Source organism: Arthrobacter sp. B2I5 (assembly GCF_030816735.1).
In the GTDB taxonomy this organism is placed as follows: Bacteria; Actinomycetota; Actinomycetes; order Actinomycetales; family Micrococcaceae; genus Arthrobacter.
Genome location: NZ_JAUSYF010000001.1, coordinates 2,556,515 through 2,787,200, shown reverse-complemented (window position 1 = coordinate 2,787,200; position 230,686 = coordinate 2,556,515). Strand labels below are relative to the sequence as shown.

General features: G+C 66.5%; 191 protein-coding genes, 7 tRNA genes, 3 rRNA genes, 4 pseudogenes and 1 riboswitch (2 of these 206 cut by a window edge). Of the genes and pseudogenes, 137 read left to right on the top strand and 68 right to left on the bottom strand.

Translation table 11 applies throughout. The annotated features are described in order from the left end of the window. Positions 1 to 480 carry the end of a phenylalanine--tRNA ligase subunit alpha gene (gene pheS / locus QFZ60_RS13065; protein ID WP_307090909.1) on the top strand. The gene continues 582 nt to the left of window position 1, outside the view, so only the last 480 of its 1,062 coding nucleotides appear in the window; its start codon lies off the left edge, out of view; it ends in the stop codon at positions 478 to 480. Positions 481 to 482: 2 nt separating this feature from the next. Beyond that, on the top strand, positions 483 to 3,026 hold the full coding sequence (pheT, locus tag QFZ60_RS13060; protein WP_307090908.1) for a phenylalanine--tRNA ligase subunit beta: 2,544 nt from the start codon (positions 483 to 485) through the stop codon (positions 3,024 to 3,026). A gap of 105 nt (positions 3,027 to 3,131) precedes the next feature. On the opposite strand, the gene QFZ60_RS13055 is transcribed toward pheT, so the two are convergent. From QFZ60_RS13055 to QFZ60_RS13045, 3 genes are all read right to left on the bottom strand, one after another. Continuing rightward, positions 3,132 to 3,743, bottom strand: coding sequence for a hypothetical protein (locus QFZ60_RS13055; protein ID WP_307090906.1), 612 nt, complete (start codon positions 3,741 to 3,743; stop codon positions 3,132 to 3,134). Positions 3,744 to 3,857: 114 nt separating this feature from the next. After that, positions 3,858 to 4,496, bottom strand: coding sequence for an SRPBCC family protein (locus tag QFZ60_RS13050; RefSeq protein WP_307090904.1), 639 nt, complete (start codon positions 4,494 to 4,496; stop codon positions 3,858 to 3,860). Positions 4,497 to 4,649: 153 nt separating this feature from the next. Further along, the gene (locus QFZ60_RS13045; RefSeq protein ID WP_307090902.1) at positions 4,650 to 5,615 is read right to left on the bottom strand and encodes a quinone oxidoreductase; all 966 of its coding nucleotides are present in this window, start codon (positions 5,613 to 5,615) and stop codon (positions 4,650 to 4,652) included. 161 nt (positions 5,616 to 5,776) lie between these two features. Here QFZ60_RS13045 and argC point away from each other — a divergent pair, with 161 nt between their 5' ends. The 10 genes and pseudogenes from argC to QFZ60_RS12995 all read left to right on the top strand — a co-directional run bounded on the left by argC (position 5,777) and on the right by QFZ60_RS12995 (position 15,898). Continuing rightward, on the top strand, positions 5,777 to 6,808 hold the full coding sequence (argC, locus tag QFZ60_RS13040; protein WP_307090900.1) for an N-acetyl-gamma-glutamyl-phosphate reductase: 1,032 nt from the start codon (positions 5,777 to 5,779) through the stop codon (positions 6,806 to 6,808). After that, a complete protein-coding gene (gene argJ, locus QFZ60_RS13035) occupies positions 6,805 to 7,971 on the top strand; it encodes a bifunctional glutamate N-acetyltransferase/amino-acid acetyltransferase ArgJ (protein ID WP_307090898.1) in 1,167 nt (388 codons plus the stop codon). Before argC ends, argJ begins: the two co-directional genes overlap by 4 nt. Before the next feature lie 56 nt (positions 7,972 to 8,027). Continuing rightward, complete coding sequence (argB, locus tag QFZ60_RS13030; protein WP_307090897.1) at positions 8,028 to 8,987, top strand: acetylglutamate kinase; 960 nt, start codon at positions 8,028 to 8,030, stop codon at positions 8,985 to 8,987. Beyond that, entirely contained in the window at positions 8,984 to 10,237 is a 1,254-nt protein-coding gene (locus QFZ60_RS13025; protein ID WP_307090895.1) for an acetylornithine transaminase, read from the top strand. Before argB ends, QFZ60_RS13025 begins: the two co-directional genes overlap by 4 nt. Then, complete coding sequence (gene argF / locus QFZ60_RS13020) at positions 10,234 to 11,235, top strand: ornithine carbamoyltransferase (RefSeq protein WP_307090894.1); 1,002 nt, start codon at positions 10,234 to 10,236, stop codon at positions 11,233 to 11,235. Before QFZ60_RS13025 ends, argF begins: the two co-directional genes overlap by 4 nt. Then, positions 11,235 to 11,766 (top strand): annotated as a pseudogene (locus tag QFZ60_RS13015) (arginine repressor). Before argF ends, QFZ60_RS13015 begins: the two are co-directional and overlap by 1 nt. Positions 11,767 to 11,811: 45 nt before the next feature. After that, positions 11,812 to 13,017, top strand: a complete 1,206-nt coding sequence (locus QFZ60_RS13010) for an argininosuccinate synthase (RefSeq protein ID WP_056338239.1) — start codon at positions 11,812 to 11,814, stop codon at positions 13,015 to 13,017. Positions 13,018 to 13,022: 5 nt separating this feature from the next. Then, on the top strand, positions 13,023 to 14,450 hold the full coding sequence (gene argH / locus QFZ60_RS13005) for an argininosuccinate lyase (RefSeq protein ID WP_307090892.1): 1,428 nt from the start codon (positions 13,023 to 13,025) through the stop codon (positions 14,448 to 14,450). A gap of 123 nt (positions 14,451 to 14,573) precedes the next feature. Further along, on the top strand, positions 14,574 to 15,122 hold the full coding sequence (locus QFZ60_RS13000) for a pyridoxal 5'-phosphate synthase (protein ID WP_307090889.1): 549 nt from the start codon (positions 14,574 to 14,576) through the stop codon (positions 15,120 to 15,122). Positions 15,123 to 15,160: 38 nt separating this feature from the next. After that, positions 15,161 to 15,898: a maleylpyruvate isomerase family mycothiol-dependent enzyme gene (locus tag QFZ60_RS12995; protein ID WP_307090888.1), complete on the top strand. Its 738-nt coding sequence runs from the start codon at positions 15,161 to 15,163 to the stop codon at positions 15,896 to 15,898. A 94-nt stretch (positions 15,899 to 15,992) separates the two neighbouring features. Here QFZ60_RS12995 and QFZ60_RS12990 read toward each other — a convergent pair whose 3' ends face one another. Together QFZ60_RS12990 and QFZ60_RS12985 are read right to left on the bottom strand one after the other, a co-directional pair. Next, the gene (locus QFZ60_RS12990; RefSeq protein WP_307090886.1) at positions 15,993 to 16,487 is read right to left on the bottom strand and encodes a methylated-DNA--[protein]-cysteine S-methyltransferase; all 495 of its coding nucleotides are present in this window, start codon (positions 16,485 to 16,487) and stop codon (positions 15,993 to 15,995) included. Further along, positions 16,484 to 17,977: an AlkA N-terminal domain-containing protein gene (locus QFZ60_RS12985; protein WP_307090884.1), complete on the bottom strand. Its 1,494-nt coding sequence runs from the start codon at positions 17,975 to 17,977 to the stop codon at positions 16,484 to 16,486. The genes QFZ60_RS12990 and QFZ60_RS12985 overlap by 4 nt, the downstream gene beginning before the upstream one ends. 127 nt (positions 17,978 to 18,104) lie before the next feature. Here QFZ60_RS12985 and QFZ60_RS12980 point away from each other — a divergent pair, with 127 nt between their 5' ends. The 15 genes from QFZ60_RS12980 (at position 18,105) to xerD (ending at position 38,892) form a co-directional block, all read left to right on the top strand. Further along, positions 18,105 to 18,794, top strand: coding sequence for a DNA-3-methyladenine glycosylase (locus tag QFZ60_RS12980; protein ID WP_307090882.1), 690 nt, complete (start codon positions 18,105 to 18,107; stop codon positions 18,792 to 18,794). A gap of 51 nt (positions 18,795 to 18,845) precedes the next feature. Further along, positions 18,846 to 21,074: an AAA family ATPase gene (locus QFZ60_RS12975; RefSeq protein ID WP_307090880.1), complete on the top strand. Its 2,229-nt coding sequence runs from the start codon at positions 18,846 to 18,848 to the stop codon at positions 21,072 to 21,074. A 34-nt stretch (positions 21,075 to 21,108) separates the two neighbouring features. Then, entirely contained in the window at positions 21,109 to 22,422 is a 1,314-nt protein-coding gene (gene tyrS, locus QFZ60_RS12970; protein ID WP_142121186.1) for a tyrosine--tRNA ligase, read from the top strand. A 494-nt stretch (positions 22,423 to 22,916) separates the two neighbouring features. Further along, positions 22,917 to 24,439: ribosomal RNA gene (locus tag QFZ60_RS12965) — 16S ribosomal RNA — on the top strand. 507 nt (positions 24,440 to 24,946) lie between these two features. Further along, positions 24,947 to 28,075: ribosomal RNA gene (locus tag QFZ60_RS12960) — 23S ribosomal RNA — on the top strand. 169 nt (positions 28,076 to 28,244) lie between these two features. Then, positions 28,245 to 28,361: ribosomal RNA gene (gene rrf, locus QFZ60_RS12955) — 5S ribosomal RNA — on the top strand. Together the 16S, 23S and 5S rRNA genes form the textbook arrangement of a ribosomal RNA operon. A gap of 516 nt (positions 28,362 to 28,877) precedes the next feature. Then, positions 28,878 to 30,494: a hypothetical protein gene (locus QFZ60_RS12950; protein WP_307090877.1), complete on the top strand. Its 1,617-nt coding sequence runs from the start codon at positions 28,878 to 28,880 to the stop codon at positions 30,492 to 30,494. Between the two features lie 6 nt (positions 30,495 to 30,500). Beyond that, entirely contained in the window at positions 30,501 to 31,490 is a 990-nt protein-coding gene (locus QFZ60_RS12945) for an HAD-IIA family hydrolase (protein ID WP_307090876.1), read from the top strand. A 9-nt stretch (positions 31,491 to 31,499) separates the two neighbouring features. Further along, positions 31,500 to 31,736, top strand: coding sequence for a hypothetical protein (locus QFZ60_RS12940; RefSeq protein ID WP_307090874.1), 237 nt, complete (start codon positions 31,500 to 31,502; stop codon positions 31,734 to 31,736). Then, positions 31,736 to 32,551 (top strand): TlyA family RNA methyltransferase, encoded by an 816-nt coding sequence (locus tag QFZ60_RS12935; protein WP_307090872.1) that lies wholly within the window; start codon positions 31,736 to 31,738, stop codon positions 32,549 to 32,551. The genes QFZ60_RS12940 and QFZ60_RS12935 overlap by 1 nt, the downstream gene beginning before the upstream one ends. Before the next feature lie 13 nt (positions 32,552 to 32,564). After that, on the top strand, positions 32,565 to 33,590 hold the full coding sequence (locus tag QFZ60_RS12930) for an NAD kinase (protein WP_307090870.1): 1,026 nt from the start codon (positions 32,565 to 32,567) through the stop codon (positions 33,588 to 33,590). A 4-nt stretch (positions 33,591 to 33,594) separates the two neighbouring features. After that, on the top strand, positions 33,595 to 35,334 hold the full coding sequence (gene recN, locus QFZ60_RS12925) for a DNA repair protein RecN (RefSeq protein ID WP_307090868.1): 1,740 nt from the start codon (positions 33,595 to 33,597) through the stop codon (positions 35,332 to 35,334). Positions 35,335 to 35,361: 27 nt separating this feature from the next. Beyond that, a complete protein-coding gene (locus QFZ60_RS12920; protein WP_307090866.1) occupies positions 35,362 to 37,152 on the top strand; it encodes a CTP synthase in 1,791 nt (596 codons plus the stop codon). Positions 37,153 to 37,177: 25 nt separating this feature from the next. After that, positions 37,178 to 37,837 carry an NUDIX hydrolase gene (locus QFZ60_RS12915; RefSeq protein ID WP_307090864.1) on the top strand — a complete coding sequence of 220 codons (660 nt, stop codon included), beginning with the start codon at positions 37,178 to 37,180 and terminating at the stop codon, positions 37,835 to 37,837. Next, positions 37,837 to 38,892, top strand: a complete 1,056-nt coding sequence (gene xerD / locus QFZ60_RS12910) for a site-specific tyrosine recombinase XerD (protein WP_307090862.1) — start codon at positions 37,837 to 37,839, stop codon at positions 38,890 to 38,892. Before QFZ60_RS12915 ends, xerD begins: the two co-directional genes overlap by 1 nt. Positions 38,893 to 38,896: 4 nt before the next feature. On the opposite strand, the gene QFZ60_RS12905 is transcribed toward xerD, so the two are convergent. Further along, positions 38,897 to 39,586, bottom strand: a complete 690-nt coding sequence (locus QFZ60_RS12905) for a hypothetical protein (protein ID WP_307090861.1) — start codon at positions 39,584 to 39,586, stop codon at positions 38,897 to 38,899. 74 nt (positions 39,587 to 39,660) lie between these two features. Between QFZ60_RS12905 and QFZ60_RS12900 the strand changes: the two genes are divergently transcribed. Further along, positions 39,661 to 40,143, top strand: a complete 483-nt coding sequence (locus QFZ60_RS12900) for an 8-oxo-dGTP diphosphatase (RefSeq protein ID WP_307090859.1) — start codon at positions 39,661 to 39,663, stop codon at positions 40,141 to 40,143. Between the two features lie 83 nt (positions 40,144 to 40,226). On the opposite strand, the gene QFZ60_RS12895 is transcribed toward QFZ60_RS12900, so the two are convergent. From QFZ60_RS12895 to QFZ60_RS12880, 4 genes are all read right to left on the bottom strand, one after another. Continuing rightward, positions 40,227 to 41,366 (bottom strand): bifunctional 2-methylcitrate synthase/citrate synthase, encoded by a 1,140-nt coding sequence (locus tag QFZ60_RS12895; RefSeq protein ID WP_307090857.1) that lies wholly within the window; start codon positions 41,364 to 41,366, stop codon positions 40,227 to 40,229. Positions 41,367 to 41,428: 62 nt separating this feature from the next. Continuing rightward, positions 41,429 to 42,331 carry a methylisocitrate lyase gene (gene prpB, locus QFZ60_RS12890; RefSeq protein WP_307090855.1) on the bottom strand — a complete coding sequence of 301 codons (903 nt, stop codon included), beginning with the start codon at positions 42,329 to 42,331 and terminating at the stop codon, positions 41,429 to 41,431. Continuing rightward, positions 42,332 to 43,852 carry an MmgE/PrpD family protein gene (locus tag QFZ60_RS12885; protein ID WP_307090853.1) on the bottom strand — a complete coding sequence of 507 codons (1,521 nt, stop codon included), beginning with the start codon at positions 43,850 to 43,852 and terminating at the stop codon, positions 42,332 to 42,334. Next, a complete protein-coding gene (locus QFZ60_RS12880) occupies positions 43,845 to 44,501 on the bottom strand; it encodes a GntR family transcriptional regulator (protein WP_307090852.1) in 657 nt (218 codons plus the stop codon). The genes QFZ60_RS12885 and QFZ60_RS12880 overlap by 8 nt, the downstream gene beginning before the upstream one ends. A gap of 171 nt (positions 44,502 to 44,672) precedes the next feature. Here QFZ60_RS12880 and QFZ60_RS12875 point away from each other — a divergent pair, with 171 nt between their 5' ends. Beyond that, positions 44,673 to 46,577 (top strand): propionyl-CoA synthetase, encoded by a 1,905-nt coding sequence (locus QFZ60_RS12875; RefSeq protein WP_307090850.1) that lies wholly within the window; start codon positions 44,673 to 44,675, stop codon positions 46,575 to 46,577. Between the two features lie 31 nt (positions 46,578 to 46,608). On the opposite strand, the gene QFZ60_RS12870 is transcribed toward QFZ60_RS12875, so the two are convergent. Together QFZ60_RS12870 and QFZ60_RS12865 are read right to left on the bottom strand one after the other, a co-directional pair. Then, on the bottom strand, positions 46,609 to 47,322 hold the full coding sequence (locus QFZ60_RS12870) for a response regulator (protein ID WP_307090848.1): 714 nt from the start codon (positions 47,320 to 47,322) through the stop codon (positions 46,609 to 46,611). Continuing rightward, positions 47,319 to 48,950: a sensor histidine kinase gene (locus tag QFZ60_RS12865; protein WP_307090847.1), complete on the bottom strand. Its 1,632-nt coding sequence runs from the start codon at positions 48,948 to 48,950 to the stop codon at positions 47,319 to 47,321. The genes QFZ60_RS12870 and QFZ60_RS12865 overlap by 4 nt, the downstream gene beginning before the upstream one ends. Positions 48,951 to 49,108: 158 nt before the next feature. Between QFZ60_RS12865 and QFZ60_RS12860 the strand changes: the two genes are divergently transcribed. The 10 genes and pseudogenes from QFZ60_RS12860 (at position 49,109) to QFZ60_RS12815 (ending at position 58,727) form a co-directional block, all read left to right on the top strand. After that, complete coding sequence (locus QFZ60_RS12860) at positions 49,109 to 50,455, top strand: cation:dicarboxylate symporter family transporter (protein ID WP_142121224.1); 1,347 nt, start codon at positions 49,109 to 49,111, stop codon at positions 50,453 to 50,455. Between the two features lie 229 nt (positions 50,456 to 50,684). Next, complete coding sequence (locus QFZ60_RS12855) at positions 50,685 to 51,584, top strand: ParA family protein (RefSeq protein ID WP_142030898.1); 900 nt, start codon at positions 50,685 to 50,687, stop codon at positions 51,582 to 51,584. Between the two features lie 7 nt (positions 51,585 to 51,591). Continuing rightward, positions 51,592 to 52,407: a ScpA family protein gene (locus tag QFZ60_RS12850; protein ID WP_307090844.1), complete on the top strand. Its 816-nt coding sequence runs from the start codon at positions 51,592 to 51,594 to the stop codon at positions 52,405 to 52,407. Positions 52,408 to 52,442: 35 nt separating this feature from the next. Next, a complete protein-coding gene (locus tag QFZ60_RS12845) occupies positions 52,443 to 53,078 on the top strand; it encodes an SMC-Scp complex subunit ScpB (protein WP_307093306.1) in 636 nt (211 codons plus the stop codon). Positions 53,079 to 53,211: 133 nt separating this feature from the next. Next, the gene (locus QFZ60_RS12840) at positions 53,212 to 54,420 is read left to right on the top strand and encodes a pseudouridine synthase (protein ID WP_307090842.1); all 1,209 of its coding nucleotides are present in this window, start codon (positions 53,212 to 53,214) and stop codon (positions 54,418 to 54,420) included. Positions 54,421 to 54,423: 3 nt separating this feature from the next. Beyond that, positions 54,424 to 55,533, top strand: a complete 1,110-nt coding sequence (locus QFZ60_RS12835) for a prephenate dehydrogenase (protein ID WP_307090840.1) — start codon at positions 54,424 to 54,426, stop codon at positions 55,531 to 55,533. Then, on the top strand, positions 55,533 to 56,246 hold the full coding sequence (gene cmk, locus QFZ60_RS12830) for a (d)CMP kinase (protein WP_307090838.1): 714 nt from the start codon (positions 55,533 to 55,535) through the stop codon (positions 56,244 to 56,246). The genes QFZ60_RS12835 and cmk overlap by 1 nt, the downstream gene beginning before the upstream one ends. A 31-nt stretch (positions 56,247 to 56,277) precedes the next feature. Further along, positions 56,278 to 56,956, top strand: a pseudogene (locus QFZ60_RS12825) (lysophospholipid acyltransferase family protein). A 10-nt stretch (positions 56,957 to 56,966) separates the two neighbouring features. Continuing rightward, on the top strand, positions 56,967 to 58,514 hold the full coding sequence (der, locus tag QFZ60_RS12820; RefSeq protein WP_142121234.1) for a ribosome biogenesis GTPase Der: 1,548 nt from the start codon (positions 56,967 to 56,969) through the stop codon (positions 58,512 to 58,514). 136 nt (positions 58,515 to 58,650) lie between these two features. Then, a tRNA-Pro gene (locus QFZ60_RS12815) sits at positions 58,651 to 58,727 on the top strand. 82 nt (positions 58,728 to 58,809) lie between these two features. Here the strand turns inward: QFZ60_RS12815 and QFZ60_RS12810 are convergent. Further along, positions 58,810 to 59,679, bottom strand: a complete 870-nt coding sequence (locus QFZ60_RS12810) for an Fpg/Nei family DNA glycosylase (protein WP_307090835.1) — start codon at positions 59,677 to 59,679, stop codon at positions 58,810 to 58,812. Between the two features lie 168 nt (positions 59,680 to 59,847). Between QFZ60_RS12810 and gcvH the strand changes: the two genes are divergently transcribed. The 5 genes from gcvH to QFZ60_RS12785 all read left to right on the top strand — a co-directional run bounded on the left by gcvH (position 59,848) and on the right by QFZ60_RS12785 (position 62,935). Continuing rightward, the gene (gcvH, locus tag QFZ60_RS12805; protein WP_018763524.1) at positions 59,848 to 60,234 is read left to right on the top strand and encodes a glycine cleavage system protein GcvH; all 387 of its coding nucleotides are present in this window, start codon (positions 59,848 to 59,850) and stop codon (positions 60,232 to 60,234) included. Positions 60,235 to 60,389: 155 nt separating this feature from the next. Then, on the top strand, positions 60,390 to 60,866 hold the full coding sequence (locus QFZ60_RS12800) for an FHA domain-containing protein (protein ID WP_142121243.1): 477 nt from the start codon (positions 60,390 to 60,392) through the stop codon (positions 60,864 to 60,866). 23 nt (positions 60,867 to 60,889) lie between these two features. After that, positions 60,890 to 61,606, top strand: coding sequence for a MerR family transcriptional regulator (locus QFZ60_RS12795; protein ID WP_018763526.1), 717 nt, complete (start codon positions 60,890 to 60,892; stop codon positions 61,604 to 61,606). Next, positions 61,606 to 62,109: a bifunctional nuclease family protein gene (locus QFZ60_RS12790; protein WP_056331728.1), complete on the top strand. Its 504-nt coding sequence runs from the start codon at positions 61,606 to 61,608 to the stop codon at positions 62,107 to 62,109. Before QFZ60_RS12795 ends, QFZ60_RS12790 begins: the two co-directional genes overlap by 1 nt. A 232-nt stretch (positions 62,110 to 62,341) precedes the next feature. Further along, positions 62,342 to 62,935 carry a MerR family transcriptional regulator gene (locus tag QFZ60_RS12785; RefSeq protein WP_018763528.1) on the top strand — a complete coding sequence of 198 codons (594 nt, stop codon included), beginning with the start codon at positions 62,342 to 62,344 and terminating at the stop codon, positions 62,933 to 62,935. 70 nt (positions 62,936 to 63,005) lie between these two features. Here the strand turns inward: QFZ60_RS12785 and QFZ60_RS12780 are convergent, their stop codons facing one another. Further along, positions 63,006 to 63,824, bottom strand: a complete 819-nt coding sequence (locus QFZ60_RS12780) for a ParA family protein (protein ID WP_142121245.1) — start codon at positions 63,822 to 63,824, stop codon at positions 63,006 to 63,008. A 302-nt stretch (positions 63,825 to 64,126) separates the two neighbouring features. Between QFZ60_RS12780 and QFZ60_RS12775 the strand changes: the two genes are divergently transcribed. Beyond that, positions 64,127 to 67,525 carry a pyruvate carboxylase gene (locus tag QFZ60_RS12775; RefSeq protein WP_307090831.1) on the top strand — a complete coding sequence of 1,133 codons (3,399 nt, stop codon included), beginning with the start codon at positions 64,127 to 64,129 and terminating at the stop codon, positions 67,523 to 67,525. 243 nt (positions 67,526 to 67,768) lie between these two features. On the opposite strand, the gene QFZ60_RS12770 is transcribed toward QFZ60_RS12775, so the two are convergent. Further along, positions 67,769 to 69,577 (bottom strand): long-chain fatty acid--CoA ligase, encoded by a 1,809-nt coding sequence (locus tag QFZ60_RS12770; RefSeq protein WP_307090829.1) that lies wholly within the window; start codon positions 69,575 to 69,577, stop codon positions 67,769 to 67,771. Between the two features lie 173 nt (positions 69,578 to 69,750). Here QFZ60_RS12770 and QFZ60_RS12765 point away from each other — a divergent pair, with 173 nt between their 5' ends. Continuing rightward, a complete protein-coding gene (locus tag QFZ60_RS12765; RefSeq protein ID WP_235008878.1) occupies positions 69,751 to 70,839 on the top strand; it encodes an ROK family glucokinase in 1,089 nt (362 codons plus the stop codon). 28 nt (positions 70,840 to 70,867) lie between these two features. On the opposite strand, the gene QFZ60_RS12760 is transcribed toward QFZ60_RS12765, so the two are convergent. The 3 genes from QFZ60_RS12760 to QFZ60_RS12750 are packed head-to-tail and all read right to left on the bottom strand — an operon-like array spanning position 70,868 to position 73,000. Next, positions 70,868 to 71,431, bottom strand: a complete 564-nt coding sequence (locus QFZ60_RS12760; RefSeq protein ID WP_307090827.1) for a hypothetical protein — start codon at positions 71,429 to 71,431, stop codon at positions 70,868 to 70,870. Further along, positions 71,418 to 72,215, bottom strand: a complete 798-nt coding sequence (locus QFZ60_RS12755) for a carboxylesterase (RefSeq protein WP_307090826.1) — start codon at positions 72,213 to 72,215, stop codon at positions 71,418 to 71,420. Before QFZ60_RS12755 ends, QFZ60_RS12760 begins: the two co-directional genes overlap by 14 nt. Then, positions 72,212 to 73,000, bottom strand: coding sequence for a carboxylesterase (locus QFZ60_RS12750; RefSeq protein WP_307090824.1), 789 nt, complete (start codon positions 72,998 to 73,000; stop codon positions 72,212 to 72,214). The genes QFZ60_RS12755 and QFZ60_RS12750 overlap by 4 nt, the downstream gene beginning before the upstream one ends. Positions 73,001 to 73,111: 111 nt before the next feature. On the opposite strand from QFZ60_RS12750, the gene QFZ60_RS12745 reads away from it, so the two are divergent. Together QFZ60_RS12745 and QFZ60_RS12740 are read left to right on the top strand one after the other, a co-directional pair. After that, complete coding sequence (locus tag QFZ60_RS12745; protein ID WP_307090822.1) at positions 73,112 to 73,951, top strand: 1-acyl-sn-glycerol-3-phosphate acyltransferase; 840 nt, start codon at positions 73,112 to 73,114, stop codon at positions 73,949 to 73,951. Positions 73,952 to 74,049: 98 nt separating this feature from the next. Then, positions 74,050 to 75,441 (top strand): class II 3-deoxy-7-phosphoheptulonate synthase, encoded by a 1,392-nt coding sequence (locus QFZ60_RS12740; protein WP_142121258.1) that lies wholly within the window; start codon positions 74,050 to 74,052, stop codon positions 75,439 to 75,441. A gap of 69 nt (positions 75,442 to 75,510) precedes the next feature. Here the strand turns inward: QFZ60_RS12740 and pknB are convergent, their stop codons facing one another. Both pknB and QFZ60_RS12730 read right to left on the bottom strand, forming a co-directional pair. Further along, positions 75,511 to 77,601 (bottom strand): Stk1 family PASTA domain-containing Ser/Thr kinase, encoded by a 2,091-nt coding sequence (gene pknB, locus QFZ60_RS12735; protein ID WP_307090820.1) that lies wholly within the window; start codon positions 77,599 to 77,601, stop codon positions 75,511 to 75,513. Positions 77,602 to 77,702: 101 nt separating this feature from the next. Continuing rightward, on the bottom strand, positions 77,703 to 79,088 hold the full coding sequence (locus tag QFZ60_RS12730; protein ID WP_307090817.1) for a lytic transglycosylase domain-containing protein: 1,386 nt from the start codon (positions 79,086 to 79,088) through the stop codon (positions 77,703 to 77,705). A gap of 250 nt (positions 79,089 to 79,338) precedes the next feature. Here QFZ60_RS12730 and QFZ60_RS12725 point away from each other — a divergent pair, with 250 nt between their 5' ends. After that, on the top strand, positions 79,339 to 79,692 hold the full coding sequence (locus QFZ60_RS12725) for an Rv2175c family DNA-binding protein (protein WP_200830522.1): 354 nt from the start codon (positions 79,339 to 79,341) through the stop codon (positions 79,690 to 79,692). Positions 79,693 to 79,701: 9 nt separating this feature from the next. On the opposite strand, the gene QFZ60_RS12720 is transcribed toward QFZ60_RS12725, so the two are convergent. Together QFZ60_RS12720 and QFZ60_RS12715 are read right to left on the bottom strand one after the other, a co-directional pair. Continuing rightward, positions 79,702 to 80,796 carry a polyprenyl synthetase family protein gene (locus QFZ60_RS12720; protein ID WP_307090814.1) on the bottom strand — a complete coding sequence of 365 codons (1,095 nt, stop codon included), beginning with the start codon at positions 80,794 to 80,796 and terminating at the stop codon, positions 79,702 to 79,704. Then, on the bottom strand, positions 80,793 to 81,317 hold the full coding sequence (locus tag QFZ60_RS12715) for a hypothetical protein (RefSeq protein ID WP_307090811.1): 525 nt from the start codon (positions 81,315 to 81,317) through the stop codon (positions 80,793 to 80,795). The genes QFZ60_RS12720 and QFZ60_RS12715 overlap by 4 nt, the downstream gene beginning before the upstream one ends. Before the next feature lie 124 nt (positions 81,318 to 81,441). Between QFZ60_RS12715 and dinB the strand changes: the two genes are divergently transcribed. The 23 genes from dinB to dnaE all read left to right on the top strand — a co-directional run bounded on the left by dinB (position 81,442) and on the right by dnaE (position 108,433). After that, complete coding sequence (dinB, locus tag QFZ60_RS12710; RefSeq protein WP_307093304.1) at positions 81,442 to 82,674, top strand: DNA polymerase IV; 1,233 nt, start codon at positions 81,442 to 81,444, stop codon at positions 82,672 to 82,674. Between the two features lie 253 nt (positions 82,675 to 82,927). Beyond that, positions 82,928 to 83,299 (top strand): DUF3040 domain-containing protein, encoded by a 372-nt coding sequence (locus QFZ60_RS12705; RefSeq protein WP_142121269.1) that lies wholly within the window; start codon positions 82,928 to 82,930, stop codon positions 83,297 to 83,299. Between the two features lie 352 nt (positions 83,300 to 83,651). Then, positions 83,652 to 84,080 (top strand): division/cell wall cluster transcriptional repressor MraZ, encoded by a 429-nt coding sequence (mraZ, locus tag QFZ60_RS12700; RefSeq protein WP_307090808.1) that lies wholly within the window; start codon positions 83,652 to 83,654, stop codon positions 84,078 to 84,080. Between the two features lie 167 nt (positions 84,081 to 84,247). Continuing rightward, positions 84,248 to 85,240 (top strand): 16S rRNA (cytosine(1402)-N(4))-methyltransferase RsmH, encoded by a 993-nt coding sequence (gene rsmH / locus QFZ60_RS12695; RefSeq protein WP_307090807.1) that lies wholly within the window; start codon positions 84,248 to 84,250, stop codon positions 85,238 to 85,240. Beyond that, positions 85,237 to 85,986 (top strand): hypothetical protein, encoded by a 750-nt coding sequence (locus QFZ60_RS12690; RefSeq protein ID WP_307090806.1) that lies wholly within the window; start codon positions 85,237 to 85,239, stop codon positions 85,984 to 85,986. Before rsmH ends, QFZ60_RS12690 begins: the two co-directional genes overlap by 4 nt. Positions 85,987 to 86,034: 48 nt before the next feature. Further along, positions 86,035 to 87,840, top strand: a complete 1,806-nt coding sequence (locus QFZ60_RS12685) for a penicillin-binding protein 2 (RefSeq protein WP_307090805.1) — start codon at positions 86,035 to 86,037, stop codon at positions 87,838 to 87,840. A gap of 97 nt (positions 87,841 to 87,937) precedes the next feature. Continuing rightward, positions 87,938 to 89,569, top strand: a complete 1,632-nt coding sequence (locus QFZ60_RS12680) for a UDP-N-acetylmuramoyl-L-alanyl-D-glutamate--2,6-diaminopimelate ligase (protein WP_307090804.1) — start codon at positions 87,938 to 87,940, stop codon at positions 89,567 to 89,569. Positions 89,570 to 89,575: 6 nt separating this feature from the next. Then, the gene (gene murF / locus QFZ60_RS12675; RefSeq protein ID WP_307090803.1) at positions 89,576 to 91,039 is read left to right on the top strand and encodes a UDP-N-acetylmuramoyl-tripeptide--D-alanyl-D-alanine ligase; all 1,464 of its coding nucleotides are present in this window, start codon (positions 89,576 to 89,578) and stop codon (positions 91,037 to 91,039) included. After that, positions 91,036 to 92,145 (top strand): phospho-N-acetylmuramoyl-pentapeptide-transferase, encoded by a 1,110-nt coding sequence (gene mraY, locus QFZ60_RS12670; RefSeq protein WP_142121281.1) that lies wholly within the window; start codon positions 91,036 to 91,038, stop codon positions 92,143 to 92,145. The genes murF and mraY overlap by 4 nt, the downstream gene beginning before the upstream one ends. Beyond that, positions 92,127 to 93,704 (top strand): UDP-N-acetylmuramoyl-L-alanine--D-glutamate ligase, encoded by a 1,578-nt coding sequence (murD, locus tag QFZ60_RS12665; protein WP_307090802.1) that lies wholly within the window; start codon positions 92,127 to 92,129, stop codon positions 93,702 to 93,704. The genes mraY and murD overlap by 19 nt, the downstream gene beginning before the upstream one ends. A 2-nt stretch (positions 93,705 to 93,706) precedes the next feature. After that, a complete protein-coding gene (gene ftsW, locus QFZ60_RS12660; protein WP_307090801.1) occupies positions 93,707 to 95,056 on the top strand; it encodes a putative lipid II flippase FtsW in 1,350 nt (449 codons plus the stop codon). Positions 95,057 to 95,062: 6 nt separating this feature from the next. Beyond that, on the top strand, positions 95,063 to 96,163 hold the full coding sequence (murG, locus tag QFZ60_RS12655; RefSeq protein WP_307090800.1) for an undecaprenyldiphospho-muramoylpentapeptide beta-N-acetylglucosaminyltransferase: 1,101 nt from the start codon (positions 95,063 to 95,065) through the stop codon (positions 96,161 to 96,163). Then, positions 96,160 to 97,536, top strand: coding sequence for a UDP-N-acetylmuramate--L-alanine ligase (gene murC / locus QFZ60_RS12650; RefSeq protein ID WP_307090799.1), 1,377 nt, complete (start codon positions 96,160 to 96,162; stop codon positions 97,534 to 97,536). The genes murG and murC overlap by 4 nt, the downstream gene beginning before the upstream one ends. Continuing rightward, entirely contained in the window at positions 97,529 to 98,452 is a 924-nt protein-coding gene (locus QFZ60_RS12645) for a cell division protein FtsQ/DivIB (RefSeq protein ID WP_307090798.1), read from the top strand. The genes murC and QFZ60_RS12645 overlap by 8 nt, the downstream gene beginning before the upstream one ends. Positions 98,453 to 98,636: 184 nt before the next feature. Next, positions 98,637 to 99,890: a cell division protein FtsZ gene (gene ftsZ / locus QFZ60_RS12640; RefSeq protein ID WP_142121291.1), complete on the top strand. Its 1,254-nt coding sequence runs from the start codon at positions 98,637 to 98,639 to the stop codon at positions 99,888 to 99,890. 8 nt (positions 99,891 to 99,898) lie between these two features. After that, entirely contained in the window at positions 99,899 to 100,588 is a 690-nt protein-coding gene (locus QFZ60_RS12635) for a polyphenol oxidase family protein (RefSeq protein WP_307090797.1), read from the top strand. Next, the gene (locus tag QFZ60_RS12630) at positions 100,581 to 101,333 is read left to right on the top strand and encodes a YggS family pyridoxal phosphate-dependent enzyme (protein ID WP_307090796.1); all 753 of its coding nucleotides are present in this window, start codon (positions 100,581 to 100,583) and stop codon (positions 101,331 to 101,333) included. The genes QFZ60_RS12635 and QFZ60_RS12630 overlap by 8 nt, the downstream gene beginning before the upstream one ends. Positions 101,334 to 101,423: 90 nt before the next feature. Then, a complete protein-coding gene (locus QFZ60_RS12625) occupies positions 101,424 to 101,954 on the top strand; it encodes a cell division protein SepF (protein WP_142121297.1) in 531 nt (176 codons plus the stop codon). A 135-nt stretch (positions 101,955 to 102,089) separates the two neighbouring features. Beyond that, positions 102,090 to 102,377, top strand: a complete 288-nt coding sequence (locus tag QFZ60_RS12620) for a YggT family protein (RefSeq protein WP_142121298.1) — start codon at positions 102,090 to 102,092, stop codon at positions 102,375 to 102,377. Between the two features lie 174 nt (positions 102,378 to 102,551). Then, positions 102,552 to 103,238 (top strand): DivIVA domain-containing protein, encoded by a 687-nt coding sequence (locus QFZ60_RS12615; protein ID WP_056331667.1) that lies wholly within the window; start codon positions 102,552 to 102,554, stop codon positions 103,236 to 103,238. Positions 103,239 to 103,331: 93 nt separating this feature from the next. Next, the gene (gene lspA / locus QFZ60_RS12610; protein ID WP_307090795.1) at positions 103,332 to 103,904 is read left to right on the top strand and encodes a signal peptidase II; all 573 of its coding nucleotides are present in this window, start codon (positions 103,332 to 103,334) and stop codon (positions 103,902 to 103,904) included. Continuing rightward, positions 103,897 to 104,823: an RluA family pseudouridine synthase gene (locus QFZ60_RS12605; RefSeq protein WP_307090794.1), complete on the top strand. Its 927-nt coding sequence runs from the start codon at positions 103,897 to 103,899 to the stop codon at positions 104,821 to 104,823. Before lspA ends, QFZ60_RS12605 begins: the two co-directional genes overlap by 8 nt. A gap of 49 nt (positions 104,824 to 104,872) precedes the next feature. Beyond that, a complete protein-coding gene (gene dnaE / locus QFZ60_RS12600) occupies positions 104,873 to 108,433 on the top strand; it encodes a DNA polymerase III subunit alpha (RefSeq protein WP_307090793.1) in 3,561 nt (1,186 codons plus the stop codon). An 89-nt stretch (positions 108,434 to 108,522) separates the two neighbouring features. Here the strand turns inward: dnaE and QFZ60_RS12595 are convergent, their stop codons facing one another. Continuing rightward, a complete protein-coding gene (locus tag QFZ60_RS12595; protein ID WP_307090792.1) occupies positions 108,523 to 109,023 on the bottom strand; it encodes a flavin reductase family protein in 501 nt (166 codons plus the stop codon). 128 nt (positions 109,024 to 109,151) lie between these two features. Here QFZ60_RS12595 and QFZ60_RS12590 point away from each other — a divergent pair, with 128 nt between their 5' ends. The 3 genes from QFZ60_RS12590 to nrdR all read left to right on the top strand — a co-directional run bounded on the left by QFZ60_RS12590 (position 109,152) and on the right by nrdR (position 111,697). After that, on the top strand, positions 109,152 to 109,673 hold the full coding sequence (locus QFZ60_RS12590; protein ID WP_307090791.1) for a hypothetical protein: 522 nt from the start codon (positions 109,152 to 109,154) through the stop codon (positions 109,671 to 109,673). Between the two features lie 9 nt (positions 109,674 to 109,682). Continuing rightward, entirely contained in the window at positions 109,683 to 111,050 is a 1,368-nt protein-coding gene (gene hisD / locus QFZ60_RS12585) for a histidinol dehydrogenase (RefSeq protein WP_307090790.1), read from the top strand. A 143-nt stretch (positions 111,051 to 111,193) separates the two neighbouring features. Then, on the top strand, positions 111,194 to 111,697 hold the full coding sequence (gene nrdR / locus QFZ60_RS12580) for a transcriptional regulator NrdR (protein ID WP_142121312.1): 504 nt from the start codon (positions 111,194 to 111,196) through the stop codon (positions 111,695 to 111,697). Between the two features lie 52 nt (positions 111,698 to 111,749). On the opposite strand, the gene ppgK is transcribed toward nrdR, so the two are convergent. Next, positions 111,750 to 112,553 carry a polyphosphate--glucose phosphotransferase gene (ppgK, locus tag QFZ60_RS12575; protein ID WP_142030944.1) on the bottom strand — a complete coding sequence of 268 codons (804 nt, stop codon included), beginning with the start codon at positions 112,551 to 112,553 and terminating at the stop codon, positions 111,750 to 111,752. Positions 112,554 to 112,663: 110 nt separating this feature from the next. Then, the gene (gene map, locus QFZ60_RS12570) at positions 112,664 to 113,542 is read right to left on the bottom strand and encodes a type I methionyl aminopeptidase (RefSeq protein ID WP_307090789.1); all 879 of its coding nucleotides are present in this window, start codon (positions 113,540 to 113,542) and stop codon (positions 112,664 to 112,666) included. 120 nt (positions 113,543 to 113,662) lie between these two features. Here map and QFZ60_RS12565 point away from each other — a divergent pair, with 120 nt between their 5' ends. Next, the gene (locus tag QFZ60_RS12565) at positions 113,663 to 113,827 is read left to right on the top strand and encodes an SPOR domain-containing protein (protein ID WP_307090788.1); all 165 of its coding nucleotides are present in this window, start codon (positions 113,663 to 113,665) and stop codon (positions 113,825 to 113,827) included. Positions 113,828 to 113,978: 151 nt separating this feature from the next. On the opposite strand, the gene panB is transcribed toward QFZ60_RS12565, so the two are convergent. Next, positions 113,979 to 114,893 (bottom strand): 3-methyl-2-oxobutanoate hydroxymethyltransferase, encoded by a 915-nt coding sequence (gene panB / locus QFZ60_RS12560; protein ID WP_307090787.1) that lies wholly within the window; start codon positions 114,891 to 114,893, stop codon positions 113,979 to 113,981. Between the two features lie 277 nt (positions 114,894 to 115,170). Here panB and glnA (QFZ60_RS12555) point away from each other — a divergent pair, with 277 nt between their 5' ends. From glnA (QFZ60_RS12555) to QFZ60_RS12545, 3 genes are read left to right on the top strand one after another with little or no spacing between them, the layout of a single operon-like run. Beyond that, positions 115,171 to 116,511, top strand: coding sequence for a type I glutamate--ammonia ligase (glnA, locus tag QFZ60_RS12555; RefSeq protein ID WP_142121319.1), 1,341 nt, complete (start codon positions 115,171 to 115,173; stop codon positions 116,509 to 116,511). Positions 116,512 to 116,520: 9 nt separating this feature from the next. Continuing rightward, positions 116,521 to 119,532: a bifunctional [glutamine synthetase] adenylyltransferase/[glutamine synthetase]-adenylyl-L-tyrosine phosphorylase gene (locus QFZ60_RS12550; RefSeq protein WP_307090786.1), complete on the top strand. Its 3,012-nt coding sequence runs from the start codon at positions 116,521 to 116,523 to the stop codon at positions 119,530 to 119,532. Continuing rightward, entirely contained in the window at positions 119,522 to 120,067 is a 546-nt protein-coding gene (locus QFZ60_RS12545) for a GNAT family N-acetyltransferase (protein ID WP_307090785.1), read from the top strand. Before QFZ60_RS12550 ends, QFZ60_RS12545 begins: the two co-directional genes overlap by 11 nt. Before the next feature lie 275 nt (positions 120,068 to 120,342). Here QFZ60_RS12545 and glnA (QFZ60_RS12540) read toward each other — a convergent pair whose 3' ends face one another. Continuing rightward, positions 120,343 to 121,767 (bottom strand): type I glutamate--ammonia ligase, encoded by a 1,425-nt coding sequence (gene glnA, locus QFZ60_RS12540; protein WP_307090784.1) that lies wholly within the window; start codon positions 121,765 to 121,767, stop codon positions 120,343 to 120,345. Positions 121,768 to 122,050: 283 nt separating this feature from the next. Here glnA (QFZ60_RS12540) and QFZ60_RS12535 point away from each other — a divergent pair, with 283 nt between their 5' ends. Beyond that, positions 122,051 to 122,488, top strand: coding sequence for an RDD family protein (locus QFZ60_RS12535; protein WP_307090783.1), 438 nt, complete (start codon positions 122,051 to 122,053; stop codon positions 122,486 to 122,488). A gap of 30 nt (positions 122,489 to 122,518) precedes the next feature. Here QFZ60_RS12535 and QFZ60_RS12530 read toward each other — a convergent pair whose 3' ends face one another. The 5 genes from QFZ60_RS12530 to lipB form a co-directional block, all read right to left on the bottom strand. Continuing rightward, entirely contained in the window at positions 122,519 to 123,499 is a 981-nt protein-coding gene (locus QFZ60_RS12530; RefSeq protein ID WP_307090782.1) for a DMT family transporter, read from the bottom strand. A gap of 7 nt (positions 123,500 to 123,506) precedes the next feature. Continuing rightward, positions 123,507 to 123,860: a DUF3817 domain-containing protein gene (locus QFZ60_RS12525; RefSeq protein WP_307090781.1), complete on the bottom strand. Its 354-nt coding sequence runs from the start codon at positions 123,858 to 123,860 to the stop codon at positions 123,507 to 123,509. 130 nt (positions 123,861 to 123,990) lie between these two features. Next, complete coding sequence (locus QFZ60_RS12520) at positions 123,991 to 124,743, bottom strand: DUF4191 domain-containing protein (RefSeq protein WP_142121331.1); 753 nt, start codon at positions 124,741 to 124,743, stop codon at positions 123,991 to 123,993. A gap of 88 nt (positions 124,744 to 124,831) precedes the next feature. Further along, a complete protein-coding gene (gene lipA, locus QFZ60_RS12515; RefSeq protein ID WP_307090780.1) occupies positions 124,832 to 125,851 on the bottom strand; it encodes a lipoyl synthase in 1,020 nt (339 codons plus the stop codon). Then, positions 125,848 to 126,516, bottom strand: coding sequence for a lipoyl(octanoyl) transferase LipB (gene lipB / locus QFZ60_RS12510; protein WP_307090779.1), 669 nt, complete (start codon positions 126,514 to 126,516; stop codon positions 125,848 to 125,850). The genes lipA and lipB overlap by 4 nt, the downstream gene beginning before the upstream one ends. A gap of 136 nt (positions 126,517 to 126,652) precedes the next feature. On the opposite strand from lipB, the gene QFZ60_RS12505 reads away from it, so the two are divergent. After that, the gene (locus QFZ60_RS12505; protein ID WP_307090778.1) at positions 126,653 to 128,287 is read left to right on the top strand and encodes a serine/threonine-protein kinase; all 1,635 of its coding nucleotides are present in this window, start codon (positions 126,653 to 126,655) and stop codon (positions 128,285 to 128,287) included. On the opposite strand, the gene QFZ60_RS12500 is transcribed toward QFZ60_RS12505, so the two are convergent. After that, positions 128,284 to 129,186 (bottom strand): TIGR01777 family oxidoreductase, encoded by a 903-nt coding sequence (locus tag QFZ60_RS12500; protein WP_307090777.1) that lies wholly within the window; start codon positions 129,184 to 129,186, stop codon positions 128,284 to 128,286. The two genes, QFZ60_RS12505 and QFZ60_RS12500, sit on opposite strands and share 4 nt — an antisense overlap. Positions 129,187 to 129,259: 73 nt before the next feature. Here QFZ60_RS12500 and QFZ60_RS12495 point away from each other — a divergent pair, with 73 nt between their 5' ends. Then, positions 129,260 to 132,808 carry a S41 family peptidase gene (locus QFZ60_RS12495; RefSeq protein WP_307090776.1) on the top strand — a complete coding sequence of 1,183 codons (3,549 nt, stop codon included), beginning with the start codon at positions 129,260 to 129,262 and terminating at the stop codon, positions 132,806 to 132,808. An 81-nt stretch (positions 132,809 to 132,889) separates the two neighbouring features. Here the strand turns inward: QFZ60_RS12495 and QFZ60_RS12490 are convergent, their stop codons facing one another. The 5 genes and pseudogenes from QFZ60_RS12490 to QFZ60_RS12470 all read right to left on the bottom strand — a co-directional run bounded on the left by QFZ60_RS12490 (position 132,890) and on the right by QFZ60_RS12470 (position 139,077). Continuing rightward, complete coding sequence (locus tag QFZ60_RS12490; RefSeq protein ID WP_142121343.1) at positions 132,890 to 133,318, bottom strand: OsmC family protein; 429 nt, start codon at positions 133,316 to 133,318, stop codon at positions 132,890 to 132,892. 188 nt (positions 133,319 to 133,506) lie between these two features. Continuing rightward, positions 133,507 to 133,860 (bottom strand): hypothetical protein, encoded by a 354-nt coding sequence (locus tag QFZ60_RS12485; protein WP_142121345.1) that lies wholly within the window; start codon positions 133,858 to 133,860, stop codon positions 133,507 to 133,509. Between the two features lie 161 nt (positions 133,861 to 134,021). Further along, positions 134,022 to 135,788, bottom strand: a complete 1,767-nt coding sequence (gene sucB / locus QFZ60_RS12480) for a 2-oxoglutarate dehydrogenase, E2 component, dihydrolipoamide succinyltransferase (protein WP_307090775.1) — start codon at positions 135,786 to 135,788, stop codon at positions 134,022 to 134,024. A gap of 114 nt (positions 135,789 to 135,902) precedes the next feature. Beyond that, positions 135,903 to 137,286: pseudogene (lpdA, locus tag QFZ60_RS12475) on the bottom strand (dihydrolipoyl dehydrogenase). 267 nt (positions 137,287 to 137,553) lie between these two features. Then, positions 137,554 to 139,077 (bottom strand): leucyl aminopeptidase, encoded by a 1,524-nt coding sequence (locus QFZ60_RS12470; protein ID WP_307090774.1) that lies wholly within the window; start codon positions 139,075 to 139,077, stop codon positions 137,554 to 137,556. 256 nt (positions 139,078 to 139,333) lie between these two features. Between QFZ60_RS12470 and QFZ60_RS12465 the strand changes: the two genes are divergently transcribed. The 4 genes from QFZ60_RS12465 (at position 139,334) to QFZ60_RS12450 (ending at position 144,736) form a co-directional block, all read left to right on the top strand. Then, positions 139,334 to 140,272, top strand: a complete 939-nt coding sequence (locus tag QFZ60_RS12465) for a proteasome assembly chaperone family protein (RefSeq protein WP_307090773.1) — start codon at positions 139,334 to 139,336, stop codon at positions 140,270 to 140,272. Between the two features lie 51 nt (positions 140,273 to 140,323). Next, complete coding sequence (locus QFZ60_RS12460; RefSeq protein ID WP_307090772.1) at positions 140,324 to 141,667, top strand: nitrate/nitrite transporter; 1,344 nt, start codon at positions 140,324 to 140,326, stop codon at positions 141,665 to 141,667. 96 nt (positions 141,668 to 141,763) lie between these two features. Next, positions 141,764 to 143,107: a DUF4192 family protein gene (locus QFZ60_RS12455; RefSeq protein WP_307090771.1), complete on the top strand. Its 1,344-nt coding sequence runs from the start codon at positions 141,764 to 141,766 to the stop codon at positions 143,105 to 143,107. 315 nt (positions 143,108 to 143,422) lie between these two features. Then, positions 143,423 to 144,736 (top strand): RNA polymerase sigma factor, encoded by a 1,314-nt coding sequence (locus QFZ60_RS12450; protein WP_307090770.1) that lies wholly within the window; start codon positions 143,423 to 143,425, stop codon positions 144,734 to 144,736. A 177-nt stretch (positions 144,737 to 144,913) separates the two neighbouring features. Here QFZ60_RS12450 and QFZ60_RS12445 read toward each other — a convergent pair whose 3' ends face one another. Further along, the gene (locus QFZ60_RS12445; RefSeq protein WP_013600696.1) at positions 144,914 to 145,135 is read right to left on the bottom strand and encodes a hypothetical protein; all 222 of its coding nucleotides are present in this window, start codon (positions 145,133 to 145,135) and stop codon (positions 144,914 to 144,916) included. A gap of 256 nt (positions 145,136 to 145,391) precedes the next feature. Between QFZ60_RS12445 and QFZ60_RS12440 the strand changes: the two genes are divergently transcribed. Continuing rightward, positions 145,392 to 147,500 (top strand): type IIA DNA topoisomerase subunit B, encoded by a 2,109-nt coding sequence (locus QFZ60_RS12440; protein WP_307090769.1) that lies wholly within the window; start codon positions 145,392 to 145,394, stop codon positions 147,498 to 147,500. A gap of 26 nt (positions 147,501 to 147,526) precedes the next feature. Here the strand turns inward: QFZ60_RS12440 and QFZ60_RS12435 are convergent, their stop codons facing one another. Beyond that, on the bottom strand, positions 147,527 to 148,519 hold the full coding sequence (locus tag QFZ60_RS12435; protein ID WP_307090768.1) for a M56 family metallopeptidase: 993 nt from the start codon (positions 148,517 to 148,519) through the stop codon (positions 147,527 to 147,529). Between the two features lie 6 nt (positions 148,520 to 148,525). Further along, entirely contained in the window at positions 148,526 to 148,909 is a 384-nt protein-coding gene (locus tag QFZ60_RS12430) for a BlaI/MecI/CopY family transcriptional regulator (RefSeq protein ID WP_018769682.1), read from the bottom strand. A gap of 260 nt (positions 148,910 to 149,169) precedes the next feature. On the opposite strand from QFZ60_RS12430, the gene QFZ60_RS12425 reads away from it, so the two are divergent. Genes QFZ60_RS12425 through cydD form a run of 3 tightly spaced genes read left to right on the top strand, consistent with a single transcriptional unit; the run spans position 149,170 to position 155,245 of the window. Continuing rightward, positions 149,170 to 150,774: a cytochrome ubiquinol oxidase subunit I gene (locus QFZ60_RS12425; protein ID WP_307090767.1), complete on the top strand. Its 1,605-nt coding sequence runs from the start codon at positions 149,170 to 149,172 to the stop codon at positions 150,772 to 150,774. A gap of 15 nt (positions 150,775 to 150,789) precedes the next feature. After that, the gene (cydB, locus tag QFZ60_RS12420; protein ID WP_307090766.1) at positions 150,790 to 151,839 is read left to right on the top strand and encodes a cytochrome d ubiquinol oxidase subunit II; all 1,050 of its coding nucleotides are present in this window, start codon (positions 150,790 to 150,792) and stop codon (positions 151,837 to 151,839) included. A 1-nt stretch (position 151,840) separates the two neighbouring features. Next, the gene (cydD, locus tag QFZ60_RS12415; protein ID WP_307090765.1) at positions 151,841 to 155,245 is read left to right on the top strand and encodes a thiol reductant ABC exporter subunit CydD; all 3,405 of its coding nucleotides are present in this window, start codon (positions 151,841 to 151,843) and stop codon (positions 155,243 to 155,245) included. Between the two features lie 21 nt (positions 155,246 to 155,266). Here cydD and QFZ60_RS12410 read toward each other — a convergent pair whose 3' ends face one another. Further along, positions 155,267 to 155,785 carry a DinB family protein gene (locus QFZ60_RS12410; protein ID WP_307090764.1) on the bottom strand — a complete coding sequence of 173 codons (519 nt, stop codon included), beginning with the start codon at positions 155,783 to 155,785 and terminating at the stop codon, positions 155,267 to 155,269. A 34-nt stretch (positions 155,786 to 155,819) separates the two neighbouring features. Next, positions 155,820 to 158,339: a DNA topoisomerase (ATP-hydrolyzing) subunit A gene (locus tag QFZ60_RS12405; RefSeq protein ID WP_307090763.1), complete on the bottom strand. Its 2,520-nt coding sequence runs from the start codon at positions 158,337 to 158,339 to the stop codon at positions 155,820 to 155,822. Positions 158,340 to 158,415: 76 nt separating this feature from the next. On the opposite strand from QFZ60_RS12405, the gene QFZ60_RS12400 reads away from it, so the two are divergent. Genes QFZ60_RS12400 through QFZ60_RS12385 form a run of 4 tightly spaced genes read left to right on the top strand, consistent with a single transcriptional unit; the run spans position 158,416 to position 163,855 of the window. Further along, entirely contained in the window at positions 158,416 to 161,100 is a 2,685-nt protein-coding gene (locus QFZ60_RS12400) for a bifunctional GNAT family N-acetyltransferase/acetate--CoA ligase family protein (RefSeq protein ID WP_307090762.1), read from the top strand. A gap of 41 nt (positions 161,101 to 161,141) precedes the next feature. Then, on the top strand, positions 161,142 to 161,885 hold the full coding sequence (locus QFZ60_RS12395) for a DUF5998 family protein (RefSeq protein WP_142121377.1): 744 nt from the start codon (positions 161,142 to 161,144) through the stop codon (positions 161,883 to 161,885). 1 nt (position 161,886) lies between these two features. Then, entirely contained in the window at positions 161,887 to 163,125 is a 1,239-nt protein-coding gene (locus tag QFZ60_RS12390) for an alkaline phosphatase family protein (protein WP_307090761.1), read from the top strand. Further along, positions 163,118 to 163,855, top strand: coding sequence for a thymidine kinase (locus tag QFZ60_RS12385; RefSeq protein ID WP_307090760.1), 738 nt, complete (start codon positions 163,118 to 163,120; stop codon positions 163,853 to 163,855). Before QFZ60_RS12390 ends, QFZ60_RS12385 begins: the two co-directional genes overlap by 8 nt. Positions 163,856 to 163,911: 56 nt before the next feature. On the opposite strand, the gene QFZ60_RS12380 is transcribed toward QFZ60_RS12385, so the two are convergent. From QFZ60_RS12380 to QFZ60_RS12370, 3 genes are all read right to left on the bottom strand, one after another. Next, on the bottom strand, positions 163,912 to 164,517 hold the full coding sequence (locus QFZ60_RS12380; RefSeq protein WP_307090759.1) for a dihydrofolate reductase family protein: 606 nt from the start codon (positions 164,515 to 164,517) through the stop codon (positions 163,912 to 163,914). Positions 164,518 to 164,604: 87 nt separating this feature from the next. Beyond that, positions 164,605 to 165,927, bottom strand: a complete 1,323-nt coding sequence (gene sepH, locus QFZ60_RS12375; protein ID WP_307090758.1) for a septation protein SepH — start codon at positions 165,925 to 165,927, stop codon at positions 164,605 to 164,607. Between the two features lie 148 nt (positions 165,928 to 166,075). Further along, positions 166,076 to 166,564, bottom strand: coding sequence for a DUF3093 domain-containing protein (locus QFZ60_RS12370; protein ID WP_307090757.1), 489 nt, complete (start codon positions 166,562 to 166,564; stop codon positions 166,076 to 166,078). Positions 166,565 to 166,680: 116 nt separating this feature from the next. On the opposite strand from QFZ60_RS12370, the gene dut reads away from it, so the two are divergent. From dut to QFZ60_RS12350, 4 genes are all read left to right on the top strand, one after another. Continuing rightward, positions 166,681 to 167,199, top strand: coding sequence for a dUTP diphosphatase (dut, locus tag QFZ60_RS12365; RefSeq protein WP_307090756.1), 519 nt, complete (start codon positions 166,681 to 166,683; stop codon positions 167,197 to 167,199). Positions 167,200 to 167,304: 105 nt separating this feature from the next. Continuing rightward, a complete protein-coding gene (locus QFZ60_RS12360; protein WP_307090755.1) occupies positions 167,305 to 168,018 on the top strand; it encodes a DUF3710 domain-containing protein in 714 nt (237 codons plus the stop codon). A 76-nt stretch (positions 168,019 to 168,094) separates the two neighbouring features. Further along, positions 168,095 to 168,373: a hypothetical protein gene (locus QFZ60_RS12355; RefSeq protein ID WP_142121393.1), complete on the top strand. Its 279-nt coding sequence runs from the start codon at positions 168,095 to 168,097 to the stop codon at positions 168,371 to 168,373. Further along, complete coding sequence (locus QFZ60_RS12350; RefSeq protein WP_307090753.1) at positions 168,370 to 169,140, top strand: DUF3159 domain-containing protein; 771 nt, start codon at positions 168,370 to 168,372, stop codon at positions 169,138 to 169,140. The genes QFZ60_RS12355 and QFZ60_RS12350 overlap by 4 nt, the downstream gene beginning before the upstream one ends. A gap of 37 nt (positions 169,141 to 169,177) precedes the next feature. Here QFZ60_RS12350 and QFZ60_RS12345 read toward each other — a convergent pair whose 3' ends face one another. Both QFZ60_RS12345 and QFZ60_RS12340 read right to left on the bottom strand, forming a co-directional pair. Beyond that, positions 169,178 to 169,933: a TrkA family potassium uptake protein gene (locus tag QFZ60_RS12345; RefSeq protein WP_307090752.1), complete on the bottom strand. Its 756-nt coding sequence runs from the start codon at positions 169,931 to 169,933 to the stop codon at positions 169,178 to 169,180. Beyond that, the gene (locus QFZ60_RS12340; RefSeq protein WP_142121399.1) at positions 169,930 to 170,604 is read right to left on the bottom strand and encodes a TrkA family potassium uptake protein; all 675 of its coding nucleotides are present in this window, start codon (positions 170,602 to 170,604) and stop codon (positions 169,930 to 169,932) included. The genes QFZ60_RS12345 and QFZ60_RS12340 overlap by 4 nt, the downstream gene beginning before the upstream one ends. A 118-nt stretch (positions 170,605 to 170,722) precedes the next feature. On the opposite strand from QFZ60_RS12340, the gene QFZ60_RS12335 reads away from it, so the two are divergent. From QFZ60_RS12335 to QFZ60_RS12285, 11 genes are all read left to right on the top strand, one after another. Further along, positions 170,723 to 172,699 (top strand): APC family permease, encoded by a 1,977-nt coding sequence (locus tag QFZ60_RS12335; protein ID WP_142121401.1) that lies wholly within the window; start codon positions 170,723 to 170,725, stop codon positions 172,697 to 172,699. Further along, positions 172,696 to 174,084, top strand: coding sequence for a class I SAM-dependent RNA methyltransferase (locus tag QFZ60_RS12330; protein WP_307090751.1), 1,389 nt, complete (start codon positions 172,696 to 172,698; stop codon positions 174,082 to 174,084). Before QFZ60_RS12335 ends, QFZ60_RS12330 begins: the two co-directional genes overlap by 4 nt. Positions 174,085 to 174,249: 165 nt before the next feature. After that, the gene (locus tag QFZ60_RS12325; RefSeq protein ID WP_307090750.1) at positions 174,250 to 177,075 is read left to right on the top strand and encodes an aconitate hydratase; all 2,826 of its coding nucleotides are present in this window, start codon (positions 174,250 to 174,252) and stop codon (positions 177,073 to 177,075) included. Between the two features lie 129 nt (positions 177,076 to 177,204). Beyond that, entirely contained in the window at positions 177,205 to 179,178 is a 1,974-nt protein-coding gene (gene dxs, locus QFZ60_RS12320) for a 1-deoxy-D-xylulose-5-phosphate synthase (RefSeq protein WP_307090749.1), read from the top strand. Further along, complete coding sequence (locus QFZ60_RS12315; protein WP_307090748.1) at positions 179,175 to 179,792, top strand: DUF402 domain-containing protein; 618 nt, start codon at positions 179,175 to 179,177, stop codon at positions 179,790 to 179,792. The genes dxs and QFZ60_RS12315 overlap by 4 nt, the downstream gene beginning before the upstream one ends. Beyond that, entirely contained in the window at positions 179,789 to 180,349 is a 561-nt protein-coding gene (locus QFZ60_RS12310) for a hypothetical protein (RefSeq protein ID WP_307090747.1), read from the top strand. The genes QFZ60_RS12315 and QFZ60_RS12310 overlap by 4 nt, the downstream gene beginning before the upstream one ends. Before the next feature lie 9 nt (positions 180,350 to 180,358). Beyond that, positions 180,359 to 181,336, top strand: a complete 978-nt coding sequence (locus tag QFZ60_RS12305) for an aldo/keto reductase (RefSeq protein WP_307090746.1) — start codon at positions 180,359 to 180,361, stop codon at positions 181,334 to 181,336. Between the two features lie 6 nt (positions 181,337 to 181,342). After that, the gene (locus QFZ60_RS12300; protein WP_307090745.1) at positions 181,343 to 182,368 is read left to right on the top strand and encodes a nucleoside hydrolase; all 1,026 of its coding nucleotides are present in this window, start codon (positions 181,343 to 181,345) and stop codon (positions 182,366 to 182,368) included. A gap of 186 nt (positions 182,369 to 182,554) precedes the next feature. After that, positions 182,555 to 183,433, top strand: coding sequence for an ECF transporter S component (locus tag QFZ60_RS12295; RefSeq protein WP_307090744.1), 879 nt, complete (start codon positions 182,555 to 182,557; stop codon positions 183,431 to 183,433). Positions 183,434 to 183,443: 10 nt separating this feature from the next. Further along, complete coding sequence (locus QFZ60_RS12290; protein ID WP_307090743.1) at positions 183,444 to 184,232, top strand: energy-coupling factor transporter transmembrane protein EcfT; 789 nt, start codon at positions 183,444 to 183,446, stop codon at positions 184,230 to 184,232. Positions 184,233 to 184,302: 70 nt separating this feature from the next. Further along, positions 184,303 to 185,871 (top strand): ABC transporter ATP-binding protein, encoded by a 1,569-nt coding sequence (locus QFZ60_RS12285; RefSeq protein WP_307090742.1) that lies wholly within the window; start codon positions 184,303 to 184,305, stop codon positions 185,869 to 185,871. A gap of 64 nt (positions 185,872 to 185,935) precedes the next feature. Here the strand turns inward: QFZ60_RS12285 and QFZ60_RS12280 are convergent, their stop codons facing one another. The 9 genes from QFZ60_RS12280 to QFZ60_RS12240 form a co-directional block, all read right to left on the bottom strand. Beyond that, on the bottom strand, positions 185,936 to 188,098 hold the full coding sequence (locus QFZ60_RS12280; protein ID WP_307090741.1) for a 3-hydroxyacyl-CoA dehydrogenase NAD-binding domain-containing protein: 2,163 nt from the start codon (positions 188,096 to 188,098) through the stop codon (positions 185,936 to 185,938). Beyond that, positions 188,095 to 189,372: an acetyl-CoA C-acyltransferase gene (locus QFZ60_RS12275; RefSeq protein ID WP_307090740.1), complete on the bottom strand. Its 1,278-nt coding sequence runs from the start codon at positions 189,370 to 189,372 to the stop codon at positions 188,095 to 188,097. Before QFZ60_RS12275 ends, QFZ60_RS12280 begins: the two co-directional genes overlap by 4 nt. A gap of 120 nt (positions 189,373 to 189,492) precedes the next feature. Continuing rightward, a complete protein-coding gene (locus tag QFZ60_RS12270; RefSeq protein ID WP_307090739.1) occupies positions 189,493 to 190,827 on the bottom strand; it encodes an HRDC domain-containing protein in 1,335 nt (444 codons plus the stop codon). Between the two features lie 12 nt (positions 190,828 to 190,839). Beyond that, complete coding sequence (locus QFZ60_RS12265; RefSeq protein WP_142121427.1) at positions 190,840 to 191,517, bottom strand: DUF3000 domain-containing protein; 678 nt, start codon at positions 191,515 to 191,517, stop codon at positions 190,840 to 190,842. Positions 191,518 to 191,575: 58 nt separating this feature from the next. Next, positions 191,576 to 192,673, bottom strand: coding sequence for a low specificity L-threonine aldolase (locus QFZ60_RS12260; RefSeq protein ID WP_307093303.1), 1,098 nt, complete (start codon positions 192,671 to 192,673; stop codon positions 191,576 to 191,578). Between the two features lie 40 nt (positions 192,674 to 192,713). Then, entirely contained in the window at positions 192,714 to 193,475 is a 762-nt protein-coding gene (locus tag QFZ60_RS12255; RefSeq protein ID WP_307090738.1) for an SDR family NAD(P)-dependent oxidoreductase, read from the bottom strand. After that, entirely contained in the window at positions 193,472 to 194,839 is a 1,368-nt protein-coding gene (locus QFZ60_RS12250; protein WP_307090737.1) for a DUF6421 family protein, read from the bottom strand. Before QFZ60_RS12250 ends, QFZ60_RS12255 begins: the two co-directional genes overlap by 4 nt. A 171-nt stretch (positions 194,840 to 195,010) precedes the next feature. Further along, positions 195,011 to 195,472 carry a peptide-methionine (R)-S-oxide reductase MsrB gene (gene msrB, locus QFZ60_RS12245; RefSeq protein WP_307093301.1) on the bottom strand — a complete coding sequence of 154 codons (462 nt, stop codon included), beginning with the start codon at positions 195,470 to 195,472 and terminating at the stop codon, positions 195,011 to 195,013. A gap of 59 nt (positions 195,473 to 195,531) precedes the next feature. Next, positions 195,532 to 196,023, bottom strand: a complete 492-nt coding sequence (locus tag QFZ60_RS12240) for a hypothetical protein (protein WP_307090736.1) — start codon at positions 196,021 to 196,023, stop codon at positions 195,532 to 195,534. Between the two features lie 200 nt (positions 196,024 to 196,223). Between QFZ60_RS12240 and QFZ60_RS12235 the strand changes: the two genes are divergently transcribed. From QFZ60_RS12235 to QFZ60_RS12215, 4 genes and pseudogenes are all read left to right on the top strand, one after another. Continuing rightward, positions 196,224 to 197,465, top strand: a complete 1,242-nt coding sequence (locus QFZ60_RS12235; protein ID WP_373427681.1) for an alpha/beta hydrolase family protein — start codon at positions 196,224 to 196,226, stop codon at positions 197,463 to 197,465. 37 nt (positions 197,466 to 197,502) lie between these two features. After that, positions 197,503 to 199,047: a succinic semialdehyde dehydrogenase gene (locus QFZ60_RS12230; RefSeq protein ID WP_307090734.1), complete on the top strand. Its 1,545-nt coding sequence runs from the start codon at positions 197,503 to 197,505 to the stop codon at positions 199,045 to 199,047. Positions 199,048 to 199,100: 53 nt separating this feature from the next. Further along, a pseudogene (locus tag QFZ60_RS21695) lies at positions 199,101 to 199,900 on the top strand (SDR family oxidoreductase); the annotation flags it as partial. 144 nt (positions 199,901 to 200,044) lie between these two features. Beyond that, complete coding sequence (locus tag QFZ60_RS12215; RefSeq protein ID WP_307090732.1) at positions 200,045 to 201,817, top strand: multicopper oxidase family protein; 1,773 nt, start codon at positions 200,045 to 200,047, stop codon at positions 201,815 to 201,817. A gap of 25 nt (positions 201,818 to 201,842) precedes the next feature. Here QFZ60_RS12215 and ybaK read toward each other — a convergent pair whose 3' ends face one another. Genes ybaK through QFZ60_RS12200 form a run of 3 tightly spaced genes read right to left on the bottom strand, consistent with a single transcriptional unit; the run spans position 201,843 to position 203,776 of the window. Then, complete coding sequence (gene ybaK / locus QFZ60_RS12210; protein ID WP_307090731.1) at positions 201,843 to 202,355, bottom strand: Cys-tRNA(Pro) deacylase; 513 nt, start codon at positions 202,353 to 202,355, stop codon at positions 201,843 to 201,845. An 11-nt stretch (positions 202,356 to 202,366) separates the two neighbouring features. After that, on the bottom strand, positions 202,367 to 202,819 hold the full coding sequence (locus tag QFZ60_RS12205) for a SufE family protein (RefSeq protein WP_307090730.1): 453 nt from the start codon (positions 202,817 to 202,819) through the stop codon (positions 202,367 to 202,369). Between the two features lie 30 nt (positions 202,820 to 202,849). Beyond that, entirely contained in the window at positions 202,850 to 203,776 is a 927-nt protein-coding gene (locus QFZ60_RS12200) for a sulfurtransferase (RefSeq protein WP_307090729.1), read from the bottom strand. A 215-nt stretch (positions 203,777 to 203,991) separates the two neighbouring features. Here QFZ60_RS12200 and zapE point away from each other — a divergent pair, with 215 nt between their 5' ends. Beyond that, the gene (gene zapE / locus QFZ60_RS12195) at positions 203,992 to 205,029 is read left to right on the top strand and encodes a cell division protein ZapE (RefSeq protein ID WP_307090728.1); all 1,038 of its coding nucleotides are present in this window, start codon (positions 203,992 to 203,994) and stop codon (positions 205,027 to 205,029) included. Between the two features lie 10 nt (positions 205,030 to 205,039). Here the strand turns inward: zapE and QFZ60_RS12190 are convergent, their stop codons facing one another. The 7 genes from QFZ60_RS12190 to QFZ60_RS12160 all read right to left on the bottom strand — a co-directional run bounded on the left by QFZ60_RS12190 (position 205,040) and on the right by QFZ60_RS12160 (position 207,371). Next, positions 205,040 to 206,257: a benzoate/H(+) symporter BenE family transporter gene (locus tag QFZ60_RS12190; protein WP_307090727.1), complete on the bottom strand. Its 1,218-nt coding sequence runs from the start codon at positions 206,255 to 206,257 to the stop codon at positions 205,040 to 205,042. A 176-nt stretch (positions 206,258 to 206,433) separates the two neighbouring features. Then, entirely contained in the window at positions 206,434 to 206,697 is a 264-nt protein-coding gene (locus QFZ60_RS12185) for an antitoxin (protein ID WP_056333980.1), read from the bottom strand. Between the two features lie 141 nt (positions 206,698 to 206,838). Then, positions 206,839 to 206,910 (bottom strand) — tRNA-Val (locus QFZ60_RS12180). A 33-nt stretch (positions 206,911 to 206,943) separates the two neighbouring features. Then, positions 206,944 to 207,016, bottom strand: a tRNA-Gly gene (locus QFZ60_RS12175). Positions 207,017 to 207,070: 54 nt separating this feature from the next. Continuing rightward, a tRNA-Val gene (locus QFZ60_RS12170) sits at positions 207,071 to 207,142 on the bottom strand. Positions 207,143 to 207,180: 38 nt separating this feature from the next. Further along, positions 207,181 to 207,251 (bottom strand) — tRNA-Cys (locus QFZ60_RS12165). A 47-nt stretch (positions 207,252 to 207,298) separates the two neighbouring features. Beyond that, positions 207,299 to 207,371: transfer RNA gene (locus QFZ60_RS12160), tRNA-Gly, on the bottom strand. Positions 207,372 to 207,699: 328 nt separating this feature from the next. Between QFZ60_RS12160 and QFZ60_RS12155 the strand changes: the two genes are divergently transcribed. From QFZ60_RS12155 to hisF, 14 genes are all read left to right on the top strand, one after another. After that, positions 207,700 to 207,771: transfer RNA gene (locus QFZ60_RS12155), tRNA-Val, on the top strand. Between the two features lie 105 nt (positions 207,772 to 207,876). Next, complete coding sequence (locus QFZ60_RS12150; RefSeq protein ID WP_307090726.1) at positions 207,877 to 208,737, top strand: cytochrome; 861 nt, start codon at positions 207,877 to 207,879, stop codon at positions 208,735 to 208,737. A 77-nt stretch (positions 208,738 to 208,814) separates the two neighbouring features. After that, complete coding sequence (gene def, locus QFZ60_RS12145; protein WP_307090725.1) at positions 208,815 to 209,417, top strand: peptide deformylase; 603 nt, start codon at positions 208,815 to 208,817, stop codon at positions 209,415 to 209,417. Further along, complete coding sequence (fmt, locus tag QFZ60_RS12140; RefSeq protein WP_307090724.1) at positions 209,414 to 210,334, top strand: methionyl-tRNA formyltransferase; 921 nt, start codon at positions 209,414 to 209,416, stop codon at positions 210,332 to 210,334. Before def ends, fmt begins: the two co-directional genes overlap by 4 nt. Then, on the top strand, positions 210,331 to 211,953 hold the full coding sequence (locus tag QFZ60_RS12135; protein ID WP_307090723.1) for an RsmB/NOP family class I SAM-dependent RNA methyltransferase: 1,623 nt from the start codon (positions 210,331 to 210,333) through the stop codon (positions 211,951 to 211,953). The genes fmt and QFZ60_RS12135 overlap by 4 nt, the downstream gene beginning before the upstream one ends. A gap of 106 nt (positions 211,954 to 212,059) precedes the next feature. After that, positions 212,060 to 212,737, top strand: coding sequence for a ribulose-phosphate 3-epimerase (rpe, locus tag QFZ60_RS12130; protein WP_307090722.1), 678 nt, complete (start codon positions 212,060 to 212,062; stop codon positions 212,735 to 212,737). Positions 212,738 to 212,776: 39 nt separating this feature from the next. Beyond that, positions 212,777 to 212,925, top strand: a riboswitch (FMN riboswitch). Positions 212,926 to 213,094: 169 nt separating this feature from the next. Continuing rightward, the gene (gene ribD / locus QFZ60_RS12125; RefSeq protein ID WP_307090721.1) at positions 213,095 to 214,234 is read left to right on the top strand and encodes a bifunctional diaminohydroxyphosphoribosylaminopyrimidine deaminase/5-amino-6-(5-phosphoribosylamino)uracil reductase RibD; all 1,140 of its coding nucleotides are present in this window, start codon (positions 213,095 to 213,097) and stop codon (positions 214,232 to 214,234) included. Continuing rightward, the gene (locus QFZ60_RS12120; RefSeq protein ID WP_307090720.1) at positions 214,234 to 214,896 is read left to right on the top strand and encodes a riboflavin synthase; all 663 of its coding nucleotides are present in this window, start codon (positions 214,234 to 214,236) and stop codon (positions 214,894 to 214,896) included. Before ribD ends, QFZ60_RS12120 begins: the two co-directional genes overlap by 1 nt. Continuing rightward, complete coding sequence (ribB, locus tag QFZ60_RS12115; protein ID WP_373427680.1) at positions 214,893 to 215,651, top strand: 3,4-dihydroxy-2-butanone-4-phosphate synthase; 759 nt, start codon at positions 214,893 to 214,895, stop codon at positions 215,649 to 215,651. Before QFZ60_RS12120 ends, ribB begins: the two co-directional genes overlap by 4 nt. Then, entirely contained in the window at positions 215,648 to 216,382 is a 735-nt protein-coding gene (gene ribA, locus QFZ60_RS12110) for a GTP cyclohydrolase II (protein WP_307090719.1), read from the top strand. Before ribB ends, ribA begins: the two co-directional genes overlap by 4 nt. A 17-nt stretch (positions 216,383 to 216,399) precedes the next feature. Then, on the top strand, positions 216,400 to 216,888 hold the full coding sequence (gene ribH / locus QFZ60_RS12105) for a 6,7-dimethyl-8-ribityllumazine synthase (protein WP_056333394.1): 489 nt from the start codon (positions 216,400 to 216,402) through the stop codon (positions 216,886 to 216,888). A 104-nt stretch (positions 216,889 to 216,992) separates the two neighbouring features. Further along, positions 216,993 to 217,256: a phosphoribosyl-ATP diphosphatase gene (locus QFZ60_RS12100; RefSeq protein ID WP_009358176.1), complete on the top strand. Its 264-nt coding sequence runs from the start codon at positions 216,993 to 216,995 to the stop codon at positions 217,254 to 217,256. An 84-nt stretch (positions 217,257 to 217,340) separates the two neighbouring features. After that, positions 217,341 to 218,201 (top strand): ATP phosphoribosyltransferase, encoded by an 861-nt coding sequence (gene hisG / locus QFZ60_RS12095; RefSeq protein WP_142121470.1) that lies wholly within the window; start codon positions 217,341 to 217,343, stop codon positions 218,199 to 218,201. Between the two features lie 38 nt (positions 218,202 to 218,239). After that, positions 218,240 to 219,016 carry an imidazole glycerol phosphate synthase subunit HisF gene (hisF, locus tag QFZ60_RS12090; protein ID WP_307090718.1) on the top strand — a complete coding sequence of 259 codons (777 nt, stop codon included), beginning with the start codon at positions 218,240 to 218,242 and terminating at the stop codon, positions 219,014 to 219,016. Positions 219,017 to 219,098: 82 nt separating this feature from the next. On the opposite strand, the gene QFZ60_RS12085 is transcribed toward hisF, so the two are convergent. Further along, positions 219,099 to 219,743: a TIGR03085 family metal-binding protein gene (locus QFZ60_RS12085; RefSeq protein WP_142121472.1), complete on the bottom strand. Its 645-nt coding sequence runs from the start codon at positions 219,741 to 219,743 to the stop codon at positions 219,099 to 219,101. A 111-nt stretch (positions 219,744 to 219,854) separates the two neighbouring features. Here QFZ60_RS12085 and hisI point away from each other — a divergent pair, with 111 nt between their 5' ends. The 9 genes from hisI to gltB all read left to right on the top strand — a co-directional run. Then, positions 219,855 to 220,310: a phosphoribosyl-AMP cyclohydrolase gene (gene hisI, locus QFZ60_RS12080; protein ID WP_307090717.1), complete on the top strand. Its 456-nt coding sequence runs from the start codon at positions 219,855 to 219,857 to the stop codon at positions 220,308 to 220,310. 105 nt (positions 220,311 to 220,415) lie between these two features. Beyond that, entirely contained in the window at positions 220,416 to 221,978 is a 1,563-nt protein-coding gene (locus tag QFZ60_RS12075) for an anthranilate synthase component I (protein ID WP_307090716.1), read from the top strand. Then, on the top strand, positions 221,978 to 222,682 hold the full coding sequence (locus QFZ60_RS12070) for a Trp biosynthesis-associated membrane protein (RefSeq protein WP_307090715.1): 705 nt from the start codon (positions 221,978 to 221,980) through the stop codon (positions 222,680 to 222,682). Before QFZ60_RS12075 ends, QFZ60_RS12070 begins: the two co-directional genes overlap by 1 nt. A gap of 104 nt (positions 222,683 to 222,786) precedes the next feature. Then, entirely contained in the window at positions 222,787 to 223,074 is a 288-nt protein-coding gene (locus tag QFZ60_RS12065) for an HGxxPAAW family protein (RefSeq protein WP_056333411.1), read from the top strand. Beyond that, complete coding sequence (gene trpC / locus QFZ60_RS12060; protein ID WP_307090714.1) at positions 223,074 to 223,895, top strand: indole-3-glycerol phosphate synthase TrpC; 822 nt, start codon at positions 223,074 to 223,076, stop codon at positions 223,893 to 223,895. The genes QFZ60_RS12065 and trpC overlap by 1 nt, the downstream gene beginning before the upstream one ends. A 126-nt stretch (positions 223,896 to 224,021) precedes the next feature. Then, positions 224,022 to 225,341 (top strand): tryptophan synthase subunit beta, encoded by a 1,320-nt coding sequence (gene trpB / locus QFZ60_RS12055; RefSeq protein ID WP_307090713.1) that lies wholly within the window; start codon positions 224,022 to 224,024, stop codon positions 225,339 to 225,341. An 11-nt stretch (positions 225,342 to 225,352) separates the two neighbouring features. Beyond that, on the top strand, positions 225,353 to 226,186 hold the full coding sequence (gene trpA / locus QFZ60_RS12050; protein WP_307093299.1) for a tryptophan synthase subunit alpha: 834 nt from the start codon (positions 225,353 to 225,355) through the stop codon (positions 226,184 to 226,186). Positions 226,187 to 226,189: 3 nt separating this feature from the next. Continuing rightward, entirely contained in the window at positions 226,190 to 227,356 is a 1,167-nt protein-coding gene (gene lgt / locus QFZ60_RS12045) for a prolipoprotein diacylglyceryl transferase (RefSeq protein ID WP_307090712.1), read from the top strand. A gap of 263 nt (positions 227,357 to 227,619) precedes the next feature. Further along, positions 227,620 to 230,686 carry the 5' portion of a glutamate synthase large subunit gene (gene gltB / locus QFZ60_RS12040; protein ID WP_307090711.1) on the top strand. It continues 1,547 nt past the right edge of the window, so only the first 3,067 of its 4,614 coding nucleotides appear in the window; the start codon lies at positions 227,620 to 227,622; its stop codon lies off the right edge, out of view.

Below are 230,686 nucleotides of genomic sequence, written 5' to 3'. Positions count from 1 at the left end.
TCCATGCTGGAGCGCGAGGTGCCCATCTACGTGCTGTGCCCCGGCAAGGTGTTCCGCACCGATGAGCTGGACGCCACCCACACCCCGGTGTTCCACCAGTTCGAAGGCCTGGCCATCGACAGGAACCTGTCCATGGCGGACCTGCGCGGCACCTTGGAACACTTCGCCCGGCAGATGTTCGGCGACGAAGCCCAGATCCGGCTCCGCCCCAACTACTTCCCGTTCACCGAGCCCTCCGCCGAGCTGGACATCTTCCACCCCGGCGCCAAGGGCGGACCGGCCTGGATCGAGTGGGGCGGCTGCGGCATGGTCAACCCCAATGTCCTGCGCGCCGCGGGCATCGACCCGGACGTCTATTCAGGTTTTGCCTTCGGCATGGGCATCGAGCGCACCCTCATGTTCCGCAACGAGGTGGGGGACATGCGCGACATGATCGAAGGCGATGTACGGTTCAGCGAGCACTTCGGGATGGAGATCTAACAGTGCGTATCCCACTTTCCTGGCTGCGTGAATTCGCGGCCGTACCGGCCGGTGCAACGGCCGAAGATGTCATGGCCGAGCTGGTCAAGGTCGGCTTCGAGGAAGAAGCGGTCCACCGCCCCACGGACACGCTGAAGGGCCCCATCGTGGTGGGCCAGGTCCTGAGCCTGGTCAAGGAGCCGCAGACCAACGGCAAGACCATCAACTGGTGCCAGGTCCGCGTTGTCCCCGAAGGGCAGGAGCAGACCCTCACCGGAGACGGGATTGACCCCTCCGGTGTCCAGGGCATCATCTGCGGCGCCCACAACTTCGTGGAGGGCGACAAGGTGGTGGTCACGCTTCCGGGTGCCGTGCTGCCCGGCGACTTCCACATCTCGGCCCGCAAGACCTACGGCCACCTGTCGGCCGGCATGATCGCCTCGGTCCGCGAACTGGGCATCGGCGAGGACCACGACGGCATCCTGGTGCTGTCCCGCATCGGGCTTGACCCGGAAATCGGCACCGACGCCATGGAGCTGCTGGGCCTGTACGACGAGGCTGCGGAAATCAACGTCACCCCGGACCGCGGCTACGCCTTCTCCATCCGCGGCGTGGCCCGCGAGTATGCGCATGCCACCGGAACCGCCTTCACGGACCCGGCAGCCAAGGTCAACGCCCCTGCAGGGCTGTCGGGCGGCTACGGCGTCAAGCTCAACGACGATGCGCCCATCTACGGCAAGCCCGGCTGCGACCGCTTCGTGGCCCGGACTGTCCGCGGCGTCGATGCCACCAGGCCCACTCCACCATGGATGGTGTCACGGCTCCGGCTGGCAGGCATCCGCTCCATTTCGCTGCCCGTGGACATCTCCAACTACGTCATGCTGGAGCTGGGCCAGCCCACGCACTGCTACGACCAGGACAAGCTGTCCGGCGAGATCGTAGTGCGGCGTGCCTCGGCAGGTGAGAAGATCACCACCCTGGACGGCAAGGAACGCGCCCTTGACACCGAGGACCTGCTCATCACCGACGACTCCGGTGCCATCGGTATTGCGGGCGTCATGGGCGGTGCGGCCACCGAGGTGAGCGACTCGACGTCGAACATCCTGGTGGAAGCTGCACACTTCGACGAGGTGTCCATTGGGCGCTCGCGGCGCCGCCACAAGCTGCCGTCCGAGGCGTCCAAGCGTTTCGAGCGCGGGGTTGACTGGCAGGTGGCGGGCATTGCCGCCCAGCGCGTGGTTGACCTCCTGGTGGAACTGGCCGGCGGCACCGCCGATGACGCCGGCACCGACGTGGGCACGGCACCGGAGACCATCACCATTGGACTGCCCGCCGGCTTCGCCGCCGCGCGCATCGGCATCGACTTCACTGAAGAGCAGATTGTCACCTCCCTTGAAGACCTGGGCGCTGTCGTCGAAAAGAACGACGGCGGCTGGAGCGTTACGCCGCCTACTTGGCGCAGCGACCTGGAGACCAAGGAAGACCTGACCGAGGAAATCGCCCGGCTGGTGGGCTACGACAAGATCCCCGCCACCCTGCCGGTTGCCCCTCCGGGCCGTGGACTGACCCGGGTCCAGCAGCAGCGCCGGCGCTTGATCCAGTCCCTGGCTGATGCCGGGCTGACCGAGGTGCTGTCCTACCCGTTCGTGTCCAAGGCAGCCAACGACACCTTCGGCGTGGCCGAACAGGGCGCGGAGCGGAGTGCGGTCAAGCTGGCCAACCCCATCAGCGAGGAGCAGGGCTTCCTGCGGACCTCCATCCTCCCTGGGCTGATCGAGGTGGCCAAGCGGAACCACTCGCGGGGCTTCCGTGATCTTGCCCTGTTCGAGTCCGGCCTGGTGTTCCTGCCGGCCGGGACCGTGGGCACAGCTTCGATCCCGCCGCTGGGCGCCAAGCCTGACGCCGAGGTGCTCGATGCACTGTATGACGGCGTCCCGGACCAGCCGTTCCATGTGGCTGCCGTCCTCACCGGTCATGATTCCCCGGCCGCCACGGGGCACACCCCCCGGCAGTGGGACTGGGCCGATGCGCTGGATGTTGCCCGCCTCGCCGGCGACGTCCTCGGCGTCGACCTGGTGGTCAGCCAGGGCAGCCACCAGGCGTTCCATCCCGGCCGCACCGCCCGCCTGGCGCTGCGGACAGGGGAGACCGTGGGCTACGCGGGCGAACTGCACCCCAAGCTGCTGGCAGCTTCGGACATGCCTGCCCGTTCGGTGGCACTCGAACTCGACGCCGACGCCCTGTTTGAGGCGGCACCGGACGTGATCGTGGCCCGCCACATCTCCACGTACCCGGTAGCCACCCAGGACGTTGCACTCGTTGTTCCTGCCGACGTGCCCGCGGACGAGGTCCTCGAGGCGCTGCGTGAAGGCGCCGGCGAGCTGCTGGAGGACGTTGCGCTGTTCGACGTCTACGCAGGCAAGGGCATCGAGGAAGGCAGGAAGTCGCTGGCCTTCGGCCTTCGGTTCCGGGCAGCTGACCGCACCCTCACCGCAGACGAAGCCTCTGCTGCGCGTGAGCAGGCAGTTGCCTTGGCCGCGGAACGCTTCGGAGCGGTCCAGCGGTAAGCAGGACACCCCCCAAATAGAAGTCCCCGCACCCCTCGAATTGGGTGCGGGGATTTCTTCGTTACGGCGCCAACTGTTCGAACATGCTGAAGGCGCAGAACTTTCTTACTTCCTAGGTTTCTCGGCACGTTGACGGATTCCCTTGAGCATCCTTCGCTCCATAACGAACCAGCATGCATCGACCAGCGGCGCCAGAATCCAGAGGACGACCTTTGTGTAGATCCGGATGCGTACCCGGCTCACCAACCGTGTGTGGTCTTCCTCCGGGTACAGCGCGAAACACCAACTGACGCGGCCGGAGACCGGTTCCAGTACCATGGCCCGTTCGGCGTCAAGGATCCTGACCGGCCAGTCCGGGCCCTTGCCCAGGGGAATCACGTCACCTGCCGCAAGCCCTTGGAACTCGGGAAGTATCCTGCCGGCGCTTGGGCCGCTCAGGATACCGAAGGCCCGGTCCAAGACGTCGTAGCTGTACAGCCCACCGCGCCTGTCGCCCATTTGCACAAGCCATGGCCAGATGCTGCCGGGAGGGGCCTTGATGGACACGGCCCTGGTTGTCGTCAGGTACGGATCGTTCACGAACTCGTCGCCTGGCATTGGGCGTTCTTCTTCGTCCTTGTTTGCTCCCCAGTGGAGGTGGAGCGGGCGGAGGAACTGGTGATAGACAGCTACCGCGGCGAGGATTGCCGCGGGAATGCGCAGGATTTTCGGGGGCAATTGAGCTGGCCGCCTGGGACTGTCCATGATTGAGGACTCTCCATCCTGTTACTGGTATCCCTGGCGATGTGAATGTACTTGCCCGGGGATGGCTGCGGTCTGCAGCCTGTTCCTTTAAGTGAGTCCCTCGGCCCGGCTCCTGATCCCGTGGAGCATGCGCAGGGACATGACGAAGCTGGCGACTTCCACGGCCTCGACCAGGAACCGTGCCCACCATTGCCGATAGGCGTACCGCTCACGGACAACGAGTCGGGTGGTGTCGTTTGGCTTGGGTTGGAGGATGAAGGCCCAGGTGAAGTCGAAGGGGCCGGGCGCTGAACTTGGGGGGATGCGCAGGACGAGCGCCCTTTCCGGTTCAAGGAGCGCCACCTCCAGATTCGAGGAGTCCGTGGGTGCCAGATGGACAGGGTCCCCCACTTTGATGTCCTGCCACTCAGGATGGATGCGGTCCGCGCTGTGGATGTCCAGGCCGGCGAGGTTCTCCAGGAAATCGTAGCTGTAGAGTCCCCCTCGGCGCTGGCCCATCTGCACCAGCCAGGGCCACACCCGTTCTGCCGGGGCATGGACGGTGACAGACCGCGTTGCCTGCAGACCGGCGACAGCGATCAGGTCATCACCGGGCAGTTGCCCGCCCGCCTCCTCGGGGGTTGCACCCCAGCGCAGTTGGAGGCGCCGGAACGCAAACCAGCAGGCCGGAACACAGATAAGTGCTCCGGCGGCAGGAAGTCGGCGCAGGTTTCGTTGATCCGTCATTGGCCGAGTGTCCCACCCTGGGGCTGCCTTTGGGGTGGGCCGAAAGCCCTGTTCAGCCATCCCAGGGCCAGGGTGTGGACGCCCCATGTACAACCGCCGCGCTCAGGCTGCGAACCGCCGTCATGGTTGTTCATGGTCCAAAAGGACCAGGTATCAGGGCACCAGGAGGACCTTGCCAGTGGTCTTCCGGCCCTCCAGGTCACGGTGCGCCTGGGCTGCCTGGCTCAACGCGTAGCGCGCGCCGATCCGGACCTTCAGGCTCCCGTCGGCGGCGGCGGCAAAGACCTCGTTCGAGCGCCAGCGCCGTTCCACGGCGTCCCGCAGGTAATGGCCCATAGTGGGCCGGGTGAGGAACAGGGAGCCGCCGGCGTTCAGGCGCTGCGGGTCGAACGGCGGAACAGGGCCGGACGCGGCGCCGAACAGCACCAGCATTCCCCGGACCCGCAGGGCGGCCAGCGAGCCGTCGAAAGTATCCTTCCCCACGCCGTCGTAGACCACGTCCACGCCCGTGCCGCCCGTGATGTCCCGCACCCGCTCCGCGAAGCCGTCGTACCGCAGCACGTGGTCCGCCCCGGCCTCAAGCGCCAACTGCTCCTTTTCGTCCGTGGAGACCGTAGTGAGAACCTCTGCTCCGCGGGCCTTGAGCAGCTGGATCAGCAGCAGCCCAACCCCGCCCGCTCCGGCATGCAGCAGGACCTTGAGGCCTTGCTCCACCTTAAAAGTTGAGTTCATCAGGTAGTGGGCGGTGATGCCCTGGAGGGGGAGGGCTGCGGCGGTAAAGACGTCCAGGCCTTTGGGCACAGGAAGCGCGGCATCCTCATCCACCAGGGCGTGGTCCGCGTAGCAGTTGATGCCCTCGGCCGTGGCTATCAAGTCACCGACTGAGAAACCGGTAACGCCCTCGCCCACTGCCTCCACGGTGCCCGCGGCTTCCGTGCCGGGGGTGAACGGGTACTGGACTTTGTAGGCCCCGCTGCGCTTGTAAGTGTCGATGAAATTGACGCCCGCCGCCCCGACTTTGAAGAGCACCTGGCCCGGTCCCGGGGCAGGGGTCTGAACCTCTGCGTACTCAAGGACTTCCGGTCCGCCTGCCTGCCGTGCGACGATTGCGTGCGTCATGGCTCTCCTTTCGCGGGTTCCGGCGTTTCCGGCCCCGGCTGCCGAATCCATCCTATGGATACTGCTGACAGGGACGGCAAGTCCCGAAACTATTCCTTGCGGCGGGACTCGCATGCATAAATATCGATACCAGTGCATAACTATTGCTGTATAGTCGGAGCATGACTATTTCTGTTGCGGTTTCGGGAGCCAGCGGCTACGCCGGGGGAGAGGTCCTTCGCCTTCTCGCCGGACACCCCGGTGTGACCATCGGTGCCATCACAGCCCACAGCAATGCCGGTTCCCGCCTCGGTGAACTGCAGCCGCACCTGCATGGGCTGGCCAGCCGCATCCTCGAAGACACCACCGTGGAGAACCTCTCCGGCCATGATGTCGTCTTCCTGGCGCTGCCGCACGGTGCCTCCGCCGAGATCGCTGCCCAGCTTCCCGAAGGGACAGTCGTCATCGATGCCGGCGCGGACCACCGCCTCGAGGACCCCGCCGCGTGGGAGAAATTCTACGGCTCGCCCCACGCCGGCACCTGGCCCTACGGGCTTCCGGAGCTGCCCGGGCAGCGTGAGGCCCTCAAGGGCGCCAAGCGCATTGCCGTTCCCGGCTGCTACCCAACCTCGGCCCTCCTTGCCCTGACCCCCGGCTTCGCGGCGAACCTGCTGGAGCCGGACGACGTTGTTATCGTTTCCGCCTCCGGCACCTCGGGCGCGGGCAAGGCCGCGAAGGTCAACCTGATCGGCTCCGAAGTCATGGGTTCGATGAGTCCTTACGGCGTGGGTGGCGGACACCGGCACACCCCCGAGATCGAGCAGGGCCTTTCCAATGCGGCCGGGGAAAAGGTCAATGTTTCCTTCACCCCCACCCTTGCTCCCATGAGCCGCGGCATCCTGACCACCGCCACCGCCAGGGTCAAAGCCGGCACCACCGCAGCGCAGCTTCGCCAGGCATGGACCGAAGCGTACGACGACGAGCCGTTCGTCCACGTGCTGTCCGAGGGCCAGTGGCCCGCGACCCAGTCCGTCCAGGGCTCCAACCACGCCGCCATGCAGCTGGCCTTCGACGCGCACACGGGACGGGTCATCGTCACCTGCGTGATTGACAATCTCACCAAGGGCACCGCCGGCGGCGCCGTGCAGTCCATGAACATCGCAGTCGGCCTGCCCGAAACCGCCGGCCTGAACCTCCAGGGAGTAGCCCCGTGACCATCACCGCACCCCAGGGATTCCGGGCAGCCGGCGTCACTGCCGGACTCAAGGCCTCCGGCAACCCGGACCTCGCCCTGGTCGTCAATGACGGCCCCTCCAAGGCGGCCGCCGCCGTCTTCACCAGCAACCGCGTGGCAGCAGCCCCCGTGCACTGGTCCCGCCAGGTGGTCTCCGATGGCCGCGTGGATGCCGTCATCCTCAACTCCGGCGGAGCCAACGCCTGCACCGGCCCCACCGGCTTCCAGAACACCCACAGCACGGCCGAGAAAGTGGCCGAGGTCCTGGGCATTTCGGCCACCGACGTGTTTGTCTGCTCCACCGGGCTGATCGGCGAACAGCTGCCCATGGACAAGATCCTGCCCGGCATTGAGGCCGCTGCTGCAGAACTCAGCACCGACGGCGGCCCGGCTGCGGGCACCGCCATCATGACCACTGACAGCGTGCCGAAGTCGGCCCTCTTCATCGGCACCGACGCCGACGGCCAGGAGTTCAGCATCGGCGGGATCGCCAAGGGCGCCGGCATGCTGGCACCCGGCCTGGCCACCATGCTGGTGGTGCTCACCACGGATGCCATGGTGCAGCCGGAACTGCTCGACGTCGTCCTCCGCGATGCCACGCGCGTCACCTTCGACCGCGCCGACTCCGACGGTTGCATGTCCACCAACGACACTGTGGTCCTCCTGGCTTCCGGCGCCGCCGGTGCCGTTCCCTCCGCCGAAGCATTCAGCGAGGGCCTGACCCAGGTGTGCGCCGAGCTGGCCCGGAAGCTGATCGCCGATGCCGAGGGAGCCAGCCACGACATCGCCATCCGCACCTTCAACGCCGCCAGCGAAGCCGACGCCGAAACGGTCAGCCGCTCGGTGGCCCGCTCCAACCTGTTCAAGGCCGCCATCTTCGGCAAGGACCCTAACTGGGGCCGCGTGCTCTCCGCCGTGGGCACCACGGACGCCGTCTTCGAACCGGACAAGCTCAACGTGGCCATGAACGGCGTCCAGATCTGCCGCAACGGCAGCATTGGGGACGACCGGAGCCTGGTGGACCTGGAGCCGCGCGAGGTGCTGGTGGAGATCGACCTGCAGGCAGGCAACGCCGAAGCCACCATCTGGACCAATGACCTCACCCACGACTACGTGCACGAGAACAGCGCCTACTCCAGCTAGGGGCTCCGCCAGCCATTTGCCCGCCCGAGGCATGAACCGCTGTGGAAAGTGACAACATGAACACCCAGACGCGTGAAACCACCAGCATGTCCGCTGCGCAGGACAAGGCGGCAACCCTGATCGAGGCCCTTCCCTGGATCCAGCGGTTCGCCGGAACCACCATGGTGATCAAGTACGGCGGCAACGCCATGGTCAACGACGAACTGCGCCGCGCCTTCGCCGAAGACATCGTCTTCCTCCACCATGTGGGCATCCACCCCGTGGTGGTCCACGGCGGCGGCCCCCAGATCAACTCCATGCTGGGCCGGTTGGGCATTGAATCCGAGTTCAAGGGCGGCCTTCGCGTCACCACCCCCGAAGCCATGGACGTGGTCCGCATGGTCCTCACCGGCCAGGTGGGACGCGAACTGGTGGGCCTGATCAACTCCCACGGGCCCTACGCCGTGGGCATGTCCGGCGAAGACGGCGGACTGCTGCGCGCCGTGCGCACCGGCACCGTGGTGGACGGCGAAGAGGTGGACCTCGGGCTGGTGGGCGAGGTGGTGGGCGTGGACCCCGCCGGCATCGTTGACATCCTCGACGCGGGGCGCATTCCGGTGATCTCCACGGTGGCCCCGGAAATTGTCGACGGCGGAGAGGGCGTGGCGGGCACTGCCCGGTTCCAGCCCACGGGCCAGGTCCTGAACGTCAATGCGGACACCGCAGCGGCCGCCGTGGCCTCGGCGCTGGGCGCCTCCAAGCTGGTGATCCTGACCGACGTCGAGGGCCTCTACGCCAACTGGCCGGACAAGTCCTCGCTGGTCTCATCCCTCACGGCGTCGGAACTGCGGCAGATGCTGCCCCGGCTCGAATCAGGAATGATCCCCAAGATGGCTGCCTGCCTCAAGGCCGTTGACGAGGGCGTTGAACGGGCACACATCGTGGACGGCCGCCTGGCCCACTCCATGCTTCTTGAAACATTTACGACGGCGGGTATTGGCACCCAGGTAGTCCCGGACGAGGAAGTGAACGCATGAACACGATGGAAAACTCATCAGTGACCGAGCTGGTCGAGACCACGGGCCACGCAGGCTCCGAGTGGCTTTCCCGCTACTCCAGCTCCCTCATGAACGTGTTCGGCACGCCCCAGCGGGTCCTGGTCCGCGGTGCAGGCTGCCTGGTGTGGGACGCCGACGGCAAGGAATACCTGGACCTGCTGGGCGGTATCGCCGTCAACGCCCTGGGCCACGCGCACCCCTTTGTGACGTCAGTCATCGCCAGCCAGCTGGCCACCCTGGGCCACGTCTCCAACTTCTTCACCAGCCCTACCCAGGTGGCACTGGCCGAAAAACTCCTGGAACTGGCCCATGCTCCCGCCGGCTCCAAGGTGTTCTTCAGCAACTCCGGCACGGAAGCCAACGAGGCCGCCTTTAAACTGGCCCGCCGCAACACGGGCAGCAGCGGGGTTAAGCGCACCAAAATCATCGCACTTGAGGGCGCCTTCCACGGCCGGACCATGGGGGCACTGGCGCTCACGGCCAAGGAAGCCTACCGGGCGCCCTTTGAACCGCTGCCCGGTGGCGTGGTGCACATCCCGTTTGGGGACGTCGAGGCACTCAAGGACGCCGTGGACGAAACCGTGGCGGCAGTCTTCCTGGAGCCCATTCAGGGAGAGGCCGGTGTCCGGCCGCTGCCCCCGGGCTACCTGAAAGTTGCGCGGGAGTTGACGGCAAGGACCGGGGCCCTGCTGATCCTGGACGAGGTCCAGACCGGAATCGGACGCACCGGAAAGTGGCTCGCCAGCGAGGACGCCGGGATCGTCCCCGACGCCATCACCCTGGCCAAGGGACTGGGCGGTGGTTTCCCCATTGGTGCCCTGATCACCATGGGTGAGCAGACGTCGTCGTTGTTGTCCGCCGGCCAGCACGGCACCACTTTCGGCGGAAACCCCGTGGCCACGGCGGCCGCCCTCGCCACCCTCCACGCCCTCGAAAGCCAGAATGTCCTGGCCAACGCCACGGCGGTGGGGGAGCACCTGCGCTCCGCGCTGGCCGCGATCCCGGGCGTGACCGAGGTGCGGGGCGAAGGGCTGCTGATCGGGTTCGACCTGGACGCCGACGTAGCCCCCGCCGTGGTGCAGGCCGGCCTCGACGCCGGCTTCATCGTCAACAGCCCGGGTCCCCGCACCATCCGCCTGGCGCCGCCGCTGATCCTCACCACGGCACAGGCCGACACCTTCCTCGCCGCATTCCCGGCAATCCTCCAGACCGCTAAGGACGCCCAGTGACCACCGCAACCCGGCACTTCCTCAAGGACACCGACCTCAGCCCCGCCGAACAGGCCGAAGTCCTTGAGCTCGCCGCCCGCATGAAGGCCGCCCCTTACAGCGTCCAGCCATTCGCCGCGCAAGGCAGCGGCCGCAAGACCGTGGCCGTGATCTTCGACAAGACCTCCACCCGGACCCGGGTCTCATTCGCCACCGGGATCGCGGACATGGGCGGCAGCGCCCTGATCATCAACCCCGGCGAGGCGCAGATCGGGCACAAGGAATCCGTGGAGGACACCGCCAAGGTGCTCGAACGGATGGTCTCCACCATCGTGTGGCGCACCGGCCCGCATGCCGGCCTGGTGGCCATGGCAGAGAACTCCAGGGTCCCCGTCATCAACGCCCTGTGCGATGACTACCACCCGTGCCAGCTCCTGGCCGACCTGCTGGCGGTCAAGGAACACAAGGGCAACCTCAAGGGGCTCACCATGAGCTACCTGGGCGACGCCGCCAACAACATGGCCAACTCCTACCTGCTTGCCGGGGTCACCGCCGGCATGCACGTGCGCATCGCCGGGCCGGAGGGCTATCTGCCGGCCGCGGAGATCGTGGCGGCGGCAGAGGAACGTGCGGCCGAAACCGGCGGTTCAGTCCTCATCACCACCGATGCCAAGGAAGCGCTGAAGGGTGCCGACGTCGTCGCCACCGACACCTGGGTATCCATGGGACAGGAAGCCGAAAAGGAAGCCCGGATGCAGCTCTTCCGGGACTACTCCGTCGACTCGGACGCCATGGCACTCGCCGCGGATGACGCCGTCGTACTTCACTGCCTCCCCGCCTACCGCGGCTACGAGATTTCCGCCGACGTCATCGACGGCCCGCAGTCCATCGTCTGGGACGAGGCGGAAAACCGTCTCCACGCCCAGAAGGCGCTGATGGCATGGCTGATGCACCGCTCGGGCCTGGCCTTCGTCGATGGCCTTTCCCCCGTCGAAGGCACCGGAGAGAGCACGTTCTAGTGTCCGCCCAGCCGTCCACTCCGGGCACCAGCCCGGCCACCAAGACCGCCCGGCAGGCGCGCATCACCGCCATCCTCACCGGGCAGTCCGTGCGTTCCCAGGCTGAGCTTGCGGCGCTGCTGGCCGACGACGGCGTGCAGGTCACCCAGGCCACGCTGTCACGGGACCTGGTGGAACTGGGCGCCGTCCGCGTCCGCGGCAAGGAAGGCGTCCTGGTCTACGCCGTTCCCGGCGAAGGCGGTGAACGGGCAGCGAAGAGCGGCGTGACCCAGGAAATCCTGGACGCGCGGCTGGCCCGGCTCTGCAGCGAACTGCTGGTCACCGCCGAAGCCTCCGCCAACATCGCCGTCCTCCGCACCCCGCCAGGGGCCGCGAACTTCCTGGCCCTGGCGATCGACCACTCGGTGATGCCGTCCATCCTGGGAACCATCGCCGGCGACGACACCGTCCTGCTGGTCTCCCGCGACCCGCTGGGGCGGCCCGGACCTCGCAGTCCGCTTCCTGCAAATGGCCGAGGAAACCGGGCAATAAGCTTGACGACAACGAAACAACCAATCCCAACAAGGAGCATCTAAAGTGACTGAACGCATTGTGCTGGCCTACTCCGGCGGCCTGGACACGTCCGTCGCCATCGGCTGGATCGGTGAAGCCACCGGTGCCGAGGTCATCGCCGTGGCGGTCGACGTCGGACAGGGCGGCGAATCGCTGGAAACCATCCGCCAGCGCGCCCTGGGCTGCGGCGCCGTCGAGGCCTACGTGGCCGACGCGTCGGACGAGTTCGCCAACGAGTACTGCGTGCCCACGCTGAAGGCCAACGCCCTCTACCAGGGCCACTACCCGCTGGTGTCCGCCATCTCCCGTCCGGTCATCGTCAAGCACCTGGTGAAGGCCGCCCGCGAATTCGGTGCCACCACCGTGGCGCACGGCTGCACGGGCAAGGGCAACGACCAGGTCCGCTTCGAAGTGGGCATCCAGACCCTGGGCCCGGACCTGAAGTGCATCGCACCGGTCCGCGACCTCGCCCTGACCCGCGACAAGGCCATCGCCTTCGCCGAGGAAAAGGGACTGCCCATCGAGACCACCAAGAAGAACCCGTACTCCATCGACCAGAACGTCTGGGGACGCGCCGTGGAAACGGGCTACCTTGAAGACATCTGGAACGCGCCCACCAAGGACATCTACGACTACACCGCCACCCCGGAGTTCCCGCCGGCACCGGATGAGGTCACCATCTCCTTCGAAGCCGGCGTGCCGGTGGCGATCGACGGCGTCAAGGTCACCCCGCTGCAGGCCATCAAGGAACTTAACCGCCGCGCCGGCGCCCAGGGCGTGGGCCGGATCGACGTCGTCGAGGACCGCCTGGTGGGCATCAAGTCCCGTGAGATCTACGAAGCTCCGGGCGCCATGGCGCTGATCACCGCGCACAAGCACCTCGAGGACATCACGGTTGAGCGCGAGCAGGCCCGCTTCAAGGCCACCGTTGGCCAGCGCTGGGCCGAGCTGGTCTACGACGGCCAGTGGTTCTCCCCGCTCAAGCGCTCCCTGGACGCCTTCATCGAGGACACCCAGAAGTACGTCTCCGGCGACATCCGCATGACCCTGCACGGCGGCCAGGCCATCGTCAACGGCCGCCGCTCCGACACCTCGCTGTACGACTTCTCGCTGGCCACCTACGACACCGGCGACACCTTCGACCAGTCCCAGGCCAAGGGCTTCATTGAGCTGTGGGGCATGTCCGCCAAGGTTGCCTCCGGCCGCGACATCCGGGTCGCAGGGAAGTAGCCCCTGTGGCTGAGCCCAAGACCGAAGCTACCAACGCGGGAGCCTTGTGGGGCGGCCGGTTCGCCGGCGGCCCCGCGGACGCCCTCGCGGCACTGAGCAAGTCCACGCACTTTGACTGGCGCCTGGCGCGCTACGACATTGCCGGTTCCAAGGCGCACGCCCGCGTGCTGCACAAGGCCGGGCTGCTGGACGACGCCGAGCTGGAAGGCATGCTCGCAGCGCTGGGCCGGCTGGACGAGGACGTGGCGTCCGGCGCCTACCTGCCCGCCGAGTCCGATGAGGACGTGCATGGGTCGCTGGAACGCGGGCTGATCGAACGGGCAGGTGCCCAGCTGGGCGGCAAGCTCCGTGCCGGCCGGTCCCGCAACGACCAGGTGGCCACGCTGGGCCGCATGTTCCTGCGCGACCATGCAAAGATCATCGCGCGCGGCGTCCTGGCTACGGTGGACGCGCTCGTGGAGCAGGCCAAAGCCCATCAGGGTGTTGCCATGCCGGGCCGCACCCACCTCCAGCATGCCCAGCCGGTCCTGCTCAGCCACCACCTGCTGGCCCACGCCTGGGCGCTGCTGCGCGACGTGCAGCGGCTTCAGGACTGGGACAAGCGGGCAGGCGTGTCGCCCTATGGCTCAGGTGCGCTGGCCGGTTCTTCGCTGGGCCTGGACCCGGAAGCTGTAGCCGCTGACCTTGGCTTCTTCTCCGCAACCCACAACTCGATCGACGGCACCGCGTCCCGCGACGTCTTCGCCGAGTTCGCGTGGGTCTGCTCGATGATCGGCGTGGACCTGTCCCGCATCTCGGAGGAAGTCATCTTCTGGGCCACCAAGGAGTTCTCCTTCGTCACGCTGCATGACTCTTACTCCACGGGGTCCTCGATCATGCCGCAGAAGAAGAACCCGGACGTGGCGGAGCTGGCCCGCGGCAAGGCGGGGCGCCTGATCGGCAACCTGACCGGGCTGCTGGCCACGCTCAAGGGCCTGCCGCTGGCGTACAACCGCGACCTGCAGGAGGACAAGGAGCCGGTGTTCGACGCCGCCGACACCCTGGAGCTGCTGCTCCCGGCCGTGTCCGGCATGATCGCCACGCTGACGTTCAACACCGAGCGGATGGAGTCACTGGCGCCGCAGGGCTTCGCGCTGGCCACCGACATCGCGGAATGGCTGGTCCGCCAGGGTGTTCCGTTCCGCGAGGCGCACGAGCTTTCCGGCGCGGCCGTCAAGCAGGCGGAATCCCGCGGCGTGGAGCTGTGGGACCTTACCGACGAAGAGTATGCGGCCATTTCGGCGCACCTCACCCCTGAGGTCCGATCCGTGCTGTCCACGGAGGGTTCGCTCAACAGCCGGAACTCGCAGGGCGGCACGGCGCCGGCCGCCGTCGAACGCCAGCTCACTGCGCTGGAAGGCGAGCTCGCGGGCGTGCGCGAGTACGCCAAGTAACACCTGGGCGGGATGCTCAACGCCCGCACCCTCCGCGAGATGGCACTTTGCAGCAATGTTTTCCGCAAACACTGCCGTGAAGTGTCATCTCGCGGCTTTTAAAGTGGCCGCTAGGCTGGCTCCATGAGCGAAACCTTCCGCAAGTTCCTTCGCACGCTTCCCGACTTTCCGTCAGACCTGCCCGGATTCGATCCCGGCAACGGACCGCAGGACCCGGCGCTGCTGTTCAAGCAGTGGCTGGACGAGGCACTGGACGCGGGGGAGCAGCAGCCGCACGCGTTCAGCCTGGCCACGGTAGCCGCAGCGCCCGGGGGCGGGCAGCAGCCGTCCTCGCGGATGCTGATCCTGAAGAACATTGACGACGACGGCTGGCACTTTGCCACGTCCCGCACCTCGCGCAAGGGCCGGGAACTGGCCGCCGAACCACGTGCTGCCATGAACTTCTACTGGCCGGCCCTTGGCCGCCAGGTCCGGGTGGTCGGCACCGTGGCCGAACTCTCCGCGGCGGCGTCCGCAGTGGACTGGCACGAGCGGCCACGGGCCGATGGCAGCGACAATTCGCGCTGGCAGCTTTACGCCGTTCAGCCCACCGAGATCGAGTTCTGGCAGGCCAGCAATGACGGCAACCATGTCCGGCACCGTGTGGGGCCTGACGGAACCCTGCTGGATTAAGTACCTGGGCCGCCTGGTTGCTCGGCTAGGCTGGCCGCATGACCTCTCCTTCCCCTGCCGTGCTGCTGGCTGAACTGCACAAGGCCGCCGACGCGCTGACCGCCGCCATGGACCGCATTCCAGACGGCGGTGAAAGCGCTCCGTCCACCCTTCCCGGCTGGAGCCGCGGCCACCTCCTGGCCCACATCACCGGCATTTGCGAAGCTTTGGCCCGGCAGGTGGAGTACGGCCGCCGCGGCGAAACGGTGGAGCTTTACGACGGCGGCGTGGAAGGACGCAACCGCGCCATCGACCTCGCGGCGGGACACAGCGTCGAGCAGCACCGCGATGACGTCGATGCAGCGCTGCAGCGCGTACTGGCTGCTTTCGATGCGCTGGGCGAGGATGAGTGGCAGACGCACATCGTGTTCCGTGACGGAGTGATCTTCGACGCCGGGCTGGCGCTCTGGCGCGAGTTGGTCATTCATACCGCGGACCTGGATACCGGCACGGGACCCGAAACCTGGAACCGGGAATTCTGCTCCCACCTTTTCGACTTCCTGGCGGCCCGCGTCCCGGCCGAAACCCGGCTGGTCCTGCAGCCGGTGGCACTTCCGCCGCTGGCCCTCGGTGCCGGCGGCAGCACCGTCGTCGTCAGTGGCATGGTCACGGACATTGCTGCATGGCTTGCGGGGCGGAAGCCATCGCTGGACAGCCTCCGGGCCACTGCCGCCGGGGACGGCACCGACCTGCCCGTCCTGCTGCCCTGGCCCTCGGCGATGCCCGACCCCAAGTAACACCTCCTTGCTCCATCACGTGTGGTCCCTAAACCGGGGTTTTAGGGACCACAAGTGATACAGCAAGGCAGGGGGCTGGGGGAGTTGCCAGGCGTCAGGCGGCCTCGCGGGACAGCAGGCTCTCCTTGATGCGCAGGCCCCAGCGGAAACCGCCCAGTGAGCCGTCCGTCCGGATCACGCGGTGGCACGGCACAAACAACGCCGCCGCATTAAAGGCACACGCGCTGGCCGCGGCCCGCACCGCACGCGGATTGCCCGCAAGGGCCGCATACTCCGTGTACGTGACCGGTGAGCCGGGTTTGACCAGGCGCAGCACCTCCCACGCATGGGCACGGAACGGGCCGGACTGCTGCAGGACCGGGACTGCCATGGCCGGGGCGAGGTCGCCGTCGTAGAAGGCCTCGACGGCGGATGAGATCCCGCCGAGGTCCGTTACCTCCTCCACGCCGTCGGGCCGTAGTGCGGGATGGACCTGTCCGGTCAGTTCGGCAAGGCCCGCCGTCCACCCCGAAGCAAGGACCACGCCATCCCGGGCAAGGATGGTGAATGGTCCGTCCGGTGTGGACAGCTGCAACAGTTGAGCTTTCATGGCATCCCTTTCGCGGGAACGGTTGTTGTCAGTGCGGGCCGTGCCGCGGCGCGCCACAGGTGCATGGTGGCGTAGGAGCGCCACGGGCTGGTCTCCCGGAAGTCAGTGCTGAGGGTGCTCTCCCCATTATCGAGGGCGCGGATTCCGTTCCGCACGGCGGCGTCATTGGCAGGGAAGATGTCCGGGGCACCCAGGACCCGCATGGCCACGTACCCTGCGGTCCATGGTCCCACCCCCGGCAAAGGCAGCAGTTTGGCGCCCAGGCTTGCGGGGTCGTCCCCATAACCGAACTCCAGTTCTCCGGCGGCCATGGCTGATACTGCCTGGAGCAGCGATTCGGTCCGCCTCCTGGGGCCGCTCAGCAGATGTCCGGCTGCGGCTATTTGGGCCGGGGTGGGGAAAAGCCTGTCCAGGCCGTCGCCGGCGGTACTGCTGGGACTGCCGGCCGCGGACAGCTGGGTCAGTGCGGTCCGAGCCGCAGCCACTGTAATCTGCTGGCCCACCATGGCCCGGACCAGCAGCTCCTGCGGGTCCAGCGCCCCCGGCAGCCGCATTCCGGGAGCGGAGGCGACCGTGGCAGCAAGCCGCGGATCGGCTGCGAGGGCGGCGTCAATGGCTTCCGGGTCCGCGTCCAGGTCGAACAGCCGCCGCACCCGGCTCAGCAGTGCCGGAAGGTCGCGAAGGTCCACCGCGCCCACGGTGAGGGTGAGCTGCCCTTCCCGCGTGCCGCCGTCGTACGCCACCCGGAAGCGCGCGTCGCCGTGGGGGAGCCGAAGGGTCCGTGAGTAGGAGGTGGACGTGCCCTCTTCAATCCCTGGGAGGGCGCGGACGGCCAGGAACGAGAAGATGCCCGGATCGAACGGCGGACGGTAGGGCAGGCCCAGGGTCAGGGCCGTCGTGCCGCCGCCGGTGACCGGGTGCCGGACCGTCCTGACCGGAGCCGAATTGCGCAGGGCCGTGGGGGTCATGTCGAACACTTCGGCGATGGTTTCGTTGAACTGCCTCACGCTGCTGAACCCGGCGGCGAAGGCGATATCGGCCAGCTTCATGGAGGTGGACACCAACAGCGTCCGCGCGGTTTGGGCTCTTGCAGCCCGGGCCAGCGACAGGGGACCGGCGCCGAGCTCCTGTCCCAGGATCCGGTTGAGCTGGCGGGGCGAATAGCCCAGGCGGGAGGCCAGACCGGCAACCCCGTCCCGGTTGATCACGCCGTCGTTGATCAGCCGCATCGCCCGGCCCGCAACGTCCTGACGCACGTTCCACGCCGGTGTACCCGGCACCGCCTCCGGGAGGCAGCGCTTACAGGCGCGGTAGCCTGCCTCGTGTGCTGCGGCGGACGTCTCGTAGAACGTCACGTTTGACGCCTTGGGCGTCCGGGCCGGGCACGAGGGACGGCAGTAAATCCCCGTGGTGCGGACGGCCGTATAGAACTGGCCGTCGAACCGGGGGTCGCGGGCATCGATTGCCCGGTAGCGCTGCCAGAAGTCCATTCCTTCATCCTGCCAGCCTGCCACGGCAGGTACTAGCGGAAATCGGACATGGCCGTGGACGCCCGGAATCCGGTGCCCGGCCGCATTCCCGGGAGCTGAAGGCGCCCCATCTGGGTAAGGTCAAGCAATGAACGAAAGTACTTCGGACGCCGGGCAGCTTCGGAGCTTCCTGTCCGGGGATGCCCGCGAGCTTGCTCCGCAACTGCTGGGTGCCGTCCTGACGCACCAGTCCAGGGAAGGCGCCGTGTCCATCCGGCTCACCGAGGTTGAGGCGTACCTTGGGCCCGAGGATTCCCTGCACCCGGACCCCGGCTCCCATACCTACCGCGGTCCCACCCCGCGCAACGCCCCGATGTTCGGTCCGGCCGGCCACCTTTATGTGTACTTCACCTACGGCATGCACCACTGCACCAACATCGTTTGCGGCCCTGCCGGCGTCGCGTCCGCCCTGCTGCTGCGCGCGGGCGAGGTGGTGGACGGCCTGGAACTGGCGCAACGGCGCCGTCCGACGTCAAAAAGTCCCGCCGACCTGGCCAGCGGTCCGGCCCGCCTCGCCAAAGCGCTGGGATTGACGACGGCGGACAGCGGCCGGGACGCGCTGGCTCCGCCTTTTGGCCTGGAGCTTCCCTCCGGCACCAGTGGTCCCGTCAGCTCCGGTCCGCGGGTGGGCGTGGCCGGGGCCGGGGGGTCGGAGGAATACGCCTGGCGGTTCTGGCTCACCAGGGACCCCACCGTCTCCAAATACAAGGCGGCCAAGCCCCGGATCAGGAAGCAGCAGGAAGGCCTGTCACCGGCTGCAACGTTTCACAAGCGTTAACGGAAATGGTTGTAGAATGGACGGTCTGTCTTTCGCGATAGGGGAACGTTAATGCACGACGCCGAATTGGCCCACGAACGGGAGTATGTAGCCGGCCTGTATGCCCGGCTGGAGGAACTCCGGGAGGAAAAGCGCCGCCAGCTTGCGCAGGTCCGGCGCGCCGGAGCCGTGGGCACCATGCAGAACGTTTCCGAACGTGATGCGTTCGCCGCACTGTATGAGGACCGCCTGGCGCAGCTGGATGCGGTGGATGACCGGCTGGTCTTCGGCCGCCTGGACCTGGACTCCGGCGAGGCGCAGTACATTGGCCGCATCGGACTGACCACCGAGGACCTGCAGCGGCTGATGGTGGACTGGCGGGCACCCGAGGCGGGCCACTTCTACCAGGCCACGGCCTTCGACCGGCAGGGTGTGCGCCGCCGCCGGCACCTGATCCTGCAGGGACGCGAAGTCAAAGCCATCGAGGACGACGTCCTGGACGCCGGAATGCTCACGGACGACGAATCGCTGCAGGGCGAAGGCGCCCTGCTCGCTGCCCTGAACTCCAAGCGGACCGGCCGCATGTCGGACATCGTCAGCACCATTCAGTCGGAACAGGACCGGATCATCCGGTCCTCCATCTCCGGCGCCGTCGTCGTCCAGGGCGGCCCGGGCACCGGCAAGACCGCCGTGGCCCTGCACCGTGCCGCCTACCTGTTGTACACCCACCGTGACCGTCTCAAGAGTGCAGGTGTGCTGCTGGTGGGGCCGTCGTCGTCGTTCATGAAATACATCGAACGGGTGCTGCCCTCGCTCGGCGAGACCGGTGTTGTCATGGCGAGTGTGGGCCGCCTGATGCCCGGCATCAATGCCGTTCCCGAAACCGACGCGGACGTGGCCGCCATCAAGGGCCGCCTGGACATGGCTGCCATCGTGGCCAACGCGGTGTCCAACCGCATGCGCGTCCCGGCGCAGAACCGGATCCTCGAAGTGGACGGCCGCAAGCTCACGCTGACGCCCCGGCAGGTCCGGCGGGCCCGGGAACGCGCCCGTGCCACCGGAAAGCCTTACAACGAGGCACGGGTGACGTTCGTGAAGATCCTGCTGCGGGAACTGACTGAACAGATGACGGAGCTCGTCGAAGCCGGCAACCTCGGCAACAACGCGGACCGCTCATACCTTGCCGAGGACGTCCGGACCGCCCGGGACGTGCGGATTGCGCTGAACCTGTGCTGGATGCCCATGACACCGGAGAAGCTGATCTCCGATCTGTTCAGCAAGCCGCAAATCCTTGAATTCTGCACCCCCAACCTGACCCCCGCCGAGCGGGCGCTGCTGCAGCGTCCCGCAGACGCCCCCTGGACCGAATCCGATGTGCCGCTGTTGGACGAGGCCGCCGAACTGCTCGGCGAGCTGGACCCGGCTGCCGGGCGCGGACTGGCCCAGCAGGAGCATGACCGGGCCCGTGACCTGGCCAACGCCAAGCAGACCCTGGTCAACATGGAAGCCGCCGGCGTGGACCCTTTGATGTCCGCGGAGGAACTGGCCGAGCAGAACCGGGAGCAGGAAGCCCGGCAGACGGCCGCAGAACGCGCCACGAGCGACCGCACCTGGGCCTTCGGGCACATCGTGGTGGATGAAGCGCAGGAACTCTCGCCCATGCAGTGGCGGCTGCTGGTCCGGCGCTGCCCACTGAAGTCCTTCACCATTGTGGGCGACATTGCCCAGACCAGTTCCGTGGCAGGCGCCAACTCCTGGCAGGGGGCACTGGCCCCCATGTTCGGCGACCGCTGGCAGCTGGAGGAGCTCACCGTCAACTACCGCACGCCTTCCCAGATTGCCGAAGCAGCCGTCAGGATGGCCAACGCCGCGGGCCTGGTGGTGTCCGCGCCCAAGGCGGTACGCGAGGGGCGCTGGGCGCCCATCATTGACGAAGTCGGGCAGGGCGCAGTGGTCAGCAAGCTGGTGGAGGTCCTCCCGGAGGAAATCAAGGCGCTCGACGGCGGCCTGCTCGCCGTCATTGCCGACGGTGACCTCCTGCCCGAGGCCACGGCAGCCCTGCGCGCCATGTATGGGCGCAGGATCGGCACCGGCGCCGGCAGCTACGAACAGGACATCGTGGTGATCAGCCCGCGCGAGGCAAAGGGCCTGGAGTTCGACGGCGTCGTGGTCCTGGAACCCTCCGTCATGCTCAACCACGAGCACGGCAAGGTGGGGGACCTGTACGTGGCCATGACCCGTGCCACGCAGCGCCTGCGGTTGATTGCCTCACAACCCGTGCCTGCCGGGATCGCGGGCTGACCCGCTGTTGGGCGTTACTGCTAACTTAGGAAGCGTGCCAGAACTGAACAACCTCGAACCGCAGCGCAACGACCCCACCTTCGCCAACATTTGGCAGGAACTGAAGTGGCGTGGGCTGGTCCATGTCTCCACCGACGAAGCAGAGCTCGAAAAGCTCCTCGCCAATGGGCCGGTTACCTACTATTGCGGTTTCGATCCCACCGCGCCAAGCCTGCACCTGGGCAACCTTGTCCAGCTGCTGGTCATGCGGCGTCTTCAGCTGGCGGGGCACAAGCCGCTTGGCCTGGTGGGTGGCTCCACGGGCATGATCGGCGATCCCCGTCCGACGGCGGAGCGTACCTTGAACACCAAGGACACGGTGGCCGAGTGGGTTGGCTACCTGCAGGCCCAGGTCAGCCGCTTCCTCAGCTTTGAGGGTGACAACGCTGCCAGGATCGTGAACAACCTGGACTGGACGGCCCCGCTGAGTGCCATCGACTTCCTGCGTGAGGTGGGCAAGCACTTCCGGGTGGGCACCATGCTGCGCAAGGACGCCGTGGCGTCCCGCCTGAACTCCGATGAGGGCATCAGCTACACGGAGTTCAGCTACCAGATCCTGCAGGGCATGGACTACCTGCAGCTCTACCGCGACTACGGCTGCGTGCTGCAGACCGGCGGCTCGGACCAGTGGGGCAATCTCACCAGCGGTACCGAGCTGATCCGCAAGGTGGAGGGCAAGAGTGTCCACGCCCTGGGAACTCCCTTGATCACCAACTCCGACGGAACCAAGTTCGGCAAGAGCGAGGGCAACGCCATCTGGCTGGACGCCGGCATGTGCAGCCCCTACGCCTTTTACCAGTTCTGGCTCAACACGTCGGACGCAGACGTGGTGGACCGGCTCAAGGTCTTCACGTTCCTGACGCGGGCCGAAATTGAAGAGATCGCGGTTTCCGTGGCCGAGCGTCCCTTTGCCAGGGAAGGCCAGCGGAAGCTTGCTTTCGAAGTGACCTCCCTGGTGCACGGAGTGGACGCAACGGAAAAGGTCATAGCCGCTTCCGCCGCTCTTTTCGGGAACGGCGACCTGGCAGCCCTGGACAAGGCAACCCTGCAGGCGGCTACCTCCGAGCTTCCTTCCACCACAGTGCAGGTGGATGCGATGGGAATTATCGACCTGCTGGTGGCGTCCGGTCTTTCGGAAAGCAAGTCTGCCGCCCGCCGGACAGTGGGCGAGGGGGGTGCCTACGTGAACAACGAGAAGGTCTCCGATCCAGAAGCCGTGATCTCCGAGTCCGAACTTCTGCACGGCCAGTACCTGCTCCTGCGCCGGGGCAAGAAGAACCTGGCCACCGTCGAGGTGCTGGTTCCTTAGCACCTTCGGGTCCTGCATGCACGCCCTTCCGCAGCCGATTTGCACGGTCGCTGGAGGGCGTGTATTGTTTTCTGAGTCGCCGCCGCTGAGTGGCGACAAACCCCCAACTTCTGAGAAGCAATTCTTACCGCGCAGGGCGTGGAACTGAAGAAATTGCTTCTCATTTTGCTGGGCGGATTCATTCCATCGAGTGAATTCCGGGAAAATAACCGGATTTGCAAAAGTGAATATGAATGAAATAAGATTGAAACATCGCAGCGAAGAAATACGGAATAAACAATTCAGCGAATTGCTTCCGGGAATATTCGAATGTGTCTGTTGTTTGAGAACTCAATAGTGTGCCAAGTTTGTTGATACCGATTTTTTTATAAATTGGTTGAATTTGCCGAGCCGTGCCGCCCCTGTGGTGTGGTTTGGTGTTTTTAGCTGGTTTCAAATTTTGTGCAGCCGTTTCCGCCGTTATTTCCGGTGGTTGTGGTTGTGTCTGTTTTACTTCAACGGAGAGTTTGATCCTGGCTCAGGATGAACGCTGGCGGCGTGCTTAACACATGCAAGTCGAACGATGAAGGGAGCTTGCTCCTGGATTAGTGGCGAACGGGTGAGTAACACGTGAGTAACCTGCCCTTGACTCTGGGATAAGCCTGGGAAACTGGGTCTAATACCGGATATGACCGACTATCGCATGGTGGTTGGTGGAAAGCTTTTGTGGTTTTGGATGGACTCGCGGCCTATCAGCTTGTTGGTGGGGTAATGGCCTACCAAGGCGACGACGGGTAGCCGGCCTGAGAGGGTGACCGGCCACACTGGGACTGAGACACGGCCCAGACTCCTACGGGAGGCAGCAGTGGGGAATATTGCACAATGGGCGCAAGCCTGATGCAGCGACGCCGCGTGAGGGATGACGGCCTTCGGGTTGTAAACCTCTTTCAGTAGGGAAGAAGCGTAAGTGACGGTACCTGCAGAAGAAGCGCCGGCTAACTACGTGCCAGCAGCCGCGGTAATACGTAGGGCGCAAGCGTTATCCGGAATTATTGGGCGTAAAGAGCTCGTAGGCGGTTTGTCGCGTCTGCCGTGAAAGTCCGGGGCTCAACTCCGGATCTGCGGTGGGTACGGGCAGACTAGAGTGATGTAGGGGAGACTGGAATTCCTGGTGTAGCGGTGAAATGCGCAGATATCAGGAGGAACACCGATGGCGAAGGCAGGTCTCTGGGCATTAACTGACGCTGAGGAGCGAAAGCATGGGGAGCGAACAGGATTAGATACCCTGGTAGTCCATGCCGTAAACGTTGGGCACTAGGTGTGGGGGACATTCCACGTTTTCCGCGCCGTAGCTAACGCATTAAGTGCCCCGCCTGGGGAGTACGGCCGCAAGGCTAAAACTCAAAGGAATTGACGGGGGCCCGCACAAGCGGCGGAGCATGCGGATTAATTCGATGCAACGCGAAGAACCTTACCAAGGCTTGACATGAACCGGACCGGGCTGGAAACAGTCCTTCCCCTTTGGGGCTGGTTTACAGGTGGTGCATGGTTGTCGTCAGCTCGTGTCGTGAGATGTTGGGTTAAGTCCCGCAACGAGCGCAACCCTCGTTCTATGTTGCCAGCACGTGATGGTGGGGACTCATAGGAGACTGCCGGGGTCAACTCGGAGGAAGGTGGGGACGACGTCAAATCATCATGCCCCTTATGTCTTGGGCTTCACGCATGCTACAATGGCCGGTACAAAGGGTTGCGATACTGTGAGGTGGAGCTAATCCCAAAAAGCCGGTCTCAGTTCGGATTGGGGTCTGCAACTCGACCCCATGAAGTCGGAGTCGCTAGTAATCGCAGATCAGCAACGCTGCGGTGAATACGTTCCCGGGCCTTGTACACACCGCCCGTCAAGTCACGAAAGTTGGTAACACCCGAAGCCGGTGGCCTAACCCCTTGTGGGAGGGAGCTGTCGAAGGTGGGACTGGCGATTGGGACTAAGTCGTAACAAGGTAGCCGTACCGGAAGGTGCGGCTGGATCACCTCCTTTCTAAGGAGCACCTACAAATCAGTCATGGCCGCGTATGTGGTGGTGGGGGTTTGTCAGGAAGCAAAGCCCGTTGCGCAGACGCAAGTTCTGCGGCGGGTGCTCATGGGTGGAATATCAGCAAATAGCGGCCGCGTTGTTTCCTTCTTGTCCTAGTACGAGCCAGTGATGGTTCTGGAACGGTGGGTGGGGTGCGGGGTGGTTTAGTGTTTGGCACACTGTTGGGTCCTGAGGCAACAGGGCCACGGGGTTTCCCGTGGGTTTGTTTGTTTCTGGTTTCCCTGCCATGACGCCTTCACGCATGCTGGCTCCCTTTTGGGGGTTGTGTGTGGGGTGTGTGGTGTGGGGTTGTTGTTTGAGAACTACATAGTGGACGCGAGCATCTTGTATAAGAAGCAATTTCCAAGATAATGAACCTGGATCTGGCTGCGTTGTTGATGCCTCCTTTGTGGGGTGTTGGGAGCGTGGTTGGTTTTCATGGTTCTCTCGAAATTAGTTTTTGATCTTTGTGGTCAAGTTTTTAAGAGCACACGGTGGATGCCTTGGCATTAGGAGCCGAAGAAGGACGTAGGAATCTGCGATAAGCCTGGGGGAGTCGATAACCGGACTGTGATCCCAGGGTGTCCGAATGGGGAAACCCCGCTGAGCGCGCGAGTGACTTGGTGACCCGTACCTGAACACATAGGGTGCGTGGGGGGAACGCGGGGAAGTGAAACATCTCAGTACCCGCAGGAAGAGAAAACAATAGTGATTCCGTTAGTAGTGGCGAGCGAACGCGGATCAGGCTAAACCGTTCCATGTGTGATAGCCGGCGGGCGTTGCATGGTCGGGGTTGTGGGACTTTCCATACCAGTTCTGCCGGGCTGGTGGGGTGTGATGTGCGCGCATAGGTGAACGGTTTTGAAAGGCCGGCCAGAGAGGGTGTTAGTCCCGTAACCGTAATGTGTTTGTACCGCCTGTGAGAGTATCCCAAGTAGTACGGGGCCCGAGAAATCCCGTGCGAATCTGTCAGGACCACCTGATAAGCCTAAATACTCCCTAATGACCGATAGCGGACCAGTACCGTGAGGGAAAGGTGAAAAGTACCCCGGGAGGGGAGTGAAACAGTACCTGAAACCGTGTGCTTACAATCCGTCGGAGCCAGTCTGATTCTGGTGACGGCGTGCCTTTTGAAGAATGAGCCTGCGAGTTAGTGTTACGTCGCGAGGTTAACCCGTGTGGGGCAGCCGTAGCGAAAGCGAGTCTGAATAGGGCGTTGCAGTGGCGTGATCTAGACCCGAAGCGAAGTGATCTACCCATGGCCAGGTTGAAGCGACGGTAAGACGTCGTGGAGGACCGAACCCACTTCAGTTGAAAATGGAGGGGATGAGCTGTGGGTAGGGGTGAAAGGCCAATCAAACTTCGTGATAGCTGGTTCTCCCCGAAATGCATTTAGGTGCAGCGTTGCGTGTTTCTTGCTGGAGGTAGAGCTACTGGATGGCTAATGGGCCCTACAAGGTTACTGACGTCAGCCAAACTCCGAATGCCGGTAAGTGAGAGCGCAGCAGTGAGACTGTGGGGGATAAGCTTCATAGTCGAGAGGGAAACAGCCCAGACCACCAACTAAGGCCCCTAAGCGTGTGCTAAGTGGGAAAGGATGTGGAGTTGCCCAGACAACCAGGAGGTTGGCTTAGAAGCAGCCACCCTTAAAAGAGTGCGTAATAGCTCACTGGTCAAGTGATTCCGCGCCGACAATGTAGCGGGGCTCAAGTACACCGCCGAAGTTGTGGCATTCACATTTTAGCTAAGCCCTTGTGGTTCAGGCGTGTGGATGGGTAGGGGAGCGTCGTGTGGGCGGTGAAGTCGCGGTGTAAACCAGCGGTGGAGCCTACACGAGTGAGAATGCAGGCATGAGTAGCGAAAGACGGGTGAGAAACCCGTCCGCCGAATGATCAAGGGTTCCAGGGTCAAGCTAATCTGCCCTGGGTAAGTCGGGACCTAAGGCGAGGCCGACAGGCGTAGTCGATGGACAACGGGTTGATATTCCCGTACCGGCGAAAAACCGCCCATGCTGAGCGGGGGATACTAACTGCCCGATACCTGCCCGATCACCCTTGTGGTGTGAGGGTTTTGGTGGAGCGCAGGACCTGATCCCGGGAGGCAAGCGTATTAACAGGTGTGACGCAGGAAGGTAGCCGAGCCGGGCGATGGTTGTCCCGGTCTAAGGATGTAGGGCGAGTGGTAGGCAAATCCGCCACTCACATAGCCTGAGATCTGATGGGACCCCCGTTTGGGGGGATTTGGTGATCCTATGCTGCCGAGAAAAGCATCGACGCGAGGTTTTAGCCGCCCGTACCCCAAACCGACACAGGTGATCAGGTAGAGAATACCAAGGCGATCGAGAGAATTATGGTTAAGGAACTCGGCAAAATGCCCCCGTAACTTCGGGAGAAGGGGGGCCCCAACCTTGAAGGAACCTTGCGTTCTGGAGGGGATCGGGGCCGCAGAGACCAGGGGGAAGCGACTGTTTACTAAAAACACAGGTCCGTGCGAAGTCGCAAGACGATGTATACGGACTGACTCCTGCCCGGTGCTGGAAGGTTAAGAGGACCGGTTAGCCGCAAGGCGAAGCTGAGAATTTAAGCCCCAGTAAACGGCGGTGGTAACTATAACCATCCTAAGGTAGCGAAATTCCTTGTCGGGTAAGTTCCGACCTGCACGAATGGAGTAACGACTTCCCCGCTGTCTCAACCATAAACTCGGCGAAATTGCAGTACGAGTAAAGATGCTCGTTACGCGCAGCAGGACGGAAAGACCCCGAGACCTTTACTATAGTTTGGTATTGGTGTTCGGAGTGGCTTGTGTAGGATAGGTGGGAGACGTTGAAGCCCGGACGCCAGTTCGGGTGGAGTCATCGTTGAAATACCACTCTGGTCACTTTGGACATCTAACTTCGGCCCGTAATCCGGGTCAGGGACAGTGCCTGATGGGTAGTTTAACTGGGGCGGTTGCCTCCTAAAAAGTAACGGAGGCGCCCAAAGGTTCCCTCAGCCTGGTTGGCAATCAGGTGTCGAGTGTAAGTGCACAAGGGAGCTTGACTGTGAGAGAGACATCTCGAGCAGGGACGAAAGTCGGGACTAGTGATCCGGCGGTACATTGTGGAATGGCCGTCGCTCAACGGATAAAAGGTACCTCGGGGATAACAGGCTGATCTTGCCCAAGAGTCCATATCGACGGCATGGTTTGGCACCTCGATGTCGGCTCGTCGCATCCTGGGGCTGGAGTAGGTCCCAAGGGTTGGGCTGTTCGCCCATTAAAGCGGTACGCGAGCTGGGTTTAGAACGTCGTGAGACAGTTCGGTCCCTATCCGCTGCGCGCGCAGGAAATTTGAGAAGGGCTGTCCTTAGTACGAGAGGACCGGGACGGACGAACCTCTGGTGTGTCAGTTGTACTGCCAAGTGCACCGCTGATTAGCTACGTTCGGATGGGATAACCGCTGAAAGCATCTAAGCGGGAAGCTCGCTTCAAGATGAGATTTCCATACACCCTCGGGTGTGAGAGGCCCCCAGCCAGACCACTGGGTTGATAGGCCGGATGTGGAAGCGAGGACTAACGACTCGTGAAGCTGACCGGTACTAATAGGCCAACAACTTACACCACACAGATATATACACATTCTGCTTGCGTCCACTATGTGGTTCCCAACCAACAACCCCCAACACCGGGGTCACGGCAGGAACCAAGTAAATTGAATAACAACACCACAATGTTGTAACCACACAAAGTTTTCCCACACCAGCCCCACGGGGTTGGTGACGGGTACAAGGGTTACGGCGGTCATAGCGTGGGGGAAACGCCCGGTCCCATTCCGAACCCGGAAGCTAAGACCCACAGCGCCGATGGTACTGCACCCGGGAGGGTGTGGGAGAGTAGGTCACCGCCGGACATAAATTGAGTAGGACCCTGACAAAGGAATGTCAGGGTCCTACTGCTTTAACCCCACATCCACCCAACAAACCCCCGCGCCGGAACCCAGGCAAACCCGCAGGAACTGATGAAGCGTTACAGGAAAAGCTGCCAAAAGTGAGCGGGCATCTCGGGGATACCCCCGGGGACTGGTGGGGCGTTTCAGGAAAACCTGTCAAAGGTGAGCGGGCGTTGCTGTGAAGATGGCCACGGTACCGCCACCAAGGCTCCCACTGTCCCGCGGGATTTTGTGGCTCCACTAGAATTGATGAAGATGTACGGACTTCGAAGCGCTTGATTTCGGGTTGCGTAGGAAACGAAACGAGCGGCTGCAGTTGCGCCAGTGGTCGGCTCACAACAGGAGGAATCCATATGGCCGAGCACAACGGGGGCAACCGCGGCAACGACCGTGGCGCGTTCCGCGGCAACAACAACTCCGGTGGGGATCCCCGCGGATTCCGGTCCCGGTCCGACCGCGACGGCAACAACTTCTCCCGTGGCGGTTCTGCCGGTGGCGGGGAGCGGAAGCCCTTCGGTGACCGTGACCGTAAGCCTTTTGGTGATCGTCCGCGCCGTGATGGCGAAGGTGAACGCCGCGGTTTTGGTGGCGGCGATCGTGACCGTGACCGTAAGCCGTTTGGTGATCGTCCGCGCCGTGATGGCGAAGGCGACCGCCGTGGCTTCGGTGGCGGTGACCGTGACCGTAAGCCGTTTGGTGACCGTCCGCGCCGTGATGGCGAGGGAGATCGTCGCGGTTTTGGTGGCGGAGCCGGTGGCGGCGAGCGGAAGCCCTTCGGTGACCGTGACCGCAAGCCGTATGGTGACCGCCCCCCGCCGTGACGGCGAAGGCGACCGTCGTGGCTTTGGCGGCGGTGACCGTGACCGTAAGCCGTTCGGTGATCGTCCGCGCCGTGACGGTGAAGGCGACCGCCGCGGTTTCGGCGGCGAGAACCGCAAGCCGTTCGGAGACCGGCAGGACCGGGCGCCGCGCAGCTTTGACCGCGGTGACGCACGTGGCGAATCCGGCCGTGGCGGATCCGGCCCCCGTGGCTTTGGCCGCGACCGCCAGGAGGAGCGCCCTGCCCGCGTGCCCAACGCCGCCGACCTTCGCAGCGCCAACCGTCCTGACCGGGAGCGCTCACCCGAGATCGATGAGGACGTCACCGGCAAGGAGCTGGACCGTGCCACACACCACCAGATCAAGACCCTCGAGCCCAAGAGCGCAGAGTGGGTGGCCCGCCACCTGGTGATGGCCGGCCGCCTGCTTGACGACGAGCCCGAGCTTGCCTTCCAGCACGCCCTCGCTGCCAGCCGCCGCGGCGGAAGGCTCGCTGCCGTCCGTGAAGCCGTTGGCCTGACTGCCTATGCTGCCGGCCACTACGGCGAGGCGCTCCGCGAGTTCCGCACCTTCCGCCGGATCAGCGGTTCCAACGTGCACCTGCCCGTGATGGCCGACTGCGAACGCGGCCTGGGGCGTCCCGACCGTGCCCTCGATGTTGCCCGTTCGGAGGAAGCCCAGGACCTTGACGCCCCCGGCAAGGTGGAACTGGCCATCGTGGCGGCCGGTGCCCGGACCGATCTGGGCCAGCTGGACGCTGCAGTGGCCGAACTCGAAATCCCTCAGCTGGACATCAACCGCGCCTTCTCCTACAGCCCCCGCCTCTTCCGCGCCTACGCCGATGCACTGGCGGCGGTAGGACGCCAGGAAGAAGCGGAGAAGTGGAGCCGCCAGGCCGTCGTGGCAGAAAACGCCCTGGGCCAGGGCGTGGACCAGGAACCCGAAATCATCGACCTCGGCTGGGACGAGGAAGAAGAGGCACGGGAAGAGGCTGAACGGCGCAGGCTGCTGGAGCGTGCCTCCACAGCTGCCGGGACAGAAGCCCCCGCCGGAGCCCCCGCAGCAGCTGAACCGGAAAACACCCGCGCCGCCGAAGCGGAGGCAGCCCAGGACAGCAACCTCGACGACCAGGACGCCGACTACTTCGTCTCCGACGATGCCGACTCGGACCAGGACTCCGTGGAACTCGACGAGCCCGGGACCGCAGCCGCGGAGGACACCGACATGGAGGACGCCGCTGACGCCCACCATGACGAAGAACGCCGGGAAGACTGAACAGTCATGAGTGATGTCTCGCTGGTTTCGCGCTTCGATGCGCTCCTCGCAGACCTGGACGGAGTGGTCTACGCCGGGCCCCACGCCATTCCCGGAGCCGTGGATTCACTGCGGCAGCTCTCCGGTTTGGGAATCGGCCTCGGCTACGTGACCAATAACGCCTCCCGCTCCCCGGGAGAGGTTGCAGCCCATCTCCGCGAGCTGGGTGCGCCTGCCGAGGACGACCAGGTGGTCAGCTCCTCCCAGGCAGCCGCCGAGCTGCTCGCCTCGCTGCTGGCACCAGGGTCAAGGATCCTCATCACGGGCAGCCCTGCGCTGGCCCGGGAAATCGAGCTCGTGGGCCTGGTGCCCGTGGGCAGCCAGGCGGAGGACCCAGTAGCGGTGGTCCAGGGGTTCAGCCCCGCCATTGGCTGGAAGGACCTGGCGGAAGCCACCTACGTGGTGTCCGCCGGAGCGTTGTGGGTGGCCACCAACACGGACATGTCCATTCCCCAGGCGCGGGGCATCGCTCCGGGTAACGGCACCCTGGTTGCCGCCGTCGCTGCTGCCACCGGCCAACAGCCCAGGGTCGCCGGAAAGCCCGAGGCGCCACTGTTCCACTCGGCCGCCAAGCGCCTCGGAGCGGAGCGTCCCCTGGTGGTGGGCGACCGGCTGGACACGGACATCCTGGGCGGCAACAATGCCGGCTTTGCCACCGTGGCTGTCCTGACCGGCGTCGACACGCGCGAAACCATCTTGGCCGCAAGGTCGGCGGAACGGCCCGACTACATCATCGAAAACCTGACGGACCTGCACCGCCCATACCCGGAGGTCACGCACGACGACGGCACATACACGTGCGGCCAGTCAACGGCGCGCGTGGCCAATGGAGCGGTGGGCATCATTGGCAGCAAGGATCACCTCGACTCGTGGCGTGCCGCATGCGCAGCCTGGTGGGCGGAGACGCCCGCCGCTGCAGCCCCCCAGGCGCCCAAGCTGGTGTGGCTGGATCACTAGACTGGTTCAATGACTGAGCTGACCGAACCGGACGACACCCCAGCCCGGCCGGCACCCGAATGGCCGCAGCCAGGCGGGCAGGACATCACCGATCCGGAGGTGGCGCAGGCCATCGCCAGGCTTTTCGACTTGCCCGGGCTACCTGTCGGGGACCACGAGACCGTCTACAACGGGCTTCATGATGAACTGCTGGCCGCCCTCAACAGCGATCCCGCAGAGCCCGGTCCCGCCGGGGGTGAAGCCTGATGCCGGTGCGCCTCGACCAGGCACTGGTGGCGCGCGGACTGGCGAGGTCCCGCACGCATGCCGCGTCGCTGATCAGCGAAGGCAAGGTCAGTTCCGGCGGCGAGGTCCTCAGCAAAGCCTCGCTTCAGGTGGACGACAGCCGGGATCTCGCCGTCGACCATGATGACCAGGACACCTACGCCAGCCGCGCCGGCCACAAGCTGGCCGGCGCCCTCGACGCCTTCCCCCACGTTTCGGTGGAAGGCAAAAGGTGCCTTGACGCCGGCGCCTCCACCGGGGGCTTCACCGACGTCCTCCTTCGGCGGGGCGCCGCACACGTGGTGGCGGTCGACGTCGGACACGGCCAGTTGGTGCCGCACCTCCGCAGCGACCCGCGCGTGGACGTCCACGAAGGCCTGAACGTCAGATACATGGCGCCGGCCGACATCGGCGGCCCGGCAGCACTGACGGTCGCGGACCTGTCGTTCATTTCCCTCACCCTGGTGGTCCAGCCGCTGGCGGACTGCACGGAGCCCGGTGGAGACCTGGTGCTGATGGTCAAGCCCCAGTTCGAAATCGGCAAGGACCGCCTGGGCCGGACCGGCGTGGTCACGTCGGAGCGCGAGCGGCGGATGGCCGTGGAGAAGGTGGCCAGGGCAGCGCTCGACGCCGGCCTGGACCTGTGCGGCCTGGCGGCCAGTCCACTGCCCGGGCAGGACGGAAACGTCGAATACTTCCTGTGGATAAAACGCAGGATCAGCAAAGACTTGCCTAAGATCGAAGAGCGAGAGGCAGCAGCCGCTGCGTTGCTCGGACAAATCTGGCCGAACCACTAGAGAGCGGAACCTGATGAGCAGGCGTGTACTGGTCCTTGCCCACACCGGCCGCGAGGAGTCGCTGAAGGCCGCCTGGGAAGCCTGCGCGCTGTTGCACGCCTCGGGCATCGTTCCCGTGATGCAGGAGTCCGAGCTGGGGGACATGGAACGGTTCTTCGGGCATCTGGCCCAGCCGGTGGAGGTACTTCACGACCATGTCCAGCTGCCCGATGTGGAACTGGTCATGGTCCTTGGCGGTGACGGCACCATCCTGCGGGCCGCCGAACTGGTCCGCGAAGTGGATGTGCCGCTGCTGGGAGTCAACCTGGGCCACGTGGGTTTCCTGGCCGAAAGCGAACGCGCGGACCTTGCCCAGACGGTCGAGTGGATTGCCAGCCGCGAGTACACGGTTGAAGAACGCATGACCATCGATGTCCAGGTGTGGGTCCGGGGCCAGAAGATTTGGCACACCTGGGCTTTAAACGAGGCTGCCATCGAGAAGGCCAACCGCGAACGCATGCTCGAGGTCGTGACGGAAGTGGACGAGCGCCCGCTGACGTCCTTCGGTTCCGATGGCATCGTGCTGGCCACCCCCACCGGGTCCACGGCCTACGCGTTTTCCGCGGGCGGGCCGGTGGTCTGGCCGGAGGTGGAGGCCCTGGTGATAGTCCCCATCAGCGCCCATGCGCTCTTCGCCAAGCCCCTCGTGGTGTCACCGCGGTCAAAGCTCGCTGTGGAGGTCCTGGGCCGCACGGACGCCCAGGGCGTGCTGTGGTGCGATGGCCGGCGTTCGGTGGACCTGCCGCCCGGCGCCCGCGTGGAAGTGACCAAGTCGGCCACTCCCGTCCGCCTGGCCCGCACGCACCAGACACCGTTCTCGGCTCGCCTAGTCCGAAAGTTCGAGCTGCCCATCCACGGCTGGCGGGGGCCGGTCCCCAAGTCCGATGCCGTGCATACCGGCCCTATTCCCATTGTGCGCACGCCACGGCCCATGCCGCCGCTGCCGGTACCGCACGTGGAAAACCCCGGCAGCGATCCCGATCCGTCGACTGCAAAGTGAAGCCATGCTTGAAGAACTGAGAATCCGCGATCTCGGCGTCATCACCGACGCAACGCTTCCGCTCGGCCCGGGACTGAGCGTTGTCACCGGCGAAACCGGCGCGGGCAAGACCATGGTGGTCACCGCCGTCGGGTTGCTCCTGGGCGCCCGTTCGGATGCCGGGGCCGTCCGCAGCGGCGCCAAGAGCGCCACGGCAGAAGCCGTGCTGAAGCTGGACGCCGGGCACCCGGCCATCGCCCGTGCCCTTGAGGCCGGTGCCGAGGCGGAGGAGTTCGACGGCGGCGCGGAGCTGATCCTGGCCCGCCGGCTGGGTGCGGACGGACGCAGCCGTGCGTTCCTGGGTGGCCGGGCTGCCCCCGTGGGCGTGCTGGCCGAGATCGGTGAGTCACTGGTGGTGGTGCACGGCCAGTCGGACCAGATCCGGCTCAAAAGCGCCACGGCGCAGCGTGAAGCGCTGGACAAGTTCGCCGGTGACGCCTTGGCCGGCCCGCTGGCCGGTTACCAGGAGCTGTACAACCACTGGAAATCCAGCCAGGCAGAGCTGGACACCCTGCGCAGCGCAGCACGGGACAGGCTCCGGGAAGCAGAATCGCTCGAGGCGGCCCTGTCAGAGATCGACGAGGTGGATCCGCAGCCGGGGGAGGACGAGCTGCTGAAGGCCGAGGCCGTGAAGCTTGCCAACGTGGAGGAGCTGAGGATCGCCGCCAGCACCGCACACCAGGCACTCATCGCCGAGGACTTCGGCGAAACCGGGGATGCCACCACGCTGGTGGATTCCGCCAAAAGGACCCTGGAACACGTGGCGGAGCATGATGCGGAGCTGGGTTCCGCAGCGGCCCGGCTGGCCGAGGTGGGTTTCCTCCTCAACGACATCGCCACCGAACTGGCCAGCTACCAGGCCGGCCTGGACACGGAGGGCCCGGAACGGCTCGCCGAAATCGAGGACCGGCGCGCCGCCCTGGCCAAGCTGGTCCGCAAGTACGCCCCCACCATCGACGAGGTGCTGGAGTGGGCGGAAAAGGCGCGGATCCGCTTCGACGAGTTGCAGGACGACTCGTCCCGGATCGAGTCCCTGGACGCTGAAGTGGTCCGTGCCGAAGCAGAACTGAAGAAGCAGTCCGCTGCCATCAGCAAGATCCGCGCCAAGGCCGCCAAGGACCTCTCCGGCCGGGTCAGCGCTGAACTCAAGGCCCTGGCCATGGCCGACGCCACGCTGGTGATCACCATTGAGCCGGCGGGGCAGCTGGGCCCGCATGGCGCGGACGAGATCAGTTTCCTGCTGCAGCCGCATTCCGGCGCCCCGGCCCGGCCGCTGGGCAAGGGCGCGTCCGGCGGTGAACTGTCCCGCGTCATGCTGGCCATCGAAGTGGTGCTTGCCGCCGTCGACCCCGTCCCCACGTTTGTCTTCGACGAGGTGGACGCGGGCGTTGGCGGCCGGGCCGCCGTCGAGATCGGCCGCCGCCTGGCCATGCTGGCACGCCACGTGCAGGTGCTGGTGGTCACGCACCTTCCGCAGGTGGCGGCGTTCGCGGACCAGCACATCACCGTGACCAAAACCTCAGTCAGGGGAGCCGACGGCGGCACGGCCACCGGGTTCACCTCCAGTGACGTGCGGCTGCTTGACGGCCCGGAGCGGGTGCGTGAGCTCGCCCGCATGCTGGCGGGCCAGGAGGACTCGGAATCGGCCCAGGCGCACGCCCAGGAACTGCTGGACGACGCCAAGCTCCTGCCGCAGCGGGCCTGACGGAACAGCCACGGGAAGGCGCAATTGATGATAGGCTCGAATTCCGTGGTGCAGCGATCAAATTCCCGTGTAAATTCCCGGTTCCCGGGCTCCTCCAAGACGACCAAGCACATCTTCGTCACCGGCGGTGTGGCGTCCTCGCTCGGCAAGGGACTGACGGCGTCCAGCCTTGGTCATCTGCTGCGGGCACGCGGCCTGTCCGTCACGATGCAGAAGCTCGATCCCTACCTGAACGTGGATCCGGGCACAATGAACCCGTTCCAGCACGGCGAGGTCTTCGTCACCGACGATGGCGCCGAGACGGACCTGGACATCGGGCACTACGAGCGCTTCCTTGACGAAAACCTCGAAGGCTCCGCCAACGTGACCACCGGGCAGGTGTACTCCACCGTGATCGCCAAGGAACGCCGCGGCGAATACCTCGGGGACACCGTCCAGGTCATCCCGCACATCACGGATGAGATCAAGCGCCGCATGCGCCTGCCCGCAGAGGGCAAGAACGCCCCGGACGTCATCATCACCGAAATCGGCGGCACCGTGGGCGACATCGAGTCCCAGCCGTTCCTTGAATCCGCCCGCCAGGTCCGCCAGGACATCGGCCGCGGAAACGTGTTCTTCCTGCACGTTTCGCTGGTTCCCTACATCGGCCCGTCGCAGGAACTGAAGACCAAGCCCACCCAGCACTCCGTGGCTGCGCTGCGCTCCATCGGCATCCAGCCCGAGGCGATCGTGATCCGCTCGGACCGCGAAGTGCCCGAGGCCATGCGGGAAAAGATCGGCCGTATGTGCGACGTCGACATCGACGCCGTGGTGAACGCCGCCGACGCCCCGAGCATCTACGACATCCCCAAGACCCTGCACAGCCAGGGCCTGGACTCGTACATCGTCCGTGCCCTGGACCTGCCGTTCAAGGACGTGGACTGGACCAGCTGGGACAAGCTGCTTGAAGCGGTCCACAACCCCAAGCACCATGTCGAGATCGCCCTGGTGGGCAAGTACATCGACCTCCCCGACGCCTACCTGTCGGTGACCGAAGCGCTGCGCGCCGGCGGTTTCGCCAACGAGGCCAAGGTCAAGATCCGCTGGGTGCCGTCCGATGAATGCGAGACCCGAGAAGGCGCCATCAAGGCGCTGGACGGTGTTGACGCCATCTGCGTGCCCGGCGGCTTCGGTATCCGCGGCCTCGAAGGCAAGCTCGGCGCCCTGAAGTTCGCCCGCGAAACCAAGCTGCCCGTGCTGGGCCTCTGCCTTGGCCTGCAGTGCATGGTGATCGAGTACGCCCGCAATGTGGTGGGCCTGGAGGGCGCTTCCTCCAGCGAGTTCGAGCCGGACTCCAAGTACCCGGTCATCGCCACCATGGAAGAGCAGCTGGAGTACGTTGAAGGCCGCGGCGACCTGGGCGGCACCATGCGCCTTGGCCTGTACGAAGCCAAACTCGACGAAGGCTCGGTCATCGCCGGAACGTACGGCAAGACCACCGTCAGCGAACGCCACCGGCACCGCTACGAGGTCAACAACAAGTACCGCCAGCAGATTGCCGACAAGGGCCTGGTCTTCTCCGGCACCTCCCCTGACGGCAAGCTCGTGGAATTCGTTGAACTGCCTGCCGACGTCCACCCGTATTACGTAGCCACGCAGGCGCACCCCGAGCTCAGCTCGCGGCCCACCCGCCCGCACCCGCTGTTCGCCGGCCTGGTCCAGGCTGCCCTGAACCACCAGGCCGCAAACCACGGGGACGCAGGGCAGGCCGGCGCCGCCGACACGGCTGTTCCCGCAGCCGGGGAGCCAGCGGCATCGGGTACCGTTACCGCTAAGTAGTCAAGAGAACAAAAAGGACGGCGCGATGCCTGGTACACCTGAAGCCACCCCTGCCAAACAGGTTTCGGATGCACCAAGCCCGCGCCGTCTTTTGTCTACGGAGAAGGTCTACCAGGGCCGGATCTGGGACGTTGTCAGCGACACTTTCCAGCTCTCCGATTCCGGCGACGCGCTCACCCGCGATTACATCGACCATCCCGGCGCAGTCGCGGTCCTGCCCATGAACGACGAGGGGCAGGTCCTGCTGCTGAAGCAGTACCGGCATCCGGTGGGTATGGACCTCTGGGAGGTTCCCGCCGGACTGCTGGATGTCGAAGGCGAAGGCTTCGTGGAGGGTGCCGCCCGCGAACTGGCCGAGGAGGCGGACCTTGCCGCCGGAACCTGGAACGTCCTGGCCGATCTCTTCAATTCCCCGGGATCCTCCAGCGAGGCCATCCGCATCTACCTTGCCCGTGACCTCACCGAAGTGCCGCACCACGAACGCCACGAACGGACGGACGAGGAAGCCGAGATCGAGTTCCACTGGATCTCCCTGGACGATGCCGTGGCGTCCGTCCTGGCCGGGCGCCTGCACAACCCGTCCGCCGTCGTCGGGATCCTTGCCGCCGCTGCCGCCCGCGCCGCCAACTATGAAGGGCTTCGCCCCGCCGACGCCCCCTGGCCCGCGCACCCCAGCCAGCGCTGATGGCAGGTGCTTCGGTAAGCGCAGGTGCTTCGGTAAGCGCGGACTCTTCGGCTGAAGCGGCATCTGCGGTTGAACCGGTTCCGGGCACGGGAACCGCTGCCGCAGCCCCCGTGCCAGTGCCGCCAGCCATCGACCGTGGAATCACGGACTATCTGCAGCACATGGGGGTGGAACGGGGACTCGCCGCGAACACGCTGGCAGCCTACCGCCGCGACCTTGCCCGGTACGCCCGCTACCTGGCAGCAGCCGGGTGCGCGCGGCCGGAGGACATCACGCGGCACCACGTGACGGGCTATGTCCGTGCCCTTTCGGACGGTTCCGACGGCGGCTCCACCCTGGGAGTCCGGTCCGCGGCCCGGACGGTGGTGGCGGTCCGCGGCCTGCACAAGTTCTGGGCCCTTGAGGGCCACACACCGGCCGATCCCGCCCGCGACGTCCATCCCCCCATGGCCGGCAAGCGGCTGCCCAAGGCCATCAGCGTTGACGAGGTGACCCGCATCCTTGAAGCGGCAGGAACCGACACCGCCGCCGGACTGCGGGACCGCGCCCTGCTCGAATTCCTCTATTCCACCGGTGCCAGGATCAGCGAGGCCGTGGGACTGGATGTGGACGACATCTCCCTGGCGGAGCCGGAGTCCGGGCCTGCCATTGTCCGGCTGTTCGGCAAGGGATCGAAGGAACGGTTGGTGCCGCTGGGTTCCTATGGAGCCCGGGCGCTGGACGCCTACCTGGTCCGCGGCCGGCCGCTGCTCGCCGCCAAAGGCAAAGGCACCCCGGCCTTGTTCCTGAATGCCCGGGGCGGCAGGATCAGCCGGCAGAGCGCCTGGACCATCCTGAAGGTGGCGGCGGAGAAGGCCAACATCACCCGGGACGTCTCACCACACACACTCCGGCACTCCTTCGCCACCCACCTGCTCGAAGGCGGCGCGGATGTCCGGGTGGTCCAGGAACTCCTGGGCCACGCATCCGTGACCACCACCCAGGTGTACACGCTGGTCACGGCCGATACGCTCCGGGAGATCTACGCGGCCGCCCATCCCCGGGCCCTCGGCTGAAGTTCTAGAACAGCGCCTCGATGGTGAGTTCCACGGGGCCCAGCAGGAAAGCCAGCACGGAGGTGCCCATGCCGGCAAGCAGCATCAGTCCCGGATGTGCCAGGCCAAGCACCACCCGGCGCAGCCGTGGCCGGCCGCGGAGGAACGATTTCGGTACCCGCGAGAGCGTGGGCACCTGCCGCCAGCCGCGAAGCCTCCGCAGGAACCACGCGCACCGGGCAACAAACGCCAGCCACAGGACGGCCACCACCAGCGGGACGAGGGCCGCCATCAGGGTGAAGCCCAGGGCGGTGACTTCACGCTCGGAGTCACCCGCCACGGCCTGGATGGTGGTTGAGATGGAGGCACTCAGTACCACCGAGATGGCCCAGACCATGAATGTAGCAACCAGGGCCAGGAAACGCACGAAGAACAGGCCCAAAACCGACTCCCTGGCGGCCTTCACCTGCTGCCGGGGCGTCACGTGGAGCACGGCCAGGGTGCTGAGCAGCGTGGGGAGGGCCGCCGCAGCCACCAGCAGATACCACGTCCACCCTGCCAGGTCCACGAATTCATCAGTGACAATGAGTGCTGTCCACACACAGGCCCAGGCCCAGCCCCAGTACAAAGGGTTGCGTACCAGCCACTCCGGCAGGCGGGCGTCAATGGTCGAGTTGCGGGCCGGCCGTATCCCGTCTGCTGTTTCGGGAGTCACACGTAGAGCTTGGCATATCCGCCGCCCCATGGCGCGTCCCGCCGGCAACTTCCGGACCCCCTAGGCTTGAATGCATGACTGCAGCCCGGGTTACCCTTTGCTTCCTGCTCCGCGACGGCGCCGGCGGGACCGAAGTACTCCTCGGGCTGAAGCAAACCGGTTTCGGCCGCGGCAAGATCGTGGGCGTCGGCGGCCACGTGGAACCGGGGGAGTCGGACGCCCAGGCCGTCATCCGGGAGGTCCTGGAAGAAACCGGCGTAGTGCTGCAGATGGAGGACCTGGCGGACGCCGGGTCGGTCCACTTCGTCTTTCCGGCCCGGCCGGAATGGGATATGCAGACCAGGCTCTTCACTGCCCGGACCTGGCAGGGCGAGCCCGCACCCAGCGAGGAGATCGTGCCTGAATGGTTCCGCGTGGATACGCTGCCGGTGGACCGCATGTGGCAGGACGCGGACCACTGGCTGCCGGTGGTGCTGGAAGGCCGCACGGTCAACGTGGTGGTCACCATGCACACCGACAACGAGTCGGTCGCCTCCTCCCGGAGCCTGCTGGAGTAAGCGGTTAAACGCCCGACGGCGGCCGGACACGGGTCGCATTCACGCGAAAGGTGCCCGCCCGCCGTCGGACGTTCCTGCTAAAGCTACGGAAGGTGCCGTTCCTCCGGACCGATGTACTCGCTCAGCGGCCTGATCAGGGAGTTGGCGTCCAGCTGCTCCATGATGTGTGCGGTCCAGCCCGTGATCCGGCTGGCCACGAACAGGGGAGTGAATGTTGGTGTATCAAAACCCATCAGGTGGTAGGTGGGCCCGGCCGGGTAGTCGAGGTTCGGCTTGATGCCTTTCGCCTCGTCCATCGCCGACTCCAGGCCGTTGTACAGCCCCAGCAGTTCGGGCCGGCCGTAGTGGGCAATCATCTTGTCCAGCGCGGCCTTCATGGTGGGGACCCTGGAGTCGCCGTGCTTGTAGACGCGGTGTCCGAAGCCCATGACCTTCTTCTTTTGCGCCAGGGCGTCTTCCATCCAGGCCTTGGCCCGGGTGGCTGCTTCCTCCAGTGACTCCTCCTGCCGGATGCCGATCTCGTCGAACGTGTGCATCACGGCTTCGTTTGCGCCGCCGTGCAGCGGGCCCTTCAGGGCCCCGATGGCACCGGTCACGGCGGAATGCAGGTCCGAGAGCGTGGACGTGATGACCCGGGCCGTGAAGGTGGACGCGTTGAAGGAGTGCTCGGCATAAAGGATCATCGAGACGTTGAAAGCCTCCACCACCTCCGGCACCTGTTCCTCGCCAAAGGCCATCCACAGGAAGTTCGCCGAGTAGCCAAGGTCTTCGCGGGGCTCCACCGGATCCTGCCCATGGCGGCGGCGCTGGTCGTAGGCCACTACCGCCGGCATGGCGGCAAAGAGGTCAACGGCCTTGGCCATGTTCGCTTCCCGGGAGGAATCCTCCGCCAACGGATGCCGTGCCCCCATGACGGAGGCGGCGGTCCGGCATACGTCCATCGGGTGCGAGGTGGCGGGCAGGGCATCAATCACCTGTTTCACCACCGGATCAAGGGCGCGGCCGGCGCGTTCCCGTGCAGTGAACTCCGCAAGCTGGTCCTTGGTGGGCAGTTCGCCGTTCCAGAGCAGGTACGCCACTTCCTCGAAGCTGCACCTGGCGGCCAGCTCCTGGACCGGGTAGCCGCGGTAGAGCAGGGAGTTCGTGTCCGGGTTGACCTTGGAAACGGCGGTGTAGTCCACCACCACGCCGGCAAGGCCCTTTTTGATCTCATTTTCAGCCATGCTGAAACTCCTTTGTTCCTAAAGCCTGTTGGTCCGGCCGCGGCCGGGATTCCGGTTGGATGTCAGGTGCCGGGGATCTGGAAATTGAACACGCCGGTGTCAAAGCGGTTGTAGGCCTCATAATCAACGAGGTCGTAAAGCCTGGCACGGGTCAGCATGCTTGGAACCTGTGCCTCCTGGGTGCCGTCGGATTTGATCGATTCCAGAGTACGCTCAGCAGCGCCCATGGCACTACGGAGCAGCGTTACCGGATAAATCACCATGTTCACGCCCACACCGGCCAGCTCGTCCACGGTAAAGAGGTCGCTTTTTCCGAACTCTGTCATGTTGGCCAGGATGGGCACGTCCACGGCTTCCCGGATGGCCCGGAACTCGCTGAGGTCCCGCATGGCTTCGGGGAAAATCGCGTCCGCCCCGGCTTCGACGAGCGCCTTGGCCCGTTGCTGCGCGGCTTCCAGCCCGTCGGTGGCGCGGACGTCGGTGCGGGCCATGATCAGGAAGTTGGGGTCGCGGCGGGCGTCGGCGGCGGCGCGGATGCGTTTGGTGGCGATGTCCAGGTCCACCACGTTCTTGCCGTCCAGGTGGCCGCAGCGTTTGGGGTTGAACTGGTCCTCGATATGGCAGCCGGCCAGGCCCGCGTTCTCGAGTTCCTGCACGGTGCGGGCCACGTTCATGGGTTCGCCGAACCCGGTGTCGGCGTCGACAATCGAGGGGAGGTCGGTCATGCGGGCGATCTGCCCGGCCCGGGTGGCCACCTCGGTGAGCGTGGTCAGGCCGATGTCGGGCAGGCCGAGGTCGTTGGCCAGGACGGCGCCGGAGATGTACACCCCGGCGAAGCCCTTCTCCTCGATCAGCCGCGCCGAGAGCGGATTGAACGCACCGGGGAACTGCTGGATGGTCCCGGAGGCAAGCAGTTCCCGGAACCGGACCCGCTTCTGCTCGGGAGTGGTCTTCGAATACAGCATTTAGAACAGTCCCTTCGGCGCGGCCGCGGGGTCGATGACGCCAGGGGCGGCGGTGATGTTCAGCTGGTCCAGTTCCCCGGCCTTCAAGTGGGGGAGGCGTTCGACGGCGGCGAGGAACCGTTCGATTTCGGCCTCCTCCACGAGCCCGGCGGCGAGGGTGCGGAACTTGTTGATGTACTGTTCCCGGGCGAACGGGCGGGCACCGAGCGGGTGGGCGTCGGCAACGGCGATCTGGTCCGTGATGACGGTGCCGTCCTTGAGCGTGATCTCCACCGTGCCGCCGAAGGCCTTCTCGGCAATGTCCAGGGAGTGGTAGCGGCGGGTCCATTCCGGATCCTCCACCGTGCTGACCTTGTGCCACAGCTCCACGGTGTCCGGGCGTGCGGCGCGCTGCGGGGCATAGGAGTCCACGTGGTGCCAGGCTCCGTCCTGCAGGGCCACGGTGAAGATGTACGGGATCGAGTGGTCCAGGGTCTCCCGGGACGCGGTGGGGCTGTACTTCTGGGGGTCGTTCGCGCCGGAGCCGATCACGTAGTGCGTGTGGTGGCTGGTCTTGATCAGCATGGATGCGACGTTGGCCGGGTCTGTGACCTCCGGGTGTTCGCGGTGCAGCTTGCGGGCCAGGTCGATCCAGGCCTGGGCCTGGTATTCGGCCGAGTGTTCCTTGGTGTAGGTGTCCAGGATGGCTCGCTTGGCTTCACCGGGGGTGGGCAGCGGAACCATGTAGGACGCGTCCGGGCCGTCGAGCAGCCAGGCGATGACGCCGTCTTCGCCTTCGTAGATCGGCACGGGGGAGGTCTGGCCGCGCATGGCCCGGTCGGCCGATTCGATGGCCATCTTGCCGGCAAATGCCGGGGCGTGGGCCTTCCAGGTGGAGATCTCGCCCTTGCGGGACTGCCGGGTGGCGGTGGTGGTGTGCAGCGCCTGGCCCACGGACTGGAAGATGGTTTCGACGTCGAGGCCCAGCAGGGTGCCGATGCCGGCGGCCGCGGAGGGGCCCAGGTGCGCCACGTGGTCGATCTTGTGCTTGTGCAGGCAGATGGCTTTGACCAGGTTGACCTGGATCTCGTACCCGGTGGCGATGCCACGCACCAGGTCGTGGCCGTTGGCGCCAACGTGCTGGGCCACGGCGAGGATCGGCGGGATGTTGTCCCCCGGGTGGGAGTAGTCGGCGGCGAGGAAGGTGTCGTGGTAGTCCAGTTCCCGTACGGCCACGCCGTTGGCCCAGGCAGCCCACTCCGGGGCGACGCGTTCCTCGATGCCGAACACCTTGGAACCCTTGCCGCCCGTGCTGGGACCGTGGGTCAGTGCCTGGGCGCGGGCTGCGACGATGGGAGCCCGGTTCAGGGAGGCAATGGCCACCGAAGCGTTATCGATAATCCGGTTGATCACCATGTCGGTCACTTCGTCAGACACAGCCACGGGGTCCGCAGCAACCTGGGCGATCTTGTACGCGAGCTGGTCCTCACGCGGGAGGTTTTCTTCGCTGCGGTAGACCCGGACGTGGTGTTCCTTAACCATGATGCTCCTTTTGCTGGGATGTATGGGTTGCTTTGACGTGGGAGAGGCTGCGGTGCAGGTGGACGATGGTGGCCGCCTCGGCGAGCCTCGGATTGCCGGCCGCGATGGCCTCCGCGATGGCGGCATGCTCGGCAGCGGCGGCAGTGAGGCGGCACGCGTCATCGGCGGCAAGCCGGCGGATCCGGACCAGGTGGACGCGCAGGCTCCGCATGGCCTGGGCCAGGTAGGAATTGGAGATGGCTGCATCGATGGCTGCATCCAGCCGGCCCACCAGTTCGTAGTATTCATGCAGGGCAGGGTGGTCGCCGCCGATCAATTCCGGAGCCCGGAGCAGGTCACGCTGCAGGTGCTCGAAGGTACGGGCGTCGCCGCGGCGTGCGGCCAAGGCCGCCGCCCTGCCTTCGAGGGTTTCGCGGAGCTCGAACAGCTCGTCGATGTCTTCCAGGGAAATGTCGCTGACCACCACGCCGCGGCCGCCCGCCGTCGTCAGGCCTTCTGCCGTAAGGCGGCCCAGGGCTTCCCGCAGCGGCGTTCGTGAGACGCCCAGGCGTTCGGACTGTTCCACCTCGGCAAGGACCGTCCCCGGGGCCAGGCGCCATTCGATGATGTCGTCCCGCAGGGCGGCATAGGCCTTGTCGCTGGCACGCATGCCTTCTCCTTCCTCGGCTGTGGCCTCCAGTGTATACATAAGTGCTGGACATTTGGGAAGAAGCAGGAAAAAAGGGCTAACTTTGGCTCTTTTGTATACATAACCTCTTGTTAGCCGCGGAGGCGCAAGTTACCATGAGCTGCATCACAATGTCGTGGACGGGATTACGTTATGGTCAGCAACAGCTATCGGGACAGCTACCGGCGCAGCATTGAAGAGCCGGAAGACTTCTGGCTGGAGGCGGCGGAAAAGATCCACTGGAGTGCTGCGCCTGCCCAGGCACTGGACTCCAGCCGGGCGCCGCTCTACAGCTGGTTTCCGGACGGCGCACTGAATACCTGCTACAACGCCCTGGACCGGCACGTCGCCGAAGGCCGGGGGGAGCAGGACGCACTGATCCATGACTCCGCCATGCTGGGAACCCGGCAGCGTTTCACCTATGCCGAACTGACCGGCCTCGTGGCCCGCTTCGCCGGCGTGCTGCGCGGCCACGGCGTGGGCAAGGGGGACCGCGTAGTCATCTACATGCCGATGATCCCGGAAGCCGCCATTGCCATGCTGGCAACCGCCAGGCTGGGCGCCGTCCATTCCGTGGTCTTCGGCGGGTTTGCGCCCAAGGAGCTCGCGGCCAGGATCCGGGACGCCGCACCTGCTGCGGTGGTCACCGCCTCGGGCGGGATCGAACCCACGCGCCGCATCGAGTACCTGCCGGCCGTCGCGGAGGCGCTTGAGCTGGCAGGCACGCGCGACATTCCCGTGTTGGTCAAGGAGCGGGACGGCTTCGCGTCCAAGGCGTCGGACCACGCCGGGTGGCTGGACTGGGACACCGAGATGGCATCGGCGCAGCTGGCCGCTCCCGTTGACGTAAAGGCCACCGACCCGCTTTACATCCTCTACACCTCCGGGACCACCGGCACCCCCAAGGGGGTGGTCCGGGACAACGGGGGCCACGCCGTCGCCCTGCGCTGGACGCTGGAGAATATCTACGACGTCGGTCCGGGCGACGTGATGTGGACCGCTTCGGATGTGGGCTGGGTGGTGGGGCACTCCTATATCGTCTACGGGCCGCTGCTCGCCGGCGCCACCACGGTGATGTACGAAGGCAAACCGGTTGGTACCCCGGATGCGGGTGCCTTCTGGCGGGTGGTCCAGGACCACAAGGTCAACGTGCTCTTTACCGCCCCCACGGCGCTGCGCGCCATCCGCAAGGCCGATCCGGAGGCATCACTGCTGGGCAGGTATGACATCTCCAGCCTGCAGACCCTGTTCACTGCGGGTGAGCGGCTGGACACTGATACCTTCCACTGGGCATCCCGGGTCCTTGGCGTGCCGGTGGTGGACCATTGGTGGCAGACGGAGACCGGCTGGGCCATCTGTGCCAACCCGCGCGGCCTGGAGCCCCTGCCCATCAAGGCCGGTTCCCCCAGCGTTCCGATGCCCGGCTACCGGCTGCGGATTCTCGACGGGACAGGCGATGCGGTGGCAGCCGGCGCCGAGGGCAACATCGTGCTGGGGCTGCCGTTGCCGCCTGGCACGCTGACCACTCTTTGGGGTAACGACGAACGCTTCATCTCTTCTTACCTGACGGCCTTCGACGGCTGCTACGCCACCGGCGATTCGGGCTACCAGGACCACGATGGGTACCTCTTTGTCATGGGCCGCACCGACGACATCATCAACGTCGCCGGACACCGGCTTTCCACCGGCGCCATCGAACAAGTCCTCGGCCAGCACCCTGCCGTGGCCGAGTGCGCGGTGATCGGCCTCGCCGATTCCCTCAAGGGCCAGCGTCCCAGTGGCTACGTGGTGCTCAAGTCCGGCGTCGACATTCCTGAAGACGTCCTGGCCAAGGACCTGGTGGCATTGGTGCGCCGGGACATTGGTGCGGTTGCGGATTTCAAGCAGGTGACGGTGGTGGATGCCCTGTCGAAGACGCGGTCCGGGAAGATCCTCCGCAAGACCATGCGCCAGATAGCCGACGGCGAGGAGTACACAGTGCCTTCCACCATTGAGGATCCGGGGGTCATCGACCAGTTGATCGGAGCACTCCGGGTGGACGGACCGGAAGCCGGCTGAACGGGGAATCGAAGGGCCGCCCAACCCCGGTTCAGCGGGCGTTCCAGCGGTATTCGTTTTCCGGCCTGCCGGGGGTGCCATAGCGGGCGGTCCTCGAAACAGTGCCGGCATCGGCAAGGTATTCGAGGTAGCGCCGCGCCGTCACGCGTGACATGCCCAGGGCGTCCATGACTTCGGTGGCGGACACTGCTTCCGGCTGCCGGCGGAGAAACTCCTGGACGGAGCCCAGGGTCGAGGTGGAAAGGCCCTTGGGAAGCGGGAGTTCGGACGGCGCCCTGAGGCTGGCAAAGGCCCTGTCCACTTCACTTTGGGACGCACCCCCCTTGCCGGGACCGCCGCTGGAACCACCCAGTTGCTGGCGGAACAGCCGGTAGTTTTCGAGCTTGTCGGAGAACGTGGCGAACGTGAAGGGCTTGATCAGGTACTGGACCACGCCGATTGCCACCGCGCTGCGGACGATGGCCAGTTCACGCACGGCGGTGATGGCGATGATGTCCGCGAGGATCCCCGCCGAACGCATCCGCCGGGCAATGTCCAAGCCATGCAGATCGGGCAGGTTCATATCCAGCAGGACCAGTTCCACCGGCTGTCCCGCCGCCACGAATTCGTTCAGCAGCCGCAGGGCAGACTGGCCGTCGGGGGCAGTCCCGGCCAGCTCGAATCCTTCCAGCCTTCCCACATAGGCAGCGTGCGCTGCCGAAGCGATGGCCTCGTCTTCGACGACGAGCACCCGGATGTTGCTCACTGTCTGTGCTCCTTCTCCGCGGACGCTGCGGGCAGGAATACTTCGAACTTGGCGCCGCGCCGGCCGTTGATGGCCAGCGTACCGCCCAAACGCTGCACCGCCTGCCGGACCAGCGCAAGGCCGATGCCCCGGCCTCCGGGCCCCGCCGGCTTCGTGCTGAATCCGTGCCGGAAGATCTTTTCTGCATCGGCGGGGTCGATGGGCGTCCCGGAGTCGTTTACGGCGATGTCCAGGCCTTCGTCGTCGGCCTCCAGGGTCAGTTCCACACGCCGGGGAGGCGGTGCATCGGCGGCGGCGTCAATGGCGTTGTCCAGCAGGTTCCCCAGGATGGTCACCAGGTCCTGGACGGCCACCCCGGGTGCCGTGCCGGAGCCCAGGGTGGAGACTTCCAACTGGACCCCGCGTTCGTGGGCTTCGGCCACCTTTCCCATGACCAGTGCTCCCACCACCGGTTCATCGATGGAGCTCACCATGTCATCCGTCAGCTGCTGGCTCAGGGCCAGGTCCTGGGTGGCAAAGTCCAGGGCTTCCCCGGTCCTTCCCAGTTCCAGGAGCGAAACCATGGTGTGCAGCCGGTTGGCATGTTCGTGGGTCTGGGCACGCAGGGCGTCGGAGAGGGTCCGCATGGTCTGCAGTTCATTGCCCAGTGCTTCGATCTCGGTCCGGTCCCGGAGGGTGGCCACGGTGCCGTACACGGGGACTTTTCCGCGCGTTCCGTGGGATTCAGGACCCCGGGCCGGCCCCTGGTTGACCACCAGCACGCGGGAATCGGTCAGGACCATCTCGTCCTTGGTGGTCCGTCCGGATTCGAACAGGCTGCGCAGTTCCTCGTCCAAGGGAAGGTCTGCCAGCGATGGGGGCCGGGTGGGATCATTGCTGCCCGTGTCCGCCAGGCCCAGCAGTTCGGCAGCCTGGTCGTTGTACATCACCACCCGCTTGCGCGCATCGATGAGGATCAGTCCTTCACGGACCGAGTGCAGCACCGATTCGTAGTAGGCGAACAGCTGCGCCAGCTGCTCGGGACCCCAGCCCCTGGTTACCCGCCGCAGGTACCTGCCCAGCAGCCACGACGCCAGGGAGCCGCCCACCAGGAGGGCTATGCCAACGGCCAGCAGGACGGGAAGACGCCCGGCGAAGGCAATATCGACGCTGCGGACAGTGACTCCCACCGCCACGAGCGCCTTGACGGTCCCCGCGGAATCCTTGACCGGAACAATCGTGCGCACGGACGGGCCCAGGGTCCCGGCCGTGACTTCGGTGAATGGCTGGCCCCGGAGCGCGGCGTCAATCGATCCGATGTACGGCCGGCCCAGCTCCTCGTCCCTGGGGTGGGTCCAGCGGGTGCGGTCGGGAGCCATGATGGTGATGAAGTCGACGTGGGCCGCCGTGGTCACATCCCTGGCATACGGCTGTAGGAGGGTGGACGGGTCCGGCGTGGCGGCAGCCTGGAGCACCAGGGGATTGGCGGCGATGGAGGCGGCCACTCCTTCCATCCGGCGGCCGGCCTCGTCATAGGTCCGGTCCCGGGCATCCACGTAGGCGGCGGTTCCCACAATGGCGATAAAGGACACGACGATCAGCAGGTTGGCCAGGAACAGCCGGCGGGCGATACTCCAGCGGTGGATCATGCCTGCCTCTCGTTGACCCTGCGGATGCCGCGACCAATATGAACGCAACGGTGAGCTGGATCACGGCGTAGCCAATGATGGATATCACACCGCAAGGACGTGATGAGCCCAGAGACTGTGCCCCAGCGTCTATCAGATTATCCATAAGGAGACACATCATGGCTTCTCAACGAGGAGAGTCCCTTGACACCGTGAAGACGCGGCGCAAAGGCCTGGACAAATCGCACTACCTCTACATTGCCGTCATCGTCGCCGTGATCCTGGGTGCAGCCGTTGGCCTGCTGTTCCCGGAAGTCGGCAAGTCCCTCAAGCCCCTGGGTGACGGATTCATCAAGCTCATCAAGATGATGATCGCTCCGGTCATTTTCTGCACCATCGTCCTGGGCATCGGCTCCATTGCCAAGGCGGCCACCGTCGGTAAGGTCGGTGGCCTCGCCCTGGGCTACTTCGTCGTCATGTCCACCTTCGCCCTGGCCATCGGCCTTGTGGTGGGAAACATCATCCACCCGGGTGAGGGCCTGAAGCTGTCGCCGTACGACCCGAACAAGAAGGCCGCCACGGACAGCACCGTGGACTTCCTGCTGGGAATCATTCCCAGTGACGTCCCCGTCCTGCCCACCCTGCTGGCAGCCATCCTGGTTGGCTTCGCGCTGCAGAAGATGGGCGCCCAGGGTGCCCCCATCCTCAAGGCCGTCAGCTACGGCCAGGCTCTCGTATTCCGCATCCTGATCATGATCATGTGGCTGGCTCCGGTAGGCGCCTTCGGTGCCATTGCCGCCGTCGTCGGTGCAACGGGCTTCCAGGCAATCATCAGCATGTTCACCCTCATGATTGCCTTCTACATCACCTGTGCACTGTTCATCGTGGTCATCCTCGGCGGACTGCTGCAGGTAGTGGCCGGGGTCAACATCTTCAAGCTCATGAAGTACCTGGCCCGCGAATACCTCCTCATCTTCTCCACCTCATCCTCCGAAGCCGCCCTGCCCCGCCTGATCGCCAAGATGGAACACCTGGGCGTCTCCAAGCCCGTCGTCGGCGTCACCGTCCCCACCGGCTACTCCTTCAACCTTGACGGTACGGCCATCTACCTGACCATGGCTTCGCTCTTTGTCGCCAACGCCATGGGCACCCCGCTGGACCTCGGCGCGCAGATCTCGCTGCTGATCTTCATGATCATCGCCTCCAAGGGCGCCGCCGGTGTGACCGGCGCCGGCCTGGCAACCCTGGCGGCCGGCCTGCAGGCCCACCGTCCCGAACTGCTGGGCGGCGTGGGCATGATCGTCGGCATTGACCGGTTCATGTCTGAAGCCCGTGCCCTGACCAACTTCACGGGCAACGCCGTGGCCACCGTCCTGATCGGCACCTGGGTCAAGGAGATCGACGGCGGCCAGGTGGGCCGGGTGCTCTCCGGCGAAGAACCCTTCGACGAAGCAACCATGATGGTCCACCACCACGGCGAGATGGCACCCAAGGAAGAGGGCGCACGCGAGGCCGCAAAGGCCTAGCCGCCACCCGCACACCCACGAAACCGCCCCTGCAGCCATGCTGCGGGGGCGGTTTCGCGTTCCCCGCCACTTCAACCTTCGACCTCAGCTAGAGGGTCAAGGCTCAACATTCGCGGAAAGTCAAGTTCCGTCGAATACCGTGTCGGGCGCTGTAACCTAGGGAGCAGAACGAACGGCGCTGGTGAGCCAGCGGCAGGAAATCACCGTCATCGAAAGTGTGGACAGATACGTGAGCAGCGAACAGGGTTCAGCAACTCTGGAGGGCACGGAATTCGACCTGGAAAACGCGGTGATGGGGCCCACGGGGCGCCCATACCGGGAGTTCCCGGAACCCGCGCCGCTGCCCTCCCACGGTCCGGCACGCGTGATCGCCATGGTCAACCAGAAGGGCGGCGTGGGGAAGACCACCTCCACCATCAACCTCGCCGCGGCGCTCGCCGAGTACGGCCGCCGTGTCCTGCTGGTGGACTTCGATCCCCAGGGTGCGCTCTCGGCCGGCCTGGGCGTCAACCCGCATGAACTGGACCTCACCGTGTACAACGTCCTGATGGACCGCAAGGTGGATATCCGCGACGCCATCCACCACACCGGTGTGGAGAACGTGGACCTGCTGCCGGCCAACATCGACCTCTCCGCCGCAGAAGTCCAGCTGGTCAACGAGGTTGCGCGCGAACAGGTCCTGGACCGTGCGCTCAAGAAAGTCGAAGACGATTACGACGTCGTCCTCATCGACTGCCAGCCCTCCCTGGGACTCCTGACCGTGAACGCACTCACTGCAGCCCACGGCGTGATCATTCCGCTCATCTGCGAGTTCTTCGCCCTCCGTGCCGTGGCGCTGCTGGTCGAAACCATCGACAAGGTCCAGGACCGGCTGAACCCGCGCCTGCAGGTGGACGGCGTACTGGCCACCATGTACGACGCACGGACACTGCACAGCCGCGAAGTGATCACCCGGCTGGTGGAGGCATTCGGCGACAAGGTCTTCGAAACGGTCATCAAGCGCTCCATCAAGTTCGCAGACGCCACGGTGGCCGCGGAGCCCATCACCAGCTACGCCGGAAACCACGTGGGCGCGGATGCGTACCGCCGGCTGGCCAAGGAGCTGATCTCCCGCGGCGGCGCGCCCTAAGCACGCCGTGGCCGAATCCAAACCCGGCTTCGAGGTGCGGCTGGCCAACTTCACGGGTCCGTTCGACCTCCTCCTGGGACTGATCGCCAAGCACCAGCTGGACATCACCGAAGTGGCCATCGCCACCGTCACGGATGAGTTCATCAAGTACATCCGGAAACTGCAGCAGCTCGGCGAAGAATGGGCGCTGGACGAGGCCAGCGAGTTCCTGGTGATCGCCGCCACGCTGCTGGACCTCAAGGCAGCACGGCTCCTTCCAGCCGGTGAAGTGGAGGACGACGAGGACATCGCCCTGCTGGAAGCACGGGACCTCCTCTTTGCCCGGTTGCTGCAGTACAAGGCCTTCAAACAGGTGGCAGGAATCCTGGGCGAAACCCTTCACCAGGAAGGCCGGCGCTTTCCCCGGCAGGTGGCCCTGGAGGAGCACTTCGCGGCGATGCTCCCCGAGCTGGTCTGGAAGCACACACCGGAGCAGTTCGCCGCGCTGGCCGAGGCCGCGCTCCGGCCTAAAGCGCCGGCCCAGCCGCCCCAGGTGGCACTCGGACACCTGCACGGAAGCACCGTCAGCGTCAAGGAAGAAGCGAGGGTGCTGGGGCTTCGCCTTCAGCAGGAATCGCCCCAGACCTTCCGTTCCCTGATTGCCGACGCCGAGTCCACCCTGGTGGTGGTGGCCAGGTTCCTGGCCCTCCTGGAACTGTTCCGGGACCGGGCCGTCGCGTTCGACCAGCTGTCCCCGCTGGCCGAGCTTGCCATCCACTGGACAGCCGAAGGCCGGGACTGGTCTGCAGAAAACCTGAGCGAAGAGTATGAGGAGCAACCGTGAACCCCAAGCCGCAGGAAAGGGCGCCCCAGGAGGACCTGGACCACGGCCCGGACTTCGACGACCTCCCCGGCGGTGCCAAAGCTGCCCTCGAAGCTGTCCTCATGGTCCTCGCCGAACCAGCCACCGAAGAGGAGCTGGCTGCGGGAGTGGGCCTGACGGTCAATACCGTCCGCTGCCTCCTGGCAGAACTGCAGCGTGAGTATAACGGCTATACTGTTAAAGCCCCGGAGATGGAGGATGCCAGCCACGCTGGCATCGGTTCCAGCCCCCGGGGTTTTGAATTGCGGAACATCGCCGGTGGCTGGCGGATCTACTCGCGCACGGAGTTTGCCGACATTGTGGGCAAATATGTGCTTGAAGGGCAGACGGCCAGGCTTACCCAGGCGGCGCTGGAAACACTGGCAGTCATCGCGTACCGCCAGCCCGTCTCCCGGGCCAGGGTGTCTGCGATTCGCGGTGTCAATGTTGATTCCGTCGTACGGACGCTTGCCCAGCGCGGGCTGATCGAGGACGCGGGAACCGATCCCGAGTCCGGCGCAATCCTCTACCGGACAACCTCCTATTTCCTCGAACGGATGGGAATCAGTTCAGTGGGGGACCTGCCCCAGCTGTCGCCGCACCTTCCGGGGCTCGACGGGATCGCAGAGTTCTACGACGCCGGGACGATGTAGGCAGGCGCCCTGCCGGCACCTGTCCCATCAGCAGGTTTTATCAGGTTTTTTATCAGGGCAGACGAAGTCTGCACGGCTGGCTAGGGTTGTCCTTGGACATCTTTGCCGGCCAAAACACATTGAAGGACGGGTCATGACACAGGCGGGACGCCAGGGTTCACCACGTAACGGTTCGGGACGCGGCGGGAACGAACGCAGCAATTCCCAGCAGCGCAGCACACAGGGCGGCGGCTTCAGCGGAGGCTCCCGCGGCGGAGCAGGCAAGCGAGGCGCCGGCTTTGGCGGGGACCGGCCGCACCGAAGCCCCAAGCCGCGCGAGGAACGCTTCATTGACCCCGACCTCGCGGGGGACCAGCAGGGACGTCCGGCTGAGGGTGCCCGTGGCGCCAAGCCGTCGTCGCGGAAGCCCGCTGCCCGCAAGCCCGGCGCCAAGAAGGCTCCCGGAACTCCCGGCGCCCTCAAGCCCAAGCCGCGTACCGGCACTCCCGGGGCAGCAGCTTCGCGTGCCTTTGGCAGCGAACGCTTCGGCCAGAACCTGGGTCCGGTCCGCAAGCCCGGCCGGAAGAAGGGTCCCCGCGGGAACGTTCCGCAGTCGGAACTCCACGATGCCGACGGCGTGCGCCTCCAGAAGGTCATGGCGTCAGCAGGAGTGGCGTCCCGGCGCGTCTGTGAAGAGATGATCGCCGAGGGCCGCGTTGAGGTGGACGGCCAGGTGGTCACGGAACTCGGCATGCGCGTCGATCCCAAGACCGCCGTCATCCACGTTGACGGCCTGCGGATCCAGCTGGACGAGAACCTGGTCTACATGGTGTTCAACAAGCCCAAGGGCGTGGTGTCCACGATGGAGGACCCCGAGGGCCGGCCCTGCATCAGCGACTTCCTGAAGAGCAACAAGAACACCGGCGAACGCCTCTTCCACGTGGGCAGGCTCGACGTCGCCACCGAAGGCCTGCTGTTGCTAACCAACGACGGCGAACTCGCCAACAGGCTGACCCACCCGTCCTACGAGGTGCCCAAGACCTACCTGGTGCAGGTGCGCGGGCCGTTCCCGCAGGGTGTGGGCGCCCAGCTGAAGTCCGGCGTGGAACTGGAGGATGGCTTCGCGAACGTCGACTCCTTCCGCCTGGTGGACTCCACCCCGGGCCACGTTCTGATCGAGGTTGTGCTCCACTCGGGCAAGAACCGGATCGTCCGCCGCCTCTTCGATGCCGTCGGTTTCCCGGTGCAGCGGCTGGTCCGCGTCAAGGTGGGCCCCATCGGCCTCGGTGACCAGCGCCAGGGCAGCATCCGCAACCTGGGCAAGCAGGAAGTCGGCCACCTGCTGGCATCCGTAGGACTCTGACGCATGTCGGCGTTCAAAAGCCAGGGCCGTGGCCACCTGGATGGCCCGGTAGTGGTGATTGGCACCGGACTGCTGGGCACCAGCATCGGGCTGGGCCTGCGCGGCCGTGGTGTACCGGTATTCCTGTCCGACCCCTCGCCCACCAACCAGGCGGTGGCGGTGGATATCGGTGCCGGGCGTCCCTTGGCGGACCTCGGGGACGCCAAGCCCCAGCTTGTGGTGGTCGCCGCTCCGCCGGACGTTACGGCCGACGTCGTGTACAAGGCGCTCGCTGATTACCCAGCCGCCGTCGTGGTGGACATTGCCAGCGTCAAGGCGGACATCCTGGCCCGGCTGCGCAGCCTCGGCGCCGACCTCAGGCGCTACGTGGGCACCCACCCCATGGCCGGGCGGGAAAAGTCCGGTCCGGTAGCCGCGCGCGGCGAGCTGTTTACGTCCATGCCATGGGTGATCTGCCCGTCGGAGGAGACCTCCGGCGCTGCCCTTCAGGTGGCACGGTCGCTCGCCTCGGACCTGGGGGCAGTGGTCTCGCAGTTCACGGCGGACGACCATGATGAGGCGGTGGCCCTGGTGTCGCACCTGCCCCAGGTCATGTCCTCCCTGCTGGCCAGCCGTCTCCAGGGAACCCCGCTGCATGCCCTGTCCCTGGCCGGCAACGGCCTGCGCGACGTCACCAGGATCGCCGCGAGCGACCCCACCCTGTGGGTGCAGATCCTGGGCGGGAATGCGGCCAAAGTCGTGGAGATCCTGTACGGCGTCCGTGAGGACCTGAACCGTCTCATTGGGACCTTGGAGCAGCCCTCGGCGCCGGGAGCCCGGCTGGACCTGGCGCAGCTGATCAGTGAGGGCAACGCCGGGCAGGCCCGGATTCCCGGCAAGCACGGCGGCCCGCCGCAGGCATATTCCTGGCTCACCGTCCTGGTGGATGACAAGCCCGGCCAGATCGCGCAGCTGCTCACCGAAATTGGTGAAATCGGTGTGAACGTCGAAGATCTTCGGCTGGACCATTCCTCAGGACAGAACGTTGGCATGGTGGAATTGTCTGTGTTGCCGAACAAGCACGACCACCTGATCGAAGCTCTCAACGACCGCGGATGGCGGGTACTTCAGTAATGACACAGGAACTCCTCGAAACCATGCGCGCGTTGCGCATCGGCCGGCCGCTGGTGGTCGCCATCGACGGACCGTCAGGTTCCGGTAAATCCAGCGTGAGCAAGGAGGTTGCCCGCAGGCTGCGGCTGGCCTACCTGGACACCGGAGCGATGTACCGCGCCCTCACCTGGTACTGCGTATCCCAGGGTATCGACCTTGACGACGGTGCGGCCGTGGAACAGGCCTCCCGGGACTTCGTGCTGGAATTAAGCACCAGCCCGCAGGAGGAATACGTCCGGGTGGGCGGCGTGGACGTCACCGACGCCATCCGTGAACCGGAAATTTCCTCCGCGGTCAGCTCCGTGGCCACCACCCTTGGTGCCCGGACCGAACTCATCCGCCGTCAGCGGGACCTCATCGAAAAGCACCACCGCCGGATGGTGGTGGAAGGCAGGGACATTACCACCGTCGTCGCGCCCGGAGCCGAGGTGCGCATGCTCCTCACCGCAAGCGAGGAAGCCCGCCTTCGCCGGCGGGGCATGCAGCTGGGCGGGACGCAGAACGCCGAGCAGCTGGCAGCCCAGGTGACCCACCGGGATGCGAAGGACTCAACCGTGGTGAACTTCACCCAGGCCGCTTCCGGGGTGGTGACGCTGGACTCCTCGGACCTGGACTTCGAGCAGACCGTCAACGCCGCGCTGGTAATCGTCACCAAGGTGCTCAACCGTGACTGACGCCGGCGTGGCCCTGCCGTCCGGCCTGACCATGGCGTGGAGCAGGCCGGTGGGCTGGATCCTGGACCACTTGGTCTACCGGACCACCGTGACGGGCAGGAGCAACGTTCCCACCGGCGGGCCGGTAATCTTCGCCGCCAACCACATCAGCTTCCTGGACGGGCCGGTTATGTTCGGCGCGGCACCGCGGCCCATGCACATCCTGGTGAAACAGGAGATGTTCAAGGGTTTCCTGGGCCGGGTGCTTACCGCCTCCGGGCAGCTTCCGGTGGACCGGCGGGGGGACCGGGCTGCGCTGCAGCGCTGCAAGGACATGCTCGACGCCGGACGCTGCGTTGGGATTCTTCCCGAAGGGACGCGGGGGAGCGGCTCAGCGGCGGACATCAACGGCGGCGTGGCCTGGCTGGCATTGAACTCCGGTGCCCCCGTTGTTCCGGTCGCCATCCTGGGCACCCGGCAGGGCAATGAGCACCTGGACTTCGTTCCGCGGCCCGGGCGGCGCTTCCACGTCAGCTTCGGCTCAGCCCTTACCCTGGCCCGCCGGGCCGGCGAAAGCGGGCGTGCTTCAATGGACAGGGCGGCGCAGGACATCCGTGCAGCGCTGGCAGGGCACGTCCAGGACACCATCCAACTCAGCGGGCAGCCACTGCCCTTCGCTGACCATAACGACTTGACAGCAGTAGCCGGGGACGCCGGCAGATGACCACTAAGGACAGTGCAATGAGCGACACCACCCAGACTTCCGGGCATTCCGGCGCCGACGACGAATACACCCCCGCAGGCACCGACCAGGTTGCCGAACGGCTGGCGGCAATTGGCGACGACGAAGCGGAGCTGCGTGCCGCCTCGCTCCGGGCCGGCCTCGAGGACTACGAGCTTGACGAAGACGATGCCGCACTGCTGAGCGGGGAATACGGCGACGAAGACGTTGACGGGCCGGTCAAGCTTGATCCCGTCCTGGCGATCATCGGGCGGCCGAACGTGGGGAAGTCCACCTTGGTGAACCGCATCCTGGGCCGCCGCGAGGCAGTGGTGGAGGACACCCCGGGCGTCACCCGCGACCGTGTCATGTACTCGGCCAACTGGAACGGCCGCAACTTCACCCTGGTGGACACCGGTGGGTGGGAACACGACGCCCGGGGCATCCACGCCCGGGTTGCCGAGCAGGCCGAGATGGCCGTGGAACTCGCCGACGCCGTGCTTTTCGTAGTGGACTCCGCCGTTGGCGCCACTGCCACGGATGAAGGCGTCATGAAGATGCTGCGCCGCAGCAAGAAGCCGGTCATCATGGTGGCCAACAAGGTGGACGACTTTGCCCAGGAGGCTGACAGCGCTGCCCTGTGGGGCCTCGGCTTCGGCGAGCCCTACCCGGTCTCGGCCCTTCACGGACGCGGTGTGGCCGACCTCCTGGACCACGTCATGGAGGTGCTGCCGGAGTTCTCCACCATTGAGGGAACCGACCGTTCCGGCGGCCCCCGCCGCATTGCCCTTATTGGCCGGCCCAACGTGGGGAAGTCCTCGCTGCTGAACAAGCTTGCGGGATCCGAACGGGTAGTGGTGGACAACACCGCCGGAACCACCCGCGACCCGGTGGACGAATTCATCGAACTCGGCGGCCGCACCTGGCGGTTCGTGGATACCGCCGGCATCCGCCGCCGCCAGCACATGGCCCAGGGTGCTGACTTCTACGCCTCACTCCGGACGCAGTCCGCTCTCGAAAAGGCGGAGGTCGCCGTCGTACTCCTCGCCGTGGACGAGGTCCTCAGCGAACAGGACGTCCGCATCCTGCAGCTGGCCATCGAGTCCGGCCGCGCGCTGGTCCTGGCCTTCAATAAATGGGACCTGCTGGACGACGAGCGCCGCCGTTACCTGGAGCGCGAAATCGAGCAGGACCTGGCGCACGTCGAATGGGCGCCGCGGGTCAACATTTCGGCGAAGACCGGCTGGCACAAGGACCGCCTGGTTCCGGCCCTGGACCTTGCCCTGGAGAACTGGGACAAGCGCATCGCCACCGGCCGCCTCAACGCCTTCCTGGGTGAGCTCGTGGCTGCGCACCCCCACCCGGTCCGCGGCGGCAAGCAGCCACGCATCCTGTTCGGCACCCAGGCCTCCAGCCGGCCGCCCAAGTTCGTGCTGTTCACCACGGGCTTCCTGGACCCGGGGTACCGCCGGTTCATTACCCGCCGCCTGCGCGAGACCTTCGGATTCGAAGGCACCCCGATTGAGGTCAGCATGCGCGTCCGGGAAAAGCGTGGCCGCAAGCGTTAATTGCGACACACCTGGGGCTGATCGCCGGAAAGTGTCACAGGCACCCCTCCGGATCGTGTAAGCTCTTCTAGGTGGTTCGGCCGGACTGCTGATGAAAATCCTCGGGTTTGAGTTCAGCGGAGAACGGCGGAACCAGCGGGCTGTAGCGCAGCTTGGTAGCGCACTTGACTGGGGGTCAAGGGGTCGCAGGTTCAAATCCTGTCAGCCCGACCACAAAGCGGAAAGCGCCGGAGAATTTTCTCCGGCGCTTTCCGCTTTTTTGGCATTTCTTCCGTTGGCTTCCTGCCCGGCCTTCCTACTTCAGGAATTTGGACGTTCTCCGGTCCGCCAGGATCTTGCCTTTTGTCTGGCAGGTAGGGCAGTACTGCAGGGCAGTGTCCGCGAACGAGACTTCCCGGACCGTGTCGCCGCAGACGGGGCAGGGCTGGCCAGTCCGGGCGTGAACCCGCATGTGGCTGCGCTTGACGTCCTTGAGGTCCTTGGGCGGCTTGCCGGCTGCCTCCGCCAGCGCTTCGCCCAGCACGGAGTGGATGGCGTCGTACAGCACCTGCACCGTCTCCCGGTCCAGGGATTTTGCGATGGCGAACGGCGAGACCCGGGCGGCGTGCAGGATCTCGTCACTGTAGGCATTGCCAATGCCGGCGATGACGCTCTGGCTGCGCAGGAGTCCCTTGACCTGCTGGGAACTGCCGGCGAGGATCTCACCCAGCATGTCGGCGTCGAACGCTTCAGTGAACGGATCCGGACCCAGGGCGGCGATGCCGGGGACCTCCTGGGGGTCGCGCACAACATAGACGGCGAGGCTCTTCTTGGTGCCCGCTTCCGTCAAATCCAGGCCACGCGGCCCGTCCGGACCGGAGAAGGCAGCGCGGACGGCGATCAGGCCCTTGCCCATCCGGAGCTGGCTGCCGGCGGGGGAGTCCGTGAAGCGCACCCAGCCCGCGCGTGCCAGGTGGAACACCAGGGAAATGCCGTCCGTGTCGATGCTGATGAACTTTCCGAACCGGCGGACGCCGGACACGGTACGGCCTTCGACGGCGTTGAAGGGCGGGTCGGCGGTCTTGAGCACTGCGAAGGAGACGATCTGCAGTTTGGACACCATGCAGCCCCGCAGCTGTTCATCAAGGAACGCGGCCAGGCCGGCGACTTCAGGCAGTTCCGGCATGGGCTACCTGTCCTGTCCCCGGGATGCCGCACCAGTGCTTGCACTCATGGCTCCCATCTTGTCAGAAAGGCCCGTGCCGGCCCCGGCAGTTGTGCCTATACTTTCAGCGGCGGCCCCTTTTGCGGGCCCCTTTTGACATTTGGCGCGTACCCCGATGAAAGGCCTCCCATGAGCAACATTCCCGAAGACCTGTCCTACACCGCCGAACACGAGTGGGTCACTGCCCCCAATGCCGACGGCGTGGTCCGCGTGGGAATCACCGACTTTGCCCAGGACGCCCTCGGAGATGTGGTTTACGCCCAGATGCCCGAAGTCGGCACGAAGATTACGGCAAACGAAGTAGTCGGTGAGGTTGAGTCCACCAAGAGCGTGAGCGACATCTACGCACCTGTTTCCGGCGAAGTGGTGGCCCGGAACGACTCCCTGGACAGCGATTCGGCGCTCATCAACACCGATCCGTACGGCGACGGCTGGCTCATCGAGGTCAAACTCGCCGAACCTGACGCCGTTGAGTCCCTGCTCAGTGCATCGGAGTACGAACAACAGGTAGGCTAAAGCTAACCGGTATTTCCGGTCCGGCCCCGCGCCGCAGGCAAAGCGTCTTCGCACGTCAGCCCCCGGATCGGGTGCCGGTGCCGGACCTGCTGGCAGGGCCGGAGTGCAAACGTTGGTTGCGGGTTGATGCCCGCAACGTCAAAGAGGAGGAATCCATGGCTGGCCACAGACACAACCCTGCCGATGGGGATTACGGCACGGGTGCGGCTAAGGCGTCGGAGACCACCTCGATCCATCTCACCCCCGTCACCGATGAACCCACCATCGCGCCCAGGCTGTCCTTTGACGAGCGCAACTCGGTGGAAGCCCTTCCTGCCGGTTCGGCGCTGCTTGTTGCCCACAGCGGCCCGAATGCCGGTGCCCGGTTCCTGCTGGATTCAGACGTGACCACCGCTGGCCGGCACCCGGACGCGGACATCTTCCTGGACGACGTCACGGTTTCGCGCCGCCACGTCGAATTCCGGCGCACGGCGCGCAGCTTCGAAGTAGTGGACAAGAACAGCCTCAACGGCACCTACGTCAACCATGACCGGGTGGACCGTGTGGAGTTGAAGTCAGGCAGCGAAGTCCAGATCGGCAAGTTCCGCCTCACCTTCTACCTGAGCCCTGCCACGGCTGCAGGCCGCAGCTGAACCGGGGACCGCTGCCTGTGGCAATGGCACAACCGGAACGCCGGGGCCCCCAGGTCCTGAACATTGGCGAAGTCCTCGCCCAGTTGAGCGCTGACTTTCCGGGCATGACGGCGTCGAAGATCCGGTTCCTTGAGGAAAAGGGACTGATCAACCCCCGGCGCACCCCAGCCGGCTACCGCCAGTATTCCGACGGCGACGTGGAGCGGCTGCGCTTCGTGCTGGCCCTGCAGCGGGACCAGTACCTGCCCCTGAAAGTCATCAAGGACTACCTTGATGCCATCGACAGGGGGGAGCGGCCGGAGAACCTGCCGCCCGGCGTCGTGGTTTCCCCGCGTATTGTCTCTGACGAGCTGGCCGCCGAGCTGCAGAACCGGGGCAGGAAACTGAGCGAGGAACAGCTGCGCACCGAATCCGGCGCCAGCGTTCCCCTGCTGCAGTCACTGCTAAGCTTCGGCCTCATCAGCCACAGCAACGGCCAGTTCGACGAACACGCCCTCCAGGTTGCCCGCGCCTGCGTCCAGCTGGAAAGCCACGGGCTGGAACCCCGGCACCTGCGGCCCTTCCAGGCAGCAGCCGAACGTGAATTCGGCCTGGTGGAACGCGCTGTGGCACCGCTTGCTTCCCGCAAGGACTCTGCATCACAGGCGCGCGCGGCCGAGGCCGCCCGCGAGATCAGCGACCTCTGCCTCACCCTGCACCGGGCCCTGGTGCAGGACCACATCTCACGCATGGACATCTGATGATCGAAGTCGAGATTGTAGGCGTTCGCATCGAACTGCCTTCCAACCAGCCGCTGGTCCTGCTCAAGGAGATGCACGGCGAACGCCACGTCCCCATTTGGATCGGCACCCCGGAAGCCAGCGCCATTGCCCTTGCCCAGCAGGGCGTAGTGCCGCCCCGGCCCATGACGCACGATCTCCTGGTGGACGTCGTGGAGTCGCTGGGCCACTCGGTGGTCAGTGTCAACATCGTTGCGGTGGAGGACAACATCTTCTACGGGCAGCTGCAGTTCGAGAACGGAACCACCGTAAGCTCCCGGGCTTCGGACGCGCTTGCGGTGGCGCTGCGCGCAAAGTGCCGGATCTGGTGCGCCGATTCCGTCATGGATGAGGCCGGAGTCCGCATTACCGAGCACGATGAGGGCGAGGACGCGGAGCCGGGCCCCACCGTGGATGAGGAACGCGAGCTGCGCCGATTCCGCGAGTTCCTCGATGACGTGGAACCCGAGGATTTCGACGGCTGAGGTCACGTTAAGGTTAAAGTTAAGCCTGAAAGTTTCGACACGCCTCTTCCAAGCCCCTGGGGTCTTTGACCTCGGGACCCGCCGGGCCTAACGTCGAAGTATCAAGTTCCCTTGCTTACGGCAGCCGCGCAAGTCACACTGGAAAGTGCGCCCCGCGGAAAAATTACACGCATGGTCTTCATGCCAAGGCTGCCGTATCAGTTCCCGGGAGCGTACGACAAGGAGGATCCAGGTGAGTCCCAAAGGCGAAGCAGGCGGGCTGAAACAGCCCACGGCTGGTGTTGCTGTGCCCGTGAGCGGTGCCCAGGGCCTCCTGTTCACCGAGGACCTGCCCGTACTGGACGAGGACGCCGGCTACCGCGGTCCCACTGCCTGCAAGGCAGCAGGCATCACCTACCGCCAGCTTGACTACTGGGCCCGTACAGGGCTGGTTGAGCCTGCAGTCCGCGGTGCTGCAGGATCCGGCTCCCAGCGGCTGTACGGATTCCGCGACATCCTGGTGCTCAAGGTGGTCAAGCGGCTCCTGGACACCGGCGTATCCCTCCAGCAGATCCGCACGGCCGTTGAACACCTGCGGGAACGGGGCGTCGAGGACCTGGCCCAGATCACGCTCATGAGCGACGGCGCCAGTGTCTACGAGTGCACGTCCGCCGACGAAGTCATTGACCTCGTCCAGGGCGGCCAGGGCGTCTTCGGCATTGCGGTGGGCCGCGTCTGGCGCGAAGTGGAAGGCAGCCTTGCTTCCCTCCCCAGCGAGCATGCCGCAGAACAGTCCTTTCCGGACGACGAATTGAGCAAGCGGCGGGCCGCGCGGAAGATCAGCTGAGCCGCACAGATACCTTAAACAAACAGGTCCGCCCTCCAGCCGGAGGGCGGACCTGTTTGTTCTGCGCGTGTCAGCGGGTGCGGCTGCGCAGGCCCTTGCCGGCTGCCATGAGATTGGACAGCAGTTCGTCGAACAGTCCGGCCGCGGACTTCGCCGAATCCCCGGGCCAGTGGTGGACGGGGTGGGCGGCGCCCTGGATCTGCTGCCAGTTGGCCTGTTCGGGAATGCGCGGGCTCAGCAGGAGTTCGCCGAACATGGATTCCATCTCTGCCAGGCGGTAGGTGTGCTCGGAGGAGCCGCTGCGGACGCGGTTGGCCACGATGCCTGCCGGTGACAGATTGGGTGCGAACTCCTGCTTGAACAGCTGGATGGCGCGCATGGTGCGTTCCGTGCCGGCAACTGAGAACAGGCCGGGCTCCGCGACAAGGGCAACCTTGTCGCTGGAAGCCCACGCCATGCGCGTCAGGCCGTTCAGCGACGGCGGGCAATCAATGAGGACCAGCTGGTATCCGTCGGCGCCGGCGAGCACGGCGGAAAGCCGGCGGAGGTCGCGGCGGCCAAGGTCCGGCCGGTCATAGATACCGGTGTAGGCAGATCCGACGGCGACATCCAGCACGGCCGGCCCGGCACCGTTTGATGGGGCGCGGTCAGCCCAGCTGCTGCGCACCACATTCTCGGCCAGTTTCGCCCTGCGCGGGCTCTTCAGCATCCTGCCGATATCCAGGTGGTCGCCCGGCTGTACGCCGAGGGCCGTGGTGGCGTCGGCGTGCGGATCCAGGTCCACCACCAGCGTGGGTACTCCGGCGGCCAGCGCCGCAGACGCCAATCCTGTGGTGACGGAAGTCTTGCCGACTCCACCCTTAAGGCTGCTGATGCTGACTACTTGCACTTGAGAGACCAAAACCTAACGCCGGATGCCGTGTTGGGAGTAATGTTTGCCTCGGCAGAGCCGAAGCCGGACGGTCCTGCCGCCCTACTCATCATATGTTGATGCGTCGGCGAATCCTGCTTTACCGGGCGTCGGCATGGCACCGACTGTGCTGCCGGGGCGGTTTCCGCCAGCCAGGCTGAAAGCGATCGGGACATGACGGGAAAATCTGTGACTGTTGCCACAAAGATTTGTGTTTGTCCTTGTAGGTCCTAGACACTGTGACCACTCATCAGTCCACCCCGCAATGATGCAGGAGAAGCATGTTTTCCAAAATTCTGGTGGCCAACCGCGGTGAAATCGCGATCAGGGCCTTCCGCGCCGGCTACGAGCTTGGCGCCAAGACCGTTGCCGTTTTTCCCCAAGAGGACCGAAACTCGATCCACCGCCAGAAAGCGGACGAGGCGTACCTGATTGGCGAGGAAGGCCACCCCGTCCGGGCCTACCTCGACGTGGCGGAGGTGGTGCGGGTTGCCAAGGAATCCGGAGCGGACGCTATCTACCCGGGCTACGGTTTCCTCTCGGAAAACCCCGAACTGGCACGGGCAGCAAAGGAAGCCGGAATCACCTTCGTGGGTCCGCCCGCCGAGGTGCTGGAGCTTGCAGGCAACAAGGTCGCCGCCCTGAAAGCGGCCCGCGAAGCGGGTGTGCCGGTCCTGAAGTCCAGCGAGCCGTCCAAGGACCTGGACGAGCTCCTGGCTGCCGCCGATGAGATCGGATTCCCCATCTTCGCCAAGGCTGTGGCAGGCGGCGGCGGCCGCGGCATGCGGCGGGTGGATACCCGCGAAGCCCTCCCCGAAGCCCTCAAGTCAGCCATGCGTGAAGCGGATGCGGCGTTCGGTGACCCCACCATGTTCCTGGAGCAGGCGGTCCTGCGCCCGCGGCACATCGAAGTGCAGATTCTCGCGGACGCCGAGGGCGACGTCATGCACCTTTTCGAGCGTGACTGTTCCATCCAGCGGCGGCACCAGAAAGTCATTGAGATCGCTCCGGCCCCCAACCTGGACGAGGGCATCCGCCAGGCCCTTTACCGCGATGCGGTGAAGTTCGCCAAGGCGCTCAACTACGTCAACGCCGGCACCGTCGAGTTCCTGGTGGACACTGAGGGCGAGCGGGCAGGCCAGCACGTGTTCATCGAAATGAACCCGCGCATCCAGGTGGAGCACACGGTCACCGAGGAAGTCACGGACGTGGACCTGGTCCAGGCCCAGATGCGGATCGCCTCCGGCGAGACCCTCGCCGACCTTGGCCTCTCCCAGGACTCCGTCAAGCTGCGCGGCGCAGCCCTGCAGAGCCGCATCACCACGGAAGACCCGGCCAACGGCTTCCGGCCCGACGTCGGCAAGATCACCGGCTACCGCTCGGCAGGCGGGGCGGGTGTGCGGCTGGACGGCGGCACGGTCTACTCCGGTGCCGAAATCAGCCCGCACTTCGACTCGATGCTGGTCAAGCTCACCTGCCGCGGCAGGGACTACCCGGCCGCCGTGGCCCGTGCCCGCCGCGCCCTGGCCGAATTCCGCATCCGCGGCGTCTCCACGAACATCCCCTTCCTCCAGGCCGTCCTGGATGATCCGGACTTCATCGCCGGGGACGTGGCCACCAACTTCATTGACCAGCGCCCTGAACTGCTCAAGGCGCGCGTCTCGGCCGACCGCGGCACCAAGCTCCTCACCTGGTTGGCCGACGTCACCGTCAACAAGCCCAACGGCGAACTGACAGTGCACTCCAACCCCGCCCACAAGCTGCCCGACGTCAAAGGCAAGCAGCCGGCACCGGGTTCACGCCAGAAACTCCTTGAGCTCGGCCCGGAAGGCTTCGCCAGGGCGCTGCGTGAACAGACCGCCGTCGCCGTCACCGACACCACCTTCCGTGATGCGCACCAGTCCCTGCTGGCCACCCGTGTCCGCACGCGGGACCTGGTTGCCGCGGGACCGGCCGTCACGGCCCTGCTTCCGCAGCTGCTGTCCGTGGAGGCCTGGGGCGGGGCAACCTATGACGTGGCCCTGCGCTTCCTGGGGGAGGACCCCTGGGACCGGCTTGCCGCCCTCCGCGCGGCCATGCCCAACGTCTGCATCCAGATGCTGCTGCGCGGCCGGAACACCGTTGGCTACACGCCGTACCCTGAAGAGGTCACCGAGGCGTTCGTCAACGAGGCCGCAGCCACTGGCATCGACATCTTCCGTATCTTCGACGCCCTGAACGATGTAAGCCAGATGGCACCGGCCATCCGAGCCGTCCGGGCCACCGGCACCGCCGTCGCCGAGGTGGCGCTTTGCTACACCGGGGACATGCTGGACCCGGAGGAGAAGCTCTACACACTGGACTACTACCTGGGGCTGGCGCAGAAGATCGTCGACGCCGGCGCCCACATCCTGGCCATCAAGGACATGGCCGGCCTGCTGCGGCCTGCAGCTGCCGCCAAACTGGTCGGAGCCCTCCGCGACCGGTTCGACCTGCCGGTCCACCTGCACACCCACGACACTGCGGGCGGCCAGCTGGCCACGCTCCTGGCAGCCGTCGACGCTGGTGTGGACGCCGTCGATGTTGCCTCGGCGTCCCTGGCCGGCACCACCAGCCAGCCCTCGGCGTCGGCCCTTGTTGCCGCCCTGGCCCACACTCCGCGGGACACGGGCCTCAGCCTGGACGCCGTCAGCTCCCTCGAGCCGTACTGGGAGGCCGTACGCCGCGTCTACGCGCCGTTCGAGTCCGGCCTGCCCGGCCCCACCGGCCGCGTGTACAAGCACGAGATCCCGGGCGGCCAGCTGTCCAACCTGCGCCAGCAGGCCATGGCCCTGGGCCTGGGGGAGCGCTTCGAAGCCATCGAGGACATGTACACCGCGGCCGACCGCATCCTGGGCCACCTGGTCAAGGTGACGCCGTCCTCCAAGGTGGTGGGCGACCTCGCCCTGCACCTGGTGGGCCTCAACGCCGATCCCGCAGATTTTGAGGCGAACCCGCAGAACTACGACATCCCGGACTCCGTGATCGGGTTCCTGTCCGGCGAGCTCGGTGATCCTCCGGGAGGCTGGCCGGAGCCCTTCCGCACCAAGGCCCTCCAGGGCCGGAGCGTGAAGGTCCGCGATGTGGAACTCAGCGCCGAGGACAGCGCCGCGCTGAAGTCCGATTCGAAGACCCGCCAGCACACGCTGAACCGGCTGCTCTTCGACGGGCCCACCAAGGACTACCTGAAGAGCGTGGAGACGTACGGGAACATCTCCGTGCTGGATACCCGTGATTACCTCTACGGTCTGCAGCGCGGCCAGGAGCACGAGATCCAGCTGGAGAAGGGCGTGCGCCTGATCGCGTCCCTCGAAGCGGTGTCCGAGTCTGATGAGAAGGGCATGCGCACCGTCATGTGCACCCTCAACGGCCAGTCCCGGCCGGTCATGGTGCGCGACCGTTCCGTCGTGAGCAACGTCAAGGCCGCCGAGAAAGCCGATCCCGCCCAGCCCGGCCACGTGGCCGCGCCGTTCGCCGGCGCCGTCACCGTCACGGTCAAGCCCGGCGACGAGGTGAAGGCCGGCGACACGGTGGCCACCATCGAGGCAATGAAGATGGAAGCATCGATTACGACGCCGGTGGGCGGCAAGGTCTCCCGCCTCGCCATCTCCTCGGTGGAGCAGGTCCAGGGCGGCGATCTGCTGCTGGTCATCGAACAGTAAGTCGAGGCCGCACGCCAGCGCCACGAAGAGGGCCGCTCCCCAAAGTATGGGGAGCGGCCCTCTTCCGTTCCACGAAACCAAGGTCGAGTGACTGGCCGGCCTGGTGTGGAAGCCCGGCACAGGCGGGCCGCGGTCCGGCAGCGTGCGTAAAAGGGGCCCCGCGCCCCTGCTCGCCGCGAAGCGGCCTTAGCAGGGCGTGGGGAATAGCACGCAGAGGATCGGGGTCCGCCGGTCCCAGAGGGTTCAGGAACGCGGGGCCGAGTACATTTCCTCGATGACGGTTTCAAAGTCCTTCATCACCTGGGCCCTTTTCACCTTCATGGACGGGGTCAGGTGCCCGGAGGCCTCGGTGAAGTCTGCCGGGACGATGCGGAAGGACTTAATGGCCTCGGCCTGGGAAACCGATGTGTTTGCCGCCGTGACCAGGTCCTGCACCGCTGCCTTGACCACCGGATTCCCGGCAGCCTGCTCCAAGGTGGTATCGGCTGGAAGTCCGTGGCGCTGGAGCCAGCCCGGGAGGGCTTCCTGGTCGAGGGTCACCAGGGCCCCGATGAACGGCCTGTTGTCGCCAACAACCAGGACCTGCGACACGAGTGCGTCGGCACGGATCTGGTCCTCAAGCAACGCGGGGATGACATTCTTGCCGCCGGCGGTGACGATGATTTCCTTCTTGCGGCCCGTGATCCAGACAAAGCCATCGTCGTCCACCCTGCCGATGTCACCGGTGTGGAACCAGCCATCGGTGAACGCCTCAGCCGTGAGGTCTTCCCGCCGGTAGTAGCCCCGCATGACGCAGACTCCCTTGGCGAGGATCTCGCCGTCGTCGGCAATCTTCACGGCGTTCCCCGGCAGGGGCTTGCCCACTGAGCCGATCTTGATCCTTGACGGGGTGTTGACCGTGATGGGTGCCGTGGTTTCGGTGAGGCCGTACCCCTCCAGCACCTGCAGTCCGATGCCCTGGAAGAAGTGTCCCAGCCGCTCGCCGAGGGGGCCGCCGCCGGACACAGCGTGGGCAACGTGCCCGCCCATGGCGGCGCGCAGCTTGCCGTACACCAGTTTGTCGAAGAGGGCGTGCCGGAGCTTCAGTCCCAGCCCCACCCGTCCATCCTGGCGGGCTTTGGAAAACGCGATGGCAGTTTCGGTGGCGCGGTGGAAAATGGCGCCCTTGCCGCCGTCCTCTGCCTTGGTCAACGCTGAGTTGTAGACCTTTTCGAAGACCCTGGGCACCGCCAGGATGAAGGTCGGCTCGTAGCTTTGCAGGTCTGCCAGGAGGTTCTTGATGTCGGGGGTGTGGGCCACGGTGGTTCCGGCGGCCATGGCCAGCACCGAGATAAAGCGGGCAAACACGTGCGCCAACGGGAGGAACATGATGGTCTTGGCGTTCTCGTGGACAATGTCGCCGATAATGGCCAGTGCGTTGTCCGAGAGTTCAACGAAGTTTCCATGCGTGAGCTCACAGCCCTTGGGACGTCCGGTAGTTCCGGACGTGTAAATGATTGTGGCAACGTCATGGAGGCCGGCTGCACTTCTGCGTGACTCTAATTCTTCGTCACTGACGTCGCGGCCTGCCTCGCGGAGGCTGTCCAGGCCGTGGCCCTCGAGCTGCCACACATGCTGCACCGCCGTAAGTCCTTCGGCTGTGACGGCCTGGCGGATGACGTTCTCGTGGTGGGCGGACTCGCCGAAGGCGGCCACCGCGCCCGAATCGCCCAGGTTCCAGGCGACCTGGGAAGGGGAGGAGGTTTCGTAAATGGGCACCGACACCGCCCCGGCGAACCAGATGGAGAAGTCCACGAGAGCCCACTCGTAACGGGTCCGGGACATGATGCCCACGCGGTCACCTGCACCGACTCCGCTGGCGATAAGCCCCTTGGCCAGTGCCTTCACGTCGGCAAGGAACTCGGTGGCAGGCACATCACGCCACGTGCCTGCGGCGTCCAGCCGGGAAAACAGTGCCGGGTTGCCGGGCTTGGCCGCCTGCCGCAACACCAGATCGGTGATGTTGGTTTCGGGTGGGACAACAACCAGGGGCGGAACACTGAATTCGCGCACTATAGCTCCTTTGATATCTGAAGTCCCGCGCAGGGGTTTGCCTAAAGACTAGTACCCCTGCCGGAACTGTGCAGTACACAAACCTACTGGTGAGTAACTTAGTCGTCAATGGGAGCGGCATGCGGGACGTATATTGTCAAGACAATCCTTCCGCCCGCCTAGAATGGTGCACTATGTACGGACCCTTGTCCGGCGATCAGGCCGGCCCCCTCAAAAGACCAGCGCCCTGGCGCCGCCGTCCCGCTTCGTACCGGGCCGGGCAGCTGCACGGCGGCGTCGGCGGACACCTTCGCCTTGGCCGCAAGGGACTTGCCATCGGGATCGACATCGGGGGAACGAAGGTGGCCGCCGGCGTGGTGGACGCCGAAGGCAGGATCCTCAATGAGGCACGGCGCTCCACCCCGGGAACGGATCCACGGGCAGTGGAGCAGGTCATCGTGGAACTGGTGGAGGAGCTGGGCCGGGGGCACCGTATCTGGTCAGTGGGCATCGGAGCTGCCGGGTGGATGGACCTGGCCGGTGGAACCGTGCTTTTCAGCCCCCACCTTGCCTGGCGCAATGAACCGCTGCGCGAGAACCTCCAGCGGCTCCTGCGCCGTCCGGTGCTGCTGACCAACGACGCCGATGCTGCGGCCTGGGCCGAGTGGCGCTTCGGCGCGGGGCAGGGGGAGGACCGGCTGGTTTGCATCACGCTGGGCACCGGCATCGGGGGCGCCATGGTGATGGACGGCAGGGTGGAACGCGGCCGGTTCGGCGTGGCAGGGGAGTTCGGCCACCAGATCATCGTGCCCGGCGGCCACCGGTGCGAGTGCGGCAACCGCGGATGCTGGGAACAGTACGCGTCCGGCAACGCCCTGGGCCGGGAAGCCAGGCTCCTCGCCCGGTCCAATTCGCCGATGGCGCAGGACCTGCTGGCAGCCGTGGGCGGACATCCCGACGCCATCACCGGAGCGGTCGTCACCGAACTGGCCCTGGCCGGAGATCCCGCGTCCCGGGAGCTGATCGAGGAAGTAGGCGAATGGCTGGGCCTGGGGCTGGCCAACCTGGCGGCCGCGCTGGACCCGGGCCTCTTCGTGATCGGTGGCGGCCTCTGCTCAGCCGGTGACCTGCTGGTGGAGCCGGCCCGCAAAGCGTTCGCCCGGAACCTGACGGGCCGCGGCTTCCGCCCGGCCGCAGGAATAGAGCTGGCCGCACTTGGCCCCAACGCTGGGCTCATCGGCGCCGCAGATCTGTCGCGGGTCAGCAGCCGCGTCCGCAATTGACGACGGCGGCAGGTCGGCGGGAAGGACGCTAAACCCTTGCGCCGTCGTCGTCCCCGTTCTTCTCCTCCGGCAGTTTCATGATCAGGTACACGGTTCCAAGCACGAACGCGGCAACAATGCCGACGATGGCCAGCAGGGGCGCCGCGCGCCAGAACATCACCGACAGCAGCAGTGCCACCGGTCCGCCCACCGCGCCAAGCCAGGCCAGCATGGTCAGGGGATCGGTGCCGGCCAGGCTGGGCGGCTCCTCCGGCACGAACTCCTCGCCGCCGTCGTCCACCTCATAGTCCCGCGGTCCCTCCGGGGATTCCTGCGCGGCATCCTGTCCGCCCGCTGCCGCCTGGCGCTGCGCCGCGGACAGTTCGGCGGGCGGTGCCCCCGCCAGGCCCAGGGGGTCGAAATCGCGGAAGGCGGACTGCGCCGGCTTTTCCGGTGCGGCGGGTTCCGTCTCCGCCGGCAACTGTTCCCCGGGTGCCGGGGAATCGGGGCGAAGGGCCACCGTGTCCGATTCGAGCCGTGCCACCAGGTCCAGCCACACGGCGTCGTCCTGGTTGGCGCCCTGGTCCGGCTGCTCGGAATCAGGCCTGTTCACTGCGGACCTCCCGTCCCGGTCCCGCCGGCCCGGACTCCAGCACGCGCCGGACAAAGTCCACCGACCCTTCAAAGATACGGTCGGCGTCATTATCGAGGGTGGCGACGTGGTAGCTGTTCTCCAGCCGGACCACTTCCAGGGGAGCGTTGGCCAGCCCGCGCCGCAGGACATCCATGCTGGCGTCGGACACCACGTGGTCCACAGTTGAGCGGTACACCTGGACAGGCGCTGTAACGCGGGGCAGGAGCCGGACGGTGTCCTTGAACATCTTGTTGAGCTCGTGGGCTGCGGCCACAGGGGTGCGGGCATACGCGCCCTCGTCCACCCCGGCTTTGAGGATGTCATTGCCGATGGACGGGGTGCTCTTCAGGACCAGCTTGAGGAGTCCGGCCAGCGATGCGCGGGGATCATCAATCACCAGGCCGGGATTAACCAGGAGCACCCCCGCGACGGGGCGGGTAGCGGCGAGTCGCAGGGCCAGCGCCCCGCCCATGCTCAGGCCTGCCGCGAAGACTTGGTCGCACTCGGCGTCCAGTTCAAGAAAAGCGTCGTCCAGGGCGCCGTGCCATTGCTGCCAGCGGGTCCGCGCAAGGTCCTGCCAGCTGGTCCCGTGGCCTGGCAACAGCGGCATCCGGACGGCGAATCCGGCCGCGGCGAATGCCATGGCCCAGGCGCGGAGGCCGTGGGGGCTTCCCGTGAAGCCATGGGAGAGGACAACGCCGGTGCGGGCCCCTTCGCCGCTGAAGGCGCTGCTGAAGGGGCTGTGGTCCGGGCCGGACGTCATGTCGTCTCCAAGCTGCTGGTTCGGCGGGCGTGGGCGGCGACGAAATCTGCCGACCCGGCGAAAATTGCGGGCGCGTCAACGTCCAGAGTAGCCACATGTCCGCTGCTGGCAAGGTCGATCACGTCTGTGAGGTTCCCGCCCAGCCCTCTGCGCAGCAGCGTCAGCGACGTAGGCGGAACAACGGCATCGGTGCGCGACTTGAAGACCTGCACGGGGGCGTCCACGCGGGGCAGTCCGCGCACTGCTGCTCCGAAGAGTTTCTTGAGCTCATGCACGGCAGCCAGCGGTGTCAGTGAATAGTCGCCGTCTTCAGTCGCTGGTGCCCCGGTCTGGTCCTCCTGGATCGGGACGGTGGTCCGCTGGAAGTACTTAAGGAGGCCGATGACCCGCACCCGTCGGTCATAAAAGCTCAGGCCCGGGTTGACCACGCTCACGCCTGCGACCGGGTGGCGGGACGCTGCCAGCAGCGCGATTGCGCCGCCCATGGACAGACCGGCGGTGAAGCAGGTGTCGGTCCGCCCTGCCAGCTCGAGGAATGACTCCTCGTAACTGCGGTACCAGTCCTTCCAGCCGGTCCGGGCAAGCTGGCGCCAGTCCGTGCCGTGGCCGGGCAGGAGGGGGACGGACACGGCATACCCAAGCTCCGCCAGGTGCTGCGCCCACGGCATGATGCTCAGCGGGCTGCCGGTGAATCCGTGGCAGATGGCCACTCCGGTGCGTGCATTGGCGCCGTGGCCTGGATAGCTGAAAGCGGCTGGACGGGACGGGGTGCTGCTTTCAGTCATGACTCCATCGTGTCACTGTTCCAGCCAAATCTCACTAGAGTAGGGTTGCATTGAATCGCTGGCCAGGCCCGATGCAGGGCCTGGGGGCTGCCTTCCGGAGAGGTTCACCACGTGTTCTATTGGGTCATGAAAAGGATCTTCCTCGGTCCGGTGATCAAGCTGCTGTTCCGGCCGTGGGTCAAGGGCCTGGACAACATTCCGGCGCAGGGGGCCGCCATCATCGCCTCCAACCACCTGTCGTTTTCCGACTCAATCTTCATGCCGCTCATGGTGCGGCGGCCCGTGGTCTTCCTGGCAAAGTCCGAATACTTCACGGGCACGGGAATCAAGGGCAGGCTGACGGCCGCGTTCTTCCGCCTCACCAACCAGCTGCCCATGGACCGGTCCGGAGGCGCTGCCTCCGCCGCATCCCTGAACGCCGGCATGGAAGTCCTCAATGCAGGCGGCCTGCTGGGCATCTACCCCGAGGGCACCCGCAGCCCCGACGCGCGCTTGTACCGGGGCAAAGTGGGCGTGGCCAGGCTGGCCCTGGAGGCCGGGGTCCCGGTGATTCCGGTTGCCATGATCGGCACCGACAAGGTCCAGCCCATCGGCAAGCGGCTGCCCAACATCCGCAGGATCGGGATGATCTTCGGTGAACCGCTGGACTTCAGCCAATACCGGGAGCAGGCGGAGGACAGGACAGTCCAGCGCCAGGTCACCGATGACATCATGACCCACCTGATGAAGCTGTCCGGGCAGGAATACGTGGACGAATACGCCGCCGTGGTGAAGCTCCGGCTCGCCGGCAAGCATGGAGAACCCGTGGCCGCTGCCGAGCCGCTGGCCGCCCCCGTGGCGTCCGAAGGCAGGTTTGTCCAGGACGCCGGGTCCGGCAGTCCGGCCGCCACGCACTCCGGTGCCGGGGACGGCGCCGTGGAGGACGACGCCGGCACGTCAGCGGCGGGCTAGCGGAACCTTCCGCAGGACGCGCCACGGTTGTGACGGCGACAGCGGGCAGCGTGACGGCCCGGTGCCCGGCGGTGCCGCCCTGCCGTTAGTCTTAGAGGGTGACTGAGCTATCTGCAAAACCCGCCTTTTCGCTGTCCAGCACCGCCCAGAGCGGAGCCGCCAACTATCCCGGACTGGACCACTGGCGGGACCTTCCCATCTCCCAGCAGCCCAGCTGGCAGGACCGGGATGTTTTCGAGGCGTCGGTAAAGGAACTGTCCGCCCTCCCGCCGCTGGTGTTCGCCGGCGAAGTGGACGTGCTGCGTGAGCGCCTGGCTGCTGCTGCCCAGGGCAAGGCGTTCCTGCTGCAGGGCGGTGACTGCGCTGAAACCTTCGAGGCCGCCACGGCTGACAAGATCAGCGCCCGGGTCAAGACCATCCTCCAGATGGCGGTGGTGCTCACCTACGGCGCAGCGATGCCCGTCATCAAGATGGGCCGGATGGCGGGCCAGTTCGCCAAGCCCCGTTCCTCCAATGACGAAACCCGTAACGGGGTTACCCTGCCCGCCTACCGCGGCGACATCGTCAACGGCTACGACTTCACCCCCGAGTCACGCGGGCACGATGCCTCCAGGATGCTGCGCGCCTACCACACCTCCGCGTCCACACTGAACCTGATCCGGGCCTTCACGCAGGGTGGTTTTGCGGATCTGCGTTCCGTGCACCAGTGGAACAAGGGCTTCACCGAAAACCCTGCCCACGCCCGCTACGAGTCGCTGGCGCGGGACATCGACCGGGCCATCAAGTTCATGGCGTCCTGCGGCGCCGATTTCGAAGCACTCAAGCGGGTGGAGTTCTTCGCAAGCCACGAGGCCCTGCTGCTCGATTACGAACGCGCGCTGACCCGCATCGACTCCCGCACCGGCTTCCCCTACGACACCTCAGCGCACTTCCTCTGGATCGGTGAGCGCACCCGCGAGCTGGACCACGCCCACGTCGATTTCCTGTCACGGGTGCGCAACCCCATCGGCGTCAAGCTCGGGCCGTCCACCACCGGTGATGACGCCCTCCGCCTCATCGACAAGCTGGACCCGGAGCGCGAACCCGGCCGGCTTACCTTCATCACCCGCATGGGTGCCGGAAACATCCGCGAAAAGCTGCCGGCCGTCGTCGAAAAGGTCACCGCTTCCGGCGCCCAGGTCCTCTGGGTCACAGACCCCATGCACGGCAACACCGTCACGTCCCCCAACGGTTACAAGACGCGCAATTTCGACGACGTCATTGACGAGGTGCGCGGCTTCTTCGAGGTGCACCACGGGCTGGGGACGGTGCCGGGCGGCCTGCACGTCGAGATGACCGGTGACGACGTGGCCGAGTGCCTTGGCGGCGCGGACCCGATCGACCAGGAGGCCTTCCTGGACCGCTATGAGTCGGTCTGCGACCCACGCCTGAACCACATGCAGTCGCTTGAGATGGCGTTCCTGGTGGCAGGCGCCCTGGCCAAGCACTAGAGAACGAGAGCAACCACCGGGAAAGGGTGGGCCGGCGGCGCCGGCCCACCCTTTCCTGCAGGCCGCGGGTTACACCACCGTGATGGTGATGACGGAGCCTTCCGGGACTTCCTTGTTCACCGGCGACTGGTCGCGGACCGTGCCGAAGAAGCCGCCCAGGATGTTGTTCACGCGGACCTCGAAGCCCAGGGCTTCCAGTGCCTTGCGGGCGTCGGTTGCCTGCCTGCCGATGTAGCTTGGCACCGCCACCATTTTGGGACCCTTGGAAATCGTCAGGGTAACAGTGCCGCCGCGGGTCAGTGTCCCGTTGGCAGGGGACTGGCTGACGACTGCGCCTGCCGGGATCTTCCGGTCGAATACTTTGTCCGGGGCGACGTCGGCCGAAAGCCCTGCTGCCTTGACCGCGGCCACGGCGTCATCCGCGGACTTCCCGACCACCGAGGGCACGGGGATGGGCTGGGGGCCCTTGGAAACGACAATCGCCACGGGCGTGCCGTGCCGGGCAGGGGTGCCGGCAGCAGGTTCCTGCGACAGCACAGTGCCCGCTGCTGCCTTGTCATCGAACTGTTCCGTGACAGTGCCCAATGCCATCTGGTCGGCGTTAAGGGAGTTCTTTGCCTCTGCCAGTGTTCCACCGGTGAGTTTGGGCAAGGGGAAGAGCTGCGGACCCTTTGAAACCAGCAGGGAGACGGGCTGGAACTTCCGGATTTCCGTCCCGGCAGCGGGATCTGTGCCTACCACCAGTCCTGTGGGCACCTGGTCGTCGAAAACGTCGCTCGTGGTGGACCGGAAGCCCACCCCGCCCAGCAGCTGCTGGGCCTGCGCCACCGTCTTGTTGGCCACGGCCGGTACGGCGGCAGCAGCCCCCGGGCCCATTCCGAAGAACCATCCGGCACCCGTGGCCAGGAGTGCAGCGATGATGAGGACCAGGACCCACAGGACACCACGGCGGCGGGGATTTCCTTCATGCAGCGTACGCGCCGGCGTGGCGGCGGCCAGGGCACGAAGCTTCTCGCCTTCCTTGTCCGCCCGGCGCTGGGCCCGCTTGCCCAGCCGCGGCGGCGGGGGAGACCATCCGCTGTCGGCATCGTCGTCGTCGGGCAATGCCAGCCCCGGACGCCGCCGGTAGCCTGCCTGGGCGGCAGGGCCCGCCGCTCCCGGCCGGACCGGTGCCTCCGGCCGCCGTCCGGGCGAATAGGCAGGCGCGGGCCGGGAAGGAGGCATCAGAGTCGTGGGGTTGTTGCCGCGGGCCAGGACCTCTGTTTGGTGTTGGGAAGCGGCGGCAGTGGAGGCAGGAGGCTGCAGGTCCAGTTCGGCATCAGTGAGGTTGGTCCGGATGTGGCGCAGTTCCTGCAGCAGCGCGTTGCCGTCCACGGGGCGTTTCTCCGGATCATTGGCAGTACACCACTGCACCAGTTCGTCCACTTCCCCGGCGAGCCCAGGCACCAGGGCCGATGGCGGGCCCACCGTTCCGTTGACGTGCTGGTAGGCCACCTGGATGGGCACTTCACCCTCGAACGGCTGCCTGCCGGTCAACATCTCGTACAGCATGATGCCCACGGAATAGACGTCGCTGCGTGCGTCCGCCGGCTTCCCAAGCACCAGTTCCGGCGAGATATAGGCAACGGTTCCGATCAGTGCCCCCGTGCTGGTTGAGCTTGTGACGGCACGCGCCAGGCCAAAGTCACCAATCTTAATTCTGCCGTCATCGGCGATCAGGACGTTTTCGGGCTTCACATCACGGTGGATGAAACCCGCGGCGTGTGCTGCACCCAGCCCCTCCACCACGGGATCGACCAGCGCCAGCGCCAGCCGGGGCGGCAGGGCACCCCTGTCCCTGATGACGTCCCTTAGCGTGTGGCCCTTGATGTACTCCATGACGAGGTAGGCGGTGGTGCCGTCGTTGCCCTGGTCCAGGACACCCACCACGTGCGGATGGGACAACCGGGCGGCAGCCTTCGCCTCCCGGCCCAGCCGGTCCAGGAAGTTTTCGTCAGCAGCGAGGTGGGGGTGCAACACCTTCAGCGCCACTTCGCGGTCCAGCCGTTGGTCTACGGCCAGGTAGACAGTGGACATTCCGCCGCGGGCAAGCCGGGAGGTGACTGCATAGCGGTTGTCCACCAGCGTTCCTGCAACTGGGTCTGACACGTGTTCCTGCACCTTACGATCCTAATCCCGCAGCAAAACGGCGTCCGACACGAAAACGGGTCCGAACCGGTAACGGTTCGGACCCGCGCTCAGGAACCGGCCAGTGGCCAGGTTCAGCTGAAGTTCTTCTGGTGTGCCTTGATGGCGGCGAGGTAGGCCTTGGTGTCGTCGTACATGCCGTACTTGCTCACTGAGTACTGGCCCTGGTAGTAACCCGCAATAGCGGTGTCCTGGTCCTTGCTCGTTGCCAGCAGCTGCCGGATGATGGCGACGCCGGCCGTGGCGTTGTCGTACGGGTCCAGGAGGTTCAGCTTCCGTCCCACCAGGTCCGACGCCCACTGCCCGGAACTGGGGATCACCTGCATGGTGCCGATGGCGTTTGCCGGTGACACGGCACGCTGGTTGAAACCCGACTCCTGGAAGGCGAAGGCAAGGGCCAGGGAAGGATCCACCCCCATCCGGCGTGCGGTGTCCGTCACGATGTTCTTCATTTCCTCCCGGGAGGGAACGGGCGAGGCATTCAGCAGTGCCTTGTTTTCATTCGCCGAGCTGACCACGGCGGCCGGGTAGCTGAAACCCAGGAAGGAGCTGGGGACCAGGGGAGCGGCGGGAGCCTGCGGCGCGGCAGGAGCCGGCTGGGCGGAGGCGCCCGGAATCACCAGCTTGCTGCCGGGGTAGATGATGCTGGTCATGCCCAGCTTGTTGGCGGAGAGCAGGTCCGCGAGCTTCACGCCGTTCCGGGAAGCAATCGCCGAGAGCGTGTCGCCGGCTTTGATCGTGTAGGAACCCGTTGCGGGTGCTGAGGTGGCTGCGAGCGGCGCCGGTGCGGCGGGTGCGGGGGCCGCGGGGGCCGCGGGGGCGGGGGCAGGGTCGCCGCCGCCCACCTTGATCTTCTGCCCCGGGTAGATGATGGAGCGCATGGAGAGGTTGTTCCAGGCGAAGACGTCGGACAGGGCCACGTTGTGCTTTGCAGCGATGGCACCCAGGGTGTCGCCCGGTTTCACCGTGTAGGTTGCCCCGCCTGCAGGGGAAGGAGCTGCCGGAGCAGCCGCCGGGGCAGGAGCGGCCGAAGGTGCAGCCGGGGCCGAGCCGGACAGCTTGAGTTTCTGGCCGGGGTAAATGATGGTGTTCGCCTGGAGGTTGTTCAGCTTAAGGATTTCCCCGGTTTCGAGGCCGAAGCGGCCGGCGATGGCGCTGACCGTGTCGCCGCGGACAATCGTGTACTCCGCTGGAGCCGCCGGCTGCGCGGGCTGGAAGGCCGCCGGAATGGTGGTGGAGACAACAGCAGCGGGGATCACTGCTCCCGCCGCCTTTACTGCAGCCTGGGCCTTCATTGCTGCTGCAAGGCTGCTGGGGATGTTCCGGGCCGGCTGCTGTGCGGCGGCAGGCTGGGCAAGGGCCAATGATGACAATACGACCGCTGGCAGTGCCGCAGTGGTGGCGGCAATCATGGGCAGACTCGGCTTGGGGGGCTGCTTGGGCGAGCGGGACGTCGTCATCGGAAGGAATCCTCTTCTCAACTGCGGGGTGCGGACGCGGGCGGGGATGCCGCTGTCAATCTTGATACTACTGTGACTTAAGTTATTACTGTTACAACTGTGATGAATGTGAATCTCTCACGAATTTCGGATTAGCACAAGAATTTTCGGATTCCGCGTAATGCCGTCTTTATGGGAGTGTCCGCAGGCCCAGGGCGGAATGAATTGCCCCGACTAGGCGCGGGGGTGCGCCGCGTGGCAACCTTGATCCGTGAATAACGTAGAAAACCTGGTGGGCGAGTGGTTGCCGCTGCCCGACGTAGCCCGTTTATTGGATGTTTCCGTCACCAAGGTCCACAGCCTGATCGATGAACACGCCCTCGCGGCATTGCGCGTTGGGGAACGGAAGATCCGGTCGGTTCCCGCGGAATTCATCCAGGACGGCCAGGTAGTGGACAGCCTCAAGGGGACCATCGTGGTGCTGGCAGATGCAGGCTATTCGGACGAGGACCTTATCGTGTGGCTTTTTACCGCCGACGAGTCTCTGCGCGGCCGCCCTATTGATGCCCTCCGGGAAGGCCGCAAGACCGAAATCCGGCGCAGGGCCCAGACCTTGGCCTGGTAACGGCCGGTTTCAGGAGGCTCGGCTGACGGTCGCTTCAGCCAGCCTCCGCAGGGCATTCTTGGGCAACTCTTCCAAGTCAAGCCCGTCAAGGGCATCAAATGCTGCCGCGCCGAATTCATTAATAAGGACTTCGGTGGCCTGCAGAGCCCCGGAATCCTCGATAATCCGGCGGATTTCGACGATGTCGGATTCGGACAGGTCCGGCCTGCCGAGGCTGGCATCAATGAAGGCGGACTCTTCCGGCGAAGCCTGGTCCAGCGCGAGGGCCACCAGAACGGTCCGCTTCCCTTCACGCAAATCGTCGCCGGCCGGCTTGCCTGTGGTGAGCGGATCCCCGAACACGCCCAGGACGTCGTCGCGGAGCTGGAACGCTTCGCCGAGCGGGAGGGCGAACGAGGAGTAGCCGCGGAGCAGGTCATTGGACGCTCCGGCCAGGGCTCCGCCCAACGCCAGTGGGTGCTCTGTGGAGTATTTGGCGCTCTTGAACCTGATGATGGAGTGCGCCCTGCCAACGGCCCCCGCGCGGTCCCGGACCGGACCGGCCACTTCTTCCAGGATGTCCAGGTACTGTCCGGCCATGACCTCGGCGCGCATCAGATTGAAGATCAGCCGGGCCCTGCTTCCGGATGCCGCCCGCTCGCCGATATCGGTGAACGCCTCCTCGCTGAAGGACAGGCAAAGGTCACCCGCCAGGATCGCGGCCGCCTGGCCAAACCGCTCACTGTCCAGGGCCCAGCCCTGTGAAGTATGCAGCTGGCTGAACCGGCGGTGGACGCTGGGGCCGCCGCGCCGGGTGTCCGAACGGTCGATGATGTCGTCGTGGATCAGGGCGGCGGCCTGGAACAGCTCAAGCGCTGCACCGGCCGTGACCACCTGGCTGGCCCCGGCCTCCCCGCCGGCACCGCGCCAACCCCAGTAGCACATTAGGGCACGCAGTCGCTTGCCGCCCGTCACCAAGTTCGAGATTGATCCCATGATGGGCTCAATATCCGGGGAAATGCCGGACATGACCGACTGGCGTGCTGTGAGGAAGCTGGTCAGCTCGCCGGCAACCCCGGCCACGAAATCAGCCTGTTCATTCCGCAGCTGCTCTGCGGCGGTCACTTGGCGGACTCAGCTGCCACGTTGGCACCGATGGTGAAAGTGGAAACACCCGCGGCCTCGACCACGGAAAGGTTGACTGTCTCGTTGTCACCGCGGACGAAATCCCTGGAAGCCACCGCGCCCACGTTGTCCCCGGGAACGGCTTTGAAACCCTGGCCTTCCAGAGTCTTCGAATAGAAGTCCATGACGGCGGCCGTGGGGGCCTTGACGCTCCCCACCATTGCGGCTGTTGCAGGCGTTTTAGCTTTGTCAAAGCTGCTGGATACCACGGCCGCCCCCGGCATCAGGGGCAGGAGTTGCTGGGGGAACCCTTCCACCACGGCTCCAACTGTTGCGGAGGTGTTGGGCGACGCCGACGGGCTGGGGGAGGCGGTCAGCGTGGATTGGGTGGCGGCAACGGAAGTTGACGGGGCCGGCTCCGCCTGTCTGGATTGGGCCGGACTGCATGCCGCCAGTGAAAGTGCCCCGATGGCGGCGAGTGCGGCCAGGCCAGCTGGCTTGTAGTTTCCAATAGCCGTCACAGAGACTTTCCTCCTGGTGTTGTTGGCGGGAACCAGCCTCCAGTTTAGCCAGCCTGCACTCCTGTCCTGACAAACCAGGGAGTCAGGGCGAACCGATAGGATGGGATCCGTGGGGCCTGCAGGTATGAACCAGCCATCCGCCGTGCGCCCTCCGGGCCGCAGGCCCACGTGCATCATGCATGTGGACATGGACGCTTTCTTTGTTTCGGTGGAGCTCCGGACGCGCCCGGAGCTCCGCGGCAAGCCGGTTATTGTCGGCTTCCCGGGGGAACGGTCGGTGGTCCTCTCAGGATCCTACGAGGCCCGCGCCTTCGGTGTTAAGTCCGCTATGCCCATGGCTGTGGCAATGCGGATGTGTCCGCAGGCGGTGGTCATTGAACCCCGCCACAAGCTGTACTACGAGGTGTCCGGGCAACTGATGGCCATTTTTGAATCCATCACCGGACTCGTGGAGCCGCTCAGCGTTGACGAGGCCTTCCTGGATGTAACGGGAGCACTGCGGCGGCTTGGGCCGCCGAGGGGAATCGGTGAGCTCATCCGCCGGAGGGTGTCAGCTGAACTGGGCATCACTGCATCGGTGGGGATCGCGGAAACCAAGTTCGTGGCGAAGATCGCCTCCACACGGTGCAAGCCCGACGGCCTGCTGCTCATCGGCCCGGAGCAAACCGTGCCCTATCTTCACAGCCTCCCGGTCGGTGCCCTCTGGGGCGTCGGCGCCAAGACCGGAGAGGTACTTGCGAACATGGGGATCCGGACTGTGGCGGATGTGGCGGCGACCCCCGTGTCTTCCCTGAAGAAGGTCCTTGGCGCCACCGGCGAACACGTGCACCGCCTTGCCTGGGGCATCGATCCCCGTCCCGTTACCCCGGTGCGCCTGGAAAAGAGTATTGGTGCCGAAGAGACCTTTGCCGTGGACACCACCGATGATGCGCTCCTTCGCCGGGAACTGCTGCGGCTGTCCCACCGCACCGCCACCCGCCTCCGGAGCTCCGGAATGGTGGCCCGGACAGTAGCGCTGAAGCTGCGCTTCGCCGACTTTTCCACCATCACGCGCAGCAGGACGGTCCAGACGCCGGTGGACAGCGCCCAGCTGATCTACGCGGTGGCGCTCCAGCTCCTGGAGTCGCTGGGGGCACGGGCCATGGCTGTGCGGCTGGTGGGGGTCAGGGCCGAGCAGTTGGAGGAGGCGGCCCGCACTTCGCTCCAGCTAAGCATCGACCGCCGGGATGAGAACTGGCGGGCAGCTGAACAGGCACTGGACCAGGTGGCGCGCAAATTCGGCAACAAGTCCGTCCTGCCCGCCCGCCTGATGGAGCAGGAAAGCCGGCCGGGAGACGGTTCCGGGCGGCCCGCCTAAGGGGCCCGGCAAAGTCATTGCCGTCTTTCAGATCAGGCCTCAACAATCTATCCTTATAAATACATAGTTTTCGAGTGAATGGACTTACTGCCGGACCCTCTTGGACATGCTCCCGCTCCCGCGAACGCATGCTGCATTCCTGTTCTGGCCACTGTCGGCGAGGCGGGAACTTTCCAGCAACAGCAGGCGTTTGAACGGAGTAGAAGTAGTGGCTGGGATCAGCCCGGACGTTGGCCTACAAAAGGAGGTCGTGATGCCGCTGTCGGAGCACGAACAGAAGCTGCTTGAGCAGCTTGAAAAGCAGCTTCACGAGGACGACCCGAAGTTCGCGAACTCAATGGGTTCGGACCCGGGACGTTCCTGGTCCACGAGGCACGTGGTTATTGGGGTCCTCTGCGCACTTGCCGGCGTATTCCTGTTGCTGGTCGGTGTCACGCTCCAGAACATATTTGTCGGCGTACTGGGCTTCGTGGTGATGGGCGGGGGAGTCTACTTCGCCACCATGCGCAGTTCCCGCGGGACGGCCGGGGCCAAGGCCGGAGGGGGCAAACCCGGCAAGCAACGGAGTTCGTTCATGAGCAACCTTGAAGAGCGCTGGGACGAGCGCCGCAGGGGCGAGCCGTAAAGAGCATGGACCCCCGGGTGCCAGGCTTCTCCATTTCGCTCCCCTGACGCAGGGGGACTGCACGAAAAGACCCGCTACGGCGGGTCTTTTCGTGTTTAAGGGCAATTCCACGCCCATGCCGTCGTCGTGGCGCATCAATGCCACGGGACCCTCCACCCGGAAGCGAAATGTCCTCCACTTTCCACCACTGTCCTAAATCCGCGCCATTTCAGGGGTCTTTTCCCATGAATCACCCTGCACAGGGAGCGTTCCGCGTTGACTGTGGTGGAAAGTGGAGTAATGTGGAGGACATAAGAGGGTGGTTGCAACATAGGGGATGTGCAGTTCCTGACGGCGGACAGGCGGTGGGCCAGTGTTTCTGGGCACTCACTCGCCGCGTCTGGATGAAAAGGGACGGATCATTCTCCCCGCCAAGTTCCGCGAGGAGCTTGCCAGCGGCCTGGTGCTCACAAGGGGCCAGGAACGTTGCATCTACGTCTTCAGCGAGAAGGAATTTGCGCGGGTCCACGAGCAGATGCGGGAGGCACCAATCTCCTCCAGGCAGGCGCGTGACTATATCCGCGTATTTCTCTCTGGAGCCTCGGACGAGGTACCTGACAAGCAGGGGCGCGTGACCATTCCACCGGCGCTCCGGGAGTATGCAGGACTCGGAAGGGAACTTGCCGTCATCGGCGCCGGTACCCGCGCCGAGATCTGGGACGCCCAGGCTTGGAATGAATACCTTGCGGAGAAGGAAACAACCTTTTCCGAAACTGACGATCCCATTCCGGGCATTCTCTGAATTCCGGAGCGGGGCAGCAGGAGGTTTCTTGGATGAGATCTCCAGCCGGCCCATCGGCTGCCAACCTGGCTCACCTTCCCCGGAGCCAGGCGGGCGGGACGGTAGGCGCGGATGGGGATCTGGTCCAAGGAGCAGCAGGTGACAACGACGGCGGGAAAGGACCAGGCGTGACCGATCAACCCAAGCCCACGTCCGAACGCCATGTGCCGGTCCTTCGCGACCGGTGCATCAATTTGTTGGCACCGGGGTTCGAAGCAGCAAGGCTGCGCGGCGAGACCCCCATTGCCGTGGATGCAACCCTGGGCATGGGCGGCCACTCCGAGGCAATGCTCCAGCGCTTCCCCGATCTCCACCTCATCGGCATTGACCGTGATGAAGAAGCACTGGCACTGGCGGCGGAGCGGCTCGCTCCGTTCGCCGCCCGGACTGACCTGGTCCACGCCGTGTACGACGAAATACAGGACGTCCTGGAAGACCTCGGCGTTCCTGAAGTCCACGGAATCCTGATGGACCTGGGCGTTTCTTCACTGCAGCTGGATGAGCGTGGGCGCGGTTTTGCGTACTCCTTTGATGCGCCGCTGGACATGCGCATGGATACCAGCCGGGGCCAGACGGCGGCCGATGTGGTCAATACCTACAGCGAAGAGGACCTGGTCCGGATCATCCGCAAATGGGGCGAGGAAAAGTTCGCCGGCCGGATCGCCAACCGGATCGTCGCGGCACGTGCCGTCAAGCCATTTACCACCACCGGCGAACTGGTGGAGCAGATCCGGTCCGTGGTTCCCGCGTCCGCAGCGAAGTCCGGTGGACATCCTGCCAAGCGGACCTTCCAGGCCCTGAGGATCGAGGTCAACGAGGAACTCGACGTCCTGGAACGCGCCGTTCCCGCCGCCGTCGCTTCCCTGGCCCTCGGCGGCCGCATCGTGGTCATGTCCTACCACTCGCTGGAAGACAAGATCGTCAAAGGCGTTTTCCAGGCCCGCTCCAAGTCTTCTGCTCCGCTTGGCTTCCCCGTTGAGCTGGAAGAGCACAAACCCGAACTCAAGACCCTGACCAAAGGCACCGAGGTGCCCACCGCCGTCGAAATCGCCGAAAATCCGCGCGCTGCCTCCGCCAGGCTTCGCGCGGCAGAACGTATCAGAGCCAGGAGAGCTGCATGAGCACCGCCGCCGTCAAGAACTTTCCCGTTGTCTCCGGCAGTTCGGCGGCCGACACCAGGCGTGAGGCTGAACAGGCCGGGGGCCGGAAGAGCCGTACCCCGCTTTCCGTGGTCCGCACGGCGCCGCGAAAGCGCCGCGCGCCGTTCGTGGTCCTGTGCTTCGCCATGCTCGCCGTAGCGTTGGTGGCGGTGCTGGTCCTGAACATCTCGGTGTCCACGGCGCAGTACCAGTTGGTGGAGCTGCGTGCCAGGCAGAGCACGCTGACCAAGACGAACCAGGACCTCACCCAGCAGGTGCAGAGCTTTGAGGCCCCGCAGAACCTGGCGGCCAAGGCCACCGAACTGGGAATGGTGGCGTCCACCGTCAAGGGCCAGATTGACCTGTCCACGTTGTCAGTGACCGGGAAAGCCACCCCGGCCGTCAAGGGCGCAGCATCAGGAGCCGTCATTCCGTCGCCGGCAGTGGCAGGCCAGCTTATTGTGCCGCCCGCGTCCCAGAGTGCAGATTCAAAGGATGCGAAGTCCAAGGATGCACAGTCCAAGGATGCACAGTCCAAGGATGCAAAGTCCAAGGATGCAGCCGCGGACAAGGCGGCGGCGCCGGATGCCGGCAAGGCTCCTGCCCCCGCTCCCTCTGCCGACGCTGCCCAGGCGGCTGCCGCCCAGGCCGCCGCCGCAGCGGCTCCCGCCCCCGAACTTCACGGCGGTTCCGTCCCGGCGCCCCAGCAGAAGGTCCCCGGACAGTAGGCCAGCAGGCAGGACAGGCAGCAGCGTCGAGCAGCAAGGAATATTACGGTGGCGGAGACGACCGGCAAGGCAGGAAAAAGCAAGGCACCGAACGCCACCAAGCGCTTGCGCCTGGGACTGGGCGTCATGCTCACGCTCCTGCTGGTGGTGGGCGGGAAGCTCTTCCTGGTCCAGGGGCTCGACGTCGGCGGCATGGCCGAGGCGGCACTGAACAGCCGGATGACCTCGGCGATCCTTCCGGCCGAGCGGGGCAGCATCCTGGATTCACGCGGCACCGTCCTGGCCAACAGTGTGATCCGCTACAACATCGTGGTTGACCAGCGGGTCAATACGAAGACAGACGCCTATAAGCGGCTCGAGCCACAGGCCGACGGCCATGACAAGCTGGTGGATGTCACCCGCGACCAGGCAATTTCCGAACTTGCCGCCGCGCTGGGCATGGACACGAACGCCGTCCGTGACGCGGTGACCGGGGAAAAGCCGTACTACATTGTGGCCAAGGACGTGAAGCCCGACGTCGAGGACCGCATCTCCAAGCTCCAGGTTCCCGGCATCGTTGCCGAGGGCGTCAGTAAGCGCGTCTACCCGAACGGTGCCGTGGCAGGCGGTGTTGTGGGCTTCCTCCAGGACGGCACCACCGGGCAGGCCGGCATTGAGCAGACGCAGGACGACCAGCTCAAGGGCAAGGACGGCAAGCGACTGTTCGAGATCGGCGCCGACGGGCTCCGCATCCCGGTGGGCCTGGACGAGCTGACCCCGCCGCAGAACGGCAAGGACGTCAAGCTCACACTCAACTCGGATCTTCAGTATTTTGCCCAGCAGGCGGTCCAGAGCCAGACTGACAAACTCAGCGCCGAATGGGGCGTCATCATCGTGATGGACGCCAAGACCGGGAACCTGCTTGCCCTGGCCGACACCAACTCCCCGGACCCCAACAACCCCGGCCTCGTGGCAGCCAAGGACCGTGGCGTCCGGTCCGTGACTGCGGCCTATGAGCCCGGCTCGGTGGAGAAGATGATGACGGCGGCGGCCGTGATCGATGAGGGACTTGCCAGCCCCCTGGACCACTTCACCATTCCGCCCACCTACACGGTGGACGGCCAGACCTTCAGCGACGCTTTTGCCCACGGCACGGAGGAACGGACGCTGGCGGGCATCATCGGCTACTCCATGAACACCGGAACGGTCATGGCAGGGCAGCGGCTCAGCAAGGAGCAGCGGTACGACTGGCTGAAGAAGTTCGGCATCGGCGAAGCTCCGGACATCGGACTCCCCGCCACGGCAGGCGGCATCCTCACGCCCCCGGACCAGTGGGACGGGCGCCAGCAGTACACCGTCCTGTTCGGGCAGGGCGTTTCCCAGTCCACGCTGCAGACGGTCCGTGCCTACCAGAGCATCGCCAACAACGGTGTCATGCTGCAGCCGCGGCTGATCGATTCGTACATTTCCCCTGACGGTACCGAGGAGAAAGTTCCGGCCCAGCCGTCGCGGCAGATTGTCTCCGAAAGCACGGCCGAGCAGGTCCAGGACATCCTGGAAAGCGCCGTCACCGAAGGCGAAATCAAGGACGCCGGGATCGACGGGTACCGCGTGGGAGCCAAGACCGGTACATCCGAATCACCCTGCGACGACGGCAAGTCCGGCTACTGCGGGTACACCGCCTCAATTGTGGGAATGGCGCCGATGGATGATCCGCGGTTTATTGTGGAGGTGGTCCTCCAGCGGCCGAAGGGCAGCATCTACGGCATCACCAACGGGCCGGTGTTCCGGTCCGTCATGAGCCAAGCGCTGCGGACCTACAACGTCCAGCCTTCGACCGGCCAGCCGGCCAGAATGCCGCAGTACGCCAAGTAGCCGCTGCACCCCGCCGGAAGTACCAGCAGCATCCAGCGCCTCACAGTGCCCGGCGCGAACCATGCCGGGCACGCACTAGCACCATCGGAGATCCCCTTTGTCAGAGTTCACCACGCCCGGCAGCGATACTGACCGGGACGAAAATCCGGGCCGCTTCCGGCCCGCAGCCGTGGCGGCGGTCCCGCTGGCCGCCGTCGGGCAGGCCGTGGGCGTATCCGTACCCGCTCCAGCCGCCGACGTGGAAATCACTGGCATCTCGATCAATTCACGCACCGTCGAGCCCGGAGACCTGTACGTGGCCCTGCCCGGGGCCAGCAGGCACGGCGCCGACTTCGCCACGGACGCCATCGGGGCCGGCGCCGCGGCCGTCCTCACGGACGATGCCGGTGCGCACCTGCTGGCACTCTCCGCGGACACGCCCGTGCCCGTGCTCGTCGTCGACAAGCCGCGCAACGAGGTGGGACCCCTCTCCGCCATGATTTACCGGAGCCAGTCCGCCGACGGCCGTCCGCTGCAGCTTTTCGGCGTCACCGGGACCAACGGGAAAACCACCACCACCTACTTCATCACCTCGCTGCTGCGCGCGCTGGGGCGGCAGTCCGGCCTGATCGGCACCATCGAGATCCTGGCCGGAGGGGAGCCCATCCCCAGCCTCCTCACCACGCCGGAATCGCCGGAGGTCCACGGACTCCTCGCACTCATGCACGAGCGCGGGCTGGACGCCGCGGCCATGGAGGTGTCCTCCCATGCGATCTCGTACCAGCGGGTGGACGGCCTGGTCTTCGACGTCGCAGGGTTCACCAACCTCACCCAGGACCACCTGGACCTGCACCACACGATGGACGGGTACTTCGCCACCAAAGCAGAGCTCTTCACACCGGGCCGCGCCCGCAGGGCCGTGGTCACGGTGGACGTCGAGTGGGGCCAGCGCCTGGCCGGCAACACCGAGGTGCCCATCACCACGCTCAGCACAAGCGGCCGGACGACGGCGGACTGGACAGTCAGCGCTGCCTCGCCACGCGGCCTCGGCACCGACTTCACCCTGACAGGGCCCTCCGGTGCCGTCCTGAACGTCCACACCGGGCTGCCCGGCAGCTTCAACGTTGCCAACGCCGCCCTGGCCGCGCTCATGGTTCTCACGTCCGGGGTTGACGCCGCCGAACTGCAAGCCGCCCTGGACCGCGCCGATCCGTTCAGCACGGCCGTGCCCGGGCGCATGCAGCTGGTCGCCGGGCAGCCGGCCGCCGTGGTGGATTTCGCCCACAACACCGACGCCCTGGCACGGGCCCTGGAAGCAGTCCGCTCACCGGAACCGGACTCCCGCCTGATCGTTGTCTTCGGTGCCACCGGACAGCGTGACCAGGGCAAGCGCCCGGCCATGGGAGCCATTGCCGCCCGGCTTGCCGACACCGTGATCATCACCGACGACGATCCGCACGACGAGGACGCAACAGCGATCCGGGCCGACGTGCTGGCCGGCGCGCGGGAAGCCGTGGAGAAAGAGTCCCTGCACACCGACCTGCTGGAGATCTTCCCGCGGGATGAGGCCATCCGGCACGCCGTGGGCCTGGCACGGCCGCAGGACACCATCCTGGTGGCCGGCCGCGGCCACGAGGTCTGGCAGGAAGTGAAAGGCGTGAACCTCGCCCTGGACGACAGGGTGGAACTGCGCAACGCCTTGACAGCCAGGGGATTCAACGTTCTCCATGACGACCGGATAGAGTCCTAGACCGAGATGATTGCATTTACTGCGGCGGAAATCGCCGAAATCACCAGCGGGCGCCTGGACGCCGATCCCGGAATTACGCCCCTCTCGGTGGTGACGGATTCACGCGAAGCCACGCCCGGTTCGCTTTACGTCGCAAAGCCGGGCGAGCACGCCGACGGCCACGACTTCATGGAAGCCGCCTTTGCCGCCGGAGCTGTCCTGGCCCTTGTCGAGCGCCCGGTCGAAGCCCCGGAAGGTACCGCCTACCCGTCCATCGTGGTTGCGGACGCCGTCCTTGCGATGGGCGCCCTGGCCGCCGAAGCGGTCCGCCGCATCCGTGCCGCCCGTGCAGCAGCGGGTGAGCAGCTGACCGTCGTGGGCATCACCGGTTCAGCCGGCAAGACCACGACCAAGGACCTGCTGGCCGGGATCCTGGCCACGCAAGGCAACACCGTGGCGCCCCAGGGCTCCTACAACGGAGAGGTCGGCGTGCCGCTGACCGTCTTCCGGGCCGACGCCGACACCCGCTACCTGGTCATCGAGATGGGGGCCACAGGAATCGGCCACATCCGCTACCTCGCGGAGATGGTCAAGCCGGACATCGGAGTGGTCCTGGCAGTGGGCACCGCACACGCCGGAGAGTTCGGCGGGGTGGAGAACATTGCGCTGGCCAAGGGCGAGATGGTTGAAGGCCTTTCCGCCGCCGGCACCGCCATCATCAATCTCGACGATGAACGCGTCGCCGCCATGCGCAGCCGTACCTCGGCCAAGGTCCTCGGTTTTTCCGCCGACGGACGCCAGGACGCACAGGTCCGGGCGCTGAATGCTGATACCAATGCGGGGGGCAGCCCCGAATTCGACCTCCAGCTGCCCAACGGCGATGCACCCCGCCATGTGAGCAGCCGGCTGATCGGAGCGCACCACATGGGAAACCTGCTGGCAGCCGCGGCAGCCGCATGGGCCGCCGGAGTGACGGGAGACCACATTGCTGCCTCGCTGAGCAGCCAGGCAGCCGCCAGCCGCTGGCGCATGGAACGCACGGAGCGGCCGGACGGCGTCACCATCATCAACGATGCCTACAACGCCAACCCCGAATCCATGCGTGCCGCTCTCCGGACGCTGGCAGACCTCGGCCGCGGACGCCGCACCTGGGCGGTCCTGGGAGCCATGCTGGAACTGGGCGATGACTCCATCCGCGAGCACACCGCCGTGGGCACCCAGGTGGTGCGCCTCAACATCTCGCGGCTGCTGGTGGTGGGCCGGGAAGCGCGCGCCCTCTACGTCTCCGCGGTACAGGAAGGGTCCTGGGGCGACGAATGCCTGTTCGCCGAAAGCGTGGAGGAGGCCCACGACATCCTCGACGCCGAGCTCCAGCCGGGCGACCTGGTGTTGTTCAAGTCCTCCAACAGCGTGGGGCTGCGCCATTTGGGCGATCGGATAGCATTACCCCCAACCCCGACCCCTGCCGACGAAAGGAGCACTCTGCTGTGATTGCTCTGCTGATCGGCGCAGGCCTTGCCCTGCTGTTCGCCCTGGTGGGCACGCCCCTCTTCATCCGGCTCCTGGTGCACCGCGGCTATGGCCAGTTCATCCGTGACGACGGCCCCACGTCGCACCACACCAAGCGTGGAACGCCCACCATGGGCGGAACGGTGGTCGTGGCCGCCGTCCTGCTGAGCTACGGACTCACGCACCTCATCATGCTGATGATGAACCCTGATTCCCCCGGGCCTTCCGCCTCGGCACTCATCCTGCTGTTCCTTATGGTCGGCATGGGCCTGGTGGGCTTCCTGGACGACTTCATCAAAATCTCGCGACAGCGGAGCCTGGGCCTTAACGCCAAGGCGAAGCTCATCCTCCAGGCGGCTGTGGGCATCATCTTCGCCGTCCTGGCGTTGAACTTCCCCAACAGTGCGGGCCTGACACCGGCGTCGACGAAGATCTCCCTGGTCCGTGACCTGCCGTGGCTCGACCTCGCCTTTGGCGGCACCGTCCTCGGCGCCATCCTCTTTGTTATTTGGTCCAATCTGATCGTCACCGCCGCCACCAATGGCGTCAACCTCACTGACGGCCTGGACGGCCTCGCCGCCGGCGCATCCATCATGGTATTCGGCGCATATACCCTCATGGGCATATGGCAGAACAACCAGGCCTGCGGCTCACCCAGGGAAGCCGGCAGCGGCTGCTACCTGGTCCGGGATCCGCTGGACCTGGCGCTGCTCGCGGCGATCCTGAGCGCCGCACTGGTGGGCTTCCTCTGGTGGAACACCTCGCCGGCCAAGATCTTCATGGGCGACACCGGGTCCTTGGCCATTGGCGGTGCGGTGGCTGGTTTCGCGATCCTCTCCCGGACCGAGCTTCTGCTGGGCATTGTGGGCGGACTCTTCGTGCTGATCACCCTGTCCGTCATCATCCAGGTGGGCTACTTCAAGGCCACCGGCGGAAAGCGCGTCTTCAAGATGGCGCCGCTGCAGCACCACTTCGAGTTGAAGGGGTGGGCCGAAGTGACCGTCGTGGTCAGGTTCTGGATCCTGGGCGGACTCTTCGTCGCCGCCGGCCTTGGTATCTTCTACGCTGAATGGGTTGTACTGCTGTGACCGTTTCCCCCCGCCTGGCAAACCTTGTCTCCTGGGACTCTGACTGGGCCGGCCTGCGCGTGGTCGTCACTGGCATCGGTGTATCCGGCTTCGCCGCCGCAGACACCCTGATTGAACTCGGTGCACGCGTGGTGGTGGTGGATGCCGCCACCAGCGAAACAGCGCATGCACATGCAGACACCCTCAAGATCGTGGGCGCCGCCGAGGTGCTGCTGGGACCGGATGCCGTCACCCACATACCGCGAGTCGACGGCGAACTTCCGGAACTGATCGTGACGTCGCCCGGCTGGCGCCCGGACCAGGCCCTCCTGGCTGCCGCGGCCAGGGCACACATTCCCGTCTGGGGCGACGTCGAACTCGCCTGGCGGGTGCGGACCCGGGAAGGCCGGAAGACAGCCGACTGGCTGGCCATCACAGGCACCAACGGCAAGACCACAACGGTTGGGCTCACCGAATCGATGCTGCGTGCCGCCGGACTCAAAGCGGTCGCGGTCGGAAACGTCGGAACCCCCATCCTGGATGCCCTGCGCGACCCGGTGGAGTACGACGTCTTCGCCGTTGAGCTCTCCAGCTTCCAGCTGCACTGGGCGGAATCCGTGTCGCCGGTGGCCAGCGTCTGCCTCAATGTGGCCGAAGACCACGTGGACTGGCACGGTTCCTACGACTCATATCTCGCCGACAAGGCCAAGGTCTACGAGCGGACCCAAAAGGCCTGCATCTACAACGCGGAGCAGGTGGAAACCGAGCGCATGGTGGAGAACGCGGACGTGGTGGAGGGCTGCCGCGCTGTCGGCTTCACCACGGTCACCCCCGCAGTCAGCATGCTCGGAGTTGTCGAAGGGCTCCTGGTGGACAGGGCGTTCATCGAGGAGCGCAGGAACAGCGCCGCCGAACTTGCCTCGATGGCCGACCTTGGTCCGCTGGCTCCACGGCACATGGTGGCCAACGCTCTCGCCGCCGCCGGCCTGGTGCGCGCCTACGGTGTGGATGCCAAAGCGGTCCGCCAAGGCATTCTGGACTACGTTCCGGGCGACCACCGCATCCAGCCCGTGGCCCGCCTGAACGGCGTCCTCTGGGTCAACGACTCCAAGGCCACCAACCCGCATGCTGCGTCTGCTTCCCTGTCTGCCTTCAGCAACGTGGTCTGGATCGCCGGCGGCCTCTCAAAGGGCGTCAGCTACGACGACCTGGTGAGGGACCATGCGGCGCGGCTCAAGGCCGTGGTACTGATCGGAACAGACACCTCCCCGCTCCGGGAGGCCCTCCAGCGACACGCGCCCGATGTCCCGGTGATCGAGCCGGGGGCAGGCGACACTGAAGGAGTGCAGACTGCTTCGGCGCCCGGTGGCACCCCTGCCGGTTCACCCGGCAACGGAGAACAGGTGATGTCCCGGGCCGTTGCGTCAGCAGCACAGCTTGCCGAATCCGGTGACACCGTGCTGATGGCTCCCGCAGCTGCTTCCATGGATCAGTTCTCTTCCTACGCTCACCGTGGCGGTACTTTCATCGACGCTGTCCGCGAGCTGGTGGAAGGGCAGGCCCAGACCGGCGAGGAGTAACAATGGTCAGCACGCCCACCCGGCCCAAGGGTGGCAAGCCCCAGGGGGTCAAAACCCAAAGTGGCAAGCCCCGCCCCGGCTCCACGGCCACCCGGCGGCCTGCTCCGGCGGCCCTGAAGCTGCGGACCATCTACCGCCGGTTCTGGTCGGCGCTGGAGGGAACGGGCACGTCCCGGAACGGCTCCACGTACTACCTCATCCTCGGCGCCACGCTTGCCTTGACAGCCATCGGAATCATGATGGTCCTGTCCGCCTCCAGCGTTGAATCCATCGCTGCCGGCAAGTCCCCCTACGGCGACGCCTTGAAGCAGGGTGTCTTCGCCGCAATCGGCATCTTCACCATGTTCGTGCTCTCGCGGATCAACGTGGTGTGGCTGAAGCGGCTCGCGTGGCCCGCGGTCGGCGCTGCGGTGCTGCTGCTGGGCCTGGTCCAGGTGGTCGGCGACGAAGTCAACGGCAATAAGAACTGGATCGACCTGGGCGGGATCACCTTCCAGCCTTCCGAAGCCGCCAAGCTCGCGCTTGCACTCTGGCTGGCCACGGTGCTCGCCCGGAAGGGCAAACTGCTCAGCCGGTGGCAGCATGTGCTGGTTCCTGCCGTGCCCATGGCAGCTATCGTCATCGTGCTGATCCTGGTGGGCAACGACCTCGGCACGGCCATGATCATCATGATGATCGTGGCAGCGGCGCTCTTCTTCGCAGGTGTTCCGCTCTACCTCTTCGGCATCGCCGGCATCATCGCCGCTGCGGGCACCGCTGTCATGGCCATCACCAGCTCCAACCGCATGTGCCGCATCACCTCATGGTGGACCGGCCAGTCCTGCGCGGACGGCATCGACGCCAACTACCAGGCCACCAACGGCATGTACGGCCTCGCCTCCGGCGGCTGGCTGGGCGTGGGCCTGGGGCAGAGCCGGCAAAAGTACAGCTGGATCCCCGAAGCCCACAACGACTTCATCTTCGCCATCATCGGCGAGGAACTCGGCCTGGTGGGCACCGTCGTCGTCCTGATCCTGTTCGCCATCCTGGGCGCTGCCATCTACCGCGTGGTGGTGGCCCAGGAAGACATGTTCCACCGGGTCCTGGCCGGCACCATCATGGTCTGGCTCCTGGGCCAGGCCACCGTGAACATGTCCGTGGTCACGGGTTTGATGCCCGTCATCGGCGTGCCGCTGCCGTTCATTTCCTACGGCGGTTCGGCGCTGCTGATGTCACTGTGCGCGGTGGGAGTGGTCCTCTCGCTGGCGCGGGAGCAGATGGCCCCGGCCATGCGCCCCAAACGGATGCTGAAGTTCAAGGCCCGGCCCGGGCGGGACAAGAACAAACCAAAGATTTCCAGAAAGCGTGCCTGACTCCAGATGACTCCGACACAACCCTCCATCGTCCTGGCCGGCGGCGGAACAGCGGGCCACATCAGCCCATTGCTCGCCATCGCAGCCGCCCTCAGGAGCGAATCTCCCGGCGCATCCATCCTGGCGGTTGGAACGCCCTCGGGGATGGAAACCCGGCTGGTTCCCGCCGCCGGAGTCCAATTGGCCACGATCGACCGCGTGCCTCTTCCGCGCAAGCCTTCCGCGGACCTGTTCCGCCTCCCTGCCAGGCTGGCCGGGGCGGTCCGGCAGGCCGGTGCCATCCTGGACCGGGCCCAGGCCGATGTGCTGGTGGGAGTCGGCGGCTACGTTTGCACACCGATGTACCTGGCGGCACGGAAGCGCCGCATCCCCATGGTCATCCATGAAGCCAACGCCCGTCCCGGGCTGGCCAACCGGGTGGGGGCCTTCCTCAACGGCCGGGTTGCCGTGGCCTTCGAAGGCACCCCGCTGCGCAATGCCGTGCATGTGGGAATGCCCATGAGGAAGGAAATTTCCGGCCTGGACCGGAAGACCGCACGCAGCGCCGCGCGGGAGGCCCTTGGGCTCGATCCCCACCAGCCAACCCTGATCGTGACCGGCGGTTCCTCCGGCGCGCAGAGCATCAACCGGACCATCGCCGCCGCGGTTGGCCGCCTTGCCGATTCCGGAATCCAGACCCTCCACATCACCGGACGCGGCAAGACAGTCCTGGACCAGGCGGGCCGGCCCCTCGCGGCGAAGGGCTACCGGCAGGTGGAGTACATCGACGGCATGGAGCTTGCTTATGCTGCTGCGGACCTGCTCCTGGCACGGTCGGGCGCGGCCACGGTGTGCGAGGTGGCCGCCGTCGGCGTCCCCGCGGTCCTGGTGCCACTGCCCATCGGCAACGGGGAACAGGCACTGAACGCAGCGGGCCTGGTGGCCGCAGGCGGAGCGCTGCTGGTGGCTGACCGGGACTTCACGGCGGAGTGGGTCGACCGCGAATTGATTCCCCTGATCACCGACAAGGCACGGCTTGCCGCCATGGAAGCCAAGTCCTACCGGCTCGGAGTCCGAAATGCTGACCAGCGCATGGCTGGTCTTGTCCTGGAAGCGGTAACTGCATGAGCCCCGAGAACACTCCCAGCCTGGAATCGCTTGGAAAGGTGCACTTCATCGGCATCGGGGGAGTAGGCATGTCCGCGGTGGCCCGCATCATGGTGGCGCGCGGAGTCCCGGTCAGCGGATCCGACGCCAAGGACCTGCCCGTCATGGCGGACCTTGCCGCGGCCGGTGCGCGCATTGCCGTCGGCTACTCCGCGGGCAACCTGGCGGACGCGCAGACTGTGGTTGCAGGCTCAGCCATCCGGGAGGACAACCCCGAGCTGGCGGCGGCACGCGCGGCCGGGCTGCCCGTGCTGCACCGGTCCCAGGCCCTGGCCGCCACCATGGGCGGTGACACAGTGGTGACGGTCGCCGGAACGCATGGTAAGTCCACCACCACGTCGATGGTCACCGTGCTGCTCCGGGCGGCGGGCCTGGATCCCTCCTTTGCCGTCGGCGCCAACATTCCCGCGCTCGGCGTGAACGCCGCGCACGGGACGTCCGGCATCTTCGTTGCCGAGGCGGACGAATCCGACGGGTCCTTCCTGAATTACAGGCCCCGCATCGCCGTCGTTACCAATGTGGAGCCTGACCACCTCGACTACTACGGCACCGCTGAAGCCGTCTACGAGTCCTTCGACCGCTTCACTGCCCTGCTGCCGGCGGACGGCCTCCTGGTGGCCTGCGGCGACGACGCCGGCGCGCTGGCCCTGGCGGAACGGACCAGGGCGCGGGGCAACACGCGGGTGGTCCTGTACGGCACCGGCGACGCGGCAGACATCAAGCTTGACGACGACGGCAGGGGACAGGTTGCCATATCGGCAGACGGCGCCCGGTTCCCTTTGTCGCTGCAGGTGCCCGGACGGCACAACGCCCTTAACGCAGCGGCCGCCTTTGCCGTGGCCCTTGAGCTCGGTGTGGACCCGGCCGCCGCTGCCGACGGCCTGGCCCATTTTTCCGGCGCATCCCGCCGCTTCGAACTGAAAGGCGGAGCAAGGGGGGTGCGCGTATTCGACGACTACGCCCACCACCCCACGGAAGTGCGCGCCGCCCTCACCGCTGCCCGGTCGGTGGCAGGCGGCCACAAGGTCCATGTCCTGTTCCAGCCGCATCTGTTTTCGCGTACCCGTGAGTTTGCCGCGCAGTTCGCCGATGCCCTTAACCTGGCCGATACCGCCCTGGTCCTGGACATCTACCCCGCCAGGGAGGACCCGATCCCCGGTGTCACGAGCCAGCTCATCGCCGACCACCTCAAGGAAGGCGGACGGCTCGTTTCTGCCGGCGATGCGGTTGGCAGCCTGGCCGGAGCCGCCGCGGACGGGGACGTTGTCCTCACCGTGGGAGCCGGTGACGTCACCGCCTACGGTCCCAAGATTGTGGAGGCACTGAGTGCCTAGCTCCCGCCGCCCCACCTACTCTCCGGCCAAGGGGAAAAGCCGCCCCGACTCCAAGTCCGGGAACAGCACGGACGCGCCGGCACAATCTTCCGCAACAACCGGAGGCGGTGCACGCAGTGACGTCATTACTGCATCCCGCAGCGTCCCGGACCAGGTGTCCACGCAACAGCCGAAGGAGCAGAAACCCGCCGGGGCAACGGTCCTTGCGTTCCCGGAGCCCAAAGGCCGGCGCCGCAGGAAAAAGGTCCTGCTCGCCGCGGGAACTGCGCTGCTTCTGGTTGCCGGGCTGCTGGCGGCCGCCGTCTACTCCCCACTCCTTGCCATGCAGAACATTGCGGTGTCAGGCACGCGGCTTGTCACGCCTGCCCAGGTTCAGGCTGCGCTGGAACCCCTGCGCGGCAAGCCGTTGCCGCAGATCAGCGACGACGACGTCCGCGGGCTCCTGGGCTCCCTGATCCAGGTCAAGTCCGTTTCCGTGGAGGCGCGGCCGCCGTCCACCCTCGCCGTCGCGGTGCACGAGCGTGTGCCGGTGGCGCTGGTCAAGCAGGGGGAGCAGTACCAGTTGGTGGATGTCGACGGCATCCAGCTGGCAACCACCGACGATCCGGCGTCGGCCTCGCTGCCGCTCATCGACGGCGGTGCCGGCGCAATCGGCCAGGACCTGTTCCGCGCCACCGCCGCAGTCCTCGGGGCACTGCCGGCCGATGTGCTGGCGAAGCTGTCCAACGCGTCCGCGCAGTCCGTGGACGCCGTGGAGCTCAAGCTGGTGGACGGCCAGACCATCGTGTGGGGCAACGCCTCCGAGAAGGAACTCAAGGCCAAGGTCCTGGCCGCGCTCCTCAAGGCTCCGGCGGATCCTAAGAACCCGGTCAGGGTCTACGATGTCAGTGTTCCACGGCACCCCGTGACGCGCTGAGCGCTTTCTTTTCCGGTATTAATCCGACACGCGGACCCGGTTATTGAATGTCGGAACCAGAGGAAATACCGTCACAGACAAGAGTTACTTGACATAACTATAACCTTCAACTCGAAGGTTAAGGTTTCAGCCTTCAAGCTCTCCATCAGTTTTCGCAATAAGACACGAACAAGGGACACGTAACGTGGCAGCTCCGCAGAATTACTTGGCCGTCATCAAAGTCGTCGGCATCGGCGGCGGTGGCGTGAACGCAGTCAACCGCATGATCGAGGTCGGCCTCAGGGGTGTTGAGTTCATCGCCATCAACACCGACGCCCAGGCCCTGCTCATGAGCGACGCCGACGTGAAGCTCGACGTCGGACGGGAGCTGACCCGTGGCCTTGGCGCCGGCGCCAACCCGGAGGTGGGCAAGCAGGCTGCCGAGGACCATGCCGACGAGATCGAGGAAGTCCTGCGCGGCGCCGACATGGTCTTCGTCACCGCCGGCGAAGGCGGCGGCACCGGCACCGGCGGCGCGCCCGTCGTCGCCCGCATTGCCCGCTCGCTCGGCGCCCTGACCATCGGCGTGGTGACGCGCCCGTTCACGTTCGAGGGCCGACGCCGTGCCGGTTCCGCAGAGGCCGGCATCGACGCCCTGCGTGACGAGGTGGATACACTCATCGTCATCCCCAACGACCGTTTGCTGTCCATCAGCGACCGCAACGTATCCGTCCTTGACGCCTTCCGCTCCGCGGACCAGGTCCTGCTGTCCGGTGTCCAGGGCATCACCGACCTCATCACCACGCCCGGCCTGATCAACCTTGACTTCGCTGACGTCAAGTCCGTCATGCAGGGCGCCGGCTCTGCCCTCATGGGCATCGGTTCCGCCCGGGGTGAAGACCGCGCCGTCAAGGCGGCCGAACTGGCCATCGCCTCGCCGTTGCTGGAAGCATCCATCGACGGCGCCCACGGCGTGCTGCTGTCCATCCAGGGCGGCTCGGACCTGGGCCTGTTCGAGATCAACGAGGCCGCGCGGCTGGTCCAGGAAGTGGCCCACCCCGAGGCGAACATCATCTTTGGTGCCGTCATCGACGATGCCCTGGGTGACGAAGCACGTGTCACGGTCATCGCCGCCGGCTTCGACGACGTCAAGGCCACCTCGCCCTCCATGGACCAGTCCCAGCCGCAGGCCGCCCCGCAGCGGCCCGCTGCCCCCGCAGCCGCTCCCGCCTCTGCCCACCCGCAGAACGGAAGCCACCAGGGCAACGGCAACCACCAGCAGAACGTCCAGCCGATCCATGCGGGCGTCGGTGCCGCGGGCCTCAGCAACTGGGGACAGCAGCGCCCGTCGGCAGTCCCCGCCGACTCAGGCTTCGACGTCGACCTGCCCTCCGTCGTGGAGCCGGACCTGACCGGCACCCACCCGGATGACCTGGATGTCCCCGACTTCCTGAAGTAGGCAGCGGATTGTTCCATTGGCGCGCCGACATCCTGCCCGGGGTGTCGGCCGCGTTCACTGATGTGGCCGCGGGAAATCTTGCCCTGCACGTAGGGGACGATCCAGCCGGGGTCCAGCAGCGCCGGGCCCGGCTGGAGGAGTCGATTGGCGTGCGTCCCCAATCGCTGCGCTTCATGAACCAGGTCCACGGGAATACCGTGGCCGTGATGGGCCCCGAAGCCCCTTCACCCGAGGCTGACGCCATGGTGTCCCGCGGTCTTCCCCTGGCCGTCATGGTGGCGGACTGCATTCCGGTGCTGCTCGCGGGGGAGTCCCCAAGCGGGCCAGTGCTTGCCGCTGTGCACGCAGGCCGTCCCGGCATCGCCAACGGTGTCATCCTGGCCGCCGTGGAGAACATGGTGTCCCTTGGCGCCTCCCGGGTCCGCGCCTGGCTGGGCCCATCGATCTGCGGGTCCTGCTACGAAGTCCCTTCAGCACTGCAGGACGAGGTGGCCGCCCTGGTCCCTGCCACCCGGAGCACCACCTCGTGGGGAACACCCGCCCTGGACCTTCCCGCCGGTGCGCGGAGCCAGCTCGAGGCTGCCGGCGTGGGCGTGGAATACGCCGGTGCCTGCACCCTCGAGACGGACACCCTCTACTCGTACCGCCGCGATCCGAATACCGGCCGTTTCGCCGGACTGATCTGGTGCCATGACTGAGCCGGCAAGTAGAGGGCAGGGCCATGCGGATGATCCCCGCAGCACGGAACTTTCCGGGCGGCTTGCGGCCGTGCGGAAGCGGATCGCAGCGGCCGCCGGGGACGCCGGCCGCGCGGACCGGCTGCCGACCCTGATCGTGGTCACCAAGTTCCACCCGGCGGACGACATCCGGCGACTGGCCGCCCTTGGTGTGACGGACGTTGGCGAGAACCGGGACCAGGAGGCTGCCGCCAAGACCCTTGAGCTGGCAGATCTGACCCTGGCATGGCACTTCGTAGGCCAGCTGCAGACCAAGAAGGCCAAGTCCGTGGCGAGGTACGCGTCCGCAGTCCATTCCGTGGACCGGCCGCAGCTCGTGGACGCACTGGCCAAAGCCGTTGCCCATGAGATGGACGCCAGTGGGAGGGCAGCGCTGGACTGCTTCATCCAGGTCAGCCTTGAGGGCGACGGCGGCACGCACCGCGGCGGTGCAGACCCCGCCGACGTGCCGCTCCTGGCAGAGCGGATTGCCGCGGCGGAGGGCCTGAACCTGGCCGGCGTAATGGCAGTTGCGCCGCTGGGTGCGCCGCCGGAGCCGGCGTTCGAGCAGCTCGCCGGGATTTCCGCCCGGCTGGCGGCGGCTTATCCCGCGGCGACAGGCATTTCGGCAGGCATGAGCCAGGACCTGGAGGCCGCCATCAAGTTCGGAGCGACACACCTGCGAATCGGTTCGGATATTCTCGGTTCCCGTCCCGCCGTGGGGTAGCGTCGGACCTATTGGAAGTGATGGGCGGGGGACTCCAGTGCTGTCAAATCATTGGGCGGCCCGCTTACGGGACACGATTAGGAGTCGACCATGGCCGGCGCTCTGCGCAAGACAATGATCTATCTTGGGCTCGCCGACGGCGATGAGCATTACGAGTCCGAGCAACAGACCACACGTAAGGATGAGGACGAACCGATGGAAGTTGACCGCGAGGAACGCCGTGCTCCGGCGCCGGTCCGCGAAGTCAGCCGCGAGGCGTCCTACGCCCCTGAAGAGGAATACCGCGCCCCTGTGACCCCCATTAAACGCGCGGCTTCGAGCCGCGAAGAGAACACCGGACTTCGCCAGATCACCACCATCCACCCGCGCTCCTACAACGATGCCAAGCTCATCGGGGAAAGTTTCCGGGATGGTATTCCGGTGATCATGAACGTTACGGACATGGGCGAAGCCGATGCCAAGCGGCTGGTGGACTTCTCGGCAGGCCTTGTGTTCGGCCTCCGTGGAAGCATCGAGCGGGTGACCAACAAGGTCTTCCTGCTCTCCCCGTCCTACGTCGAAGTAATCGGTGACGACAAGAAGGCCAGCGACACGCAGGCCAGCTTCTTCAACCAAAGCTGAGCACAAAAAGCCGCACCCGGATGCCAGGCAGGGACACCTGTCTGGCATCTGTGCTGAAATAGACAAGACAACAGCAGGACAACAGCGGCCTCCGCGATGGCAGCGCCGCACGAATATGGAGATATGAAATAAGTCATGGGAATTGTTTTCGGACTTCTCTATCTCGCCCTGCTGCTGTTCTTCGTCGCCCTGATCATCCGCCTGGTGTTCGACTGGGTACAGATGTTTGCCAGGGAATGGCGGCCGCGGGGCGCGGCCCTGGTCGTGGCGCACGCCGTGTACTCCATCACCGATCCGCCCCTCAAGGGCCTGCGGCGCATGATTCCACCGCTGCGGCTCGGCGGCATCTCCCTGGACCTGGGTTTCCTGATCCTGTTCATCGGCGTCAGCATCGCGATGAACGTCACCAGGGGATTTGCCTGATCCATGCACCGGACCGGCAATGCAGTGTGTTCCCCCGCGGAACGGCTAGTGTAAAGCGAAGAAACCTCGCGTTTGACACCGCAGTGTTGAATTAGAGTAAGCAGACCAAATTTAGGTACCGTAGTTTTGACGGCCGGAAGGCCTACTGACTAACCAGACCAGTGAGGTGACCAGATGGCTTTGACGCCAGAAGACGTTGTCAACAAGCGCTTTCAGCCCACCAAGTTCCGCGAGGGCTATGACCAGGACGAGGTTGACGACTTCCTGGACGAAATCGTCGTTGAACTCCGCCGCCTGAACCAGGAAAACGACGAGCTCCGCAAGAAGCTCGCCGAAGCAGGTTCGAGCGTTCCGGCAAGCTCAGCTGCCGCCCCCGTGGTGGAGAAGGTCCCCGCGCCGGTCAAGGCCGACAAGGACGAAGCCCGCGAGAAGGCAGAGGCCGAGGCGAAGGCTGCCGAAGCCAACAAGAAGAAGGACGTCCAGCCGGCTGCCCCGGCTGCCGCCGCACCGGCTGCGCCCGCAGCTGTCGCCACTCCTTCCGCTGAATCCGCCGCCGGCCTGCTGGCCATGGCCCAGCAGATGCACGACCGCCACGTCGCTGACGGCCAGGCGCAGAAGGACAAGATCATCGCCGAAGCGCAGATCGAAGCCAGCAGCCTCGTCAACGACGCCCAGGAGAAGTCCCGGAAGATCCTCGGCGCCCTGGAGCAGCAGCGCTCGGTCCTGGAACGCAAGGTGGAGCAGCTCCGCGGCTTCGAACGCGACTACCGTTCACGCCTGAAGGCCTACATCGAAGGCCAGCTCCGTGACCTGGATGCCCGCGGCTCCGTGGCTACCCCGGAAGTCAGCGAAGCCAACTAAGTCTGGCAGCACGTATTCTGAAAGCCGGTGGCTGAGGGTTCCTCGGCCACCGGCTTTTGGCATTGACACCCAGCTCCACGAATTGAAAGCACCATGACTGACGAACTCGCTGCGGATGCGGCACGCCCTGTCCCACCCTCACCGCGCCCGCGCCGGGCGGTGCTGCTCTCCCTGTTCGCCGGGTTCGCGGTTTTCGCCTACGTCCTGGACCAGCTGACCAAACTATGGGTCACTTCCAGCATGGTGGAGGGGGAGCGGATCCCCGTTCTGCCACCCCTCCTGCACTGGTACTTCATCCGTAATTCCGGTGCTGCGTTCTCCATCGGCGAGAACGTCACATGGGTGTTTTCCATCATCATGGCCGCCGTGGCCATCGCAATCCTTTTCCAGGTGCGCAGGCTGGGTTCGGCCTGGTGGTCACTCGCCCTGGGCCTGCTGCTGGGCGGCGCCCTTGGCAACCTCACCGACCGGCTCTTCCGTGAGCCGTCCTTCGGCATGGGCCACGTGGTGGACTTCATTCAGCTGCCCAATTTCGCCATCTTCAACATCGCCGACTCCGCAGTGGTGTCCGCCGTGGCCATCATCTGCATCCTGACCATCCGGGGAATCGCCCTGGACGGAACGCGGCTGGGGAACGCACCTCAGGAAAAGCCCGCCCATGACTGAGCGCATTGTCGTGGCCGAAGAGTACGGCGGGACGCGGGCGGACGCCGGGCTGGCCGGCCTGCTGGGGGTGTCCCGCTCCGTGGCGGCATCCCTGCTGGCGGAAGGCAACGTCCTGAACCGGGGCAAGGCATTGGGCAAGTCGGCAAAACTCGTGGCCGGGGACGTCCTGGACGTCACCGTCCCGGAACGGCGGGACCCGCTTGAAGTGGTGGAGGAGATTGTGGAAGGCCTGAACATCCTGCTCGATGACGACGATTTCGTCGTCGTTGACAAACCTGTGGGCGTGGCAGCCCACCCGTCGCCGGGCTGGGTGGGTCCCACGGTGGTGGGCGGCCTGGCCGCTGCTGGATACCGCATCTCGACGTCAGGTGCGCCGGAGCGGGCAGGCATTGTCCACCGGCTCGACGTCGGCACTTCCGGCGTGATGGTCGTCGCCAAGTCCGAGCGGGCCTACACAGCCCTTAAACGGGCTTTCAAGGAGCGCACGGTGGACAAGGTCTACCACGCGGTGGTGCAGGGCCTTCCCGATCCCCTGACTGGGACCATCGATGCCCCCATCGGACGCCACCCGGGGCACGACTGGCGTTTTGCCGTCATCGAGGACGGCCGCCCTTCGGTGACCCATTACGAAGTCCTGGAGGCTTTTGGCAAGGCCAGCCTGGTGGAGGTCCACCTGGAGACCGGCCGCACACACCAGATCCGGGTCCACTTCTCCGCGCTCCGGCACCCCTGCGCCGGCGACCTGACTTACGGCGCCGATCCCCGCCTTGCCGCCACCCTGGGACTTACCCGGCAGTGGCTGCACGCCCGCGAACTGGCATTCGACCACCCGGTGACGGGGGAGCGTGTCACGGTCTCCAGTGACTACCCCCAGGACCTGGCCTACGCCCTGGACGTACTGGAATCGGGACAGGCCTGACACGGACCGGCTGGCGGGGCTGCAAAGCGGCAGAGCTTAGAATGGTCCGGTGAGTTCCAGCAATGATTCGTTTGTCCACCTGCACACCCACACCGAATATTCCATGCTGGATGGGGCGGCCCGCCTGGGGGAGCTGTTCGACGAAACCGAGCGCCTCGGCATGCCGGCCCTCGCCACAACGGACCACGGCTACCTCTTCGGCGCCTTCGATTTCTGGCGGAAAGCCACTGACAAGGGCATCAAGCCGATCATTGGCGTCGAGGCGTATGTAACTCCCGGCACCGCACGGACGGACAAGGAACGCGTCCGCTGGGGCGATGAATCCCAGCGCAAGGACGATGTCTCCGGTGGTGGTTCCTACACCCACATGACGCTCCTGAGCTACAACAACGTGGGCATGCGGAATCTCTTCCGGGCCTCGTCCATCGCCTCCCTCGATTCGGTGTTCGGCAAGTGGCCCCGGCTGGACCGCGAGCTGCTCAACACCTACTCCGAAGGGCTCATCGCCACCACCGGCTGCCCCTCCGGCGAGGTCCAGACCCGGCTGCGGCTCGGCCAGTACCGCGAAGCCCTGGAAGCGGCGGCCGAATTCCGGGACATCTTCGGCGCGGAAAACTACTTCTGCGAACTGATGGACCATGGGCTGGACATTGAACGGCGGGTCACCGGCGACCTCCTGCGGCTTGCCAAGGACCTGAACCTTCCGCTGGTTGCCACCAACGACCTCCACTACACCCACGAGCACGACGCCAAGGCGCACGAGGCCCTGCTGGCCATCCAGTCCGGCTCCACGCTGCTGGAACCCACCTACGACAACGGCGGATCGCGGTTCGCGTTCTCCGGCAGCGGCTACTACCTCAAATCGCCTCAGGAAATGCGCGAACTCTTCCGGGACCACCCGGAGGCGTGCGATAACACCCTCCTCATCGCCGAGCGCTGTGAGGTGTCCTTCAACACGGACGCCAACTTCATGCCGCGGTTCCCCTGCCCGCCCGGTGAGGACGAGACCTCCTGGCTGGTCAAGGAAGTGGACAAGGGCCTGCAGTACCGTTACCCGGGCGGCATCCCGGACGAGGTCCGCAAGCAGGCTGACTACGAGCTCGGCGTGATCACCTCCATGGGCTTCCCGGGCTACTTCCTGGTGGTTGCCGACTTCATCAACTGGGCCAAGAACAACGGCATCCGCGTGGGCCCGGGGCGTGGCTCGGGTGCAGGCTCCATGGTGGCCTACGCCATGCGCATCACCGACCTCGACCCCCTCCGCCACGGGCTGATCTTCGAACGGTTCCTCAACCCGGACCGCGTCTCCATGCCCGACTTCGACGTCGACTTCGATGACCGGCGCCGCTCCGAGGTCATCGACTATGTGACCCGGAAGTACGGTGACGAGCGCGTGGCCATGATCGTCACGTACGGCACCATCAAGACCAAGCAGGCCCTGAAGGACTCGTCCCGCGTCCTCGGCTACCCCTTCAGCATGGGTGAGCAGCTGACCAAAGCGCTGCCGCCGGCTGTCATGGCCAAGGACATCCCGCTGGCGGACATCCAGAACCCGGAAGCCAAGCGCTACAGCGAGGCGGGGGACTTCCGGCAGCTGATTGCCACCGACCCCGAAGCTGCCAAGGTCTTCGAGACCGCCTTGGGCATCGAAGGCCTGAAGCGCCAGTGGGGCGTGCACGCTGCCGGCGTGATCATGTCCTCGGACCCCATCATCGACGTCATCCCCATCATGCGCCGGTTCCAGGACGGCCAGGTGATCACCCAGTTCGATTACCCCACGTCCGAGGGCCTTGGCCTGATCAAGATGGACTTCCTGGGCCTGCGGAACCTGACGATCATTTCCGATGCCCTTGAGAACATCAAGATGAACCGCGGCATCGACCTGGACCTGGAAAACCTTGAGCTGGACGATGCTCCGTCCTACGAACTCCTTGCCCGCGGTGACACCCTTGGTGTCTTCCAGCTCGACGGCGGACCCATGCGGTCGCTGCTGAAGCTCATGAAGCCTGACAACTTCGAAGACATCTCCGCCGTGCTTGCGCTGTACCGTCCCGGCCCCATGGGCGCCAACGCCCATACGGACTACGCGCTGCGCAAGAACGGGATCCAGGAAGTGATCCCCATCCATCCGGAACTGGAGGAACCCCTCAAGGAGATCCTCGGCGGAACGTATGGCCTGATTGTGTACCAGGAGCAGGTCATGGCCGTGGCGCAGAAGCTGGCCGGCTACTCGCTGGGCCAGGCAGATATCCTCCGCCGCGCCATGGGCAAGAAGAAGAAGTCCGAGCTGGACAAGCAGTTCGCGGGCTTCTCCCAGGGCATGCAGGACAACGGCTACTCCATGGAAGCCGTCAAGACCCTGTGGGACATCCTGCTGCCCTTCTCCGACTATGCCTTCAACAAGGCCCACTCGGCCGCGTACGGCGTCATCTCCTACTGGACCGCCTACCTCAAGGCGCACTACGCGCCGGAGTACATGGCGGCGCTGCTGACCTCGGTGGGTGATGACAAGGACAAGTCCGCCATCTACCTCAACGAGTGCCGGCGCATGGGCATCACGGTGCTTCCGCCGGACGTCAATGAGTCCGCCTTGAACTTCACCCCGGTGGGGAACGACATCCGCTTCGGCATGGGTGCCATCCGCAACGTGGGCGTCAACGCCGTCGAGGCCATGGTGGCTGCCCGCGAAAGCGAGGGCGCCTTCACCTCGTTCAAGGACTACCTGATGAAGGTTCCGGCCGTGGTCTGCAACAAGCGGACCATCGAGTCCCTCATCAAGTCCGGCGCGTTCGACTCTCTGGGCCACCACCGCCGCGCCCTGGCGATGATCCATGAAGAGGCCATCGACTCCGTCATCACCCTCAAACGCAATGAAGCCATTGGCCAGTTCGACCTCTTCGCCGGCTTCGAGGACGCCGGCGCGGAATCGTCCTCACTGAGCATCGAGATCCCGGACCTGCCCGAATGGGAGAAGAAGGACAAGCTTTCCTTCGAGCGGGACATGCTGGGCCTCTACGTGTCGGACCACCCGCTGCAGGGCCTGGAGGGCCTCCTGGCCCAACATGCCGAGATGAGCATCACCACCATCCTGGGCGAGGACGGGCCGCAGGACGGGGCCATCATCACCATCGCCGGGATGATCACGTCGCTGAGCCGGCGCATTGCCAAAGCCAGCGGCAACGCGTACGCCCGGGCGGAGGTAGAGGACCTGGGCGGTTCGATCGAGGTCATGTTCTTCGGGCAGGTTTACGGGCCGATCGCATCGGTCCTTGCCGAGGACCTGATCGTGGTGGTCAAGGGCCGCCTGCAGAAGCGCGACGACGGCGCCATCACCCTGAACTGCATGGAGCTGTCCGTCCCGGACCTGAGCGAAGGGCTGAACGGACCCCTGGTGATCACCATGCCCACCCACAAGGCCACCGAGGCCGTTGTCACCGAGCTGGGCGACGTACTGCGCACCCACCGGGGCAACTCCGAGGTACGGCTGCACCTGCAGGGCGATACCCGCACGGAGATCATGGGCCTGCCGGTCCACCTCCGGGTGAACCCCAGCCCGTCGCTGTTCGGCGACCTCAAGGTCCTGCTGGGTCCCGCCTGCCTGGACGCCTAGGACGGCTTGACGTCAATCAAAAGGGCGGACGACGGCGGGAAGCACCTCCCGCCGTCGTCCGCCCCTTGGTGCCGCTCGAGCAGCAGGGGCTAGATCTCGTAGTCCAGCGGCACGGGCTGCCCGTAGGCGCCGCCGTGGTACAGCAGGGGCGATCCCTCGCCGCCCACCTGGCCGTCCACCACCTGGACCACCACCACAGCGTTGTTCTCGAAGGACAGGCGCATCTGGATCTCGCCGACCAGCCAACCCGCCACGTCCTTCAGGATGGGAACCCCGTGCGGCCCGATCTCCCAGTGGTTGCCTTCGAAGCGGTTGCCCGGGCGGGCAAAGCGGGCAGCCAGTTCCTGGTTCTCCAGCCCCAGCATGTGGACGCCCAGGTACTGGGTGTTGGCCACGGCGGGCCAGGACCTGGAACTGCGTGCCATGTTGAACGTGAACCGGGGCGGCTTGGCGGACAGCGACGCCACCGACGTGGCGGTAAACCCGTAGGGCTCGTCCTGGTAGTTCACGGTGATGATGGCAACGCCCGCAGCGTGGCGGCGGAACATCTCCCTGAACGTCTGCTCGAACGGCTCGCTGTTGTCGGTCACCGGAACTCCTGCACTAAGTGGTGTAACTCTTTCTCCAAGCGTATTGGCCCTCGACTGCGGCGGGAAAACCGGCAGCGGCAACACCCCGGCCACAGGCCCTGCCAGCAACCTTTGTTAAGGTGTGTTGCATGACAACCTCCGCCCGCCCTGCCAGGCGGCTGCCCTGGTCCCTGCTGCTGGTCCCCGCGGTTTCCGGGATTCCGGCAGGCATCCTCTGGTGGCTCCTGGCGCCGGGCGGATTGAACCTGGTGACGCGGGATCCCGCCTTGGCATCAGGCACTGTTCCCCTGGTGTGGCTGCCGCGCGACCTCACCCTCGCCGGGATCCTGGTGCTGGCCGGCTGCCTGCTGGCCGTGTTCCTGGCGGACGGCAAGCGCCGGGACCCGCAGGTGGCCCTGCTGACCGGCATTGCCGGGGCGCTGGCAGGCAGCGTCCTCGCGTGGGGGACAGGGATCCTGGCAGCCCGGCTGTTCGGTCCTGCTGTCGATGCCTCGGCGAACGCCAGCATTGCCTTTTCCCTCCGGGCCTGGCCGGTGCTGCTGCTGGGGCCTGCCGCCACGGCCGTGTCGGTCTTCGTGCTGGAGCTGGTGGGGCGGGCAGGAAGCCGCAGGTGGAGGCGGCTGAACGGGCAGGCGGGAACAGCCCCGTAAAATAGTCCCGTGACCACTTTCCCGGAGTTTCCCGCCCCTGCTGCAGCCGCCGTCGATTTCCGTACCGTCGACCTTCGTGGCCGCAACCTGACGCTTACCGCGCTGCGCGCCGCCGTACCCCGGGCCAAGGGCCAGACAGTGGCAGACGCCGAGGCAAAGGTGCTGGAGATCATCGCCGCCGTCCGGCAGCGCGGCTTCGCGGCCCTGGCGGAGCTGGCGGAACGGTTCGACGGCGCAGCGCAGGACCACCCGCTGGTCCCCGCGGATGCGATTGAGGCAGCGCTGGACCAGTTGGACCCGGCGGTGCGGGCCGCCCTGGAGGAGTCCATCAGCCGGGCACGGAAATTCGCCGACGCCCAGCGCCCCCGCAACGTGGACGTCGAACTGGGCGACGGCGCAGTGGTCAGCCAGAACTGGGTGCCCGTGGCCCGCGTGGGGCTGTACGTTCCCGGCGGCCTTGCCGTCTACCCGTCATCGGTGGTCATGAACGTTGTGCCCGCACTGGCGGCAGGCGTGGAGTCCATTGCCCTGGCCTCGCCGCCGCAAAAGGAGTTCGGCGGCCTGCCGCACCCCACCATTCTTGCGGCAGCAGCGCTGCTGGGCATCACCGAGGTCTATGCCATCGGCGGCGCCCAGGCCATCGCCGCCTTCGCGTATGGCGTCGAAGCCTCGCCGGCCGGTCCTTCCCTTGAGCCCGTGGACGTGGTGACGGGGCCCGGGAACATTTTCGTGGCCACGGCCAAGCGGCTGGTCAAGGGTGTTGTGGGAATCGACTCCGAGGCGGGAACCACCGAGATTGCCATCCTGGCCGATGACTCCGCGCAGCCGGCACTGGTGGCCGCCGACCTGCTCAGCCAGGCCGAGCACGACCCCAAGGCCGCCTCGGTCCTGATCACGGATTCGGAAGAGCTGGCCGCGGCCGTACGCGCCGAACTGGAACTGCAGGCCGCCGCGACCAAGCACTCGGCGAGGGTCCAGGAGGCGCTGTCCGGCCCGCAGTCCGGCGTCGTGCTGGTGGACAATCTGGAGCAGGGGATCGCTGCCTGCGACGCCTACGCGGCCGAGCACCTGGAAATTATGACCCGGGATGCTGCGGCGGTGGCTGCGCGGATCCGGAACGCGGGCGCCATCTTCGTCGGCGACTACAGCCCGGTGAGCCTTGGAGACTACTGCGCCGGCTCCAACCACGTGCTGCCCACCAGCGGCACCGCTGCTTTTTCATCGGGGCTGAACGTCACCACTTTCCTGCGCGCCATCCAGGTGGTCAATTACAGCCGTGACGCCCTGGCAGCGGTCACCGGACACATCGTGAGCCTCTCCCGGGCCGAGGACCTTCCGGCCCACGGCGACGCCGTCTCGGTCCGTTTCCCCGGCTGACGTTGCACCACTACATATAGTAATTACAGGATTGTTATTACCCCAGATGTGCCCGTAAACTGGGCAGTGCCACAGCATTGCCCCCCGGCGGTGCTGATGGCCTCCAACGACGTTGCACACCACAAGCGAAAAGGGGGAACGCCATGTACTGCCCGTTCTGCCGCAACCCCGATTCCCGCGTGGTGGACAGCCGCATGGCTGATGACGGCTCAGCCATCCGCAGGCGCCGGCAGTGCCCTGAATGCGGCCGCCGGTTCACAACGGTGGAAACCACCAGCCTCTCCGTGATCAAGCGGTCCGGCGTGGGCGAGCCCTTCAGCCGCAGCAAGGTCATCAACGGGGTGCGCAAGGCCTGCCAGGGCCGGCCGGTGAGTGAGGACGACCTCGCCATGCTGGCCCAGGAAGTGGAAGAACAGATCCGGTCCTCCGGCGCAGCCGAAATCGATGCCCACGAGGTGGGCCTGGTGATCCTGGGGCCGCTGCAGAAGCTCGACAAGGTGGCGTACCTGCGCTTTGCCAGCGTGTACCAGGCGTTCGAGTCCCTTGAGGATTTTGAAACCGCCATCGCCCTGCTCCGCCACGAGGCCGAGGAAGACGCCAAGGGCGCGGCCCCCAGCGCCAAGAGCTCCGAGAAGAGCCCCCTCTAGACTCCGGTGGCGGCAGCGGAGGGGAAGCCGCAGCCGCCACCGGCACCAATGCCTACTTGGCCAGCTTGTGCTTCAGGGCAATTTCCAGTGCGGCGCCCACAATCCCTGCCTCGTTGCGCAGGACGGCCGGCACAATCGGGGTGCGCAGCTTGAGGTTGGGCAGGTACTCATCCGCGCGCTTGGAGATCCCGCCGCCCACAATGAACAGTTCCGGCGAGAACAGGAACTCCACGTGGGAGAAGTAGCGCTGCAGCAGCACGCTGTACTCGTCCCAGGACAACCCGTCCCGTTCCCGTGCCACGGCGGACGCCTTCGATTCGGCGTCGAAACCGTCAATCTCCAGGTGGCCCAGTTCAGCATTGGGAACCAGCTTGCCGTCGAAGATGAAGGCGGAACCGATGCCGGTGCCGAGGGTGATGACCAGGACGGTCCCGGAGACGCCGGCGCCGGCACCGTAGCGGGCCTCGGCAAGGCCGGCCGCGTCGGCGTCGTTGATGACCTCTACGGGACGGCCCAGTTTTGCGGTGAGGAGAGCGTCGATGTCGGTGTCCAGCCAGCTCTTGTCCACGTTGGCGGCCGAGTGGACCACGCCGTGCTGGATGATCCCCGGGAAGGTCACGCCCACGGGGGAGCCGGCTTCCGGTGCCTCGGGGCGTGCCGAAAGCTCGGCCACCACCAGGGCCACGGCCTCGGCGACGGCCTCAGGGGTGGCAGGCTGGGGGGTGGGCACGCGGAAGCGGTCACCCAGGAGCTTGCCCTTCTTCAGGTCGACAATGCCGCCCTTGATCCCCGTACCACCGATGTCGATGCCGATCAGGGGTGCGTTCTTGTGCGGTTTTTCGTCCTTCTTGGCCAATGGGATTCCGTTCGTGACAGGGGCGGGCAGGAAAAGGGGCCGCTTTCGGCGGCCAGTAACAAGGTGTCCGGTCTGCACCGGCAGCATGCCCTGCGCGGGCATAGGGCGGGCTACGGGAGGGTGAGGATCTCGGCGCCGGTCTCGGTGACCAGCAGCGTGTGTTCGAACTGGGCGGTGCGCCGGTGGTCCCGGGTGACCACCGTCCAGTCGTCGCTCCACATGTCCCACTCAACGGTGCCGAGGGTGAGCATTGGTTCGATGGTGAACACCATCCCGGCCTCAATGACCGTGTTGTAGGCGGGGGCGGCATCGTAGTGCGGAATGATGAGCCCCGTGTGGAACGCTTCACCAACGCCGTGGCCCGTGAAGTCACGCACCACGCCGTACCCGAACCGCTTGGCATAGGACTGGATGGCCCGTCCAATGACGTTGATTTCCCGTCCCGGCGCCACAGCCTTGATGGCCCGGTTCAGCGACTCCCGGGTGCGTTCCACCAGCAGCCGGGATTCCTCGTCCACGTCCCCCACCAGGAAGGTGTAGTTGGTGTCTCCGTGGACGCCGTTGATGTAGGCCGTGATGTCGATGTTCAGGATGTCGCCGTCCTGGACCACGGTGCTGTCCGGGATGCCATGGCAGATGACCTCGTTCAACGAGGAGCACAGCGATTTGGGGAACCCGCGGTACCCAAGTGTGGACGGGTAGGCCTGGTGGTCCAGCAGGAACTCGTGGCCCACCCTGTCCAGTTCGTCGGTGGTGACGCCCGGCTGGATGTGCTTGCCCACCTCGACGATGGCCTGCGCCGCGATCTTTCCGGCGATCCGGATCTTCTCGATGGTCTCCGCGGACTTGACCTCGGAACCGGTGAATTTTGCGGGCGCGGGCTTGCCCACGTACTCCGGACGGGGGATGGACGCCGGGACGGGACGCTGCGGACTCAGGGTACCCGGGGTGAGGGTGCCAATGGGTGCAGTCGAGGCAAGGGAAGGCATAGATTGATCATATAAGGCACCACAGAACGCCTAACAACCGACAAGCGGCGGAGGGCACACGTAAGGGTTTGTGTTACGTGCATCACCCTGTTTTCCCTGTCGCCGGAACGAGGAGCAACGATGACTGAGTACTGGTTCAACATCAAGACCCATGAGGTGGAAGAGGACCGGTTGTCGGACTGGAGCCAGCTCATTGGGCCGTACAAGACCCGGGCGGAAGCCGAACATGCCCTGGAGAAGGTCAAAGCGCGCAACGAGGCCTGGGAAAAGCAGGACGACGACTGAACCGGTTGGGAGGCTAGGGCGCCTGGCGGTGCTCCGGAAGCGGACGTCAAGGTGAGGCCGCCCGCGGCCGAGGCAGTCCGCGGAGGAGTGCCACCAGGCGCCACCCGCGGTTTTGGCGGTTGGCGCTGGTTCTCCTGATGGTGGGGCGGGCCTAGAAGGTATGTTCCGGGCCGGGGAACTGGCCGGACCTGACGTCCTCACCGTAGGCTGTGGCGGCGTCGAGCAGGGTGCTCCGCAGGTCCGCGTACTGCTTGACGAACTTGGCCATCCGGCCGCCCCGCAAACCCGCCATGTCCTGCCATACAAGGACCTGGCCGGTGGTCGCCTTGCCGGCGCCGATGCCCACCGTGGGGACGCTGACCGCCGCGTCTACCGCCGCCGCCGTCTCCGCAGGCACCATTTCCATCAGCACGCAGAACGCTCCGGCGTCCGCCAGCGCAACGGCGTCGTCAATCAACCGCTGGGCGTCGTCCCCGCGGCCCTGGACCCGGTACCCGCCCAGGGCGTGTTCGCTCTGCGGGGTGAAGCCGATGTGCGCCATGACCGGAATGCCTGCCTGCACCATGGCCCGGACGGTCGGCGCGTAGTACTTCCCGCCCTCGATCTTCACGGCGTGGGCCAGACCTTCCTTCAGGAAGCGGACGCCGGCGGCCACTGCCTGTTCCGCGCTGACCTCGTAGCTGCCGAAGGGAAGGTCCGCCACCACCAGGGCGCGCTTGGCGGACCTGGCGACGGCCCGGCACAGGGGGAGCAGTTCGTCCACGGTCACCGGAAGGCTGGTCTCGTTGCCAAAGACGTTGTTCGAGGCCGAATCGCCCACCAGGAGCACCTCGATGCCGGCAGCGTCGAAAATCTCGGCCGTGTACTGCTCGTAGGCGGTGAGCATGGCGAACCTGGTGCCGTCGCGCTTGGCCTGCTGCAGGTGGTGGATGCGGACCTTTGCCGGCTTCCGTTCAGCCGGAGCCGCAGCCGGGGCCGGAGCCGCAGCCGGTGTGCCGGGGCCGCTGCCGTACGGGGCGGGTACTTCTGCGGACGCGCTGGAGTCGGAGCTGTTGCTGGAGGCCATGGGATGAGCGTAGTGCGCCATCCGCTGTCCTAGCTACCGCGTGCAAGGCGGGTCAAAGGTGATTAGCGTCTCAGCGGCCTGCAGGGACCCATGCCAGCGGGCGGTGGAAACCGCGGCCGGGCGCGGCCTGGGCTGCCTGCCACGTTAATGCTGTGTTACGCAGGGCCCTTGCTCAAGCATCGGTGCCGAATGATTAGTACAGTGTTGATGAACTGCTGCCGGCTTTCCCCTTTGCCTGGGCCCCGGAGCATGAACGTTGACCGGAGAAGAGGCCATCATGGACCGCCAGCAAGAATTTGTCCTGCGCACGATCGAAGAGCGGGACGTACGTTTCGTGCGCCTGTGGTTCACCGACGTCGTGGGTTCGCTGAAGTCCGTGGCCCTGGCGCCGGCGGAAGTCGAGGGAGCATTCGAGGAAGGCCTTGGCTTCGACGGTTCCTCCATCGAAGGACTCGCCCGCGTCTTTGAATCGGACATGCTGGCCCAGCCCGATCCTGCCACCTTCCAGATCCTGCCGTGGCGCGGTGAGACCGAACAGACTTCGCGGATGTTCTGCGACATCCTCACCCCTGACGGTGAGCCTTCCGCCGCCGATCCGCGCAACGTGCTGAAGCGGACCCTCGCCAAGGCCGCGGACATGGGCTTCACCTGCTACACCCACCCGGAGATCGAGTTCTACCTCCTCAAGTCGCACGAGCCCGGTCCGGACGGCGCGCCGGTGCCCGTTGATGAGGGCGGCTACTTCGACCACGTTCCCGGCGGCGTGGCCCAGGACTTCCGCCGCACGGCGGTCACCATGCTGGAGTCCGTGGGCATTTCCGTGGAGTTCAGCCACCACGAGGCAGGCCCCGGCCAGAACGAGATCGACCTCCGCTACGCGGACGCGCTGCAGACGGCCGACAACATCATGACGTTCCGCACCGTCATCAAGGAGGTGGCGCTGCAGCAGGGCACGTATGCCACGTTCATGCCCAAGCCCTTCACCGACCACCCCGGCTCCGGCATGCACACGCACTTCTCCCTGTTCGAGGGTGACAGCAACGCGTTCTTCGAGGCAGGTGCGGAGTTCCAGCTGTCCAAGACGGCCCGGCAGTTCATTGCCGGCATCCTCAAGCACGCCCCCGAATTCACGGCTGTGACCAACCAGTTCGTCAACTCCTACAAGCGGCTGTGGGGCGGTGGAGAGGCACCCAGCTACCTGAGCTGGGGCCACAACAACCGCTCCGCCCTGGTCCGTGTGCCCTTGTACAAGCCGGGCAAGGGCCAGTCAGCGCGCATCGAGTACCGCGGCATCGACTCCGCTGCCAACCCCTACCTTGCCTATGCGGTCCTGCTCGGTGCCGGGCTGAAGGGCATCGAGGAAGGCTACGAGCTGCCGGCAGCCGCCGAGGACGACGTCTGGTCGCTGAGCTCGGCCGAGCGCCGCGCTATGGGCCACGACCCCCTGCCGGCGAGCCTGCACGACGCCATCCGCTCCATGGAGGACTCGGAGCTCATGCCGCAGATCCTGGGCGAACAGGTCTACGAGCACTTCCTGCGCAACAAGCGCGCTGAATGGCAGGACTACCGGCTGCAGGTGACGCCCTACGAGCTGCAGCGCAACCTCGGCATCCTCTAGGTGCCCGGCGTGAGCCTGGCACGCCGCCTCATCGCGGCCGGATTCAGCGACCTGGAGAAGGGCGAACGGTTCCTTGCCGCGCGCGAACTCGAGGGACTGGACCAGGACAGGCTCTTTGCCGGGCTGCAGCTTGCCGCCAGTCCGGACACCGCACTGCAGTCCCTGGTCCGGCTGATCGAAAAGCACCCGCAGCTGCGGGAGCTGGCGGCTGCCGAGCCTGAGGCCAGTGAACCGATGTACCGCGTCCTGGGCTCCTCAGAAGCCCTGGGGGAGTTCCTGATCCGGCACCCCGAGCACCTGGACGCCTTCGAGGTCCGCGCCAGTCCGGAGCCGCTTCCCGCCGACCCGGGCCGGTTGCGCGCCACGCTCCTGCAGTCCGTGGGCGCCGACGCCCGCGCCGCCCGTCCCGTTGCCGCCGTGACCGGCGTGGACGCCTATGCAGCCCTGCGCACGGCGTACCGGCGCGGACTGGTCGATCTCGCCGTCAAGGACCTGTGCGCCGCGGATCCGCTGGACTTCCTGCCCTCGGTGGGCGGTGAACTGGCGGACCTTGCCGCCGCCGCCATTGAGGCCGCCCTGGCCGTTTCCAGGGCCGAGGCGGCCGAGCAGCACAGCGCTGCCGACGTCGCCGACGTCGGCCTTGCGGTGATCGGCATGGGCAAATGTGGCGCACGGGAGCTGAACTACATCTCCGACGTCGACGTCATCTACGTGGTGGACCCGGGGAGCCTGGAGGACGCCCACGCCAACACCATCGGCACGGCCCTGGCGAGCGGCATTTCCCGGGCCATTTCATCGGTTGCCAGGGAACCCGGGCTCTGGGAGGTGGATGCGAACCTGCGGCCCGAGGGCAAGTCCGGGCCGCTGGTCCGCACCCTCGCCTCCCACGAAACGTACTACGCCAGGTGGGCGGAAAGCTGGGAATTCCAGGCGCTCCTCAAGGCCCGCTGCATCGCGGGTGACGCCGCGCTGGGCCGTGCCTACGAGGAAGCGGTGGCGCCGCTGATCTGGAGCTCGGCCGGGCGGGAGGGCTTTGTCGAGTCCGTCCAGGCGATGCGCCGCCGGGTGACCGAGCACATCCCGGCCGCCGAGGAGCAGCGCCAGATCAAGCTGGGGCGCGGGGGGCTGCGCGACGTCGAATTCACCGTCCAGCTGCTCCAGCTGGTGCACGGCAAGGCTGACGAGTCATTACGACGGCGGGACACCACCTCGGCGATCGCGGCATTGTCGGCGGGAGGTTACATTGGCCGTTCCGACGCTGCCGCCTTCGACAACGCCTACCGCTACCTGCGCTTGCTGGAACACCGGATCCAGCTGTTCCAGCTGCGCCGCACCCACCTGATGCCGGTGGCTGAGCCGGCGCTGCGCTCACTTGCCAAAGCCGTGCTTGGGCCCTTTTCCAACGAGCGCCCCAGCCCGGACTCCCTGCTGTCAGCATGGCAGCGCACCAAACGTTCCGTCCGGGAACTGCATGAGCGCATCTTCTACCGGCCGCTGCTGAATACCGCGGCCAAGCTCAGCAGCGAGGACGCCAAACTGACGCCCGAGGCGGCGCAGGGGCGGCTGGCGGCCCTCGGATACCGGGACCCCCAAGGGGCAATGCGCCACATTGAGGCGCTGACTGGCGGGGTCAGCCGCCGCGCCGCCCTGCAGCGCCAGCTCCTGCCCATCCTGCTGGACTGGCTCGCGGAGGGCGTGGACCCGGACGCCGGCCTCCTTGCCTTCCGCCGCGTCAGCGAGGCCCTGGGCACCACGCACTGGTACCTGGGCCTGCTTCGCGACTCGAATGCGGCCGCCGAACGCCTGTGCCACATGCTGTCCAACTCCCGGCTGATCGCAGACCTCCTGGAAGTCTCGCCGGAGTCCGTGGCGTGGCTGGGACAGGACAAGGACCTGGTGCCCGTGGGTTTCGAGGCCCAGTGGCAGGAAATCACTGCGAAGATGTCCCGGCACGCGGACCCGGAGAGCGCCATGCGCCTGATCCGGCTGATCCGGCGCCGCGAAATCCTGCGCATCGCCATCGCCGATTCGGCCGGCCTCCTGGACCAGGAAAAGGTGGGCATGGCGTTGGCCGATACGGACCGCGCCGCCGTCCTGGGTGCCCTGCGGGTGGCGGAAGGAATAGTCTCCGCCGGAGGGCCGCTCAAGACCACGGTCCTGGTGGTGGCCATGGGCCGGCAGGGCGGCCGCGAGATCGGCTACGGCTCCGATGCTGACGTGATGTACGTCCACCGGGCACTTCCGGGCTTCTCCGAGGCGGAGGCGCAGGAACAGGCCGGCCGCATTGTGGCCAGGATATCCAGCCTGCTCACCCAGCCGCTGAAGCCGGCCATCATGGCTGAGCGCGTCCTCCAAATGGACGCGGACCTCCGGCCCGAGGGCAAGAACGGGGCCATGGTGCGCTCCCTGGACTCCTTCGCCGAGTACTACCGCCGCTGGTCCCTGGTCTGGGAAGCGCAGGCCCTGCTGCGGGCACGCCCCATGGCCGGCGACGACGCCCTGGCCGCTGACTTCGTCAAGCTCATCGACCCCATCCGGTACCCCGAGTCCGTCTCCGAGCAGGACGTCCGCGAAATCCGGCGGATCAAGGCGAGGGTGGAATCCGAGCGGCTGCCGCGTGGGGCCGACCCGGCACGGCACCTCAAGCTGGGGCGGGGCGGCCTCAGCGACGTCGAATGGCTGGTGCAGCTCCTTCAGCTCCAGCACGCAGGCAAGCACCCGGAGCTCCGCACCACCTCCACCCTGGAAGCCCTGGCGGCCGCGGCGGAGCTGGGGCTGCTGGACAGCTCCGACGCCGGCCTGCTCGCCGAGGCCTGGCGGCTGGCCAGCCGCATCCGGTCCGCCAACGTCATCTGGAACGGCAAGGCGTCCGACCTCCTGCCCTCCTCGCGGCGTGACCTTGAGGCCGTGGCCCGCTGGTGCGGCTACGAACCGGGCAATGCCACTGCCCTGGAGGAGGACTACCTGAGGGTGAGCCGGCGGGCCCGGGCAGTCTTCGAGCGTGTCTTCTATGGGCACTGAACCCACGCCGTGGGTCTGGCTCATCCAATTGGAGGACCTGGACTCCGACGCCCTGGCCATTCAGCTCGACGCCATCGCAAACATGTCGCTGGTGCCGGGCCAGGACCGCTTTGTGGGCGACCCGCTGCGGATGGCCCTCACCGGACTGGCGGAAGAATCACGACGGCCATACGTGGTCGAGGCGGGCGGCAGCGCCGTCGGCCTGTTGACCCTGCAGTCCGGGGCCGCGCGGCTGGCCGGCTGGCCTGACGATCACTCCGCGTGGCTGCTGCGCGGGTTCCTCATCGACCGGCGGCACCAGGGCAAAGGCCTGGGCACGCTCGCGGCCGCCGCCGCTGTGGAGGCGGCACGCAAGCTGAGCGTGCGGCACCAAACTGGCGGGTCCGGCGTCGTACTGTCCGTCAACCAGGAAAACCCTGCGGGCCTGTCCGCCTACCGGCGCGCCGGCTTCATCGACTCCGGGCCGTACCTGGGCGGAACGTCCGGGCCCCAGCGGACCATGTTCCGCAGCTTCTCCGCAGTGGCGCCGGCGTAACGCGCCGGACCGGCATTGCGCTTAGCAAGCGTTTGCCCGATCATGTGGATTGGCGGTGTTCTCCAACCTTGTTGGGGGGAAGGCTGGACAGTCTTCGTCTCGGGGGGCATTCGTCAGGGGGTCCGGCTCCCGGTCTCAGCACGTCTGGAGGCGGGCCCCCACCCTATGGTCTCCGTCCGCGGCTTTAAGGCCCGGACAAACGCAGAAGGCGGCCACCGGTTCATCACCGGTGGCCGCCTTCTCCTGTTCCGCTTTCCTGCAGGGCAGGGCTGGGACTAGACGCCGTAGTAGAGCTCGAACTCGTAGGGGTTCGGGCGCAGGGACAGCGGGCGGATCTCGTTTTCGTACTTGTACTCGATCCAGGTGTCGATCAGGTCCTGGGTGAAGACGCCACCGGCCTGCAGGAACTCGTTGTCCTCGCGCAGGGCCTCCAGGGCTTCCTCCAGGGTGCCCGGAGCCTTGGGGATATCCTTGGCTTCCTCGGCCGGGAGCTCGTAGAGGTCCTTGTCGATCGGAGCCGGCGGCTCGATGCGGTTGCGGATGCCGTCAATGCCGGCCATCAGCTGGGCAGCGAATGCCAGGTACGGGTTGGAGGAGGGGTCCGGAGCGCGGAATTCGATGCGCTTGGCCTTCGGGTTGGAACCGGTGATCGGGATGCGGATACCGGCGGAGCGGTTGCCCTGCGAGTACACCATGTTGACCGGAGCCTCGAAGCCCTTGACCAGGCGGCGGTAGGAGTTCACCGTCGGGTTGGTGAAGGCCAGGACGGCGTCGGCGTGCTTGAGCAGGCCGCCGATGTACCAGCGGGCAGTGTCGGACAGGCCGGCGTAGCCCTTCTCGTCGTAGAACAGCGGCTCGCCGTTGCTCCACAGCGACTGGTGGCAGTGCATGCCCGAGCCGTTGTCACCGAAGACCGGCTTCGGCATGAAGGTAACGGACTTGCCCCAGGCGTCAGCGGTGTTCTTGATGACGTACTTAAACTTCTGCAGGTCATCGGCAGCGTGGGTCAGGGTGGTGAACTTGTAGTTGATCTCGGCCTGGCCGGCGGACCCAACCTCGTGGTGGCTGCGCTCGACCTCGAGGCCGGCTTCGTCCAGGGCAACACACATGGCGTCACGCAGGTCGGCCTGCTTGTCGGTGGGGGAGACCGGGAAGTAACCGCCCTTGACGGGGGTCTTGTAGCCCAGGTTGCCGCCCTCTTCCTCACGGCCGGTGTTCCAGTGGGCTTCCTCGGAGTCGATCTTGTAGAAGCTGCCCTGCGGGGAGGACTGGTACTGGACGTTGTCGAACACGAAGAACTCGGCTTCGGGAGCGAAGAACGCGGTGTCGGCGATGCCGGTGGAAGCCAGGTACGCTTCAGCCTTTTCGGCCACGCCGCGGGGGTCGCGGTGGTACGGGTCGCCCGTGCGGGGGTTCACGATCGAGAAGTTCAGCGCGAGGGTCTTCTCCATGCGGAAGGTGTCCAGGAACGCGGTGGTCACGTCCGGGATCAGCTGCATGTCGGATTCGGCGATGCCCTGGAAGCCGCGGATGGAGGAACCGTCGAAGAGCTGGCCGTTGACGAAGAAATCAGCGTCAACACTCTTGGCGGGGACGTTGAAGTGCTGCTGGACGCCCGGAAGGTCGGTGAAGCGGATATCGACGAACTTTACATCTTCGTCCTTGATGAACTTGAGGACTTCGTCCGCAGTCTTGAACATCTATGCTCCTAACGCATATGTAAATATCTGGCATGGAAGCCATCTGATCCAGCGCAATCCAAAAGCAGGGAAAACGCGTGGTTTCCCTGCTGGGTACCTGCCGGGGATTGCTTGAAACTGCTAACAGACTATGGATGCGGCATTTCCCGTCCGTGTCCGCATTGTTTCGGGCAGGTTACAGAATGCCCTGCTATGACCACGCTATCCTCCGTCCACATTGCGGTCGAGCCCTATCCACACTGTGGGCGCACCGGGCACCCGCGTGGCTCGGTAAGCTTGGACGGTGGTAGATCGCAAAGACATTGGGTCCTGGCTCAGCGGACCGGACACCTCCGGCATCTCCAAGTATCCGGGGGAACGCCTGGGCCTGCCCGAGTCCGGTCCGGGCTCCATGGCACGTGCGGGGCGCAGGATCGCAGCCATCTGCATCGACTGGGGCATCGCGCTGCTTATCAGCAACTTCGCCTTCGGCGGCGACTCCTGGGCCACCCTGGCGGTCTTCGCAATCGAGCAGATCCTCCTGGTGGGAACGCTCGGTTACAGCATCGGCCACCGCATGATGGGCATCGCGGTGGTGAAGCCGGGCGGCGGCACGCCCGGGCCGCTCCCGGCGCTGGTCAGGGCCGTGCTGCTCTGCCTGGTCATCCCCGCCGTAATCTTCGACCCGGACCAGCGCGGCCTTCACGACAAGGCGATGAACACGCTCCTCATCCGCCGCTAGGCACGGATGCTCCGGGCATCCGCACAATCCTCAGCCTTGCCCTTCCAGGGCTTTCTGCCGGCGGAAGTTCGGCGCATTGGCAACGACCACGCCGCCGATCACGATGGCACCGCCCACCAGTTGTGCGGTGGTGTGGACGTGGCCGGCGAGGATGGTAAGGACGGCGGTGAACACCGTGATGAGGTTGAGGAACACCCCGGCGCCGCCTGCGGGCAGGACCGTCAGGGCACGGTTCCACAGCAGGTAGGACAGCACCGACGGGAAAACAGCGATAAACAGCAGTGACGCCCAGGAGTTGCCGGTTGAAGGCAGGGCCAGCCCGCCAGCGGCCAAGCGGACCGGGGCCAGCAGGGCCACCGCCACTGCTGCCTGGGCTGCCGTGGCCGTGATCGGCGGAATCTTCGGGGCCCGGCGGCCGATCACCGTGTATGCGGTCCAGACAACCACGGCACCGACCATCAGGACCTCGCCGGTACCGAAGCCGGCGGTGAGCAGCCTGCCGGCATCCCCGCCACTGATCACGATCAGGACGCCGGCCAGGGCCAGGAGAACGCCGGCCACTGACAACGGCGTCAGCCGTTCATGCAGGAAGACGGCGGCGGCAAGCGTGATGAGTGCCGGATTGAAGGCGTTGATCAGCGAAGCGTTGAACGCATCGGTGTGCTCCAGGGCGACATACAGCAGGAGGTTGTAGCCGAGCAGGCCGCAGACGCTGAGCGCCACCAACCACGGCCACGCGGCCAGGACTGAGCGCCAGTTTGGCCGCTCCACCAGTTGGGCTATGACCAGCAGCGGCACCAGCGCGATGGCCCAGCGCAGCAAGACCAGGCTCAGCGGCTCAATGCTTTGGACCGCACCGGCGCCTACGACATAGTTGCCGGCCCAGAACAGCGTTGCCCCAAGGAGGGAGAGCAGCGCGACCATGCGCCTGCGGCCCTGGGCGCGCCCGGATGGCGGCCCCGGCCTGGCGGACGACTGTTTTGAATCGATGGAGTCCACGGCTGATGACACGTTCGCCCTATACCCGGCTGGACTCGAGGTCACCCGCGGGCGCTTCTGCCCGTGCGGCACTGAGGTAACCGCGCCGGCCGGCCCACCGCTCGAACTGCAGGGTGGCGAACGGGAAGATGGCGGAGAACCCCGCCAGCACCGCCACCATGAAGGGCCACCGCTGCACCCGCCACAGCATCAGGGCAGCGACTCCGTAGCCGATGAACAGCGCACCGTGGATGGGTCCAGCCACCTGGACGCCAAGCTCACTGGTGCCCGCTATCCACTTGAAGTACATCCCGGCAAGGAGCGCTGCCCAACTGCAGGCCTCGGCCACCGCGAGGATATGGAAGGCACGGATCACGGATGTCCTGGGGTTCATGGTCACGTCCTGTCTTAGGTTGATGGCAGGGCCAGTCGGTTGGGCAAGGGCTGCCGCTCCGGCACAGGCGGTCGGCGCGCAAGAAAAAACGCCCCGGCCCGGCAGTGCCGGTACCGGGGCGTTCCGCCGGCTAGCGTCCGCGGTTGGGACGGGCCTTGTAGGGATCGATGCCCTTGGGGATGGGCATCCGGGTGCCCATCGAGGCAATGCGCTTGGAAACGGTGCTGACCTCCAGCTTGGTCAGTTCGTTCTTCATCTTGCCCATCTTCTTCGCCACCTGGCTCAGGGGCACCTGGCCTTCGCCGTGTCCGGTCTGGATGGTGTGCACGGGAACGTTGGGCAGGATGCGCGCCAGGCGCTTGCGCTCGGCATCGAGCAGCGGCTTCACACGGTGGGTGGGGCCTTCGCTGACAAGGACGACGCCGGGGCGGCCAACGGCGCGGAACACGGCATCCTGGGTGCGCGGGTTGACAGCCACGGGCTGCTCTTCGGTGATCCAGCCACGGCGGAGCGTGCCCAGGGCGGCGCCCGAGGCGCCGGGCTGGTTTTCAATCTGTGCGAAGGCGGCACGTTCGGCGCGGCGGGACAAAATAAACGTTGCCGCCAGCAGGCCCAGCGGAATGCCGATGATGAGGCCGGTAATCCAGTTATCCAGCCAGAAACCCACCAGGAAGCTGACTGCCACAACGCCCAGGAACGCCAGCAGCATGAGCCACGGAACCATGGGATCATGTCGGCGGGTCATGGTGAAGACCTCGCCGATCTGCTTGAGCCTGCTGGGCTTCTTGGCCTTTGCTTCCTTCGGCTTGCGCGTGAACAGGCCGCGCTTCACCGCGCTTGAGCCCGCCGGGGTGGAGTTGCTGGAGTCAGGGGATTTCGCCATAGTGCCTCAATTCTACGTGACTTAAACCAAAGGGCCGGACGCTGGAATGATCCGGCGTCCGGCCCGTGGCCACGTCACTGCGGGGAGGTCAGGAATGTGATGCCAGGAGGGTGGCGGCTTCCTGGCGGGTGGTGCCTGAGTCCTGGATGCCGTCGGCGATGTGGGCGAGTTCGGCGGGGATGTCGCGGCCTTTTTTGCGCATGGCGGTGGCCCAGAGCCGGCCTGCGCGGTAGGAGGAGCGGACCAGTGGCCCGGACATGACGCCGAGGAACCCTATTTCCTGGGCTTCGTGCTGGAGGTCCACGAATTCCTGGGGTTTGACCCAGCGGTCCACGGGCAGGTGCCGTTCGGAGGGGCGGAGGTATTGGGTGATGGTGATCAGGTCGCAGCCGGCGGCGTGGAGGTCGCGGAGGGCTTCGGAAATTTCTTCGCGGGTTTCGCCCATGCCCAGGATGAGGTTGGACTTGGTGACCATGCCCAGGTTCCGGCCCTGGGTGATGACGTCCAGGGACCGTTCGTAGCGGAACGCGGGGCGGATCCGCTTGAAGATCCGGGGCACGGTTTCGACGTTGTGCGCGAAGACCTCGGGGGCGGAGTCGCAGATCGCCTTGATGTGCTCGGGGTTGCCGGAGAAGTCCGGGATGAGCAGTTCCACGCCGGTGCCGGGGTTCAGTTCGTGGATCTTGCGGACGGTTTCGGCGTAGAGCCAGACGCCTTCGTCTTCCAGGTCATCGCGGGCCACGCCGGTGACGGTGGCGTAGCGCAGCTGCATTGACTGGACAGAGCGGGCCACCTTGGTGGGTTCGAACCTGTCCACGGGGGAGGGCTTACCGGTATCGATCTGGCAGAAGTCGCAGCGGCGGGTGCATTCGGAACCGCCGATCAGGAAGGTGGCTTCCTTGTCTTCCCAGCACTCGAAGATGTTGGGGCAGCCGGCCTCTTCGCAGACGGTGTGCAGGCCTTCCTTTTTCACCAGGTTCTTCAGCCCGACGAACTCCGGGCCCATCTGGACCTTGGCCTTGATCCATTCCGGTTTGCGTTCCACCGGGACCGCAGCGTTGCGCTGCTCAATCCGCAGCATCTTCCGGCCTTCAGGTGCCAATGTCACAGTAGAGCTCCTTCAGGGCTCGAAACCAATGCTTCTTCATGTTTGCGGAATTCCTCCACGAACCGGTCCACGATATCCGCGGGCCGGATGTCCCGGCCTGTCTCCTGGGACATGGTGGTCACGCCGGCGTCAGTGATGCCGCAGGCGATGATCTGGCCGTAGGGTGCCAGGTCGTTGCTGCAGTTAATCGCAATGCCGTGCATGGTGACACCGTTCAGGACGCGGATGCCGATGGCGGCGATCTTGCGGTCCGGGCCTTTGGCATCGGCCTTGATCCAGACACCTGCGCGGCCCTTGATGCGTTCAGCCGTGATGCCGTAGTCCGCCATGACGGTGATCATGACCTCTTCCAGCCGCTCCACGTAATCACGGATGCCGGCACGGTTCCTCAGCTTCAGGATGGGGTAGGCAATCAGTTGCCCCGGTCCGTGCCAGGTAAGTTTGCCGCCGCGGTCCACGGCGACAACCGGCGTGCCGTCGAACGGCCGCTCGTGGTCCTCGGTCAGCTTGCCGGCCGTATATACGGCGGCATGCTCCAAAAGCAGGACTGTGCTGGGCGCAACTCCGGCGACAACCTTGTCATGGAGTTCGCGCTGGGCATCCCAGCCTTCCATGTAATCAACGAAGTCAGGGGCAAGACCCAGCCGTGAAAACTCAAGAGTCATGGCATCCAGCTTAGACCCCGCAGCCACGCCGGCCCGGTTTAGTGTCCAAGCTCACCGGCTGCCCGCTTTGTGACCGCAACGGCCAGCCCTGTGGATAACTTCTGCGGCGCGGCGGAAAGTCGACTAGACATGCAGTATGGACGATGTACAGGCCCCGGAGGTTCCCGGTTACGACGTCGGGCGGTTGCTGGGCAGGGGCGGCAGCGCCGACGTATGGCTGGCAAGGGAGCAAGGCAGCGGCAGGGATTGCGCGCTCAAGTGCTTCCGCGCCGGAGGCAGCAGGATCCGGGGCAGGGCAGCCCTCAGCGAGGAGGATGTGCGGCGGGAGGTCCGGATCCTGTCCGTCCTGGACCACCAGCACCTCATCAAGGCCCACGACGCGGTGCGCATGGCGGGACCCGGCGGCGGCACGGCCTTGAGCATGGATTATGCCGCCGGTGGCTCACTGGGCCAGCTGGTGGCTGCCCGTGGCAGGCTCAGTGTGGGGGAGACGGTTACCGTTCTGACCCCCATCGCCCAGGCGCTGGGTTACCTGCATGGAAAAGGGTTCACGCACTCGGATGTTTCGCCGGGGAACGTGCTGTTCACGGGGCAGGGGAAGCCGATGCTGTCCGACCTGGGTGTTGCGAGGATGCTTGGCGACCCGGGCAGCACGGGGACTGTTGGTACGGGGGGCTTCCTGGATCCGTCGCCGGTGGATGCGGTCCGCGCCGGCCTCCAGCCGGGGCGGGACGTCTACTCGGTGGCCGCCCTGGGCTGGTTCTGCCTGACGGGTGAGGCCCCTGGCCGCACCGCCGACCGTCCGCCGTTGCCCCTCCTGGTTCCCGGCGTCCCCAAGGATCTTGCGGCTGCCCTGGAGGCAGGACTGAACGAGGACCGGCGGCTGCGCCCTGACGCCCTGGCCTTCGCCACGGCCGTTTACCGCAGTGCCGAACCCCAGCCCGTGGATCTTTCGGATGCGGTCCATCCCACCGTCCTGCCTGAGCTGCTGACGCGGCGGCACAGTCCCGCCACGTCCAAAGGCGGCAGCCTCCGGGTGAAACTCCAGGGCCTGCGGCGGCGGGCGGTGACATCCCGCTGGTCCGACCGGTTGGTGCCGGAGCGTAAGACAGCCATACCGGAGCCAAAAGCGGCGGCGTCGGGCCGCGGAAAACATACAGACTTGCCTGTTACCGGCCGGGGCACGCGAACTTTGCGGCGTGCCATCGTCCCGGCCGTTGCCGCCGCCGCAGGAATGTGGTGGCTCTCCGGGGTCGGGCAGGAGATATGGGCCCCCGCAACCGGCTCGCCGCCGGTGTCTGCGAACCCATCCGGGGCGGTCGCCGCCGGAATGGGCGCTGCTGCATCCGTGGACGATGCCCGGCAGCGGGCCGGCGCAGCTGATCCCGTGGTGGCCTTGCAGGGACTGGCGGCGCTGCGGGACTGGGCGTTCAGCAGCGGAAGGCTGGAGCTGCTGGCGGAGGTGAACGCCCCGGGCTCCGCTGCAGCCGCTGCCGACGAGCGCACCGCCGGCCAACTTCATGCTTCCAAGCACCGCCTGGACGGATTTAGCAGCACCCTGTCCGGGGTGGCGGTGGAAGATGGCGGAACCCCGCACCAGGCCGTGGTCCGGGTAACCTCGGCCACCTCCGGTTACCGCAAAATCAGCGCGGAAGGTACGGTGCTGGCGGCGGGGGCTCCCAGCGCGCCGCAGCCGCTTCGGTTGGTCCTGGTCTCCGTCGACGGCCGCTGGCGGGTCAGCGACATCCTTGCGGCACCAGGGGCCGGCTAGGCGCTGCGGCCCTTGCCGGCCACCCAGCGGGCTGCATCTTCCAGGCGTCCGTGCTGCCACTGGAACCCGGCCGAGGACAGGACCGCAGGCTCCATGCGCTGGCTGTGCAGCAGCAACTCCTCGCCGAGGCCAGGCATGACGGTCCGCAGCACAGGTGCTGGAACGCGCAGCACGGCCGGCCTGTGCAGGGCGTGGGCCAGGGCCGCGATGATCGTGTTGACGTCCGCCTGCTCAGGCGCGTTCACATTCACGGCGCCGGAGACCGGTGAGCCGAGGAGGAAGAGGAAGGCGGCGGTAACGTCCGGAAGGGTTACCCAGGGCCAGAACTGGTGGCCGTTGCCGAACGGACCACCAACGCCCAAGCGCAGCAGCGGAAGCAACTTCCCCAGTGCTCCACCCGAGAGGCTGAACACCACCCCGGTGCGCGGCGTTACCACCCGCACTCCTGCCGGAGCCATGTGGGCAGCCTGCTCCCATTCAACGCAGATCTGCGCCAAGGTCCCCGAACCGGCCGGCGCATCTTCCCGCAGGACCGTATTGCCTGCATCACCGTAGTAGCCGGACGCCGACTGGCTGATGAAGGTGGCCGGCGGGGCATCCAGCTGCGCCATGGCGTGCACTAATGTCCTGGTGGGCCCCAGCCGGGAACTGAACAATTCCTCCACCCGCTTCCGCGTCCACGGCCTGTCTCCGATGCCTGCCCCGGAGAGGTTGACCACCGCATCTGCCCCGGCCAGCGCGCCTGGATCCAGGATGCCGGCGGCGGGGTCCCAGCTGATTTCGGCGGGGCAGGCGGGCGGCCGGCGGACCAGGGTCGCCACCGAGTGGCCTGCGCTGCGGAAGGCTGCGGATATGGAAGTGCCGATGAGCCCGGAGGCGCCGGCCACGACGATATGCATGGTCCATCTCACCATGGCAGCGCGCGCTGTGTACCTCCCGCTGTGCAGGTGGGGGGTTGACTATGATCGAACGATGACCTCTTCGAGCTACTTCCGTTTCCCGCATGTGCACGGCGATCTGGTCACTTTCGTGGCCGAGGACGACGTGTGGATTGCGCCCCTGGATGGCGGCCGCGCCTGGCGTGTCTCGTCGCTCCAGCTTCCTGCCCGCAACCCGCGTTTCACCCCTGACGGCAAGCGCCTGGTGTGGACGGTTGTGCAGGGAACGGCGCCGGAAGTCGTGTCGGCACAGGTCGACGGCGGCGGGTACCGACAGCTCACCTACTTCGGCCACAGCACCACGAAGGTTAAGGGATTCACCGCCGGCGGTTCCGTAGTGGTCACCAGCGCCTTCCGCCAGGCTGAGAGCCGGCACACCCACGCCTACAGCGTCCCTCTGGAGGGCGGCTGGGCGCAGGAGCTTCCTTACGGTCCGGTGGAGTCCGTCGCCTTCGGACCGGAGGTCGGCGATGAACGGCCCGTGGTGCTGGCAAGCGTGCTGTCACGTGAACCGGCATGGTGGAAGCGGTACCGGGGCGGGACGGCCGGCAAGTTATGGATCGACCGCGACGGCAACGGTGAGTTCGAGCGCCTGGTGCCGGACCTTGACGGCAACCTCACCGATCCGCTGTGGGTGGACGGCCGGATCGCCTTCCTGTCCGACCACGAAGGATACGGCAACCTGTACTCGGTCCTTCCCAGCGGAAAGGACCTGCGCCGCCATACCGACCACCAGGACTTCTACGTCCGGCATGCCGCCACGGACGGCAAGCGGGTCATCTTCGAATCCGCCGGGGAACTCTGGATCCTCCGTGATCTTGGCTCGGAAGCCGTAAAGCTGGACATCACCCTCGGCTCGGCCACGCAGACCAGGCGTCCTGCCCTCCTTGATGCCGTCAAGCACCTTGGTGCGGTGGCGCCGGACGTGGCAGGTTCCGCCAGCGCGGTGGAGTCGCACGGGACCATCCACTGGCTGCGGCACAAGGATGGTCCGTCCCGCATCATCGAGGCCACCCCGGGAGTCCGCGGCCGGCTGCCGCGGCCGCTGGGGGACGGCCGCATCGCCTATATCGCTGACCACGACAACGTGGAAGCACTGCACATCAAGGACATTGCCGCGCCGGTTCCGCACACTGCCGGGCACACTGGGGCAGGCGCCACCCTGGCCGCTGCAGCATCGGAAACACCAGCGTCACCAACTCCCGGTTCCGGAGACACAGCAGAGACCGGTGCGGCGGGGAGGGAAACGGTGAGCCTGCCGCAGCCTGTTCCCGCGGCGGGCGCGGCGGTGCTGGCGGGAGGCCAGCCGCACGTTGCCGCAGACGATGAACAGCAGGCAGATGTGGCCCCGGCCCCGGCACCCGGAGCTGACGCACCGGAACCAGCGGCGGGGGCAGGCATCACCGTCCCCACGCCGTCACGCGCCAGTTCGCTGGAAGCAAGCCCGGACGGACGCTGGCTTGCCCTGGGGACATCCTTTGGCGACGTCTACGTCCTGGACACCCGCAGCGCCGACCTCACGCAGGTGGCAAGCATCGGCGAAGGCAGCATTTCCGAACTGGCGTGGTCTGCGGACTCGCGCTGGCTGGCCTGGTCTGAACCGGTCACGTCCTTTGGTTCGCGCAGCCGGCTGCGGCTGGCCACCGTCGACCGGCTCGACGCCGAACCGGTGGACGTGACCGATGGCCGTTTCCGTGACGCCTCCCCGGCTTTCACCCCGGACGGCAGGTTCCTCGCCTTCCTGTCCAACCGCAGCTTCGATCCTGTGTACGACGGACATTCGTTCGACCTCTCCTTCCCCAGCCCCATCAAGCCATACCTGGTGGCACTCTCCGCAGAGACGCCGTCGCCCTTTGGCCCCTCCGTTGACCCCGCGGGTGCAGAGCCGGAGACCGCCACGAACGCGGATGCCGCGGCCGGCGGCGACGGAGAGGAAAATGACGTGCCTGCCGTCCATGTGGACGCGGAGGGACTGGCGCACCGGGTCATCAGTGTTCCCGTACCCCAGGGCAACTACAGCTCGCTCAAAGCCGTTGACGGCGGACTCCTCTGGCTCGACTCCGCCCTGGCCGGCGTAACCGGCGACGGAAAGGCCAGCCAGGAGGACAAGGACGCCCGCCCCAGCCTGGTCCGGTATGACATCGCACGGCGCAAACAGACCACCCTGGTGGATGCCGTGGACAGCTACCGCCTCTCCGGCGACCGCAGCAAGGTGGCAGTGATTGCCGACAAACAGGTCACCGTGGTTCCATCGGACGCCAAGTCGGACGAAGACTCCGGCAAGGTGGTCAAGGTGGACCTTGGCCGGATCCGCGTCCTCATGGACCCGCTCAGCGTCTGGGGCCAGGCCTTCGATGAGGCCTGGCGGCTGCAGCGCGACTTCTTCTGGACCGAGGACATGGCCGGTCAGGACTGGGACTCCATCCATGCCCGCTACCGCCCCTTGGTTCAGCGGCTGGGCTCGCACGATGACCTGGTGGACCTGCTGTGGGAACTGCACGGCGAGCTGGGGACGTCCCACGCGTACGTGCGCCCCGCCCCGGTTACCGAACGCGGCAGCCGGGGACAGGGCAGGCTCGGCGCCGACCTCGCGCACACCACCCGCGGCTGGGAAATCACCCGCATCCTGGCGGGCGAGTCCTCCGACCCCCTCGCCACGTCACCGCTCACCAGGCCGGGCGTGGGTGCCAAGGCGGGGGACATCCTGCTGGCCATCGACGGCGTCCCGCTGTCCGACAGCGTCACCCCGGCCATGCAGCTGGTGGGCGCAGCGGGCCGCGCCGTGGAGCTGACCCTCCTCAACGGCCCGGGGCACGGTGCTGCTGAGGGCACCCAGCGCCGGGTCGCCGTCGTGCCCGTCAAGGATGAGGAACGCCTGCGCTACCAGGAATGGGTGGCCGGCAACCGGCGGACCGTCCGGGAAGCTTCCAGCGGAACGTTCGGCTACCTCCACATTCCGGACATGATGGCCAACGGCTGGGCGCAGCTGCACCGCGACCTCGATACGGAAACAGCGCTCGACGGCCTGATCGTCGACGTCCGCCGCAACCGTGGCGGACACACGTCGCAGCTTGTGGCGGAACTGATTGGCCGCAAGGTCACCGGGTGGAGCATGCCGCGTGGGGAGAAACCGCGCACGTACCCGCACCACGCGCCCAGGGGGCCGGTGATCATCCTTGCGGACGAGTTTGCCGGATCCGACGGCGACATCATCACCCAGGTGTCGAAGCTGCGGGGCATCGGCCCGGTCATCGGAACACGGACCTGGGGCGGTGTGGTGGGCATCGACAACCGCTTCGCGCTGGCGGACGGCACGGGCGTCACCCAGCCCCGCTACGCCAACTGGTTCAGCGGCGGCATTGGCTGGGGCGTGGAGAACTACGGCGTTGATCCGGACATCGAAGTGGCCTACCCGCCGCACGCCTACGCCGCCGGCCGCGATCCGCAACTGGAGTACGGCATTGGGGCGCTGAAGGAAATGATCCAGGAACTGCCCACCGACCGGCCGCCGGCCCGTTCGGGCTACCGCAAGCTGTTGCCCGCACCGCTGCCGGCCCGCCGGCAGGGGAGTCAGCAGCCGTAGCTCCAGAGGGTAACTAAAACGCCCTGCCCGGCCGGAAGATCTTCCGGCCGGGCAGGGCGTTTTGTTTAGCTGGGGGAGGGCTTAGGCCTCGAGCGTGGCGTCCAGCGTGATGTCGATGCTGGCGAGGGCGCCGGAGACGGGGCAGCCCACCTTGGCGTCCGTTGCGATCTTCTGGAACTCATCTTCCGAGATGCCGGGGACGCGGGCTGACATGGTCAGGTGGCTGCCGGTGATGCCCGTGCCCGGCACGAAAGTAACATCTGCCTTGGTGCGAACTTCCTCCGGTGTGTGGCCTGCATTGGCGAGTTCATTGCTGAAGGCCATGGAGAAGCAGGCAGCGTGGGCTGCAGCGATCAGCTCTTCCGGGCTCGTCTTGCCGTTGGCCGCTTCAGTCCTGGCCTTCCACGTGACATCGAAGGTGCCCAGGCCTGAGGTGGCCAGGCTGGTGGTGCCGGAACCCTCCGTCAGGTTGCCGTTCCATACTGCGTTTGCCGAACGTGTTGCTGCCATGTCACTCCTCAGATTGATCCTTACCGGGGCAGGCTGCTGCCACGACCCCGCCGCTACCCATCCTAGGGATTCGGCACCCCGGGCGCACGGGTTGTCCGCTGTCAGAGGATTGTGACCATGGGGTTAAAACGACGGCGGCGGCGCCCCCGGGGAAGGGGGCGCCGCCGCCTACGTGCGGATGCAGCCGCTTACTGCCAGAGGGTGGCGATGGCGATGTTGATCAGCGCCAGTCCGCCGACGCCGTGCGCGAGGCCGGTGGAGACGGGCTGGCCGTTCTTGACCTTGCGCGTTCCAATAACGGCCAGGACGGCAACCACGACGGCGATGACGAACTTGATGCCCAGCTTGGCGTAGTTCGGGTCGGAGTCCGGGAGGAACGGCAGGATGCCCATCATGGCGATGCCGGTGAGGAGCTGCAGGAAGGCGCCGTCACGCTGGCGCGGGTGCACCGTGGGGGTCCGCATCGTGGCGATCCAGTAGCCCACGATCATGGCGGCTCCCACGACGTGCAGGAAGACCAGGATGTTGAAGAGAATATTCATGGCTCCAGCTTAGCCAGTCAGTTCTACAGCTCGTAGCAAAGCCACGCGGACGACGGCCCGGGGCGGCCGCGGGCTGCTTGACGTTAAACCGCGACGGCGGTGCCGGCTGCGGGAGGTTTCCCACCCGTGCCGGCACCGCCGTCGTTGTACTGCTGTGAAGGTTACAGTCCCAGGTCCGCTTCGAAGGCGCCTTCTTCAAGGCGTGTCTTCAGGGTCTGGAGGAACCGGCCGGCGTCGGCGCCGTCCACCAGGCGGTGGTCGTACGTCAGGGACAGGTACATCATGGAGCGGATGGCGATTGAGTCGTCACCGTTTTCGTCAGAAACCACAACGGGCCGCTTGACGATGGCGCCGGTTCCCAGGATGCCCACCTGCGGCTGGTTGATGATCGGGGTGTCGAACAGTGCGCCCACCGAACCGATGTTGGTGATGCTGAACGTGCCGCCGGACAGCTCGTCCGGGCCGATCTTGCCGTCGCGGGTGCGGGAGGCAACATCGGCAATCTTGCCGGCCAGGCCGGCAAGGTTCAGGTTGCCGGCGTCGGCGATGACCGGAACCAGCAGGCCCTTGTCGGTGTCGACGGCGATGGCCAGGTGTTCGGCGTTGTGGTAGGTGATTTCCTGCTTTTCCTCGTCGTACGCAGCGTTGAGCTTGGGGTGCTGCTTGAGGGCCTCGGCCACAGCCTTGGCGATGAAGGGCAGGAACGTCAGCTTGGTGCCGTTCTGGGCCTGGAACGAGTTCTTGGCCCGGGCGCGCAGCTTGGCGACCTTGGTCATGTCCACTTCGTGGACCTGGGTCAGCTGGGTGGAGATCTCCAGGGATTCGCGCATTCGCCGGGCGATGACCTGGCGGATGCGGGGAGCCTTCTGGGTGGTGCCGCGCAGGGAGGAAGCAAGTCCAGCCGATGCGGCCGGTGCGGACGCGGAAGGCGCTGCGGCCGGAGCGGCAGCGGGAGCGGCCTTGGCCTCAGCGGCGGCCATGACGTCCTGCTTGCGGATGCGGCCGCCAACGCCGGTGCCGGAGAGCGAGGAGATGTCCACGCCGTGCTGGTTGGCCAGCTTGCGGACCAGGGGAGTGACGTAGCCGGACTCGGAGCCAGCGGCCGGTGCCGCCTCCTGGACTGCGGGAGCAGCAGCGGGAGCGGGGGCCGCCTTCGGAGCTTCCTGGGCGGGTGCCGGTGCAGCTGCAGCCGGGGCTTCCTGCTTGGGTGCTTCCTGCTTGGGGGCTTCCTGCTGAGGAGCGGCAGCCGGGGCCGGTGCAGCCTGCGGAGCAGGAGCAGCGGCAGCGCCGGAACCGATCACGGCAAGCACGGAACCGACTTCAGCGGTCTCGTCCTCGTTGACCCGGATTTCCTGCAGTGTGCCGGCAACCGGAGACGGAATCTCGGTGTCCACCTTGTCCGTGGAAACTTCCAGCAGGGGCTCGTCGACCTCCACCTGGTCGCCAACGGCCTTGAGCCAGCGGGTGACGGTGCCTTCGGTGACGCTTTCGCCCAGTGCGGGGAGGGTGACCTCGTGGCTTTCGCCGCCGCCGGCAGCCGGCGGCTCCTGTGCGGGGGTTTCCTGTGCAGGTGCTTCCTGGGCGGAAGCTGCTTCAGCCGGTGCTTCCTGGGCGGGAGCTGCTTCCGCAGGAGCCTCCTGGGCCGGTGCGGCAGCGGGAGCTTCCTCGGCGGGTGCGGAGCCGCCGCCGGAGCCGTCACCGATGCGCACCAGGGGTGCGCCTACCTCGGCGGTCTCGTCTTCGGCGACCAGGATTTCTTCAATCACGCCAGCTACAGGAGAGGGGATTTCAGTGTCTACTTTGTCGGTGGAGACTTCGAGCAGCGGCTCGTCCACCTCTACCCGGTCACCTACCTGCTTGAGCCAGCGGGTGACGGTTCCTTCGGTGACACTCTCACCGAGGGCGGGCAAGTTAACGGATTCAGACATGTCGTCCCCGTTCTCCTTATTGATCTTTAGTGCGAATGATTGCTGCCTTGTTGGAAGCCTAGTGCACCCGGTCTTGACGACCGGGTGCACCGGGCCTGGTAATGCTGGGGAAACCTAGCCGTGCAGCGGCTTGCCGGCCAGCGCCAGATGGGCTTCGCCGAGGGCTTCGTTCTGGGTGGGGTGGGCGTGCACCAGCTGTGCCACGTCCTCCGGGTACGCTTCCCAGTTCACGATCAGCTGGGCCTCGCCCACCTGCTCGCCCATGCGTGCGCCGATCATGTGGACGCCCACCACGGGGCCGTCCTTCTGGCGGACCAGCTTGACCAGGCCGGAGGTGCCCAGGATGGAGCTCTTGCCGTTGCCGGCCAGGTTGTATTCCTGGGTCTGTACCTGGTCTTCGCCGAACTTTTCCTTGGCAGCCTTTTTCGGTGTAGCCGACGGTGGCGATTTCGGGTTCGGAGTAGGTGACCTTGGGGATGTTGATGTCCTCGACCACCACGGGCTTCAGGCCGGCGATTTCCTCGGCCACGAAGATGCCCTGCTGGTAGCCGCGGTGGGCCAGCTGTACGCCCGGGACGATGTCGCCCACGGCGTAGATGTTGCCGACGCCGGTGTGGAGGCGCTCGTTGGTGATGACGAAGCCGCGGTCGATGGTGACGCCGGCTTCCTCGTAGCCCAGGTTGGCCGTGACGGGGCCGCGGCCGACGGCGACCAGCAGCAGGTCCGCTTCGAACGTCTTGCCGTCCACCAGGGTGACCTTGACGCCGTCGTCATTCTGCTCGACGCCCTGGAAGAAGACGCCCGTGGAGAACTTGATGCCCCGCTTCTTGAAGGCGCGTTCGAAGTTCTTGATGATCGTTGCGTCCTCGTTGGGGACGAGGGAGGGCAGGCCTTCGACGATGGTGACGTCCACGCCGAACGACTTCCAGACCGAGGCGAACTCGACGCCGATGACGCCGCCGCCCAGGATGATGGCGCTCTTGGGGATGAAGTCCATGGTCAGGGCCTGGTCGGAGGTGATGACCTTGCCGCCGATTTCCAGGCCGGGAAGGGTGCGCGAGTAGGAGCCGGTGGCCAGGACGATGTTCTTGCCCTTGTACGCGGTGCCGTTCACCACGACCGTGTCGGTGCCCTGCAGCTTGCCTTCACCCTCGATAACGGTGATGCCCTTGGACTTGATGAGCCCCTGCAGGCCCTTGAACTTGCCGGCGATGATGCCGTCCTTGTACGCGTTGACAGCGTTGATGTCGATGCTGTCGAGGGTGACGTTCACGCCGTACTTGGCGGAGTCACGGGCGTGGTCGGCCAGCTCTGCGGAGTGCAGCAGGGCCTTGGTGGGGATGCAGCCGTTGTGGAGGCAGGTGCCGCCCAGCTTGCCCTTCTCCACGAGGCCGACGGTGAGGCCGAGCTGTACCCCGCGCAGCGCCGCAGCGTATCCGCCGCTGCCGCCACCGAGTACCAGGATGTCGAATTCTTGCGCAGTTGCCTGATCGGCCACTAAAACGCTCCCTCGCGTGAACGATGACGCGTTCTGCGCGCATCATCTGGTCTTGGAACTTGCACTGCCGTGATTATGTCAGCAGGGCAACTCTCTTGCATTTGTGACTACCGTGGTTCACCTTAGCGAACCACCTATCCATGCTCCACCTTGGCGCTGTGTTTGTGGAGCGCTTGTGTCCAGTGTCACGCGGCTCTGTGGCACAGCAATCACTGCGCCTCAGAGCCGCGTGACACACGGCGTTGCAGCCTTCGTCCAGGCAGCTTTTCAGGCCGCGGCCAGGATGTCCTCGACGTAGGCAACCAGGGTACGGACAGTGCAGCCGGTGCCCTGCTTGTGGGTGTAGCCGTAGGGGCTGCCGTTGTTAAAGGACGGCCCCGCGATATCGATGTGCGCCCAGGGGATCTGTTCGCCCGCCTTGTCCTTACCCACGAACTCGCGCAGGAACACGGCAGCGGTCATCATGCCGCCGTGACGTTCGCCAATGTTGGCCAGGTCCGCCACCTGGGAATCCAGGCTGGGACGCAGTTCCTCCGGCAGGGGCATGGGCCAGACAAGCTCGCCGGCGCGGTCGGCTGCTGCCTTGAGGGCGTCCGTGACGCTCTCCGAACCCATGACACCGGCGGTGCGGTTGCCCAGTGCGATGAGCTGCGCGCCGGTCAGCGTGGCCACGTCGATGATGGCGTCCGGGTATTCGCGGCTGGCCGCGACGATGCCGTCCGCCATCACCAGGCGGCCTTCGGCGTCGGTGTTGAGGACCTCCACCGTCTTGCCGCCGAACATGGTCAGCACATCGGCAGGGCGGGATGCGCCGCCGCCGGGCATGTTCTCTGCGATGCACAGCCAAGCGGTGGCCTTCACCGGCATGCCCAGGCCGGCGAGGGCCAGGACAGTATTAAGTACGACGGCGGCACCCGCCATGTCGCTCTTCATGTCGCCCATGTTCAGGGCCGGCTTGAGGGAGATGCCGCCGGTGTCGAACGTGATGCCCTTGCCCACCAGGGCAATTTTGGCGGCGGCCTTGGCGGGGGAGTACTCGACCTTGACCAGCCGCGGCTGCCGGGTGGAGCCCTTGCCGACGCCCATGATGCCGCCGAAGCCTTCCTTCTCAAGGCGCTTCTCATCCCACACTGTGACCTTGACGGGGAGCCCCTTGGCGAGGTCCTTGGCGGCCTCGGCAAAGGACTCCGGGTACAGGTGGCTCGGCGGCGTGTTGACCAGGGACCGGGTGGCGTTGACGGCCTTGGCCACTAATCCGGCCCGCTTCAGGGCGGAGTCCAGGCCCGTGCTGCCCGCCAGCTCCGTGAAGATGACGGCATTGCGGACGGGATCCTTGAGCCCGTCCGTGGAAGTCCGGAACTCGGTGAAGGAATAGGCGCCCAGCGCGGCACCCTCGGCAACGGCCGTGACATCCTGCACGGTCGCCGTCGGGAATGCCAGCGTCACCGTGGGGAGCCCGGCCAGCTGCCGGATGGCCGATCCCGCGGCCCGGCGGAGCGCTTCGCCGGCAAGCGGGCTGCTGTCGGACACCTTTCCCACCCCGGCCAGGACCAGGATGCCGGCGCCGGTCTCGGGCAGGCCGGGGAGGCGGACCAGCTGGTCCGCGGCGCCGGTCATCCCAAGCGCCTTCAGCGAGTCAGCGAGGGCCTCCGCGGACTTCGCGGTCAGCGGGTTGTCAAGCAGGACCGGCCCGTCGCTTCCCTGCCCCACCCCGATGACCACTGCGTCGCTGGGGTTCTTCTTAAGGTCCCGCGAGACGGTACTAAGGTTGATTTCAGTATTCTTGACCACAGGGATGAGTCCTCAATTCTCGAAACGTTCGGGCAGGGATGCATGTTGGGCGCTCTGCCATGGTGGCCCGGATCCGGCCGTTCTGGACGGCGCCGGGGTGCGTGCAAGCCCGCCTGGCAGGCCAGTTCCGATCGTAGCCCTTCGCCCGCACAGCGGGAGAATTTCCTGAGATGTGCGCCACAGCGTGCCGCGGAATGCCGGCTGCCCCTGCCGCGTTATGCAGGATGTCCACCCGTACCCCTGAAAGGAACACGCCGTGCTTGAACGGATTTCCGGCTCCCTGCTGGACCCCGACGCGCTCTACGCCAGCAACATCGAGCTGTTCCACAGCCCGGAGCTGCAGGGGCTGGACCTGGTGATGGGTTTCACGGGGTTCGCCGACGCCGGCCATGTGGTCAAGCAGATCAACGCCGAACTGCTGGACACCCTCGATGCCCAGCCTGTTGCTGTCTTCGATGCTGACCAGTTGATTGACTACAGGTCCCGGAGGCCGCACCTGAGCTTTGTGGAAGACCACATCCAGGACTACCAGGAGCCGCGCCTGGCCCTGTACCGGCTGGTGGACGGGCTGGGGAAGCCGTTCCTCCTCCTGGCAGGCTTCGAACCCGACCTGCAGTGGGAACGGTTCGCCCGTGCCGTGGTGAACATCGTGGAAAAGCTGGACGTCAACCTGGTCACCTGGATCCACTCGATCCCCATGCCCGTGCCCCATACCCGGCCCGTCGGGGTGACGGTTCATGGGAACCGGCCGGAGCTGATCGAAGGCATCTCCGTGTGGAAGCCCACCGTTGAAGTTCCGGCGGCTGTCGGCCACATCCTGGAGCTGCGCCTGGTAGAGGCAGGACGCAATGTTGCCGGGTACGTCATCCACGTGCCGCACTACCTGGCTGAGGCCGAGTACCCCACCGCCGCCGTTGCCGGGCTGGAATACCTCGGCGCCGCGACGTCGCTGATGCTGCCCACGGACCGGCTCCGTGAGTCCGGCCGTGAGGTCGGCCGCCAGATCGCACAGCAGATCGAGGCGTCCGAGGAGGTCCAGCAAGTGGTTTCCCGCCTCGAGACGCGGTACGACGAGAAGGCGGACGGCATAGTGCGCCGGTCGCTCCTGGCGAATGAAAATGACGAGCTTCCCGACGCCGACGACCTCGGAGCTGCCGTGGAGGCCTACCTGGCCAGGGAGAACCCCGGGCAGTAGCAGGGCGTCACAGCATCCGGGCCGCGGGCGCGGGCCGGGCATAATGAAGTAGTGACTGCTCCCCGCGCCTGGCTTATCTGGACCATTGGAATTTTCGGGTACCTGGTGGCCGTGGCACAGCGGACGTCCTTCGGTGTGGTGGGGCTTGAGGCCACCGAGCGCTTCCATGCAACCGCGTCCGCCATTTCCTTCTTCACCGTCCTGCAGCTGCTGGTCTACGCCGGGCTCCAGATCCCGGTGGGAGTGCTGGTGGACAGGTTCGGTTCGCGCGCCATGATCGCCGGCGGCGCAGTCCTGATGGGACTCGGCCAGCTGCAGCTGGCTTTCGCCGAAAGCATCCCGGGGGGAGTCCTGGGCCGTGTCCTGGTGGGCGCCGGTGACGCCATGACCTTTATCTCCGTGATCAGGCTCATCCCGCTCTGGTTCGCCCCGGCCCGCGTCCCCCTGGTCACCCAGTTGACCGGCATGTCCGGCCAGTTGGGGCAGCTCTTCAGTGTCCTGCCCTTCGCGCTGGTCCTGCACCTGTCCGGCTGGACCCCCGCTTTCCTGATGCTGGCAGGGATGTCCGCGCTCGCCGTCGTGCTGGTACTGCTGCTCCTGCAGGATGCTCCGCCCGGGACCGGGCGCCCGCACGCGCGGCAGGGACTCAGGGCCACCGGCGCCTCGCTGGCCCGTGCCTGGCGCCAGCCCGGGACCCGGCTGGGGATGTGGAGCCACTTCACCATCCAGTTCAGCGGCACTGTCTTCGCGATGACGTGGGGCTACCCGTTCCTGATCTCGGGCCAGGGACTGGATGCCGGCACGGTTGCCGCCCTCATGGCGCTGTACGTCGCGGCCGCCATGGCGGTGGGCCCGTTCATCGGCCGCTTCGTTTCGCGCCACCCCCTGCGCCGTTCCACAATGGTGCTGCTGATCGCCGGTGCCACCGCCGCAGCATGGGCGGCGGTGCTGCTGCTGCCCGGACGCGCCCCGCTGTGGCTGCTGGCCGGCCTGGTGGTGGTGCTCGCAATCGGCGGCCCCGGTTCGATGATCGGCTTCGACTTCGCACGGACCTTCAACCCCGCGCACCGGATCGGCACCGCCACCGGCATCGTGAACGTTGGCGGCTTCATCGCGGCCCTGGTGTCCATCTTCCTCATCGGCCTGGTGCTCGACGTCCTCTACGCCACCGGATTTTCACAGGGGGTGCTCTACGGCCTGGCCCCCTTCCGGCTGGCCCTGAGTGTCCAGTTCCTGCTCCTGGCCGTCGGTGCCGGGGCCATCCTGGCATCCCGGCGGAAGGTACGCCGGCAAATGGCCGCGCAGGGGATCGTGGTTCCGCCGCTGCGCAGCGCCATCGCCCGGCAGCGCCGGGAAAGCCTGGCCCGCCGCCGCCAGCCGACGCCCGACGACTGAGCCCGTCCCCGCCACTCTTCCTCCACCGCGGGCTGGTTACCCACATAGCCGGCTTGGCCCCTGCCCGCACCACCGCCGGCGGCGAATGCTGGAGCCATGACAGCTTCAGACCGATTAATAGTCCGCGGGCCGGAAGACATTCTTGGCTTCATTCCACATTCGCTGGGGTACTGGCCAGAGGCCAGCCTGGTGGCCATGACGCTGCACGGCACCAGGCTTGGAGCCACGCTCCGGCTTGACCTCCCGGGGCCGGAGATGGAGACGGCCCCGGCCCTTTTTGCACGTGCCGTCCGCCGCTACCTCGCATCAGACAAGGACGCTGACGGCACTTTGCTGGCTGTCTTCACCAGCGACGCAGGAATTGTCCGGCCATCCCCGTATGACCTTCTGCTTTCCACAGTGCAGGGTGTGCTGGGCCAGGCCGGGATGCCCGTCCGCGATGCCTGGTTCGTGGGCGATGAGTACTGGCGGGACGCCCTGTGCAGCGATGCCTCGTGCTGCCCGCTCCCGGGACGGCCGCTGCAGGAGATCAGGGACAGCATGCTCAATACGGAAATGGTGTACCGGGGCAGCAGTGTTGGACCTGCCCCAAGAGCTCCGCGCGGGCCGGAAGTCCAGCAGGCGCCAGTCCCCGCCCTGCATCTGGCGGCCCTCCTTGAGGCGCAGGCCGCCTGGGAGGCTGAGCTTGGCGGGCAGTCCCGGAGCAGGGCGCACTTCACTGCGGTGCTTGACTTCTGGGAGAGCCTGCTTGACCGTGCCCACGCCGGTCCATGGATTCCGGACGTTGAGCGGGACGCCTTCCTTCGCGCCACACTGATCGTTCCCACCTGGCGCGATGCCGTGCTCGTGATGGCCGCGGCCGGAAGGACTGCCGCAGAGGCAGGCGCGGAACAGTTCGGCGTCCTCTCGGACGCGAGTGGGGACGGCAGTGGCCATTCCGTGGTGGCGGTGCCGTTGCTGCCACCGGCGGAACCCGCCGGCGCGCGGCGGGGGTCAACGAAACAGGGGACAAGGGAACCGGGGGTGGGAGCGCCGCGGGCATCGAGACGTGCGGCCGAGACGCGGCGCACGATGCCCGGTGCCGCGTCCGGCTCCGTTCCTGCCGGCTACGGCGAGGTCCTCATGGGACTGGCGCCGGACGTGCCGGACTGGGCGGGCCTGGACGCGCTGGACCGGATTCTGGGAGAACTGGCGGTGCCCGGCGGGACCCCGGCCGCCGCAGCGCTGACGCTCCGTGGCTGGGTGGACTGGTGCCGCGGCCGCGGCTCCTACGCCGCTGCCCACCTGGGCCAGGCCCTCGGGATCGAGCCGGAATACCGGCTTGCGGAACTCCTGCTGGACCTCGTGGGCAGGGGCACGCTCTGTGGCTGGGCCGCACGGAAGGAAGCCGCCTGGCAAAAATTCCGGACCGATCCCGCGGGGCAAAAGGAAACGCTGTGAACCGGGGCCGACCGGCCTGAAGAGCGGAGGACATGGGGCCGGCCGGGGCGGTCCGGCCGGGGGCAGCAGGAATGGATGGCGGCACGGGAGGCCGGATCCGGGCAAATCGTGAGACAATGGATGCCGAGACCCGGTTGGGTCCGTGTATCGAGTGCTTGTAACCGTCCCCGCAAGGGAACATTACAGCCGCTCCGGGAGTTGTCTTAAGTGACTCTGCCGGCCGTGGTGGTGCTTGGTTTTCACCACGGACTTGACAGGGTCATAGTGGTGTTGCCCGTATGGTGATTCCACAGACCACCGCTAGAAAGGTTTTCTGTGACCCCGTCTTCCACGAAGAAGGATTCCGCCGCCCAGGATGTCTTGTCCCCTGAGGAGAAGCAGGCCGCGACCAATGCCAAGCGGGCAGCTACGCGGGCAGCCAACAAGGCTTCGGCCGGCGAGGCTGCAGCCGACGGCAAGCGCGAGCCCAAGAAGCGTGGGCCCAAGCCCGGCGCCAAGGCCGCAGCCGAGGCTGCGGGAAAGTCGGCCGGTGACGTTGACCCGGATGAGGTCGAAGACGTCGAGGAAGACCTCGACGACATCGTCCTCGAAGGTCCCGAGGCAGCAGAGGACACTGACGCCGATCCCGTCAAGGGTGCCGCCGGCAGCGGCAAGGGCTTCGTCTACTCTGACGCCGACGACGATGACGCCCCGGTGCAGCAGGTCATGTCTGCCGGCGCCACGGCTGACCCCGTCAAGGACTACCTGAAGCAGATCGGTAAGGTGGCACTGCTCAACGCGGAGCAGGAAGTCGACCTTGCACTGCGGATCGAAGCCGGGCTGTTCGCCGAGGAAAAGATTGCCGCAGACGACGGCTCCATGGATCCGAAGTACAAGCGCGAACTCGAATTCATCATCCATGACGGCAAGCGCGCCAAGAACCACCTGCTGGAAGCCAACCTCCGCCTGGTGGTCTCGCTGGCCAAGCGCTACACCGGCCGCGGCATGCTCTTCCTGGACCTGATCCAGGAAGGCAACCTTGGCCTGATCCGCGCTGTGGAGAAGTTCGACTACACCAAGGGCTTCAAGTTCTCCACCTACGCCACCTGGTGGATCCGCCAGGCCATCACCCGCGCCATGGCCGACCAGGCCCGCACCATCCGTATTCCGGTGCACATGGTTGAGGTCATCAACAAACTGGCACGCGTCCAGCGCCAGATGCTGCAGGACCTGGGCCGCGAACCTACGCCCGAAGAGCTGGCACTGGAACTGGACATGACCCCGGAAAAGGTGGTCGAGGTCCAGAAGTACGGCCGCGAGCCGATTTCGCTGCACACCCCCCTGGGTGAGGACGGCGACTCCGAGTTCGGCGACCTGATCGAGGACTCCGAAGCTGTTGTTCCGGCCGACGCCGTGAGCTTCACCCTCCTGCAGGAGCAGCTGCACTCGGTCCTGGACACCCTGTCCGAACGCGAGGCCGGCGTGGTCGCCATGCGGTTCGGCCTGACCGACGGGCAGCCGAAGACTTTAGACGAAATCGGAAAGGTCTACGGCGTCACCCGCGAGCGGATCCGCCAGATCGAGTCCAAGACCATGTCCAAGCTCCGCCACCCCTCCCGGTCGCAGGTGCTGCGGGACTACCTGGACTAGGTCTCTTCCGGACAGCCAAGCAGGGGCTGTTCCCGAATCCACTCAAGGTGGGTTCGGGAACAGCCCCTGCTTTGTTTCCAGCTGCCGCGGCCGGCGTCTGTTCCGGCGCCGTTAAACGCCTGCGGGGCCCTTCCGGATTGGAAGGGCCCCGCAGGTCCGTTATTACCGATGCCTCATCTAGTCGATTTCCACGGCAGCTTTCTCGTGAAGCTTTCCCGTCTCGTCGTGCCAGTCGGAGCTCAACGGCTTGAGCGTCGCCTCGACTGCACGGGCGTGGTGGCCGCAGAACAACAGCTCACCGCCGGAGGACTCGAGTACAACCCGGACATATGCCTGAGCTCCGCAACGGTCGCACCGGTCGAGTGCGTTTAGTGTGCGGTCTGCCACTGCTGTTGTCATGTCGGCCTCCTTAGTAGATCAGTACATCTATATAACCAGTATTCGTATCCGAACCATCGCAAGGATGGGGCAAGTTCGCTGTCCGCGTATCCGCAAGGTTAGGTCAAGAATTGCCCAGTCCCGCGCATCACGGGGGCTGGTGGCGCGCCGCACACGTCCTGGAGGGTGTGGCAGACGCCTGCGGCCGCTGCCGCCGACTACTCTTGAAGGTGCGGTCCCAGCGCCGCTTCCACGTCCCTGAAGGAGTTCATCACCAGTGGCACCCAGCTCTGAGTACACCGCCCGGCACCTCTCCGTACTGGAGGGCCTCGAAGCCGTCCGCAAGCGCCCGGGCATGTACATCGGCTCAACCGACTCGCGCGGCCTCATGCACTGCCTCTGGGAGATCATCGACAACTCCGTGGACGAGGCCCTGGCCGGGTTCGGCCACGATATCCGCATCATCCTGCACGCTGACAACTCCGTGGAGATCCACGACGACGGCCGGGGCATCCCCATCGACAAGGAACCCAAGACGGGACTCACCGGCGTCGAAGTGGTGTTCACCAAGCTGCATGCCGGCGGCAAGTTCGGCGGCGGCTCCTACACCGCTTCAGGCGGCCTGCACGGTGTGGGCGCGTCCGTGGTCAACGCACTGTCCTCCCGGTTGGACGTCGAGGTGGACCGCGGCGGCAAGACGTACAAAATGTCCTTCCGCCGCGGCGAACCCGGACGCTTCAAGGACACGGGGTCCCGTCTGGATCCGGCAGCGCCGTTCACCCCGTTCGTCGATGACTCGGTGCTGGACATCGTGGGCAAGGCCAAGCGCGGCGTTACCGGGACCCGGATCCGCTATTGGGCGGACCGGCAGATCTTCACCCCCGATGCGAAGTTCTCCTACGAGGATCTGGTTGCCCGTGCCCGCCAGACCTCGTTCCTGGTGCCGGGCCTCAAGCTCACCGTCCGGGACGAACGCAAGCTCCCCGGAACCCCGGGCGAAGCGGGCCCGCATGAAGAGGTCTTCCACCACGACGGCGGCATCTCCGAGTTCGTCGAGTTCCTCGCCGCGGACCCGGCCGTCACGGACGTGTGGCGGCTGCACGGGTCCGGGAAGTTCAAGGAGACCGTCCCGGTCCTTGACGAACGGGGGCACAGCCAGCTGGCCGAGGTTGAACGCGACTGTGAAGTGGACGTGGCGCTGCGGTGGGGCATTGGCTACGACAGCACCGTGCGCAGCTACGTGAACATCATCGCCACCCCCAAGGGCGGCACCCACCAGTCCGGGTTCGAACAGGCGCTGGTCAAGACGTTCCGGAAAGCCGTGGAGACGAACGCCCGCAAGCTCAAGGCCGGAAACGACAAGATCGAAAAGGATGACATCTTCGCCGGCCTCACGGCGGTGCTGACCGTACGGCTGGCCGAACCGCAGTTCGAGGGCCAGACCAAGGAGATCCTCGGCACCAGCGCGGTACGTGCGATCGTGGCACGGGTGGTGGAGCGTGAGATCTCTGCCAAACTGTCCTCCAGCAACCGGAACGACAAAGCCCAGTCCGCCCTGCTGCTGGAAAAGATCGTCAGCGAGATGAAGTCCCGCATCTCGGCGCGCGTGCACAAGGAGACCCAACGGCGCAAGAATGCGCTGGAAACTTCCTCCATGCCCACCAAGCTTGCCGACTGCCGGACGGACGACGTCGAACGGTCCGAGCTGTTCATCGTGGAAGGCGACTCCGCGCTGGGCACCGCCAAGCTGGCCCGCTCCTCCGATTTTCAGGCCCTCCTGCCCATCCGCGGCAAGATCCTCAACGTCCAGAAGGCGTCGGTGGGGGACATGCTCTCCAACGCCGAATGCGCCGCCCTCATCCAGGTGGTGGGCGCGGGCTCCGGCCGCAGCTTCGACATCAGCGCGGCGCGGTACGGCAAGGTGATCCTCATGACCGACGCCGACGTCGACGGCGCCCACATCCGGACCCTGCTGCTGACCCTTTTCTTCCGCTACATGCGGCCCATGATCCTGGAGGGCAGGGTGTTCGCCGCAGTTCCACCGCTGCACCGGGTGGAGGTCATCAACGCCGGCCAGAAGGCCAACGAAATGATTTACACGTACTCCGAGTCAGAACTCCATGTCCTGCTGGCCCGCCTGGCCAAGGAAGGCAAGCGGTACAAGGAACCCATCCAGCGGTATAAGGGCCTGGGGGAGATGGACGCCGAGCAGCTGGCGGAAACCACCATGGACCCGCGGCACCGCACCCTGCGCAAGGTGGGTATCGAAAACGCGCAGCAGGCAGAGGAGATCTTCGACCTTCTGATGGGCTCCGACGTTTCTCCGCGCAAGGACTTCATCATCGCGGGCGCGTCCAGCCTTGACCGGGAGCGCATCGACGCCTGATTGAAGGCAAGCGCAGCGCGCCGGGGTCAGCCCAGCAGGCCTGGAACCACCAGCAGCGCCGTGGGCAGGGCCAGCAGCAGCACGGAGCCGGCCAGGACGGCGCTGCGGACGGCCGCGGGAAGCTGGGGCTGGGGCGTCAGGAGGCGGCTGACCCGCGAGGCTGCGGTCCTGACCGCGTCCGAGCCCGGTCCGCCCGATGCCGCTTCCAGCCCTGACAGGGCGAGCGTGGGTGAGGACGGCCGGATGTCACCGGCGCCGGCGTTTCCTGCCGAGCCGCTGGCCACGATGGCGATTGCCTTGATGAGGGTCGCCTTGCTCTCGGTCCGCAACGCAACGTCGTCGGCCAGCATCTCGATCAGCGAGTTGACGGCTTCCTGGGCAAGCCGGGTGGTGGGCAGCCACGGGAGCGCCTGGCGCCAGGCGGCAAAGGCCCACAGCAGCAGGTGGTGCCGTTGGCTCAAATGTGCGTTTTCGTGGATCAGGACGGCCCGCAGTTCGGCCGGCTCGAGGGCAGCCATCAGGCCGTCCGACAGGACGGTTACCGAGCGGGCGCCGCCGGGCAAACAGTACGCGACGGGGGAGTCGTGGCTGATAACCAGCGTCCCTGCGTCCTGGGCCGACGGGGAGGCCAACAGGGCCAGCAGTTCGCGGTGCCGGCGCCGCTGCCGCTGGATCTTGTAGTACGTCAGCAGCAGCGTGAACACCAGGTGCGCCGTGAGCAGGGCGGCCGTGGACAGCGCAAAGATATGCCAAAAGCCCAGCGCCGTGGTGGGGGCATTGAACAGCACCATTCCTGCCAGTGCGCGCAGCCCTGAGATGAGGTTGTCCCCGATGGGTTCCAGGCCGTAGACCAGCATGGCGCCGATCATGGACAATCCACCTGCGAGCGCGATCGCCTGCCACAGCAGCATGGCCGTGAACGGCGACCTGGCCGGCCATTGTGCCCGCGACAGGAGGATCGGCACCGGCCAGGCCAGGATTATCGCAAGGACCGCCAGCAGGTATGAGGCCCAGAACATGGTGTGTTACAGGTGGCCCAGCAGTTTGCGCAGCGTCTCGGCTTCACCTTCGGACACGGACCCGATGAAGCGGGCCAGGACGGCCTCGCGGTCCGGGGCTGATCCCAGGACTTCATGCATGAGTTCGGCGGTGTGGTCAGCACGGCTGGACACGGCCTGGTAGCGGTGCGGGCGGGTTCCGCGTTCGCGTTCCACCAGCCCCTTCTTTTCCAGGCGGGAGAGTACGGTGAGCACCGTGGTGACGGCCAGTTCCTTGCCTTCGTGGCCCGGCCCGCCCTGCGCCGCGGACGTGCGCGCCAGCTGGTCCCTCAGGGTATTGGCCGTAGCCGCTTCCTGGCCCGCCCAGAGCAGGTCCATGACTGCCCGTTCCAGTTCACCAAGACTAGCCATTTCACTTTTCCTTTTATTTCCCCGCACCGTGCTCTTTGAATGCCGGTGACGTCACGCGGTTGTTCAACTACATCACTAAATCTACCCCGAAACCGCCCCGGGTTCTACATCGGGTAGAACATGTGGCGCGCCGGCACATGCCGGTCCATGCTTGGGAAGGGCGGTTGGTTTTCGCCCGCCGGCGCCAATGTTCTACACTTTGTAGAAGTTGCAGTTCTACGAAGCGTAGAAGACTGCATTGGCCAACAGTAGGGACAGCCATGGACGCCTTGGAAATCGCACGCTGGCAATTCGGTATCACCACGGTCTACCACTTCATGATGGTGCCGCTGACCATCGGCCTGGGCCTGGTGGTCGCCGTCATTCAGACCGCCTGGTACCGCACCGGCAAGCCGGAGTACCTGCGCATGACCAAGTTCTGGGGAAAGCTGTTCCTCATCAACTTCATCATGGGCGTGGCCACCGGCATCGTGCAGGAATTCCAGTTCGGCATGGCGTGGAGCGAATACAGCCGGTTCGTGGGGGACGTCTTCGGTGCCCCGCTGGCCCTTGAAGCCCTCCTGGCCTTCTTCGTCGAATCGACGTTCCTGGGCATGTGGATCTTTGGCTGGAAGCAGCTCAAGCCCGCCATCCACCTCGCCTGCCTCTGGGTGGCCGTCATCGGGTCGGCCCTTTCCGCCTACTTCATCATCGTGGCCAACAGCTGGATGCAGCACCCGGTGGGTGTGGAAATGATCAACGGCCGGCCCGTCATGACCGATGCCTGGGCCGTGTTCACCAACAACACGGCACTGGTTGCCGTCCCGCACACCCTCTTCGGCGCCCTGGCTGTAGCCGGCGGCTTCCTCCTGGGCATCGCCTGGTATCACCTCTGGCGGAGGCGGCACGACGGCGTTGACACCGTGGGTGCCGACGGCAAGGTCATCCCCGGTGAAGACGTCCGCATCCCCGGCCGTGACCGTGCAGACCACAGTGTGTGGATCCGGTCCCTGCGGATCGGCGCCGTGGTGGCCATGATCTCCTTCGCCGGCACCGCGGTGACCGGAGACCTGCAGGGCAAGCTGATGTTCCAGCAGCAGCCCATGAAGATGGCAGCCGCGGAGGCAGCCTGCCACGACGGCACCGGCTTCTCCGTGCTGAGCATCGGCAACGTGGGTTCCAGGAACTGCGACGACGTGGTGGCCGTGATCGAGGTTCCGGGCATCCTGTCCTTCCTGGCCAAGGGCGACTTCACCACCGAGGTCAAGGGCGTCAACAGCCTGCTGCCCGAGTACAAGGCCAACTACGGAACGAACCTGCCGGACAACCCCATTTACGGTGAGCGCGCGGGCCAGGAGATCGAATACGTGCCCGTCATGGAAGTCACCTACTGGGGGTTCCGGATGATGATCGGTTTTGGTGGCCTCGCCGCCCTGGCCGCACTGGTGGCGCTGTGGCTCACCCGCAAGGGAACCGTGCCGGAGCAGCGGTGGCTGATGCGGCTGGCTGTCTTTGGCATCCTCGCTCCGTTCGGAGCCAACGCCGCCGGCTGGATCTTCACCGAAATGGGCCGCCAGCCGTTCGTCGTGGCGCCCAACCCGGACCCCAGCGGCATCGACCAGGTGTTCATGTTCACCGCCGCCGCGGTTTCCCCGGGGGTCTCCGCAGGGGAACTGATCGCCTCGCTGGTTGCCCTGACCGCCGTCTACGCAGTCCTGCTGGTGGTGGAAGTCAAACTCCTGGTCAAGTACATCCGTGGCGGGGTGCTCTCCGCAATGCCCGAACTCGGCCACGCACCGGTGGACGAGAACGAGGACGCGGCACCGGGCCCCGGCGGCAACGGTGATACAAAACCCGCCGACGACGTCCTGGCCTTCGCCTACTAGCAGAGGAAACACACAATGGAACTGCTTCCCACCATTTGGTTCATCGCCATCGCGGTGCTGTGGACCGGCTACCTCTTCCTGGAAGGCTTCGACCTGGGCGTGGGGATGCTGATGAAGCTCTTCGCCCGCAACAACACCGAGCGCCGGGTGCTGCTGAACACCATCGGACCTGTCTGGGACGGCAACGAGGTGTGGCTCCTGACGGCCGGCGGCGCCACGTTCGCAGCCTTCCCGCTCTGGTACGCGTCGCTGTTCTCCGCGCTCTACCTCCCCTTGCTGGTGGTCCTGCTGGCGCTGATCTTCCGGGCCGTGGCGTTTGAGTACCGCGGCAAGGTGGACACGGACAGCTGGCGGAACCGGTGGGACTGGGCCATCGCCCTGGGCTCGTTCTTCGCCGCCTTTGGCGTGGGCGCTGCGCTGGCGCTCACCACCACGGGCCTTCCGCTGAACGCCAACGGCGACCGTGAAGGCGGCCCCATGGCCTGGTTCAGCGGCTACGCCCTGCTGGGCGGCATCGCCGTGGTGGGGTTCGCACTGCTCCACGCCCTGGCGTTCCTGGCCCTCAAGACCGATGGGGAGGTACGGCACCGCGCCCGCCGGTGGTTCGTGCGGCTCCTGCCCGTCCTGCTGCTGCCCATCGCGGCGTGGGCCCTCGCCATCCAGTTCATGGAGGGCAAACTTTGGACCTGGGCCGCCGTCCTCCTGGCCGTTGCTGCTGCCGTTACTGCCTGGCTGCTGGCCCGGAACGGCTCCGAAGGCCGGTCCTTCCTGGCCCTGGGCGCCTTCCTGGTGCTCGGCACGGCGTCCATCTTCGGGGCCGTGTACCCGGTGGTGCTGCCCTCCACGCTGGACAGCGCCTTTGACCTCACCATCTCCAACGCCTCCTCCTCGGACTACACGCTGGGGCTGATGAGCATCGTGGCAGCTGTGGGCCTTCCCCTGGTGATCGCCTACCAGGCCTGGACCTACTGGGTCTTCCGCCGCCGCGTCAGCGCCGCCCACATCCCGGAAGCCCACAGCTTCCTCCCGGCGGTGGCCGCCAAGGCGTTCAACACCAAGGGCTGACGTGCGGCCCGCCTTTCCTGCCGGTCCGGCAACCCGTTCGGCCATCTACTGGTTGGGGGTCCTGGCCGCCCTCAAGGCCCTGTCCCTGGTCCTGATCGGCCAGGCGGTGGCTTCCGTCCTGGCCGGCCTTGTGGCCGGGAACCCTGCCTGGGCAACCCAGCTCACTGCCGGGCTCGCCGGCGTCGTCCTTCGCTCGCTGACCGTCTGGGGCCAGGCCGTCGCCGCCCGCCGCGCAGCGCTGGGGGTCAAGGAAGAACTCCGTGCGGAGCTGCTGGAACGCGCCCTCCGCACGGGCGTCAGGTCGTCGGGCCCTGGCGACGGCGGCCTGGCGGTGCTGGCAACCCGCGGACTGGACGCCCTGGACAGCTACTACACCCAGTTCCTGCCCGCGCTGGTCAACTGTGCGGCGGTGCCACTGCTGCTGGGGGCCCGGATCCTCTTCGCGGACTGGGTGAGCGCGCTGGTCATTGTCCTCACCGTGCCCCTGATCCCGGTGTTCATGGTGCTGATCGGCCGGTACACCGAGGACAGTGTCCGCGAGGCGCAGGCATCACTGGCCCGGCTGGGCGCCCACATGCTGGAGCTCGCCAAGGGCCTGCCGGTTTTGGTGGGGCTGGGCCGGGCCACCGCCCAGCGCAAGGCCCTGGAGGAAATCTCCGACGAATACCGCACCCGCACCATGGGCACCCTGCGGACCGCCTTCCTGTCCGCACTGGCCCTGGAACTCATCGCCACCATTTCGGTGGCCGTTGTGGCCGTCTTCATCGGCGTCCGGCTGGTCCACGGCGACATGCCACTGGAAGCCGGCCTGCTGGCGCTCCTCCTGGCACCGGACTGCTATCTCCCGCTGCGTGAACTGGGCACCGCCCACCACGCCAGCGACGACGGCCGGGTGGCGCTCACGGAAACCGCCGCCGTCACCGGCGGACCCGAGCCAACACCCCTGCCGGCGGCAAAGGCCGGCAGGCCGGGCGCCCCGCTGGAGGTCGCCGGACTCACCGTGACCTACCCCGGACGGTCCCAAGCAGCCGTGGGACCCCTCACCTTCACCGCGCCGCAGGACAGGATCACCGCCCTGGACGGACCCAGCGGCGCGGGCAAGAGCACCATCCTGGGCGTGCTGGCCGGAACCATCGGCACCGGCGACGGGACGGGCATCACGGGATCCATCCGCGGACTGGACCGCGGTACCGTGGCCTGGGTGCCGCAGCACCCCGTCATGGTGGCCGGCACCGTCCTGGACGAGGTGCTGCTGTACCTTTCGCCGGACCCCGGCTCCGGACGGGACCGGTTGAGCGCCGAAGAGACTGCCCGCCGCTGCCTTGACCGGGCCGGAGCAGCCCACCTGGCCGCAAAGCACCAGGCGGAACTGAGCCCCGGCGAGCTGCGCCGCGTGGCCCTGGCCCGCGGGCTGGCCAGGATCGAGGCCGGTGCCACCCTCCTTCTGCTGGACGAGCCCACGGCCCACCTGGACGATGCTTCCGCACTCGTTGTGGAGGACGCCATCCGGCGGCTCCGTGGTCAGGTCACCGTGATTCTGGTGGCCCACAACCAGCGGACCCGGCAGCTCGCAGACCTGCTGGTGCCGGTGGGAACGGGAGCCCAGGCCGAGCCGGCAACGCTCCGGGATGACACCGCTGGCCAGGTCCTGCCCACCGCCGCCACGGGCCCCGCCGCAGCAGAGACAAGCGGGGGCAACGCAGCCAACAACGCCGGTACCAGCCGGCCCGCCCAGGCCGCACCTGGCCCGGTCCGCCTCCTGGCCGCCCTCCTGGCGCCGGTGCGGGGAAAGTTCGCGGCCGCCGCTTTGGTCGGCACCTTGGCGGCCGTCTTCGCCGTCGCGCTTTCCGGCCTTTCCGGGTGGCTCATTATCCGCGCCAGCGAGCAGCCGCCCATCCTCTACCTCCTGACCGCCATCGTGGGCGTACGGTTCTTCGGCATCGGGCGGGCCGTCTTCCGCTACTGGGAGCGGCTGCTGCTGCATGACGCCGTCTTCGCCGCACTCACCCGCCTGCGCGGCCGGCTCTGGGAGTCACTGAGCCGCAGGGCCCTGTCGCTGCGCCGGCTCCTGCAGGGCGGCAACGTGCTGGGGACGGTCATTGACGACGTGGACACGGTCCGCGACCTCCTTCCCCGCGTGGTCCTGCCGCCCATCACGGCGGTGGCGGTGTCCGTGCTGGCCGTGAGCGCCACCGCTGTCCTGGTCCCGGCAGCCCTTCCCGCGGTGGCCGGTGCGGCCATCAGCGGCCTGCTGCTGGCACCCGCGGCCGCCCTCTGGGGCGACCGAAAATCCGCCACCGCCGAGCAGTCCCTTCGCTCCGGCGTCCTGCGGCGCGTGACGGCGGCCCTGGACGCGCGCGCCGAACTGCACGCAAACGGCGTGGCACCTTTCGTGCTTGACGCGCTGCTGGCAGAGGACCGCCGCGCCACGGCCGCATCCCAGCGATCAGCCTGGGCCGACGGCCTGGGACATGCCATCGCCACCGCCGCCTGCGGCACAGCCGCGCTGGCCGCCGCATGGCTGGCGGCACCCGGCGTCCTCGCGGCCCAGATGGCCCCCGCCACCGCAGCCGTCGTGGTCCTCCTGCTGCTCGCGCTGGTGGAACCATACGCAGCGATGACGACGGCGGTCCGCCAGTTCCCGGCGCTCCGTGCCGTCATGCGCAAGGTGGGGGAGTCGGGGGCCCTTAAGGGCGGCGGCGACGTGTCAGACGGGCTGTACCCCGTTCCCGGCCGGGCCGGCGGTGTGCCCGGTGTTGAACTGGTGGACCTGGCCGTGGCCTGGCCGGGCGGCTACCCGGTCTTCACAGGCGTGGACGCGGTGGCAACTCCGGGGCGGTGGCTGGCAGTGACCGGGCCCTCGGGTTCGGGAAAGTCAACCCTGCTGTCGGCGCTGCTGGGATTCCTGCCCCCGGCAGCGGGCCAGGTGCGGGTCACCGGCCGGGCGGCGTGGTGCCCGCAGGAGGCACACCTTTTCGACTCCACCATCCGCGGCAACCTCATGCTCGGCAGGCCCTCCGGGAACGGTGCACCACCCCTGGCGGACGACGGGCTGGAAGCCGTCCTGGCCGCCGTCGGACTTGCCGGCCTGGTGGGCCGGCTCCCGGCAGGGCTGGACACGCGGATCGGTCCCGGCGGTGCCTTCCTGAGCGGTGGTGAACGCCAGCGGCTGGCCGTGGCACGGACGCTGCTGACCGGCGCGGAGGTGATCCTGCTGGATGAGCCCACCGCCCACCTGGACGCGGAGTCCGCGGCCGCCATGCTGGCGGACCTGCGCGCGGGGCTTCGGGACCGCACCGTGGTGCTGGTCACCCACAACCCGGCGGACATCCAGGCCGGCGACGCCCGGCTTGACCTTTCGGCGTCATCGGGACAGCCCCGGGGATCGCTGGCCGCTTCCCGCTAGGACCGGCCTGGTTCCGGTTTTCTAGCCGTCGACGTCGTGAAGGTGGTGGACGACGTCGTGCAGGAAGTATTGGGAGAGCGTGAGGACAGTGAACTCCGAGCCGTTGCTGCGCAGCCCCCTGCGTCCCCAGTCCTCTTCGCGGACACCGGCGAACGCCTCAGCGGCTTGGTGGCCTTCCGCCACCAGTTCGCGGGCCACCTCGGAGGGTTCGGCGTTTGCGTAGTCCTTCTCAACGGCCGTCCGGTCCTGGTCCCAATCCTCGAAACGGGCGCCGTCTTCGGCCAGCATCAGGTTCAGCCGCTGGTCGAAGAGCGCAAAGACGTCCCGCACATGGCACGCATACTCCAGCGCCGACCATGTGTCGTCGTCGGGGCGCTGCGCTGCGTCCGGCCGGCGGAGGACGGCCCGCCACCGGGGAATCATGCTTTCGATGCTCCCGGGAACCGTTGAGGGCGTGGCCGTGGAGGCGTTGAAGGAGCATTCCGGGCAGGGGCGGGACAGGACCCAGGTCCAGTCCTTGGCATCAGGAACGATAGGCATGGGAGCAGTCTAAGCGGTACGCATGGGCCCGAAGCTACGCCTCCGCTGCGGGTCCGTCCGTCCAGGCCATGGCCGGGCCTACTGCTTCGACGGCCTGGGAGAGCGGGACGCCCGAGCCGTCACGGCGGCCATGTTCCTGCGGCAGTGACCGTGCCACGCCGGCAGCCGATGAAGCCTTGGCCGGACCGTGGCCGGCCCAGGCCAGCAGCAGCATGTCCTCACCCTTGAGGAACCGGTGCGACCGGACCCCTGCGGTGGCCCGCCCCTTGGCCGGATACTCGGAGAACGCCGTGACCTTGGCGGTACCCGGGGCGGTGCCCGGCAGGGCGCCGTTTGTGCCGGCGATGGTGACCACGACGGCGGCCTCGTCCTTGGGCTGAACGGCGCCGAAGAAGATCACCTGGTCGCCCGCGGCGAGCTTGATCCCGGCCATGCCGCCGGCGGTGCGTCCCTGGGGGCGGACGACGGCGGCGGGGAACTTCAGCAGCTGGGCCTCCCTGGTGAGGAACACCAGTTCGGCGTCGTCGTCTCCGGCGGGAGACACCCCCACCACCACGTCCTTGTCCTTGAGGGTGATGACTTCCCAGTCCTCGCGGTTCAGCGGGTAGTCCGGCTGGACGCGCTTCACCACACCCTGGGCCGTGCCGATGGCCAGGACCTCATCAAGGCGCACAAACGCCACCAGGGTTTCGCCCTTCAGCAGGGTGAGGAACTCCTTCGCCGGAACGCCGCCCGCCAGGTTGGGCAGGCCGGTCACCGGCGGCAGGACCGGCATGTCCATGACCTGCAGGCGGAGCATGCGGCCCAGCGAGGTGACGGCCGCGATTTCACCGCGGGCCGAGGTCTTCACCACGGAGGCGTACACGTCATGCTTGCTCCGGGGCCCGGCCTCGGCCAGCGGCTCCTGGTTGCTGGTGCGGGCCACTTGCCCGGAAGCGGTGAGGATGGCCCAGCAGGGGTCGTCAGCGATCTCCAGTGCCAGCGGCGCGGCCTTGCCCTTTTTGCCACTGGCCGCCACCAGCTCGGCGGACGCAACGGTGGGGGCCACGGCCTCGGATTCCAGCAGCATGGTGCGGCGCGGGGTGCCATGTTCCTCGGCAATGGCGCCGAGTTCGTCGGAGACCACGGTGCGGAGCAGTTCCTCGGAGTCCAGGATGGCCTGCAGCTCCGCAATTTCGCGGCGGAGTTCGTCCTGTTCCTTCTCCAGCTCGATCCGGGAGTATTTAGTGAGCTGGCGGAGGCGCAGTTCCAGGATGTAGTTGGCCTGGATCTCGGTGAGGTCGTAGATGGACATCAGCCGCTCACGCGCTGCTGAAGCCTCGTCGGAGGACCTGATGATCTGGATGACCTCATCGATGTCCACGATGGCGATGAGGAGGCCCTCTACCAGGTGCAGGCGGTCCTTCTTCTTCCCGAGCCGGAAGACGGTCCGGCGCCGGACCACGTTGATGCGGTGGTTGACGTAGACGCGCAAGAGGTCCACCAAGCCAAGCGTCTGCGGCTGGCCGTCCACCAGCGTGACGTTGTTGATGCCGAAGGAGTCCTCCATCGGCGTGTACCGGTAGAGCTGGTGCAGGACCGCGTTCGGGTTGAAGCCGTTCTTTAGCTCGATGACCAGCCGCAGCCCGTGCTTGCGGTCGGTCAGGTCCACGATGTCGCTGATGCCGGTCAGTTTCTTGGCGTTGACGGCATCCTTGATCTTCTCGATCACCTTTTCCGGACCCACCATGTACGGCAGTTCGGTGACCACCAGGCCGGTACGGCGCGCGGAGAGCTGTTCCACCTCCACCTTCGCCCGGGTCTTGAAGGAGCCGCGGCCGGTGGCGTAGGCGTCGCGGATGCCGTCCAGGCCAACGATGCGGCCGCCGCTGGGCAGGTCCGGGCCCGGGACGAACCGCATGAGGTCATCCAGGGTAGCTTCCGGGTTGGCAATCAGGTGCCGGGCGGCGGAGATGACCTCCACCAGGTTGTGCGGGGCCATGTTGGTGGCCATGCCGACGGCGATGCCGGTGGCGCCGTTGACCAGCAGGTTGGGGAAGGCGGCGGGAAGGACGTCCGGCTGGGTCAGCTGGTTGTCGTAGTTGGGGACGAAGTCCACCACGTCTTCGTCGAGGTGGTTGGTGAGGGTGAGGGCGGCCGCCGCCAGCCTGGCCTCGGTGTACCGCGGGGCTGCCGGGCCGTCGTCGAGCGAGCCGAAGTTGCCGTGCCCGTCAATCAGCGGCAGCCGCAGCGAGAAGTCCTGCGCCATGCGCACCATGGCGTCATAGATGGCGGCGTCGCCGTGCGGGTGCAGCTTGCCCATGACCTCGCCCACCACGCGGGCGCTCTTGACGTGGCCCCGGTCCGGGCGCAGGCCCATGTCGCTCATCATGTACAGGATGCGGCGCTGTACCGGCTTCAGTCCGTCGCGGGCGTCGGGGAGGGCGCGGGAGTAGATCACCGAGTACGCGTACTCCAGGAAGGAGCCCTGCATTTCGGAGGTCACATCGATATCGACGATGTTTTCCGTGTAGTCGCTCTCCACGATGGGCTGTGAACTTTGGCGGCGTGCCATGGGGTTTGGTAAATCCTTCTGGGGTTACTGCGCAGCCTTGGGGTGTGCTGCGATAGTTTTTGGCTAGGCTAAGCCTATGGTGGATCAGCCCGGGGACGGCGAATATCCGGAACATTGGGAAGCCGATGTCGTCCTGCGCGACGGCGGGACAGCGCACCTGCGGCCCATCCACCCGTCGGACGCGGACGCGGTGCAGGCCTTCCACACCGGACAGTCGCAGAGTTCAATCTACATGCGCTTCTTTGCCTTCAAGGCAAGGTTGTCCGCCAAGGAGCTCAAGCGCTTCACGGAAGTGGACTACAAGGACCGGGTGGCGTTCGTCATCACCATCCACGGGGAAATCATTGGCATCGGCCGCTACGACCGGCTTTCCGATCCCACCGAGGCAGAGGTCGCCTTCAACATTGCCGACGCCCACCAGGGCAGGGGAATCGGCTCCATCCTGCTGGAGCACCTGGCCGCCGCCGCGCACGAAAACGGGATCCGTAAGTTCACCGCGGAAGTTCTGCCGGAAAACCGCAAGATGCTGATGGTCTTCTCCGACGCCGGTTACGACGTCAAGCGCCACTTCGACGACGGCGTGGTGAGCCTGGAGTTCAACATCGACCCCACCGAGAAATCACGCGCCGTGATGGAATCCCGCGAGCACCGCGCCGAGGCGAGGAGCGTCCGGGAGCTGCTGGCGCCGTCGTCCGTTGCCGTGATCGGTGCCAGCCGCAAGTGGGGCACCGTGGGGTACCAACTGCTCGAGCACATCATCGAGGGCGGCTTCCACGGGTCCGTGTACGCCATCAACCCGGAAGCGCTGGAGCTGGCGGGGATGATGTCGTACGGCAAGCTCTCCGAAGTTCCCGAACCCGTCCAGTTGGCCATCATCGCCGTCCCCTATGAGGAAGTGGCGGGCGTCGTGGCGGAGTGTGCGGCCGCGGGCGTCAAGGGAGTGGTGATCGCCTCGGCAGGCTTCGCGGACGACGGCGGGCGGGGCCTTCTGCGCCAGCGCGCCCTGGTGCGCCAGGCCCGGGCCAACGGGATGCGCGTGATCGGCCCGGCATCGCTGGGCATCGCCAACACCCACCCGGACGTGTCCCTGAACGCCTCGATGGCGCCCACCATGCCGCGGCGCGGCGGCCTGGGTTTGTTCAGCCAGTCGGCGGCCATCGGCGTCTCACTGTACGCCGCCTCCAGCCGGCGCCGGCTGGGGCTGTCCAGCCTCCTCTCGGCGGGCAACAGGGCCGACGTCTCCGGCAACGACATGATGCAGTACTGGGAGGACGACGCCGACACGTCCGCGGTGGGCCTGTATCTGGAATCGATCGGCAACCCGCGCAAGTTCTCCCGCATCGCACGGCGGCTGGCCCGCACCAAGCCGGTCATCGTGGCCAAGTCGGACACCATGGGACTCCGCCTGCCGCCCGGACACGCGGTCCGGACCACGCAGGCGCCGGCCGGGGCGCTGGATGCCATGCTGCGCCAGTCGGGCGTGATTCGGGTGGAAACGGTGGAACAGCTGGTGGACGTGGCCCAGGTGGTGTCAGGGCAGCCCCTGCCCGCAGGACCGGACGTGGCCATCTTCAGCAACTCCCAGGCGCTGGGGAACGTGGTGGCGGACAGCGCCGCAGCGCATGGGCTGGGAGTGGCCCGGGTGGTTTCCGGGCTGGACCTCGATGCCGGCCAGTCGGTGGCACTGCCCGCACTGCGGAAGGCCCTCCTTGACGCCCTGGCCTCGGATACCGTGCATGCCGCCGTCGCCGCGCTGCTTCCGGCCCGCGGGCTGACCGCCGACGCCGTGGCGCAGGTCCTCGCCGAATGTTCGGCCAGTGCCGGGAAACCCGTGGTGGCAGCGTTCACCGGCATCCTGGACCCCGCCATCAACGTGGAAGGCCTGGTGGGGGCGGAGGAGTGCACCGTCCCGTGCTTTTCCAACCCCGGCGCCGCCGTGGCCGCGCTCGCGGCCGTGGTCAGGTACGCGGAGTGGGCGGCCCGGGACCAGGGGCAGTTCGTCGAACCCGCCGGCTGCGACCCCCGGCAGGCGGAGGCCGAACTGGACGTCCTGCTGGGGGACGTCACAGGCGAACAGCTCAAGCAGCTGGACCCCGCCGCGGCTGCTTCCCTGCTGGGGCATTACGGCATCTCCGTCCTGCCCTCCGCCGGGTTCACCACCCCGGATGAGGCCGTGGCGGCAGCAGACGCACTGGGCTGGCCGGTGGTGTTGAAAACCACCGACCCCGCACTGCGGCACCGGCTGGACCTGGGCGGGGTGCGCCTCGGCATCGAGGACGCCCAGTCGCTGCGCCAGAACGTGGAGCAGATGCGGCGGGCGCTCGCCGCCTATGGCGATCCGGTCCTGGAAGTCCAGGCCATGGCGCCCGTGGGGCAGGCCTGTACCTTCCGCGCCATCGAGGATCCGCTGCTGGGCCCTGTCATCTCGTTTGGCCTCGCCGGCGACGCCGTCAACCTCCTGGACGACTGGTCGCACCGGGTACCGCCGCTCTCCGCGGCGGACGTCCATGATTTCGTCCGGGCCCCCAGGGCGTCCCGCAAGCTCTTCGGCTACCAGGGCCTGCCGGCCGTGGACGTGCCGGCGCTGGAGGACCTGGCCGGCCGGCTGGCATGGATGAAGGACAACCACCCGGAGATCGCGCTGGTGGAATTCAACCCTGTTTTGTGCGGCACGTCGGGAATCACCATCCTCGCCGCCGACGTGCGCATCGGCAACGCCGCGCAGCGCACTGACAGTGCGCGCCGGGCCATGCTGGGCTGACGCGGTTAGCAAGTCACCGGACGATCTGTGAAAATGGGGGCATGAGCTTCCAGCCTCCCGCTTCGGCGCCCGAAACGCCCGGCAACGAAAACCAGGCAGTCCGCCAGCACAGCTCACACAACCACGGAATCCAGGGCCAGAGCCTGGAAGATGCGCTGCAGAAGGCCGGGTTCTACCCGCCCCTGGTGTCCGACGTCGTCGATGACGCGCTGGACGGCCGGGACTGCGTGGCCCACCTGGTGCACCTGGAAACCCATTTTGACCGTGCGGAGGTGCGCCGCCACATCACCGTGCTGGTCCTCACCGCGGACATGCTGGTGATCACCCACGTGGACGACCAGCAGCTGGATGAGGCGGGGGAGCAGATCGTCGCACAGATCTCCACCGAGTCCGTCCCCGTGGCCCAGATCCGGTCGGTGGTCCTGAGCTACATGTACGCCCAGCCGCAGAACTACAAGCCTTCGGACCCGGTCCGGGAACTCACCTTGTCCATTGCGTGGTCCGGTGGGCAGCGGCTGGACATGGGTCCGGCCAGCTGCGGCGATCCGCAGTGCGAGGCTGACCACGGCTACACCGGAACCATCGCCCAGGAAGACATCGTGCTGCGCATCAGCGCCGAGGCTGACGGGCTGCAGGCGGTGCAGGACGCCAAGCTCTTCGCCAGGGCCCTGCGCGCGGTCAACACCGGTTCCGCCACTCCCGTTTCCCACGCCCAGTCCATGGCGCCGCGGCCGCGTGCCGGGGTGTTCGGCAACCGGCTCAGCCGCGGGCACCAGCAGCGCTGAGATGCCGGAAGAACGCCCCTCAGCCCTCCAGGAAACCGCAGCCACCGGCCGCACTGCCGACCTTCCAGCCGCACCCGCCTACGGACAGCGTTCCATCGCGGAAGTCCTCACCAGCGCCGCAGCCAGCATCGGCGTGGAGGGCTTCACCAACGCCTTGGGATTCCCGGCCGCATCAAGGGTTTGCATAGTCCTCGCCGACGGACTGGGCCGGAACCTGCTGAAGCAAAAGGCAGCCCATACGCCCTTCCTGCGGTCCGTGATGCAGGCCGGGCAGGGCGAGGTCCCCGTGTGGCTGGATTCCGCCTTCCCCTCCACCACGGCAGCGGCATTGTCCAGCCTTGGGACCGGACTTCCCGCCGGCCAGCACGGCATGGTGGGCTATGACGTCCTGGACCCAGACCAGGACAAGGTGGTCAACCTGCTGGGGAACTGGGATCCGGGTGTTGACCCGGCCGCGTGGCAGCCTTTTCCCACAGTCTTCGAACAAATCGCCGGACAGGTGGATGTCAGCACCGTCAGCCTCGCCCAGTTCGACGGCTCGCCGATGACCCGGGCTGCCCTGCGCGGCGGCAGGTTCATCTCCGGGACCACGGCCCACGCCCGGACTGCCGCCGCCGCCGAGGCCATGGCAGGGTCCGGCCCGTCCCTCATGTACTTCTACGTCAATGAGCTGGACAAGGCAGGCCACCGTTACGGCTGCCGTTCGGAGCAGTGGGAGCACCAGCTGGAAGAGCTCGATGCCACGGTCAAGCGGCTCAACTCCTCGCTCCCCGCCGGGACCACCATTGTGCTCACCGCGGACCACGGAATGCTGGACGTCCCGGAAACCCAGCGGATCGATTTTTCCACCCATCCGGAGCTGGTGGACGGCGTCCGCCACACGGCCGGGGAACCGCGCATGGTGCACCTGTACCTTGAAGAGGCGGACCTGGAAGCTGATGCAGGCGTGCGGGACAGGCTGCTTGCCGCGTGGAAGGCGCGGTTCGGCGACCGGGTCTGGGCCTTCACGCGTGAGGAAGCCATTGCCGGGGGACTCTTTGGTGACGTCCGGCCCGCTGTTGCCGGCAGGATCGGTGACGTGATGATCGCTGCCCGCGACGCCGTCGCGCTTTACGACGGCCGGCGCATGCGGCCCACTGCCATGGAAGTGGTGGGCCAGCACGGCTCGCTGACGAAGGCGGAGCGGGAGGTCCCGCTGCTGTGCTTCACGGCTGAAGGAAGGAACCGCCGGCGTGGCTGAACTCATTTTCTTCTCCGGCACCATGGACTGCGGCAAATCCACCCTGGCGCTGCAGATGGACTACAACCACCGGGCCCGCGGCCGCGGCGGCGTACGCTTCAGCCGCAACGACCGGGCCGGGGAGTCACGGATCTCAAGCCGGCTGGGCCTGGAGACGGACGCCGTGGAGGTGCTGGACAGCACCGACTTCTGGGAGGAAGTGATGCTCCGCCGCACCCAGGGCCGGCGCGTTGACTACCTGATCTGCGACGAAGCGCAGTTCTACACTCCGGAGCAGGTGGAGCAGCTGGCCAAGGTGGTGGACGAAATCGACGTCGACGTTTTTGCCTTCGGCATCACGGCCGACTTCCGCACCCGGCTGTTCCCGGGTTCACAACGGCTCATCGAGCTTGCCGACCGCGTGCAGGTGCTCCAGGTTGAGGCGCTGTGCTGGTGCGGACGGCGCGCCACGCATAACGCCAGGACGGTCGACGGCGTCATGGTCACCGAGGGCGCGCAGGTTGTGGTGGGCGACGTGGACATGGTGGTTGAGGCTGCCGCCGCCCCCAACGCGGAGCATGTGCCGGTAGTGGGCTACGAGACGCTGTGCCGGCGCCACTTCATGCGGCGGGTGACGGCGCACGGTGCCAGCCTGATGGCCCAGCAGGACCAGTTGCTGCCGTTCGATGTGGATGCCTGCCTGTGGCGGGGCTCAGGCGGACCGGGGGAGAGCCCGCGAGATGGCAGTTAACGGCAGTCGTGGCGCGGTGCATTGCCGTTAAGTGTCATCTCGCGCGGCGGTAGCTGCTAACTGACCCTGCGGTAGCGGATGTGGGTTGCCAGCGGCGAGTGGAGCACCTCGACGGGCTCGAAACCGAAGGATTCAACGCCGTCGAAAATCCGTTCCCCTGAACCGAGCAGGACCGGTGCAATGTCGAGGGTGAGCTCGTCAACCACGCCGGCGGCCAGCGCCTGCCGGACTGTCGACGCTCCGCCGGCGATATCCACGCCGTTGTTCCCGGCGGCTTCCCTGGCTGCAGCGTAGGCGGCGTCGAAACCGCCGGTGATGAAGTGGAAGGTAGTCCCGCCCTCCATCTGGATGGGGCCGTGCCGGTGATGCGTCAGAACGAAGACAGGGGCGTGGTACGGCGGTTCGGCGCCCCACCAACCGCTCCATTCCTCATCCCAGTCCCCGCGGATGGGGCCGAACATGTTCCGGCCCATCACATATGCGCCACGCGGGCGCATCAGCCATTCGCTGGCCACCTTGTCGGCATCGTTCGCCCGGGGGTCACCGATGTGCCAGCCATGCAGTTCCAGCCCCCGCCGGCCCAGCGGGTTGTCCCGGCTCTGGTCCGGCCCTGCGACGAAACCGTCCAGCGAGACTGACATGTGGCAGGTTGTGTCCGGCACCGCAAACCTCCTGGGGATGGTGCCTTGCATGCGGCACGTGCTGGGGAGCCTAGCACGTGACCTAAGCCATAAGGGAGCCTGGGCTGGCTAGTCGCTCCGGGTACCGAAAACGATCTCGTCCCAGGACGGCACGCTGGACCGCTTGGGCCGTGCAGGCCGTTCCGGCGCCTCAGTCTCCGGCAGCTGTCCGGTGGAGGGGGCAGCGTCGTCCTGCTTTGCGGCCGGGCGCCGGGGATTGCTGCCGAGCAGTTCATCCAGTCCGGCTCCGCCGGACGTTCCGGGACCTGCCGCGGGAACGGAACCCGAGGGTTTCTGCGGGGACGCCGCAATGGTGATTTCCCTCGTGTCGGTGCTCACGCCGTCGTGAAGCCGCAGCGCATCATCGTGGTTGTCGCGGTGGGGCGGAAGGAGGCTGAGCCTGGACAGCATGGAGGGCCTGGTGTCCCTGCGCCTGATGAAGGACTCGCCCTGGGCTGCCGGCGCATCCTGCTGGTCGTCCTGCGCATCCGGTTCCTCTGCCTCGGGTTCGGCCGGCACCTCGGAAGGGCGGGGATGGGCGGCAGGCACGCCATGCGTGAGCAGCAGCGCCAATGCGTCGTCCGAGTCCTCATCCACGCCCAGCCGCTGGCCGCGCCGTGACCGGAGCATGTCCAGGAGGCCGTCTGACTCCTTGCTGGAATCCTGGACGGGCACCCCCTGGGCGCCGGCTGGCGTCTTGGACGCATCCGCATCCGTCTCGAAATCAAAGGGGCGGTCGGAAACCGCGGTGAGCCGGCGGGCAGGAACGGGTCCGTCCAGCGGCTCAAGCTCGCTCAGTTGCTGCGCCCACCGGTTGGTGTTCTGCAGTGACTTCCGTCCCGGATTGAACGTCCACAGCGCGGGCGGCTCCTCGCCAATGCCAGAGGTGCCGCCGGACTTGGCCTCAAAGCTTGCCGAGACAGTCCATGTACCGTCCTGGCGCCGCCAGGAGTCCCATTCCACTGTTGAGGGATCGATGCCGTGGGCGGACAGGCGGTGGGCCACCATGTCGCCCAAAGTCGCCGGGTTGTCACCGAAAGCGGAGCGGTAGATGTCATGGCCGGGGGAGGGCGCCGCGACTTCGACTTTCCGCGCCTGCTGGGCAACGTATTCGCGCTCCGCGAGGACCGGGCCCTCGTAGCGTTCCACCTTGGCAAGCGGCATCCCGGACAATTCCGCGACGTCCGCCGCCGTTGCCCCGGCACGAATCCGCGCCTGGATGTCCCTGGGGGACATGGGAACGGCAGGCCTTTCCGCCCGCGGCTTGGCCGTGGACCTGCTGGCCGTTCTGAGGGCCTCATCGATCGGCAGCTGGAACATCTCGCCGCCGGCCCCGCTCAACAGGAGATGCGTCCCGTCGTCGTGCACGCCTACAAGCCGTAGATCCTGCATACAAATCCTCCACCCTGGCATTACTATCAATCGAAACTCTGCCATCCGGCGGCGGGGAATTGGCTCAAGGAGCAGGGCGCGCCGTGATTTTCCGCTGGAACCAGGCCGGAAAGGCGTGTTCGGGCGGCTGCCGGGCAGCCAGGCAGCGTCAGCGCCGCGTCAGGGCTGCCGTCAGCTGATCAGGATGGCGGGTCGAGGCCAGCCAATAGGGGGTCCGGTCGGCGGGGTCGGTGATCTCGATCTTCACGACGGGGTCGATCCAGCCCCGGATGCACAGGTAGGCAAGCCCGTTGAGCCGGGTGCCCCGTTCCGCCGTCGCCTCGCCGGCCCTGAACTCCTGTACGGCGCCGACGAAACGGCGCTCAATGGTGGCCCGTCCAACGGTGAGGGTGTCCGCCGTGACCATGATGACGGGGGTGGAAAGAACCAGGAGGACAGCGATGATTGCGAAGAGCACCAATGCGGCGGTGTAGCCCGCCGCCATGCTGATCGGGGCAAAAACCAGGATGCCCGCCGCCGAGACGCCGGCTGCAATAATCCAGATCCAGGCATTCGGCCACAGCTTCTCCCTGTAAATAACAGCCATGCCGGCGGAGGGTGTGCTGGGAACGGACGCAGACGGGCTTGAATCGGGCATAGCCCCAGCTTTCCACCTTTGGCCCGCTATTTCACCTTGGGAGAGGCACCCCCGCCCGGCTTCCGGCCGCGGCTTCCCTAGGAGCGATTTGGGAGCGCGGGTTAGAGTGAGTGACTGTGACTGATCATCCCGCCACGGTAGACCTCGTCCCGGACGCAGCATTGCCCGCCCCTGCAGCTCCCACCCTGCAGGTCCAGTTGAAGATGCTGGATCCGGAGCTGGAGGCGCCGTCCTACGCGCATCCGGGCGACGCGGGCGCAGACCTCCGTGCCCGCGAGGACGTGGTCCTGATGCCCGGGGAGCGCAAACTGGTCCCCACCGGCGTCGCCATCGCTCTTCCTTACGGCTTCGTGGCGCTGATCCACCCCCGGTCCGGCCTGGCCACCAAGCACGGCCTGACGATTGTGAACGCCCCCGGCACCGTTGACGCCGGCTACCGGGGCGAGATCTCGGTAACGCTGCTGAACACCGATTCGTCCCAGCCGATAGAGCTGCGGCGCGGCGATAGAATTGCCCAAATGGTCATCCAGCGGGTGGAGCATGCCCAATTCATTCCTGTCAGCGAACTGAACGGGTCCGTGCGCGGCACGGGCGGCTTCGGCTCCACCGGCGGGTTCAACCTCCCCGGAGCCTGACCTCAGGCTGCACCGCTGCCACACCGGCATGCACGACGGCGGAACCTCCAAAGTTCCGCCGTCAGGTTTCAGGACTGGCACATTTTCGGAATTAAGGAGTCACCCATGGTCTTTGGGTTCGGCAGGAAAGCAAAGAACGAAGAGCCGGCAGAGCCGGCCGATGAGCTCACCGTTGCGGAGGGTGAAGAAAGCCCATCCGCCACCGGCGCCCGCCGCCAGGACGGCCCCTTCGACGAGGCCGAGATCAGCAGCCGCGACGGCTATGTGGACCTCGGAGCCTTGCTGATCACTCCCAGCGAGGGCCTTCAGCTCCGCCTCGAAGTGGAAGAGGCCACGCAGCGGGTGGTGGCAGTGACCCTGGACCTCAACGGCTCCAGCCTTCAGCTGCAGGCCTTCGCGGCGCCCAAGACCGAGACCCTGTGGGACGAGATCCGCGAACAGATCGGCCAGTCGGTGGGTGCGCAGGGCGGCCAGGTTGAAGAGGTGGAAGGGGCTTTCGGCACCGAACTCGTGGCCAAATTGCCCGCGGGGCTTCCGGACGGCAGCCAGGGCTACCGCGTAGCCCGCTTCATCGGCGTCGATGGTCCCCGTTGGTTCCTGCGCGGCGTCCTGGGCGGACCCGCGGCGTTGGAGCGCGCCGCCGCGGAACCGCTGGAGGCACTGTTCCGGCAGGTGGTGGTGGTCCGCGGCGACAGTCCGATGCCGCCGCGCGACCTCCTGCAGCTGAGGCTGCCCAAGGACGCATCCGCCACTCCTCCGCCCGCCGCGCCCACCCTGGAGGAGCCCGAACGTGGTCCCGAAATTACCCAGATCGGCTGAGCCTCCCCACGACCACCCGGTCCATGCATCCGGCGGGCTTACCCCGCTGGGGCAACTTCCGGACAAGGGACGCGTCATGTGCCAGGGGCACGTCGAATCAGTGACGTTCGTCCCCGCCGACCGGAACCCCGAATTCAGTGCCATCCTTTCCGAGGACGACGCCGATCGTCCCGCCACTGGTCCGAGGCGGGGCAGGCCCCCGCGCCTCCGCGTCGTCTGGCTGGGCCGCCACCGTGTGCCCGGCATCGAAGCAGGCGCACAGATCCGGGTTGAGGGGATGCTGGCCCGGGGCAAAGACATGCCCACCATCTTCAATCCCCGCTACGAGATACTGTCCCGCCAGGAGCACGAATGACCGCCCAAGAGCCCGAACAACAGCCCTCCGGTCCTGCCCGGCCGGGCGGAGCACAGGAGGGCACGCCGCAGGCTCACGGTCCATCCCCGGTTGCCGGCCTCGCCGCAGAATACGCCGCAAAGGCCGGGCTCCGCCGCACCCACGATGGCCGGGTGGACGTCCTGCGCAGCGCCGGGGGAGTGCAGGGCATTGCCGAGAGCATCGTTCCCGGCCTCGTGTTCCTGGTGGCGTTCACCATCACCCGCGAGCTCACGTTGTCGCTGGTGGCAGCCCTGGCATCCGCGGCCGTGTTCACCGTTGTCCGCCTGATGCAGCGGCGCCCCCTCACCCAGGCCCTGGCGGGCGTGGTGGGCGTGGGCATTTCCGCCTGGCTGGCCAACACCACCGGCAAGGCCGAGGACTTCTACCTGCCCGGCTTCTTCACGAACGCTGCCTACATCCTGGCCATGGTCATCTCAATTGCGGTCAAGTGGCCGGTGGCCGGGCTCCTCTTCGGTTTCATCCGCAACGAAGGGGTGGAGTGGCGCAAGGACCCTGACCGGGTCAGGGCGTACCGCCTGGGCACCTGGATCATCGTGGCTGTCCTGGCGCTGCGGCTCATCGTGCAGGTGCCCCTCTACCTGATGGGAACGGACGGACTGGCTGCCCTCGCCACCACCCGCCTCATCATGGGGGCGCCGCTGTACATCCTCGGTGTCTGGGTAGCCTGGCTGGTGACCCGGCCTGCTCCGGCGGAACCTGAAGCCGGCGCAGACCAGACCGCGTGACGCCCAGGTGCGCCGCTGCACGGGTGCGGCGGCGGACCTAGCCGTCGAATCCGTCGTCGTCCTGAGCATGTCCGTGGCTGCCGGCGGCAGCGGGCTGGGCACTCTCCGCAGCCTCACCGGTCTCGATGCTGCCGGGGGCGGAGGAGAGCAGCTCCCGGAGTCCGTCCTCAGCGGCGATGGTGGTGACGAAGAAGAGCTCGTCGCCGCCGTCGATCACGTCGTCCCGGCTGGGCGTGATGGGTGCCTGGTCCCGCAGGATCGCCACCAGCGTGGCGTCCTCCGGCCAGTGGATGTCGCCTACGGTCATGCCGATGACGTGGGAATCGTGCGGAACGGTGAATTCCACCAGGGACGCCACTCCGGTCTGAAGCGTCAGGAGGCGGACCAGGTCGCCGATCTCCACCGCCTCCTCCACCAGGGCGGTCATCAGCTGCGGGGTGTTCACGGCCACGTCGACGCCCCACGAATCATTGAACATCCAGTCGTTCTTCGGGTTGTTCACCCGGCCAACGGTGCGGCCAACCCCAAACTCGGTCTTGGCCAGCAGGGACACCACCAGGTTCACCTTGTCGTCGCCGGTGGCGGAGACCACCACGTCGGCATCCTCCACCTTGGCACCCTGAAGCGTGGAGAGCTCGCAGGCGTCCCCCACCAGCCAATGGGCGCCCCGCAGGCCGCTGCGTCCGATCACCTCGGGTTTGAGGTCGATCAGGAGGATCTCATGCTTGTGCGCCAGCAGCTCCCTGGCGATGGACGATCCGACGCTGCCCGCGCCGACAATAACAACTTTCACTGGTACTCCTTGGCGGGGGCTTTGGCGAGGATCTGTGCGATCTGGGCGCTGCGGTCCACCTGCAGCATGGCGTGCACGGTGTCGCCGTCCTGGTACGCGGTCCCGGCGTCGGGCAGCAGGCCCTCGCCGAAGCGGGTCAGGTACGCCACGCGGACATCGGCAGCCTTCTCAATGCTGCTGACGCGGTGCCCGATCCAGCCGGCATCGAGTTCCAGTTCGGCCAGGACCAGGCGTCCGGAGGGTTCGCGGAAGTCGCCCGCGAGGTGCTGTTCGGGAAGGATGCGGCGCAGCACCTGGTCGGCACTCCACCGGACAGCGGCCACCGTGGGAATGCCCAGGCGCTGGTAGATCTCTGCCCGTCCAGGGTCGTAGATCCTGGCGACGACGTGAGGTACGTGGAAGGTCTCACGGGCCACCCGGGTGGCCAGGATGTTGGAGTTGTCACCGCTGGAGACTGCGGCGAAGGCGTAGGCCTCACCCACCCCCGCCTGCTTGAGGGTGTCCCGGTCAAAGCCGACTCCGGTGACTTTCCGTCCGGTGAATCCCTGGCGGAGCCGGCGGAAGGCGCGGTCGTCCTGGTCGATGATGGCCACGGAATGCCCGGCATCCTCCAGCGTGTGCGCCAGCGTTGCCCCCACCCGGCCACATCCCATGATCACGAAATGCGCCACCGTATCTCCTCCATATGTAAGTCAGGATCGTGCAGCTAGAACTCTACCGGCATGGCCCTTGTGAGGCCTGGCCCGGAGCCGTCATGACATCGTCCGCGATTCAGACTAGCTTTGTGGGGTGTTGACAATACTGAACGCCGTCAAACGCGTGCTGGTGGGACGGCCGTTCCGGAACGACCGGCTGGCCCATACCCTGCTTCCCAAGAAGATCGCTCTGCCGATCTTCGCCTCCGACGCCCTTTCCTCCGTAGCCTACGCGCCGGACGAGATCCTCCTGACCCTTGCCTTGGCAGGCGTCAGCGCCGTTGCTATCTCGCCGCTGGTGGGCCTGGCCGTGATGGTGGTGCTGCTGACCGTCGTCGCGTCCTACCGGCAAAACGTCCACGCGTACCCATCAGGCGGCGGCGACTACGAGATCGCGAACGTGAACCTGGGCAAGTACGCCGGCCTGACGGTGGCCTCGGCCCTCCTGGTGGACTACGTCCTGACCGTGGCCGTGTCCATGTCCTCGGCAGCCGCGTACCTCACCACTGCCGTACCATCGCTGCACGGTGAGCAGGCCGTCATCGCCACTATCGGCGTCGTCATCCTTGCCCTGGTCAACCTGCGCGGCATCAAGGAAGCGGGCAGTGTCTTCGCTGTCCCCACCTACATCTTCATGGCATCCATCCTGGGCATGACCGCAGTAGGCGTGTTCCAGGCCGCAACGGGGCAGTTGGGGGAGGCACCGTCCGCGGCCTTCACCATCGTCCCGGCCGAGGGCTTCGACCAGGGCCTCGTGGGCCTGGCCGGTGCCTTCCTGCTGCTCCGGGCCTTCTCCTCCGGAGCCGCGGCGCTCACAGGCGTGGAAGCAATCAGCAACGGTGTGCCGAACTTCCAGCACCCCAAGAGCAAGAATGCGGCCACCACCCTGCTGCTCCTGGGCATGATCGGCGCGGCCATGCTCGCCGGCATCATCTACCTGGCCAACGCCACCAAAGTCCACATCGTGCTGGACCCCGCCACGGAATTCCTGCTGAACGGGAATCCGCTGCCGGAGGGATACGTCCAGAACCCCGCCATCAGCCAGATCGCCCAGACCATCTTCGGCGCGGGCAGCATCCCCTTCTACATCGTGGTGGCCGCCACCGGCGTCATCCTGGTGTTCGCATCCAACACAGCCTTCAACGGCTTCCCGGTCCTGGGGTCCATCCTGGCGCAGGACGGCTACCTGCCCCGCCAGCTCCGGACCCGCGGCGACAGGCTCGCGTTCAGCAACGGCGTGCTGGCCCTCGCGGCAGGCGCCCTGGTGCTCATCATCTCGTTCGACGCGGACGTCACCAAGCTCATCCAGCTCTACATTGTGGGAGTCTTCATCTCCTTCACCCTCAGCCAGCTCGGCATGATCCGGCACTGGGGGCGCGAGCTGAAGCTCGCCAAGGACAAGGCCGTCCGGCGCCGGATGATGAAGTCCCGCACCATTAACAGCATCGGCTTCGGCATGACCGCGCTGGTGCTGGTCATTGTCCTGATCACCAAGTTCGAGCAGGGCGCCTGGATTGCCCTGCTGGCCATGTTCATCCTGTTCCTGATCATGTGGAGCATCCGGGCGCACTACGACAACGTGGCCAAGGAACTTGCGGTGGACGAGGACTCCTCGCCCCGGGCCCTGCCCACCCGGGTGCACGCCGTCCTGCTGGTGTCGCACGTCCGCAAGCCCGTCCTGCGCGCCCTGGCCTACGCCCGCGCGTCCAGGCCCTCCCGGCTGGACGCCATCACTGTGGACATCGACCAGGAGGAAACGGCGCACACCATCGCCGACTGGGAAAAGCTTGAAATCCCCGTCCCGCTGACCGTCCTCGCCAGCCCCTACCGTGAGACCGTCACGCCCATCATGGACTACATCAAGCAGATGCGCCTGGACTCCCCGCGGGACCTCATCGTGGTCTACATTCCGGAATACGTAGTGGGCAAGTGGTGGGAGCAGCTGGTGCACAACCAAACCGCACTGCGCATCAAGACCCGCCTGCACTTTGAACCGGGCGTCATGGTGGCCAGCGTTCCCTGGCAGCTCAAATCATCCGAAGAAGCCAAGAACCTCCAGGACGTGCAGTGACCACAGGAACTTCCGCCAATGCCCCGCAGGCACCCGAGGCCGCCGGCCATGCAGGCGAAGAGGTGGTCCTCGACGTCGGGCCCGTGGCGCATGGCGGGCACTGTGTGGCCCGCCACGGCGGCAGGGTGGTCTTTGTCCGGCACGCCATTCCGGGGGAAAAAGTCCGGGTCCGGCTCACCGACGCAGGAGACGACGCGAAGTTCTGGCGGGCGGATGTCATCGAGGTGCTTGAGGCTTCCCCGGACCGGGTGGAGCACTTTTGGCGCCCGGCGGATTCCCCCCGGGCATGGAGCCATGGCCATCCGCCGGTGGGAGGTGCCGAGTTCGGGCACATGACGCTGGCAAGGCAGCGCAGCCTGAAGGCGGACGTCCTGGCAGAACAGCTCACGCGCCTGGCCGGTTTTGAGCAGGTGCCGCCCGTCTGGACCGGCGGCGTGGAAGCCGTGGGGGAGAACCAAGACGGCGGCAGGGGGCTTGGGTGGCGCACCCGGGCCAGCTTTTCGGTCACCCCCGGCGGCAGGCTGGGCATGCACGCGCACCGCTCCAACGACATCATCCCGGTTCGGGAGATGCCCCTGGCCAGCGGCGCCATCAACGCGCTGCGCTTGTGGGACCTGGACCTCCAGGGCATCGAGCGGGTCGAGGTGGCCGCCCCGGCCAACGGGTCGCGGCCCCTGGTGCTCCTGGCCCCGGCACCCGGAACCAAGGACAAACGGCTGCGGGCAATCGCTGCGGGAGTGCCGGAGGACGCCTCGGTGGCGGCCTTTGATCCGCTGACGGGCAGTGTGACGCAGCTCCGGGGGCGGACCTGGGTACAGGAATCCGCCGTGGGCCACGACTACCGGGTCACCGGGGAGGGCTTCTGGCAGATCCACCGCGACGCGCCCGGGACGCTTGTGGGGGCTGTCACAGAATTCCTGCGGGAGGGCGACTTCCTCCACGCCGGGGCCGTGGTTGCCGACCTCTACGCGGGCGCCGGCCTCTTCACCGCAGTTCTGGCCGACGCCGTGGGGGAGACGGGGTCCGTGCTGTCGGTCGAGGGGGCGCCGGGAACCAGCCGCGACGCCCGGAAGAACCTGCATTCAGCACCGCAGGTGGAGGTGGTCCAGGGCCGCGTGGAACGGGTCCTGCGCCAGAAGCCGCGGAATTTCGACGCCCTGCTCCTTGACCCGCCCCGGGCCGGAGCCGGGAAAGCCGTTGTTGGCCAGCTCGTCGCGTCGCAGCCCCGGGCCATTGCCTACGTGTCCTGCGACCCGGCGTCGTTTGCCCGTGACCTGGGTTACTTCCGCCGCTCAGGGTGGGACCTGGCCGGACTCCGGGCCTTCGACGTGTACCCCCACACCCACCACCTCGAGACAGTGGCACTGCTGACTCCGGCTCCATGATGCCGCGGGGGTTTTGGACTACGATGGCCGTAGTAGTCCCACGTCGCGCCCGTAATCTCGGCCGGCCGTGTGCAATTTTCGGGCCCTGTAACTACTTAGGGCGTCCTAACTAGCAGGCGGTCAACCGCGCGACAAAGATGAAACTGTTGCGAGAGGAGTCCTGCGATGAGCACTGTGGACAGCTTCGGTTCAAAAGGCAAACTTAATGTAGCCGGAACCGAATACGAAATTTTCCGGTTGAACTCCGTTGAAGGTGCAGAAGCCCTTCCGTTCAGCCTCAAGGTATTGCTTGAAAACCTGTTGAGGACAGAGGACGGCGCGAACATCACTGCCGATCACGTCCGCGCTTTGGCAGGCTGGGATCCGAATGCGGAGCCCGATACAGAAATCCAGTTCACGCCGGCACGCGTGATTATGCAGGACTTCACCGGCGTTCCCTGCGTGGTTGACCTTGCCACCATGCGTGAAGCGGTCAAGGACCTGGGCGGGGACCCCAAGCGGGTCAACCCGCTGGCACCGGCCGAAATGGTCATCGACCACTCGGTGCAGATCGATGCCTTCGGCAACTCCGGCGCACTGGAGCGCAACATGGAGATCGAATACCAGCGCAACGGTGAGCGCTACCAGTTCCTGCGCTGGGGCCAGACCGCGTTCGACGACTTCAAGGTGGTTCCCCCGGGAACCGGCATTGTGCACCAGGTCAACATTGAATACCTGGCCCGCACCGTGATGACCCGCGAAGTGGACGGTGCGCTCCGCGCCTACCCCGACACCTGCGTCGGTACCGACTCCCACACCACCATGGTCAATGGCCTGGGCGTGCTGGGCTGGGGCGTGGGCGGCATTGAAGCCGAGGCGGCAATGCTCGGCCAGCCCGTCTCCATGCTGATTCCGCGCGTCGTTGGCTTCAAGCTCAGCGGCAGCATCCCCGCCGGCGCCACCGCAACCGACGTGGTGCTGACCATCACCGAAATGCTGCGCAAGCACGGCGTCGTGGGCAAGTTCGTCGAATTCTATGGCGAAGGTGTTGCAGCGGTGCCGCTGGCCAACCGCGCCACGATCGGCAACATGAGCCCCGAGTTCGGTTCCACCGCCGCCATGTTCCCCATCGACGACGTCACCCTTGACTACCTGCGCCTGACTGGCCGGTCCGAGCAGAACGTCGCCCTCGTGGAGGCGTACGCCAAGGAACAGGGCCTGTGGCACGACGCGTCCCGCGACATCAAGTTCTCGGAGTACCTGGAACTGGACCTGTCCACCGTTGTTCCGTCCATCGCCGGCCCCAAGCGCCCTCAGGACCGCATTGAGCTGACCGAGGCCAAGGACGAGTTCCGCCACGACCTGCTCAACTACGTCTCGCACGACGCCAACGCAGGCACCCTGGACGAGTCCCTCGAAGAGACCTTCCCGGCCTCCGATGCGCCGTCCTTCACCTCCGGCGGAACCCACGTCTCCGACACCGACCGCGAACCGCCGAAGTACTCGGCGGCACACGGCGGTGCCGGGCGCATCTCCAGCCCGGTCCCCGTGAAGATGGCTGACGGCCGCGAGTTCGAGCTGGACCACGGCGCGGTCACCATCGCGTCCATCACGTCCTGCACCAACACCTCCAACCCCTCGGTCATGCTCGCCGCCGCCGTCCTGGCGCGCAATGCCGTCGAAAAGGGCCTGACTGCCAAGCCGTGGGTCAAGACCTCCGTCGCCCCGGGCTCCAAGGTTGTTACTGACTACTACGAGAAGTCAGGCCTGACCCCCTACCTGGAGAAGCTCGGCTTCTACATCGTGGGCTACGGCTGCGCCACCTGCATCGGCAACTCCGGTCCGCTGGAAGCCGAGATCTCCGAGGCCATCCAGGCCAACGACCTCGCCGTCAGCGCCGTCCTGTCCGGCAACCGCAACTTCGAAGGCCGCATCAACCCGGACGTCAAGATGAACTACCTGGCCTCCCCGCCGCTGGTCATCGCCTACGCCCTGGCCGGTTCCATGGACTTCGACTTCGAGACCGACCCGCTCGGCAAGGATGAGGCCGGCAACGACGTCTTCCTGAAGGACATCTGGCCCAACCCGGTGGAGGTCCAGCAGGTCATCGATTCCTCGATCGACAAGGAAATGTTCGCCAAGGGCTACGAGGGCGTCTTCGACGGCGACGACCGTTGGAAGGCCCTGGACACCCCGGCCGGCGACACCTTCGCCTGGGATCCGAACTCCACCTACGTCCGGAAGCCCCCGTACTTCGAGGGCATGCAGGCGAAGCCGGAGCCGGTCAAGGACATCACGGGCGCCCGCGTGCTGCTGAAGCTCGGCGACTCCGTCACCACCGACCACATCTCCCCGGCCGGTTCGTTCAAGTCCGACACCCCCGCCGGCCAGTACCTGCTGGCCAACGGCGTGGAGCGGAAGGACTTCAACTCCTACGGCTCACGGCGTGGCAACCACGAGGTGATGATCCGCGGTACGTTCGCGAACATCCGCATCAAGAACCAGCTCCTGGACGGCGTTGAGGGCGGCTTCACCCGCGACTTCACCCAGGCTGACGGCCCGCAGGCCTACGTCTACGACGCCGCGCAGAACTACCAGGCAGCCGGCACGCCGCTGGTGGTCCTGGCCGGCAAGGAGTACGGTTCCGGTTCGTCCCGTGACTGGGCCGCCAAGGGCACCGCCCTGCTGGGCGTCAAGGCCGTCATCGCCGAGAGCTACGAGCGCATCCACCGCTCCAACCTCATCGGCATGGGCGTCCTGCCGCTGCAGTTCCCGGCCGGCGAGAACGCCGCCAGCCTGGGCCTGACCGGCACGGAAACGTTCTCGGTTGAGGGCGTCACTGCCCTGAACGAGGGCACCACGCCCAAGACGCTGAAGGTCACCACCACCGCGGAGGACGGCTCCTCGAAGTCGTTCGACGCCGTCCTGCGCATCGATACCCCGGGTGAAGCGGACTACTACCGCAACGGCGGCATCCTGCAGTACGTGCTGCGCCAGATCTCCGCGAACTAGCGGTTTCTGCCCAGCAGCAACATCCTCCCGAAGCCCCGGCCGGTCACCGACCAGCCGGGGCTTCGGCTTTGCAGCCAAAACCAAGGCGTTAGAGTTAAACGGCACGTCTACCACCCGAAGGAGGGGTCATTGGGAATCTTGGACACCATCCGGAATCCGCAGGACCTGAACGAGTTGACCGAGGAACAGCTGGCACAGCTGGCCTCGGAGATCAGGGACTTCCTGATCACGAACGTTTCCCAGACGGGCGGCCACCTCGGACCCAACCTCGGCGTCGTGGAACTGACGCTGGCCGTGCACCGCATTTTCGAGTCTCCCCGCGACAGCATCGTCTTCGACACGGGCCACCAGTCCTACGTCCATAAGCTGCTGACCGGGCGCCAGGACTTCAGCACCCTCCGCCAGGAAGGCGGACTCTCCGGCTATCCCGCCAGGGCCGAGTCAGAACACGACATCGTCGAAAGCTCCCACGCCTCCTCCTCCCTTTCCTGGGCGGACGGCATCTCCCGGGCCCGCCAGCTCACCGGGGAAGGCGACCGCCACGTCGTCGCCGTCGTGGGCGACGGCGCCCTTACCGGCGGAATGGCGTGGGAAGCCATCAACAACATCGCCGCGGACAAGAAGCGCCGCGTGGTCATCGTGGTCAATGACAACGGCCGCTCCTATGCACCCACCGTGGGCGGATTCGCCGACTACCTTGCCTCCCTGCGCCCCACCATCGACTCCTTCCGCGCCGCGCCCGCCTATGAGGGGGCCCTGGACTGGTGGAAGAAGAAGCTCCAGAACGGTGGCCCCGTGGGCCAGTTCACCTATAAGAGCCTGCATGCCATGAAGAAGGGCATCAAGGACTGGTGGGCGCCGCAGGGCATGTTCGAGGACCTCGGCATGAAGTACATCGGCCCCGTGGACGGCCACAACCTCCAGGCCATGGAGCACGCGCTCTCCACTGCCAGGAACTACGGCGGCCCGGTCATCGTCCACGCCATGACGGAGAAGGGGCACGGCTACGCCCCTGCCCGCGCCCATGAAGCCGACCAGTTCCACGCCGTCGGCATCATCGATCCCGAAACCGGCGAACCAACCGGCAGCGGCGGCGCCCAGTCCTGGACCTCCGTGTTCGCCGATGAAATCGCAGCCATCTCGGACGAGCGCGAGGACATCGTGGGCATCACCGGGGCCATGCTGATCCCTGTGGGCCTGCACAAGTTTGCGGCCAAGCACCCTGAGCGTGTCATCGACGTCGGCATCGCCGAGCAGCATGCGCTCACCGCGGCCGCCGGCATGGCCTTCGGCGGGCTTCACCCGGTGGTTGCCGTCTACGCCACCTTCCTGAACCGTGCCTTCGACCAGCTGCTGATGGACGTCGCCCTCCACAAGGCCGGCGTCACCATTGTCCTGGACCGTGCGGGCGTTACCGGCCCGGACGGCGCCAGCCACCACGGCATGTGGGACATGGCCATGGTCCAGATTGTTCCCGGCCTGCACCTGGCCGCACCCCGCGACGCCACCAGGCTCCGCGAGGAACTCCGCGAGGCCGTGGCCATCAGCGACGCCCCCAGCGTGGTCCGCTTCTCCAAGGGGTCCGTGGGTCCGGCAGTCGAGGCACTGGAACGGTTGAGCGACGGCGTGGACGTCCTTGCCCGCCGCCCCTCCGGTTCAACCGAGAACGACGTGCTGATCGTCAGCGTCGGAGCCATGTCCGAACTGGCCCTTGACGTCTCCAACCGGCTCGGTGCGCAGGGCATCAGCACCACTGTGGTGGACCCCCGCTGGGTCCTCCCGGTCCGCCGCTCCATCATTGCGCTGGCCTCCCACCACCGGCTGGTGATCTGCATCGAGGACGGTGTGCGTGCCGGCGGCGTCGGATCGCGCATCCGGCAGGAGATGCGTGCCGCAGGGGTGGACACGGCCCTGAATGAGGTTGGCCTGCCCGTGGAGTTCCTGGATCACGGCACCCGCAACCAGGTGCTGGAGCGCGTGGGGCTGACCGCCCAGCAGATCACGCACGACGTCGTGGCGCAGGTTTTGGGAACCAAGGTTCCGTTCGCGCGGCCCTTGCCCGGGCAGCAGCACCCCACCACCGGCAGCCTTCCGATCCTGTGAAGGACGAGGACGAACTGAAGTACCCCGGCCCCGCGGGGGAGTCCGGACCGGTCCTTCACACCACCACCACGCGCGTTCCCAATGGACTGCAGCCCGGACAGCTGGTGGTCTCCCGGAACCGGAAGTGGAACGGCAAGGCCCACTGGGTGGTGCCGGGCCGGTACCTTGGCGAAGACCGGCACGGGTGGTGGATCTTCCAGGGCACCAACGAGTTCTGTTCCCGCCCCGGCGCCGCGTTCTACACGCGTTCGGACGCCGTCCTGCTGGTGCCGCGCCAGGGCGACTGGGTGGCCACTTTTTACGACTCGGCCCACCCCGCGGGCGTACGGGTCTACATCGACCTGGCGGTCGGCCACGAATGGACACAGATCCGGCCGTCAGTCACCGAGTTCCACGTCATCGACATGGACCTGGACGTCATCCGTACAGCCGACCGCGGCGTCTTCATCGACGACCAGGACGAATTCGCGGAACACAGCGTCTCCATGCGCTACCCGCAGCCACTGATCGAAGACATCCAGTCCTCGGCGGACACCCTGTACCAGGCCGTGAAGGCACAGCAAGCTCCATTCGACGGCACCGACGTCGAATGGTTTACAAAAGGACGCACATGAGCGGCATTGTCAGGGTCTACAAGCGCGACGACGAGGGCACCCTCCACTTCCGGGAGGCCTGGTTCGACGAGGACTACTCGCAGTTCGTCATGAATTTCGGCGCTGTGGGGCACCAGAGCAAAACCGAAGAAACCGATGTCCCTGACGCTGATGCCGCCGAAGGCCTCCTGGACGCCTTTGCAGCCCAATGCGAGGAGGATGGATTCGCCGAGATCCCCGCAGAGGAGCAGTTCTGGGTGGTGGCGCAGTTCGCGCTCAAGACCCGGGAAGGTACGGAGCGGGACCGCTACCTGGAAGAGAAGGCCACCGACGCCCTGATCAGCCACCTCGCCTGGCGGGGCCTTGGCACGGTGGAGCGTTCCGAATTCACGGACTACAAGCTCAACATCTTCTGCCTTTGCCCGGATGTGAACAAGGCTGTGAACGCCATCAAGGTCTGCGCCCGCGGCGAGGACCTGGACTTCACCAAGCTCAGCATCGGTGCCGCCCCCTACAGCGACCCGGACCACTACAAACTCAAGCACTCAGCCAAGCCGGCCAGCAGCTTCACCCTCTAGGAGGCGTCCTTGACCAGTTACCGCCGCGTTGGAAAATCAGGCCTGACCGTCTCCACCGTGGGACTTGGCTGCAACAACCTCGGCCGTGCCAATACCGCCACCGAGTCGCAGGACGCAACGGACGCCGTCGTCCACGCGGCAGTCGATGCCGGCATCACCCTCTTCGATGTCGCCGACACCTACGGCCGCGAGCCCGGGCTGAGCGAAACCATGCTCGGCAAGGCCCTCGGAAACCGGCGCTCCGGCGTGGTGCTGGCCACCAAGTTCGGCATGGACATGAAGGGCGCCAGCGGGCCCGACTTCGGTGCCCGCGGGTCGCGGCGGTACATCATCCAGGCGGTGGAGGCTTCGCTGCGGCGCCTGGGCACCGACTGGATCGACCTCTACCAGTTCCACACGCCGGACCCGCTGACCCCCATCGATGAAACCCTCGCGGCGCTGGACGCCCTGGTCCGCAGCGGCAAGGTCCGCTACATCGGTCACTCCAACCGCTCCGGCTGGCAGATCGCCCAGGCGGAGTACGTGGCACGCGAACTGGGTACCGCCCGCTTCATCTCCACCCAGAACCACTACAACCTCCTGGACCGGCGTGCCGAGCTTGAAGTGACCCCGGCAGCAGAGGAATTCGGGCTCGGTATCCTGCCGTACTTCCCGCTGGCCAATGGACTCCTGACCGGCAAGTACGCCCCGGGCAATGCGCCGGAAGGATCCAGGCTCAGCCACACCCGCACCAATATGGTGGACGACGCAGACTGGGACCAGCTGGGCCGGTTCAGCGCCTTCGCGAAGGAACGCGGGCTGACCGAGATCGAGGTGGCATTCTCCTGGCTCGCCGCCCAGCCCTCGGTGGCCAGCGTCATCGCCGGGGCCACCAGGCCGGAGCAGATCAGGCAGAACGCGGAAGCAGCAAACTGGGTTCCCACACCAGAAGACCTCGCTGCCCTGGACGGGATCTTCCCGGCCGTGCCCAAGGTCGCACTCTTCTAGGCACCCGTGCCCGCCTACCTCCTGGACGTTGACACCGGGATCGACGACGCCCTGGCCCTCGCCTACCTGGCGGCCCTCCCGGACACGGAGTTCGTGGCGGTAACCGCCACTCCCGGCAACGTGGACGCGGACCAGGTGGCCCGCAACACCCTTGCGCTGCTGGAACTGTGCGGCCGGCCCGGGGTCCAGGTGGCCGTGGGGGCCCGCAAGCCACTCTCGATCCCGCTGCTGACCACCCCTGAGACCCACGGACCGCAGGGGATTGGCTACGCCGTCCTGCCGGAGCCCGAGGGCCGGATCAGCGAACGCGATGCAGTGGATCTCTGGATCGAACATGCCAGGGCCAGGCCGGGGGAGCTGACCGCGCTCATCACCGCCCCGCTGACCAACTTCGCCCTGGCGCTGCGCAGGGAACCGCAACTTCCCGATCTCCTGGCCAAAGTGGTGATCATGGGCGGCGCCTTCTACCATCAGGGCAACACCACCCCCACTGCCGAGTGGAACACGCACGTGGACCCGCACGCCGCCAAGGAGGTTTACGCTGCCTACCGCGGAAAACCGTTGCAGAAACTGCCTATCGTCTGTTCCCTGGACACCACCGAACGCATGGAGCTCCGCCCGGCCCACGTCGCGGCGCTGGCCCGGGCTGCAGGCGCCGCCGTTCCCGAACTGGTGCTCCCGGAAGACCCCCAGGGCAAGCGGAGCAGCTCCGACAACACGCTCATCAGGCACCTTTCGGATGCCCTTCGGTTCTACTTCGAATTCCACCGGCTCTACGACCAGGGCTATCTGGCCCACGTCCACGATTTTTTCGCCGCAGGAGTGGCGGCTGGCACGCTCGAGTTCACGGCCCGCCCCGCCACCGTAGACGTCGAAACGGATTCGCCGCTCCTGGCGGGAACCACCGTGGCCGACTTCCGCGGGCTCTGGGGCACGCCCGCCAACGCCAGGATCGTGGCCGGCAACAACCCGGAGCAGGCGTTCCGCGGGCTGGTTTCCGCCGTTGGAATGCTGGCCCGCCGGATGGGCTGAACGGGCAGGCGGGCGGCACCTGGCCAGCAGGGCACCGCGCATGGGACGCGGCCCGGGATGGCCGGTAGAATGGGGCACGGACCGGCCCGGCGCAGTTGCCGCCGGCTGCTGCCGAGGTGACATAGGCAGCCACACTGACGGCCCGGCATTGCCGGGCCATTGCCTGCACCCAAAGGAACATTCCCCATGTCATCGCCCTCTTTGACGCTCCCGTCCCAGGAACGCCCCGCGGCCCGCCGCCGGCTCCTGGAGATCCTCGGCGCCCTGGCCATCGCGGCCACCTATGTCTACCTGGTGCTCAACCAGCCCGCAGACATCACCGGAGGTCCGGGCAGCGCATCGGCCCTGATCGCCCTCACCGGCTTCCTGGCAGGCGCGGTCCTGCTGATCGTCGCCGTCCTGCCCACGCTGCCGGCGTCCACCCTGGTGCTGATCCCGGTGGCCCTGGTCCTGAACATCGTGCTCGGCCAGTTCGTTGGCAGCACCCTGGTTCCCTTCTACCTCGACGCCATCGGCACGGTGCTGATTGCCGTCCTGGCCGGTCCGGCCGCCGGCGCCGCCACGGGTGCACTCAGCAGCATCGTCTGGTCCTTCTTCAACCCCACCGTGCTTCCGTTCGCCGCAGGCGCCGCACTGATCGGGTGCCTGGCCGGGCTGGCAGCACGCTACGGCCTGTTCCGGCGCTTCTACCTGGCTCCCGTGGCCGGCTTCGTTACCGGAATCATCGCCGGCGTGGTCTCCGCCCCGGTGGCTGCCTTCGTCTTCGGCGGAACCTCGGGCGTGGCAACGGGGGCGATCGTCAGTGCCTTCCGTGCCATGGGCGACACCCTCCTGGCCGCCATCACCAAGCAGGCGCTCATCTCCGATCCCATGGACAAGGCCATTGTGTTCACCATCCTGGCCATCCTGGTCTATTCGCTGCCCCGCCGTGCCCGCCAGCAGTTCCCCTTCATCCGGCGCAACCGCGTCCTGGCCGGCAATGCGCCGGCGGTTGGCGTTCCCGCGCAGGGAGCCACCCAGGATTCGGCCCAGGGCACCGCCCCTGACTCCGCACGGAAGCGCTGACCATACCCCTGTGACGGCATCATCGGCAGGCAGGACGGCAACGCCGGCCAGACGCGGACGGCTCAACCCGCTGACCTCGCTGACCGCTGCGGCGGCCACAGCGGCCATTACGACGGCGGCCGGCAGCTGGCCGCTGTCCCTCGCCGTGGCTGCCGCGTGCGTTGGCCTGTCCGTGGCGGGCGGCAGGGCCCGCCTTGTGCTGCCGGCGGCTGCAGCAGTCCTGGTTCCGCTGGGCCTGTCACTGCTGTGGCTGCATGGGCTGTTCTTCCCCGAAGGACGGACTGTGCTGGCAGCCTGGGGACCTGCCCGGATCACGGCAGAAGGCCTGGACTTCGCCGGGCAGCGGATTTTGCTGCTGGCCGCCGTGGTCCTGGCCCTGCTGCTGTTCTCCTTCAGCGTCAGCGTCCCCGACCTCGTGGCCGCCTTGTCCGCCCGCGGGGTGCAGGGCCGGTTCGCCTTCGTCCTGGCCTCCACCTTGACCCTGCTCCCTGCCATCGCCGCCCGGGCACGGCGCATCCGCCAGGCCCAGGAATCGCGCGGCCTGGTGGTCTCCCGGAGGCTGATGTCCAGGCTGGGCGCCTTCCGGCTGCAGGCCGTTCCGCTGGTCCTCTCCCTGATTGAAGACGCCGGCACCCGCGCTGCCGCCCTGGAGGCCAGGGGACTCAGCAATACCGGGCCGCGGACCAGCTACCGGGAGGTGGCTGATTCCAGCCTCCAGCGGGCAGCACGCACCGTCGTGGTGCTGGCGGCCCTGGCGGCAGTGGTTCGCCGGGTGTTCCAGGCGGGCACCGGTGGCTGAGCCCGTGGTGACCAGCGGCCCAGGTAATGCGGGCAAAGCAAGTAATGCCGGCAAAGCAAGCAATGCCGGCGTGCCAGGCAAACCGGTCCTGGCAGCCGGGATCCGGCACTTCACCTTCCACGACGGCCGGGCCCCGGCCCTGCACGATGTAACCGTGTCCTTTGCGCCGGGCTCGTTCACGGCCATCCTGGGCGCCTCCGGCAGCGGGAAATCAACCCTGGGCCGGTTGCTGGCCGGCTGGCTGCCTCCGGGCGGCCACGGGACACTGGCAGGGTTCCTCGAGTTGTCGGGCACGCGGCTGGAGTTCGACGGCGGCCCGGGGGACCCCCGGATCGATCCCGCCCAGTGGGGCCGGCACGTGGGCTTTGTCCCGCAGGACCCCGCTGCCGTCCTGTCCACCGTGCGGGCCACTGTGGCGGAGGAACTGGCGTTCGGACTGGAAAATGCCGGCACGGAGCGCGCTGACATGCAGGTGGCTGTAGAGCGCACAGCCGGGCTGCTGGGACTTAGGAACCAACTGGACCAGGACCCCGCCCAGCTCTCGGGTGGCCAGCTGCGCCGACTGGCCATCGGCTGCGCCATCATCGCCGGACCGCCCGTGCTGGTCATGGACGAGCCCTTCGCCTCCCTGGACACCGCAGGCGCGGACGATCTTGCCGCCCTGGTCCGGGACCTGCTGAAGCGGGGTACCGCCGTCGTCATCCTCAGCCAGATGGTGGACCCGCTGCTGCTGCGCGCCGACACGTGGATGGTGCTGTCGGATGGCACGGTGACCGCGTGTGGACCTCCCGCCGGCACGGGAACCCGACAAACCGAAGGCGGGAACGGCCTGGACATGCTGCCCCGGGCAATCCGGCGTCCGGCCGAACGGGACGCTGCGGCGCCGCCAAGGCCGCCTGCAGGGCAACTGCCGGGACCGCCAGCGTTGCTGCTCCGCGCTGTGTCCTTTGCGTACCCGGGGCCACAAACCAACGGCAAAAGACGCGGCAAACGATGGGGCAAGGCGGCACGGACGGAGGAGCCGAACCATGGCACCCCGGTGCTGCAGGACGTCCACCTGGCGGTGCAGCCCGGGGAAATCGTGGCGGTTACCGGGCCGAATGGCGCCGGAAAATCCACGCTCCTGCGGCACTTCAACGGGCTGCTGAGGCCCACCGCGGGAACTGTCCTGGTCGGCGGCAATGACATTTCCGGCGCGCCCGTCGGACGGACCGCGGCAGCCGTAGGCCTCCTGTTCCAGCAGCCGCGCGACCAGCTGTTTGAACGGACCGTCCTGCGGGAGGTCAGCTTCGGGCTGGACGGCCTGGTGGGTCCGGACAAGGCTGCAGGACGGGCCGTTGCAGCCCTTCAGGCAGTCGGCCTTGCGAAGGCCGTCGACGAGCACCCCGCCGAGCTGCCGGCCTCAGCCCAGCGCCTCCTGGCGCTGGCCACCGTCCTGGCGCGCAGGCCCCCCGTCCTTGCACTGGACGAGCCCACCGTGGCACTGGACGGCGACGGACTGGCCCTGCTGGACGCCGCCGTCGGCTCGGCCGCAGCGGAGGGCGCCGCCGTCGTGCTGGTCACCCATGACCTGGGCTACGCACGGACCGTGGCGCACCGCATCCTGATGCTCGACGGCGGCCGGTTGGCGCCGGCCTGACCGTCGGTATGACGGCGGCTGGCAGTGCGCCGCCCGCCAGTGGGCGGGCGGCGCGCCAATCCGCCTAGCCTGCGGCGGGGGACGCGACGCCCGGTGCCAGGAAGCGCTTGCCGTTCACCCGCTCGGAGGCCCCCGCCCGGTCCAGGTAGGGGGTGATGCCGCCCAGGAACATCGGCCAGCCGGCGCCCAGGATCATGCAGAGGTCGATGTCCTCCGGACCGGCAACGACGCCCTCGTCCAGCATGAGGCCGATTTCCTCAGCCAGGGCATCCTGGACGCGGCGCAGCACCTGCTCGCCGGTGGAGGGGCTGGAGCCAAAGGACAGCATTTCCAGCGTGGAAGCGGGGATGGCACGGGTACCATCCGGGGAAGTCTCCCACAGGGCCTTGACGTTGTTGTCGATGAGCTTCTTGAGGTTGGTGGAGACCGGGAAACGGTCGCCGAACGCGGCGTGCAGCGATTCCTGGACGTGCTGCGCCACGGGCAGGCCCACCATGGCAAGCAGCGTGAACGGCGTCATGGGCAGCCCCATGGGCCGGAGCGCATTGTCCGCCACCTCGGCCGGGGTGCCCTCATCAAAGGCGGCCGTGACTTCCCCCATGAGCCTGAGCAGGATGCGGTTGACCACGAACGCGGCGGCATCCTTGACCAGTACCCCGGTCTTCTTCAGGGACCTGGCCAGTTCGAAGGCGGTGGCCAGCACTGCGTCGTCGGTCCGCGGGGCCCGGACAATCTCCAGCAGCGGCATCACGGCCACGGGGTTGAAGAAGTGGAACCCCACCAGGCGTTCGGGGTGCTGCAGGTCCGCGGCCATCTCCGTCACGGAGAGCGAGGACGTGTTCGTGGCCAGGATGCATTCCGGTGCCACAATGCCTTCCAGTTCGGCGAAGACCTGCTTCTTGATGTGCAGTTCCTCAAAGACCGCCTCAATCACGAAGTCGGCGTCGGCGAAGACATCCTTTGACACCGAACCCGTCACCAGGGCCTTGGTGCGGTTGGCCGCGTCCTGGCTGACGCGCTTTTTCGCCAGCAGCTTGTCCACCTCGGCGTGGACGTAGGCCACGCCCTTGTCCACACGCGCCTGGTCGATGTCGGTCAGGACCACAGGCACCTTCAGCTGGCGGGCGAAGAGCAGTGCCAGCTGGCCGGCCATCAGCCCGGCGCCAACCACGCCGACCTTGGTGACGGGACGGGCCAGCTTGCGGTCAGGGGCGCCGGCCGGGCGCTTGGCCCGCTTCTGCACCAGGTCCAGGAAGGCATAAACAGTGGAGCGGAACTCGTCGGTCTGCATCAGGTCCGCCAGAGTTTCGCATTCCAGTGCGGCGGATTCCGCTGCCGTCATGGTGCGGTTCGCTTCGAGGATATCCAGGACCTTGGCGGGTGCGGGGGACGCGTTGGAGGTCTTGGCCTCAACGAACGCCCGGCCGGCCTCCACCGCGGCGGCCCAGCGGGTTGCCGCCTCAGGAGAGGAAGGGTCGACGGCGTTGGCCCGCTCCGGGACCACGTCACCGGAGATGACACCGGCGGCCCAGGCAAGTGACTGCTCCAGGAAGTCGGCAGGCTCGAAGAGAGCGTCGGCGATGCCCAGCTTGAACGCCTCCGCCCCGGACAGTGTCCGGTTGTTGCTGAGCGGGTTCTCGATCATGACCTTCACGGCATTCTCCGGGCCCACCAGGCGGGGGAGGATGTAGACGCCGCCCCAGCCGGGCACCAGGCCAAGGAACGCTTCCGGCAGTGCCAGGGCCCCGGCACCCGTGGATACGGTGCGGTACGTGGACTGCAGGGCGATTTCCAGGCCGCCGCCCAGGGCGGCGCCGTTGATGAAGGCGAAGCTGGGGACGCCAAGGTTGGCCAGCGTTGCGTAGACGTCGTGGCCCAGCTGTGCCATCCACAGCCCGTGCTCACGTTTTTCCAGTGACTTCACGGCGGAAAGATCGGCGCCGGCCGCCAGGTAGTGCGGCTTGCCGGTCACGCCGACGCCCACGATCTCGCCCCGGGCGGCCCGCCCGCGCAGGCCTTCCAGGACCGTGCCGAGCTCCACCAGGGTGTTGGGGCCCAGGGTGGTGGGCTTGCTGTGGTCGAGGTCGTTGTCCAGGGTGACCAGGGCGAAGGTACCCGGGCCTGGCTGGCCCGCGGTGCCCGGCAGTGCGATGTCCTGCACATAGGAGTGGGTGACGGTTTCGTTGGGGAAAAGGTCCGCCAACTTTCGGAAATCTGCGGCGCTCATGCCATGGCTCCTTCGGAAACGGTAGCGGCGGTCTCCCCGGAAGAGGTTCCGCTGTAGTCGGGGTGGTTCGGGTTCTCCCAGATCACGGTGCCGCCCATGCCAAGGCCCACGCACATGGTGGTGATCCCGTACCGCACCGACGGGTCCTCTTCGAACTGGCGGGCCAGCTGGATCATCAGCCTCACGCCGGAGGAGGCGAGGGGGTGTCCCACGGCGATGGCGCCGCCGTACCGGTTGACCCGGGGGTCGTCGTCGGCGATGCCGTAGTGGTCCAGGAAGCTCAGGACCTGCACGGCAAACGCTTCGTTGATCTCGAAGAGGCCGATGTCATCGATGGTCAGCCCGGCATTCGCCAGCGCCTTTTCGGTGGCGGGGACGGGGCCGATGCCCATGACCTCCGGCTCCACCCCGGCGTACGCGTAGCTGACCAGCCGCATCTTCACGGGAAGACCGAGCTCCGCTGCGGCCTCGGAGGACGCAAGCACGGCGGCGGTTGCGCCATCGTTCAGGCCGGCGGCGTTTCCCGCAGTGACCCTGCCATGGGCCCGGAACGGCGTGCGCAGGCCGGCGAGGTCAGCCATGCTGGTCCCCGGACGCGGCGGTTCGTCCTTGCTGTGGACGGTCCAGCCCTCTCCGGGCTTGCGGGCGGCAACGGGAACCAGGTCCGGCTGGATCTTCCCGTCCCGGTAGGCGGCGGCCAGCTTGTCCTGCGAGGCCACGGCGTAGGCGTCGGTGCGCTCTTTCGTGATGGCCGGGAAGCGGTCGTGCAGGTTCTCGGCAGTGTTTCCCATGTTCAGGGCTGCCGGGTCCACCAGGCGTTCGGACATGAAGCGCGGGTTCGGGTCGGCGCCGGATCCCATGGGGTGGTGGCCCATGTGCTCCACGCCGCCGGCAACCACCACGTCGTAGGCGCCAAAGCCGATGCCGCCCGCCGTCGTGGTGACGGCCGTCATGGCACCGGCGCACATGCGGTCGATGGCGAAGCCGGGGACCGTCCGGGGGAGGCCGGCCAGCAGGGCCGCGGTCCGGCCGAGGGTAAGGCCCTGGTCGCCGGTCTGGGTGGTGGCAGCGATGGCTACCTCGTCGATCCGCTCCGACGGCAGGGACGGATTGCGGCGAAGCAGGCCGCGGATGCATTTCACGATCAGGTCGTCGGCCCGGGTCCCGGCGTAGATTCCTTTCTCGCCGGCCCTGCCGAAGGGTGTGCGGATGCCGTCCACAAAGACGACGTCGCGGACAGTGCGCAGTGATGCGCCGCTTCCGTGCTGGCTCACGTTTAACTCCTCATCGAGACGTAGCGCGCCGGGTGCATGCCGGAGTGCGGCACTAACTGGCGTCGGTCACACCGATGTTACTCGCGAGTAACTTAGCCTGCAAGGGCTGACGTGAAAGGTCTACTGGCCGCCTGCGGCAGCAACCTGTTTAGGTTCCTTGGGTGGAAGGGGCTGCGGATTCAGGAAAGCGGCGGTGATCAGTGGAGCCGTGAGTTCCACCTGCCATGGGCGGGCACCGAGCGCCCGCAGTTCGGCGGAAATCGAGTCTTCGGTGACGTCGGCCGGCGGCCGCCACGCCACACGCCGCAGGTAGTCGGGCGTCAGGAGGTTCTCCAGCGGAAGGTTCAACTCCCCGGCCTTCTCCTGGAGCAGGGGGCGGGCCGTGGCCAGGCGGGCGGCGGCTTCGGGATCGCGGTCTGCCCAGACCCGCGGCGGCGGCGGGGCGTTGGTGGCAAGGTGCAGGGGCGGCAGTTCCGCCAGGTCCCGGGCCGCGGCGATGCAGCGCAGCCACCGTGGAGCTTCGCGCTGGGCGGCCCGCCCGTGGAAGCCCTTGGTGCTGAGCAGTTGGGGGACAGTGGCGGGCATGGCCTTCGCCGCGGCTACGAGGGCTGAGTCCGGGAGGAGCCGCCCGGGTGCCACGTCGCGTTTCTGCGCCAGGGAGTCGCGTTCCAGCCACAGCTCGCGGACCGCGGCAAGCTGGCGGCGGTCACGGATCTGATGCAGGCCGGAGGTCTTCCGCCACGGGTCAACGCGCGGGGGAGCGATGCCCGCTTCGAGGATGGCCGCGAACTCCTGCTGGGCGTATTCCAGTTTTCCGTCCGCCTGCAGCAGCTCGATGAGTTCCTCGCGCAGCTCCGTGAGGACCTCGACGTCCAGTGCGGCGTAGCGCAGCCAGGGCTCCGGCAGGGGTCGGGTGGACCAGTCGGCCGCAGAGTGTTCCTTGGCAAGGCCGAATCCCAGCAGCTGTTCGATGACGGCGGCCAGGCCCACGCGGGGCAGCCCGGCCAGGCGCGCTGCGAGTTCCGTGTCGAAGAGCTTGTCCGGCCACATTCCGAGTTCGGAGAGGCAGGGGAGGTCCTGGGTGGCGGCGTGGAGGATCCATTCGACGCCGCGGAGGGCGTCGTTGATGATGTCCAGGTTCTCGAACGGCTCGGGATCGATCAGCCAGGTCCCGGCGCCCTCGCGGCGGATCTGGACCAGGAAGGCCCGCTGTCCGTAGCGGAAGCCGGAGGCGCGTTCGGCGTCCACGCCGGCGGGCCCGGTGCCGGCGGCAATGGCAGCGGCACAGCGCTCCAGGCCGGACTGCGTCTCGATGACCAGCGGAACGCCGTCCCGGGGCGAGTCAAGGTCGATGATTTCAGGGATGGGGCTGTCAAAGCCCTCCACCGTGATGTGGGGTGCGGCAGCAGCAGCCGGGACGCCGGCTGTGGTGTTTTCCGGAATGTTTGGGGTCATGATGCCCCCAGTTTACCGGGCTGCCCCATAACCGTTCTGCTGGCTTCGCCGCCGGGGCGGGAGTGCGGTGACGCCGTCGGGCAGTGGCGGCAGTCCGGCGAACGTGCACACCATGTCGGACCAGGCCTCCAGGTGGGCCTGGACATCGGCGGAACCGGGCGTCCAGGAGGCCCGGAGCTCGATGTCTATGGACCCGGGCCGCCCGGCCAGGGTCCCGAAGCTTTCGGACAGGACGCGGGTGGCGGTGCCGCCCGCGGCCCGGTATGCCGCATTATGGTTCTCCAGTGCCTCCACCAGCCAGGTCCACGCCACGGTACCCAGCATCTGGTCGTTGCCCATTTCCGGTTCCAGTTCGGCACGGATGTAGGTGACGATCCGGAACTCGCCGTCCCAGACTGCCGAGCCGTCCGGATCATGCAGCAGGATGAAGCGTCCGGTGGCGAGCTCCGTTTCGTCCTCGTCCGCCGGCCCCGAAGCGGAGGCGGCGGCAAGGGCCATGGCCGCGGGTCCGTGGACGGGCGTGGCGGGGGCGCCGGGCGCCATCACTTCGGCGCCCAGCGCGACGGCGAAGGGCGCCAGCCGTGCGGGGGCAGGGATCTCCGCGAGGCGCAGTTCCTTCCGGCACCGGGCTTTCCTGAGGGTTCCCAACGCGTGGAGAAAATCCGGGGGAACCTGGTCAAGTGCGTTCACCTTGGCAGATTACGGGGCGGGACGGGCGGGGGCGGGAAGGCTCGCCGCCAGCGCCCGTTCACCCTGCCTGGCCGGGCCGGTGATCCCGGAGCTCATGGCGGATCGCGGCAGCAAAGGTATCGACGTCCTCTTCCGTGGTGTCAAAGGAACACATCCACCGGACTTCCCCTGCCGCCTCATCCCAGTCGTAGAACCGGAAGGACTTGCGCAGCCGGTCCGCTGTCCCGGGGGGAAGGATGGCGAAGACGCCGTTGGATTCGGTCTTCTGGGTGGGCCGGACGCCGTCAATGGAGTCGACGGCGGCACGGAGGCGGGCGGCCATGGCGTTGGCGTGCGCCGCGGAGCGCAGCCACAGGTCGCCTTCCAGCAGCGCGATGAACTGCGCGGACATGAACCGCATCTTGGAGGCAAGCTGCATGTCCATCTTGCGCAGGTAGACCAGGCCGTGGGCTGCCTCGGGGTTCAGGGCCACCACCACTTCGCCGAAGAGCAGTCCGTTCTTGGTGCCGCCAAAGGACAGGATGTCCACGCCGGCGTCACGGGTGAACGCCCGCAGGGGCACGCCCAGGTGGGCGGCGGCATTGGCCAGCCGCGCCCCGTCCATGTGCAGCTTCATGCCCCTGGCGTGCGCATGGTCGGCAATGGCACGCACTTCTTCCGGGGTGTAGCAGGTGCCCAGTTCCGTGGTCTGCGTGATGGAGACGGCCAGCGGCTGGGCGCGGTGTTCGTCGCCCCAGCCCCAGGCCTCCCGGTCGATCAGTTCGGGGGTGAGCTTGCCGTCCGGCGTGGGGACGTGCAGGAGCTTGAGTCCGCCGATGCGTTCGGGGGCTCCGTTCTCGTCCATGTTGATGTGGGCGGTGGAGGCGCACACCACGGCGCCCCAGCGGGGGAGCAAGGACTGCAGTGACAGGACGTTGGCACCGGTGCCGTTGAAGACCGGGAAGCATTCGATGCCCGGGCCGAAGTGGTCAACCATCAGTTCCTGCAGCCGCGCCGTGTAGTCGTCTTCGCCGTAGGAGACCTGGTGCCCGTCATTGGCGGCGGCAAGTGCCGCGAGGACTTCGGGGTGGACGCCTGAGTAGTTGTCGGAGGCAAAGCCGCGCACGTTGGGATCGTGCAGCCGCAGCCCCGTGCGGGTTTCTGCTGTTGTCGTCATTGGGTTGCTCACGCTTTCAGTTTAGGTAATGCCGGGGCCGTCAGCCGGCCAGCCTGAGGCGGGCACCGTTGAGTTCGGCGGATGGTGTGCCAAAAAGGCGTACGACGGCGGAGGCCAGGTCAGCCACGTCAGTCGCCCCCGGGAACCTGCGCTCCGGGTGGGTTCGGCGCAGGTCGTCGTCCACCAGCGCCTTGACCACCAGGATCGTGGCGGCGGCTTGGCTTCCGCCGGCCCCGGAGGCCCGGCGGAAGCCATCGGCCATGGCCATGGTCCAGGTTTCCGCGGCTGCCTTCGCTGCCGCGTAGCTGGCCACGGCTGCAGTGGGTTTATCCAGGGCGGTGGAGGACACCATCGCAAACCGTCCCGAGGCGGATGCGGCGAGGTCGTCAAAGAAGACGCGTGAGACGTTGCGCAGGGTGGTGATGGCGCCGCGTTCCAGGAAGTCCCAGTCGTCGTCGGACTGGTCCGTGATGCCCTTGGCCCCGCGCCAGCCGCCCACCAGGTGGATCACGCCGTCTACCGCCCCCATGGCGCCGGTGACGTCGTCGCGCAACTGCCGGACGTCCGCCAAAACGGCGAGGTCGCACGTAAAGGGCGTGACGCCGTCGCCCGCTTTCTGCGCTGCTGCGCGGATGCCGGCGGGATCGGACCCCGCCGCGGCCACCCGGTGGCCGGCCGCGGCCAGCGCCCGGGCCACGGCGATTCCGGAGGCACCGCTGCCGCCGGCCACCAGGACGGTGAGCGGCCGGGCATGCGGGCTCTGGCCGCCCTGGTCGGCTTCTGTTGCTCCGGCAGTGCTCACAGTGCGGAGCGGCCGGTGATCCCGGCGGTGGACTCGATGACGGGGCGCATCTTCTTCTCCAATGCCTCGTAGAACATGGACAGCGGGAATTCGTCGTCCAGCACCTGGTCCGTGAGGCCGCGGGGCGTTCCCGCCAACGGGAGCGCGTCCGGGCCCTTGGCCCACACGGAGGCAGGGTTGGGGGTGACAGTGGCCGAGACCAGCTGGTAGGCGGCCAGCCAGTGGGCGGTCTTGGGGCGGTCGATGGAGCGCCAGTAGAGTTCGTCGATGCTGGCTCCCAGGGCGATCACAGCGTCCGCCACCTCATCCCAGTCGATGGCAAGCCGGGTGTCCGTCCAGTGCAGCACGTGCTGCTGGTGCAGCCAGGCAAAGAGGAGCTGGCCGCCCAGGCCATCGTAGTTGCGGACGCGGCTGCCGGTAATGGCGAAGCGGAAGATGCGGTCGAAGATGATGGCGTACTGCACGAGCTTCGCGTGCCGCCGTGCTTCAGGATCGGCGTCGTCGTCCTTTTCGATCCGGACCGATTCGCGGAATGCGGTGAGGTCGCAGCGCAGCTCTTCGAGCGAGTACAGGAAATAGGGCATCCGCTGCTTGATCATGAACGGATCGAACGGCAGGTCCCCGCGCATGTGCGTCCGGTCGTGGATCAGGTCCCACATCACGAACGTGGCCTCGGTGAGGTCCTGGTCCGCGAGCAGTTCCGCGGCGCCCTCCGGCAGCTCCAGGGACGTGATCTCCGCTGCGGCTTTCAGGACGCGGCGGAACCGGGCAGCTTCCCGGTCGGCAAAGATTGCGCCCCAGGTGAAGGTGGGGGTCCGGCTGACGGCCACCGTTTCGGGGAAGAGGACGGCTGAGTTGGTGTCGTAGCCCGGGGTGAAGTCCACGAAGCGGATGGGGACGAACAGTTTGTTCGAGTAGTCCCCGGCTTCCAGCCCGGCGATGAATTCGGGCCAGATGACCTCGACCAGCACAGCCTCCACCAGCCGGTTGCTGCTGCCGTTCTGGGTGTACATGGGGAACACCACCAGGTGCTGCAGCCCGTCGCGGCGCTGCTCCTGCGGCTGGAACTCCAGGAGCGATGAGAGGAAGTCAGGGACCCCGAAGCCGCCGGCAGCCCATGCCTCAAAGTCTGCGCAGGCGGCGCCCAGGTAGCCGGCGTCGTGCCGAAAAGCAGGAGCCAGGGCCTGGACTGCGGCCACGATGGCATCCACGTACCGGGCTGCTTCCGGGTGGTCCTCCGGATTGGGGACGGAGCCGTCCTGGACCTGGAGCCCCTGCAGTGCGGTGGCGGCTGCCTTGAGCCGGAGCCAGTCCTGGTTCTGTGCGGAAATCCCGGTAACGGCGGTGGTCAGGGTCTCTGTCATCGTCGGCTGCCTTTCTGGTTGCTTGCTTCTCTGGCGAGCGTAACAAGCAACCAGCAGAACTTATGCCAAAACGTATCTTTCGTAAGAAAGGCTTAGCCTCGCTGCTCCGGCGGAAGGACCGAGACAGGTCCTTCGCTGTGGGATAGGCGCCTGGACAGCCCTTCCGGTGCCCTAACTTTGCGGCGTCCCTTCCGGTTCGGCGTCCTTTGCCACGAGTCGGAGGGACACGGAGTTGATGCAGTAGCGCTGGTCGGTGGGCGTGCCATAGCCCTCGCCCTCGAAGACGTGGCCAAGGTGCGAGTCGCAGGAAGCGCAGCGCACCTCGATCCTTTCCATGCCGAGGGTCCTGTCATGGATGTAGCGCACGTTGCCCTCAGCCAAAGGAGCCCAGAAGGAAGGCCACCCGCAGTGCGAGTCAAACTTCTCGTTGCTGGTGAACAGTTCGGCGCCACAGGCCCGGCACTGGTATACGCCCTCGGTATGGGTATCCCAGTATTCGCCGGTGTACGGGCGCTCGGTCCCGGCCTGGCGGAGGACGTGGTACTCCTCCGGGGTCAACTCCTCCCGCCACTGGTCATCGGTTTTCTGGACCGTGTTTGCTGGCGTGGTGCTTTCCTGGCCGCCGCCAACCATGTCCGTTGCCTTGTTCCCGAAAATGCTGTTTCCAAAGATGCTCATAGCTTTCCCAACGCTCAGGAGTCGCCGATAAATCCCGAGCCCGCGTACAGGTGGAGCACGGGGACACCGAGTTGGTCCTGCGCCTTGTTGGCCCAGTCCGTGTGGAAGGTGTCGGACACGGCATGCGGCCTGGTGATCACCACGGCCTGGGAGGCGCCGGTTTCCCGGACCTTTGCCACCAGGCCCTCCACTGCCTTGCCCTCCACCACCTGGCCGCTTACACCCGAGCCCAGGCCCTCCAGTGCCGCGAGCGACGCGGTGAGGATTTCATCTGCGTGCGCCCGCTCTGCGGCGGGGTCCGGGTTGCGCGCTCCAAGTTCCCGGAACGCCTTGGCAACGTCAAGCATGGAGAGGTTTTCCAGGAAGTCCACGAGCAGGTGCCGCTCGGTGTTCGCCGGCACCAGGACCAGCAACCGGTTGTCCGCCCCATCCACCAGCCGTTCAATGTTCACGCGGTCGTCCGCGCCCAGGGGTTCTTCGGTCAGGATGATGATGGGATCACTCATGGCCTTAGCCTAGCGCCGCCCGCGGACGCCCGCACGGCAGCAAAAGAAAGTGCCGGAACAGGGCCGGTAGGCTGCGCGGCGCCGTGCCGGTCCTGCCCGGGAATGCGGGTATCGGCGGCAACGCCGGTAAGAATAGTTCCATGGCACCTTTCCGGCGAGCGCGCCCTGCAATGACTGCATTCCTCCGGGATTCCGGCGGAATGTCTCCCGGAGCAAAGTGGGCCATTGGCGGCGCCATCGCCGGCGGATCCGTGGCCAGCCTGCTGGGAGCAGGCTCCTCCGCGCTCGCCGTGTACTTTGCCCGCCGCGTCATCACGCCTGCACGGCAGCGGGTTGCCGACAAAGAACTGCTGGCCGTTATCCGGGACGGGCACAAGCAGCAGGTGATCCTGGCTGCCGACGATGACACCACTGTGGACGGGGTCTACGGGTTCTTTTTCGACGGCGGCAAGGGGCATGTGCGCATTGGCCGCATTATTTCCTACTCGCCCGCCGAACGGACGGTCCTGCGCGAGGTGGAAGCTGTCTACAGCGGTGATTTGTCCACGGCCCGCTGGGGATGGTGGAGCGGTGCCATCTACCCGGACCCGGCCGCCGTCGGAATTCCTGCCGAGGACGTGCTGGTTCCGGTGGAACGCGGGGAAGCGCCGGCCTGGCTGGTCCGGGCGAAGGGGACGGCCCGCACCTGGGCCATTATGGTGCACGGACGCGGGGCCAGCCGGCAGGAGGCGCTGCGGGCGGTGGGACCGGCACTGGAGCTGGGCCTGACCAGCCTGCTGGTGTCCTACCGCAATGACGGACTGGCGCCTTCGGCCGATGACGGACGCTACGGCCTGGGCTCCACGGAATGGCAGGACATTGAAGCTGCCATTGAGTATGCGCTGGCCCATGGGGCCGAGGAAATCGTCCTCTTCGGCTGGTCCATGGGCGGGGCCATTTGCCTGCAGACCGCGGACCTGTCCCGCTACCGGCACCTGATCCGGGCCATGGTGCTTGACGCCCCGGTGATCGACTGGGTCACCGTGCTGGCGCACCATGCGCAGCTGAACCGGATTCCGTCGCTGGTGGGCCGCTACGGGCAGCTGATGCTGGGCCATCCGCTGGGCCGCCGCCTGACCGGCCTTTCGGCGCCGGTTGACCTGAAGGTCATGGACTGGGTGTCCAGGGCCGTTGAACTGCGGACTCCCACCCTGATCATCCACAGCGTTGACGACGAGTATGTTCCCTACGGACCGTCTGCCCTCCTGGCCGAGCGGAACCCGGAAATGGTCACCTTCGAAACATTCAGGCACGCACGGCACACCAAGGAATGGAACGTGGACCCCGAGCGCTGGGAACGGCTGGTCAAGGCCTGGCTCCGGCAACAGCTCGCCCCCCGCCTCAACCCCGGATCCGGGCTAAGCCCGGGGGCCCTGGCCGGACCAACGCCTGCGGGGGCGTGACATGGCGGACCAACTGCAACAGGGAAAAACAGGGACGTTGAGCGCACGTGGGCGGGAGCTCGCAGCGGGACTTGAAGGACTGGTCACAGCTGCCCCGGGCGGGCCGGCCCAGGCGTCGCGTGCACCCTTTGACGGGACCGTGATTGGTGAAGTGCCTGTCTGCACCGCGCATGACGTTGCTGCCGCCGTCGGTACGGCCCGCCTGGCGCAGCGGCACTGGGCCACTGTTCCGGTGGCTGAACGCTGCGCCGTGGTCCGGCGCTTCCGCGGGCTGGTGCTGGACCGGGAGCAGGACATCCTGGACCTGGTGCAGGCAGAGAGCGGCAAGTCCCGGCTGAGCGCCTTCGAGGAGTTCGCGGACGTTGTCCTGACGGCGGATTACTATCTGCGGAACGCTGAACGGTTCCTTGGGCCGCGCCGCCGGAAGGGCGCCGCCCCGGTCCTGACCCGCACCACCGAACACCGCATGCCCAAGGGCGTGGTGGGCGTCATCAGTCCCTGGAACTACCCCCTGACCCTTGCGGTCTCGGACGCCATCCCGGCCCTGTTGGCCGGAAACGCCATCGTCCTGAAGCCGGATTCACAGACGCCCTTCACCGCCCTGCTGATGCTCAGGCTGCTCCGTCAGGCAGGCCTTGCAGCAGAGCTGTTCCAGGTGGTCACAGGGCCCGGCCCCGCGGTTGGGCCCGCCCTGATTGAGCGGGTCGACTTCCTGATGTTCACCGGATCGTCCAAGACCGGCAAGACCGTTGCCCGGCAGTGCGGTGAGCGGCTGATCGGCTTTTCCGCCGAACTCGGCGGCAAGAACCCCATGCTGGTTCTGGCTGACGCGGATATTGGCAAAGCTGCAGCCGGCGCGGTCCACGCCTGTTTTTCCAACTCGGGACAGCTGTGCGTCAGCATCGAGCGGATCTACGTGCACTCTGACGTCCATGACAGTTTCCTGGCCGCCTTCGCAGCCGGGGCGAAGGGCATCCGCATGGCTCCAGGACCGGACTGGGACATCGGCATGGGGTCCCTCATCAGCGCGGCACAACTTGAACGGGTGGACCGCCACGTCCAGGATGCCGTGGCCAAAGGCGCGCAATTGGTCACCGGCGGCCGGCGGCGGCCGGACCTGGGGCCCTTGTTCTACGAGCCAACGGTCCTTGCCGGAGTCACCGGGGAGATGCTTGTGGCCCGTGAAGAGACTTTCGGTCCCGTCGTGGCTGTCTACCGGACAGCTGACGATGACGAGGCCGTCGCCCTCGCCAACGATTCCGACTTCGGCCTGAACGCCAGCGTCTGGTCCGGCCGCCGCGGGGAGGCTGTGGCGCGCAGGCTCCTGACGGGCACGGTCAACGTCAATGAAGGCTATGCAGCCACCTGGGCATCCCATGATGCGCCCATCGGGGGCATGAAGGAGTCCGGCGCGGGCCGCCGCCACGGCCGGGAAGGCATCCTCAAATACACCGAGCCGCAGACCATCGCGGTGCAACGGCTGCTGCCGGTTGCACCCATGCCCGGCATGTCGAACCGGGCCTACGCGCGGATCATGAAAGGGGCCATCACGCTGATGGGCCGCTTCCCCCGCAACCGCTAACCGACATCGCCCGCGCCGCCAGGACATACGCCTCAAAACGCCAGGAGAACCATATGCCCACAGGAACCGCGCTTTCCGGCGCCACAGTGTTGATCACGGGAGGTGGCAGCGGGCTGGGCCGCCGCCTGGCGCTGGGAGCCGCCCGGCGCGGCAGCCTGGTGCTCATCTGGGATCTGGACGCTGAACGGTGCGCAGCGGTGCGCGATGAGATCCGGGCCGACGGCGGCTCCGCCGAAGCCTACGTTGTGGACGTCACGGACCGTCAGGCGGTAAAGGCTGCCGCGGATGTTGCCGGACCGGTGGATGTCCTGGTCAACAACGCCGGCGTGGTCAGCGGCCGGCCACTCCTTGAGGCCGCGGATGAGGCCATCGAACGGACCATGAACGTCAATGTCATGGCCCTGTACTGGGTCACCCGCGCCTTCCTCGGCGGAATGGCCAACCGCCGGCGGGGAACGGTGGTCACCGTTGCCAGTGCTGCCGGCCTGGTGGTGTTGCCCGCCAGACCGACTATTCCGCCAGCAAGTTCGCCGCTTTCGGCTTCAACGAATCACTCCGTGCCGAGCTCCGCGCAGGAAGAGCCGGTGTCAATACGCTGGTGGTCTGCCCTTACTACATCGACACCGGGATGTTCGATGGCGTCCAGACCCGCTGGCCACTGCTCCTCCCCATCCTCCAGGAAGAGCAGGTGGCAACCAGGGTCCTTGACGCCATCGAAGCCGGGCGCCGGAAACTTGTCCTGCCGCCCATTGTGAACCTGTTGCCCGCCCTGCGGATTCTTCCGGTCACCGTCTTTGACGGGCTCATGGACGTGCTGGGAGTCAACCGGACCATGGACCACTTCACCGGACGGGATGCGGGGCGGGCAGGAGGGAATTAGGGGTAAGGCCTACCCTCCTTCATTGGGGACCCGTGACCCTATGACAGACCAAAGCCCGGGTCTATCCTGCTGCCCAGGGGGGATACCGTTGCGAAGAAATGGGGCCCCGAAATGCGCATGACAAGACGACAACTGCTGCAGGCCGGTGCTGTTGCCGGTGCAGGGCTCCTGGCTTCGCCCGGCTTGCCGGCTGCCGCGGCCCGTGCACCTGCGTCCGGGAAGCAATCGATGTTTACCGAGCAGCTCCCCACCATGGATGAGCTCGGAGTGCTGGACGTGCAGGCTGGCGGCAGCAAGTCGCTCTGGGTCCGCAACGCCCGCCACCGGTTCCAGGAACACATGGGCCTGACGGACACCTTGGCCTACCAGGAGGCCGGTTCAACCCGGACGTACCTTGGCCCCGTGATCATCGCCCGGAAAGGTACGCCCTTCGAGCTGACGGTCCACAACCAGGCCGGACGGCATCCCCTGGCCTTTGCCATCGACCCCGAACTGGTTCCGGCGGGCAGCAACGATGCAGTGCGGCCGCGGACGTCCGTCCATCTTCACGGCGGCAACGTCAGTGTGCGGTCCGACGGCGGCCCGGACCAGGCCTTCGGTCCCGGCGCCTCCTACACGTACCACTACGGCAACAACCAGGATGCCGCCGGGCTCTGGTACCACGACCATGCACTGGGCCTCACCCGGCTGAATGTCTACGCCGGGTTGGCCGGCGGCTACCTCCTCCGGGACAAGCCTGGCGGGACCGGGATCGATACCGGTGACGGGACACACCTGCCGCCGCCCCCGTACGAAGTGCCGCTGATTATCCAGGACCGGATGTTCAACTCCGACGGCTCGTTTGCCTACCCTCCCAATCCGGATCTCGTCAGCGCAGACGGCACACCCCGCCCCTGGGCCCCGGAGTTCTTCGGCGATGTGGCCACCGTCAACGGGAAGAGCTGGCCTAACCTGGACGTGGCCCGCGGGAAGTACCGTTTCCGGATGTTCAACGGCTCCAACGCCCGGTTCTACGACTTCAGGTTCCTCGCCGGCGGCACCCCGGTCCCATTCCACCAGATAGGGTCCGACGGCGGCCTGCTCGACGCTCCTGTCCGGCTCACCAGGCTGGTGATGGGACCGGGCGAACGGGCAGACATCGTGGTGGACTTCGGGGGACTCAAGGCAGGCGCCAGGGTGATCCTGGCCAACAGTGCTCCGGTGCCCTACCCGGACGGGCCAAAGTCTGTCCGGCAGGGCGGACTCCCGCTCCCGCAGATCATGCAGTTCACCGTCCTCTCCGAGCCCGGCTACACGGTGCCGCTGCCGGCCCAACTCCGGTCCGAAGCCGTTACCAAGCTCGGAGAACGGCCGGTCAAGGCAACGAGGTCCATGGCGCTGGTGGAGGTTGCCAACGCGGACGACGTGCCGGTGATGGCGCTGCTGAACAACAGGATGTTCGACGGCACGGACATCACGGTGGTGAAAAGTGACACCCTGGAACAGTGGGAGCTCATCAACACCACCGTGGACGCCCACCCCATCCACCTGCACTTCACCCAGTTCCAGGTCCTCAACCGGCAGAAGTTCGACGTCGATGCCTACCTCGAGGCCACAAAGTTTGTAGATCCGGAAACCGGACTCGTCACGCCGGGGGCGGGCAAAGCGGTCGACGTCGGGCCACACCTGATGGGCCGTCCCGAGGACGCGCCGGCCACCGAGCAGGGCTGGAAGGACACGGTGGTGGCGATGCCGGGGGAGGTGACACGGTTCCGCGTCCCCTTCGGTGCTGCCGCAGCGGGCGGAGACCCGCTGGCCATCGGCTCATCCTTCAAGGGCGAATACGTATGGCACTGCCACATCCTGGAGCACGAGGACAACGACATGATGCAGCGCTACGTGATCAAGTAACCTGTCGTTCCCATTCTCTGCGCTGCTATGGCTGAGAGCTGCCCGCAGCCAGCGAGCTGATGGGAGCGGTAATGGCGTTCGTCAGCCGGGCCAGGTCTGCCGGGGCGAGCTCAATGTCCAGGCCGCGGCGGCCTCCGGACACCAGGATCGTGTCCAGCCCCAGGGCGGTGGAATCCAGCACCGTGGGGGAGGGCTGGCGCTGCCCGATGGGGGAGATTCCGCCCAGGACGTAGCCGGTGCGGCGCTGGGCTGCGGCGGGATCGGCCATCGCGGCCCTCTTGGCTCCGAGTGCCGAAGCCATTGCCTTCAGGTCAAGGCTTCCGCTGACCGGCACGATCCCCACTGCCAGCCGGCCCTCCACGTCCACCATCAGTGTTTTGAAGACGCGCGAAGGATCGATGCCAAGGGCTTCTGCAGCTTCAGCGCCGTAGCTCGGCGCGGATGGATCGTGGGTGTACGGGTGCAGCACAAAGGGAACCCCGGCAGCGGTCAGCGCCGCTGTTGCCGGGGTTCCCTGGGAGCCGTTCTTCCGTGCCATGGGTACTGGGGTCAGGCCTGGGCGCGGGAGCCTGCGGCCACCTTGCGCTTGATCCTTCCCAACATGGCGGTCATGCCCCTCATACGCAGCGGCGTGATGGCGCGGGTGAGCCCCAGCAGTTCCGGCATGTCGTCGGGCACGGACAGGATTTCAGCGGCGGACAGGCCATCCAGGCCCTCGTGCAGGACGCCGGCAAAACCCCGTGTGGTGGGCGCCTCGGCCGGTGCCTTGAAGAACAGGTGGACCGCGCCGTCGTCGTTGTTCCCCGTCTCAATGGTGAGGAACAGCGGCGACTGGCACTCCACCACCTGCTCCAGGAGCTCGGGGTGGTCCTTGAGCCGGTCGGGGAGCTCGGGCAGTCCTTCGGAAAACTCCAGCAGCAGCTGGAGCCTCTCGGGTTCGGACAGGGCCTGGAAGTCGTCCACGATCGCCGCCAGGGCGGATGGCAAAGCTTGAGTAGTCATCGTTTCAAGTCTACGCGGGCGGGTGCTGCGTCAGGCTCCGACGGTGGCTGGAACGGAACCCCGCTCGGCGCCCTTGACGATCGGCGCGCGGACCGCATTGCCCCACTCGGTCCAGGATCCGTCGTAGTTGCGGACGGAATCAAAGCCCAGGAGGTACTTCAGGGCGAACCAGGTGTGGCTGGAACGCTCGCCAATGCGGCAGTATGCCACCACGTCGTCACCCTCGGACAGGCCGGCCTCGCCAAGGTAGATCGCCTCCAGTTCCCCGCGGCTCTTGAAGCTGCCGTCGGCGGCAGCGGCGCGGGCCCAGGGAATGGATGCGGCGGTGGGGATGTGGCCGCCGCGGAGGGCGCCTTCCTCGGGGTAGGCCGGCATGTGTGTGCGCTGGCCGGTGTATTCTTCGGGCGAGCGGACGTCGATGAGCGGGCCGGTGCCGAGGTGGGCCAGGACGTCGTCCTTGAAGGCGCGGATGGGAGCGTCGTCGCGCTCAACCTCCGGGTAGTTCCCCGGGGCGGGGGCGGGCCGGTCCCTGGTCAGTTCGCGGCCTTCGGCAATCCACTTGTCCCGGCCGCCGTCGAGCAGCCGGACATCCTGGTGGCCGAACAGGGTGAAGACCCAAAGCGCGTAGGCTGCCCACCAGTTGGACTTGTCGCCATAGATGACCACGGTGCTGTCCCGCGAGATTCCCTTGGACGCCGCGAGCTCCGCGAAGGCCGCGCCGTCAATGTAGTCACGGGAAACTTCGTCGTTCAGGTCCGTGTGCCAGTCAATCTTGACCGCGCCGGGAATGTGTCCTGTTTCGTACAGGAGCACATCCTCGTCGGATTCCACCACGACGAGTCCGCCGTCAGCCACTGCGCCGTCCTTGATGGCAGCCGCCAGCCACTCCGTGGAAACGAGCCGCTCCGGGTGGGCATAGGCAGCAAACTTCTCATTCTGGTCAACCGGGTAGGGCATTGCTTGGCCTTTCAGTAAGAGCACGGGAATCCATGGAACATGCATTGGAACCTGTTCCCACCCTAGCCAGCGCCCCTGACGTTGTCCGTATTCCGTTAATAGGGCGAAATGTTGTCTTCGTCACTCCATGCGCCGGGAGGAGGGCAGCCAGCCCGGGTCCGGCCTGCATAGCCGGTATCCTTTCTGGGGACCAACCACCAGCAGAACGGACCACCTTGGTACAGATCGAACAGCTTGCCGCCCGCACTCCGGCAGTTTCGGTGGACGAACTCCTCAAGGGCTTCTACCCATCGCCGCGGTTCGGGGAAGTCTCCTTTGCGAGCTACCGCCCGGACCCCAAGCAGCCCAGCCAGGCCACGGCCGTGCGGGAACTGCACGGGTTTGCCGACGGCGTGGGGTCCGGTAACGGGGGCGGGCTCTTCAAGAAGCTGTTCGGCAAGAAGGACGAATCGCGCGCCGGCATCTACCTTGACGGCGGGTTCGGCGTGGGCAAGACCCACCTGCTCGCGTCCCTGTGGCACGCGTCGCCGGGCCCCAAGGCTTTCGGCACGTTCGTTGAATACACCAACCTCGTGGGCGCCCTGTCCTTCCGCAAGACGGTCGATGCCCTGAGCAGCTACAAGCTCGTCTGCATCGACGAATTCGAACTTGACGATCCGGGCGATACCGTCCTGATGTCCCGGCTCATGCGGGAACTGGCCGACGCCGGGGTCAAGCTTGCCGCCACCTCCAACACACTCCCTGGCTCGCTTGGTGACGGCCGCTTTGCCGCCGTGGACTTCCAACGCGAAATCCAGGTCCTGGCCGACCAGTTCGAGGTCATCCGGATCGACGGCGAGGACTTCCGGCACCGTGGCCTGCCCGCCGCCCCCGCCCCGCTGAAGAACAGCGAACTCAACGCCCACATGAAGGCGGAGTTCGACGGCAAGACGGTTGCCCAGGACGAATTTTCCACCCTCATCCACCACCTGGCCGGCGTGCACCCCAGCCGCTACCGCCAGTTGATCGATGGCATTGACGGCGTGGTCTGGCGCAACGTGGAAACCATCAAGGAGCAGGCCGTGGCGCTGCGGTTCGTGGTCCTGGCGGACCGGCTCTACGACAAGGATGTTCCCATCCTGGCCAGCGGCGTCCCCTTCGACCAGCTGTTCACCGAGGAAATGATGACCGGCGGGTACATGAAGAAATACTTCCGCGCCGTCTCCCGCCTGACCGCCCTGGCCCGTGAAGGCCAGAACCACGAACCCTCGTAGGGCAACACTCCTAGGAGGACGTCAGGCTGCGGCGCGGCTTCAGCGCCCACCGGACCACGAGCCCGGCAATCAGCGCCCAGAACGCGGCACCAATTCCGGCAAAAGCCAGCCCCGAGGCCGCCATCAGGAACGTGACCGCCGGGGCGATTCGCTCTTCGGCGTCGGCAAGGGCTGTCGAAACTGCCGAAGCCAGGGTGCCCAGCAGGGCCAGTCCGGCCACGGCTTCGAGCATCCCCGCGGGCGCCTGGTTAACTACCGACACCAAGGCCGTGGAAAAGGCAGCCAGCACCAGGTAGGCCAGGCCGGACGTAAAGCCGGCGATCCACCTCCTGCTTCGGTCGCCGCCTGCTTCGGGGCCGGCGGCGAGGGCCGCGCTGAGTGCTGCGAGATTGATGGCGTGGCCGCCGAAGGGTGCTCCCACAATGGTGCCCGCTCCCGTAACCAGCATCGCCGGCCGCCACGGGGTCTCATATCCGAATGAACGCAGCACGGCCACTCCGGGAACGTTCTGCGACGCCATGGTCACCACGAACAACGGGACGGCAAGGCCGGCGAGGGCCTGCAGGCTGAACGAGGGCGTGGTCCACGCCAGTGCGGGCATGAATCCTGCCGGATCCACTGGCGTCCCGGCCGACGCCAGGGAAGTTCCGATCACGCCCAGGGCCACCAGCAGTGCTGCAGGAACCGCCCAGCGCGGAGCGAACTTCATCATCAGCAGCCAGCACAAAATGACCGGCGCAACAAATACGGGGACCGTGCCCAGGGCTTTGAAGGGGGCCAGGCAGAGCTGCAGCAGGACCCCGGCCAGCATCGCCTGCGCCAGGGAGGACGGGATGCGTGCCATCAGCCTGCCAAGCGCCGGCACCATGCCGGTCAGGGCCAACAGCAGGCCCGCCGCGACGAAGGCCCCGACGGCGGCCGGCCACCCGCCGTCGGGAATTCCCGATGCTGCCAGCAGCGCCGCACCCGGCGTTGACCAGGCCAGTGTCACCGGAACGCGGGAGCGCCACGCGAGGACCAGGACGCCGAACCCGACGCTTAGGGTCAGTGCCAGCAGGCCGGATGCGGCCTGGGCGGAATCGGCCCCCACCGCCTTAAGGCCCGCCAGGACCACGGCAAAGGATGAGGTGAAGCCCACCAACGCGGTGACGATCCCGGCGACGACGGGCCGGGAATCGATCCGGGCCCGGGTGGTCTTTGCCTCGGAGGGTGCGGGGGAGTTGGGCATACCGGCAGGTTACCGGCGGGCGTCCGGGAATCGGGAATCGTTGGCACTGACGCCGTTACCTGCGGGAACTGCCCCAACCTGTCGTCAGCGCCTTTAAACGCCGAAGGTGCGGGCGCCGCCTCCCGGCGGGACCCGCACCCCGTTGACTTGCTGGGGCAAAGCCCTGGCCAAATCCTTTACGGAGCCCTGTCAACCGGCGGAACCGGATTTTCAGGAGCTGCCGGCGGAACCTGCCCGGCGGCAGGTGCCTGGCCCGGGGTTCCGTTCTTGTCAATGAGCTTGGAAGCGCCATCCTGGATCTTGTCGACATGGCCGGTGTACTTGCCGCCGGTCTTGGTGTCGACGAAATCGCCGGCCTTGCTGATGCCGTTCTTGATGGCCTGCTCGTTGCCGCGGATGAGACCCTGAGCCTTGCCCTTTAGATCGTCAATCAAACCCACGAGCACCTCCCTTCGATCGCGGAGCCAGGTCGCTCCTCGCGCCTTCGATCCTATCCGCGGGTGACAGGCGTGCCAAGGGAGTTCGCCCGCAGCGGATGCCGGGGAAACAAAAAAAGCAGCTCCGCAGAGCTGCTGTTCGTGTGGGCGATACTGGGATCGAACCAGTGACCTCTTCCGTGTCAGGGAAGCGCGCTACCGCTGCGCCAATCGCCCGGAACCGGAAGACCGGCTAATGGGATGTAAGAGAGCGGACGACGAGATTCGAACTCGCGACATCCACCTTGGCAAGGTGGTGCTCTACCAGCTGAGCTACGTCCGCGTGTGCAGGATGAACCGGTAAACCGGCTGTACTGCGGGCAAGTTGCCTTGCCAGTGGGCGATACTGGGATCGAACCAGTGACCTCTTCCGTGTCAGGGAAGCGCGCTACCGCTGCGCCAATCGCCCATTGAATCCGAAACGTCCGGAAACCATGGTTTTCACCGAGGTGGGTACGGGATTCGAACCCGTGTATACGGCTTTGCAGGCCGCTGCCTCGCCTCTCGGCCAACCCACCGTGTTAGCGTCAATTCCGAAGAATGTTTGCTGTGACAGTGTCCTGCGAGCGGACGACGAGATTCGAACTCGCGACATCCACCTTGGCAAGGTGGTGCTCTACCAGCTGAGCTACGTCCGCATTTTGGAGGGTTGATTCCTTGCCGTTTCCGGCATTTCCTCGCGTTCCAACGAGTAAAAACAATATAGGAGGTTCGGGGATTCTCCAAATCGCTCTGGTCCGGGCCGGAACTATGACCTCCGGATCCCTGTAACTGCGCGGATTTTTAGAGTTACAGGCGTGTAATTCCCGACGGCGGCAGCGGGGGCTGGTGCGTCATGCTGCGTTCCGCCTGGCTGCTTTCAGTCATTGGTGGCGAAGTAGGTGGTGCGGCTTTGGGGCCGGTCCTCAAGGTCCGCCGTTCGATTTTTGAAATAGGGCAGAGGTGGGCTAGCATTCAAATGCATCGGGGCGATTGGCGCAGTGGTAGCGCGCTTCGTTCACACCGAAGAGGTCACTGGTTCGAACCCAGTATCGCCCACCGCAGAGGCCCGTTTCCGCTCATCAGCAGCGGAGACGGGCCTCTTTTGCGTGCAGCTCCTGCCTCCCGGAGCTTTTGTCGGCCCCCTGTGAAAGAGTCTTTTGTATGACTGATCCGCTTCTCGCCCACGCCACCGAATACGGCCGGATGTATGCACGGTCAACGTCCGAGCAGTTTTCGGTACCTTCCATCACCACCGTGATCAGCCAGCAGCCGCACGGCCTGGATGGCTGGTTCGGTTACATGGGTGCGAGCAGCCTGGCCAATGATCCGCTGCTTTCGGACTGCCTGGGCAGTCCCGCCAAAATCAAGCAGGCCATCAATCGTGCCGCCAAGGCTGCCGAAACCTACCGGGACGATGCCGCCAGGCGCGGGGACCGCGTCCACAATTACTGCGAGCAGGTGGCGCTCCGGGCGCTCGGGCGCCCCCATGGCATGAAGGAAGCCCGCGAGGCCTTGGCTGCCAACGGGGAAGAAGCCTTCGCCGTCCGCTTCGACGAATGGTGGGAACTCTTCCAGGTGGAGCCCATCGCCCCCGAAATCACTGTCTGGAACAACACCGTGGGCTACGCGGGCACCCTTGACCTTGTAGCCCGGATCAACGGACGCATTTGCCTGATCGACTACAAGACCAAGGGCACAACCCGGGACGGCCTGGTCAAACCGCTGGATAACAAAGTGGTGATGCAGCTGGTGGCCGGCATGAAGGCTGAGGAAAGCCTGGTGGATGCGGAGGCTGGAACCTGGGAGCCCTGGAAATACGGCGAAAACCCTGTCCTGCTGGCCGTGGCCATTGGCGAGACGGAGGTCCGTCCGGTCCGCGCCAACCCCGAGGTCCTCAAGCACCACTGGTGGAAGTTCTGCGCCCTGCGGCGGGTCTGGGAATTGTCCGCGGACACCATCAGTGCCGGCACCGCGCTGCTGCCCATCGCACCCCCGCCGCTGGCACAGGCCCGCACCGCCTAAGCGGCGGGTGGACCTCGAGAGACTGCACCTAAACTGGATAGGTTCCCTTTGCCCCCAACCGTGAGGACACACAGCGCATGGCTATTCTGAATATCCGCATCATCGGTGATCCTGTGCTGCGCACAGTTGCCGATCCCGTGACGGAATTCGGACCCGAGCTTGCCAAACTGGTGGCCGACATGACCGAAACCATGGAGGACGTGGACGGTGCAGGGCTTGCCGCTCCGCAGGTGGGCATCAGCAAGCGCGTCTTCACGTACCGCATCGACGGGGTGGAGGGGCACATCATCAACCCCGTCCTGGAGAACAGTGAGGACTACCAGCCGGACCACGTGGAGGGCTGCCTGTCCATTCCCGGCCTGGGCTTCCCCGTCCGCCGTTTCCGCGCCACCCGGGTTACCGGTGTGGACATGCACGGAAATCCGGTATCCGTGGATGGGGAGGGGATGCTGGCACGCTGCTTCCAGCATGAAAATGACCACCTGGACGGCATTCTCTACACTGACCGCCTTGAGGGCGAAGACCGGAAGACTGCGTTGCGGTCCATCCGCAACGCCAATTACGACGCCGTCACCGGGCGCACCACGGCCAAGCGCGCCAAGAGTGTTGGGTCAAGTTTCGGCGGGGCCAGCTTCGGCGGAACCAGCACCGCCGGCTCCAGCTTTGGCACCCAAGGGTGAGGGTCCTCTTCGCGGGGACACCCGCCGTCGCTGTCCCGTCCCTGGACGCCTTGGTCAAAGCCGGCTTCAACGTGGTGGCGGTCCTGACCCGGCCCGACGCGCCGGTAGGCCGCAAACGCGTGCTGACGCCCTCGCCGGTGGCACAACGCGCCGCGGAACTGGGCATTGACGTCATCCGTGCCGCGCGCGTCGACGCCGAGGCCATTGCCGCTGTCTCCGCAGTACAGCCGGACGTCGCGGCAATCGTCGCCTATGGCGGACTGGTTCCCCCTGCAGCACTGGGCATACCGCGGCACGGCTGGGTCAACCTGCATTTCTCCCTGCTGCCCGCCTGGCGTGGTGCGGCACCGGTCCAGCGGTCGGTCATGGCAGGCGACGATGTCACCGGTGCCGTTACCTTCCAGCTGGAGGAAGGGCTGGACACCGGCCCCGTTTTTGGCACGCTGACCGAGGCCGTCAGGCTGCAGGACACTGCCGGCGACCTGCTTGAGCGGCTGTCCCGCAGCGGCGCGGTCCTGCTGGCGCAGACCCTGTCCGCCATCGAGGCCGGGAAAGCGTCGCCGCAGCCGCAGGCCGGCGACGTCTCGCTGGCACCCAAACTGACCCTGGAGGATGGACACATCAACTGGTCCCATCCTGCCCTTGCCATCAACCGGCAGTCACGGGGAGTCACCCCTGAGCCCGGCGCCTGGACCCTGTTGGACGGGCAGCGGGTCAAGCTCGAGCCTGTGCGGCTCCGGCCGGATATCGCAGGGGTTGCCCCCGGCTCAGTGGCCTTGCAGGGGAAATCCGTGGTGGTGGGAACAGGCTCGCACGCCGTGGAACTTACCCGGGTCCAGCCTGCAGGGAAAAAGATGATGGCTGCAGCCGATTGGGCGCGCGGCATGGCCTCACTGGAGGGTGTGGTGTTCGAATGAGCGGGTCCGGCGGCAATACAGGTGGACGGAATACCGGCCGGCCCAACACAGGCGGAGGGGGAAACGCCGGAGGATACGGCCGCGGCGGGAAGAGCGGATCGGGTGGCAGCGGCGCGCCCGCCGGCAGCGGCCGGGGCAACGGCGGACCCCGGGACGCCAGCAGGAGGGACGCCAAAGGCCGCGAACGCAACCGCGGTCCGCAGCGGGGCTTTACCGAACAGGCGCCGTCGCAGCGCACCAGGCGCGCCGACCCCGCCCGCCTGGTGGCCTTCGAAGTGCTGCGCGCTGTGGCAGAGGAGGACGCCTACGCCAACCTGGTGCTGCCCGCGCGGATCCGGCACCACCACCTGGACAAACGGGACGCCGGGTTCGCCACGGAACTGAGCTACGGCGCCCTGCGCGGCCAGGGAACCTACGACGCCATCCTGGCACGGTGCGTGGACCGGCCATTGGCCAAGCTTGACCCGGCCGTCCTCGACGCCCTCCGCATCGGCGCCCACCAACTGCTGGCCATGCGGGTCCCGGCGCACGCCGCACTGGACCAGACGGTAGGGCTTGCCCGTGCCGTCATCGGCGCCGGCCCCTCGGCACTGATCAATGCCGTCCTCCGCAAGGTTTCCGCCCACTCCCTTGAGGAGTGGCTGGACCTTCTGGTGGAGGGCGAAACCGACGAGACGAAGATTGCCTCGCTCCGGTACGCCCACCCCGAGTGGATTGTCCGGGCCATGCGCCAGTCACTGGTGGCCCACGGCCGGCCCGCAGGCGAAATCAACTACCTGCTGGAGGCGGACAACGCCGCCCCGGTGGTGAACCTTGTGGCCCTGCCGGGGCTGGGCAGCCTCGATGAAGCGCTGGACAACGGTGCCACACCCGGTGAACTGGTGGAAGGCTCCGCGCTGTCCAGCGGCGGGGACCTGGGACGCCTGGCGTCGGTGCGCGCCGGTACCCTCAGGGTGCAGGACGTTGGGTCACAGCTGGTGGCCAGGGCCCTGGCCGCGGTGGACCTTACCAACGATGCCGGTGAAGCTTGGCTCGATCTTTGCGCCGGCCCCGGTGGAAAAGCGGCCCTCCTTGGTGCTCTCGCCCACCAGCGGGGCGCCACGCTGCTGGCCAACGAGCCCGCCCCACACCGCGCAAAACTGGTCAGTCAGGCGCTGTCCGCCGTACCCCAAGGCAGTTGGCAGGTCCGGACCGGCGACGGCCGGGATGTGGGGGCGGAACAGCCGGAACAATACTCCCGCGTCCTGGTGGACGTTCCCTGCACCGGCCTGGGAGCTCTTCGGCGCAGGCCCGAGTCCCGGTGGCGGCGCTCTCCCAAGGACATTGCAGACCTGGGCCCGCTGCAGCGCGAACTGCTGGACTCCGCCCTGGCCGCCGTCCGGCCCGGGGGAGTGGTGGCCTATGTGACCTGTTCACCGCACCCGGCGGAAACCACGGCTGTTGTGGCCGACGTCCTCCGGAAACGCGCCGACCTGGAACTCCTGGACGCGGGCGCCGCCCTGGACGCGGTCAGCCTCACCGGAAACCTGGGCGCCGGCCATGAACTGACCGCCCAGCTCTGGCCCCACATCCACCACACCGACGCCATGTTCCTGGCCCTGATTCATAAGAAGGCCTGACGGGGAAGAACCCGCGACTCCCTATCTGGCTCCCGGTCCGGCCTGTTCCCGGCCGCGGCCCGGAAGTTTTCTACAAGACCAAGCACCTTCAGCGAAAGGCACCCCTGTGACGCAATGCTGCATCAACCCGAGCATCCTCTCCGCCGACTTCGTCAACCTTGAGGCCGAACTGCAACGGATCAGCAATGCCGACGCCGTCCACGTGGACGTCATGGACAACCACTTCGTCCCCAACCTGACCCTTGGGCTGCCGGTGGTGCAGCGGATCCAGGCGGTCAGCCCGGTTCCGCTGGACGCCCACCTTATGATTTCGGACGCGGACCGGTGGGCGCCTGGGTTCGCCGACGCCGGCCTTGCCTCGGTCACGTTCCACGCCGAGGCATCCACTGCACCCATCAAGCTGGCGCGGGAACTGCGCAGCAGGGGATCCAAAGCGGGGATGGCGTTGCGCCCGGCCACCCCGGTGGAGCCGTACCTGGACATGCTGGCCGAGCTGGACATGCTGCTCATCATGACGGTGGAACCGGGCTTTGGCGGCCAGGCATTCCTGGACGTCACCTTGCCCAAAATCCGCCGGGCCCGCGCAGCCGTGGAAGGCTCCGGACTGGGAGTGGCCATCCAGGTGGACGGCGGGATCACGGAAGACACCATCGCCCGCGCGGCTGAAGCCGGCGCCAACGTTTTTGTGGCCGGCTCCGCCGTCTACGGCGCCGACGACCCCGCCGCAGCCATTAGCCTGCTGCGCGACAAGGCCAGCCGGACATTACGCGGGGCGACGGAATAACCGGGAGCCCCTGCCGGTTGTGGCACAATAACAACACACATACGTGCTCCGGGGTCGGTGTAAGTCCGAACCGGCGGTGACAGTCCGCGACCCGCGAGCCGGTTTTTTCTGAGGAGGATCCCGGCAGACGGTTGAACCGGTGGAATTCCGGTACCGACAGTTAAAGTCTGGATGAGAGAAGCACGTACAGCTGTATCAGTGGGCCCGTGGGCCCGCAACGTTCTGCTGTCGTATCCCCGGAGCCATCGCGGTTCGACAGGGAAGGAACGACACGCACATGAACCCCCAGCGATGGCTCTTAAACGCCGAAAATCCTGCCGCCTCCAAGGCAGCCACCCAACCCGCAACGGCCGCCGCATGACGGGCGCCGTGGAACTGACGCCCGCCGCCGGGGTGGTCACGGCCTTCAGCGCCGACGAAACCCGTGCCATGGAGCATGCCCTGCGGGCAGCCCTGCAGGGCCCGCGCGGCGCGAATCCGCTGGTGGGCGCCGTCGTCGTCGGTCCTGACGGACGCCACCTTGTCACCGGCTACCACCGCGGTGCCGGCACCGCACACGCCGAAGCGGACGCAATTGCCCAGGCCGCCGCCGTCGGCCTGGATCTCTCCGGATGCACCATGGTGGTCACGCTCGAACCCTGCAACCACGTGGGCCGCACCGGGCCGTGCACGGAAGCAATCATCGATGCCGGCATCACGGACGTCGTGTACGCCGTCGACGATCCCCATGACCCCGCCGCCGGCGGCGCCGCAACGCTGCGGAGGGCCGGCGTCCGGGTCCGCAGCGGCCCCGGCGCCGACGAGTCCCTGGACATGAACCGCCAGTGGTTCGAGGCCGTCGCCGCCAAGCGCCCGTTCGTCACCCTCCACATCGCCCAGACCCTGGACGCCCGGATAGCTGCCGAGGACGGCACCAGCCAATGGATCTCCAGCCCTGAGTCGCTGGCGGACAACCACGGAATCCGCAGCCGCATCGACGCCATCCTGGTGGGCAGCCAGACCGTGCTGGTGGACAACCCGCGCCTGACCGCCAGGGAACCCTCCGGCGACCCCGCACCCAAACAACCGGTACGGGCCGTCATGGGACTGCGCGGGATCCCGGACGGCGCCGCGATCCGCGGCGACGACGGCCTGGCCCTCCACCTTCCCACCCGGGACCCGCGCGAAGCGCTGACCATGCTGTATCAAGCCGGCATCCGGCACGTCATGGTGGAAGGCGGGTCAAGGATCCTCAGCGCCTTCCTCTCAGCGGGCCTGGTGGACGAACTCATCGTGTACCTGGCGCCCACCCTGCTGGGATCCGGCACCCCCGCCCTGAACGGGCTGGGCATTACCAGCCTCCCGGACGCCCAGCAATGGGAATGGGACGAGGCCGACGGCGGCGCCGTCCGGACGCTCGGCCGTGACCTCAGGCTTCACCTCAGACCGCAACGGAAAGTTGCACTCGACCACCCACCAACCCGCGGCAGCGCGGAGCAAGCCCAGGGAGGCTACTGATGTTCACCGGAATTATTGCCGAGCAGGGGCAGGTGCTGTCCGTGGAGCGCGACGGGAACACCAGCGCCACAGTGCGGCTGCACGCCCCCGGCTCCACCGAAGGCCTGCCACTAGGCGGCTCCATTGCCGTGAACGGGGTCTGCCTCACGGCAACCGCCATTGACGGCAAGGAGTTCAGCGTTGATGTCATGGGGGAAACCCTGGTCCGGAGCACCATCGGCGAACTCGTTGCCGGGGATTCGGTCAACCTGGAACGTTGTGTTCCTGCAGGCGGACGCCTGGACGGGCACGTAGTACAAGGCCACGTGGACGGCGTGGGAGTCCTGCTGGAACGCGAACCCCTGGGCAACTGGGAGCGGCTGCGCTTTGGCGTCCCCGCCAACCTGGCCCGCTACATTGCGGAGAAAGGCTCCATCGCCATCGACGGTGTCTCCCTGACTGTGACCGCTGTCAGCCCGGCATCGGAGCAGGAGCCCTGGTTCGAAGTGGGCCTGATCCCCACCACTCTGGCCGAAACGGGCCTGGGCACCAAAACCGCCGGCAGCCGGGTGAACCTGGAGGTCGACGTCCTGGCCAAGTACACCGAACGGCTGCTTGCCTTCCGCGATGCCGGCGCAGCAGCCGGTACCGGTGGCACCGCGGTTGCAGGAGGTGTACGGTGAACGCCGCAGTACACTTGGAATCCGCCGCTGCCGCGGATGCCGTCAACACCGACGGTGCCTCAGGCGTTCGGGCGGCCGCGCCTGCCAAGGGACTGGACTCCATTGAGGATGCAGTGCGCGCAATGGCCGCAGGCCGGCCCGTGCTCGTCGTCGACAACGAGGACCGCGAAAACGAAGGCGACATCATCTTCGCCGCACAGCACGCCACACCCGCCCTGATGGGCTGGACCATCCGGTACAGCTCGGGCGTGATTTGCGTGCCGTTGACCGGGGACCGCGCGGACGCCTTGGCGCTGCCGCCCATGACCGCGGTCAACGAGGACGCCAAAGGCACGGCCTACACCGTGTCCTGCGACGCGGCGATTGGCGTCAGCACGGGAATTTCCGCCACGGACCGTGCCCTGACCGCCCGCATCCTGGCCGACCCCCAGGCCACACCGGCCTCCGTGACCCGCCCGGGGCATATTTTCCCGCTCCGTGCAGTTGACGGTGGTGTGCGGGAACGCCAGGGCCACACCGAGGCCGCCGTGGACCTGTGCCGCCTTGCGGGCCTGGAGCCCGTCGGGGTAATCGCGGAAGTGGTGTACGACGACGGTGAAATGATGCGCCTTGACGGCTTGCGTTCGTTCGCAGCGGAACATGGATGTCCGCTGATCTCCATTGAGGACCTGGTGGCGTATCTTGAAGCCGGGGCCGGGGGAACCCAGCGTGAGGATGTCCGGGTAACGCCGGGCGAACAGAAGGAGAAACGATGACGGCAGCGGCAGCCAGCGACGACAGCCAGCAGAACGGCCACCGGAAGCACCACGCAGTATCCGGGGAGGCACCCCATCCTGTCAGCGGAGGGCCTGTCGTGCAGCTGCCCACCGCCTTCGGCGACTTCGTGGCCCAGGCATGGACTGATCTGGTGACCGGCGTGGAACACCTGGCCGTCAGTTCCCCCAACGCGCCCACCGACGGTCAAGCCCCCTTGGTGCGGCTGCACTCCGAGTGCCTCACCGGCGATGTCTTTGGCTCCTACCGCTGCGACTGCGGGGAACAGCTTGCCTACGCACTGGAACTGATCCGGGACAACGGCGGCACCCTGCTCTACCTGCGCGGCCAGGAGGGCCGCGGCATCGGCCTGGCCAACAAGATCAAGGCCTATGCCCTGCAGGAAGCCGGCTTCGACACGGTGGAGGCCAATGAACAGCTGGGCCTGCCCGTTGACGCCCGGTGCTACAAGGCCGCAGCCCAGATCCTTGCCGAAATGGGCCTGCACGAGGTGCGGCTGCTCAGCAACAACCCGGACAAGCAGAACAGGCTGGCCAAGGCCGGCGTGAACGTCGTGGAAATGGTGCCCACCGAGGTGCCTTCCCGCGAACAGAACATACGCTACCTGCGCACCAAGAAGGACCGCATGGAACACCGGCTGCTGCTGGATACGCAGGTGGCTCCGGTGCCCGTGCCGGCCCCCGAAACCCCTTTCGACCACGAACAAGACTGAACGGAACAGAAGAACCCATGAGTGGACACGGCGCCCCCGACATCGACCTCAGCACCCTCAACCCGGCCGAGACCTCGCAGCTGAAGCTCGCGATCGTCGCAGCCAGCTGGCACACACAGATCATGGACGGGCTCCTGGACGGCGCGCTCCGGGCCGCCAAGGACGCCGGCATTGCCGAGCCCACCGTGCTGCGCGTTCCCGGCAGCTTCGAACTGCCCGTTGCTGCAGCACGCCTGGCACCGCACTTTGACGCCGTCGTTGCCCTCGGCGTGGTGATCCGCGGCGGAACCCCGCACTTTGACTACGTCTGCCAGGCAGCGACGTCCGGCCTGACCGACGTCAGCGTCTCCACCGGCGTGCCGGTGGGCTTCGGCGTGCTCACCTGCGACAACGAACAGCAGGGACTGGACCGCGCCGGCCTGCCCGGCTCCAAGGAAGACAAGGGCCATGAGGCCGTGACGGCGGCGCTGGCCACCGCCGTCGTGCTCAAGCAGTACCAGAGCTAAGGGACAGCCTGCTGCGCGGGCGCGGTGTGTATTCGCTCACATCGCGCCCGTCATGCAACGGCCCGGGAAGCGCCGGTGCGGCCGCAGCAAGTAGGCTGGAGGGCGTGAAGAATTTCGAGACGCTGTTCGCTGAGCTCAGCGAGAAGGCAGCCACCCGCCCGGAAGGCTCCCGCACCGTCGCTGAATTGGAGTCCGGTGTTCACGGCATCGGCAAGAAAGTCGTTGAGGAAGCAGCCGAAGTATGGATGGCTGCCGAATATGAATCCGATGAAGCCGCGGCCGAGGAAATTTCCCAGCTGCTGTACCACCTGCAGGTTCTGATGCTCGCCAAAGGCCTGACCCTGGAAGACGTCTACAAGCATCTGTAGCCACCGGTCCGGCGCGCTGACGCCGGGCCCGCTGTGGCCTGCAATGCCTGAAACCAAGACCTTCCACCCCAGAAAGAATCTCCCATGCTGCGAGTAGCCGTCCCCAACAAGGGCTCCCTGTCCGAAGCCGCCTCCGCCATGCTCTCCGAAGCCGGATACCGCCAGCGGCGCGACAGCCGCGAGCTGGTCATGGTGGACCCCGACAACGACATTGAGTTCTTCTTCCTCCGCCCCCGCGACATCGCGGTCTACGTCGGCCAGGGAACGCTCGACGTCGGCATCACCGGACGCGACCTGCTGCTGGACGCCGGGGTGGAGGCCGAAGAACTGCTTCCGCTGGGATTCGCCGCCTCAACGTTCCGCTTCGCCGGCCCGGTGGGCGACTTCGCCTCCGCCGCCGAACTTGAAGGCAAGCGCCTGGCCACCAGCTACGATGGCCTGCTGCGCAGCTACCTTGCCGAACGCGGCATCAACGCCAAGGTGGTCCGCCTGGACGGGGCGGTGGAATCCTCTGTCCGGCTCGGCGTCGCGGACGCCATCGCCGACGTCGTGGAAACCGGCAACACGCTCAAGGCCGCAGGCATGGAAATCTTTGGCGATCCCATCCTCAAATCCGAGGCCGTCCTGATCCGCCGCACCGGCAACGGGGGCGCCGCCAACGGCACCGCCAGGGAAATCGACGTCCTCATCCGCCGTCTCCAGGGCGTCCTGGTGGCGCGCCAGTACGTGCTGATGGACTACGACATCCGCAAGGAGCTCGTGGAGAAGGCGGCCGGCCTGACACCGGGCCTCGAATCGCCCACTGTTTCACCGCTGCGCGATTCCGATTGGGTGGCCGTCCGGTCCATGGTGCCCAAGAAGGAAACCAACCGGATCATGGACGAACTGTACGACCTCGGCGCGCGCGCCATCCTGGTCAGCAGCATCCACGCCTGCCGCATCTGAGCCGGCCGCAGCAACCACCACAGATTCCAGGAGTTCCCATGGCAGTAGCAGTACGCGTCATTCCCTGCCTTGACGTCGACGCCGGACGCGTCGTCAAGGGCGTCAACTTCGAGGGCCTGCGCGATGCCGGCGACCCCGTGGAACTCGCCCACCGGTATGACAACGCCGGTGCCGACGAACTGACGTTCCTTGACGTGACGGCCTCCTCCGGCAACCGCGAGACCACATTCGACGTGGTCCGCCGCACCGCGGAGGAAGTATTCATCCCGCTGACGGTGGGCGGCGGCGTCCGCGGCGTGGCCGAGGTGGACAAGCTCCTGCGCTACGGCGCGGACAAGGCCTCCATCAACACCGCGGCCGTGGCCCGGCCCGATGTCATTGACGAAATTACCCGCCACTTCGGTTCCCAGGTGCTGGTCCTGTCCGTTGACGCCCGCCGCACCCGCCCGGGCTCGCAGCCCACGCCGTCGGGATTCGAAGTGACAACCCACGGCGGCCGCACCGGCACCGGGATCGACGCCATCGAATGGGCCCGGGAAGCAGCGGACCGCGGGGTGGGGGAGATCCTGCTGAACTCCATCGACGCCGACGGCACCAAGGACGGTTTCGACCTCGAGCTCATCAAACTGGTCCGGGCTGCCGTCAAGGTCCCGATCATCGCCTCCGGCGGCGCGGGGGAGCCTTCGCACTTCCCGCCGGCCGTCGCAGCCGGTGCCGATGCGGTCCTGGCTGCCTCGATCTTCCATTGGGGACCGGACGACATGATGTCCCAGGTCAAGGAAGCGATCCGGGAAGCCGGCTTCGAAGTCCGCTGAAGCGTGTTCCCACCCAACTAAGTAGCGCTAAGTGTCGCTTTGAGGGCTCATAACGACACTTAGCGCTACTCAGTTGGAGGGATTAGAGCCCTACTTCGGCTGACTGGAGGAGGGCGACGGCGTCCGGCTGGCCTTCGAAGGTGACCAGGGCATGGCGGGTGCGGCCGTGGGCGTGCATCAGCAGTTCGCCCGGCTCACCGACAATCGCCACTGAAACAGGTGCCCGCTTGGCGACGTGGCGCGGACCGGACGGACGGACCAGGACAATGCCCAGGTCCACGCCGCGGTAGAGAATGGCGGCCCGCTTCACGAGTTCGTCCCACAGGGCGTCCGAGTATGCCTCATCAAGTGCCCTGGGTGCCCACCGGTCCACGGCCCGCCGGACGTCCTCGGTGTGCACGAAGTACTCGATCAGGTTGGCACTTTCGTCCAGCGCCTTGATGCTCATCGGCGAAAGCGCCGGGGGACCCGCGCGGAAGGTGTTCACCAGCCGGGCATAGTCGTCGTTGCCGGTCAGCTTTGCCGCCAGCCGGGCGGTTGCCTGGTCCGATGCCTTGGCCAGGCGCTTGATGATCAAACCGAGCCCGACGGCGGCCTTCCGCTCGCGCAGGTAGAGGTGCGCGGCAAGGTCCCTGGTACGCCAGCCCTTGCACAGAGTGGGCGCATCAGGGCCGGCCGCAAGCAGGGTTTCGGCCAGGACTTCTCGGGACGGTTCGACGAAATGCATCACTTGTGAAACTAGCACGAGAGGCGCGGAGTTGGGCAGCACTTCAGAGGCCGGTGGCGTGCCGTTGTTCACAACAGGAGTACGGCGCGTGTTGGCACTAGACTTGACCCGATGTCTGAGCAGCCAACCCCCGTCCCAACCGCCGGATCCGCCGTGTGCCCGCCCGTGGAAGCCGTGCCGCCGTCGTCTGAAGAAACTGTGCCGCCGGCCGGCCCGCTGCCCCGGGAAGTGGCTGCTGCGCTCAAGCGCGACGGCGCCGGCCTGGTGGCCGCCGTGGTGCAGCAGTACGACACCAACGAAGTCTTGATGCTTGGCTGGATGGATGACGAGGCGCTTCACCGCACCATGACCACCGGCCGCGTCACGTTCTACTCCCGCTCACGGCAGGAGTACTGGCGCAAGGGCGATACCTCCGGGCACGTCCAGTGGGTCAAGTCCGTGGCTCTGGACTGCGACGGCGACGCACTGCTGGTGCGCGTGGACCAGGTGGGCGCGGCATGCCACACGGGTACCCGCACCTGCTTCGACGGCCGTGCCCTCGACGTCGTGGCGGGCCAGGCAGGCTAACCCGGTACGCTGCCCGGCAGGCCTCCCTCCACGGCCACCACAGCAAGATCACCATGGCGCCCGGCAAGGCCGGCCCTTCCGAAGAACAGGCGGACAAGCATAACCATGCAGGACCTTGGAACCATCAGCCCAAGCCTTGAGGAATTCCGGGAACTTGCCGGCCACAGCCGCGTCATTCCCGTCAGGCTCAAGGTCCTTGCCGACGCCGAAACCCCCATCGGGCTGTACCGGAAGCTGGCGCAGGGGCAGCCCGGCACCTTCCTGATGGAATCAGCAGCCGTCGGCGGTGCCTGGTCACGGTACTCCTTCATCGGCGCCAGGTCCCGCGCCACCCTGACCACCAGGGACGGGCAGGCACACTGGCTGGGCGAACCGCCCGCGGGCGTGCCGGTCAGCGGCAGCCCCGTGGACGCCATCCGCGACACCATCGAGGCGCTGCGCACCGACCGCTTCGAGGGGCTGCCGCCGTTTACCTCCGGCCTGGTGGGCTTCCTCGGCTGGGAGACGGTCCGTCACTGGGAACGGCTGGTCAGCCCGCCCGAGGATGACCTGCAGCTGCCGGAAATGGCCCTGAACCTGGTGACCGACATGGCCGTACACGACAACGTGGACGGTACGGTCCTGCTGATTGCCAACGCCATCAACTTCGACAACAGCTCCGAGCGCGTGGACGAGGCCTGGCACGACGCCGTCGGCCGGGTCAAGGAACTCCTGGCAAAAATCAGCGCGCCCGTGGTGCAGCCGGTTTCCGTGCTGGCACCGGCAGCCCTGGACTTTGCGTCCAGTGTCCAGGAACGCTGGGACGAGGCTGAATACCTTGCCGCGCTGGACCGCGGCAAGGAAGCCATCGTGGACGGCGAGGTTTTCCAGGTGGTGATCTCGCGACGGTTCGAAATGGAATGCAAGGCATCCGCCCTGGACGTTTACCGGGTCCTGCGCAACACCAACCCCAGCCCCTACATGTACATCTTCAGCCTGGCCGACGCCGACGGCCGCGAGTACTCCATTGTCGGGTCCTCGCCGGAGGCGCTGGTGACGGTCACCGGCGAGGAAGTCATCACCCACCCCATCGCCGGCTCGCGTCCGCGCGGAAAGACCGTCGAAGCGGACAAGGCCCTGGCAGAGGAGCTCCTGGCGGACCAGAAGGAACGCGCCGAGCACCTGATGCTCGTGGACCTCTCCCGCAACGACCTCTCCAAGGTCTGCGTGGCCGGCACGGTGGACGTCACCCAGTTCATGGAGGTGGAGCGGTTCAGCCACATCATGCACCTGGTCTCAACCGTCGTGGGCCGGCTTGCCCCGCAGGCCAAGGCCTATGACGTGCTGAAGGCAACGTTCCCGGCCGGCACCCTCTCCGGCGCCCCCAAGCCCAGGGCGCTGCGCCTCCTGGACGAGCTGGAACCGCACCGCCGCGGCATCTACGGCGGCGTGGTGGGCTACCTCGACTTCGCCGGCGACATGGACATGGCCATCGCCATCAGGTCCGCCTTGATCCGTGAAGGACGGGCCTACGTCCAGGCCGGTGGCGGCATCGTGGCGGACTCCGTGAACCCCACCGAGGCCCTGGAAACTGTCAACAAGGCCGCCGCCCCGCTGCGCGCCGTGCACACGGCCGGTTCGCTGCACAACATTTCCGCGGAATCCCTTCCGGGCGGGACGGAGTCCTGATGCCGGACTCCGACATGGCGCCGGACCGGTCTGGCGGCGGGCCCGCAGCAGGAGCGCCGGACACGGCGGCCAAGGCCGTCAAGCCCGGGAAAAACCGGGCTGTTCCGGCCTGGGGGCGCAAGTCCACGCTGGTGCTGCTGATCGCCCTCCTGGCGCTGGCCGCATTCGGCACCACCACCCAGACCTGGATGACCGCAACGCTGGACCCCAACCAGGTGGGACAGTCCGGACCGGCCCAAAGTGTCATCCAGGTACAGGGCAGCAAGGCCGCCACCACCGTGACGGCCCTGGCACTGGTGGCCCTGGCCGGCGGGCTCGCAGCCGCCATTGCGGGCAGGATCGCCCGGTGGGTCATCACCGCCATTGTTGTCCTTGCCGCGGCCGGCGTGGTGACTGCCGCGGCCACCGTCCTGGCCGACCCGCTCACGGCGGCGCAGGGATCCATTGCAGCGGCCACCGGAGTCTCCGGCAGCCAGGCGCACGTGGAGCTGACCCCGTTCCCGGTCCTCGCCGTCGTCGCCGGCTGCCTTCTTGCCCTGGCAGCCCTGCTGATTCTGCCCGCCTCCCGTTACTGGAAGGCGCGCACCAAATATGACGCGGCGGGCGCCGCGGGGACCGCAGCTGCCGGCGGGACGCCACCGGCCGGGCCCGTGGACGAAATCGACAGTTGGGACCGGCTTTCCCGCGGTGAGGACCCCACTTAACCCCGGCAGGCGCCCGGACCGGCAGGTGCAGCAAGCCCTGCGGTACACGGGCGGCAGCCAAAAAATGGCAGAATGTAAGCAGTATCCATCCTGAGGAGATTTCCATGAGCAAAGCACCTGCGTCCGTTTCCAAGTCAGGCACCCGCACGGTGGCCCCCGGCGCCATTGACCACAGCCAGGAACTGGGCCATGGCAATAGCCCGGCCGCCTGGACCTGCGTCATCGTCATGCTGGTAGGCGCGCTCATCGCCGCCATCGCCTTCGTCATCGCCAGCACGCCCATCTTCATCGGCGGCGCTGTTGTCATGGTCATCGGCCTGATCCTCGGTTACGTCATGCGCAAGGCAGGCTACGGCGTCGAAGGCAGCAAGCTGAAGAACTCCGGCCACTGATGGCGACTGTTCTCGACGACATCAACGCCGGTGTCAGGGAGGATATGGAGGCCAGGAAGCGGCTCGTTTCCTTGGCCGAGCTGAAGGACCTGGCCCAGGCCGCGGCACCTGCCCGTGACGCCTGGGCAGCCCTCGGCGGAACCTCCCCAACCCGGGAACAGCTGAAAGTCATTGCCGAAATCAAGCGCCGCAGCCCCTCCAAGGGCGATCTCGCCAGCATCGGGGATCCGGCGTCGCTCGCCAGGCAGTACGCCGACGGCGGTGCCTCCGTCATCAGCGTCCTCACCGAACGGCGCCGCTTCAACGGATCCCTGGCCGACCTCGACGCCGTGCGCGCCGCCGTCGACACTCCGCTGCTGCGGAAGGACTTCACGCTCGACGAGTACCAGATCTGGGAGGCCCGTGCCCACGGCGCCGACCTCATCCTGCTCATCGTGGCAGCCCTTTCCGACGCCCAGCTCGCCGAATTCAGCGCCCTCAGCCGGGACCTCGGCATGAACGTGCTTGTCGAGACGCACACGGAAGAGGAAATCGAGCGTGCCGTCGCGGCCAACGCGCGGATCATCGGCGTAAACGTGCGCAACCTTAAAACGCTCGACGTCGACCGTTCCGTCTTTGCCTCACTGGCAGGGCTGATTCCGGCCCAGGCCGTCGTGGTTGCCGAATCCGGCGTCCGCGACGCCGACGACGTCACGCACTACGCCGCCAGCGGTGCCAACGCCATACTCGTGGGTGAGGCACTGGTAAGCCACGCCACACCCCGGGAACGCATCGCCGAGTTCACCGCCGCCGGCGCCGCCGCCATCGCCGCCCGCCGCTGAGGCACGCATTACCCGGCTTCCTGCGGGGGCCCGCAGCATGTCGGGCCCCTGCAACCAAGGCATCCCGTTCCGGCCACCCCGGAACAGCAAACTTTTGACCAACTACCACCGAACAGGACAGGACTGATGGCTGACGCACCCTCAGGAAACGCTGACAACAACACCGCGGAAGCATTCCTGCAGGGCGGATCCCTCCGCCACGCCCCGGGGCCGTACTTCGGCAACTACGGCGGGCGATGGATGCCCGAGTCACTCATCGCCGCCCTGGACGAACTTGAAGAGACCTTCAACAAGGCCAAGGACGATCCCGAGTTCCGCGCGCAGATCGCGGACCTGAACAAGAACTACTCCGGTCGGCCCTCGCTGCTGACCGAGGCCAAGCGGTTCTCCCAGCACGCCGGCGGAGTGCGCGTCTTCCTCAAGCGCGAAGACCTCAACCACACGGGCTCGCACAAGATCAACAACGTCCTGGGACAGGCACTGCTCGCCAAGCGGATGGGCAAAACGCGCGTCATCGCCGAGACCGGCGCCGGCCAGCATGGCGTGGCCAGCGCCACCGCCGCTGCCCTCATGGGGCTCGAATGCGTCGTCTACATGGGCGCCGAGGACTGCCGCCGCCAGGCGCTGAACGTCGCCCGTATGGAACTCCTGGGCGCCAAGGTCATTCCCGTCACCAGCGGATCCCAGACCCTCAAGGACGCCATCAACGACGCCCTCCGGGACTGGGTGGCCAACGTTGACAACACGCACTACCTCCTGGGTACCGCCGCAGGCGCCCACCCGTTCCCCGCCATGGTCCGGTACTTCCACGAAGTCATCGGCGAGGAAGCCCGCGCCCAGATCCTGGAGCAGGAGGGCCGGCTCCCCGACGCCGTCTGCGCCTGCATCGGCGGCGGTTCCAACGCCATCGGGATCTTCCACGGGTTCCTGGACGACCCCTCCGTCAAGATTTACGGCTTCGAGGCCGGCGGCGACGGCGTGGAGACCGGCCGGCACGCTGCCACCATCACCCTTGGCAAGCCGGGCGTCCTCCACGGCGCACGTTCCTACCTGATGCAGGACGACGACGGGCAGACCATCGAGTCGCACTCCATTTCCGCCGGCCTGGACTACCCGGGTGTCGGCCCGGAGCACTCCTACCTGTCCGACATCGGACGGGTCAGCTATGAGCCCATCACGGACAGCGAAGCCATGGAAGCCTTCCGCCTCCTCTGCCGCACCGAAGGCATCATTCCCGCCATCGAGTCCTCACACGCGCTGGCCGGAGCCATGAAGGTGGGCCAGCGGCTTGCCGCCGAGGATCCGGCCTCCGCATCCGAAAAAATCGTCATCGTCAACCTGTCCGGACGCGGGGACAAGGACGTGGCCACCGCCGCCGAATGGTTTGACCTGTTGGACAAGAATTCCGCCGAATCCGAAATCGGCAAAGAGGGGGAGCAGCTGTGAGCAGCGCAGGCATGGCCAACCAGGCAGAGACCACCAGCAAGTCGGCAGCAGCCATTGACAGGGCGCGGTCCCAGGGGCGCTCTGCCCTCATCGGTTACCTCCCCGCCGGCTACCCCAGCGTGGAGGACACCATCGCTGCAGGCATTGCCCTGGCTGAGAACGGTGCGGACCTGATCGAGATCGGCATCCCCTACTCGGACCCCGTCATGGACGGCCAGGTCATCCAGGCGGCCACCACCGAGGCGCTGGCCAAGGGCTTCCACGTCAGCCAGGTGTTCGACGTCGTTGCCGGCATCACCAGCAGGACCGACGCCGCTGTCCTGGTCATGACCTACTGGAACCCCGTGGTCCGGATGGGTGTCGACGAGTTCTCGCGCCGGCTCACCGAAGCCGGGGGAGCCGGGCTCATCACCCCGGACCTGATCCCGGACGAGGCCGCCGAATGGATGACGGCCTCGGACAAGTACGGCCTGGACCGGGTGTTCCTCGTGGCGCCGTCCTCCACCGCCGAACGCATGCAGCGGACCGTGGATGCAAGCCGCGGCTTCGTCTACGCCGTCTCCATCATGGGCGTCACCGGAGCCCGCACATCGGTCAGCACCGCAGCCAAGGATGTTGTGGCGGCCGCGCACGCCGCGGGCGCCCAACGCGTCTGCGTCGGGCTGGGTGTCTCCACGGCCGACCAGGTCCGGGAGATCGCTGCCTACGCCGAAGGCGTCATCGTGGGCACCGCCCTGGTGGCGGCCCTCCGCGACGGGGGAGTGGACGCCGTCGGCGCCCTCACCAAAGACCTGAGCACGGGCCTGACGCGGGAACCGGGCCTAACGCAGGAAACCGGGGCCTAAAGCATGCAGCCACTCCTTCAGGCAGCCGCGCTGGTGCCCGCCCTGGCGCCCGCCAGCATCCCCAGCCCGGACTGGTCCGGCTTCGACATTCCGCTGCCATGGGGCAGCCTGCGGATCCACGCCTACGCGCTGTGCATCCTCGCCGGAATCGTCGTGGGCCTGTGGCTGACGTCCGTCCGCTGGGCCAAGCGCGGTGCCCCTGAAGGCAGCGTCTGGGACATTGTCATCTGGGCCATTCCCTTCGGCATCATCGGGGGCCGGCTCTACCACGTTGTCTCGTCACCGGATGCCTATTTCGGCCCTGGCTTCGACGGCACCGGGGACCTCTCGCTGATTCCGCAGATCCAGCGCGGCGGGCTGGGCATCTGGGGCGCAGTCGTCCTCGGCGCCGTGGGCGCCTGGATCGGCTGCCGCCGCAGTGGTGTGAAGCTGAGCGCATTCGTCGACGCCGCGGCGCCGGGCCTGCTCCTGGCCCAGGCGGTCGGCCGGTGGGGCAACTACTTCAATCAGGAACTCTTCGGCGGTCCCACCACCCTGCCGTGGGGCCTCCAGGTCGACGCGGACAACCCCAACTTCCCTGCGGGCATGCCCGCGGACACCCTGTTCCACCCCACGTTCCTCTACGAATCGCTGTGGAACCTGGCCGGCGTCGTGATCCTGCTTGCCCTGGACCGGCGCTTCAACTTCCGCCGGAGCCGGCTCTTCTGGCTGTACGCGATGTACTACACGCTGGGCCGGGTCTGGATCGAGGCCATGCGCATCGACGACGCCGAACAGATCAGCATCCTTGGCATCACCACCAGGCTCAACGTGTGGACCAGCATCTTCGTGTTCCTGGCGGCACTGACCGCCTTCATCCTCCTGGGACTCAAGGGCCGGCCGGATCCGGACACCGTGTACCTTACGGGCCGTGAACCGGAGAAGGCTGCGGAGCCGGGAACGGAGGCGGCGGCCGGTCATGAAGTCCGTGATCCGGACAATGTTGTCTCAGATAGTGATTCGCGTGGTAATCTCCCTGATAGCCACAGCGGTTCCAGGCATGCTTCCGACCCCACGGAAGAAGCCGCGGCGGCACCGGCCGGCTCCAAGCCCGGACCGGATGCAACGGCTGCCGGACATTCCGGCAGCACAGCCACAGGACCCGCACCGGAAGCCGGCACCAGTAAGTAGGGCGCCGGCCAGGCAGGGCAGCAGAGCCACCGCTCGATGCGCCCGAAAACCACAATGTCGTGGCATGGGGCACCGTCCGGCCGGCATGTATTTGCCGCTTGATGATGTCCCGGGCAGGGGCCTGCGTAACCGTTAGTTCAGCAGGCTGCGCTGACCTACAATTTCCAGTAATCAACACTTTGTTGTGCCCACCGCAGCGGCGCCGACGAGTGGGGCCAACGGTGTCCCTTCCATACGCACGATCAGGAGGAAGGACGTCTCCCATGACCCAAACTCTTCACACTCCCAGCTGGTCCGAACCGGACCAGCCTGAGACTGCAATGTCGCCGTTCAAGCGCTTCGCAGCCATGCCGGAGGCCGCCGGGCTCTACAACCCGGAACAGGAGAAGGACGCTTGCGGACTGGCGATTATCGCCACCCTGCGCGGCGAACCCGGGTACGACATCGTCGACGCCGCCCTGACCGCCCTGCGTAACCTGGAGCACCGCGGTGCCGTGGGTGCCGATGAGGGTACGGGCGACGGCGCGGGCCTGCTCATGCAGATCCCGGACGAGTTCTTCCGCGCAGTCACCGAGTTCGAGCTGCCCGCACCCGGCCAGTACGTTGCCGGTACCGCCTTCCTGCCTGCTGAGCAGCGCGAGGCCGACGCCGCCAAGGCAGGCATCGAGGGCCTGGCCGCCGATGAGGGCCTGAAGGTCCTCGGCTGGCGCGAAGTGCCGGTGGTCGCCGACCTCGTCGGTGCCATGGCCCGCGCCTGCATGCCCTACTTCTCCCAGCCCTTCCTGGCATCGGCCACCGGCGAGGAACTGGACCGCAACGAGCTGGACTCCCGCGCCTGGCGTATCCGCAAGCGTGCGCAGAACAAGTTCGGCGTGTACTTCCCGTCGCTGTCCTCGCGCACCATCGTCTACAAGGGCATGCTTACTACCGCGCAGCTGGAGCCGTTCTACCCGGACCTTTCCGACAAGCGGTTCAAGACCAAGCTCGCGATCGTCCACTCGCGCTTCTCCACCAACACCTTCCCGTCCTGGCCGCTCGCGCAGCCGTTCCGGACCATCGCGCACAACGGTGAAATCAACACCGTCAAGGGCAACCGGAACTGGATGCGGGCCCGCCAGTCCCAGCTGGCCAACCCGCTGCTGGGCGACTCCCCGGAAGAGCTGTACCCCATCTGCACCCCGGGTGCCTCGGACTCCGCGTCCTTCGATGAGGTAGCCGAGCTGCTGTGGCTCTCCGGCCGCCCCATCACGCACTCGATCATGATGATGATCCCGGAGGCCTGGGAAAACCACGCCACCATGGATCCGGCCCGGCGCGCGTTCTATGAGTACCACTCCCTCCTGATGGAACCGTGGGACGGCCCCGCCGCCGTCTCCTTCACCGACGGCAACCTGGTGGGCGCCACCCTGGACCGCAACGGCCTGCGCCCCGGCCGCTTCTGGATCACCGAGGACGGCCTGATCGTCTTCGCCTCCGAGGTGGGCGTGATCGACGTCGAACCCTCCAAGGTGGTCAAGAAGGGCCGCGTGTCCCCGGGCAAGATGTTCCTGGTGGACACCGAAGCCGGCCGCATCATCGACGACGAAGAGGTCAAGGCCGAAGTCGCCGCCGCCAACCCGTGGGCGGAATGGGTCAAGGACAACCTGATCGACCTCAACGAGCTGCCCGAGCGCGAGCACGTGGTCCACACCGCCGCGTCCGTGAACATCCGCCAGCGCACCTTCGGCTACACCACCGAGGAACTGAAGATCCTGCTCGGCCCCATGGCCCGCACCGGCGCCGAGCCGCTGGGCGCCATGGGCTCCGACACCCCGGTGGCCGTGCTGTCCAAGCGCCCCCGGCTGCTCTTCGACTACTTCGTGCAGTCCTTCGCGCAGGTCACCAACCCGCCGCTGGACGCCATCCGAGAAGAACTCGTCACATCGCTGACCTGCGCCATCGGACCCAACGGCAACCTGCTGGACACCAAGCAGGTCCGCCAGCCCCAGGTGCAGCTGCCGTTCCCGGTGATCAACAACGACCAGCTCGCCAAGATCGCCAACATCGAGGACGCCGACGGCAACCGCGTGGCCATGAAGGTCCGCGGCCTCTACCGCCCCGAAGGCGGCGAAAACGCGCTCCGTGCCCGGCTCACGGAGATCTGCGAGCAGGTTTCCGGCGCCATCAACCGGGGCGTGCAGTACATCGTGCTGTCCGACCGCGACTCCAACGCCCAGTGGGCGCCCATCCCGTCCCTCCTGCTGGTCAGCGCCGTGCACCACCACCTGCTTCGCAGCGCCAACCGCACCAAGACCGCCCTGGTGGTCGAAGCCGGCGACGTCCGCGAGACCCACCACGTGGCCGTCCTCATCGGCTACGGCGCCTCCGCCGTCAACCCGTACCTGGCCATGGAATCGGTGGAGCAGCTCATCGCTGCCGGCGACGTCACCGGCGTCACCCCGCAGGACGGCGTCTACAACCTGATCAAGGGCCTTGGCAAGGGCGTCCTGAAGATCATGTCCAAGATGGGCATCTCCACCGTGGCGTCCTACACCGGCGCGCAGACGTTCGAGGCACTTGGCCTGGGCCAGGACCTGGTGGACGAATTCTTCGCCGGCACGCACTCCCAGCTGGGCGGCGTGGGCCTGGACGTGATCGCGGCCGAGGTTTCGGCCCGGCACCAGATGGCCTACCCCGAGGGCGGCATCGAGCAGCCGCACCGCCCCCTGCTGGGCGGCGGCGAGTACCAGTGGCGCCGCGACGGCGAACCGCACCTGTTCAACCCGGAGACCGTCTTCCGGCTGCAGCACGCCACGCGTGAACGCCGCTACGACATCTTCAAGGCCTACACCAGGGGAGTGGACGACCAGTCGACGAACCTGATGACCCTCCGCGGCCTGCTCAAGTTCAAGAACGACCGTCCGTCTGTTCCCCTTGAGGAAGTGGAGCCTGTCTCCAGCATCGTCAAGCGGTTCTCCACCGGCGCGATGAGCTACGGCTCCATCTCGCAGGAGGCGCACGAAACGCTGGCCATCGCCATGAACCAGCTGGGCGGCAAGTCCAACACCGGTGAAGGCGGCGAGGACGTCGACCGCCTCCTCGACCCCAAGCGCCGCTCGGCCGTCAAGCAGATCGCATCCGGCCGTTTCGGCGTCACCAGCCTCTACCTCACCAACGCGGACGACATCCAGATCAAGATGGCCCAGGGTGCCAAGCCCGGCGAAGGCGGCCAGCTGATGGCGCAGAAGGTCTACCCGTGGGTGGCCCGGACGCGGCACTCGACCCCGGGCGTCGGACTCATCTCTCCGCCCCCGCACCACGACATCTACTCGATCGAGGACCTGGCGCAGC

Coding starts and splice junctions, on each gene's coding strand:
- ribA (WP_307090719.1), top strand. CDS start 215,648: ATGACGGCAGCGGCAGCCAGCGACGACAGCCAGCAGAACGGCCACCGG.
- QFZ60_RS12920 (WP_307090866.1), top strand. CDS start 35,362: ATGATAGGCTCGAATTCCGTGGTGCAGCGATCAAATTCCCGTGTAAAT.
- murD (WP_307090802.1), top strand. CDS start 92,127: ATGGGTTGTACTGCTGTGACCGTTTCCCCCCGCCTGGCAAACCTTGTC.
- QFZ60_RS12975 (WP_307090880.1), top strand. CDS start 18,846: ATGCACGACGCCGAATTGGCCCACGAACGGGAGTATGTAGCCGGCCTG.
- QFZ60_RS12355 (WP_142121393.1), top strand. CDS start 168,095: ATGTGCCAGGGGCACGTCGAATCAGTGACGTTCGTCCCCGCCGACCGG.
- argB (WP_307090897.1), top strand. CDS start 8,028: ATGAACACCCAGACGCGTGAAACCACCAGCATGTCCGCTGCGCAGGAC.
- QFZ60_RS12800 (WP_142121243.1), top strand. CDS start 60,390: ATGGCTGGCCACAGACACAACCCTGCCGATGGGGATTACGGCACGGGT.
- recN (WP_307090868.1), top strand. CDS start 33,595: ATGCTTGAAGAACTGAGAATCCGCGATCTCGGCGTCATCACCGACGCA.
- QFZ60_RS12350 (WP_307090753.1), top strand. CDS start 168,370: ATGACCGCCCAAGAGCCCGAACAACAGCCCTCCGGTCCTGCCCGGCCG.
- murF (WP_307090803.1), top strand. CDS start 89,576: ATGATTGCATTTACTGCGGCGGAAATCGCCGAAATCACCAGCGGGCGC.
- QFZ60_RS12605 (WP_307090794.1), top strand. CDS start 103,897: ATGACTGAGCGCATTGTCGTGGCCGAAGAGTACGGCGGGACGCGGGCG.
- QFZ60_RS12135 (WP_307090723.1), top strand. CDS start 210,331: ATGAGCGGGTCCGGCGGCAATACAGGTGGACGGAATACCGGCCGGCCC.
- xerD (WP_307090862.1), top strand. CDS start 37,837: ATGGCAGGTGCTTCGGTAAGCGCAGGTGCTTCGGTAAGCGCGGACTCT.
- QFZ60_RS12865 (WP_307090847.1), bottom strand. CDS start 48,950: ATGATCCACCGCTGGAGTATCGCCCGCCGGCTGTTCCTGGCCAACCTG.
- QFZ60_RS12200 (WP_307090729.1), bottom strand. CDS start 203,776: ATGCCCTACCCGGTTGACCAGAATGAGAAGTTTGCTGCCTATGCCCAC.
- QFZ60_RS12490 (WP_142121343.1), bottom strand. CDS start 133,318: ATGGCAGCAACACGTTCGGCAAACGCAGTATGGAACGGCAACCTGACG.
- QFZ60_RS12545 (WP_307090785.1), top strand. CDS start 119,522: ATGGGCACTGAACCCACGCCGTGGGTCTGGCTCATCCAATTGGAGGAC.
- QFZ60_RS12900 (WP_307090859.1), top strand. CDS start 39,661: ATGACTGCAGCCCGGGTTACCCTTTGCTTCCTGCTCCGCGACGGCGCC.
- dinB (WP_307093304.1), top strand. CDS start 81,442: ATGAACCAGCCATCCGCCGTGCGCCCTCCGGGCCGCAGGCCCACGTGC.
- ftsW (WP_307090801.1), top strand. CDS start 93,707: ATGGTCAGCACGCCCACCCGGCCCAAGGGTGGCAAGCCCCAGGGGGTC.
- QFZ60_RS12620 (WP_142121298.1), top strand. CDS start 102,090: ATGGGAATTGTTTTCGGACTTCTCTATCTCGCCCTGCTGCTGTTCTTC.
- QFZ60_RS12085 (WP_142121472.1), bottom strand. CDS start 219,743: ATGCATTTCGTCGAACCGTCCCGAGAAGTCCTGGCCGAAACCCTGCTT.
- QFZ60_RS12980 (WP_307090882.1), top strand. CDS start 18,105: ATGAACGAAAGTACTTCGGACGCCGGGCAGCTTCGGAGCTTCCTGTCC.
- QFZ60_RS12310 (WP_307090747.1), top strand. CDS start 179,789: ATGAGCGGCATTGTCAGGGTCTACAAGCGCGACGACGAGGGCACCCTC.
- hisF (WP_307090718.1), top strand. CDS start 218,240: ATGGCAGTAGCAGTACGCGTCATTCCCTGCCTTGACGTCGACGCCGGA.
- lipB (WP_307090779.1), bottom strand. CDS start 126,516: ATGACTCTTGAGTTTTCACGGCTGGGTCTTGCCCCTGACTTCGTTGAT.
- QFZ60_RS12075 (WP_307090716.1), top strand. CDS start 220,416: ATGCAGGACCTTGGAACCATCAGCCCAAGCCTTGAGGAATTCCGGGAA.
- QFZ60_RS12880 (WP_307090852.1), bottom strand. CDS start 44,501: ATGCGTGCCAGCGACAAGGCCTATGCCGCCCTGCGGGACGACATCATC.
- QFZ60_RS12120 (WP_307090720.1), top strand. CDS start 214,234: ATGTTCACCGGAATTATTGCCGAGCAGGGGCAGGTGCTGTCCGTGGAG.
- ybaK (WP_307090731.1), bottom strand. CDS start 202,355: ATGGCACGGAAGAACGGCTCCCAGGGAACCCCGGCAACAGCGGCGCTG.
- QFZ60_RS12755 (WP_307090826.1), bottom strand. CDS start 72,215: ATGACGTCCGGCCCGGACCACAGCCCCTTCAGCAGCGCCTTCAGCGGC.
- QFZ60_RS12730 (WP_307090817.1), bottom strand. CDS start 79,088: ATGACGACGTCCCGCTCGCCCAAGCAGCCCCCCAAGCCGAGTCTGCCC.
- panB (WP_307090787.1), bottom strand. CDS start 114,893: ATGGCCTCCAGCAACAGCTCCGACTCCAGCGCGTCCGCAGAAGTACCC.
- QFZ60_RS12430 (WP_018769682.1), bottom strand. CDS start 148,909: ATGGCTAGTCTTGGTGAACTGGAACGGGCAGTCATGGACCTGCTCTGG.
- QFZ60_RS12370 (WP_307090757.1), bottom strand. CDS start 166,564: ATGCCCGATTCAAGCCCGTCTGCGTCCGTTCCCAGCACACCCTCCGCC.
- QFZ60_RS12630 (WP_307090796.1), top strand. CDS start 100,581: ATGACTGAGCCGGCAAGTAGAGGGCAGGGCCATGCGGATGATCCCCGC.
- QFZ60_RS12810 (WP_307090835.1), bottom strand. CDS start 59,679: ATGCCGGAACTGCCTGAAGTCGCCGGCCTGGCCGCGTTCCTTGATGAA.
- ribH (WP_056333394.1), top strand. CDS start 216,400: ATGAGTGGACACGGCGCCCCCGACATCGACCTCAGCACCCTCAACCCG.
- sepH (WP_307090758.1), bottom strand. CDS start 165,927: ATGCAGGATCTACGGCTTGTAGGCGTGCACGACGACGGGACGCATCTC.
- QFZ60_RS13025 (WP_307090895.1), top strand. CDS start 8,984: ATGAACACGATGGAAAACTCATCAGTGACCGAGCTGGTCGAGACCACG.
- QFZ60_RS12405 (WP_307090763.1), bottom strand. CDS start 158,339: ATGGCACGCCGCCAAAGTTCACAGCCCATCGTGGAGAGCGACTACACG.
- QFZ60_RS12750 (WP_307090824.1), bottom strand. CDS start 73,000: ATGACTGAAAGCAGCACCCCGTCCCGTCCAGCCGCTTTCAGCTATCCA.
- QFZ60_RS12590 (WP_307090791.1), top strand. CDS start 109,152: ATGACAACCTCCGCCCGCCCTGCCAGGCGGCTGCCCTGGTCCCTGCTG.
- nrdR (WP_142121312.1), top strand. CDS start 111,194: ATGTACTGCCCGTTCTGCCGCAACCCCGATTCCCGCGTGGTGGACAGC.
- QFZ60_RS12945 (WP_307090876.1), top strand. CDS start 30,501: ATGAGTGATGTCTCGCTGGTTTCGCGCTTCGATGCGCTCCTCGCAGAC.
- QFZ60_RS12775 (WP_307090831.1), top strand. CDS start 64,127: ATGTTTTCCAAAATTCTGGTGGCCAACCGCGGTGAAATCGCGATCAGG.
- argC (WP_307090900.1), top strand. CDS start 5,777: ATGACTATTTCTGTTGCGGTTTCGGGAGCCAGCGGCTACGCCGGGGGA.
- QFZ60_RS12240 (WP_307090736.1), bottom strand. CDS start 196,023: ATGAGTGATCCCATCATCATCCTGACCGAAGAACCCCTGGGCGCGGAC.
- lgt (WP_307090712.1), top strand. CDS start 226,190: ATGCAGCCACTCCTTCAGGCAGCCGCGCTGGTGCCCGCCCTGGCGCCC.
- QFZ60_RS12915 (WP_307090864.1), top strand. CDS start 37,178: ATGCCTGGTACACCTGAAGCCACCCCTGCCAAACAGGTTTCGGATGCA.
- QFZ60_RS12990 (WP_307090886.1), bottom strand. CDS start 16,487: ATGAAAGCTCAACTGTTGCAGCTGTCCACACCGGACGGACCATTCACC.
- QFZ60_RS13050 (WP_307090904.1), bottom strand. CDS start 4,496: ATGACGGATCAACGAAACCTGCGCCGACTTCCTGCCGCCGGAGCACTT.
- QFZ60_RS12985 (WP_307090884.1), bottom strand. CDS start 17,977: ATGGACTTCTGGCAGCGCTACCGGGCAATCGATGCCCGCGACCCCCGG.
- QFZ60_RS12940 (WP_307090874.1), top strand. CDS start 31,500: ATGACTGAGCTGACCGAACCGGACGACACCCCAGCCCGGCCGGCACCC.
- QFZ60_RS12625 (WP_142121297.1), top strand. CDS start 101,424: ATGGCCGGCGCTCTGCGCAAGACAATGATCTATCTTGGGCTCGCCGAC.
- QFZ60_RS12250 (WP_307090737.1), bottom strand. CDS start 194,839: ATGACAGAGACCCTGACCACCGCCGTTACCGGGATTTCCGCACAGAAC.
- QFZ60_RS12235 (WP_373427681.1), top strand. CDS start 196,224: ATGTCTCCCGGAGCAAAGTGGGCCATTGGCGGCGCCATCGCCGGCGGA.
- QFZ60_RS12765 (WP_235008878.1), top strand. CDS start 69,751: ATGTACGGACCCTTGTCCGGCGATCAGGCCGGCCCCCTCAAAAGACCA.
- QFZ60_RS12835 (WP_307090840.1), top strand. CDS start 54,424: ATGTCGGCGTTCAAAAGCCAGGGCCGTGGCCACCTGGATGGCCCGGTA.
- hisG (WP_142121470.1), top strand. CDS start 217,341: ATGCTGCGAGTAGCCGTCCCCAACAAGGGCTCCCTGTCCGAAGCCGCC.
- def (WP_307090725.1), top strand. CDS start 208,815: ATGGCTATTCTGAATATCCGCATCATCGGTGATCCTGTGCTGCGCACA.
- prpB (WP_307090855.1), bottom strand. CDS start 42,331: ATGCTGTATTCGAAGACCACTCCCGAGCAGAAGCGGGTCCGGTTCCGG.
- QFZ60_RS12875 (WP_307090850.1), top strand. CDS start 44,673: ATGGTCAGCAACAGCTATCGGGACAGCTACCGGCGCAGCATTGAAGAG.
- QFZ60_RS12425 (WP_307090767.1), top strand. CDS start 149,170: ATGGACGCCTTGGAAATCGCACGCTGGCAATTCGGTATCACCACGGTC.
- QFZ60_RS12150 (WP_307090726.1), top strand. CDS start 207,877: ATGACTGATCCGCTTCTCGCCCACGCCACCGAATACGGCCGGATGTAT.
- trpB (WP_307090713.1), top strand. CDS start 224,022: ATGGCTGACGCACCCTCAGGAAACGCTGACAACAACACCGCGGAAGCA.
- QFZ60_RS12395 (WP_142121377.1), top strand. CDS start 161,142: ATGAGCTTCCAGCCTCCCGCTTCGGCGCCCGAAACGCCCGGCAACGAA.
- sucB (WP_307090775.1), bottom strand. CDS start 135,788: ATGTCTGAATCCGTTAACTTGCCCGCCCTCGGTGAGAGTGTCACCGAA.
- QFZ60_RS12495 (WP_307090776.1), top strand. CDS start 129,260: ATGACCTCTTCGAGCTACTTCCGTTTCCCGCATGTGCACGGCGATCTG.
- QFZ60_RS12270 (WP_307090739.1), bottom strand. CDS start 190,827: ATGACCCCAAACATTCCGGAAAACACCACAGCCGGCGTCCCGGCTGCT.
- hisI (WP_307090717.1), top strand. CDS start 219,855: ATGTCTGAGCAGCCAACCCCCGTCCCAACCGCCGGATCCGCCGTGTGC.
- glnA (WP_142121319.1), top strand. CDS start 115,171: ATGGACCGCCAGCAAGAATTTGTCCTGCGCACGATCGAAGAGCGGGAC.
- cmk (WP_307090838.1), top strand. CDS start 55,533: ATGACACAGGAACTCCTCGAAACCATGCGCGCGTTGCGCATCGGCCGG.
- QFZ60_RS12260 (WP_307093303.1), bottom strand. CDS start 192,673: ATGACGACAACAGCAGAAACCCGCACGGGGCTGCGGCTGCACGATCCC.
- QFZ60_RS12070 (WP_307090715.1), top strand. CDS start 221,978: ATGCCGGACTCCGACATGGCGCCGGACCGGTCTGGCGGCGGGCCCGCA.
- QFZ60_RS12190 (WP_307090727.1), bottom strand. CDS start 206,257: ATGCCCAACTCCCCCGCACCCTCCGAGGCAAAGACCACCCGGGCCCGG.
- trpA (WP_307093299.1), top strand. CDS start 225,353: ATGGCCAACCAGGCAGAGACCACCAGCAAGTCGGCAGCAGCCATTGAC.
- QFZ60_RS12205 (WP_307090730.1), bottom strand. CDS start 202,819: ATGACTACTCAAGCTTTGCCATCCGCCCTGGCGGCGATCGTGGACGAC.
- QFZ60_RS13000 (WP_307090889.1), top strand. CDS start 14,574: ATGAGCGAAACCTTCCGCAAGTTCCTTCGCACGCTTCCCGACTTTCCG.
- murC (WP_307090799.1), top strand. CDS start 96,160: ATGAGCCCCGAGAACACTCCCAGCCTGGAATCGCTTGGAAAGGTGCAC.
- glnA (WP_307090784.1), bottom strand. CDS start 121,767: ATGTTCAAGACTGCGGACGAAGTCCTCAAGTTCATCAAGGACGAAGAT.
- cydB (WP_307090766.1), top strand. CDS start 150,790: ATGGAACTGCTTCCCACCATTTGGTTCATCGCCATCGCGGTGCTGTGG.
- QFZ60_RS12435 (WP_307090768.1), bottom strand. CDS start 148,519: ATGTTCTGGGCCTCATACCTGCTGGCGGTCCTTGCGATAATCCTGGCC.
- der (WP_142121234.1), top strand. CDS start 56,967: ATGAGCGACACCACCCAGACTTCCGGGCATTCCGGCGCCGACGACGAA.
- QFZ60_RS12935 (WP_307090872.1), top strand. CDS start 31,736: ATGCCGGTGCGCCTCGACCAGGCACTGGTGGCGCGCGGACTGGCGAGG.
- QFZ60_RS12525 (WP_307090781.1), bottom strand. CDS start 123,860: ATGAACCCCAGGACATCCGTGATCCGTGCCTTCCATATCCTCGCGGTG.
- QFZ60_RS12325 (WP_307090750.1), top strand. CDS start 174,250: ATGAGCACTGTGGACAGCTTCGGTTCAAAAGGCAAACTTAATGTAGCC.
- QFZ60_RS12485 (WP_142121345.1), bottom strand. CDS start 133,860: ATGAATATTCTCTTCAACATCCTGGTCTTCCTGCACGTCGTGGGAGCC.
- QFZ60_RS12860 (WP_142121224.1), top strand. CDS start 49,109: ATGGCTTCTCAACGAGGAGAGTCCCTTGACACCGTGAAGACGCGGCGC.
- QFZ60_RS12690 (WP_307090806.1), top strand. CDS start 85,237: ATGAGCACCGCCGCCGTCAAGAACTTTCCCGTTGTCTCCGGCAGTTCG.
- lspA (WP_307090795.1), top strand. CDS start 103,332: ATGACTGACGAACTCGCTGCGGATGCGGCACGCCCTGTCCCACCCTCA.
- QFZ60_RS12930 (WP_307090870.1), top strand. CDS start 32,565: ATGAGCAGGCGTGTACTGGTCCTTGCCCACACCGGCCGCGAGGAGTCG.
- QFZ60_RS12065 (WP_056333411.1), top strand. CDS start 222,787: ATGAGCAAAGCACCTGCGTCCGTTTCCAAGTCAGGCACCCGCACGGTG.
- QFZ60_RS12360 (WP_307090755.1), top strand. CDS start 167,305: ATGGTCTTTGGGTTCGGCAGGAAAGCAAAGAACGAAGAGCCGGCAGAG.
- QFZ60_RS12500 (WP_307090777.1), bottom strand. CDS start 129,186: ATGCATATCGTCGTGGCCGGCGCCTCCGGGCTCATCGGCACTTCCATA.
- QFZ60_RS12445 (WP_013600696.1), bottom strand. CDS start 145,135: ATGACAACAGCAGTGGCAGACCGCACACTAAACGCACTCGACCGGTGC.
- QFZ60_RS12615 (WP_056331667.1), top strand. CDS start 102,552: ATGGCTTTGACGCCAGAAGACGTTGTCAACAAGCGCTTTCAGCCCACC.
- QFZ60_RS12400 (WP_307090762.1), top strand. CDS start 158,416: ATGGTGGATCAGCCCGGGGACGGCGAATATCCGGAACATTGGGAAGCC.
- QFZ60_RS12840 (WP_307090842.1), top strand. CDS start 53,212: ATGACACAGGCGGGACGCCAGGGTTCACCACGTAACGGTTCGGGACGC.
- QFZ60_RS12215 (WP_307090732.1), top strand. CDS start 200,045: ATGACAAGACGACAACTGCTGCAGGCCGGTGCTGTTGCCGGTGCAGGG.
- trpC (WP_307090714.1), top strand. CDS start 223,074: ATGGCGACTGTTCTCGACGACATCAACGCCGGTGTCAGGGAGGATATG.
- QFZ60_RS12895 (WP_307090857.1), bottom strand. CDS start 41,366: ATGGCTGAAAATGAGATCAAAAAGGGCCTTGCCGGCGTGGTGGTGGAC.
- QFZ60_RS12995 (WP_307090888.1), top strand. CDS start 15,161: ATGACCTCTCCTTCCCCTGCCGTGCTGCTGGCTGAACTGCACAAGGCC.
- murG (WP_307090800.1), top strand. CDS start 95,063: ATGACTCCGACACAACCCTCCATCGTCCTGGCCGGCGGCGGAACAGCG.
- QFZ60_RS12410 (WP_307090764.1), bottom strand. CDS start 155,785: ATGCCTATCGTTCCTGATGCCAAGGACTGGACCTGGGTCCTGTCCCGC.
- QFZ60_RS12520 (WP_142121331.1), bottom strand. CDS start 124,743: ATGGCGAAATCCCCTGACTCCAGCAACTCCACCCCGGCGGGCTCAAGC.
- ribD (WP_307090721.1), top strand. CDS start 213,095: ATGACGGGCGCCGTGGAACTGACGCCCGCCGCCGGGGTGGTCACGGCC.
- QFZ60_RS12565 (WP_307090788.1), top strand. CDS start 113,663: ATGACTGAGTACTGGTTCAACATCAAGACCCATGAGGTGGAAGAGGAC.
- QFZ60_RS12455 (WP_307090771.1), top strand. CDS start 141,764: ATGACAGCTTCAGACCGATTAATAGTCCGCGGGCCGGAAGACATTCTT.
- QFZ60_RS12280 (WP_307090741.1), bottom strand. CDS start 188,098: ATGAGCGCCGCAGATTTCCGAAAGTTGGCGGACCTTTTCCCCAACGAA.
- QFZ60_RS12885 (WP_307090853.1), bottom strand. CDS start 43,852: ATGGTTAAGGAACACCACGTCCGGGTCTACCGCAGCGAAGAAAACCTC.
- QFZ60_RS12390 (WP_307090761.1), top strand. CDS start 161,887: ATGCCGGAAGAACGCCCCTCAGCCCTCCAGGAAACCGCAGCCACCGGC.
- QFZ60_RS12790 (WP_056331728.1), top strand. CDS start 61,606: ATGATCGAAGTCGAGATTGTAGGCGTTCGCATCGAACTGCCTTCCAAC.
- QFZ60_RS12505 (WP_307090778.1), top strand. CDS start 126,653: ATGGACGATGTACAGGCCCCGGAGGTTCCCGGTTACGACGTCGGGCGG.
- QFZ60_RS12295 (WP_307090744.1), top strand. CDS start 182,555: ATGTCATCGCCCTCTTTGACGCTCCCGTCCCAGGAACGCCCCGCGGCC.
- map (WP_307090789.1), bottom strand. CDS start 113,542: ATGCCTTCCCTTGCCTCGACTGCACCCATTGGCACCCTCACCCCGGGT.
- QFZ60_RS12795 (WP_018763526.1), top strand. CDS start 60,890: ATGGCACAACCGGAACGCCGGGGCCCCCAGGTCCTGAACATTGGCGAA.
- QFZ60_RS12705 (WP_142121269.1), top strand. CDS start 82,928: ATGCCGCTGTCGGAGCACGAACAGAAGCTGCTTGAGCAGCTTGAAAAG.
- QFZ60_RS13045 (WP_307090902.1), bottom strand. CDS start 5,615: ATGACGCACGCAATCGTCGCACGGCAGGCAGGCGGACCGGAAGTCCTT.
- gcvH (WP_018763524.1), top strand. CDS start 59,848: ATGAGCAACATTCCCGAAGACCTGTCCTACACCGCCGAACACGAGTGG.
- msrB (WP_307093301.1), bottom strand. CDS start 195,472: ATGGTTGGCGGCGGCCAGGAAAGCACCACGCCAGCAAACACGGTCCAG.